This is a genomic window from Endozoicomonas sp. PH6C (assembly GCF_059322965.1).
In genome coordinates this window covers 5,255,001-5,485,686 of sequence record NZ_CP185342.1, presented here as the reverse complement: position 1 = coordinate 5,485,686, position 230,686 = coordinate 5,255,001, and the positions used below count along the sequence as shown (strand labels likewise).

170 protein-coding genes and 1 riboswitch (2 of these 171 only partly in view) are annotated in these 230,686 nt (G+C 47.8%); of the genes, 85 read left to right on the top strand and 85 right to left on the bottom strand.

What is annotated here, in order from left to right:
• The 4 genes from rpoD to rpsU all read right to left on the bottom strand — a co-directional run.
• Positions 1-1,370: the 5' portion of an RNA polymerase sigma factor RpoD gene (rpoD, locus tag ACOMG9_RS20180; protein ID WP_422135236.1), read on the bottom strand. 454 nt of this gene lie to the left of the window's left edge; only the first 1,370 of its 1,824 coding nucleotides appear in the window; it begins with the start codon at positions 1,368-1,370; its stop codon lies off the left edge, out of view.
• Positions 1,371-1,832: 462 nt separating this feature from the next.
• Positions 1,833-3,782: a DNA primase gene (gene dnaG, locus ACOMG9_RS20175; protein ID WP_448218205.1), complete on the bottom strand. Its 1,950-nt coding sequence runs from the start codon at positions 3,780-3,782 to the stop codon at positions 1,833-1,835.
• Between the two features lie 143 nt (positions 3,783-3,925).
• Positions 3,926-4,375: a GatB/YqeY domain-containing protein gene (locus ACOMG9_RS20170; protein WP_422135234.1), complete on the bottom strand. Its 450-nt coding sequence runs from the start codon at positions 4,373-4,375 to the stop codon at positions 3,926-3,928.
• An 86-nt stretch (positions 4,376-4,461) separates the two neighbouring features.
• Entirely contained in the window at positions 4,462-4,677 is a 216-nt protein-coding gene (rpsU, locus tag ACOMG9_RS20165) for a 30S ribosomal protein S21 (protein ID WP_034839300.1), read from the bottom strand.
• A gap of 684 nt (positions 4,678-5,361) precedes the next feature.
• On the opposite strand from rpsU, the gene tsaD reads away from it, so the two are divergent.
• Genes tsaD through ACOMG9_RS20150 form a run of 3 tightly spaced genes read left to right on the top strand, consistent with a single transcriptional unit; the run spans position 5,362 to position 7,269 of the window.
• Complete coding sequence (gene tsaD, locus ACOMG9_RS20160) at positions 5,362-6,417, top strand: tRNA (adenosine(37)-N6)-threonylcarbamoyltransferase complex transferase subunit TsaD (RefSeq protein ID WP_448218204.1); 1,056 nt, start codon at positions 5,362-5,364, stop codon at positions 6,415-6,417.
• Positions 6,410-6,775 (top strand): dihydroneopterin aldolase, encoded by a 366-nt coding sequence (folB, locus tag ACOMG9_RS20155; protein WP_422135232.1) that lies wholly within the window; start codon positions 6,410-6,412, stop codon positions 6,773-6,775. The genes tsaD and folB overlap by 8 nt, the downstream gene beginning before the upstream one ends.
• Positions 6,772-7,269, top strand: coding sequence for a 2-amino-4-hydroxy-6-hydroxymethyldihydropteridine diphosphokinase (locus tag ACOMG9_RS20150; protein WP_422135231.1), 498 nt, complete (start codon positions 6,772-6,774; stop codon positions 7,267-7,269). The genes folB and ACOMG9_RS20150 overlap by 4 nt, the downstream gene beginning before the upstream one ends.
• 29 nt (positions 7,270-7,298) lie before the next feature.
• On the opposite strand, the gene ACOMG9_RS20145 is transcribed toward ACOMG9_RS20150, so the two are convergent.
• Positions 7,299-8,432, bottom strand: a complete 1,134-nt coding sequence (locus tag ACOMG9_RS20145; protein ID WP_448218203.1) for a tRNA nucleotidyltransferase/poly(A) polymerase-related protein — start codon at positions 8,430-8,432, stop codon at positions 7,299-7,301.
• 162 nt (positions 8,433-8,594) lie between these two features.
• On the opposite strand from ACOMG9_RS20145, the gene ACOMG9_RS20140 reads away from it, so the two are divergent.
• From ACOMG9_RS20140 to ACOMG9_RS20115, 6 genes are all read left to right on the top strand, one after another.
• Positions 8,595-10,328, top strand: a complete 1,734-nt coding sequence (locus ACOMG9_RS20140; RefSeq protein WP_448218202.1) for a hypothetical protein — start codon at positions 8,595-8,597, stop codon at positions 10,326-10,328.
• Between the two features lie 112 nt (positions 10,329-10,440).
• Entirely contained in the window at positions 10,441-12,183 is a 1,743-nt protein-coding gene (locus ACOMG9_RS20135; RefSeq protein ID WP_494529289.1) for a hypothetical protein, read from the top strand.
• A 124-nt stretch (positions 12,184-12,307) separates the two neighbouring features.
• Positions 12,308-14,251 (top strand): hypothetical protein, encoded by a 1,944-nt coding sequence (locus tag ACOMG9_RS20130; RefSeq protein WP_494529288.1) that lies wholly within the window; start codon positions 12,308-12,310, stop codon positions 14,249-14,251.
• Positions 14,252-14,359: 108 nt separating this feature from the next.
• Complete coding sequence (locus tag ACOMG9_RS20125) at positions 14,360-16,045, top strand: hypothetical protein (protein ID WP_494529287.1); 1,686 nt, start codon at positions 14,360-14,362, stop codon at positions 16,043-16,045.
• A gap of 105 nt (positions 16,046-16,150) precedes the next feature.
• Positions 16,151-18,517: a hypothetical protein gene (locus ACOMG9_RS20120; RefSeq protein ID WP_494529286.1), complete on the top strand. Its 2,367-nt coding sequence runs from the start codon at positions 16,151-16,153 to the stop codon at positions 18,515-18,517.
• 100 nt (positions 18,518-18,617) lie between these two features.
• Positions 18,618-19,652: a hypothetical protein gene (locus ACOMG9_RS20115; protein WP_494529285.1), complete on the top strand. Its 1,035-nt coding sequence runs from the start codon at positions 18,618-18,620 to the stop codon at positions 19,650-19,652.
• On the opposite strand, the gene tnpC (ACOMG9_RS20110) is transcribed toward ACOMG9_RS20115, so the two are convergent.
• From tnpC (ACOMG9_RS20110) to tnpA (ACOMG9_RS20100), 3 genes are read right to left on the bottom strand one after another with little or no spacing between them, the layout of a single operon-like run.
• Positions 19,572-21,266, bottom strand: coding sequence for an IS66 family transposase (gene tnpC, locus ACOMG9_RS20110; protein ID WP_494529122.1), 1,695 nt, complete (start codon positions 21,264-21,266; stop codon positions 19,572-19,574). The genes ACOMG9_RS20115 and tnpC (ACOMG9_RS20110) overlap by 81 nt on opposite strands.
• Positions 21,267-21,302: 36 nt before the next feature.
• Complete coding sequence (gene tnpB / locus ACOMG9_RS20105) at positions 21,303-21,671, bottom strand: IS66 family insertion sequence element accessory protein TnpB (protein ID WP_448215654.1); 369 nt, start codon at positions 21,669-21,671, stop codon at positions 21,303-21,305.
• A complete protein-coding gene (gene tnpA, locus ACOMG9_RS20100; protein WP_448215653.1) occupies positions 21,668-21,994 on the bottom strand; it encodes an IS66 family insertion sequence element accessory protein TnpA in 327 nt (108 codons plus the stop codon). The genes tnpB (ACOMG9_RS20105) and tnpA (ACOMG9_RS20100) overlap by 4 nt, the downstream gene beginning before the upstream one ends.
• 69 nt (positions 21,995-22,063) lie before the next feature.
• Here tnpA (ACOMG9_RS20100) and ACOMG9_RS20095 point away from each other — a divergent pair, with 69 nt between their 5' ends.
• The 5 genes from ACOMG9_RS20095 (at position 22,064) to putA (ending at position 33,758) form a co-directional block, all read left to right on the top strand.
• Positions 22,064-23,320 (top strand): hypothetical protein, encoded by a 1,257-nt coding sequence (locus ACOMG9_RS20095; protein WP_494529284.1) that lies wholly within the window; start codon positions 22,064-22,066, stop codon positions 23,318-23,320.
• 278 nt (positions 23,321-23,598) lie between these two features.
• Positions 23,599-25,389: a hypothetical protein gene (locus ACOMG9_RS20090; RefSeq protein ID WP_448218195.1), complete on the top strand. Its 1,791-nt coding sequence runs from the start codon at positions 23,599-23,601 to the stop codon at positions 25,387-25,389.
• Between the two features lie 175 nt (positions 25,390-25,564).
• The gene (locus ACOMG9_RS20085; RefSeq protein ID WP_448218194.1) at positions 25,565-27,811 is read left to right on the top strand and encodes a hypothetical protein; all 2,247 of its coding nucleotides are present in this window, start codon (positions 25,565-25,567) and stop codon (positions 27,809-27,811) included.
• Positions 27,804-30,311: a hypothetical protein gene (locus ACOMG9_RS20080; RefSeq protein ID WP_494529283.1), complete on the top strand. Its 2,508-nt coding sequence runs from the start codon at positions 27,804-27,806 to the stop codon at positions 30,309-30,311. The genes ACOMG9_RS20085 and ACOMG9_RS20080 overlap by 8 nt, the downstream gene beginning before the upstream one ends.
• A 276-nt stretch (positions 30,312-30,587) precedes the next feature.
• Positions 30,588-33,758 (top strand): bifunctional proline dehydrogenase/L-glutamate gamma-semialdehyde dehydrogenase PutA, encoded by a 3,171-nt coding sequence (gene putA / locus ACOMG9_RS20075; protein WP_448218192.1) that lies wholly within the window; start codon positions 30,588-30,590, stop codon positions 33,756-33,758.
• Positions 33,759-34,088: 330 nt separating this feature from the next.
• On the opposite strand, the gene pilB is transcribed toward putA, so the two are convergent.
• From pilB to moeA, 6 genes are all read right to left on the bottom strand, one after another.
• Entirely contained in the window at positions 34,089-35,792 is a 1,704-nt protein-coding gene (gene pilB / locus ACOMG9_RS20070) for a type IV-A pilus assembly ATPase PilB (RefSeq protein WP_422135218.1), read from the bottom strand.
• A 260-nt stretch (positions 35,793-36,052) separates the two neighbouring features.
• Positions 36,053-37,663: an esterase-like activity of phytase family protein gene (locus tag ACOMG9_RS20065; RefSeq protein ID WP_422410251.1), complete on the bottom strand. Its 1,611-nt coding sequence runs from the start codon at positions 37,661-37,663 to the stop codon at positions 36,053-36,055.
• Between the two features lie 588 nt (positions 37,664-38,251).
• Positions 38,252-39,007 (bottom strand): hypothetical protein, encoded by a 756-nt coding sequence (locus ACOMG9_RS20060; protein ID WP_448218191.1) that lies wholly within the window; start codon positions 39,005-39,007, stop codon positions 38,252-38,254.
• A gap of 237 nt (positions 39,008-39,244) precedes the next feature.
• Complete coding sequence (locus tag ACOMG9_RS20055; RefSeq protein WP_448218190.1) at positions 39,245-39,991, bottom strand: TonB family protein; 747 nt, start codon at positions 39,989-39,991, stop codon at positions 39,245-39,247.
• A 105-nt stretch (positions 39,992-40,096) separates the two neighbouring features.
• Complete coding sequence (locus tag ACOMG9_RS20050; RefSeq protein ID WP_422135214.1) at positions 40,097-41,266, bottom strand: Na/Pi symporter; 1,170 nt, start codon at positions 41,264-41,266, stop codon at positions 40,097-40,099.
• A gap of 238 nt (positions 41,267-41,504) precedes the next feature.
• Positions 41,505-42,743, bottom strand: coding sequence for a molybdopterin molybdotransferase MoeA (gene moeA, locus ACOMG9_RS20045; protein WP_448218189.1), 1,239 nt, complete (start codon positions 42,741-42,743; stop codon positions 41,505-41,507).
• 154 nt (positions 42,744-42,897) lie between these two features.
• A riboswitch (molybdenum cofactor riboswitch) is annotated at positions 42,898-43,052 on the top strand.
• On the opposite strand from moeA, the gene moaA reads away from it, so the two are divergent.
• Entirely contained in the window at positions 43,041-44,021 is a 981-nt protein-coding gene (gene moaA / locus ACOMG9_RS20040; protein WP_448218188.1) for a GTP 3',8-cyclase MoaA, read from the top strand. Its footprint overlaps the riboswitch before it by 12 nt.
• Before the next feature lie 33 nt (positions 44,022-44,054).
• Here the strand turns inward: moaA and ACOMG9_RS20035 are convergent, their stop codons facing one another.
• A complete protein-coding gene (locus tag ACOMG9_RS20035) occupies positions 44,055-44,654 on the bottom strand; it encodes an RING finger domain-containing protein (protein ID WP_448218187.1) in 600 nt (199 codons plus the stop codon).
• A gap of 201 nt (positions 44,655-44,855) precedes the next feature.
• Complete coding sequence (locus tag ACOMG9_RS20030; protein ID WP_487247191.1) at positions 44,856-45,047, bottom strand: RING finger domain-containing protein; 192 nt, start codon at positions 45,045-45,047, stop codon at positions 44,856-44,858.
• A gap of 519 nt (positions 45,048-45,566) precedes the next feature.
• Between ACOMG9_RS20030 and tnpA (ACOMG9_RS20025) the strand changes: the two genes are divergently transcribed.
• Genes tnpA (ACOMG9_RS20025) through tnpC (ACOMG9_RS20015) form a run of 3 tightly spaced genes read left to right on the top strand, consistent with a single transcriptional unit; the run spans position 45,567 to position 47,989 of the window.
• Complete coding sequence (gene tnpA, locus ACOMG9_RS20025; RefSeq protein ID WP_448215653.1) at positions 45,567-45,893, top strand: IS66 family insertion sequence element accessory protein TnpA; 327 nt, start codon at positions 45,567-45,569, stop codon at positions 45,891-45,893.
• Positions 45,890-46,258, top strand: coding sequence for an IS66 family insertion sequence element accessory protein TnpB (gene tnpB, locus ACOMG9_RS20020; RefSeq protein ID WP_448215654.1), 369 nt, complete (start codon positions 45,890-45,892; stop codon positions 46,256-46,258). The genes tnpA (ACOMG9_RS20025) and tnpB (ACOMG9_RS20020) overlap by 4 nt, the downstream gene beginning before the upstream one ends.
• Positions 46,259-46,294: 36 nt before the next feature.
• Positions 46,295-47,989: an IS66 family transposase gene (gene tnpC, locus ACOMG9_RS20015; RefSeq protein ID WP_494529122.1), complete on the top strand. Its 1,695-nt coding sequence runs from the start codon at positions 46,295-46,297 to the stop codon at positions 47,987-47,989.
• A gap of 376 nt (positions 47,990-48,365) precedes the next feature.
• Here the strand turns inward: tnpC (ACOMG9_RS20015) and ACOMG9_RS20010 are convergent, their stop codons facing one another.
• The 3 genes from ACOMG9_RS20010 to ACOMG9_RS20000 all read right to left on the bottom strand — a co-directional run bounded on the left by ACOMG9_RS20010 (position 48,366) and on the right by ACOMG9_RS20000 (position 50,566).
• On the bottom strand, positions 48,366-48,890 hold the full coding sequence (locus ACOMG9_RS20010) for an RING finger domain-containing protein (RefSeq protein ID WP_494530398.1): 525 nt from the start codon (positions 48,888-48,890) through the stop codon (positions 48,366-48,368).
• A gap of 275 nt (positions 48,891-49,165) precedes the next feature.
• A complete protein-coding gene (locus ACOMG9_RS20005; RefSeq protein ID WP_448218664.1) occupies positions 49,166-49,447 on the bottom strand; it encodes an RING finger domain-containing protein in 282 nt (93 codons plus the stop codon).
• A 552-nt stretch (positions 49,448-49,999) separates the two neighbouring features.
• Positions 50,000-50,566 (bottom strand): RING finger domain-containing protein, encoded by a 567-nt coding sequence (locus tag ACOMG9_RS20000; protein WP_448218186.1) that lies wholly within the window; start codon positions 50,564-50,566, stop codon positions 50,000-50,002.
• 356 nt (positions 50,567-50,922) lie between these two features.
• Between ACOMG9_RS20000 and ACOMG9_RS19995 the strand changes: the two genes are divergently transcribed.
• The 3 genes from ACOMG9_RS19995 (at position 50,923) to ACOMG9_RS19985 (ending at position 54,544) form a co-directional block, all read left to right on the top strand.
• Positions 50,923-51,498, top strand: a complete 576-nt coding sequence (locus ACOMG9_RS19995) for a lysophospholipid acyltransferase family protein (RefSeq protein WP_422135205.1) — start codon at positions 50,923-50,925, stop codon at positions 51,496-51,498.
• A gap of 719 nt (positions 51,499-52,217) precedes the next feature.
• Positions 52,218-54,020 (top strand): DEAD/DEAH box helicase, encoded by a 1,803-nt coding sequence (locus tag ACOMG9_RS19990; protein WP_448218185.1) that lies wholly within the window; start codon positions 52,218-52,220, stop codon positions 54,018-54,020.
• A gap of 143 nt (positions 54,021-54,163) precedes the next feature.
• Positions 54,164-54,544 carry an SET domain-containing protein gene (locus ACOMG9_RS19985; protein WP_422135203.1) on the top strand — a complete coding sequence of 127 codons (381 nt, stop codon included), beginning with the start codon at positions 54,164-54,166 and terminating at the stop codon, positions 54,542-54,544.
• A 288-nt stretch (positions 54,545-54,832) separates the two neighbouring features.
• Here the strand turns inward: ACOMG9_RS19985 and ACOMG9_RS19980 are convergent, their stop codons facing one another.
• Positions 54,833-56,350: an IS1182 family transposase gene (locus ACOMG9_RS19980; protein ID WP_448216038.1), complete on the bottom strand. Its 1,518-nt coding sequence runs from the start codon at positions 56,348-56,350 to the stop codon at positions 54,833-54,835.
• 146 nt (positions 56,351-56,496) lie between these two features.
• Between ACOMG9_RS19980 and ACOMG9_RS19975 the strand changes: the two genes are divergently transcribed.
• Entirely contained in the window at positions 56,497-57,510 is a 1,014-nt protein-coding gene (locus tag ACOMG9_RS19975; protein WP_448215063.1) for an IS110 family RNA-guided transposase, read from the top strand.
• A 527-nt stretch (positions 57,511-58,037) separates the two neighbouring features.
• Here ACOMG9_RS19975 and ACOMG9_RS19970 read toward each other — a convergent pair.
• Positions 58,038-58,169 carry a hypothetical protein gene (locus ACOMG9_RS19970; protein ID WP_422135202.1) on the bottom strand — a complete coding sequence of 44 codons (132 nt, stop codon included), beginning with the start codon at positions 58,167-58,169 and terminating at the stop codon, positions 58,038-58,040.
• A gap of 176 nt (positions 58,170-58,345) precedes the next feature.
• Between ACOMG9_RS19970 and ACOMG9_RS19965 the strand changes: the two genes are divergently transcribed.
• From ACOMG9_RS19965 to ACOMG9_RS19950, 4 genes are all read left to right on the top strand, one after another.
• Complete coding sequence (locus ACOMG9_RS19965; protein WP_448218184.1) at positions 58,346-59,092, top strand: META domain-containing protein; 747 nt, start codon at positions 58,346-58,348, stop codon at positions 59,090-59,092.
• A gap of 408 nt (positions 59,093-59,500) precedes the next feature.
• The gene (gene hisA / locus ACOMG9_RS19960) at positions 59,501-60,259 is read left to right on the top strand and encodes a phosphoribosylformimino-5-aminoimidazole carboxamide ribotide isomerase (protein WP_422135200.1); all 759 of its coding nucleotides are present in this window, start codon (positions 59,501-59,503) and stop codon (positions 60,257-60,259) included.
• Between the two features lie 238 nt (positions 60,260-60,497).
• A complete protein-coding gene (locus ACOMG9_RS19955; protein ID WP_494529282.1) occupies positions 60,498-61,709 on the top strand; it encodes an aromatic amino acid transport family protein in 1,212 nt (403 codons plus the stop codon).
• Positions 61,710-61,817: 108 nt separating this feature from the next.
• Positions 61,818-62,249 (top strand): DUF2147 domain-containing protein, encoded by a 432-nt coding sequence (locus ACOMG9_RS19950; protein WP_448218182.1) that lies wholly within the window; start codon positions 61,818-61,820, stop codon positions 62,247-62,249.
• A gap of 67 nt (positions 62,250-62,316) precedes the next feature.
• On the opposite strand, the gene pgtP is transcribed toward ACOMG9_RS19950, so the two are convergent.
• Positions 62,317-63,672: a phosphoglycerate transporter protein PgtP gene (gene pgtP, locus ACOMG9_RS19945; protein ID WP_448218181.1), complete on the bottom strand. Its 1,356-nt coding sequence runs from the start codon at positions 63,670-63,672 to the stop codon at positions 62,317-62,319.
• 425 nt (positions 63,673-64,097) lie between these two features.
• Between pgtP and ACOMG9_RS19940 the strand changes: the two genes are divergently transcribed.
• Entirely contained in the window at positions 64,098-64,400 is a 303-nt protein-coding gene (locus ACOMG9_RS19940) for a GIY-YIG nuclease family protein (RefSeq protein ID WP_422138829.1), read from the top strand.
• A 22-nt stretch (positions 64,401-64,422) separates the two neighbouring features.
• Here ACOMG9_RS19940 and ACOMG9_RS19935 read toward each other — a convergent pair whose 3' ends face one another.
• A complete protein-coding gene (locus ACOMG9_RS19935) occupies positions 64,423-64,734 on the bottom strand; it encodes a hypothetical protein (RefSeq protein ID WP_448218180.1) in 312 nt (103 codons plus the stop codon).
• Positions 64,735-64,841: 107 nt separating this feature from the next.
• On the opposite strand from ACOMG9_RS19935, the gene ACOMG9_RS19930 reads away from it, so the two are divergent.
• The 4 genes from ACOMG9_RS19930 (at position 64,842) to ACOMG9_RS19915 (ending at position 69,735) form a co-directional block, all read left to right on the top strand.
• On the top strand, positions 64,842-65,417 hold the full coding sequence (locus ACOMG9_RS19930; RefSeq protein WP_448218179.1) for an IS607 family transposase: 576 nt from the start codon (positions 64,842-64,844) through the stop codon (positions 65,415-65,417).
• A 22-nt stretch (positions 65,418-65,439) separates the two neighbouring features.
• Positions 65,440-66,543, top strand: a complete 1,104-nt coding sequence (locus tag ACOMG9_RS19925; RefSeq protein ID WP_494529281.1) for an RNA-guided endonuclease InsQ/TnpB family protein — start codon at positions 65,440-65,442, stop codon at positions 66,541-66,543.
• Between the two features lie 783 nt (positions 66,544-67,326).
• The gene (locus ACOMG9_RS19920) at positions 67,327-69,039 is read left to right on the top strand and encodes an AMP-binding protein (protein ID WP_448218177.1); all 1,713 of its coding nucleotides are present in this window, start codon (positions 67,327-67,329) and stop codon (positions 69,037-69,039) included.
• Positions 69,040-69,309: 270 nt separating this feature from the next.
• Positions 69,310-69,735, top strand: a complete 426-nt coding sequence (locus tag ACOMG9_RS19915; RefSeq protein ID WP_422135190.1) for an H-NS family histone-like protein — start codon at positions 69,310-69,312, stop codon at positions 69,733-69,735.
• A 106-nt stretch (positions 69,736-69,841) separates the two neighbouring features.
• Here ACOMG9_RS19915 and ACOMG9_RS19910 read toward each other — a convergent pair whose 3' ends face one another.
• The 3 genes from ACOMG9_RS19910 to ACOMG9_RS19900 all read right to left on the bottom strand — a co-directional run bounded on the left by ACOMG9_RS19910 (position 69,842) and on the right by ACOMG9_RS19900 (position 74,470).
• Positions 69,842-70,561, bottom strand: a complete 720-nt coding sequence (locus ACOMG9_RS19910; RefSeq protein ID WP_448218176.1) for a DsbA family protein — start codon at positions 70,559-70,561, stop codon at positions 69,842-69,844.
• A 258-nt stretch (positions 70,562-70,819) separates the two neighbouring features.
• Positions 70,820-72,841 carry a protein-disulfide reductase DsbD family protein gene (locus tag ACOMG9_RS19905; protein WP_448218175.1) on the bottom strand — a complete coding sequence of 674 codons (2,022 nt, stop codon included), beginning with the start codon at positions 72,839-72,841 and terminating at the stop codon, positions 70,820-70,822.
• Positions 72,842-73,711: 870 nt separating this feature from the next.
• A complete protein-coding gene (locus tag ACOMG9_RS19900; protein WP_448218663.1) occupies positions 73,712-74,470 on the bottom strand; it encodes an SDR family oxidoreductase in 759 nt (252 codons plus the stop codon).
• A 217-nt stretch (positions 74,471-74,687) separates the two neighbouring features.
• Here ACOMG9_RS19900 and ACOMG9_RS19895 point away from each other — a divergent pair, with 217 nt between their 5' ends.
• Entirely contained in the window at positions 74,688-75,362 is a 675-nt protein-coding gene (locus ACOMG9_RS19895; protein WP_448218174.1) for a class I SAM-dependent methyltransferase, read from the top strand.
• A 79-nt stretch (positions 75,363-75,441) separates the two neighbouring features.
• Here the strand turns inward: ACOMG9_RS19895 and ACOMG9_RS19890 are convergent, their stop codons facing one another.
• Positions 75,442-76,566, bottom strand: a complete 1,125-nt coding sequence (locus ACOMG9_RS19890) for a linear amide C-N hydrolase (RefSeq protein WP_448218173.1) — start codon at positions 76,564-76,566, stop codon at positions 75,442-75,444.
• A gap of 488 nt (positions 76,567-77,054) precedes the next feature.
• On the opposite strand from ACOMG9_RS19890, the gene ACOMG9_RS19885 reads away from it, so the two are divergent.
• Positions 77,055-77,324 carry a hypothetical protein gene (locus ACOMG9_RS19885; protein ID WP_494529280.1) on the top strand — a complete coding sequence of 90 codons (270 nt, stop codon included), beginning with the start codon at positions 77,055-77,057 and terminating at the stop codon, positions 77,322-77,324.
• Between the two features lie 26 nt (positions 77,325-77,350).
• On the opposite strand, the gene tnpC (ACOMG9_RS19880) is transcribed toward ACOMG9_RS19885, so the two are convergent.
• Genes tnpC (ACOMG9_RS19880) through tnpA (ACOMG9_RS19870) form a run of 3 tightly spaced genes read right to left on the bottom strand, consistent with a single transcriptional unit; the run spans position 77,351 to position 79,601 of the window.
• The gene (tnpC, locus tag ACOMG9_RS19880; RefSeq protein ID WP_448215512.1) at positions 77,351-78,901 is read right to left on the bottom strand and encodes an IS66 family transposase; all 1,551 of its coding nucleotides are present in this window, start codon (positions 78,899-78,901) and stop codon (positions 77,351-77,353) included.
• Between the two features lie 5 nt (positions 78,902-78,906).
• On the bottom strand, positions 78,907-79,290 hold the full coding sequence (gene tnpB, locus ACOMG9_RS19875) for an IS66 family insertion sequence element accessory protein TnpB (RefSeq protein WP_422452200.1): 384 nt from the start codon (positions 79,288-79,290) through the stop codon (positions 78,907-78,909).
• A gap of 2 nt (positions 79,291-79,292) precedes the next feature.
• Positions 79,293-79,601 carry an IS66 family insertion sequence element accessory protein TnpA gene (gene tnpA, locus ACOMG9_RS19870; protein ID WP_448215511.1) on the bottom strand — a complete coding sequence of 103 codons (309 nt, stop codon included), beginning with the start codon at positions 79,599-79,601 and terminating at the stop codon, positions 79,293-79,295.
• 72 nt (positions 79,602-79,673) lie between these two features.
• Between tnpA (ACOMG9_RS19870) and ACOMG9_RS19865 the strand changes: the two genes are divergently transcribed.
• Together ACOMG9_RS19865 and ACOMG9_RS19860 are read left to right on the top strand one after the other, a co-directional pair.
• Positions 79,674-80,072 (top strand): WD40 repeat domain-containing protein, encoded by a 399-nt coding sequence (locus tag ACOMG9_RS19865; RefSeq protein ID WP_494529279.1) that lies wholly within the window; start codon positions 79,674-79,676, stop codon positions 80,070-80,072.
• Between the two features lie 327 nt (positions 80,073-80,399).
• Positions 80,400-83,423 carry a hypothetical protein gene (locus ACOMG9_RS19860; RefSeq protein WP_494529278.1) on the top strand — a complete coding sequence of 1,008 codons (3,024 nt, stop codon included), beginning with the start codon at positions 80,400-80,402 and terminating at the stop codon, positions 83,421-83,423.
• Between the two features lie 221 nt (positions 83,424-83,644).
• On the opposite strand, the gene ACOMG9_RS19855 is transcribed toward ACOMG9_RS19860, so the two are convergent.
• From ACOMG9_RS19855 to ACOMG9_RS19845, 3 genes are all read right to left on the bottom strand, one after another.
• Entirely contained in the window at positions 83,645-83,872 is a 228-nt protein-coding gene (locus ACOMG9_RS19855) for a penicillin acylase family protein (RefSeq protein ID WP_448218662.1), read from the bottom strand.
• An 81-nt stretch (positions 83,873-83,953) separates the two neighbouring features.
• The gene (locus ACOMG9_RS19850; protein ID WP_448218169.1) at positions 83,954-84,352 is read right to left on the bottom strand and encodes a penicillin acylase family protein; all 399 of its coding nucleotides are present in this window, start codon (positions 84,350-84,352) and stop codon (positions 83,954-83,956) included.
• A gap of 68 nt (positions 84,353-84,420) precedes the next feature.
• On the bottom strand, positions 84,421-84,684 hold the full coding sequence (locus ACOMG9_RS19845; protein ID WP_448218168.1) for a hypothetical protein: 264 nt from the start codon (positions 84,682-84,684) through the stop codon (positions 84,421-84,423).
• Positions 84,685-84,860: 176 nt separating this feature from the next.
• Between ACOMG9_RS19845 and ACOMG9_RS19840 the strand changes: the two genes are divergently transcribed.
• Positions 84,861-87,641: a hypothetical protein gene (locus ACOMG9_RS19840; protein WP_494529277.1), complete on the top strand. Its 2,781-nt coding sequence runs from the start codon at positions 84,861-84,863 to the stop codon at positions 87,639-87,641.
• Between the two features lie 165 nt (positions 87,642-87,806).
• Positions 87,807-88,613, top strand: coding sequence for a PTS sugar transporter subunit IIA (locus ACOMG9_RS19835; RefSeq protein ID WP_448218166.1), 807 nt, complete (start codon positions 87,807-87,809; stop codon positions 88,611-88,613).
• 151 nt (positions 88,614-88,764) lie between these two features.
• Here the strand turns inward: ACOMG9_RS19835 and ACOMG9_RS19830 are convergent, their stop codons facing one another.
• Positions 88,765-89,223: a hypothetical protein gene (locus ACOMG9_RS19830; RefSeq protein ID WP_317145220.1), complete on the bottom strand. Its 459-nt coding sequence runs from the start codon at positions 89,221-89,223 to the stop codon at positions 88,765-88,767.
• A gap of 278 nt (positions 89,224-89,501) precedes the next feature.
• On the opposite strand from ACOMG9_RS19830, the gene ACOMG9_RS19825 reads away from it, so the two are divergent.
• The gene (locus ACOMG9_RS19825; protein ID WP_422135180.1) at positions 89,502-90,464 is read left to right on the top strand and encodes a LysR family transcriptional regulator; all 963 of its coding nucleotides are present in this window, start codon (positions 89,502-89,504) and stop codon (positions 90,462-90,464) included.
• An 8-nt stretch (positions 90,465-90,472) separates the two neighbouring features.
• On the opposite strand, the gene ilvM is transcribed toward ACOMG9_RS19825, so the two are convergent.
• The 5 genes from ilvM to ACOMG9_RS19800 form a co-directional block, all read right to left on the bottom strand.
• Positions 90,473-90,751, bottom strand: coding sequence for an acetolactate synthase 2 small subunit (gene ilvM, locus ACOMG9_RS19820; protein ID WP_422135179.1), 279 nt, complete (start codon positions 90,749-90,751; stop codon positions 90,473-90,475).
• Positions 90,748-92,394: an acetolactate synthase 2 catalytic subunit gene (gene ilvG, locus ACOMG9_RS19815; RefSeq protein WP_448218165.1), complete on the bottom strand. Its 1,647-nt coding sequence runs from the start codon at positions 92,392-92,394 to the stop codon at positions 90,748-90,750. Before ilvG ends, ilvM begins: the two co-directional genes overlap by 4 nt.
• Positions 92,381-92,587 (bottom strand): hypothetical protein, encoded by a 207-nt coding sequence (locus ACOMG9_RS19810; RefSeq protein WP_448218164.1) that lies wholly within the window; start codon positions 92,585-92,587, stop codon positions 92,381-92,383. The genes ilvG and ACOMG9_RS19810 overlap by 14 nt, the downstream gene beginning before the upstream one ends.
• A gap of 334 nt (positions 92,588-92,921) precedes the next feature.
• A complete protein-coding gene (locus ACOMG9_RS19805) occupies positions 92,922-94,205 on the bottom strand; it encodes a BamA/TamA family outer membrane protein (RefSeq protein ID WP_448218163.1) in 1,284 nt (427 codons plus the stop codon).
• 208 nt (positions 94,206-94,413) lie between these two features.
• Positions 94,414-94,662: a hypothetical protein gene (locus ACOMG9_RS19800; RefSeq protein ID WP_448218162.1), complete on the bottom strand. Its 249-nt coding sequence runs from the start codon at positions 94,660-94,662 to the stop codon at positions 94,414-94,416.
• Between the two features lie 666 nt (positions 94,663-95,328).
• Between ACOMG9_RS19800 and ACOMG9_RS19795 the strand changes: the two genes are divergently transcribed.
• Positions 95,329-97,017, top strand: a complete 1,689-nt coding sequence (locus ACOMG9_RS19795; RefSeq protein ID WP_494529276.1) for a SufS family cysteine desulfurase — start codon at positions 95,329-95,331, stop codon at positions 97,015-97,017.
• On the opposite strand, the gene ACOMG9_RS19790 is transcribed toward ACOMG9_RS19795, so the two are convergent.
• Entirely contained in the window at positions 96,995-97,927 is a 933-nt protein-coding gene (locus ACOMG9_RS19790; RefSeq protein WP_448218160.1) for a bile acid:sodium symporter family protein, read from the bottom strand. The two genes, ACOMG9_RS19795 and ACOMG9_RS19790, sit on opposite strands and share 23 nt — an antisense overlap.
• 242 nt (positions 97,928-98,169) lie before the next feature.
• Between ACOMG9_RS19790 and flgB the strand changes: the two genes are divergently transcribed.
• The 24 genes from flgB (at position 98,170) to ACOMG9_RS19670 (ending at position 119,222) form a co-directional block, all read left to right on the top strand.
• Positions 98,170-98,556: a flagellar basal body rod protein FlgB gene (flgB, locus tag ACOMG9_RS19785; RefSeq protein ID WP_448218159.1), complete on the top strand. Its 387-nt coding sequence runs from the start codon at positions 98,170-98,172 to the stop codon at positions 98,554-98,556.
• Positions 98,557-98,976: a flagellar basal body rod protein FlgC gene (gene flgC / locus ACOMG9_RS19780; protein ID WP_448218158.1), complete on the top strand. Its 420-nt coding sequence runs from the start codon at positions 98,557-98,559 to the stop codon at positions 98,974-98,976. It begins immediately after the preceding gene.
• Between the two features lie 11 nt (positions 98,977-98,987).
• Positions 98,988-99,629, top strand: a complete 642-nt coding sequence (locus tag ACOMG9_RS19775; protein WP_448218157.1) for a flagellar hook assembly protein FlgD — start codon at positions 98,988-98,990, stop codon at positions 99,627-99,629.
• A 21-nt stretch (positions 99,630-99,650) separates the two neighbouring features.
• On the top strand, positions 99,651-100,871 hold the full coding sequence (flgE, locus tag ACOMG9_RS19770; protein ID WP_422135169.1) for a flagellar hook protein FlgE: 1,221 nt from the start codon (positions 99,651-99,653) through the stop codon (positions 100,869-100,871).
• Positions 100,871-101,605, top strand: a complete 735-nt coding sequence (gene flgF, locus ACOMG9_RS19765) for a flagellar basal-body rod protein FlgF (RefSeq protein ID WP_448218156.1) — start codon at positions 100,871-100,873, stop codon at positions 101,603-101,605. Before flgE ends, flgF begins: the two co-directional genes overlap by 1 nt.
• A 40-nt stretch (positions 101,606-101,645) precedes the next feature.
• Positions 101,646-102,431 carry a flagellar basal-body rod protein FlgG gene (gene flgG, locus ACOMG9_RS19760; protein WP_448218155.1) on the top strand — a complete coding sequence of 262 codons (786 nt, stop codon included), beginning with the start codon at positions 101,646-101,648 and terminating at the stop codon, positions 102,429-102,431.
• A gap of 35 nt (positions 102,432-102,466) precedes the next feature.
• On the top strand, positions 102,467-103,207 hold the full coding sequence (locus ACOMG9_RS19755; RefSeq protein ID WP_448218154.1) for a flagellar basal body L-ring protein FlgH: 741 nt from the start codon (positions 102,467-102,469) through the stop codon (positions 103,205-103,207).
• 11 nt (positions 103,208-103,218) lie between these two features.
• Positions 103,219-104,337 (top strand): flagellar basal body P-ring protein FlgI, encoded by a 1,119-nt coding sequence (locus ACOMG9_RS19750; RefSeq protein ID WP_448218153.1) that lies wholly within the window; start codon positions 103,219-103,221, stop codon positions 104,335-104,337.
• 27 nt (positions 104,338-104,364) lie between these two features.
• Positions 104,365-104,697 (top strand): rod-binding protein, encoded by a 333-nt coding sequence (locus ACOMG9_RS19745; protein WP_448218152.1) that lies wholly within the window; start codon positions 104,365-104,367, stop codon positions 104,695-104,697.
• Between the two features lie 14 nt (positions 104,698-104,711).
• On the top strand, positions 104,712-106,343 hold the full coding sequence (flgK, locus tag ACOMG9_RS19740) for a flagellar hook-associated protein FlgK (protein WP_494529275.1): 1,632 nt from the start codon (positions 104,712-104,714) through the stop codon (positions 106,341-106,343).
• A 21-nt stretch (positions 106,344-106,364) separates the two neighbouring features.
• Positions 106,365-107,273, top strand: a complete 909-nt coding sequence (gene flgL / locus ACOMG9_RS19735; protein ID WP_448218150.1) for a flagellar hook-associated protein FlgL — start codon at positions 106,365-106,367, stop codon at positions 107,271-107,273.
• A 103-nt stretch (positions 107,274-107,376) separates the two neighbouring features.
• Positions 107,377-107,685 (top strand): flagellar biosynthesis anti-sigma factor FlgM, encoded by a 309-nt coding sequence (gene flgM, locus ACOMG9_RS19730; RefSeq protein WP_422135161.1) that lies wholly within the window; start codon positions 107,377-107,379, stop codon positions 107,683-107,685.
• Positions 107,657-108,166 carry a flagellar export chaperone FlgN gene (gene flgN / locus ACOMG9_RS19725; protein WP_422135160.1) on the top strand — a complete coding sequence of 170 codons (510 nt, stop codon included), beginning with the start codon at positions 107,657-107,659 and terminating at the stop codon, positions 108,164-108,166. The genes flgM and flgN overlap by 29 nt, the downstream gene beginning before the upstream one ends.
• Positions 108,167-108,171: 5 nt before the next feature.
• On the top strand, positions 108,172-109,065 hold the full coding sequence (locus tag ACOMG9_RS19720; RefSeq protein ID WP_448218149.1) for an OmpA family protein: 894 nt from the start codon (positions 108,172-108,174) through the stop codon (positions 109,063-109,065).
• A gap of 98 nt (positions 109,066-109,163) precedes the next feature.
• Positions 109,164-109,484, top strand: a complete 321-nt coding sequence (fliE, locus tag ACOMG9_RS19715; RefSeq protein ID WP_448218148.1) for a flagellar hook-basal body complex protein FliE — start codon at positions 109,164-109,166, stop codon at positions 109,482-109,484.
• Positions 109,485-109,498: 14 nt separating this feature from the next.
• A complete protein-coding gene (gene fliF, locus ACOMG9_RS19710) occupies positions 109,499-111,151 on the top strand; it encodes a flagellar basal-body MS-ring/collar protein FliF (protein WP_448218147.1) in 1,653 nt (550 codons plus the stop codon).
• On the top strand, positions 111,144-112,166 hold the full coding sequence (fliG, locus tag ACOMG9_RS19705; protein ID WP_448218146.1) for a flagellar motor switch protein FliG: 1,023 nt from the start codon (positions 111,144-111,146) through the stop codon (positions 112,164-112,166). The genes fliF and fliG overlap by 8 nt, the downstream gene beginning before the upstream one ends.
• A gap of 51 nt (positions 112,167-112,217) precedes the next feature.
• Positions 112,218-112,982: a FliH/SctL family protein gene (locus ACOMG9_RS19700; protein ID WP_448218145.1), complete on the top strand. Its 765-nt coding sequence runs from the start codon at positions 112,218-112,220 to the stop codon at positions 112,980-112,982.
• Entirely contained in the window at positions 112,982-114,310 is a 1,329-nt protein-coding gene (locus tag ACOMG9_RS19695) for a FliI/YscN family ATPase (protein ID WP_448218144.1), read from the top strand. Before ACOMG9_RS19700 ends, ACOMG9_RS19695 begins: the two co-directional genes overlap by 1 nt.
• Complete coding sequence (locus tag ACOMG9_RS19690) at positions 114,307-114,726, top strand: hypothetical protein (protein ID WP_448218143.1); 420 nt, start codon at positions 114,307-114,309, stop codon at positions 114,724-114,726. The genes ACOMG9_RS19695 and ACOMG9_RS19690 overlap by 4 nt, the downstream gene beginning before the upstream one ends.
• A gap of 103 nt (positions 114,727-114,829) precedes the next feature.
• Entirely contained in the window at positions 114,830-115,813 is a 984-nt protein-coding gene (locus tag ACOMG9_RS19685; RefSeq protein ID WP_448218142.1) for an ImmA/IrrE family metallo-endopeptidase, read from the top strand.
• 21 nt (positions 115,814-115,834) lie between these two features.
• The gene (locus ACOMG9_RS19680; protein ID WP_448218141.1) at positions 115,835-116,473 is read left to right on the top strand and encodes a hypothetical protein; all 639 of its coding nucleotides are present in this window, start codon (positions 115,835-115,837) and stop codon (positions 116,471-116,473) included.
• Positions 116,474-116,600: 127 nt separating this feature from the next.
• Positions 116,601-117,329, top strand: a complete 729-nt coding sequence (flgA, locus tag ACOMG9_RS19675; RefSeq protein WP_494529274.1) for a flagellar basal body P-ring formation chaperone FlgA — start codon at positions 116,601-116,603, stop codon at positions 117,327-117,329.
• 114 nt (positions 117,330-117,443) lie between these two features.
• Positions 117,444-119,222, top strand: a complete 1,779-nt coding sequence (locus ACOMG9_RS19670; RefSeq protein WP_494529273.1) for an N-6 DNA methylase — start codon at positions 117,444-117,446, stop codon at positions 119,220-119,222.
• Here ACOMG9_RS19670 and fliP read toward each other — a convergent pair.
• From fliP to ACOMG9_RS19635, 7 genes are all read right to left on the bottom strand, one after another.
• Complete coding sequence (fliP, locus tag ACOMG9_RS19665) at positions 119,208-119,942, bottom strand: flagellar type III secretion system pore protein FliP (RefSeq protein WP_448218661.1); 735 nt, start codon at positions 119,940-119,942, stop codon at positions 119,208-119,210. The two genes, ACOMG9_RS19670 and fliP, sit on opposite strands and share 15 nt — an antisense overlap.
• Before the next feature lie 9 nt (positions 119,943-119,951).
• Positions 119,952-120,353, bottom strand: coding sequence for a flagellar motor switch protein FliN (fliN, locus tag ACOMG9_RS19660; RefSeq protein ID WP_448218138.1), 402 nt, complete (start codon positions 120,351-120,353; stop codon positions 119,952-119,954).
• A 29-nt stretch (positions 120,354-120,382) separates the two neighbouring features.
• The gene (locus tag ACOMG9_RS19655; protein ID WP_494529272.1) at positions 120,383-121,342 is read right to left on the bottom strand and encodes a flagellar motor switch protein FliM; all 960 of its coding nucleotides are present in this window, start codon (positions 121,340-121,342) and stop codon (positions 120,383-120,385) included.
• A 79-nt stretch (positions 121,343-121,421) separates the two neighbouring features.
• On the bottom strand, positions 121,422-123,527 hold the full coding sequence (gene flhA, locus ACOMG9_RS19650; protein ID WP_494529271.1) for a flagellar biosynthesis protein FlhA: 2,106 nt from the start codon (positions 123,525-123,527) through the stop codon (positions 121,422-121,424).
• Positions 123,524-124,675, bottom strand: coding sequence for a flagellar biosynthesis protein FlhB (flhB, locus tag ACOMG9_RS19645; RefSeq protein ID WP_422412729.1), 1,152 nt, complete (start codon positions 124,673-124,675; stop codon positions 123,524-123,526). Before flhB ends, flhA begins: the two co-directional genes overlap by 4 nt.
• A gap of 10 nt (positions 124,676-124,685) precedes the next feature.
• Positions 124,686-125,459 (bottom strand): flagellar biosynthetic protein FliR, encoded by a 774-nt coding sequence (fliR, locus tag ACOMG9_RS19640; RefSeq protein WP_448218135.1) that lies wholly within the window; start codon positions 125,457-125,459, stop codon positions 124,686-124,688.
• Positions 125,459-125,728 carry a flagellar biosynthetic protein FliQ gene (locus ACOMG9_RS19635; RefSeq protein ID WP_317145259.1) on the bottom strand — a complete coding sequence of 90 codons (270 nt, stop codon included), beginning with the start codon at positions 125,726-125,728 and terminating at the stop codon, positions 125,459-125,461. Before ACOMG9_RS19635 ends, fliR begins: the two co-directional genes overlap by 1 nt.
• A 255-nt stretch (positions 125,729-125,983) precedes the next feature.
• Between ACOMG9_RS19635 and ACOMG9_RS19630 the strand changes: the two genes are divergently transcribed.
• From ACOMG9_RS19630 to ACOMG9_RS19595, 8 genes are all read left to right on the top strand, one after another.
• A complete protein-coding gene (locus ACOMG9_RS19630; protein WP_448218134.1) occupies positions 125,984-126,787 on the top strand; it encodes a flagellin N-terminal helical domain-containing protein in 804 nt (267 codons plus the stop codon).
• A 151-nt stretch (positions 126,788-126,938) separates the two neighbouring features.
• Positions 126,939-128,288 (top strand): flagellar filament capping protein FliD, encoded by a 1,350-nt coding sequence (gene fliD / locus ACOMG9_RS19625; RefSeq protein WP_494529270.1) that lies wholly within the window; start codon positions 126,939-126,941, stop codon positions 128,286-128,288.
• Between the two features lie 14 nt (positions 128,289-128,302).
• Positions 128,303-128,704, top strand: a complete 402-nt coding sequence (gene fliS / locus ACOMG9_RS19620) for a flagellar export chaperone FliS (RefSeq protein ID WP_494529269.1) — start codon at positions 128,303-128,305, stop codon at positions 128,702-128,704.
• A 13-nt stretch (positions 128,705-128,717) separates the two neighbouring features.
• Positions 128,718-129,965 (top strand): flagellar hook-length control protein FliK, encoded by a 1,248-nt coding sequence (locus tag ACOMG9_RS19615; RefSeq protein WP_448218132.1) that lies wholly within the window; start codon positions 128,718-128,720, stop codon positions 129,963-129,965.
• Between the two features lie 30 nt (positions 129,966-129,995).
• Complete coding sequence (locus ACOMG9_RS19610; protein ID WP_448218131.1) at positions 129,996-130,502, top strand: flagellar basal body-associated FliL family protein; 507 nt, start codon at positions 129,996-129,998, stop codon at positions 130,500-130,502.
• 16 nt (positions 130,503-130,518) lie between these two features.
• Entirely contained in the window at positions 130,519-131,253 is a 735-nt protein-coding gene (gene fliA, locus ACOMG9_RS19605; protein WP_448218130.1) for an RNA polymerase sigma factor FliA, read from the top strand.
• Positions 131,254-131,257: 4 nt separating this feature from the next.
• The gene (motA, locus tag ACOMG9_RS19600; RefSeq protein ID WP_448218129.1) at positions 131,258-132,109 is read left to right on the top strand and encodes a flagellar motor stator protein MotA; all 852 of its coding nucleotides are present in this window, start codon (positions 131,258-131,260) and stop codon (positions 132,107-132,109) included.
• A complete protein-coding gene (locus ACOMG9_RS19595; RefSeq protein ID WP_494529268.1) occupies positions 132,106-133,092 on the top strand; it encodes a flagellar motor protein MotB in 987 nt (328 codons plus the stop codon). Before motA ends, ACOMG9_RS19595 begins: the two co-directional genes overlap by 4 nt.
• Positions 133,093-133,108: 16 nt before the next feature.
• Here the strand turns inward: ACOMG9_RS19595 and tcdA are convergent, their stop codons facing one another.
• Complete coding sequence (tcdA, locus tag ACOMG9_RS19590) at positions 133,109-133,915, bottom strand: tRNA cyclic N6-threonylcarbamoyladenosine(37) synthase TcdA (protein ID WP_494529267.1); 807 nt, start codon at positions 133,913-133,915, stop codon at positions 133,109-133,111.
• Positions 133,916-134,022: 107 nt separating this feature from the next.
• Here tcdA and glk point away from each other — a divergent pair, with 107 nt between their 5' ends.
• Positions 134,023-134,994 carry a glucokinase gene (glk, locus tag ACOMG9_RS19585; protein WP_448218126.1) on the top strand — a complete coding sequence of 324 codons (972 nt, stop codon included), beginning with the start codon at positions 134,023-134,025 and terminating at the stop codon, positions 134,992-134,994.
• Between the two features lie 50 nt (positions 134,995-135,044).
• Here the strand turns inward: glk and ACOMG9_RS19580 are convergent, their stop codons facing one another.
• A complete protein-coding gene (locus ACOMG9_RS19580) occupies positions 135,045-135,185 on the bottom strand; it encodes a hypothetical protein (protein WP_422135134.1) in 141 nt (46 codons plus the stop codon).
• Between the two features lie 354 nt (positions 135,186-135,539).
• On the opposite strand from ACOMG9_RS19580, the gene ACOMG9_RS19575 reads away from it, so the two are divergent.
• Positions 135,540-137,147: an ankyrin repeat domain-containing protein gene (locus ACOMG9_RS19575; RefSeq protein ID WP_494529266.1), complete on the top strand. Its 1,608-nt coding sequence runs from the start codon at positions 135,540-135,542 to the stop codon at positions 137,145-137,147.
• Positions 137,148-137,184: 37 nt separating this feature from the next.
• Positions 137,185-138,749 (top strand): IS3 family transposase gene (locus ACOMG9_RS19570; RefSeq protein ID WP_448215008.1). Its coding sequence is split into 2 segments (ribosomal slippage): positions 137,185-137,638 and positions 137,638-138,749, totalling 1,566 coding nucleotides; the frame shifts between segments, so codons are not numbered across the junction.
• Positions 138,750-139,268: 519 nt separating this feature from the next.
• Here the strand turns inward: ACOMG9_RS19570 and ACOMG9_RS19565 are convergent.
• On the bottom strand, positions 139,269-139,583 hold the full coding sequence (locus ACOMG9_RS19565; protein WP_448218124.1) for a HigA family addiction module antitoxin: 315 nt from the start codon (positions 139,581-139,583) through the stop codon (positions 139,269-139,271).
• A gap of 4 nt (positions 139,584-139,587) precedes the next feature.
• Positions 139,588-139,881, bottom strand: coding sequence for a type II toxin-antitoxin system RelE/ParE family toxin (locus ACOMG9_RS19560; RefSeq protein WP_448218123.1), 294 nt, complete (start codon positions 139,879-139,881; stop codon positions 139,588-139,590).
• Between the two features lie 246 nt (positions 139,882-140,127).
• Between ACOMG9_RS19560 and ACOMG9_RS19555 the strand changes: the two genes are divergently transcribed.
• Complete coding sequence (locus ACOMG9_RS19555; RefSeq protein WP_448218122.1) at positions 140,128-141,111, top strand: transposase; 984 nt, start codon at positions 140,128-140,130, stop codon at positions 141,109-141,111.
• A 622-nt stretch (positions 141,112-141,733) separates the two neighbouring features.
• Here the strand turns inward: ACOMG9_RS19555 and lamB are convergent.
• Positions 141,734-143,185 (bottom strand): maltoporin LamB, encoded by a 1,452-nt coding sequence (lamB, locus tag ACOMG9_RS19550; RefSeq protein ID WP_494529265.1) that lies wholly within the window; start codon positions 143,183-143,185, stop codon positions 141,734-141,736.
• A gap of 465 nt (positions 143,186-143,650) precedes the next feature.
• Here lamB and ACOMG9_RS19545 point away from each other — a divergent pair, with 465 nt between their 5' ends.
• A complete protein-coding gene (locus tag ACOMG9_RS19545) occupies positions 143,651-144,811 on the top strand; it encodes a MalM family protein (protein WP_494529264.1) in 1,161 nt (386 codons plus the stop codon).
• Here ACOMG9_RS19545 and malQ read toward each other — a convergent pair.
• The 25 genes from malQ to ACOMG9_RS19420 form a co-directional block, all read right to left on the bottom strand.
• Positions 144,795-146,984: a 4-alpha-glucanotransferase gene (malQ, locus tag ACOMG9_RS19540; protein ID WP_448218119.1), complete on the bottom strand. Its 2,190-nt coding sequence runs from the start codon at positions 146,982-146,984 to the stop codon at positions 144,795-144,797. The two genes, ACOMG9_RS19545 and malQ, sit on opposite strands and share 17 nt — an antisense overlap.
• 14 nt (positions 146,985-146,998) lie before the next feature.
• Positions 146,999-148,132, bottom strand: coding sequence for an ABC transporter ATP-binding protein (locus ACOMG9_RS19535; RefSeq protein WP_422135128.1), 1,134 nt, complete (start codon positions 148,130-148,132; stop codon positions 146,999-147,001).
• Positions 148,133-148,168: 36 nt separating this feature from the next.
• Complete coding sequence (gene malG / locus ACOMG9_RS19530) at positions 148,169-149,056, bottom strand: maltose ABC transporter permease MalG (protein ID WP_448218118.1); 888 nt, start codon at positions 149,054-149,056, stop codon at positions 148,169-148,171.
• 6 nt (positions 149,057-149,062) lie between these two features.
• Entirely contained in the window at positions 149,063-150,613 is a 1,551-nt protein-coding gene (gene malF / locus ACOMG9_RS19525; protein WP_494529263.1) for a maltose ABC transporter permease MalF, read from the bottom strand.
• Between the two features lie 129 nt (positions 150,614-150,742).
• Positions 150,743-151,960, bottom strand: coding sequence for a maltose/maltodextrin ABC transporter substrate-binding protein MalE (gene malE / locus ACOMG9_RS19520; protein WP_448218116.1), 1,218 nt, complete (start codon positions 151,958-151,960; stop codon positions 150,743-150,745).
• A 573-nt stretch (positions 151,961-152,533) separates the two neighbouring features.
• The gene (locus ACOMG9_RS19515) at positions 152,534-153,253 is read right to left on the bottom strand and encodes a C39 family peptidase (protein ID WP_448218115.1); all 720 of its coding nucleotides are present in this window, start codon (positions 153,251-153,253) and stop codon (positions 152,534-152,536) included.
• A gap of 524 nt (positions 153,254-153,777) precedes the next feature.
• Positions 153,778-156,825 (bottom strand): hypothetical protein, encoded by a 3,048-nt coding sequence (locus ACOMG9_RS19510; protein ID WP_494529262.1) that lies wholly within the window; start codon positions 156,823-156,825, stop codon positions 153,778-153,780.
• A 132-nt stretch (positions 156,826-156,957) separates the two neighbouring features.
• Positions 156,958-160,044, bottom strand: a complete 3,087-nt coding sequence (locus tag ACOMG9_RS19505) for a hypothetical protein (RefSeq protein ID WP_448218113.1) — start codon at positions 160,042-160,044, stop codon at positions 156,958-156,960.
• 120 nt (positions 160,045-160,164) lie between these two features.
• Positions 160,165-163,242, bottom strand: a complete 3,078-nt coding sequence (locus tag ACOMG9_RS19500; RefSeq protein WP_448218112.1) for a hypothetical protein — start codon at positions 163,240-163,242, stop codon at positions 160,165-160,167.
• A gap of 161 nt (positions 163,243-163,403) precedes the next feature.
• Positions 163,404-166,574: a hypothetical protein gene (locus tag ACOMG9_RS19495; RefSeq protein ID WP_494529261.1), complete on the bottom strand. Its 3,171-nt coding sequence runs from the start codon at positions 166,572-166,574 to the stop codon at positions 163,404-163,406.
• A gap of 20 nt (positions 166,575-166,594) precedes the next feature.
• Positions 166,595-169,618, bottom strand: coding sequence for a hypothetical protein (locus ACOMG9_RS19490; RefSeq protein ID WP_494529260.1), 3,024 nt, complete (start codon positions 169,616-169,618; stop codon positions 166,595-166,597).
• A 165-nt stretch (positions 169,619-169,783) separates the two neighbouring features.
• The gene (locus tag ACOMG9_RS19485) at positions 169,784-172,834 is read right to left on the bottom strand and encodes a hypothetical protein (RefSeq protein WP_448218109.1); all 3,051 of its coding nucleotides are present in this window, start codon (positions 172,832-172,834) and stop codon (positions 169,784-169,786) included.
• 91 nt (positions 172,835-172,925) lie between these two features.
• Complete coding sequence (locus tag ACOMG9_RS19480; RefSeq protein ID WP_448218108.1) at positions 172,926-175,958, bottom strand: hypothetical protein; 3,033 nt, start codon at positions 175,956-175,958, stop codon at positions 172,926-172,928.
• A gap of 115 nt (positions 175,959-176,073) precedes the next feature.
• On the bottom strand, positions 176,074-179,157 hold the full coding sequence (locus ACOMG9_RS19475; protein WP_448218107.1) for a hypothetical protein: 3,084 nt from the start codon (positions 179,155-179,157) through the stop codon (positions 176,074-176,076).
• Positions 179,158-179,278: 121 nt separating this feature from the next.
• Positions 179,279-182,341 carry a hypothetical protein gene (locus ACOMG9_RS19470; RefSeq protein ID WP_448218106.1) on the bottom strand — a complete coding sequence of 1,021 codons (3,063 nt, stop codon included), beginning with the start codon at positions 182,339-182,341 and terminating at the stop codon, positions 179,279-179,281.
• 102 nt (positions 182,342-182,443) lie between these two features.
• A complete protein-coding gene (locus ACOMG9_RS19465) occupies positions 182,444-185,578 on the bottom strand; it encodes a hypothetical protein (protein ID WP_448218105.1) in 3,135 nt (1,044 codons plus the stop codon).
• Positions 185,532-188,630, bottom strand: a complete 3,099-nt coding sequence (locus ACOMG9_RS19460) for a SidE phosphodiesterase domain-containing protein (RefSeq protein WP_448218104.1) — start codon at positions 188,628-188,630, stop codon at positions 185,532-185,534. Before ACOMG9_RS19460 ends, ACOMG9_RS19465 begins: the two co-directional genes overlap by 47 nt.
• A gap of 125 nt (positions 188,631-188,755) precedes the next feature.
• Positions 188,756-191,899, bottom strand: coding sequence for a hypothetical protein (locus tag ACOMG9_RS19455; RefSeq protein ID WP_448218103.1), 3,144 nt, complete (start codon positions 191,897-191,899; stop codon positions 188,756-188,758).
• 238 nt (positions 191,900-192,137) lie between these two features.
• Positions 192,138-192,359, bottom strand: coding sequence for a hypothetical protein (locus tag ACOMG9_RS19450; protein WP_448218102.1), 222 nt, complete (start codon positions 192,357-192,359; stop codon positions 192,138-192,140).
• A 522-nt stretch (positions 192,360-192,881) separates the two neighbouring features.
• Complete coding sequence (locus ACOMG9_RS19445) at positions 192,882-195,941, bottom strand: hypothetical protein (RefSeq protein ID WP_448218101.1); 3,060 nt, start codon at positions 195,939-195,941, stop codon at positions 192,882-192,884.
• A gap of 339 nt (positions 195,942-196,280) precedes the next feature.
• Positions 196,281-196,559, bottom strand: a complete 279-nt coding sequence (locus ACOMG9_RS19440; protein ID WP_448218100.1) for a hypothetical protein — start codon at positions 196,557-196,559, stop codon at positions 196,281-196,283.
• Positions 196,560-196,907: 348 nt separating this feature from the next.
• Positions 196,908-200,030: a hypothetical protein gene (locus ACOMG9_RS19435; RefSeq protein WP_494529259.1), complete on the bottom strand. Its 3,123-nt coding sequence runs from the start codon at positions 200,028-200,030 to the stop codon at positions 196,908-196,910.
• An 87-nt stretch (positions 200,031-200,117) separates the two neighbouring features.
• Positions 200,118-203,219, bottom strand: a complete 3,102-nt coding sequence (locus ACOMG9_RS19430) for a hypothetical protein (RefSeq protein WP_448218098.1) — start codon at positions 203,217-203,219, stop codon at positions 200,118-200,120.
• A gap of 125 nt (positions 203,220-203,344) precedes the next feature.
• Positions 203,345-206,509, bottom strand: coding sequence for a hypothetical protein (locus ACOMG9_RS19425; protein ID WP_494529258.1), 3,165 nt, complete (start codon positions 206,507-206,509; stop codon positions 203,345-203,347).
• A 120-nt stretch (positions 206,510-206,629) separates the two neighbouring features.
• On the bottom strand, positions 206,630-207,529 hold the full coding sequence (locus tag ACOMG9_RS19420) for an ROK family protein (RefSeq protein ID WP_448218096.1): 900 nt from the start codon (positions 207,527-207,529) through the stop codon (positions 206,630-206,632).
• 305 nt (positions 207,530-207,834) lie between these two features.
• On the opposite strand from ACOMG9_RS19420, the gene ACOMG9_RS19415 reads away from it, so the two are divergent.
• The 3 genes from ACOMG9_RS19415 to glgX all read left to right on the top strand — a co-directional run bounded on the left by ACOMG9_RS19415 (position 207,835) and on the right by glgX (position 214,829).
• Positions 207,835-210,297, top strand: a complete 2,463-nt coding sequence (locus ACOMG9_RS19415) for a glycogen/starch/alpha-glucan phosphorylase (protein ID WP_448218095.1) — start codon at positions 207,835-207,837, stop codon at positions 210,295-210,297.
• 140 nt (positions 210,298-210,437) lie between these two features.
• Positions 210,438-212,648, top strand: coding sequence for a 1,4-alpha-glucan branching protein GlgB (gene glgB / locus ACOMG9_RS19410; RefSeq protein ID WP_448218094.1), 2,211 nt, complete (start codon positions 210,438-210,440; stop codon positions 212,646-212,648).
• Positions 212,649-212,663: 15 nt separating this feature from the next.
• Positions 212,664-214,829, top strand: a complete 2,166-nt coding sequence (gene glgX / locus ACOMG9_RS19405) for a glycogen debranching protein GlgX (RefSeq protein WP_494529257.1) — start codon at positions 212,664-212,666, stop codon at positions 214,827-214,829.
• A 77-nt stretch (positions 214,830-214,906) separates the two neighbouring features.
• On the opposite strand, the gene amrA is transcribed toward glgX, so the two are convergent.
• Together amrA and amrB are read right to left on the bottom strand one after the other, a co-directional pair.
• Complete coding sequence (gene amrA, locus ACOMG9_RS19400; RefSeq protein WP_494529256.1) at positions 214,907-215,476, bottom strand: AmmeMemoRadiSam system protein A; 570 nt, start codon at positions 215,474-215,476, stop codon at positions 214,907-214,909.
• Between the two features lie 81 nt (positions 215,477-215,557).
• Positions 215,558-216,337, bottom strand: coding sequence for an AmmeMemoRadiSam system protein B (amrB, locus tag ACOMG9_RS19395; protein ID WP_422138769.1), 780 nt, complete (start codon positions 216,335-216,337; stop codon positions 215,558-215,560).
• A 63-nt stretch (positions 216,338-216,400) separates the two neighbouring features.
• Between amrB and amrS the strand changes: the two genes are divergently transcribed.
• Positions 216,401-217,495, top strand: a complete 1,095-nt coding sequence (gene amrS / locus ACOMG9_RS19390; protein ID WP_448218091.1) for an AmmeMemoRadiSam system radical SAM enzyme — start codon at positions 216,401-216,403, stop codon at positions 217,493-217,495.
• 80 nt (positions 217,496-217,575) lie between these two features.
• Here the strand turns inward: amrS and ACOMG9_RS19385 are convergent, their stop codons facing one another.
• Positions 217,576-218,880 carry an FAD-dependent oxidoreductase gene (locus ACOMG9_RS19385; RefSeq protein ID WP_448218090.1) on the bottom strand — a complete coding sequence of 435 codons (1,305 nt, stop codon included), beginning with the start codon at positions 218,878-218,880 and terminating at the stop codon, positions 217,576-217,578.
• Positions 218,867-219,688, bottom strand: a complete 822-nt coding sequence (locus ACOMG9_RS19380) for an HpcH/HpaI aldolase family protein (RefSeq protein WP_448218089.1) — start codon at positions 219,686-219,688, stop codon at positions 218,867-218,869. The genes ACOMG9_RS19385 and ACOMG9_RS19380 overlap by 14 nt, the downstream gene beginning before the upstream one ends.
• Before the next feature lie 375 nt (positions 219,689-220,063).
• On the opposite strand from ACOMG9_RS19380, the gene ACOMG9_RS19375 reads away from it, so the two are divergent.
• Both ACOMG9_RS19375 and ACOMG9_RS19370 read left to right on the top strand, forming a co-directional pair.
• Positions 220,064-221,374 (top strand): WD40 repeat domain-containing protein, encoded by a 1,311-nt coding sequence (locus tag ACOMG9_RS19375; RefSeq protein ID WP_448218088.1) that lies wholly within the window; start codon positions 220,064-220,066, stop codon positions 221,372-221,374.
• A gap of 171 nt (positions 221,375-221,545) precedes the next feature.
• Positions 221,546-222,871 (top strand): WD40 repeat domain-containing protein, encoded by a 1,326-nt coding sequence (locus tag ACOMG9_RS19370; RefSeq protein ID WP_448218087.1) that lies wholly within the window; start codon positions 221,546-221,548, stop codon positions 222,869-222,871.
• 181 nt (positions 222,872-223,052) lie between these two features.
• Here the strand turns inward: ACOMG9_RS19370 and ACOMG9_RS19365 are convergent, their stop codons facing one another.
• Complete coding sequence (locus ACOMG9_RS19365; RefSeq protein WP_448218086.1) at positions 223,053-223,661, bottom strand: hypothetical protein; 609 nt, start codon at positions 223,659-223,661, stop codon at positions 223,053-223,055.
• Between the two features lie 388 nt (positions 223,662-224,049).
• Here ACOMG9_RS19365 and ACOMG9_RS19360 point away from each other — a divergent pair, with 388 nt between their 5' ends.
• Complete coding sequence (locus tag ACOMG9_RS19360; protein WP_448218085.1) at positions 224,050-224,550, top strand: cupin domain-containing protein; 501 nt, start codon at positions 224,050-224,052, stop codon at positions 224,548-224,550.
• Between the two features lie 5 nt (positions 224,551-224,555).
• Entirely contained in the window at positions 224,556-224,669 is a 114-nt protein-coding gene (locus ACOMG9_RS19355; protein ID WP_448218084.1) for a DM13 domain-containing protein, read from the top strand.
• Between the two features lie 40 nt (positions 224,670-224,709).
• On the opposite strand, the gene ACOMG9_RS19350 is transcribed toward ACOMG9_RS19355, so the two are convergent.
• From ACOMG9_RS19350 to ACOMG9_RS19340, 3 genes are all read right to left on the bottom strand, one after another.
• The gene (locus ACOMG9_RS19350; RefSeq protein WP_494529255.1) at positions 224,710-225,348 is read right to left on the bottom strand and encodes a histidine phosphatase family protein; all 639 of its coding nucleotides are present in this window, start codon (positions 225,346-225,348) and stop codon (positions 224,710-224,712) included.
• A 259-nt stretch (positions 225,349-225,607) separates the two neighbouring features.
• On the bottom strand, positions 225,608-227,272 hold the full coding sequence (locus ACOMG9_RS19345; protein WP_448218083.1) for a hypothetical protein: 1,665 nt from the start codon (positions 227,270-227,272) through the stop codon (positions 225,608-225,610).
• A gap of 214 nt (positions 227,273-227,486) precedes the next feature.
• The gene (locus tag ACOMG9_RS19340; RefSeq protein WP_448218082.1) at positions 227,487-229,865 is read right to left on the bottom strand and encodes a Lon protease family protein; all 2,379 of its coding nucleotides are present in this window, start codon (positions 229,863-229,865) and stop codon (positions 227,487-227,489) included.
• 447 nt (positions 229,866-230,312) lie between these two features.
• Here ACOMG9_RS19340 and dacB point away from each other — a divergent pair, with 447 nt between their 5' ends.
• Positions 230,313-230,686, top strand: the beginning of a protein-coding gene (gene dacB, locus ACOMG9_RS19335; RefSeq protein WP_422135078.1) for a D-alanyl-D-alanine carboxypeptidase/D-alanyl-D-alanine endopeptidase. The gene runs 1,033 nt beyond the window's last position; only the first 374 of its 1,407 coding nucleotides appear in the window; the start codon lies at positions 230,313-230,315; the stop codon falls past the right edge of the window.

Here is a 230,686-nt window from a genome sequence, read left to right as displayed (position 1 = left end):
AGTTTGTTGATCGTTTCAATCATGTGAACCGGGATACGAATCGTTCTGGCCTGGTCCGCAATGGAGCGGGTGATAGCCTGACGGATCCACCAGGTAGCGTAGGTCGAAAACTTGTATCCGCGACGGTATTCGAATTTGTCTACCGCTTTCATCAGACCGATGTTGCCTTCCTGAATCAGATCCAGGAACTGCAGACCACGGTTGGTGTATTTTTTGGCGATAGAAATAACCAGACGCAGGTTGGCTTCGACCATTTCTTTCTTGGCACGACGGGCGCGGGCCTCGCCCAGAGACATTCTGCGATTGATGTCCTTGATCTGGACCAGCGTACAGCCGAACTCTTTCTCAATAGTGATCAGCTTCTTCTGGGCACGTATGATTTCATCCCGGTAGTGGTTGATGGCTTCAGCATAGCCGGCGCTGCCAGAAGTGATGTCATCAATCCATTTCAGGCTGGTCTCGTTGCCCGGGAAAGTACTGAGGAAGATCTTGCGAGGCATTTTCGCGCGGCGTACGCAGAATTGCATGATCGCGCGCTCATTGCCCCGAATGGTGTCCAGAGTATTCCTGATGCGGAAAACCAGCATGTCAAAAACACGGGGAACCAGTTTCAGAGGCATGAAAGCTGTGGTCAGTTCATCCATTGCAGCTTTGGCTTCTTTGGAACCAAAGTCATGCTTTGCCAAAGTGCTCAGTACCTTCTCATGACCAGCGCGAAGGAGATCAAAGCGCTCTTTGGCTTCTTCCGGATCAAGACCGCCAGCGTCGTCATCGTCATCGTCATCAGAGTCATCGTCGTCAAAGTCTTCTTCGATGTTCTCGACAGCAGGAGAGGGGGGGGCGACAGGCTCATCGGAATCAGGATCGATATAGCCGCTGATCAGATCAGTCAGGCGGCCTTCTTCTTCTATAATCCGGTCATATTCGTCCAGAACAATCTGAACCGAGCCAGGAAATCTGGCCAGGGCTGACATGACTTCACGCAGCCCTTCTTCAATGCGTTTGGCGATCTGGATTTCGCCTTCGCGAGTCAGCAGTTCGACCGTGCCCATTTCACGCATGTACATGCGCACAGGGTCAGTGGTTCGGCCTGCTTCCTGTTCAACAGCTGCAAGAGCTGCTGCTGCCTCTTCGGCAGCAGCTTCATCAGTGTCCGCTTCTGACAACAACAAGGTATCGGCGTCCGGCGCTGTTTCGTAGACGGTGATACCCATGTCATTGATCATGCGAATGATATCTTCAACCTGGTCAGGGTCGGAGATGTCTTCAGGAAGATGGTCATTTACCTCAGCGTAAGTCAGGTATCCCTGTTCCTTACCGCGAGAGATAAGCTCTTTCAGTCGGGATTGTTGTTGCGAGTTAGCTGACATATCAACCCTTTAACAGCGAAAGTGGAGTGCCGGACGAAAAAAAACGTAAGCAGGCAATTATAGCTCAAAAAACATGAGGTTTTCCACAATAAAGTGTAAAAGAGTACACTCTCGCGGATCTGCACGATGTTCAGTGGATGGGGCACCGGAAAAACGGTCCATGAAAAACTACGCATGGTGAGGGCCCCCTTCCTTGGCTTTTTACCGTAAAAGCACCCTCTCACAACAGGTGAGTCAGTAAGATGCCTTCTTCGCTCATGGCTGTTTCAGACCGGTTTCAGAATCAGGTGTGTGGTTAATAACGGCTTCCCACATAGCACAGTGAAGTTCAAGTATATACCTAAAAATATGTGCGTCGCCATAAATAAAGTGATAAAAAACAATTTACATTTTACTTACAGTTATTGCTAAAAAATAAGGCGTTTGTCGTTCAGTCCGGGATTTTTCCGGGTTTTCAGAACGTTATTTCTTGGTACTGGTGTTCGTGGACTCGATACCGAGTTTTTTCTTTTTCTTTTCAAGCAGGGCTTCCAGAACACTGCGTTGTGCCGAGTCTATCTGACCGGGTTTTTTCTGTGATAAAGTTTGTTTAAGAGAGTTGGCCGTCTGTTTGTGCTCAAGCTCCCGGACCGTATCCCTGATTCGTTCTATAGCTTCATGGAATTCCTGGTCGTTGGGCTGATGCCCAAGTTCCAACGATGCGATTTCCTGAAGTCGAATGCCGTGGTGAGTACCATGCCATTGTGCGATCAGGGCAATAGTAGCCAGTTTAGGTTGTTCCTGAAGCGTTTTTATCAGAGCAATTAACAGTTGTGTATCAGGATGCCCGTCACCTTCCAGTTCATTGATTGCTTTTACGCTGGCCGCTAATTCAGGATTACAAAGCAGGTGCCGGATGGCATATAGAGATCGACCCACTTTTAATGGCGCAGGAATGGGCGGTTCGTTCTTTTCCTTAAAACCCTTTTTAAAGGGTTTGCGCTCAAAACTATACGTCTGAGGTTGGAAGTGCTGGGCAGACTCAGGCTCATAGTGCGCTTGCGGATAATAGTCGGTTTCAGCAGGTATAGGGTAATCGTCGTATGCGTTATCAGCGGCAGGTTCAGGCTCACTCTTTTTGTTTAAATAATTTTCAAGAGTATCGGTATTCAAACCAGTGATCTCTGACAGTTTCTGCATCAACATCTGTTTGAACAGACCGTCGGGAATCTTGTGGAGGTGAGGTTGTGCATCGGTGGCCAGTCGTGAACGTCCGTCCATGGTATTCAGGTCGATACCGTTACTGAGTTCCTGAAACAGGAAAGTGTCGAGGCTGAGGGCGGTGGTTTTTATTCTTTCCAGAAAGGCATCGGCACCTTCTTGTCTGACCATGCTGTCCGGATCTTCGCTCTGGGGTAAAAACAGAAAACGTGCCTGATTGCCATCTTTCATATGGGGAAGAGTGGATTCAAGGGCTCGCCAGGCTGCGCGTCCGCCAGCATTATCGCCGTCAAAGCAGAACACAACTTCTGATACGGTTTTAAAAAGTCTCTGTATGTGGTCCGGGGTTGTTGCTGTACCCAGGGTGGCGACAGCATTGTTGATGCCCTGCTGAGCCAGGGCAACAACATCCATATAGCCTTCGACGACAAGAATGCGTTCAAGGTGACGATTATGCTTTTTGGCTTCATACAGTCCATATAACTCCCGTCCCTTCTGGAAAATGGGGGATTCCGGTGAGTTGAGGTATTTGGGTTTGGCGTCGCCCAGTACCCGGCCACCAAAAGCGATGATTCGACCTCGGGTATCATGAATGGGAAACATGATTCGGTCGCGGAAGCGGTCATAGCGGCTTTTGGTTTCTTCTTTTTCCACCAGCATGCCGGTTGTAACTAACTGGTCTTCTTTTTCCTGGTTCTCTGCCAGATGATTCTTCAGGTTGTCCCAGCCAGGCGGGGCAAAGCCGATACCGAAACGTTTGCAGGTCTGGCCATCCAGTCCTCTCTGCTTAAGGTATTCAATGGCTTTGGGTGCATCAGAAGCTTTAATCAATTGTTCGTTGAAAAAAACGTTGGCTTTGGTCATCAGCTCATAAAGCGGGCTGTGATCCGGGCCGCGTTTTTGACTGTGCTGTTCTCTGGGAACTTCCAGTCCAACCTGGCTGGCCAGAGAATCAACTGCTGTCGGGAAGTCCAGGTGGTCAAAATCCATGACAAAGCCCAGGGCGTTGCCGCTGGCACCGCAGCCAAAGCAATAGTAAAACTGCTTGTCCGGGCTGACAGTGAATGATGGGGTTTTTTCCTGATGGAAAGGGCAGCAAGCGGAGTAATTTCGACCGGTCTTCTTAAGCTTTATCCGGCTATCGACAACGTCCACGATGTCCAGCCGGTTCAGCAGGTCATCAATAAATGTCTGGGGGATGCGTCCGGCCATAAATGCCCATAAATGTGAGTGCCAGCCATTGAAGTGAAAAGGCCGCTACCAGAAATCTTAACAGAGTGCTGATGTTATCATCGCTAATGGACGGTTGTCAGTGATTGTTGCCAATGTTGATGGCAGACTTGCGCAGAGCTGACTCAGTTAAGCAGTTGTCTGATGGTCTGGCTGACCTGACTCATGTCCGCCCGGCCTTGAACTTTAGGCTTGATAATGCCCATGACCTTTCCCATGTCGCGCATGCTTTGTGCCTCGGTTTCGCGAATGGCTTCCGAGACAAGTTGGCTGATTTCTTCGGTGCTGAGCTGCGAGGGCAGGAAGCCCTGAAGAATGGTCAGTTCCAGTTTCTCCTGATCAGCCAGATCAGTGCGCCCTGCAGACTCGAACTGGTTGATGGCATCGCGGCGTTGCTTGGCCATCTTGTCAAGTGCTGCAAGGGCGCGGGTGTCGTCAATCGACTTTTCGTCTACTTCTATTCGCTTAAGCTCGGAAAGAGCCAGGCGAATCGTTCCCAATCGAACCTTGTCGCGGCTGCGCATGGCATCCTTCATTGCAGCAGTCAGTTGTTCCCTGACCTGGCATTCGCTCATGTTCTTACCTCAATACGATTCTTTCCCGAAAGAAAGTTTCGAGCAGAAATTTGGGAATCGAAGTTATTAAAGCCGGAAATCCGTTCTTAATACAGACGCTCGCGACGACGCTGTTCGCGCTGCAGTTTTTTCAAATGACGCTTGACAGCAGCAGCGGCCTTGCGCTTGCGAACGGAGGTAGGCTTTTCGTAGTGTTCACGACGACGTACTTCAGCCAGTACCCCAGCCTTTTCGCAAGAGCGCTTAAAGCGGCGCAGTGCTACATCAAACGGTTCATTTTCTTTAACTTTAACAGCAGGCATGCAGAGATCACCTTCCTATAAAAATAGTGAGTACATTAATAAAGGTTTGCAGCCCGGCATCACAACATCTGCTATTAGTACCATCTACTCTCTTTCAGAAAATTCTGCCCTGTTGTTCACAAGCCAGGGATGGCTTGGCAAGGATTTATTTTCGACCTGACGATTTTCATATCAATGAATCACGCCAAACGAGAGCAGGCGGTTGAGCATTCACACTTTTTTCCGGAGTACAGTCAATCTGATGTCCTGAAAGCCGTGGGAAGAAGCTAATTCCGACCCGCAAAATAAGCCTGAACAAATGTTCAGACTAGCCGCGTATTTTTAAGGGTGGGAATTTTATAGACTATTTTCAATAAATGCAAAAACCTGACTTGCTTTCATTCCTTTAAGAGTCCCCGGGGTTGCGGTGTCTGGCATTTCCTGTAAAGGCCGCTTTGCAGTATCATCCCGAGATCCTGCAGCAGGTAGCGAATAATAGCCCTATACGTAGATTCTTATTATCAGGGTGCCTGTTATTTGTGCTGAGGTTGATGAGCTGAAAAGCTGTCTGAATGACGGTAATCCACAGTTTCTTTCAGAAACCAGCGGGAAGTGTCAGCTGTATCTGACAGGCCAATGCTAACGGATCGTGGCATTGCCTTAATGAAAACAGCTTTTTTTTGAAAACAGTAGTGGGTCTAACAGATGATAGTCCTCGGGATTGAAACATCCTGTGATGAGTCAGGCATTGCACTTTATGACAGCGAGAGAGGGTTGCTGGCGGATGCTCTGTACAGTCAGATTGAAATGCATACCGAGTATGGCGGTGTCGTGCCTGAACTGGCCTCCAGAGACCATATCCAAAGGGTTCTCCCACTGATCAGCCAGGTGTTGGAAAAAGCCGACATCACACGCAAACAGATTGATGCCCTGGCCTACACCAGAGGCCCGGGTCTGATTGGTGCCCTGATGGTGGGAGCCAGTATAGGTCGTTCCATGGCCTGGGCGCTGGGTGTTCCTTGTGTGGGTGTCCATCATATGGAAGGTCATTTGCTGGCTCCTATGCTGGAAGAAAATCCACCTGATTTTCCTTTCCTTGCCTTACTGGTGTCGGGTGGTCATACCCAATTGGTGCGGGTTGATGGTATTGGGCAATATCAGCTGTTGGGCGAGTCTATTGATGATGCTGCTGGTGAGGCTTTTGACAAAGTAGCCGCTATGTTGGAATTAGGGTATCCCGGTGGTCCAAGGGTTTCCAATCTTGCACAGAAGGGGACTGAAGGGCGTTTCCGCTTCCCACGGCCTATGTGCGATCGTCCCGGTCTGGATTTCAGCTTCAGTGGTTTGAAAACCTTTACACTCAATACCGTAGCAGCCTGTAAAGAAGAAGGTGGGCTGAGCGAGCAGGATCGAGCGGATATTGCCTGGGCTTTTGAAGATGCCGTGGTTGATACTCTTGCATTCAAGTGTCGTCGGGCTCTCAGGCAGACCGGTTTGAAACAGTTGGTGATTGCCGGAGGTGTCAGTGCCAATCGCCGGTTGAGAAATCAGCTTGAAGCCATGGCGGCAAAAGAAGGTGGCAGCCTTCGTTATGCCAGACCTGAGTTTTGTACAGATAATGGTGCAATGATCGCCTATGCCGGTTGCCAGCGTTTGCTTGCCGGTCAGACGGAGCCCCTTGAAGTGGCCCCGATGCCACGCTGGAACATGGAGACACTGGAAGCCGTTAACCTGAAACCAGAGGGCAGGGTGAATGGATAAGGTTCGAATTGAACAGCTGGAAACCCAGGCTGTGATTGGTGTTTACGAATTTGAGCACGAAGCGGCCCAGCCTTTGATCATTGATTTAGAGCTGGAAACTGATTTTTCCCGGGCATTTCGATCTGACGACCTGAACGATGCCCTGGATTACGATGCTATCAGCCAGACCGTTCGTGCTTTTTGCGAAGCATCCCGATATGCTTTGCTCGAAGCCCTGGCAGGTGGCATCATTCAGTTAATTCAGGCGAATTTCAATGTTGACAGGGTCGGAGTACTGATCCGAAAACCACAGGCATTGAAAGGTGCTTTAGCCTCCGTGTGGTGCGAACGAACCAGGGAAGAGATGCGTCAGCCATGACACTTTTTTACATTGGCGTAGGGTCCAATGATGAGGCCGAGCAAAACTGTTGGCAAATGATACAGACTCTCCGTCAGCAGTTTGGTACCTTATTGGTCAGCAGTCTGATTCAAACGTCTGCCGAGGGTGGTGCTGTGGCTAAGGAGAGAGCGGCTGATTACTATAATGCTGTCGCCTGCTTTGAGAGCGAAGTGTCATCCGCATCGATTAATGGCTGGTGCAAGCAGGTAGAAGACCGGCTAGGAAGAGTCAGAGGCAGTCTTGAATGCCGGGCTGATCTCGATATTTTACAGGTGGTTGATGATGTTCGCGATGTGAGGATCAGCAGCATCGAAGAAGTTTACTATCGACCCCTGGTAAAGCAGTTATGGAATTTTCAGATGGGCAGGCCAGTCAGTGTTTTTACCGGCGCTATTAATCTGGTATTTGAACCAGGCGTTAAGCTGGGTAGTCAACCTCGTCTTCTGCCTGAGCTGGAGTTCGAAGCCATCTGATCAGCAGCCCGTTCATGGGCTGAATAATTCTAGTGATCCAGTTGTTCCTGCATTCGTAATACTCTCGTTTTTCTCAGTTCTTCACCTATCGCCTTGCCCTTAAAGCCCCGGGCAACAATCTCTTTGGCATTGGTCGAAAGGCAAAGAGAAAGCAAGGATTTTATCTGGCTCTGATGGCTTTCAGAAAGTGTTTTTTTCTGAGCTACGGCAATGCAGTGGCCGGCTTTCAGAAAGGCGTCAAAACGTTCTGACCGCCTGAATGCATCGGTGTTTTCAAACAGAATCATTAGCTGTTCTGCTTCCAGGGCTTCGGCGTGCTCGATTAAATAAGCACTGTGCTGAAAAGTCAGGCTGGCCAGCTCTGAAAACTGGGAAGGTGTTTTCAGTCGTTTACTCAGCGCAGTCAGTAAGTCTCTGGAGAGTTCTTTTTCAGAAGCGAAGGTGACTGCAAATCGAACGTCACAAGACGCCTGTTGAATGGCTGCCGTGCGAAGTGCTTTTATGCCTGTCGAATTCTCTCTCAGGAAAGGAGCCCATTCCGGCATAACGGCGTTTATGGCGTGACACTCAGATAATACTTCAAAAAATATCTCAGGGTCAGGTTCAGACAGGGCGCGTGTGGTTTCTTGCCAGATTCGCTCGGGAACCAGATAGGAGGCTTCACCTCTGTCGATCATAGAGGACATCAATTCGAGAGTCTCGGGAGCCACCCTGAACCCCAGGTGATGGAAGCGGGCGGCAAATCGAGCTACACGAAGAATGCGCAGGGGGTCTTCCTGGAATGCCGGGGAAACATGGCGAAGCAGTTTTTGTTCGAGGTCTTTCTGACCACCGTAGGGATCATAGATATTGCCAAGATCATCCTGGGCCATGGCATTAATGGTCAGGTCTCTGCGGATCAGGTCTTCTTCCAGAGTGACATCGGGGGCGGTATGAAAAACAAAGCCAGTGTAACCATGACCGGACTTTCTTTCGGTACGAGCCAGCGCATATTCTTCTTTGGTATCCGGATGAAGGAAGACAGGGAAGTCCTGGCCAACAGGCTGAAAGCCCTGTTCAGTCATTTGCTCAGGACTGCTACCAACCACTACCCAGTCGTGATCTTTGAGTGGAAGGCCTAATAACCTGTCTCGAACGGCACCGCCGACCAGAAAAATGTCCATGTCATCTCAATCTATTTCGTTGAATAAAATACATTAACTGCAAGGAAGCTGTTATAGAACCTTCTTTCATCAGGTGATCTATCCTTCCTTCCTTCCTGTAAACCAGAAATCAGGGATAGAATTATTAAACACTCACTCTTTGCAGTACCCTTGTTGATGCTAATGGCGTTGTTGATCGCCTGCCAGACCGAAGCACTGACAAGACATTATATTATCGAGCTTGGACAAGATGCAGGTTCTCCGAAACAGAACTCTATCATAGAACGTGAGCCGCCTGCGTTGTCACGCAAGCCATCAGATATTGCCGACACAAACGCCTATGCAGGACCCGCTTTAGCACCTCATGAAAAACGACACAGATCTGACAGTTATGGGTTACAAATGACCTTTGTTGAGTCGATTCCATGGCAGTTGCTTTACACCGCTCACCTGCAGGTTGTTTACGAACTGATCCTGCCCTCCAGCCTCACCGCTCGTGGTGCAAGCTTTTATCCACAGCTACCTCTGGAAGCAATTCTTCTTGTCGGCTGGCTTTTAAAAAGCTATCTGAACACTAATTCAAAGTGGTTTGATTGGGCTCAACAGCAGGCGAGCCGGGATTACCCGTTTACGGCCATTACCGGGACGACTGGCTCCGGACACGGACAGACACAATACTCGCCATCAGCATCATCCACTCAGCAAGTATCGGCAGCCACCCCCCCCCTTGCTGGCTATGTTACTGAGGTCTCTTATTCTGACTTTGGTGATGGTAACGGTGAGCCTGAACAACACCCGCACACTTTAGGTTTAAATTGTTTCCTCCATCCCTGTAATGGCGTTTGTCAATTCAGACCATCATCCAATATCAGAGAGCCTGCAGTTTGGTCGCAGTATTGCGAAGAGCGTTCGACAGACCAGACAGATGATGTTCCTGACATTCCGGTCCTATTGAATTCTGATGTCGTATTTGGACCTCAGGCCCATGAGTTTGATTGCAACCCTATCGATGGGGGCGCTTCAGGTTCGATGAGCACAGGTACAACCTTTACAGCTGGCGATAGCGGGTTATTCAATGATGATTTAACAATGCCAGGAGACTGGTTTTACACTGCTAATGATTTGGCAGCTAATAATGAGTTGCCCGGTCGAGAGAGTCTTCTCGTAGATGAACCGATTTTCTTTACTCCTGCCGATTCAGAAAGACAACAAATAATCACCGAGCCATCCCGATCAGGTCAGGGCCAACCACCCCTTTTCCGGGCAGACACAGTAGAAGCCACAGACCATACAGGACAAAAAAAACCTAACCTGGCAGTGCTCGCGGAAGGTCACCAGCCGCAGACATTGAGAACAGTTTGCAAGAATGCCAAAGGACTGTCGAATCTTAGAAGCAGAGTTCACATCGGGCAACGAATCTGTGAGGTGATCGTGATCGGGGAAGATGGTCAGCAGCGACCATGCGGGAAAATCTGCAAGAATGCCCGAGTCATGTCTTCTCACAAAAGCGCAAGACACAGCGGACAAAAAACCTGCGACCTGACAGTGGTTGGAGAGGATGGCCAGCAGCGGTCATGCGGCAAGGTCTTCAAGAATCTTTACGCTCTTTATCTTCACAAAAACAATTTCCACATCCGACACAGAACTTGTTTGGTGGCTGTGGTCAGGGAGGATGGTCAGCGACGGATATGCGGGGTGACCTGCATGACTGCTCGCGAACTGAGGGATCACAAACAAAAAGAGCACAGCGGGCAACAAGCCTGTGACCTGACAATAGCCGGTCTGAATCAGCAGTGCCCATGCAAGGTAGTTTGCAAGAACGCTAAAGCCTTGACCGGGCACAAAAGAATGCATCGAAAGCGCAAGCCTGAAGATCTCGACCAGGACAAGGACAATCGTTCTCGGGAGATAAAGTGAATAACTAATAATCAGGTCCGCAATCAAACCTTTTAGGGGGTCTTGATCTATCCTTCCTCTCTGTAAAAGAGAATGCAAGGACAGAATTATTAAACACTCAATCTGTGCCGTAATGCTGTTGCTGCTATTCTCGTTGTCTGTCGTCTGTCAGGTCGAAGCGGTGACAGGTCGTTTTATTGTCGATCTTGGACAGGATACAGCTTCACTAAAACAGGGCTTTTCGATCAAACATGATCGGCCTGAATTGCCGGTCAACCCATCAGATATTGCTGTTACCAACGGCAATGCAGAATCTGATTCGCCGCCCGATGACAAACGACATAGATCTTACAGTTACAGTGTAAAAACCACCCTCATCGAATTGATTTCGTGGCAGTTGCTCTGTGCCACTGACTTGCTGGTCGCTTATGAATTGAAACTGACTGGCAAAGATGTCCCTCTTTATTCATGGCTACCTTTAGAAGCGGTCGTCGTTATCGGTTGGCTTATAAAAAGTTATTGGAACCCCGATTCATTGCTCTTAAACTCAATTGAACAACAAAAAATGCGTCCGGATTATCCACTCAGGGCCATCACCATGATGTTCGGCTCCGGACAAAACCCGGAAAAATACCCACCATCAGAATCATCCAGCCAGCCAGCGATTCGGGCAGCCGTCCATCATACAGGCTATCTCACCAACCTCCTGTATTCTGACTCTGGCGGCGGTAACGGTGGCCCTCGACAATATGCACATACTTTAGGTTTAAATTGTTTCGTCCACCAGTGTTATGGCGTTTGTAGATACCAACTGTCACCCGATAGCAGGGAGTTCGTTGAATCGCCGCTGAACTCGGTAGAACATTCGACAGGCAGCACAGGGCAACTCAGTGATGATGTGCCGATGCCGAGTTATTTTCCTGTCAACAGTAATGACTGGTTTATAGCCAGTGTTTTACTCAATCTGGGTGGTCATTGTCTTCAGGAAGAACGCCGGATTTCATCTACGCAAAGTTATTTCACACCTCCAATGGAAACTTCAGAAACACAACAAACAGCAAGAGGATCATCCCAATCAGGTCAATATCCACCCCGTATTTCCAGGGCACGCAGGTTAAAAACTGCAGATCGCAGTAGTCATCGGACTTGTGAAGTTATCCTGGTCGGAGAGGATGGCAGACAGAGGCGGTGCGATAAGGTCTGCAAGAATGCCAGCGCCCTGTCGAGTCACAAAAGCAGCTTTCACTCTGGCCAAAAGACCTGTAAAGAGATTCTGGTTGCAGAGGATGGTCAGCGACGGCCTTGCAGGAAGATTTGCAAGCATGCTCAAGCCCTGTCGGTTCACAAAAAAAGAGAGCACAGTGTTCAACAAATCTGTAAAGTGAAAGTGGTCGCAAAAGATCGCCAGCAACGGCCATGCGGGAAGGCTTGCAAGAATACTGCGGCCCTGTCGATTCATAAAAGCAATTATCACACCGGGCAAAAAACCTGTGACGTGCCCGTGTTTGCAAGGGATGGTCAGCAGAAGCCGTGTGGGAAAGTCTGCCAGCATGCTCAGGCCCTGTCGACGCACAAAAAAAAAGACCACGGTGTGCAAAAAAGCTGTGTCGTGACAGTGGCCGGTGAGGACGGTCAGCAACGGCCATGCGGGAAAGTCTGCAAGAATGCTCTTGCCTTGTCGCAACATAAAAGTAGCGTCCACAGCGAGCCAAAAACCTGCGACGTACCGATCGTCGGAGAGGATGGCCAGCAGTGGCGATGCGGAAGAGTCTTCAAGAATGCTCATACCCTTTCGGTACACAAAGGATTACATCGAAAACGCAAGCCTGTTGAAGTGCACCAGGATGATGGCCCCGAACCTCACGTAAGTAAATAACTAATGATCGGGTCTGGCAGCAGATCTTTCATATGGTTTTGCCCGGGGCAACCTTTGGCTTTTTTAATAGAAGGTTTTTAAAAGAAAAGCATACTTGTTTTCCTGATCTATCCTTCCTTTCTGTATGCCAGAACTCAAGGATAGAATTATTAAACACTCACTCTTTGCGTTATCGCTATTGCTGCTTCTGACGTTTTCTGTCATCTGTCAGGCCGAAGTGCAGACAAGACGTTTTGTTGTTGAGTTTAAACAGAATGCAAGCTTTCCAAAACAAAGCTTTTCTATAAAGTCTGATCTGCTCTCAAAGTCGGGCAACCCGTCAGACATTGCTGATACAAACGGCTGTACAGGGTCAGATTCACTGCCCGATGAAAAACGACACAAATTGAGCAGTTACGAGCTCAAAATGAATCTTATTGAGTCGATTTCATGGCAGTTACTTTACGCCACTCAACTACTGGTTGCTTACGAACTGATCCTGACCACCAATCACGCTCCTGTATGCTGCAAACGATATTCATGGCTGCCTGTAAAAGTGGTTGTCGCTGCCGGTTGGCTTGTAAAAAGCTATTGGAACCCTGAATCATCACTTTTTAACCCGATTGAACAGCATGAGGCGACATCCATGCTGACACAGGGGGATCTCCCGTTTGTAACCGTCACTGCGGCGTTTGGCTCCGGACATAACCAGCAACAATATTCGCCATCAGCATCATCCGGCCAGCAAAGTCCGGGAACAGTCACCTGCCCTGCAAGCTCATTCACCAGCTTCCTGTATTCCGAGTTTGATGACGGTGACAGAGACCCTCAACAACACCAGCATACTTTTGGTTTAAATTGTTTCGTACATCCCTGCCAGGGTTTTTGCAGACTCCGATCATTATCCGATAGCAGAAGGCCTGCTGAATGGTTGCTGAATGCCATTGAACCTTCGACAGGCCAGACCGGAGTAGCAAATACAGATTATAACGGGCCACTTAATGATGATCTGACAATGCCCCGACGTTGGCCTGCCACCGCTGATGACCTGATCATAATTAGTGGTTTACTTAATCTGGGGCGTCAAAGTCTTCACGAAAAAAACGGGATGCCCTCTACTCTGAACCATTTCAGACCTCGAATGGAAGCTCCGGAAACACTACAAACAAAAACAGAATCATCGCAACTGGTTCAGGGCCCACACCGTCTTTCCAAGGCAGTTAGAGTACAAACGAAAGACCAGAGCGAACAGGAAACCTCTGGTGTGACCATGGTCAGGGAAGATGGCCAGCCGCAGCTATGTGGTAAGGCCCGCAAGAATGCTCAAGCCCAGTCGCATCAAAAAACAAAAGACGACACTAGGCAACGAATTTGTGAGGTGAGTGTGATCGGCGAGGATAGCCAGTCGCGGCCATGCGGAATGGTCTGCAAGAATCGTCAAGCTCTCTCTTATCACAGAATAAGAGATCACTCTGGCAAACAAACTTGTAGCGCAGTGGTGGTTGGCGACGATGGCCAGCTGAGGAAATGCGGGACAGTCTGCAACAATCCTATAACCCTGTCGGAACACAGAAGAAGAAGCCACAGCGGGCAACAAACCTGTAAGCTTACCGTGATTGGCGAGGATGGTCAGCTGCGGCCATGCGGGATGGTCTGCAGGAATGTTCTGGCCCTGTCGGCTCATAAAAGCGGATACCACAGAGGCCAGTCAATCTGTAATCTGGCTGTGGTTGGGGAGGATGCTCAACCGCAGCCATGCGGGAAGATCTGCAAGAATGCTAAAGCTCTGTCGAATCATAAAAGCAACTTCCATGGCAGGCAACAAACTTGCAAAGTGGCTGTGATCGGGGAGGGTGGTCAACCGCGATCGTGCGGGAAGGTCTTCAAGAATGTTCAAGTACTGTCGCATCACAAAAAATCAAGTCACAGCGGACAGCAAGTTTGCAGCGCGACCCTGTTCACAGAGTGTGGCCAGCAACGGCCATGTGGGAGGGTCTTCAAGAATGGTAGAGCACTGTTGCATCACAATAGAATACATCGAAAACGCAAGCTTGTTGATGTGGGTCAGGACGGTGGTCCGGGTTCTTGATCTCATACCCGTCTTTTCATGTGGTGATCTATCCTTCCTTTCTGTCGAACAGAATGCAAGGATGGAATTATTAAACACACATTCTTTGCTGCATCGCTGTTGTTGCTGATGTCGCTATCTGACATCTGTCAGGCCGAAGCGTTGATACGAAGTTTTATTGTCGAGCTTGAACAGGATGCAAATTCTCTAAAGCAGAACTTTTCTGTGAAGCGTGACCGGCGTAAATTGTCGGGCATCCCATCAGGCATTGTCGTCGCCAGAGGCTATGATGCAGCACCCGATTTGCCTGATAATAAACGGCAAAGATTATATAGTTACAGGGTCAAAATACCCCTTGTTGAGTCGATTTCATGGCATTTGCTCCACGCTACTCATTTGCTGGTTCTTTACGAGCTCATCCAGACCACCAGAGACACATCTCAGGGTTTAACCCTATATTCATGGCTATCTATGGAAACTGCCGTCGCTGTTGGTTGGCTCTTAAAAAGTTATTGGAATCCTGATTCGACGTTGTTTAACTCGCTTGAACAACCGTCGACTTCTATGCTGCTAAAGGGGTCTTGCCCGTTTTCAGCCATCACTGCGATGTTTGGTTCTGAACATAACGCACCGCAACACACGCCATCAGAAACACCCGGCCAGCAAGCTCCACAAACCACCACCCAACCGACAGGCGCTCCAATCAGGCTGGTGAATTCTGATTCTGGCGGCGGTAACGGAGGTCATCAACAACACCTGCATACGTTGGGTTTAAATTGTTTCATCCATCCTTGTCATGGTGTTTGTCAATTCCAGCTCTTATCCAATAACACGGGACTTGCTGAATGGCCACTGAAATTCGGAGAAAGCTCATGCCCGCATCTGGCTTATGGGCACTGCATGGGTTGCATAGGTTATTTTGACTTTGAAAACGTTAAATATTTCCTGGGAAATGTGCCTCTCGAAACAATGAATGGTTTGCCTGACATTAAAACCCAATTCATTGCAGACCAACTATTTGAGCCCTGGGCCCATGGCATTGACGTTAACTCTATGGACGGAGTCACTTATAAAACTGAAACTGCCGGATTATTCAATCATGAAGATCCAGTGCTTGGGAATGCATTTTCGGCCGCTCATGACTCCGTGCTTTTTGATCGGTCCGTTGATCTGCAGATTCCTCATGAAGAAACAGGTTTTTCTATGCCGTTTACCCATCCGGAAACACTACAAACAACTGCTGCATCAAGCCAATTGGATCAGGGCCAACATCATCGTTACCGGACGGAGGCAATACAAGCGACAAACAACAGTAGTCAAACAATATGCTACGCGACTGTGGCAGGGGAAGATAGCCAGCAGCGTCTGCCTGGGAAGGCCTGCAAGAGTGCTCTGGTTCTATCAAATCACATAAGCAAATACCGCACTGGGGTACAGATCTGTAGTGAGACTGTCATCGGGACGGATGGTCAGCAACAGCCATGCGGAAAGATCATCAAGAATTATGAAACCCTGTCGGATCACATAAAAAGATTACACAGCGGGCCACAAACCTGTGACTTAGCCTTTTTCGGGGAGCACGGCTTGCAGAGGCCATGCAGGTCAGTCTGCAAGAATGCTCGCGCTATGTCAGTTCACAAAAGCAAATACCACTCCGGGCAAAGAACCTGTGCAGTGATAGTGGTCGGAAAGGATAGTCAGGTGCAGCCATGCGGAAAGGTCTGCAACAATGCTCAAGCTCTGATCTATCACAAAAAAATGCATCGAATGCGCAAGCCTGTTGATGTCGAGCAGGACGCTGATCCCCGTCCTTGATCTGGCACCCGTTCTTTCGCAAGGTTTTCTTGATCTATCCTTCTTCTCTGTAATTCAGGATGCAAGGATAGAATTATTAAACACTCACTCTCTGCAGCATGGCTGTTGCTGCTATTGTTGTTTTCTGGTGTCTGCCAGACCGAAGCCTTGACAAGATCTTTTATTGTCGAGCCTGAAGAGGATGCAGATTCAGCAAAACAGAACGTTTCGAAAAATCGCGATATGCATACATTGCCCGGCAACTGGTCTGGCATTGCCGCTACCAAAGCCTATGCAGAATCCGATTCTTTGCCTGATGACAAAAGACACAAATCTGATGGTTACCGAGTAAATACCAACATCATTGCATTGTTTTCATGGCAGTTGCTTCACGCCTCTGGACTTGCGGTTGCTTACGAAATGATTCTGACCACCAGAGACGCTCCCCTGAGCTACGATTCCCACTCATGGGTACGTTTAGGATGGGTTGTTGCAGTCGGTTGGCTTTTAAACCGCTATTGGTATCCAGACTTACCTCTGTCTAAACCGATTGAACAACAGGCGAGCCAGGAACTACCGTTTGCGACCATCACTGTGATGTTTGACTCCGGACATAACCCACCAAAATACCCGCTATCTAAATCATATGGGCAGCAAACTTCACAAGTCACCAACCAAGGTTCAGGCTCTCTGTACAGCTTTCTGAATTCTGGCTCTGGCGAAGGTAACCGGGGCCCTCATCGACGCCAGCATACTTTGAGCCTGAATTGTTTCCTCTATCCCTGTCATGGCGTTTGTCGATTCAGGCCCTCAAGCAATAGCGAAGCACCTGCTGACTGGCCACTGAACTTCTCAGAAGACTCATGCACCCATTTGACCAATGGACACTGCATAAGTTGCAAAGATCGATTTGAGCCTGTATGTCCTGCATACTCCCGAGAAGGCTCGCTTTTAAAAACATTGAATGATCTTTCCGGGACTCAAAGCCTTTTCGATTCTGGCCAGTTCTTTCAGCCACGGACAGATGATATTGGTGGCAGCTCTTTAGACGGGGTCGCCCTAGACGGGGTCGCCCTAGACGGGGTCGCCTCAGATGATTTTGACTTAGACGAGTTTGACTTAGACGGAGCCACCCTGAACATTATGAGTGCAGTGACCGCCAATAAAACTGATGCTAACGCGCCACTCAATGATGATGTACCAATGTTCGACACTTTTACTTTCACCACTGGTGATTTTGAGGGCATTAATGGGGCGCTCGATCTAAACAGTCCTCCCGAAGAAGGCGAGATTTCTTTTCCCCTTACCCAGACAAATACAGTACAAGTCCCGGCAGCACCTGATAATGTTATATTCACAGCCACACATTGTCAGCAGGCCCTGTTGGATCACAAAAAAAAAGCCCACTGCGGGCAAAAAATCTGTAATGAAATGTTGGTCGGAGTGAATGGCCAGCGACAGGTATGTGGAAAAGTTTACAAGAATTCCAAAGCCATGTTCAATCACAAAAGAAGAAGCCACAGTGAGCAACAAACCTGTGAAGTAAACGTGTTCGGGGAGAATGGTCAACTGCGGCCATGTGGAGTGGTCTGCAAGAATGTAAAAGCCCTGTCGGATCACAAAGGAAGAAACCACGGAAAGCATCAAGCCTGTGACGAAATCATGATTGGGGTGGATGGCCGGCCGCTGCCATGCGGGACGGTCTGCAAGAATCCTCGTGCCCTATCGGATCACAAAAGAAGAAAACACACCGGGCAACAAAGCTGTGACGAAACGGTGGTCACAGACGATGGCTTGCAGCGACCATGCGGGAAGGTCTCCAAGAATCTCCAAGCCCTGATGGAGCACAAAAGAAACAACCATAGCGGACAACAAACCTGTAACGTAAGTGTGATCCGGGAGGGTGGTCAGTGGGGACCATGCGGAAAAGTCTGTCAGAGTATTGTCGCTCTGAAAAGTCACAAAAGAAATGCCCACACAGGCCAACAAACCTGTGACAGAATGGTGATAACAAAGGATGGCCAACAGTATCCATGTGGTAGGGTCTGCAACGGTGCTTTGGCCCTGACGATTCACAAAAGCAACTACCATACCGGACAAAAGACCTGCGGCTTGCCCGTGCTCGGAAATGATGGTCAGTTGCAGCCATGCGGGAAAGTCTGCAGTAATGCCCGAAGCCTGTCTGAACATAAAAGAAAGGACCACACCGGGCAAAAAATCTGTGACGCAGTCATGGTTGGGAAAGATGGTCGGCAACGGCTATGCGGGCGAGTCTGTAAGAATACTCAAAATCTGTCACAACACAAAATCAGATCCCATACCAATGAAAAAAGCTGTGACGTGATCGTGGTCGGTGATTTTGGCCAGCAGCGGCCATGTGGGAAGGTCTGTATGAATACAGGCGTTCTTTATAATCACAAAAGAAGTCATCGAAAACGCAAGTCTGCTGCCCTGGACCAGGACAATGACCTCAGCCCTCAAGAAGGTAAATGAATAAGTAACAATCTGGTTGTATGGGGATCAGGTTTTTACGACACGCTTGTTTATAAGCTAATCTACCCTCCCTCCCTGTAAACGAGAAAGCAGGGATAGAATGATTAGACAATCACTCTTTGCTGCATCGCTGTCGCTGCTAGTGTCGTTTTCTTTTATCAGTCAGACCAAAGCGCTGACAAGATGTTTTATTGTCGAGTTTGAACAGGGTGCTGGTTCTCAAAAACAGAGCTTTTCGATAAAACCAGCCCGGCATTCATTTCCGGTCGACCCAACAGTTATTCCTGAAACTAACGACTATGCAGTATCTGGTTTACCGCCTGATGAAAAACGACAAAGAGCTGTCAGTTACGGATTAAAAATGCCTCTTATTGAGTCGATTTCATGGCAGTTGCTTTATGCCTATCAGCTGCTGGCTGTTTACCAACTGATCCTGACCACCAGAGACGCACCTCCGGGCCCAGCCCCCTATTCATGGCTATCTGTAGAAGCGGTTGTCGCTGTCGGCGTACTTTTAAAAAACTACTGGAAACGCGATTCACTTCTGTTTAATCCGATTAAACAACAGTCGGCATCTATGTTGATACAGAAGTATTTCCCATTTGCAACCTTCACTGCAATGTTTGGTTCTGGAGATGACTTATCACAATACCCGGCCCCGGAATCATCTGGCCAGCAGGCTTCACAAACCGGTATCCAACATAAAGGCAGTTTAACCAGTCCACTGGATTCTGGCTCTGGCGACGGTAACGGAGGTTCCCAACAACACCAACATACGTGGGGTTTAAATTGTTTCGTCTATCCCTGTCACGGTGTTTGTCAATTCCGACCATTGATCGAGAAAAGAGAGCCCGTTGATTGGCCGCTGAATTTCGAAGAAATCTTTTGCCCTCATTTGGCTAATGGACACTGTCTGGGTTGCATAGGTCGTTTTGATCCTGAAAACGCCTCTGATTCCCGGAAAGACTTTTTTTACAAAACAGTGAATGATCCTTCTGCCATTCAACGTAAGCGCCAAATAAACCAGCGTACTGGCTGCCGCCCCCAAGATTTCTTATTCTTTGCCTGTCTTAACATTCCAGGGGAGAAGCTGTTCCAGTTTCTCAACGGTATCGGCGTAAGGCAGCTCTTTTAAAATATGGTTCAGGTAATTGAAAGGCTCCAGACCATTCACCTTTGCGCTTTCAATCAGGCTGTATAAAAGGGCACTGGCTTGCGCCCCTTTTGGCGTGTCTGCAAACATCCAGTTCTTGCGGCCAATAGCGAAGGGGCGGATGGTGTTTTCCGCTGCGGCATTACTGATATCCAGGTGGCCGTTGTCACAGTAAACGACCAGTTTTGGCCATTGGTTCAATGCATAGCTCATGGCTTGGTGCGACAGGCTGCCCGGGTCTAGCCTGGTTATGTTTTTCTCCAGCCATACATGAAAGTCGTCCAGTAGTGGCTTACTCTTTTGCTGACGCAGGATGGCTTTTTCTGATGGAGGAAGATCTCCTATTTCTTTCTCAATGGCGTAAAGCTTACCGATTTTGCCTAAAGCGACATTCGCCTTGCTAACGCGGGTGTTTTTCACCTTTTTGCCCGGTTTGGCTTCGCCCTTCCTGGCATCCAGAAATTTCCTGCGAACGTGGTCGAAGCAACCCGCCTGGGTGATGCCTTCTTGTTTGCATACAGCGTCGTAACTGGCATACCCGTCAGTTTGCAGGTAACCGCTGAACCCTTCGAACAGACGCAGGGGAACCTCCTTGCCTCTTGAGGGATCGTATTCAAACACCACCGATGTTTGTCCGGGTGGCCCACCAAGGCTGACCCACATATATTTGTCAGAGTTGATGGACTTGCTGGTTTCCTTGATCACCTGAATTCGGGTTTCGTCAGCATGGATCACCGAACCGGTCTTTTGATGATCTCTCATCAAATTGATGAGTGGCCGCAGTTCTGTAGACAGCCGAATCAAAGAGTTGGCCATCGTCGTCCGGGTGACAGAGCCACCGTATCGCTTGAGGATATTCTCTTGCCTGTACAAAGGCAGTGCGTCGCAGTACTTGGAGACAATGATCCAGGCCAGTGTGCAAACAGAGAGTGAAGATTTGGGCAGTGGGTGTTTTGGCAGCTCTGCAACTTTAATGACCCGCTTCTCCTGTCCATGCTCATCGACTTCTGGAAAGACTGCTTTCTCTTGCAGAATTTCTTTCACCTGAACCTTGGTCGGAACGATATCAAGCTCTTCACGGACTTTGACAAAGAAGGTATCAATGGCTCCGGCTTTTTCTTCTTCACTGAGTTCAGAGCGTTCCTGCACTCTGGGCAGAGACTCTGAAAATGACTTGCGCCCTGTTTTCTTTTTGCGTGGTTTTGGAGGCTCTTGCTCTGGCTGACCTTCAGCTTCGTCTTGCTCTCCGGTGCAGCCTTCCAGCTCCACCTCGTTGAAAATGTCGACCTGGCTGTTGTTTTTTTCAGTGCTTCTTCCGTACAGGCGGGATCGGGAGAGCCTCAGGTACTCTTCCAGTTGCGCAATGCGTTTTTTTTGAGAATCGATGACCTCTGACTTCTTTTGAATAATGTCGTCTTTTTCAAGAAGGGCATTTTCTTTTTCAAGAAGGGCATTTTCTTTTTCAAGAATGACACTTTCCTGCGAATGGATCGCCTCAAACAAGGCGACCATTTCAGGGTTAGTCTCAGCCTGATGAAAGGGCAAATCCAGTGCGGATTTCGGCTGAAAAATCAGAGTGTCGGCGGTCGATTTCATGGTCGCTATTTTACCATAAAACCCTGAAAAACAGGACTAAAAACAGCTCTCATAATGCCTTTTTTTATGGGGTTGCATGGCATTGAGATTGTAGCCGTCCAGCAGCCAGTTTAATTGTTTCCCGGTTAATGTAACCAGCTCTTCGTCCGGTTTGGGCCAGTGGAATTTGTCCTCAGACAGGCTCTTGTAATAAAGCACAAAACCATTATCTTCCCAGAACAGGCACTTGATTTTATTACGCTGCCGGTTGGTAAACGCATATAAATAGCCGTCAAAGGGGTTGTGCCCCAGCTCTTGTTCAACCAACACAGCAAGCCCACGAAATGACTTGCGAAAGTCAATCGGCTCCCGGTAGAGAAACACCTTTGGTAATACCTCTGACGGTCGCATAACCGGGGTGTTCATAGCATATCCCTCACCAGTTGCTCACAAAGCGACAGGTTACTTTCATCAATACCGGACACTGTTACACCACTGGGTAGGGTGATGGAGAGTGGTGTTATCCGAGAAGGCGCACCAGGTTCTGGTTGGGGTGTTACCTGGACAAAGCCAGAGTTGTTCGGGGTCGGTTTTACGCTGGGGGTTGTGTCGAGTTTACGCTTCCAGTATCCGAATTTGGATACCCTTATACCATGCTGTTGGCACCACGCACTCTGAGTCAAACCTGAATCCCGCCACGACTGAACACGCTCTAGCCATTCACTGTCTGCGGGTAATTTCTTTGACATATTGGCCTCCTTATATCGGGAGGCTAATCATTTCAAATGGGGTTTTGATTCTGAAGGGCGTGGGTTTATTTGGCGTTTACCATTCAACTTTCATTCGATTCTGCCCTATTCTTTGATGACAACTCAGAAGACGGGACCACTCAGGAAGAGTTAATCCTGGACTTATTGAGTTCAGGAAGCGCCAATACAACCTATCCTGCCGGGCCTCTCAATGACGATGTCCAAATGCCCGGGGATTTGGACATCGCTAATGGTTTTGAGATCATTAATGGGTCAATCAATTTAAATGATCTGCTCGAAGAAAACGGTTTTTGCCTAACGCTTTCCCATTCAGAAACACCACAAAGAACCACTGAATCATCCCGATTGGATCAGAGCCAACCTTATCTATCCCGGGCAGAGGCAACACCAGCCACAGACAGCAGAGGGCAATTAATATGTGAATACTACACAGGGAAAAAAATCTGTGAACTGGCAGTATTGGGGCAGGATGGGCAGCAGCCATGCGGGAAGGTTTTTGACAATATCATGGCCCTGAGGAATCACAAAAAAAAGGACCACTCAGGGGAAAAAAATTGTGACCTGACATCACTCGGGCAGGATGGTCAGCAGCAACCATGCAGGGTGGTCTGCAAGAATGCTCAAGCCCTGTCATATCACAAAAACAAATGCCATAGCGGGCAACAAACCTGTGACATCAGTGTGGTTGGGCAGGGCGGCCAGCAGCAGCCATGTGGGAAGGTCTTCAAAAATATTCGATCCCTGGCGGATCACAAAAGCAAATACCACACAGGGCAAAAAATCTGTGAGCGAGCAGTAGTAGGGAAGGATGGACAGCAGCGGCCATGCGGGGAGGTCTGCAAAAATGCTCGAGCTTTTTTACTTCACAAAAGCAACTATCACTCAGAGCAAAAAACCTGTGTCGTGACCGTGGTAGGAGAAGATGGCCAGCAGCGGCCATGTGGGGAAGTCTTCAGAAATCTTCAATCCCTCTCGGGGCACAAAAGCAGACGCCACTCAAGGAAACAGAACTGTGACTTTGTCGTGGTCGGGCAGGATGGGCAGCAGCGACCATGCGGAAAGGTCTGCAAGAATATCAGAGCCTTGTCGGATCACAAAAGAAAATACCATACAGGAAAAAAAAACTGTGAATTGGCAGTGGTCGATCAGAATGGGCAGCAGCAACCATGCGAGACCGTCTGCAAGAATGCCATTGCCCTGTTGGGTCACAAAAAAAGATACCACAGCAAACAAAGAGTCTATCGAAAACGCAAGCCTGTTGATGTGGGTCAGGGTGATGAATCAGTCTCCAAGAAGTTAAAGTGAAGAAGTAGCGAACTGATCTAACCTCATTTCACGAGGTTTTGCCTGTACAATCTTTATTTTTAACAGCAGCTTTTTGACAAAAAACACACTTATTATCTTGATCTATTCTTCATCTCTGTATTCCAGAACGCAAGGATAGAATTATTAAACGCTTACTATCTGCGGCATCGCTGTTGCTGCTATTATCGTTGTCCGTTACTTGTCAGGCTGTAGCGTTGAACAGGCGTTTTGTTGTTCAATCTGGACAGGATGCAGTTTCTCCAAGCCAGAGCCTTTCTATGAAACCTAACCTGAATACATCGCCGGTCAACCCGCTATTCATAACCGACACGAAAGGGAATGCAGGATCAGATTCGTCCTCTGATAATAAACGACAAAAATCTTCCGGTTGCGGGTTCAAAAGGCCCCTTATTGAGTCGATTTCATGGCAGTTGCTTTATGCCTCTCACCTGCTGGTTGCTAACCAACTGACCCTGACCACCAGAGACGTTCCTTTGAGCTACGACCCTGATTTATGGTTGCCCGAAGATTGGTTTGTTGCAGTCGCCTGGCTTTTAGGCAGCTATTGGAACCCCGATTCTCCGCTGTTTAGCCTGATCAAACAACAGGGGGGGCAGAAACTACCCTTTGCGACCATCACTGCGGTGTTTGGCTCGGGACATAACCAGCAAATGTACCAGCCATCACAATCATCGGGCCAGCAAACGCCACAAGCCACCAGCCAAAGTTCAGGCGCTTTAATCAGCCCTCTGAATTCTGGCCCTGGTGGCGGTGACGAAGGCCCTCAACAGGACATGCATACTTTGGGTTTAAATTGTTTCGTCTATCCCTGTTATGGCATTTGTCGATTTCGATCATCATCCGAAAGCAGAGAACCCGCTGAATGGTTGCTGGAATCATTAGACGTCTCATGCCTCCATCTGGCTAATCGGCATTGCAATAGTTGCGTTAGTTATTCTGATTCTGAACAACTATCTGGTGTTATTGATAGTTTCTTTGCAGATGGGGTCGCCTCAGACGGGGTCGCTATAGACTCAATCGTCAATAAAACTAATGCTACCTGGCCACTCAGTGATGATGTAGCAATGCACAGGCATTTGTCTTTCATCGCTGGTGATTTTGTGGACATTAATGAGCCAATCGGTTTGCAGAATTCTTTCAAAGTAGACGAAGCTTTCTTTACGCTTTCCCATTCAGGAACACAACAAACAACCACTGAATCATCCCGGTTAGATCAGAGCCAATCCCATCTTTCCCAGACAGGCACGATACAGGCTTTAGTAGCAGCTGAGAACGTCATATTCGGAGCCAGACATTGCCAACAAACTCATTCAGAAGATAAAGCCGGGCAAATAACCTGTAAAGCGACAGTTTCTGAAGAGGGTGGACAGCAGCGACCATGCGGGAAGGTCTGCAATAATGCTAAATCTCTGTTATCTCATGAAAGAAGATACCACACCGGGAAACGAGTCTGTAAAGTGTCAGTGATCGGGAAATATGGCCAGCAGCAGCCGTGCTGGACGGTCTGCAAGAATGCTCAAGCCTTGTCGCAGCACAAAAGAACAGTCCACACCGGACAACAAATCTGTAACCTGGTCGTGATTGAGAAGGATGGCCAGCGGCGGCCATGCGGGAAGATCTGTAAGAATGCTCATACCCTGTCGAATCACAAATGCAGAGTTCACTCCGGGCAACAAACCTGTGTTTTGACCATAGTCGGGAAGGATGGCCAGCCGCGACAATGTGGGACGGTCAGCGATAACAATCAAGCCTTGGTGAATCACAAAAAGAAAGACCACAGCGTGCAACAAACCTGTGACGTATATGTGATGGGGGAGGATGGTCAGCAGCGACCATGCGGGACGGTCTGCAAGAATTATAAAGTCTTGGGGATCCATAAAAGCAAACGCCACAGCGGACAACAAATTTGTGACGTGATTCTGGTTGGTGAGGATGGCCAGCGGCGACCATGCGGAAAAATCTGCAAGAATAGCGGAACCCTCTGTGATCACAAAAGAAGGCATCACAAACGCAAGCCTGATGATGTGGGTCAGAACCTCCGTCCCTGATCTGAAAGCCTTTTCATGAGGTTCTGCCTGGTCTGGCTTCTGGTCTTTAAAAGAGGGTGTTTAACAGAGGCTCTCTGAAATAAAAGCACGCTTGTTTTCTTGAACTATTCTTCCTCTCTGTATATCAGGAAGCAAGGATAAAATTATTAAACACTCACTCAATGCGGTACTGCTATTGCTACTGTCGTTTTCTGTCGTCTGCCAGGCCGAATTGTTAACAAGACGTTTTATTGTTGAGCTTGAACAGAATGCAGGCTCTCTAAAACAGAGCTTCTCCATAAAGCCTGACCCGCATATGTTTACGGGTAGCTCGTCAGAAATTTCTGAAACAAACGACCGTGCAGGATCCTGTTTACTCCCTGATAAAAAACGACACAGACATGACAGTTACGGGATCAAAACAACCCTTGTTGATTCGATTTCATGGCCGTTACTTTACGCTACTCAACTGCTGGTTGTTAACGAACTGATTCTGACCACCAAAGATGCCCATTTAAGCTCCAATCTCTATTTATGGGTACCTGGAGAAGTGATTGTGGCTGTCAGTTGGCTTTTAAAAAGCTATTGGAACCCTGTTTTACCTTCGTTTAGCTCAATCGAACATTATGAGGTGACTCAGAACCTCACGTTTGCCACCATCACTGTGATGCCGGGTTCCGGGCATAACCCTCCAAAAGGCCAGTTACCTGAGTCGCTTGGTCAGCTACCCTCAGCAGCAAACACCAATTTTGCAGGCTCTTTCAGCAGCCCCCCGAATACTAATGACAATGGTGACGGTAACAGAGGCCCTCAACAGCATTTGCATACTTTGAATCTAAACTGTTTTGTCTTTCCCTGTCGTGGTGTTTGTCAATTGTGCAATTTTGATCAACCACCACAGACTCTTTCCGAAGAAATTCGAATTTCCACAATGCTTACCTCTTCAGAAAGACAAGAAAAAGCCACTGAATCATCTCAATTGGGTCAGAGCCAACCTCAACTTTCACAGTCAGGCGAAATAAAAGTCACAGATATCAGCGGACAAGAAAGCTGTCACCTGACAGTGGTCAGACATAATGGCCAGCAGCGGCTATGCAGGAAAGTTTTCAAGAGTGCTCAAGGCCTGTTGGATCACAAAAAAAAGTGTCACCTCGGGCCACAATCGTGTGCCACGATGGTGGTCGGTCGAGATGGTCAGCTAGAGCCATGCGGGGTCGCCTGCAGCAGTGAAAATACTCTGTGGCATCACAAAAGAAGAGACCACTCCGGGCAACAAATCTGTAACCTGACCGTGGTCGGGGAAGATGGCCAGCAGCGGCCATGCGGGATGGCCTGCAAGAATGAAAATGTTCTGTGGCGTCACAGAAGAAGAGACCACTCCGGACAATTAATCTGTAGTCTGAACCTGGTTGGTGAGGATGGTCAGCAGCGCCCATGTGGCAAGGTCTGCAACAATGCTATAGCCCTGTCATCGCACAAATCCAGATTCCATAGCGGGCAACGAATCTGTGATGTGTTACTCGTCGGGGAAGATGGCCAACAGTGGCCATGCGAGAAGGTCTGCAAGAACGCTCAAGACCTGTCGGTTCACAGAGCAAGAGACCACACCGGGCAACAAGTCTGTAAAGTGGTCGTGGTTGGAGAAGATGGCCAGCGGCGACCATGCAGCATTGCCTTCAGAAATGTTCTGGCTCTGTCATCTCACAAAAGCAAATTCCACAGAGGGCAACAAAACTGTGACCTGGTGGTTGCCGGGGAAGAAGGTCAGCAGCGGCCATGCGGGAGAGTCTTCAAGAATAAAAATGCCCTGTTAAGTCACAAAAGAAGAGACCACACCGGACAACAAACCTGTAACATGACAGTGGTCGGGGCAAATGGTCAGCCGCGCCCATGCGGCAAGGTCTGCAAAAATGTTTTAGCGCTATTATTTCACAAAAGCAAATACCACAGTGGACAACGATCCTGTGAACAGGATGTCGCCGGTGAGGATGGTCAACAGCGACCATGCGGGAAGGTTTGCGATAACGCTCAAGCCTTGGCGGATCACAAAAGAAAAGACCACAGCGGGCAACAAATTTGTAACCTTACCCAGGTCGGGGAAGATGGCCAGCAGCGCCCATGCGGTAGGGTCTGCAAAAATGCTTCAGCTCTATCAACTCACAAAGGCAGCTACCACAGCGGACAAAGAACCTGTGACTTGGTCATTATCGGTGAGCATGGCCAGCAGCGCCCATGCGAGAAAGTCTGCAAGAATAATCGAGACCTGAGGGATCACAAAATCATAGATCATACCGGGAAACAAGTCTGTGATGTGATGGTGACAGGGGAGGATGGCCAGCGACGGCCATGCGGGAAGGTCTATAAGAATACTAAATGCCTGACGCAGCATAAGAGAAAACACCAAAAACGCAAGCTCGCTGAGGTGGATCAGGGTAATGACTGAATCAGAGAGCAAGGACAGAATTATTAAACACTCAGTCTTTACGGCACTGCTCTTGCTAATGTCGTTGTCTGTTGCCTTTCAAACTAAAGCGTTCACACAAAGTTTTATTGTCGAGCTTGAACAGAATTCCAGACTTCCAAATAAGAACTTTTCTATAAAATCTGACCAGCATACCTTGCCGGGCAATCCGTCAGACATTGCCGATATAAGCGGCTATGCAGGATCAGATTTATTTTCTGATAAAAAACGACACAGGCTTGGCAGTTATCGGTTAAAAACGACCCTTATTGAGTCGATTTCATGGCGGTTGTTTTATGCCACACAGTTGCTGGTTGTTTATAAACTGATCCTGAGCAGCAAAGATTTCTCTTCAGGCACCAGCCTTTATTCACGGCAACCTTTGGATCGGGTCGTCGCTGTCGGTTGGTTTTTAAAAAACTATTGGAACCTTGATTCACCGCTATTTAAATCGATTGCACAACAGGAACTGAATCATTGCCATCCGTTTGCTATCATCACTGCGATGTTTGGTTCTGGAGAAAATTCCCCACAATACTCACCATCAAAATCATCAGGCCAGCGAGCCTCCCAAGCCACCCTCCAAAGTACAGGGTCTATAACCAGCCTTCTGAATTCTGGCTCTGGCGGTGATAACAGAGATCCTCAACAACATCGGCATAGTCTGGGTTTAAATTGTCTTGTCTATCCCTGTCACGGCGTTTGTCGATTCCGAACATTATTTGATAGCAGTGGATCTTCTGAATGGACGCTGGACTCCCTAAAGGGCTTATGCCCCCATTTGGTCAGTGGACATTGCTTTATTTGCTCATATGATTTTGCTCCTTTAAACACTGAAGATTGCCAACAAAACCCGCTTTTTGACACGTCGATCGGTCTTCCTCCGATTCAAAGCCGATTCGATCTTGATCCACTTTTACAGACACAGGGAAATAGTATTGATGGCAATACAGCCAATGGCTGCATCTTTTTAGGCGGGGTCGCCTCAGACGGGGTCGCCTTAGACGGGGTCGCCTTAGACGGGGTCGCCGAGACAACTGACTTTATCGGGTCAATGGGTGATGATTTGCCAATGTCCGGGAGTTTGCCTTGTACTGTCAATGATTTTGAAGTTATTAACGGGCCACTCGATCCAGTAAGTCTTTTAGAAGAAATGGGAATTTCCTCAACGCTAAATCATTCTGAAGCACAGCAAACAATCACTGGATCACCCAAGTTGGGTCAGAGACAGTCTCATCTTTCGCAAACCGGCGCAATACCGGCCAGAAACAAAAGCAAGCAAAAAACCTGTAAACTGACAATGTTGGATGAGTATGGCCAGCCGCAGCCATGTGGGAAGGTCTGCGATAATACTAAAGCCCTTTCAATTCACAAAAGACGATATCACACCGGGCAAAAAACCTGTGACTTAACCATGGTCGATAAAGGAGGTCAGAAGCGGCCATGTGGAAAAATCTGCAAGAATTCCATGAGCCTGGCGGTTCACAAAAGAATACACCACAGCGGACAACAAATCTGTGGTTATTCCGTGTCAGGGGAGGATGGCCAGCTGCGCTCATGCGGGATGGTCTGCAGGAATATAAAAGCCTTGTTGGAGCACAGAAGCCAATACCATAGTGAGCAAATAAACTGTGAGCTAACCGTGGTCGGTGAGGATGGCCAGCAGCGATCATGTGGGAAAGTCTGCAAGAATGCTAAAGCCTTTTCGGATCACAAAAGAAGAGAGCACAGTGGACAAAAAACCTGTGAACTGATCCTGGTCGGAGACGATGGTCAGCGGCGGCCATGCGGGATGGTCTGCAATAGTGCTCAAGCCTTTTCATCTCACAAAAGCCGATATCACACCGGGCAAAAAACCTGTGATGTAACAATAGTCGGTAACACTGGTCAGAAGCGGCCATGTGGGAAAGTCTGCAGGGGTACTGAAGCCCTGAGCGACCATATAAAAATAAACCATATCCTTGACCAAACCTGTGATGTAAAAGTGGCAGGGGAAGATGGCCTGCCTCGGCCATGCGGAAAGGTCTGCAAGAATGCCAAAACACTGTTAGATCACAAAAGAAACTCCCATACTGAACAGAAAACCTGTGCTGTAACCCTGGTCGGAGACGATGGCCAGCGGCGGCGATGTGGGTTTGTCTGCAGGAGTCAAACAGCCTTGAAGGGGCACAAACAAAGACACCACAGCGGGCAGAAAACCTGTAACCTGAGCGTGATGGGCAAGGATGGCCTGCAGCGGCCATGTGGGGAGGTTTGCAACAGTGCCAAAAGCCTGGCGGATCACAAAAGAAGAAACCACAGCGGGCAAAAAACCTGTGATGTGATCGAGTTCGGGGAGAATGGTCTGCAGCAGCGATGTGGGAAGCTCTGCAAAAATGCTATAGCCCTGACCAGGCACAAAAGAATGCACCGAAAACGTAAGCCTGCTGAGGTGGACAAGAACGATGACTTCAGTCATCAAAAAGGTATAGTGAATAAATAATGATCTGACTGCCGCCCTTTTATTGGGTTAGCGGTTATGCGACAGTCCATGGGCAAATAAATCAGATCAGCAGCGGGAAGTGTACAGGGATTGTACAAAAATCTGTCTTCTGTATCTGGGAATTCTGTTTGATTTTGTGCATGATTGCGGGCTGGCCAAAAGCCACTGGAGGCTGCTCATTTGCCTTAATTGGAGATGTCATCGTCATAGGCATTTCCCGATTAGATTGATCATACGGCACAGGATCAGGTTTGCCGTCATTGGGGGAGACACCGCATGTTTGAGGCTAAGGCCTTATTTGAGCCTGAATTCATCCAGCAGAGCCCAACCAGGCTCTGGAAGACTATCTCTCCACAATACAGTGTGGATGAGTCAGCCTTACTGGCACAGCTGGCCGATTTGGCCAGACCCAGTCCGCAGCAGCTGGCTGTGGTAACCCGACGAGCTACCGATCTGGTCGAGCAGGTTCGAGCCCGGGAAGATTCCATTCATATGATTGACTCTATGTTGTTGCAATACAGCCTGGATACCCGTGAAGGTATTCTGCTGATGTGTCTGGCAGAAGCCCTGATGAGAATTCCTGACTCTGAAACCGCCGATGCCCTGATTCGTGACAAACTCAGTGTCGCTGAGTGGGAAAGGCATCTCAAACAGAGCGATTCGCTATTGGTGAATGCCTCCACCTGGGGTCTGATGTTGACCGGTAAAGTGGTGACATTAGGCAAATCGGAAGACGGTCGCCCGGCTAGCGTGATTGGTCGACTGGTTAAAAAAATGGGTGAACCCTTGATTCGTCAGGCTGTGAACCAGGCGATGAAAATTATGGGTGAGCATTTTGTACTGGGTCGCACTATTGCAGAAGCACTCAGGAATGGTCGAAAGCCAAGAGAGAAAGGTTACACCTATTCTTTCGATATGCTGGGTGAAGCAGCACTGACCGAAAGCGATGCTCAGAAATATCTCGCTTCCTACCTGACTGCTGTCAGGTCCGTTGGTCAGGAGCAGAAGGGTGGCTACAAGGGCCCTCGTCCCAGCGTTTCGATCAAACTTTCTGCCCTGCATCCCCGTTATGAAGTGGCCAATGAAACCCGTGTCTTGAAAGAACTGTTCGACAGCGTGCTGGAACTGATTCGCACTGCCAGAAGCCTGAATGTGGGAATCACCATTGATGCCGAAGAGCAGGACCGCCTTGAGTTGTCTCTGAAACTGTTCGAGAAACTCTACCGTCATCCTGATTGTCAGGGATGGGGTGCTTTCGGACTGGTTGTACAGGCTTACGGTAAAAGAGCACTCCCCGTTCTTGCCTGGCTGGCAGCTCTGGCAAAAGAGCAGGGTGATGAAATTCCTGTGCGTCTGGTAAAAGGTGCCTACTGGGACAGTGAAATAAAACTGTGTCAGCAATCCGGCTATTCCGGCTACCCGGTATACACGCGCAAAGAAGCAACAGACGTTGCTTATCTGGTGTGTGCCCGTTTTCTGCTGAGTGATCCTGTTAAAGGGGCTATTTATCCTCAGTTTGCTACCCACAATGCTCATACTGTTGCCAGCATTCTGAGCATCGCAGAACATAAACATTATGAATTCCAGCGTCTGCACGGAATGGGTGATGCGCTCTATAACACGGTACTGGATCAGGAAAAACCGGACGTTCGCATTTATGCACCTGTGGGTAGTCACAAAGATTTGCTGCCCTATCTGGTGCGTCGACTTTTGGAAAATGGTGCTAACTCCTCTTTTGTTCATCGTCTGGTGGATGCCAGGACACCCGTAAAGGACCTGGTTCATCATCCTGTCACTGTGCTCGAGAAGCATAGTTCTCTGGCCAATGACAGAATTCCTTTACCGGTAGCTATTTTTGGAAAAGACAGAGTTAATTCCATAGGTGTCAATATCGATATTGAGTCACAGTGGCAGCCGTTTTCTGAATCTGTACAGAAGTTTATGGGCCAAACGTGGCACAAAGGTCCCGTGATTTCCGGCCAAAAGGTTGAAACTGAAAAAGTGGTTGATCTGCAGTGTCCTTACCAGCTCAGCGAGCTCGCAGGTCGTCTGCACTTCGCCGGAGAAAAGGAAGTGGACCAGGCTATTTCAGTGGCTCACAAAGCGTTTGACCGTTGGCACAAGATACCAGTAGAAACCCGTGCCCAGAGTCTGGAGAAGTTGGCCGACCTGCTGGAGGCCAACCTTGAAGAGCTGGTGGCACTCTGTCATAAAGAAGCGGGTAAAACGATTCACGACAGTATCGATGAAGTGCGTGAAGCGGTAGATTTCTGTCGTTATTATGCCAACCAGGCGCGTGAAAAATTCTCAGCACCTCAGGTTATGCCAGGACCTACCGGTGAATCCAATGAGCTTTACCTGACCGGTCGAGGCGTCTTTCTGTGCATCAGTCCCTGGAACTTCCCTCTGGCTATTTTCCTGGGTCAGGTGGTTGCCGCGCTGGCCTGTGGTAACACGGTTGTAGCCAAGCCCGCAGAGCAAACCACTCTGATTGCTGCACGAGCTGTTGAGATGATGCTGGAAGCCGGCGTGCCTGCCGATGTGATTCAACTGGTACCGGGTGAAGGTAAGGATATTGGTCATCAGTTGACCGCTGATCCTCGTATTGCCGGTGTTGCTTTCACAGGTTCAACCCAGACTGCAAGATTAATAAACCAGACTCTGGCTGCGCGAGAGGGCGCTATTATCCCTCTGATTGCCGAGACCGGTGGTCAGAATGCCATGATTGCAGACTCTACTGCTCTCCCTGAGCAGGTCGTTAATGACGTTGTTCAGTCTGCTTTCGCCAGTGCCGGGCAACGTTGTTCAGCGTTGCGAGTGCTCTATGTTCAGGAAGATATTGCTGATCGTATTGAAGACTTGCTGGTCGGTGCGATGGCAGAACTGAAGGTGGGTCACCCAGCCCTGCAGGAAACAGACCTTGGCCCTGTTATCAGTGAAATCGCCCTTAAAGGACTCCAGGCTCATATTGATCGCATGAAGCAGGAAGCTCGCCTGATTGCCGAAGTGGATTTGGGGGCTGAATGCAATGAAGGTTACTTTATTGCGCCGGTTGCCTTTGAGATTGAGAGCATCAGCCAACTGGAAAAAGAACACTTTGGCCCGATTCTTCACCTGATTCGCTACAAGGCTTCTGAGCTGGATAAAGTGATTCAGGAAATCAACGGCACAGGTTACGGTCTGACTCTGGGAGTGCATAGCCGCAACGAAGCGACCTCCTCCTACATTGAGCAAAGCCTTAAAGTGGGTAATGCCTACATAAACCGTAATCAGATCGGTGCGGTGGTCGGTGTTCAGCCATTTGGTGGACAGGGACTCTCCGGTACCGGTCCAAAAGCCGGTGGGCCTCACTACCTGTATCGCTTTGCTACTGAACGTACCCGCACCATCAATACGACGGCTGTCGGAGGTAACGCCACACTGTTGTCCCTTGGGGCTGGTCACTGATCGTCATTGCCTGCTCTTTAACTCTGGTTCCCATGCAGAGCGAGGGTGTCGCAAAACTCCAACAGCTCGTTCTCACGCTCTGAAGTCGTCATTCCCGCGAAGGCGGGAATCCAGCGCCAACGGTGGATCTCTGCCTTCTCGGGGATGACAAGGCCAGGGGGACACCGGGCAGTATGGTTCTGGTGGAGAGTCAGTGTGGATTCCCGCCTTCGCGGGAATGACGAGAATGAAGCCGGCAATGATGGGAGTCAACGCGTTCCCACGCCGGAGAGAGTTTTGCGACATCCTCTCAGAGCGTGGGAACGAGTTGACAGGAGGTTGGGAAATCAATTACTCAAGCGTTACCCGGTTAGCTTCTTCGAGACTGGTCACACCCTCCAAAACCTTTAACAGTCCAGACTGGCGAAGGTTATTAAATCCTTCTTTCTGTGCAATTTCGGCAATCTGGAGGGAGTTGCCCTCTTCCATAATGATTTGCTGCAGAGCCGGTGTGATCTTTACGACTTCATAGATACCCACACGGCCTTTGTAGCCCTTGCTGCATTGATCACATCCCTTGGGGCCATAAATTTTGGCATACTTGATCTGCTCTTCGGTAAAACCTTCTTCCAGCAGTGTTTCTTTTGGGATGTCTTTTATTTCCTTACAGTGGTTGCATAAGCGTCTGGCCAGACGCTGGGCAATGATCAGGCTGACAGAGGTGGCAATGTTGAAGGAAGGAACCCCCATGTTTTGCAGACGTGTCAGTGTTTCCGGAGCGCTGTTGGTGTGTAGCGTGGACATGACCATGTGGCCTGTCTGGGCCGCTTTGATGGCGATGTTGGCCGTTTCAAGATCTCGAATCTCCCCCACCATAATGATGTCAGGATCCTGACGAAGGAAGGCTCTCAGAGCTTGAGAGAAATCCATCCCCTGCTTCGGATTAACGTTCACCTGGTTGATACCTTCCAGGTTGATTTCTACAGGGTCCTCGGCGGTGGAAATGTTTCTTTCCGGAGTATTCAGAATATTCAGCCCCGTATAGAGAGAGACGGTCTTACCGGAACCGGTGGGTCCTGTGACCAGAATCATACCCTGGGGTTGGTGCAAGGCTTCCATGTACATTTCTTTTTGGGTTTTTTCATAACCCAGGGCATCAATGCCCATTTTGGCACTGGAAGGGTCGAGAATCCGAAGTACGATTTTTTCACCCCAAAGGGTAGGCAGGGTATTGACCCGGAAGTCGATGGATTTGCTTTTGGACAGGCGCATTTTAATACGACCATCCTGGGGCTTACGTCGTTCTGAAATATCCATGGCAGACATTATCTTCAGACGGGATGCAATTCTGGGTGCCAGGCCAGCAGGTGGTTTGGCGGTTTCATGAAGAACGCCGTCGGTGCGAAATCGAACCCGATAGGTTTTTTCATAAGGTTCAAAGTGAAGATCCGATGCGCCTGATTTGATGGCAATGAGCAGCATTTTATTCACGAATTTTACGACAGGGGCATCGTCATCTTCCCCTGCTACTTCCTCATCGTTGTCTTCGACGGCACCCACTTCCAGCTCTTCAAGGTTATCAAATTCCTCATCATCGAAATTCGACAGGGCATCAACATTGCTATCCAGCAGTTGATCAATGAATCTGTCCAGCTTGTCTTCTTCAACCAGTACCGAATCCACCATAAGACCGCTGCTGAATCGGATTTCATCAATGGCTGTATGATCACTGGGATCAATTACCCCGACAAACAGTCTGGTCCCCCTCTTTATTAACGGGATCAGTTTATGCTTGCGAATCAGCTTTTCCTGAATCAGTTCTTTCGGGATGTTTTCAGGGTCAAAGGCATCAAGATCCATAACTGGCATGCCAAATTCTTCTGCGGTAGCCAGGGATATGTCTTTGGCGCTGAGTAAATTCTCCTGGACCAGGTAGCTGGCAAGGGGCTGCTTTGTTTTTTCTGCCTGTGAAAGTGCGGAGCGGAGTGTCTTTTCATCGATCAGCTGGTCGACAACCAGTCGAGCAGCCAGTCCTGTCAAAGGTTTATCGACCATGCCTTGTCTATCCGTTTATTGTTCTTGGGTCTGTTCTCTGATTTCTACTATATCAGCACTGAGACGAGAGCATAAACAGGATATTTCATAAAGTGTTGAAGAAGGTGTGGCGTTCACAGAGTATACGGTCTGGTAGAAGGAAGCTGAATTTTATAATGTCGGAGTCTGACAATGAACAAAGCCATTACCAGGGGGATAATGGCTTTTGCGGCACTCTTGTACATTTTTTACATGCTTTTCCAGATGCCAGGTGTCGGATTTTATTTACTGGCTGGCAAGGTAAAATACATGAGGCGGGTTGGGGTGCCCCGTTTACTATCTTCACCGTCATAGTAACTGACCAGCATAAATGTTTTGCCCCCTTGTACCGTTTCGGGACCCCGAGCAATCGCCTCAAAAGAGGTTTCGTGAATATCAAAGCCTATTCCATCTTCGAATAATTTCAGGGAGTCCTCTTGAAGGCTGTCAAAGATAAGGGTCTTGGACATAAAGTAGTCTGGTGCATCCATGAATGCCTTGTTCAGCTCGTTGTCAGCAAACATTTCACTGCCTTTGACATTCTTGCCACTGCTCAGGTCGACCAGATAAACCCGGGTAATAAAATTGGATTCAGAACTTCGATAAGGGAGCACTGTTTTCTCAAGGAACAGAGCCTCTTTCTTATTGAGAACCGCAATATCGCTGACTGTACGAATCGGGCTGCTCTTCAGCTGTTTCATTGCAGAAGGGCTTAAACCCAGAAGAGAAAAGTTATAGAGCTTCTCTGACAGAATTGTTACTTCACCCTTGGCAGGAAGCTGTTGGCTGTTCAGGTATTTTCCTGGCAGCGGTTCGCCATTGTTAGACAGTTGTTCTGTAGTAAAGGTCACCACCCTGACAGGTGGGACATGTTCATTGATATTCCATTGTTTGGCATCCTGAACCAGAGCTCCGGCGGTTGCTGCAACGTAATGGTTGCTCTTGGGAATACGGTCAAGACTTTTCACACCTAATCCCTGTTGAATACCCTTCAATCCCATGTGGAAAGGAATCCAGTTGTTGTTTTCAAAATGTTTAGGCAGTTTGAATGCGCTATCTACCTGACCGGGTCTGTGATCATTTTCTGTGAGCAGGAATTTTGATGACAGTCCGATATCGACGTGGTGAACACCTTTGGAGAGTTGCAGGGGAATTTCCCTGAAGGTATGCAGGAAGGCTGCCGGAATCAGATCAAGCACAGGTACAGGGAAGAACTCATGGGCATCATACCAGGCTTTCAGAAAACCATTGTTTCGGGTGGCCAGACTGGTTTCGTCACGATTCGCGTGCCTGTAGCCGTAGCCTGCATAGGCGGGGATGTCGATTGCCCTGTAGTCAATAACGCCGGTAACGCCTCTATCACTCTGACTGGAGGAAATCATCAGCTCACCGTCTTTGGTCAGAGTGATGGCGCTGGGGGCAATATGACCATCGTTCAGCCAGAGGGGATGGGTTTTGGCATTCTTGCCTTCGGTGATAGGGTATTCGAACACTTCACTGGGTAAAGGTCCGCCGTGATTAGGATTCTGACGATCCAAAACCACCTTGCTCATATCCAGCTCGTAGTAGTGGGGCTTGGAAAAGACCCCCCAGCCATGACGACCGGTGAAGCCTGCTCCGGCATCTCCAGAAAGCAGGTAGAGTGTCCCTGTTGAACCATTTCCGACATGAGCGAAGTGAGCACCAGTAATATGAGTGACCCTTTTCTGGTCGTCCGGGCGCAACAGGTGACTTCCCAGATACCTGACGCTTTTATGAGGGGCTAATTTCCCTGGGGATTCTGCTGACCATCCGGGAGTCGAAAGAGTCAAGCAAAGCGTTAAGCCAACCAGGGCACTTCTTCTTTTCATCATTGATAAAAACACCTGAAATGAAACAACCCCATAAAGATAGCCATAATTTTTCATTGCAGGTGTATTTTTGACTGAAGTCGCTTCTAAAGCACCAGAGACGGGAAGGGAGTACCTGAAAGTCTGATAGTCAGGGTTTGATTGGGTTGCTTGGGCAAGTGAGCCATCGATCACAAAGCTCTCGGTTTTAGCAAAATCGTCGTAAACCCTCGCCCAATCGGGCGGGGATATAAGACGGGAACGCAGAGCGTTCCGGTTGAGTATTTGTACGTAGTTGGTTATATTTTCTATCGGTCTGTCTCTATGCAGAGACTCACGGTGACGAAAACCAAGCACTGTTAACAAAAAATTAAGGCAGAGACAACTGCCCAACCGCCCTTGAAGAACCAGACGAGCCCATACCTGAGTGACCCGTTAAGGCTGCGGCAAATCAAACAAAAGACCAATAAATAACCGAGGGGCACCCGGTTACTGCCGATGGAGGCTTCTGTGTAAGTCCAGTCGCTATAGGCTGGCTGTAGCCTGTGAAGTCAGAAGCCTCGCCTGACAAGGCGGGGAGTGTCACCAGGTTTATCTACCGGCTTATTCGATTCAGTTACAATCAAAATAAGTCAAAGCCTGCTCTAAAAATAATTTAAAGCTGTTTGGAAAAGACTTTGTAAGAGTCGTTAATTCATTTAATAGCTTATTTATTTCTTCCAGATAACTCCAAGTCTCGGATACGTCAATTGTGTCATTCTGGTCAAGATATTCTTTTAGCTTGTTGTTTAAAATCTGGTATGACAAGGCTTTCTGTGAAAATTCAGAACTATCTTTATCCGCCTTATCAGCTAATTCCGTTAGGGTGCCACACTTGTGCTCTTGAAAAGTGCCTGAAAAACTTGCGTCCCCAGAGACGCCAGCAACACTAAACAGCCTAACCATTGCTACTGATTGCCCTGGATTGCCAGCTGAAACTTTCATCCGCTCAAAAGCCTTTTTTGCTAGCAATTCAGAATCATTCGTGACTGTTTTTGTGAGTGTGGCTAAATAAGCTTTGCGCATTGATAACGATGAAAAAACTCTCTCTAAAGATTCGTTCATAGATATTAAGTGAGGAATGATGGTGAAAATGGACTGAGACCCAAAGGTTGTTATGATAGTTTGAACTCTTTCAGCCAGTTCCAGAAACTCACTTCCTCTCCTGTCCATGTCATCTATAAGCTGTCGTCCTTGCTTTAAGTGTTCTTCGCTTATTCTAATCGCAAAGACAAAGGGAGATGAAACGATCAATATAACCGAAATAAAAACTGTGGTAAAAGTTTGCATAGGTGTTTCAACTTCTTTTCGGTTTGCATTTTTGCTCATGTTCTGCCAGCTAACCCCTGCTTCACCACGCGGGCAAAGCACGTCGGGAAGAGAGGTGAAGCCTCGGGATAGAATTGGCAGAATTACGCGATAACTATAGTGTAATTAGTGATGGCCGGGTGGTGATGTGATGGCAGTGAGGCCCTGATACGCCAGGTAAATCTCCGGGAACCTCTGATGCGTCGGCAGCTACAGCGAAATTGTGAGATTGAGTAATGAACTTAAGGAGCTGGCCGGTCACAGCAGCTGATATTTAATGGAGAGAATCACCGTAACCGATTTCTTGTGAGGTGTCGGTAAGGGCAGGGAGCGCTCAATGGCTTTCAGACTACTGGCTTCGAATGCCTTTTTACCGGCCAGTACAGTCGCCTTTTCCAGTGTTCCGTCAGAGTTGATTTCAATTTTGATTTTTACTTCTCCTTCCAGTCGCCTTCTTTTAGCCTGGTAGGGATACACTTTGTAGCGATTGATCCGGTATTGAAGTTGAGCCACCCATTTCTGAAATTCATCAGGCTCCAAATGCCCGGCTTTTGAAGTGATGAGTTCTTCGACGGGCTCTCCCGATGTCTGCTGGTTGAGAGCAGATACCGGAGGCTCACCCGGTTTTGCGTGCCTGTGTTTGTTTTCTTCCTGATTGGCCGACTCTTGCTGAATCTTTTTCTTTTCGGCTCTGGTCGTTATGACTTTCTTGTTCTCTGCTTTTTCAGCCTGTTCTGTTTTTTCAGTGCTTTGAATGTGTTCAGTGTTTTCAATCTGAGAATCTGGCTTTGTCAATTCCGAGTCGGTCATTGCTTCTGTAGCGGTCAGGTTTTTTTCAATGGCAGGTGTTATGTCGGGTTGATGAGACACCAGTTTGATTTGAATGCCGGGTGATTTTGCAGCAGTCAACCAACTACTCCCGCTATAGCCCAAAAGTAAGGTGTGAAAGACAACTGACAACGTCAGGGGGATGACCAGATGCCTGATGGTGGTTTCCTGTTCCATGATTGGCAACCCAAAGAGCATAGCAGTTTAAACAGGAATTAAAGAAACAGGTCTGTAGAGGAAACCCCGACATGGTCAGGGCTTCTTAAGAATATCAGGAAGGCTTTACCGGGCTACCAAAATCCCGAGGCCCGGTATGACAAAGAAGGCCAGCAAAAGATACAGGAATGCATAAGCGCGGTTTTTTATAGCCAGATCAGACAATTTTTCTGCAGCGTAGAGAGGAATCTCACGGAGCCACCTGATGCCATAGATAAGGGCTACGGCAAACACGTTGAAGAACAAGTGTACCAGAGCAATGGTCATTGCGTGCTCTGCGTCTGCACCGACGATGGCCGTTGCTGAAAGCAGCGCTGTGATGGTTGTACCGATGTTGGCACCCAGAGTAACAGGGTACATCTGACGAACGGTGAAGACGCCACTGCCTACCAGAGGAACCATAAGACTGGTGGTAGTAGAAGAGGATTGCACCATTACGGTCATAACAGTACCGGAGGCAATACCGGAAATCGGACCACGACCAATAGACTTGTGCAGAATGTCCCTGGCACGTCCCACCATAACTTTTTTCAGCAGCTTGCCCAGTCTTACGACCGAGCTGAAGATAAGGAAGATACCGAAGGCGATCATGGTCAGGCCAGCCAGTGTGCTGTCGGGCAGGAGGCCTGCAAAATCCTTGACAATATTCACGGCCGGCTTGGTCAGGGGTTTGACGAAATTCAGGCTGCCCATATCAATAGCAGAGCCACCTACCAACAGTGCGGCTACGTGCTGTGAAATATCGCTCAGGAAGCCGGTCATCAATTCCAGAGGCAACAGAATCAGAACCGCCAGATAGTTAAAGAAGTCGTGAACTGTCGAAGCAGCAAAAGCTCGCTTAAAGGATTTGTCGCAACCCATGTGACCCAGACTGACCAGAGTATTTGTGATGGTGGTACCAATATTGGCTCCCATTATCATGGGGATCGCCATCTCTACCGGCAGGCCGCCAGCCACGAGGCCAACGATAACAGAGGTTACTGTACTGGAAGACTGAACCAGAGCCGTGGCGAGGGTACCGGCTATCAGTGCCAGCATAGTGTTGTTGGCAAAGCTGAACAGCTCTGCAGCTGCTTCTGCGCCACCTACGGCCATTTTAAAACCAGAGCCCACTACACTGACGGCAACCAGGAGAGCATAGATCCAGAGGATAACTCTCAGCCAGATACGGCCATAGTGCCTGCTGGTGTATTTATAGTCAGCTTTGGTGCTGGCTTGACTAGTTGCTTCAGACATTTTCTGCACCTTGGTGCTGTGTGGATAGAGATGATGGCGAAAATATAGGTGTTTTGTTTCAGAAATATTACAGTTATGACATTTTTTTGAAATATTTAAAAACCCTCCAGGACCAGGGCAAAGACTGCAGAAATATGACAGTGCTCGTTTTCGGGGCAACCCTTTTCCATGCCGGAACCCGGAGGTCCCAAAAGCATGGGAGCCAGAGTGATGCGACAACCTGCAGAACAGGGAGTAGTTACCTGAGAAGTTTATCGAACAACTGCACTCTAACCGTTTCTCCTGCCTCAATATTTCCCTGGGAAGCGGGCAAAATGATGTAACAATTAGCCATACTCATGGATCGGAGAATCCCCGACCCCTGACTGCCCGATGTGACTACCTCGGCTTCTCCTCTCTCGTTGGTTGAGAGAATGCCCCTCTGGAATTCCAGGCGACCGGGTTGTTTCTTTAGGGGAGTGAGGCACGTTGCTGGTAGTTCAGCAGCAGGAGTTGGTTCTGCTCCCATCATATGTTGCAATGCGGGCGCTGCCAATTGTTGGAAAGTTACCGTAGCGGAAACCGGATTGCCGGGTAGCCCAAAGAAAACACTGTTGGGAAGTTTACCAAAGGCAAAGGGTTTGCCGGGTTTAATGGCCAGCCTCCAGAACGAAGTATGGCCTATTTCACTGAGAATATCTTTGACAAAGTCGACGTCACCTACGGATACCCCACCAGAGGTGACAACTGCATCAGCCTGCTGATCAGCTTTCAGAAAAGCTTTCCGGATCTCGTCGCGGTCATCATGGAGTTTTCCAAGGTCAATCACTTCTGCACCCAGTCGCTTGAGCATCGCTGATACTGCAAACCTATTGCTGTCGTATATATTACCTTGTCCGAGAGTCTCGCCGGGCAGCTTCAGTTCATCACCCGTGGAAAAGAGCGCTACTTTTATTCTGCGAATGACTGGAACTTCAGGGATTCCCAATGAAGCCAGCAGACCTATATCCTGGGCTTTGATGATGTGTCCCTTTTCAAAAACCTGACAACCTTGAGGAATATCTTCACCGGCACGGCGAACATTATTGCTTGACTGAGAGGGTAGCTTGCTGAAAGCAATACCCTGTTCGGTTATCTCGGCCTGCTCCTGCATGATGACCGTATCGGCACCTACAGGAATGGAAGCACCTGTCATGATTCTTATACAGTGGCCAGGGGGCATAGAACCCTGATAGGGGTGCCCGGCCAGAGATTTTCCGGCCAGCGGCAGTATTGAATGTGGTGCCAGGTCACTGAAACGGACTGCATACCCGTCCATGGCTGAATTATCATGGGACGGAACGTTAACCGGCGAAATAATTGCCTCAGAGATAACCCTGTCCAGGGAGTCAGCCAGAGCCACTGTTTCAGTTTCAGTGACGACCGGTGTTTCTGTCATCAGTTTCTCAAGCCCTTCGTGCAGGGGCATGAGCCCCGGGGCAGAACAGCAGTCAGTCATTGAAAGGTCTCCTCGATACAGTTTTTGAAACTGCTCTTAAAGTAAAAGCTATAAATGAATTCAGCAATCTGTTTCTTGTTATTTGTATCACTCGATATTGTCCTTTAAGGCATGGCTATTTTGTCGGGTTAGGGTTAGGATGAGCCCCTAATTAATTTTAATAAAGCGCCGAGCTTCGCAACCTAACCCTCACCATGAAGGTACGGTTGTCTGGCCGTGACCTGATGCGTGTTACACGCAGGGTTGCCAGGGTTCACACAGAAATGTCTGGGCCTCCCGTGTTTGGAAAGGTGTGAAATGCGACCATTACAAGACCAACAGGGACGAACGTTTCCCTATCTCAGACTGTCTCTGACTGATCTGTGCAACTTCACTTGCAACTATTGCCTGCCTGATGGCTGTGATGAGCATCGTCACAAGCAGTCGCTGGATGTTGCCGAAATTAAACGTCTGGTGACCGCTTTTTCGGCGGTGGGTGTTGAGAAGGTTCGCCTCACTGGCGGTGAGCCTACCCTGCGCTCTGACTTCAGGGATATTGTCAGTACTCTTAAGTCCATTCCGGGGATTCAGAAAGTGGCTATGACCACAAATGGTTACAAAATGGACCAGAGAATTGAGTCCTGGCTGGCTGCTGGTGTTGATCAGATTAATGTCAGTATCGACAGTCTGGACCCCCGAGCCTTTGCAGCAATAACCGGGCACGACCGCCTTCAGGAAATACTGGTGGGTATTGACAAGGCCTTCGCAAAAGGTCTTCCTTCTATCAAGGTCAATGCGGTTTTGATGAAAGGGGTCAACGACATCCAGCTGGAGGCGTTTCTGGAATGGATTAAGCACCAGCCTGTTACCATGCGTTTCATTGAGTTGATGCAGACGGGTGATAATAGTCGCTTTTTCAATCAATACCATGTCCCCGGAAAACAAATAAGGGATCAGCTTCTGGAGCAGGGCTGGGTCAGAATGGCCAGAAATAAAGATGCGGGTCCGGCTTACGAATATTGTCATCCTGAGTATCAGGGGCGCATTGGACTGATTACCCCCTACTCAAGAGATTTCTGTAAAGACTGCAATCGTCTGAGGGTTAGCAGTCAGGGGCATCTGCAACTTTGCCTGTTCTCGGAATCAGGCCATGACCTTCGACATTTCTTACAGGACGACAGCCAGCAGGATGAATTGATTCAGGAAATTCGATCAGCACTGAGGTTGAAAGTAGACGGTCATTTTCTGGAACAGGGGTATACCGGAGGTACTCGCAATCTTGCCCAGATTGGTGGCTGATATAGCTCGGCCTTCGCTTTAGGTGACTGGGGGTTATTGTCGGCACACAGGGCACAAAGGAGATTGTGTCGTCCATGCGTGAATGCATGCTGCACAGTAGAAGTGCTTTAAACACTCCCCAGCGGCGATAGGGTATCTTATGGGGTCCATACAAATAGAGCATAATCCGCCAAAGAGTTTTACTGCCAGATAGTCAGTAATTCTTGCTGACAATGCGTGCTCTGTTACTCGGGCAACGAGACTGCAAAAGGCTAGTGGTAAGCTTTCATCACTACTGAAAAATGCTATCAGGTCGTAGATGAAGTTAAAATAAAAGCATGATATTAAGCTTATTGAAAAAGCAAAAGCTAACTCTTGACGAAAAACATTACCCGATTTAAGTAGATGGTAAATTAAAAAAGAAGCACTTGTTGATTCAACTAAGCGTAAAGGTAGCCTGATTTCATCATAATATAACGAGAGAGAAGTTAATAAATTTAACAGGTCCCTGAGAAAGCTCTGTTCGTAATCTTTATGTGAAATAGTCAGGTCGGAATTTACATATTCATCATTATAAGTATTATCTTCAGATCCGTAAGAAGTGCCACAAGATATTAGCAAGACAAATATCACTAATTTGCATAAATAGAGCATATCTGTTGTGTATGGATTTTAGGGAACACTCAGTCAAGATAGATTACGAAGGGTCATGTTACAAATATCGAGCAGGTTTTACCTGCGAGCACCCGCTGAAAATGGCTGGAGCAAAAGGTGCTTCAGCCAAAATCCATTCAGTTTTCGAAATGGATATTTATTGAACGGGTTGATCGCTATTCTATTTATTTTATCGGGAGGTTACTGTCGGCATACAGGGCACAAAAGTGATTGCGCCTCCCATGTGCGAAGGCATGCACTGCAATACCAGTGCCTTCTGCAGCCTGCACAGTTGATAAAGTTACTCATTTGTTCCAGACAAATAGGACATATTCCTGAAAAAAGTTTTACTGACAAATAATCAGCAATAAATAGAGACAATGCGTGCTCCATCCTTTGTGCGATGAGTGTAAATATGAATAATGATAGATCTTCGTAATTATGCTGATTAGTTCTTAGGTCATATGAAAAGTTAGCGATGCCGCTTAATAAATAAACAAAAAAATACTCATGATGAAAAGTACTGCCCAGCTTAAGTAGACAGAAATTCAACAAACAATGAGCTGTCATCTCAGTTAAACGTAAAGGTAGCCTGAATTCATCATAATGCCACGAGAGAAAGGTTAATAAATTTAATAGACCAGTCGAAAGGCTCTGTTTGTAATCTTCATATGAAATAGTGTGGTTGGGATTTTTATATTCATCATCATAAGTATTATCTTGAGACCCGTAAGAAGTGCCACATGATATTAGTAAGATAAATATCACTAATTTACCTAAGTAGAGCATATCTAATGTTTATGAATTTTAGGGAACAAGCAGTCAAGATAGAGTAAACGCCAAATAAACCCACGCCCTTCAGAATCAAAACCCCATTTGAAATGATTAGCCTCCCGATATAAGGAGGCCAATATGTCAAAGAAATTACCCGCAGACAGTGAATGGCTAGAGCGTGTTCAGTCGTGGCGGGATTCAGGTTTGACTCAGAGTGCGTGGTGCCAACAGCATGGTATAAGGGTATCCAAATTCGGATACTGGAAGCGTAAACTCGACACAACCCCCAGCGTAAAACCGACCCCGAACAACTCTGGCTTTGTCCAGGTAACACCCCAACCAGAACCTGGTGCGCCTTCTCGGATAACACCACTCTCCATCACCCTACCCAGTGGTGTAACAGTGTCCGGTATTGATGAAAGTAACCTGTCGCTTTGTGAGCAACTGGTGAGGGATATGCTATGAACACCCCGGTTATGCGACCGTCAGAGGTATTACCAAAGGTGTTTCTCTACCGGGAGCCGATTGACTTTCGCAAGTCATTTCGTGGGCTTGCTGTGTTGGTTGAACAAGAGCTGGGGCACAACCCCTTTGACGGCTATTTATATGCGTTTACCAACCGGCAGCGTAATAAAATCAAGTGCCTGTTCTGGGAAGATAATGGTTTTGTGCTTTATTACAAGAGCCTGTCTGAGGACAAATTCCACTGGCCCAAACCGGACGAAGAGCTGGTTACATTAACCGGGAAACAATTAAACTGGCTGCTGGACGGCTACAATCTCAATGCCATGCAACCCCATAAAAAAAGGCATTATGAGAGCTGTTTTTAGTCCTGTTTTTCAGGGTTTTATGGTAAAATAGCGACCATGAAATCGACCGCCGACACTCTGATTTTTCAGCCGAAATCCGCACTGGATTTGCCCTTTCATCAGGCTGAGACTAACCCTGAAATGGTCGCCTTGTTTGAGGCGATCCATTCGCAGGAAAGTGTCATTCTTGAAAAAGAAAATGCCCTTCTTGAAAAAGAAAATGCCCTTCTTGAAAAAGACGACATTATTCAAAAGAAGTCAGAGGTCATCGATTCTCAAAAAAAACGCATTGCGCAACTGGAAGAGTACCTGAGGCTCTCCCGATCCCGCCTGTACGGAAGAAGCACTGAAAAAAACAACAGCCAGGTCGACATTTTCAACGAGGTGGAGCTGGAAGGCTGCACCGGAGAGCAAGACGAAGCTGAAGGTCAGCCAGAGCAAGAGCCTCCAAAACCACGCAAAAAGAAAACAGGGCGCAAGTCATTTTCAGAGTCTCTGCCCAGAGTGCAGGAACGCTCTGAACTCAGTGAAGAAGAAAAAGCCGGAGCCATTGATACCTTCTTTGTCAAAGTCCGTGAAGAGCTTGATATCGTTCCGACCAAGGTTCAGGTGAAAGAAATTCTGCAAGAGAAAGCAGTCTTTCCAGAAGTCGATGAGCATGGACAGGAGAAGCGGGTCATTAAAGTTGCAGAGCTGCCAAAACACCCACTGCCCAAATCTTCACTCTCTGTTTGCACACTGGCCTGGATCATTGTCTCCAAGTACTGCGACGCACTGCCTTTGTACAGGCAAGAGAATATCCTCAAGCGATACGGTGGCTCTGTCACCCGGACGACGATGGCCAACTCTTTGATTCGGCTGTCTACAGAACTGCGGCCACTCATCAATTTGATGAGAGATCATCAAAAGACCGGTTCGGTGATCCATGCTGACGAAACCCGAATTCAGGTGATCAAGGAAACCAGCAAGTCCATCAACTCTGACAAATATATGTGGGTCAGCCTTGGTGGGCCACCCGGACAAACATCGGTGGTGTTTGAATACGATCCCTCAAGAGGCAAGGAGGTTCCCCTGCGTCTGTTCGAAGGGTTCAGCGGTTACCTGCAAACTGACGGGTATGCCAGTTACGACGCTGTATGCAAACAAGAAGGCATCACCCAGGCGGGTTGCTTCGACCACGTTCGCAGGAAATTTCTGGATGCCAGGAAGGGCGAAGCCAAACCGGGCAAAAAGGTGAAAAACACCCGCGTTAGCAAGGCGAATGTCGCTTTAGGCAAAATCGGTAAGCTTTACGCCATTGAGAAAGAAATAGGAGATCTTCCTCCATCAGAAAAAGCCATCCTGCGTCAGCAAAAGAGTAAGCCACTACTGGACGACTTTCATGTATGGCTGGAGAAAAACATAACCAGGCTAGACCCGGGCAGCCTGTCGCACCAAGCCATGAGCTATGCATTGAACCAATGGCCAAAACTGGTCGTTTACTGTGACAACGGCCACCTGGATATCAGTAATGCCGCAGCGGAAAACACCATCCGCCCCTTCGCTATTGGCCGCAAGAACTGGATGTTTGCAGACACGCCAAAAGGGGCGCAAGCCAGTGCCCTTTTATACAGCCTGATTGAAAGCGCAAAGGTGAATGGTCTGGAGCCTTTCAATTACCTGAACCATATTTTAAAAGAGCTGCCTTACGCCGATACCGTTGAGAAACTGGAACAGCTTCTCCCCTGGAATGTTAAGACAGGCAAAGAATAAGAAATCTTGGGGGCGGCAGCCAGTACGCTGGTTTATTTGGCGCTTACAAGATAGATTACCAAAGGTCATGTCACAAATATCGAGCAGGCAGCACCTGCGAGCACCCGCTGAAAATGGCTGGACCAAAATATGCCTCAGCCAAAAAACATTCAGTTTCTGAAAAGGGCATTTATTGAACGGGCTGATCGCTAAGTACCTGGCCAGTTGGTTTCGCATATTCTGGCGAGTGGATTTTTTCATCCTTCAAGGCGCAACGACGGGCGCGTAGCCTTAGCTACGCAACCAGAGTTGGAACGCAGAAGGATGGAAAAAGCCGCCGTCCAGAATATGCGAAACCAACTGGTTAGGTACTTATTCTGTTTATTTCATCGGGAGGTTACTGTCGGCATACAGGGCACAGACGTGATTGTGCCTGCCATATACTAAGGCAGGCATCGCAAAACCAGTGCCTTCTACAGCCTGCAGAGACGATAGGGTATCTCGTGAGATCCAGACAAATAGGACATATTCCTGAAAAAAGTTTTGTTGACAAGTAATCGGAAACAAATAAAGACGATATGTGCTCTATTCTTTGCGCGGTTAATCTAAATAATAATAATGATGGGTGTTCGTCATTACGATGATAAATTCTTATGTCATATGAAGTGTTAGCGATAAAACTTAATAAAAGACCAAATGAAATAATAACAAGATATTCATCATGAAAACTATTGCCCGGCTTAAGTAGATAGAAATTTGACAACCACAGAGTTGCTATCTCAGTTGCACGTAAAGGTAGCCTGAAATTATCATAATATGACGAGAGAAAGGTTAATAAATTTAATAGTTCAGTCGAAATGCTCTGTTCGTAATCTTCATATGAAGTGGTGTAGTTGGAATTTATAGATTCATCATCATACATATTATCTTGAGAGCCATAAGAAACACCATAAGATAGCATTAAGATGAATATCACTAAATTGCGAAAATATAACATATTTATTGTGTAGGAGTTTTAGGGGACACTCGGTCATGTTAGATTATGAAAAGCTATATCACAAAAAATCAACGCACTGCACCTGCTAGCAACCGCTTAATATAGCTGGGTCAAAAGATGCTCCAGCCAAAAGCCGTTCCGTTTCCGAAATGGGCATTCATTGAACAGGATGACCGCTATTATTCTTTATCATCAGTGGGTTACTGCCGACATACAGGGCAAAAAGGTGAATGTGCCAGCCATTGATTAAGGCAGTCTGCACAAAACAAATGTCTTCTACAACGTGCATATCGGAAAGGTAATCTTAAGGGCTCTAAACAAATAGGACATGATTCTGTGTAAATTTTTACTAAAAATATTAAGGGCTTTAAACAAAAAGAACATGCTCCTGTAACAATTACTACAAATGTTATGTGCTCCGTTGTTTGTGCAATGAATCTAGGTAAGAATAATAATGATCTTCCATGATTTTTAATATTCATGCTTATGTCGTATATAGCATGAAACAAAAAACTTGATCCAAAACTAAATGATAAAATTTCAGTATATATATTACGAGGAGGCTCTCTACCTATTTCAAATAGATGGATACTAAATAAAAGACATACGATTTCAACAGCACGCAGCGGTAGCCTGACTCCATCATAATAATATATTAAGAGACCGCTTAAGAAATTTAACAGGTTACTCGAAGCACTCTGTTCATGGTCTTCGTATGAAATAGTTTGGTTGGGATTTAGATATTCATCATTATAAGTATTATCTTGAGACCCGTAAGAAGCACCATAAGATATCAGTAAGAAAAACATCACTGACTTACATAAATAAAGCATATCTATTGTCTGGGAATTTTAGGGAACACTTGGTCATGGTAGATTACGAAAAGTCATATTACAAAAATCCAGCACGCTGCACCTGCGAGCAACGGCTGAATATGGCTGGATCAAAAGATGCTCCAGCCAAAAGTCGTTCCGTTTCCGAAATAGGCATTTATTGAACAGGCTGACCCGTATTCTCTTTAGTTCATTGGCGGGTTACTGACGACATACAGGGCAAAAAGGTGAATGCGCCCGCCATTGACCAATGCAGGCCGCACAAAACAAATGTCTTGCACAAGTTGCAAATTGGACAGGAAATCTTAAGGACTCTAAACAAATAGGACATGGTTCTGTGAAAAGTATTACTAACAAATGTTCGACAATTGCTAAAGACATTATGTGCTCTATTCTTTGTGCAATGAATTTGGCTAAGGATAATAATGAGATTCCATGATTTTTAACATTCATTCTCGTGTCGTATATACCATTAGCAAGATGGCTTGATGCAAGGCTATATGAAAAAATCATACGACATGTTTTAGGAGTTACTCTACGCATTTTAAATAGATATAAATCAAAAAAAACAACAGCTGCTATTTCAGCCGCACGTAGAGGCAGCCTGAACCCATCATAATATAAAGAGAGAGTGCTTAATAAATTTAACAGGTTACTCGAAAAACTCCCTTCGTAATCTTTATATGAAATAGTTTGGTTGGAATTTACATGTTCATCATTATAAGTATTATCTTGAGACCCATAAGAAGCACCATAAGATATGAACATGATAAATATTACTGATTTGTATAAATAAAGCATATTAATTGTGTGGTAATTTCACGGAGTACTCGGTCATGGTAGATTACGGAAGGTTGCGCAACAAACAATCCAGCACGCTGCACCTGCGAATATCCACTGAATGAACAGTCCTCTTACATCAATGCCTGCAGGGCCTGGCCCGGCTTGGCAATATTTTTCGCGAAATTGGCTAAACATAAAAATGTTTACTGGCGTGTACATTCTGTTTAAGGCAGGTATAATCACGTTCCAAGGCTGGTCGGGCGAATATAATTTTTAAAGACATTTATTTGTTATGGACACTGAGTCAGTCTTGATCTCGACTGCCTGTGGTAACCTTCTTGATGACTCATACGATCTTTGATACTCCCATTATTAATACTCTCTTTCGTTTAATCTCTACTCTGGGTTTGAAGCTTGCGGGCTGGAAGTTGTCGGGTAAAAAGCCGGATGCTCGAAAGTACGTCCTTATTGCTGCTCCCCATACCAGTAACTGGGACTTTATTCTGGTGATTGCCATTGCCTTTAAATTCGGTCTCAAGATTTCCTGGATGGGCAAGAGCAATCTTTTTAAAGGCCCCATGGGCCCCATAATGCGCTGGATGGGCGGCATACCTGTGGAGCGAAGCCGTAATACCGGACTGGTGCAGCAAGTTGTCAACCGGTTTAATGCTTCCGAGGATCTTATCGTTACCATTCCTCCCGAGGGAACGCGCAGCAAGGTGGGCCAATGGAAAAGTGGTTTTTACCATGTTGCGGTTGGAGCCGGTGTCCCCATTGCTCTGGGATTTCTGGATTTTAAAACCAGAGTGGGAGGTTTCGGCCCCATGTTCTTCCCTTCGGATCACTATGAGAGTGACCTGAAAAAAATTCAGCACTTCTACCAGGGGATGACGGGCAAAAGGCCTCACAGGTTCTGAAAGGAGCCCGCAGTGTTCTTCGCGCGTTTTGCGTAGCTGAGGTCAATGGCTGCAAATAGTAACGAGTAGTTGTAAATCCTCCTGTCCTATCGGCTAAATACAGGGAGGTTGCTTGAAATACAGCTATCTATGTTGAGCGAATAGCGATAGAATAATCGACCTTTTGTGGAAGGGCTGTTAACAAGACCTTCCAGGGAGACTGGCCGAGAATGCTCTGCAGGCGTTCCCGGGCTGCCTCCCAGATGTCCTGGTACTCCGTTTACCTCTGTGATCGGTTTGCATATTGAACTCTCATCGGATGCCGATCCTGTCAGTTCTTTCGAGATCTTCAACGAAGTCATGGACACCCAACTGCCATGAGTGAGAAGGCCACCGCCTGTTTGTGAACCCGGTGGCCGGAACATGGTTAATAATCACTGCGCGTTACGAAAAGGACCGTGCGGTGGATCAGTGTGCATGGGAGCCTGTTTGCAGGCTCAGGTCGCAAGGTCCGAAAAGAACGATCAACGTTTTCATTGAATTATTCAAGCTAAGCAATCACTTGTCTGACTCTCTGAAATCTGTCCTGTTCCACAGAACATGGTGACCGACTTTCTACCCGCGACTGGCCCATGGGTGATTCTCACGGCTTAAGACCGGCACTACCCCGTCGGCTGCCTGTCAGAGTATCTAAAGGGAGAACACTGATTGTATCAATGCCTAATTTTTTGGAGTACTTGATGTCTGACGACACAACCCCTGCTGAGTCAATAATTACCTTCGCTGAACTGCCTCTTTCCCCGGCAGTAATCAAGGCGGTACAGGATGTCGGTTATGAAACACCTTCTCCTATCCAGGCTCAGAGTATTCCCCGGATTCTTGAGGGCAGAGACCTGCTGGGTCTGGCTCAGACCGGTACTGGCAAAACTGCCGCGTTTGCCCTGCCTATGCTTTCCAGCCTGGATATGAAGGCCAATGATCCTCAGGTTCTGGTGCTGACACCTACGCGCGAACTGGCCATTCAGGTGGCTGAAGCTTTTCAGCGTTACGCGCGTCACATGAAGGGCTTTCACGTGCTGCCGGTTTACGGTGGGCAGGATATGCGTGGTCAGCTGAGAGGCCTCAAGCGTGGTGCTCATGTTATTGTAGGCACGCCGGGTCGTGTCATGGACCATATTCGCAGAGAGAGCCTCAAGCTGGATGCTTTGAAAGCAGTTGTTCTGGATGAAGCCGATGAAATGCTGCGCATGGGCTTTGTCGATGACATTGAATGGATCATGGAACAGACACCGGAAGAGCGTCAGGTGGCCCTGTTCTCTGCCACTATGCCCAGACAGATTCGCAAGATAGCGGATACGCACCTGAAGAATCCTGCCACTGTTGAGATTAAGGCGAAAACCGCCACTGTTGATACCATCACCCAGAAAGTCTGCATGGTCAGCGGCTTCCACAAGCTGGACGCACTGACACGAATCCTTGAAGTCGAACCTTTTGATGCCATGATAATCTTCGTGCGCACCAAAACTGCAACCGTAGAGCTGGCTGAAAAGCTCGAGGCCAGAGGCTTCGCTGCTGCTGCATTGAATGGTGACATGAGCCAGGGGCTGCGTGAAAAAGTAGTAGATCGACTGAAGAAAGGCTCTCTCGATATTCTGATCGCTACAGATGTTGCGGCCCGTGGTCTTGACGTTGAGCGAATGTCTCACGTTGTAAACTACGACATTCCTTATGATACAGAAGCTTATGTTCACCGTATTGGTCGTACTGGCCGTGCAGGTCGTCAGGGTGTTGCTATTCTTTTTGCTACGCACCGTGAGCGTCGTATGTTGCGAGCTATTGAACACGCCACTCGCCAGCGCATTGAAACTATGCGTCTGCCGTCTATGCGTGATGTTCGTGATATGCGCATTCGTGCCTTCAAGGAAGAAGTGGTGAAATCTCTGGAAATGGGCGAAGAGCTGGATGTATTTCGTGAAATCATTGCTGAGCTGGAAACCGAACATGCTCTGAGCCACGAAGATATGGCCGCTGTTCTCTGCTTTATGGCCCAGAAAGATCGTCCGTTCCCGGATGGTAAAGAGCCTGAGCGTCCACAGCGTGAGCGACGTGATCGTGGAGACAGAGGCGATCGTGGTGAGCGCGGTGCGCGTCCACGTCGTGATCGTAAAGAAGACAATGAAGGTATGGTTCGTTACCGTGTTGATGTAGGTCGCGATCAGGGCATTACCCCCGGAGACCTGGTCGGTGCGATTGCCAACGAAAGTAATATTTCAGGCAAGAATATCGGTCACATTCGCCTGTTTGACACCTGCTCTTCCGTCTACCTGCCAGAAGGTGTGGATGCTTCCATTCTGGATGCTCTGAAAAACGTCAAGGTCCGCAACAAGGCTCTGGATCTGAAAATCTGGGCTGATGACGGTCGTCGTGATCACAATCGTCCCCGACGTGGCCGTGGTCGTGATGGCGAAGGTTTCAGAAGAGATCGTGACAATCGTGGTGGGGACCGGCGTCAGGGTTCTCGCAGGCCTCGCCGTGAAGCATAAGTCAATCATCTTTCATTGATTATGAAAAAGCAGAAGTCTGGTACTTCTGCTTTTTTTTGGGTGGAGCACTGCAAAAAGACAATTAACAGACCACTAAAGGGCAGGTAGACTGTCAGGAAACAAAAATTAAAGAGGTCTCGCTTATGCTGTACGTAGCATTTTCTGGTTCGAAAGGGCGAGGAGTCTTTACACGTAAAAAGATTGAGCGAGATACAGTCATCGAGCGTTGCCCTGTTCTTGAATTGCCTCCTGAAGATCTTGAACACATTGATCAAACGACGATATACAACTACTACTTTTCCTGGGGTGAGGCAATGGATTCAGCCGCTATTGCTTTGGGGCTGGGTTCAATTTACAACCACTCTTATACACCCAATGCACTCTACCGATATGATATGGAAGATCGGGTGATTGAATTCATTGCCATTAAAAAAATTCGACCCAATGAAGAGATAACAATTAATTACAACGGCTCACCGAACGATCAATCACCTCTTTGGCAAGGAATTCAATGGGAGCCCTGAAAACCCAGCAGCCTGTCGGACTTAAGCGTCCGTAGTGGGGATTGCAAGAAACAGGGATTTTTAGACCAATTTATTGCAACCGCACGACTGCATGGATGCAGGAGCTAGAGAAACGCAGGAGCAGTTGCCGAGTAGGACAGTCTTAAGTCCGACAGGCTGCTAGGAGCCTGACCGAGAATGGCGTAACTAGATCCCCAGAGGCTCTCTAAAATTTCAGGATGAGCAAAAAACATCCAATTTTTGGTGTAATTTTGCTCATTTTTGCAAATTTAGGCCTTTTCACAGCCTTTATGCCGCTTTTTTAACCCCTTTTAAATTCTCAAGACGGATTGATCCCGTTGAAGCGGCCTTCACAAATTTTTTGAAATTGTGTGCCGTGCATACCAGTGAGAACTCTGCTTCTACCTTCTCTTTACCACGAAGGCTAAAACTCCTGAACCCTGAGTTTTTTATATGACCAAACGGTGGCTCTGCAATGACCTTACGACGCTCATAGATTGCTTTCGCACTGGCTGTCTCCATTTTCTTGTTCATACGTTGCCGCGCGGGCTCAAACTTGTCTGTGCGGATGACCCTGCCAGCATCCTTTTTTGAGCCACTGCATTGTGAACGGTAAACACACTTCCTGCATGCGTCCTTGTTCGCCCGGTAACTCTGCCTCTTGGCCTTGCTGTCTGGGTTAGTTATCAGCTTCTCCCCAGCCGGACAGATAAACACATCCATTTCTGCATCGTAGTCAAAATCTGCTTTGACAAACTTACGCTCAGAGTCCTTAAGCTGGGTATCTGCTGGCTTCTCTTTTCTGTCGGTGGCTATGTAGCCATCTATTTCATGCTTATCCAGCACATGCAGGTTTGGCCCTGAGAAATAACCATTATCCATGCTCACCTTATCCACAACAGCACCATCGGTTGTCTCAGACAGTGCTTCCAAAGCAGGCTCTGCCTCCTGAACATCATTGGCTTGCTGGCTGATGTGCTGGCCGACGATGATCTGATTATCAGCATCTACGGTGATTTGAGCATTGTAGCTGTACTCACAGTAACTTTTCTTGCTCATGATCCGGGCATCATGGTCTGCAAAGCTTATCTGCCTTTTGTCGTCAATAGGCTCATCAGGGTTCAGGGCTTTTTCGCGTTCTTCAAGGGCTTCTTTGGCCGCTTTGATTTTTTTCAGACGCTCCTCTTTAAACTGGAGGTCTTCAGGAATGCTGTAGCCGTTGCTTGCTTTGTAGGCGTCGTCTTCTTCCTGGTCGCACTGACTGGCTTTTTTGATCAGCTCATCCACTTCTGCACTGAGTTCTGCCTCTTTAGCCTTGAGCCTTCCGTAGGTCATGGCCTTGTGCTTTGAGCTGTTGGCTTTGAACTTGGAGCCATCCAGGCTGATATGGCCCAGTGATGCCATTTTGAGCTCCATGGCCAGTTTGACGGACTGTTTGAAGCAGTCATGAAAAAACGACAGATTTTCCTTACGAAAATCTCCCAGAACCCTGAAATTTGGGCAGTTCATTTGTGAGATATACATGAACGCCAGATCTTGTCGACACCGTCGCTCAATCTGACGGGAGCTGAAAACACCATGGCTATAGGCGTAGATCAGAATAGCGACAATGAGCTTTGGAGGGTAAGCGTGCTGACCAAGGTGGTGATATTTTTTTTCAACCTCAGACGTATCGATGTTCTGAAAAATGCTTTCATAAACGAAACAATCATGGTCTTTGGGAAGCAGGTCGAAAATGTTGGTTGGGAACAGCAGATGCTGGTCAAACTCAACAGGGCTGTCCTTGAATTTTGGTGGTGGTGACATCTGGCATCATCGGAGTTGGTTTAAGGCTTATCATAACAGATAAGCCTATTCTCGGTCTAATGGGATGGTCCGCCCCTCCTAAACGGCTTCAAATGAGCCAAAATGGAGTTAACCATTTAAACAGGATTAACCGGAGCGAACCACCCATGACTATTTCAGTACTTGGTATCGATATTGGCAAGAACAACTTTCACCTGTTTGGTGTTGATGAGCAGGGTAGCAAAGTCATCAGAAAGAAGTCGTCCAGGAAGAACCTTCTAGAGTACGTGGCAAATCTGGAGCCATGCATTATCGCTATGGAAGCTTGTGGTGGTGCTCACTATTTGGCTCGGTTATTCAAGAACTATGAGCATACTGTCAAGCTGATTTCACCTCAATTTGTCAAGCCTTATGTCAAGACCAACAAAAATGACTACAACGATGCTGAAGCGATTGCAGAAGCAGCTTCACGGCCCAGCATGCGTTTTGTACCTGTTAAAACGTCAGAGCAGCAGGCCTGGCAACTTCTGCACCGCTATCGTCAACAAGCGGTTGATCAGAGAACTGCCCTGGTTAACCAGATCCGGGGGTCACTATTGGAAGAAGGTATTGTAGTTGCCCAGGGTATTGGTAAAGTTCGTGCACAGCTTCCACGAATTCTGGAAGATGCTGAAAATGGACTCCATTCGCTGACTCGTGAGCTGCTACATGGTTTATCAGAAGAGTTGGCCAGTCTTGACAAGCGTATTCAACAGTATGACCAGAAAATTCAGGAGCTAGCAAAAAACGACGACGAATGTCGTCGAATGATGACTATGCCGGGTATCGGAGCCATCACTGCCACAGCATTGAAGGCAGCCATTGGTGATGCGACGTATTTTAAATCTGGTCGACACCTTGCCGCATGGATGGGATTAGTTCCAAGACAGCATTCCACAGGCGGTAAGTCAGTCCTGCTGGGCATCAGTAAACGGGGTGATAAATACCTGCGCACATTATTGATACACGGCGCACGTTCGGTACTCCACTGCCTCAAAAATAAGGATGACCGCTGTAAAAAATGGGTTAGCCAACTTAATGAGCGCAGCAATCACAACGTTGCCGCCGTTGGTCTGGCTAATAAAATGGCTCGGATTGTCTGGGTCATCATGACCCGAAATGAAGTTTACAAGGCTGCATAATGAAGTAAAGGCGGCAGCGGCAAAGTAAAGCATAAGCTTAATCAAAGGGGACCCCCCCGCAGATTGCGATGAGCATGTACAGTTGATGGCAAACAGGTAAAAACCGGCAACCTGAAACCTGATAGGAGCCTTGACCCTTGAGGCCGTCGGACTGATAAGGCCAGGTTGCGCGGATACCCATCAGGGCCAGAGGGTTAGACCTCATGAATAGGCCGTATATATGATTGCAGTTATCTTTGTTTGCTAATTAACAAAACAGGCTCTTGCAAAACGGGGCGGACCATATAAGGCTCCTAGGAGCCTGACCGAGAATAGCGCCCGTAGCGAGGACGGCAGAAAATTGAGGATGAAAATTCGGTTTTGTGAGGAGAATAGCGAGCTATTTGACGAACAAAAGCGGATTTTCAGACCAATTTGCTGTCGCCGCAGTAGGGCAGTCTATTCTCGGTCAGGCTCCTAGACACCTGAATTCAGGTGTCGTCAGTTAGCGTGATTGATTTATGTCGTGAATCATTTGGCTGCTACACTTAGTGATGTTTTACCTTGAGGTGGTCAGCCAGACGAGTATCGGTCGATGTTCTACTGTTTGCTACTTCTTTGTCGTGTATAGGTGGCGCTTCTATCCGGGTTAATGATGTCACTTCATTCGTGGGTTTCATTAGGATGCTGTATCTTTGTATCGATCCGTATTCCGTATATAGCTCCGTATTTTGTGTCAGGCCTTGGTAATAAAGGTTTCTGGCGGTTTTCAATGAGCAGCTTCAGGGTTTATGTTCAGGCTTTTATGCCGGGGCAGAAATCAAGAACCGTCTCACGTGAGGTATAAGGTAGAATCATGAGAAGCATGGGCCGTTATGTTCTGGTGCTGGCAGCAGGAGGTTTTCTTGTTGCCTGTAGTACACCGGACAAGAGTGTGGTGGTAACACCCACCGACGTTGAGGGTAAGACCTGGGTGCTGCGTTCCCTGAATGGCGTGCCACCGGTTAATGGCAAAAGAGTCACTCTTGAGTTTCAATCTGCTTCTGGCAAGGATGGTCAAATCAGTGGTCGTGGCCCTTGTAACGGTTACTTTGGCAGCTATACGATGCAACAGGATGAGTTGCAGTTTGGCAGAGTAGGTTCCACTATGATGGCCTGCCCGGAACCTTACATGAAACAGGAAATGGCTTATTTCAAAGGGCTTCAGCAGGTTGACACCATGATGTCCAACGGCCTGGTAATGACTCTGAAGGGGCGTCACAATGATGAGACGATGACGTTTTTTGCAGAGAGTGCCAAAGTGAGAGGGATCATCAAATCATCCACAGGCAGTTTCCCGGCTGGCGCAGATGTTCTGATTTTGATGAAAGATATCAGCAATAAGGATAAGCATTCGAATCTGATTGGTGAGAAAAAAATCAAGCTGAATCAGCGTGTTGATGGACCCTTAAAATTTGATGTTCCTTATGCGCCTTCACTGATTCAGCCAAACCGTACGTATTCTGTCTCTGTAGAAGTCAGACAAAATGGAAAACTGGTTTCCCACACTACTTCTAACAAAATAATTGATTTCTCCAGACCTCTGGAATTCAAAGGTCAGTGATCACGGGCTGAAAGTCAGGTTCAGAATTTCAGCCAGACAATAACCTGAACTCGCCCTCCTTTCTTTTGCAACCCTCTATCCCCTTCAGCAAATTCACTTTGCTGAAGGGGACTGCAAATATGATTTTATGAAGTCACTGCTCGCTCCTTAGGAGCCTGTCGCGAAACTCTGGTTCCCATGCTTTTAGGTCCTCTGGGTCCCTGCGTGGGAACGAGTTGCAAAGCAACATTAAAGCTATCCTGCTGCTGATCCTCTGGTCCGGGTCTGGCTGAAAACAGGCTTGCCAACCAGAAGAGTCTTTCTTTTCACATGACAGCGCAAAGCAGGAAACGCTCTCTTAATTGACCTTAAATGTGATAGGTTTAGCGCTTTCATTTCACTGTTAAAGCACATCAAGGAGGTTCCATTATGCAGTTTCGTCCCTGTATTGACCTGCACGAAGGCAAGGTAAAACAGATAGTGGGAAGCTCTCTGCGTGATGGTGATAATTCGGCTCTGGTGAATTTTGAAAGTGACCGCTCTGCGGCTGATTTTGCGGATCTTTATCGGCAGAAACAATTAACGGGTGGTCATGTCATAAAACTCGGGCCCGGCAATGAGGATGCCGCCGCTTCTGCCCTGTCAGCATGGCCCGGAGGTCTTCAGATTGGCGGCGGTATTACAGCAGACAATGCTGTTCGGTATCTGGATATGGGTGCCTCACATGTCATCGTGACCTCCTACGTTTTCAAAGATGGTCAGATAGATTTTGATAATCTGGACAAATTACTCGCTGCAATAGGCCGTGAGCGTCTGGTGCTGGATCTTTCCTGTAAGAAAAAAGATGATGACTATTTTATTGTGACGGATCGCTGGCAGAGGTTTACCGATACCCGGATCAATGCTGAGACATTGAATAGGCTGGCTCATTATTGTGATGAGTTTCTTGTTCATGCGGCATCGGTTGAAGGTTTGATGGCAGGGCCTGACCTGGAACTGGTTTCCCTGCTGGCTCAATATTCACCTGTTCCTGTGACCTATGCGGGAGGCATTGCCACTCTGGAAGACATTGAAGCAGTCAGAAAAGCCGGTAACGGTCAGGTACACATTACCATAGGTAGCGCCCTGGATATTTTTGGTGGTTCGCTGGCATTTATGGATGTAGTCGCGCGCTGTAAAACCGATTAAGCCGCAGGTTTGACGTTCATGCCGGGTGGTTCTGAATTATCCGTTTTGGATATTTCTGCTCAACGTTTCAAGAGTACTCGATAATGCAGTGAGGCATGTTAAATTGTTTTTTTTGGGAAAATGAGTCGAAGAAGCTTATCAAAGGCTCCTAACAGAAAAAGAGAGAAAGATCACTCTATAAATTCTTGTTAATTCTTGTCTATCCTTGGTGTTTGGAAAGGAAACGATGAATTAACACATGAACAGTCAAACACTGGGAAGCACTCTGCTGGTAGCAGGTACATCAATTGGAGCAGGTATGCTGGCCTTGCCTCTGGTTTCTGCTGCTACGGGTATCTGGTCAGGAATTCTGCTGATGATGTTAATGGCCTCACTTGCCTGCTATGGAGGTTTGCTGATCGCCGAGGCCTGCCGTGCCGTGCCAGAGGCTGATAATCTTCATGGTGTGGTGGGACGGCTGCTGGGGAAACCCGGTCAGGCAGTCGCTATTCTGGCCATGCTGTTTCTGTATTACTCACTCTGTTCAGCCTATATCACAGCCGGCGCAGGGCAAGCGGTCGCCATCACTCAAAAAATGGGGCTGGCTCTCAGTTTTTCTCAGTCAGCTACGTTAGTGGCAGTGATTATTGCTGTAATGGTGGTTGTCGGGACGGTCGTGGTGGACTACGCCAATCGAGCAATGTTCTTTCTGATGATGATGTTAATGATGTTCATCATGGTGCTTTTATTGCCAGAAGCTGAAGCCAAAAATCTCACCCTTGGGGTCGGTCAACCCGGTATGCTCTTTGCTGCTTTGCCAGTACTTTACACCTCATTCGGATATCATTGTGCAGTACCCACAGTCGTGCGGTATGTAAAAGGCAAGCCTGGAGATTTTCGTATGGCACTGGTGTTGGGCAGTATCGTGCCCCTTCTGGTCTATTCCCTCTGGCAGTTTGCCACCAACGGCACTTTGTCATCGAGTCTGATCAATAACCTGCAGGGCAGTCCGGATGCTGTCGACCAGCTTATCAACAGCATTGGAGAAGCCAGCCATTATTCCGGCTTTAACCATCTTATCAGTGCTTTTACAGCCTGTGCGCTGGGCACTTCGTTTCTGGGGGTAGCCATTGGTCTCTTTGATTATCTGGCTGAAGTCAGTAAGAGACCTGATACCATCATCGGTCGTATTCAAACTGTCTGTTTGACTCTGGGGCTGCCGTTGCTGGTGGCGGTTTTTTTTCCGGGAGGCTTTGTGACGACTTTGGGTTATGCTGCAGTAGCTTTGGTGATTCTGGCGGTCTTTCTTCCCGTCATGCTGGTCTGGGAAGTGCGAAAGGAGCGTCTTGAAGAGCCCTATCAGGTTGCCGGAGGCAATCCGTTGCTGGTCATCATGTGTTTGATCGGGCTGGCCGTGATTCTTGCCCAGGCAGGTATTGTTTCCGGCTGGCTGCCAGCCCTGGATTCCTGATCCGTTTTTGAGAATCCGTAGTCTTGATAACTCAAATGTTTTTAGCTGGTTCTTTAGCATTGATCCGATTACTATCGTTCCGTCAAACAAGAAATGTAGGAACCCCTCATGTTACGAAAAGCACTTCTGACAGCTTCTGCACTGCTTATCCCTGTTCTGTCTTTTGCCAGTGGATACGTTGGTGAGTGGTACACCGTTAACGAAGAAACCAATAAAAAGGAATCTCTGGTGACTATCTGGCAAGAAGGTGATCAGCTGAAAGGTAAGATTGTGGAGATCCTTGATCCTGCTTCCAGAGATGCGGTCTGTGAAAAATGCAAAGGCGACAAAAAGAACCAAAAGATAGAAGGGATGACTTTTCTTTGGGGAATGAAAAAAGATGGTTCTAAATACGACAACGGAAATGTTCTCGATCCGAAGTCAGGTAGAGTATACAGCGGCAGCATGAAGTTGATTGACGGGGGGCAAAAACTTGAGCTGAGGGGGTATCTGGGCTTTTCATTGTTGGGTCGAACTTCGGTTTGGGTGAAGGCTGATTAGTCGCAATTGCCTTAGGTCTCAGAGGCTCCCATTACCCGGCAGTAATGACTGCCGGGTAGAAGTTGTATCATTTGTACTGACTGAAGAGTTCGGCTTTGTCTTCTTTTTCCTGCTTCAGAGTCATTGCCAGGAACAGAATCGCCATGACGCAGGCAGCCAGAATCAGCATAAAGCCACCACTCCAGCCCATCGCATCAACAATAACTCCCATAGCCAGGTTGGCAAAGAGAGCGCCACCGAGATAACCAAACAGGCCGGTCAGGCCAGTGGCGGTTCCGGTTGCCTTCTTGGGGGCTGAATCAGCGGCCTGGAGACCTACCAGCACAACGGGGCCATAGATCAGGAAGCCCACAAATATCAGGCAGAGATTATCAATCATCGGGTGTCCAGCCGGGTTCTGCCAGTAAATGACAATGGCAACACAGACCAGTGCCATCATCCACATACTGACAGGGGCACGACAGCCTCTGAAGAAACGGTCACTGGCCCAGCCACAGAGCAGGATGCCGGGAATGCCGGCAAACTCATAGAGGAAATAGGCCAGACCGCTTTGAGCCATTGAGAAACCTTTCACTTCTTTCAGGTAAGTTGGCGCCCAATCCAGTACTCCGTAACGAACCAGATAAACGAAGACATTAGCCAGCGAGAGATACCAGAGCAATTTATTGTTAAATACATATTTGAAAAAGATCTCTTTGGCCGACATCTCCTGCTCATGGTGCTGCTCGTCATAGGATTTAAGCTTGTCACCAGTCCATGCTTCGATACTGGGCAGGCCACAGGACTGAGGAGTATCTCTTAATAAGGTCCAGGTGATACCGGCCAGGACGAGGGCTACGACTCCGTGGAACCAGAGCTGTGATTGCCAGTCACCAAACAGATAGACCGCAAAAATAGCCATGGGACCTACCAGACCGGCTCCCAGGTTGTGAGAAGTATTCCAGTAAGCCCATTTAACGCCCCTCTCTCTTACAGAGAACCAGTGTGTCATGACTCTGCTGCCAGCCGGATAGCCCATACCCTGAAACCAGCCATTGAGAAACAGCAGGGCAAACATGGAAGTGACTGTGGTGGTGGCAAAAGGAACGGTTCCCATAAAGATCATGGTCAGGGCCGAGAGAATCAGGCCAATACTCATGAATTTCCGAGCGTCACTGCGATCAGAGAGGTTGCCCATAAGAAACTTGCTGAAGCCGTAGGCAAAAGAGACCGCTGAGAGAGCCAGACCCAGTTCGGACTTGGTAAAACCCTGCTCAATCAGGTCGGGCATGGCCAGAGAGAAATTTTTGCGAATCAGGTAATAAGCGGCATAGCCAACAATGATGCCTAACAAAACCTGTATACGAAGTTTTTTATAAGTTTCATCAACTTCTTTGGACGCAATCTGCTCTTGATGAGCAGGAGGACTGAGAAAGCTCAGCATAGGAAGTACTCCCTAATTTATTCGTTATAGCCATTTATCCCGAACAAGAGCTCGTTCGGGCGGCCAAGAGCTTCGGCAAACATTCCTTTGGCCGGCAATTGGGTTCACGGCTGAATGATCGAACAGCTTTGCTCTGATTTCAGTGAGCATCATTTTTACAGGTAACTGGCAAAACGATGGTTAGACTCACCGGTATCAAAAAAGAAAAGCCGCTTTATTAAGTCCCACAAACTCTGTTCAAAGATGTTCCTGTGGGAGGCTAGCAACTGTTAATTCCAGTTCAGATTTGTGATTTAGCAAGTCGAAAGCCCAAAAAAACTTAATATCAGAATGAAGTTCTTTAAATAGAACTTTCGTTTTGTTTTATAGTGCTAACCTGCCCAGTGCGGTAAACTGCTGTTGTTTATCTTTTTTGTGCAGGTTTCATGAACTGGTTCGTTTATATCATTCTGGCAAGCAACAACAGTCTGTATACCGGCATTACTACCAATGTCGAGCGGCGCTGGAAAGAACACTCAGGCAAAAAGAAAGGCGGCGCCCGATTTTTTAATGGTAAAAAACCTGCTGCCCTGATGTATCTGGAAGCAGGTCATAACCGTTCAACCGCTGGCAGACGGGAAGCCGCCATTAAAAAAATGACTCGCACTCAGAAGGAGGCTCTGCTGAAAGAAAAGCAAAACATTGCTTCCAACTATGCTGAAGTCCTTCCGGTCGAAGCCAGGCTTTGATCCGCAGAAATTTCTCACCCTGTCAGAATGCGCCTAAACCAATAAAATACATCGACATCAAAAGCGTCAATGCCGGTAAGTCATAAAGTGAGCTTGCCTTACTGATGTATTCATACTTAAAGCTACCCACATTGATAGACAGTTTTGATTTCCATAACCGCGCAGGACTGTACTCCGGTGATGCCTCAAATCGATAAACGTCGCCATTTTGGTATTCGGGTTTCAGTATCGTCAGGCGCTCACCGACTTTCTGACATAACCAGCTATCGACAATGTTTCCTTTGTCGTTCAGAAGACTGATTTTTGTGTTGGGTTCTTTACACAGTGCAACCACCGGGTAATTCCTCTCTTCAAAGGCTTGTACAGTCAAATAAAATTACAACAATCGCAACATCAATGATAAGCTAGACACAAGATAAATTGTTAGAAGGTGAATTTATCTTGTGGGTTTCAACTACAAAGCTAGCCAAGATTGAAGCCGTAACCAGCCAAACTATGAGGCGCAAGATCGAAAGCGGTCACTACGAAAAAGTGAAGCAAACCAGTGGTGGTCACTTCCGCATATTCATTAACCAGCAGAGGAAGATATGCTATACAAGAGTGAGTTCTGGAAAGCAAAAATCCAGCATTGACACGCAAATGCGTATCTTACTCAAAGAGCACCCTGATGCAGAATTTATCAGCGACATTGCCAGTGCTTTCAACTTTAAGAGAAAAGGACTGCAAACCATTCTGGAATCAGCAGTGTGCGGAAATCCAACCCATATTGTGGTTGCCACAAAAGATCGCCTTGCCCGATCAGGGTTTGGACTCATCAAATGGCTTGTTGAATTATCGGGAGGACACATCGAGGTTTTGGATGACCCGGATAACGCCTGTGAGCCATTCGACACCCAGGAGCTTATCGGTTTCATTACCTCATTCTGCAATAGCCACTACGGGAAGCGATCTGCTAAAAGACGCAAAGGACGCAAAGAGAGTAGCGTCAAAAAAGATCAGGTTTTACCTAGAGAATGAGCAAGCCTATCACGATGCCCTGATGCTCTATCGGAGGTCGTACAACCTTGCTGTTGAGCGTTTCCGCAACGATGACTATAAAGATGCCAGCAGAAAATTCATCAACATGCGACCTGCCATTAAAGCTCAAGTGAAGCAAGAGCAAAAAGAAAGTGGCAGGGCTTATAACTCGCTTGTTTCTGATAATGGAACACTGGCGGCAGCGACCACATTCAAAGCGGTCTGCGAGCACAACAAGAAGCTCAAGGGAGCTAAAGAGGGCTTTGCAGAAATCAGTTTCAAAAGCCGCAAAGGTAGCAGGCACTCATTCTCTATTGACCGTTTGCCAAAGGGATTAAATCCCTGCGTACAGGCTCTTGGCAAGATTCACCTGACAGAAGATGTGCCAGCAGAAGCGATTGGTAAATCTTGTGTCGTAACCTACGACAAAGGTCGCTGGTTCATTCAGGTTCAACAACATATTGAGCTAAATCCCGAAATCCAAGGGAAGGTTAGATGCGTTGGAGTTGACCCCGGAGTTCGCACCTTTGCCACTTGCTACAGCGAAAAAGAGGCATTGATAGCGGGTAATAACGTTGCAAAAACAAAGCTGTTCCCACTGATGAAGCAAGTGGACAGCTTGATCAGTCAAAAACAAAAAATCCTGAACACGCAGAAGGGCGTTAAGTTCCCCGACATGCCCCAGTGGGCAAGAGATCGGATTATTCATTTCAACAGGGAAATTGACCGGCTGAAATGCAAAAAGGATGACATTGTTCTTGATCTGCATAACCGGCTGGCGTTCGAGCTGGTGTCGAACTACGACGTTGTATTTTTGCCAACCTTTGAGACAAGAGGTATGGTCACACGCAAAGATAAGAAGGTTCGCACCATTCGCCGTAACACCTGCCGCCAGATGCTTGACCTCAATCACTACCAATTCAAAAAGCGGCTTAAGTGGTACGCAAAAAAGTATGGAAAGCATGTAGTTGATTGCAACGAAGCCTATACATCCAAGACTCAATCATGGAACGGGACCATTGACGAAAAATTAGGTTCTTCCAAAATTATTAAGGGTGATGGCTTCACCGTTGATCGTGACATCAACGGTGCCAGAAATGTCTTTCTTAAGTGTTTGACAAGGTAGCTTGAACCTTAGCCATAACAGCGAGTATTGCGCTCGTTGCGGATTTAATCAAGAGTATACTCAGAAAGCCCAGGCGAAGGGGATCGCGACATAGATGGACAGATGTTTCATCTGAGGTGATTTTCGGTATCTCACAATTCTCATAGTAGGTCTCGTTATCCGTCAACCATATATTTTCATACATGCTGGAGGTTTGTCTGATGGAAGTACGCATCTTTACTGCGGTGGCAATATTGGGACAGACAAAATACATATGTGAGTTTAACTTTACCGATACGCTCTTATTTTCGTCGCGGGAATATAACTCGTCAATCCACCAGGTGCTCTGGTAGACTTGGCGACTAGCATGGCAGGTCAGGGGCAAATGGGATAACAACAGGAATACGATTAAGACAAATTGCATAATTGATCTCTGACAAGATGTCAGTGTTAAAGTAGCAGACAGGCCAGTGCATCTTCCGAAAGCCCGGAGATTTTTAACTTTGCCTGCAAATATCCGGGCTTAACGGGCAGAAAATAGAAACCACAGTGTAACGTTACGTCCACTTTTCATGGGACGGCAATACCTCTGAAGCCTGCTGCTGCCTTAACTTTACCCGATAAAAACAGCAGTTTTCTGATGCTGAAAACTTCCCGCCAATTAACAAAATCTTACAAAAATAATTCAAGACTGACGGGGAAGCGAGTATAATGCGCACCCGATTAAGGTTTGAACAATCTGTATGTATATGTAACCGGTGGCAGCCCGGACGACATTCACAACAATAAGACGAGGAGCTCTCCATGGAAGTAGCTTTTTGGGATGGCAAACGCGCACCCGGTATTTCTGATCATATTGACCTCGGAGCCTTCTCTAATCTTGGGGAAGTGATTGCAGATGCTGTCGATAGACATGGAGACAAGCCCGCCTTCACAGGACTGGGATTAACGCTCAGCTTTAATGAGGTGGATCGCCTGAGCGATCAGTTTGCAGCCTACCTTCAGCAGCACACCGGATTGCAGCCCGGTGATCGCATTGCTCTGCAAATGCCTAACATTTTGCAGTATCCAGTGGTGGCCTTTGGTGCCATCAAAGCGGGTTTGGTCATTGTTAATACGAATCCTCTCTATACTGCCAGAGAGATTAAACATCAGTTCAATGACGCAGGTGTGAAAGCACTGGTCTGCGTCAATATCGTTGGACATCTGGTCGAAGAAGTCTTATCGGAGACCGGTGTTGAGCACCTGATTGTGACTGATCTGGCGGATCTGTTGCCCTGGCCGAAACGCTCCTTAATCAACTTTGCCGTTAAGCACGTCAAGAAAATGGTGCCGTCTTACAGCCTTCCAACGGCCATAACTTTCAGGAAGGCCCTGGCACTGGGTAGCAAGGGAACCTATAAGCCACCCAAGCCAGCACAAAGAGAAGATCTGGCTGCTTTGCAGTACACCGGGGGGACTACCGGTGTCGCCAAGGGTGCGATGTTGACTCATGCCAATCTGGTCGGCAACGTTCTCCAGACAGTTGAGTTGAGAAAACAGGTGAATGCTGATGGTAGTCCGGTTTGCAATCCTGAAGGTGATACTGTGGTAGCGCCATTGCCTCTTTATCACATCTATGCCTTCTCGGTTCACTTGTTGTCATACTTCTCTCTGGGAGGGCACAGTATCCTGATTGCTAACCCCAGGGATATTGATACCTTTATCAAAACCATCAAGCCATGGCGTATCAATGCATTCATTGGCCTCAATACTCTGTTTGTCGGCCTGATGAATCATCCCGAGTTCAAGAATATTGACTTCTCTGACCTGAGGGTGACCAATTCGGGGGGGACAGCGCTTCAGCAGGCGACAGCAGATCGCTGGCTCGAACTGACTGGCTGCCGAATTGGTGAAGGCTATGGTTTGTCGGAAACCTCTCCTATTTTGACCGCCAACCCTGCGGGTGACTTTGTTCAGGATGGCACAGTGGGTATTGCCCTACCGGGTACTGCTCTGAAAGTCATTGATGATGAAGGCAACGAGTTACCATTCGGTGAACGCGGCGAACTCTGTGCAAAAGGTCCTCAGGTCATGGCGGGTTATTGGCAGCGCCCTGAAGCGACTGCCGAAGTGCTGGACAACGAAGGCTGGTTCCGTACGGGTGATGTAGCCATTATTGGTGAAGACGGTTATATACGTATCGTAGACCGTCTGAAAGATATGGTGCTGGTATCCGGCTTTAATGTCTATCCTAACGAGATTGAGGATGTCGTGGCCAGGCATGAAAAAGTGCAAAACTGTGCGGTGATCGGAGTACCTGATGAAAAAACAGGAGAGGCAGTAAAACTGTTTGTTATTCCACAGGATGACAGTATTACCGAGCAGGAGTTGAAAGATTACTGTCGTAAAAATATGACGGCTTACAAAGTGCCCAGACAGGTGGAGTTCAGGGTAGAGCTTCCGATGACCCCTGTCGGCAAGGTTTTAAGAAAAGATCTCCGTGCGCAGGAACTGAAGAAGCTGGAAACAGCCTGATTATAATTGCAGCGATCTGTTTTATGGAGCATGGCATAGACTCGTAATGAGTCTATGCCACTGTCTGGTAATAAAAACGATGACAGCCAGTCGTATGATTTAATTAGACTGTTCGTAGGATTGGCTATTGAAAAAGAAATGATTATTTTTTTCTTAATTCGTTAGTCGTTATTTAGTTTTGCATCATAATTTATGTACGACACTGTTTACAGTTAGTCAGTGCAATGGTACTTTTGACGCTTTCCAAATATTGCCCACCCTGGTTCTATAATGAATATTTTTGAAGAGTCCCTGAATATCCTGAAATCAAAAGTACAGTTACGTAAACTGTTTCAGGGCATGCATGTTGAAGATATAGAAAACGTTATCAGACGTGTAGAAGCGATCCATGCAGAAAAAGTGCGTGAGCACAATGAGCAGAAGGAACAACAAGGTCGCAAAAGAGAAGCTGTTGAAAGCATTCTTGGTCAGATGCAGGAGAAAGGTCTGACCATTGAAGATCTGATGGCTTCTACTGTTGTAGAGAAAACCAGAAAAGGAAAGCCAAGACAGCGCTATCAATTTCAATACGAAAAAGAAGACGGCTCTGTAGTTAACTGGGAAGGCGCTACCATGGGTCGTATTCCATCGGAGTTTACTGAATATCTGTCAAAGACAGGAAAAGAACGTAAAGACTGTATTGTGGCTGAGCTTTAATACTCATCAGCGCAAAAGTTATTACTAAGTGGCCTGAGAAATGTAATAGCCAGCAAGTCAAATAAAAAACCGGATGATTCCGGTTTTTTATTAGTTGAATTGCAGGTCAGAGACGCTGCTTGATTTTTTCTTTCAGTACGCCTTCTTCGGTGTAGCCTCTCAACACTTCATCGGGGAATACCAGTGCAGGTGTTCCGCGAATACCAAGCTCCTGTGCCAGACGCAGGTTCTCGTCAAGCTGCTGAGTTACAGACTCGTCTACTTTCAGTTTGTCGGAGTCTACTCCCTCTGCTTTCAACGCCGCTTTAATGGAGCTGCTGGTGTGTCTGCCGGGTCTGGACATCAGACGCTGGTTAACAGACAGGTATTTATCCTTGTCCAGCTTGAAGGTGGCCAGAGCCATTTCCGCAGCTTCACGAGATTCCGGGCCAAGAACGGGGAGTTCCTTGACAACAATTTTTACATCAGGGTTCTCTTCAACAATTTTCTTCAGGATAGGATCCTGACGCTTGCAGAAACCACAGTTGTAATCACCAAAGTAGGCAATAGTCACCTTGGCTTTAGGGTTACCCATAATGGGGTTCTCAGGGTTTTCGAATAGCTGCTTTTGACGATCTTCCAGCATCTGCGTTTCGGCACTTTGCCGGGCAGCTATTTCTCGCTTTCTCAGTTCGTTCATAGCTTCAACCAGGATGTCCGGGTTTTCTACCAGTGTTTTACGAACCAGCTCTCTGACTTCCTGCTTCTGCTGATCATCCAGAGACTGTGCCTGAATGTTGAGCGAGCCCATCAATAGGGTAGTGGCGAGAATAAGAGTTTTTTTCATCGTGCTCATCTGTGAGTCAGTATTTATTTCCCTGAGTTGTTGCTGAAGCTCATGGGAGTGAGATTCACTTCAGGGGCGAAATAGCTTTGACTGCCACTTTGTCATGATTAAATGGCAATGGCAAAGACTTATAGGCCAGGCTCTCTGGCTATGGAGCCCATCTGTTGGTGAAACTTCAGGGCTCAGGTTGGTCGGTAAACAGCGAAAAAGCATTCCATTATGATTCTATGAGAAGCTTTTCGGGCTGATTTCCCGGGTTTACCTGGACGATGCCTTCTCAATAGCCGCTGCAACACTGTCATGGTCGAGAATAACCGGCAGTGGTATTCCTTCAGGAGCACCCGGACCATAGACGATATTGAAAGGTACACCAAATCGCCCGTTCTTCTGAAGATAGGCATTAATTTCTTCTGAAGGCCGGGTCCAGTCTCCTTTCATAGTTATCATAGAGTTTTTTTGCAGGCGACTGTTGGTTGGATCCCTGTCGATGACCCTGATCTTGTTTGCTTTACAAGTGATACACCAGTCAGCTGTGACATCGACAAAGACGACTTTGCCTTCAGCCACCGAGCTGGCAATTTCCTGCTCATTCAGGGGGTTCCAGATCAGATTGTCTGATGTCGATTGTTCCGCAGTGAACAAACCGGTCGACCAGGCTCCGAAGAGCACTATCGCCATTGACAGGAACAGTGAGGGCAGTAGCAATAGTCTTTTTCCAGCTTGAGGCATCAAGCTGATCAACAGGCGATGCAGGACCAGTACAGTAGGAATCAGGGCAATCATCAGAAGCAGATAGACTGGCAGGAATGCCTGAAGCAGGCTGGTTAGCCACAACGAAGTCACCAGCAGCATCAGTGCCAGTAAACGACGAAGGTTGATCATCCACTGACCGGGTTTTGGCATCCACTTCAAAAGAGAGGGTCTGGCTGCAATCAGCAGATACGGAAGGGCAAGACCTATGCCCAAAGCCGTGAATATGGCAAACAGGTTGAAGCTGTTGGTGGACAGGGCAAAGGCGACGGCGGTTCCCAGAAATGGCGCTGAACAGGGCGTTGCCAGAAGCGTTGCGAACATACCCTGAACAAAGTGGCCTGCTGTACTGTTATCACCTGCTGTAGCCAGCCTGGTCGACAGGAATGAGGGCAGATGGATTTCAAACAGGCCTATCAGGTTAGTAGCAAAAAGGGCAGTGACCGCCACCATGAAACCGATAAACCAGGGGCTTTGAAACTGGATGCCCCAACCAATACTGTTGCCGGTCAGCTTGAGTATCCAGAGAAACGTCGCCAGTAACCAGAAGGAGAAAACAATGCCTGCCGCAGAGCTCAGAAACTGCTTGCGGGTGACTTTGGCTTCCTGGCCTGAAGCATGGAGTACGGAAGAAAGCTTCATACCGAGGACGGGCAGAACGCAGGGCATCAGGTTGAGGATAAAGCCGCCCAGAAGTGCCAGACCCAGTAACACCATCAGGCTTGCTGAACGGGTGTCTGCTGGCAGTGAACTGGCAGCGACTTCCTTGACGGACAAGGTTTTTTCAAGGCCATTGTCGCCATTAAGAAGGGTAACGGTGACAGGTTCATCTGACAGGTTGTATTCACCCAGCCAGCTTGATGCATTCATGACGGCCTGAAGCTGGTTGCCCTCAATGGTAAATTCCGGCAGTCCGAAGGTAATCTCTTCCTGACCATCGATGATGACGTCAACGGCCTTTTCCCAGCCAGTCTCAGAGTGGGCAGTGGCAACAACCTTGTTGTTTTCCTTGTTCCATACAACAGATTCTACGCTCAGCCCTGAGTCCGGCATAGTCGTCGGAACCCGGGAAAGGGCTTTATCAATCAGGAATGACGCTTGCGGGTCTGCTTTCAGATCAGAGGGGGTGAAATCCAGTTGAATCTCGTAATCTGTCAGTACGCATACCGTGGTGCAGGAAGACAACCTCAGTCTGGCATTGATGGAGACCGGCTGATTCAAATCTTTAACCTGAATCAGAAGAGGAAAAACCGTACCATTTTTATAGCCAAGGGTATGCAGTCCCAGCATTTCTATACGCTCTGGAGCGGGCCAGAGCCACTCAACCGTTTCTATATTACTGCTGCCTTGTGGCTGTTCTATACGCCAGTCGATTTCAGGTGGAATACCAGCCTCGCCGGGTGATCGCCAGTAAGTCTTCCAGTCACCTGATAATTGGACTTCCAGTGCCGCATAAAGTTGACGGGTGGTCGGGTCTGCTTCACCAGAAAAGTGCAGCCTGACCCTGGCCTCAGGCTGCTGAGGGTTCACTAACCATTCAGTTGAAAGAGCATGTGCAGGTCGATTGAGCGATAAAAGAAGGAATACCAGACATAAGCTGAATAGCACTAGCAGGGTATTCTGCCTGCTGTTTTTTGAAACTGTTGCAGTGCAGCTTATCTGAGAATGCAGATTAAGTGATCGTATCTTCATGTATATCCCGATAAATTCAGGCAGACCTTAAAAAGTCGATTATTGTCAAAGACTGCATAGTGCAAAAAAGTATGAGTCTATCTCGACATTGGCGAAACTTTGCCTGAAAAAACATTGTCAGGGTAAATGTGGCCGGTCAGTGACCGTTCTCTATTGATCCTGTGAATGATACGCTGGACTTCAGTACCTGGATTCAGGAAAAATGATTTTTCTTTGATATTTTCAACCCGTTCCCACGCTCTGAGAGTTTCGCAAAACTACAACAGCTCGTTCCCATGCTCTGAGGTCGTCATTCCCGCGAAGTAGGATATCAATGTATCCAGTAGTCAGAAATACTCCGTTGCGGTCAATTTTTTGAGTCCGGTTGGCTGTTTGGAGAAATGCACCCATTCGCTGGGGTCGGTGTGTAGCTGGCACTCAATGGTAGAAAGGGTTGAGGTGTGTTTTCAACAAAATAACTGATTAACACACTGAATTACTTGTGGATAACTCATGAGGTGCCTGAAATTACAAGGCGTTTATGCATTGGTTGAAAAATAATCAGACGAGAGTCTCTTGAATATATTGGGCCTTTTGAAAGCCGTATTTATACGTTAATTGTTGTTTATAAGGCTACAAAATTTTGTGTATAACCTGCTTCAACAGTTGTTTTTTGAGAGCGTGTGTTTAAAGCAGGAGCCTGCTGAGAGCAAGCTCCAGACAGAGATATCATTGATTGCGATCCACATCAAAAGCTGCAAAAGCCTGCTGAACGGGCATGATTTCCATGGCGTTAATATTGACATGGGCTGGTCTGCTTGCGACCCAGTAGATGCTCTCTGCGATATCTTCTGCTGAAAGAGGCTTCATACCTTTATACACTGCATCGGCTTTTGATTGATCACCCTCGAAACGCACGAGTGAAAATTCAGTTTCAGCCATTCCGGGTTCGATATTGGTCACTCTGATGCCACTCCCCAGAAGGTCAGAACGAAGATTCAGGGAAAACTGTTTTACAAATGCTTTGGTGCCGCCATAAACATTGCCACCAGGGTAAGGATAATTACCGGCAACTGATCCCAGGTTAATAATACTGCCACTGTTGTTTTTCTTCAGGGCCGGTAAAAGCGCATGAGTGATCAGAACCAGCCCTTTAATGTTGGTGTCGATCATGCTTATCCACTGTCGTGTATTACACTGGTCAGCTGGTTTAGTGCCCAGAGCCAGACCGGCATTGTTGATCAGAGTATGAATGTCTGAAAAAGCTTCCGGGAGGCTGCTCAGCGCATCCTGAATGGCATCTTCATCTCTTATATCAAAAACAAGGCAGTGAACAGGACAGGATGCCGAGAGTTCTCTGGCCAGTGCTTCCAGACGTTCCTTTCTTCTGCCGGTAATTACCAGCTGCCAGCCTTGTTCACTGGCAAAACGACGGGCACAGGCTTCACCAAAACCGGAAGTGGCTCCGGTGATAAACACAGTTTTCAAGCTCAAGGGGGGACTCCTGGTCAGAGTGGGTCTTTTCTCTTTCCTTATTATGTCAGATTCTCAGAGCTATTATTTTTTTAGTCTCAGTGAGGCTGCTGACTGACTTCCTGTGCATGAAAATATGCTTTCGAATGCGGACAGAGTCAGATTGTTGGGCATTACTGTTGCGAACTCTGATCTTTTCTATAGTAAGTCAGATACTGTGGAGTACTCTACTATGGCTTTACCAGGCGGTAAGATAACGGAAGAACAAGTTCACAGGGGTCAGGCCGTTTATTCAAAGCGGGTTCTCAATATCTATGATATTGCCGTGCTGGGCATTTCCAACCGTTTTATCTGGCAGTGTCCGACACCCGTAATCCTGGACTGGTTTAATCAGCACGTCAGCGACCAGCATCTGGATATAGGTGTTGGCACCGGTTATTTCCCTGATCGCTGCCAGTTCCCAACCGATCATCCATCGTTGACATTGGTAGACCTGAACGTAAACACACTTGAGTATGCCGGGCAGCGATTAAACCGTTATCAACCCATCACCCTGGTGCATAACGTTTTCAAACCATTTACCTCCTTGCCAGTCAATGCCTTCAACTCTATCAGCATGAACTATTTACTGCACTGCCTGCCAGGCAGCATCCATAGCAAAGCTGTCGTGTTCGATCACGTTAAGCCCTTGCTGAATGAAGGGGGAAAACTGTTTGGCGCCACCATTCTTAATGTACCTCATACTCTGGTGGCAAAAGCTCTAATGGGCGTTTACAACCGAAAAGGGATCTTCAGCAATCAGAATGATTATCTGGATGGGTTGGAGCAGGAATTGCGCTCAAGATTCACTGATGTGGACATTCAGGCGACCGGTTGTGTCGCTCGTTTTGTAGCCAGTAGTCAGTAAGTGCAGAAACAGACTTATAGCCCAATGAAAATACTCACTGGCCAGACGGGGGTTGATCATTCCCATGTCACGGGGACTATTAAATATCGACGACCTTCAAATCCTGCTGTTTTTTCAGATCTAAATCGCGATAACGAATCCCGGGTTTATCAAAGTCTACCGATGCGAAATCAATCTCTCGAATACGGCTGTTAAACATGGTTTTGTAATAGTATTTCAGGTCTTTGGTATCCATGGCCGTCGTCCACTGAGTGGAGCCCATTGTGTCGTCTTTGGGGAGTTCATCTCTGGCGAGTACTGCACCAGAAGGAATATCAAAGTTGTTCAGGATGCGCAGTGATTCCATTGCGGCGGCATAGCCATTTTCGACGGGGCGTGCAGTGTTTCGAAGTGCTGCTGCGCGAACAAATCGAGAGACGGGTGAGTAATCGCCAGGCAGGCCAATCATGCCCGAACCAGCGCCGTGTGGCGCTAACTCCAGATCGCCTATTTTAATGTCTGGTTTGGCTTTAGCGGTAAGGCCGACGTAATTTTTCAGGTTTTGCAGATGCCAGGGAAACTCAGGATTGTTAGTTAACACGCCGACGGGGTTGTCATAAATATTCAGCTGGCCGCCATGGGTGTACTCCACCACAATTGACGCTCCTGAGCGATCTGTCATCATGAAATGGATCGGAGGCACGATATTGCCTAAGCCTTTTTCCTTTACGGGGGCAACATCTATTTTTGGAAGATTTTGCTTTATATCTTTTATTGTCGACTGGGTAGAAAGTACCCAGTTGCTGATGTCTTGAGGGCCAATTGTGTTTGCTGCTTTGGCCGGGTCATAGGGTGGAAACTCGGCAGTGCCTGGCAAGTAAAGCACTGAAACGGCTAACCCTTTTTCGTTCATTCCATCAATAAGCGCTGGTTTATTCAGGCCATTAATGCCGACAACACCGTATTTGGCTTTCCACTTTAAGCCCGGTTTGCCATCAGGCGTGAGACCCGTGAAGGCGGTGTCTCGTGGTATCACCATAATTTTTGATTCCAGATCAAAGGATCCCCACTCTTCAGTGCGAGCCTGGATGACCGCATCGTCCTCTGAAACCAGTGTAATGCCCGTACAGGCCAGAGCGATTGGGATCTGAACAACGGCGGCAAGAGCCATGGCGCTGAGAAGAAAGGCTGCGATGACCGATACTTTTAATGAAGTAGTGTTCATAAAAAAGCGCTCTTTGTGGCGAGTAAGGCGCGATGGAAGTATAGCGTCTTAAGTACTCAACCATACGAAATCATATTTTCTGACTCATTGTTCAGGCACTCGCGGCAACTGCTCCTGCGTTGCTCTAGCTCCTGCATCCATGCAGTCGTGATGCGTTGCAACTCTGGTCACATAGCTTGCTATGTTCCCGTCGTTGCGCCTTGCAGAGCACCTGCCCAATAAGCCAGAAATATTCGATTCCGTATGGCTGAGTACTTATAAAAGATAGTTTAATCAAAGGGGTTTCCTTGTCTTTTTTTTGCGTCGAACTCACGTTTTTTAAGCAGATCATCAGCGTCCTGTCTTCTTGTTAGTTGCGCTTACATCAATGTTATGAACTTTTATCCTGAAGGCAACTCTGAGTTACCGAAGGACATCAATGTTGGATGATCTTCAAATCAATATCCTTGCAATCAAGGATAAAACTAACTTAATGAAAGGAACTTTATATGAATAACGTAAATACACCCGCCGCTGTTGGGGTTTCAACCTCAGACTTGACAAAACCTGTTCAGCCACAGAGCAAACAAACAGGTGCTGGTTTCGGATGGGTTATTACTAAAGCTGACCAGGGTGAACTTTTAAGTCATCAAGGTTTACAACAGGCAGGCTCCCAGCTTCAAGGTGACAGAGCCAGTGACCGCCGTGTGGTGACCATCAATACCGATGGCATAGCGAATATCTACAATCGGAAGGCCGATGGGTCATTTGCAAAGTAAGCGTTCAAGCAGGGTATAGACTCCCCCTACTTATCGAGATCGGATTTTAACGAATTGGCCCCGAATTTCTCTTTCCAGATTCGCGGGATTAGCTCCCGGATATCTCGAGCCGGATGGTAACTGATGCGCTGAAGCACATCGACGAAGTACTTGTATGGATCAATGCCTGCAAGAAGACAACTGACGATTAACGTCTGGAACACGGCTACATTGACTGCCCCTTCTTCTGTCCAGCAAAAAAGCCAGTTCTTTCTCCCCATCGGGATACACCTGAGACTTCGCTCCAGGTGATTCGTATCAATGGCGACATCCGGATTATCCAGATAAAGCCGTAGCTCTTTTTCCCGTTTGTTCACGTAGCCAAGAGCCTTGCTCAATGGGTTGCTTTTCACCAGATTCAGGCGACGAAGTTGTTCTTTATGCCAGTTAAAGAACTGATCAACCAGTGGCTTGGCATTCTGTTGGCGGTATTCCTGCTTTGCTTCGCCTTGCAGCCCAGCTTTGCGGATTTCGTCTTCGACTTGATAGATCGCACCTATGCAGTCCAGCGCCTCTTTTGCGGCTTCTGGCTCGACCTCTTGTGACTTGACGAAGTACCTCCTGCTATGTGTCCAGCACTGGGCATGGATGATTTTGGGATATTTCATGCACAGGCGGTCGTATTCCGAATAACCATCGGTCAGCAAGACCCCCTTATACTCTTTCAGATAAGGCTCTACGACCCTGCCAGAACGAGTGGTGGAGAAGGTAAAAGCTATCTCATTCTGGTCTCCGTAAAAACACCAGAAGTAGCCTCTTTGCATCTTGCCCTTGCTTTTACGGCCCGCTTTTCCGGGCGTTTCATCCAGAGTGAGGACATGACTTTCCAGACAGCTGTTGAGCACTTCGTCAGCGATGGGTTTGAGTAACTGCCCGGCACGCTGCTCAAGATGTGTCAGGGTTCCACGGCTGATGGTAATACCACTGGACTCAAGTTTCTGATGCTGGCGGTAAAGCGGTGCGTGAAAGCGGTACTTCTCTACCAGCAGACCTGCGATAAAGCTGACATCGGCAAAGCTGCGATCAAATAATCCTGATGGTGCGGCTACCGTTGTTAGCGTCTGGCTGGGCTTATGGCGAACGACTTCGCGCTGATATTTCAGGATGACATAGCTGGCAGGGCGCTGCGCCAGCCGATAGGTGTACTTGTAGTCAATGATTTCGTACTGGTCTGCGTCTTCACCCTTCATTTCTGCAGCAGGCATCGGGATGAGTTCAATCGGTACATCTTCAGTAAAGCGCAGTCCCTGATCGGTCACACAGTCTTCAGGGCGATTCTTTTTCCGCCGTTCGTAAGTGATGGTTTCTGTGGGAGTTTCCTGCTCTTCAGGCTTGTCCTGAAGGATTTCTCCCAGCGCCAGCTGGTCCGGATTCTCAATCAGGCGCTTTTCGGATTTTTCACCAAATAGCTGTTGTTTAAACCAGGCCAGCTGATGTTTAAGAGAAGCTATTTCCTGATCACGCTCCGACAGCAAGACCAGGATCTGCTGGAGCAGGTCCTGGTCAGTGGTGCCGGGGGTCGAAACAGGTAATTTCATGGCGGTTAAAGATAGACCTTTGACTCTCCTTTTGTGTAACGGGACGGTTGATGTTTGTAGCGTTTATATTGCTGAACGCAGCGGGTATCAATGCCTTCAAGGATGAGCTTCAGATCTGTCCACGCCATTGTTTGCTTGATGGATTTGCCTGCATGAGTATGAAACTGACCCTGTTCCAGTCGTTTGCTCCAGATACAGTATCCACTGCGATCAAAATACAGCACCTTGCACTGGGTTTGTTTGCGGTTGATGAAGACAAACAGCTGGCCGCTGAGTGGGTCTTCTTCAAGTTTGTTTCTCACCAGGGCAGACAGGCCGTCGTAGGATTTACGCATGTCGGTGGGCCGGTTGTAGAGCCAGATCCGAACCTGAGATTCTGGAAAAAACATGATCAGCGACGCATACGAAGAATAACACCACCGGGCAGCTCAAGTTCCAACTGCCAGTTTAAGCTGGCTGGAGGCTCAGTCAGCCCGTTTGGGACTTCAACCCATTCCGGGGCAGAAGCCTGAGCGATATCAAAGGAGTCAGTGTTGTTGTAATTCCTGAGTTTGCGTTTCCAGTTTGTGAATGTTGCCAGGCTTATGTTTTGAGTTTGGCAAAAAGCTTTCTGGCTCAAGCCACTGGCTATTTGCTGATCAATGATCTGTTGCCACTGCTCAGGGTTGAGACGGGTAAAGGGTTTTGTCAGTTGCTTCACGTTAGGTATCTCCTGCGTTGTTTGCAGGGGAAAGGCTGGCAGTCAGGTTGTGATTTTTGAAGACGTCCTCAAATGAGCGGTTACTTTGCAAAAGAGGCTAGCATTGCCTCTAAAGGTCATATCAACTCAGCCACCTTAAGCGGCGATAAGCTCCATGTGGTCACTGTCAGCGACGATCACATGGCGGGAATTCATGACCTGGGGGCCGACGGAGCATGGGTAACCAAAACTGCCATTTCCCATGACGGGCCGATCACATTAGCAACCTTCAGCGCTGATGAAATGCATGTGGTGACTGCCAGTGACGATCACACGGCAAAAGTCTGTGACAAGATGGTCGACGGATCATGGGTAGAAAAAACCACCGTTCAACATGATGGGCCGGTCAATTTCGTAGACTTCATCGACGATGGCTTTCGCCTGGTGACCAGCAGTGAGAATGGAACGAGGCAAGTCACTGAGCTGAAGTGAAATGATTGATTGCCTGCGCTCACCCATGGTGTCAGGCAGTATTTCTTGACTACTCAGAACTGAATTCGATGCAAAGAATGCAGCAAGCCTCTGGTTAGCTATCTGAGAAGTGCAACCGAAAGACAGTTAAATCACAGGGGTCTGCCTTGTCTTTTTTTTTGCGTCGAACTCACCTTGATTAACACGACCCGCCGAGTGGGCAGGGATATACTCTGGTACTTTGACGCCACTGACAAACTCCCAGAACCTGCCGCAATTACCTGTTCTTAACTGTTTGTGCTCCAGAGACTTTGTTGGTGGGTCATGGTCATCAAAGGTGGGGCGAGATTGTCTGTTTCAAGCTCAGTGGCAATGTGGCGATATAAAAAAAACTCTCTGATCATGGATGATGATATGACAACTGGTGGCTCCAATCTACCTGTTAATGGCCTCGGGGGCAGGCAGCAAACAGTTCAAAATCAATCGCTACCTTCTACTCAACCAACCAAGGCTAAAATGGGGCCTCGGGATGTCTCTGTTGACGAAACCACCGACTCGCTATTGCAGGGGGAAGCAGGTCTGCACCTCCAATATGTGCCTATCCACAAACGGGATGTTGTCATTGAGAATGTGGAGGGAGGCTTCTGGGCCACCCTCCTGACAGGATTTTCCAAGTTAGCGATGAAGTTTATCCGAGCCGGAGTCGGTAAGACTGGCAACAGGGCCGATGATAATTTAAAGAGAAATGAACAGTTTGCCAACGAGAACAAAAAGAATCTGAAGAAATTACAGTATGAGATGAAATCCATTCAGACTGAACTGAAGGGATTGAGAAAAAAGCTTCCCCGTCTGGAAACTAAAAAGCAGGATAAATTTTCAAAACTCCAAGAAAGGCTTTTTGAATTAAGAGCTCAGCTGAGCAGGCTAGAGCGAAACTTAAATGAGATAGAGGAGACGAAGCCTCTCCTGAAAGTTTGGGGTACGGCGATCAGGAAAGAGACACAGGACTTCCTGAAGTTGATCGAAAAGCAAATGGGTCCCGGACTTAAACTGATACATGGGCTTCAAGAGGTCTTTGGGAAGTCCAAAAAAGGATTGCCTGCTGGCAAGGTTTATCACCTCAACCTGGGGAACCTGTCGACCACACTGTCCTCCGGTGCTGAGCTGAAGGTACAAAACATCGGTGTCTTTATTGAGCAGTGTTATATGTCTCCCACGCAAGAGCTGATATTGGATATTGCCGATATCAGGGCAGACTTATCGTCAATGGGGGCCAGTGGCGAGGTTGAGCCAATGACTTTGTCCGGAGGAATCAGTCTCAAACTGAAGCCACCGATCAGTGAACACTTGCGCAAGGTGTTGACCGAGAACATCGCGAAAGCTCCCATATATATTAATGCCATGAGCAAAGAGCTGAAGCCTGCCAATGTGGCTGATATGGCTGAAGTGTCGATTAAAAGCCTTCAGTTAGAAAAAAAAGATGGACAAACCCTTGCGCTGCAAGACGCTTCGTTTGCTCACTCGCTGCTTGATTTGATGATCCCGTTCATGTCAGGAAGCTCCGAGCTTCCTCTTGTTGCACTGGATCTTGAGAAGCAATGGAAGCATAAAGGGTTGGAAGTGGTTTGCGAAAGTTTGGACAAAGAAGAAAAAGAGCGCAAAGACGATCTTCATCAACTGCTGGAAGATATAGAAAGCCTGCCTGGGGGTGAAGCAAAAGACCAATGTCAACAATTGAGTCTTCAAGCGACCAAAGCTCTGAAAGCGGTAGAGGAACTGAGAGAAGTCAAAATCCGTGAGTTAACCCACAGCAAACAGTTAAGAAGCGTTCAGCAACAACGATCAAAGAATATTGACTCGTCATTTGATATGAACCGGGGGATGATCGATCTGGTCTACGGGCTGGCAGCTGTGGCTAATGGCAGCCCGACAGGCAGACAAAAGCATATTGCTATTCCGGGAATGAAGATTCCCGTATCGGATACCAGTTCTGTTGAATTGAGCCAGCTTAAGGTCAACGTGTCTGATTTTTCTTTCAGTCCATCCGGTGTCGCGGAGCTGACTATTCCCGAAATGGCCAGCCATATCACTCTTCAGAATGAAGTGACGGGAGAGAAAAAGTCGGTACCGGTCATCGTTAGAGGTGCATCGATCAAAATTCAGCCACCCTTTGGACCTCTGGTGAAGGAACTGTTGCAGCTGAAGTTTCCAGTGGACTCCAAAACGCTGAAAAAAGTCGTTCTGCCCATTTATAGGGAGGCGGAGAAAAAGAAGCGCTCGGGTGGGACTAAAACCTCCGATTATTTAGAGATTGATCTGGGGAAGGTTGCCTGCCTGACCCGCGAGGGAGAGGTGGCTTTCTCAGGAGAGGAAGCTAGCCCGTATCAGCAGCACAGGCAGACGTTTGTCGAGAAAACCGGAGAACTTCTCTCGGCGAATGTTGATGCCGAGGCTATGGCGTCAGCACTGGCATCGGCAGGTTTAACCAAAGAGTCTCAGCAGAAAGTCTGGAAGCTTTGTGAGGAAGGTGTTTTTGCTGACAGTGCTGTTTTTGCACCTGAAAAACTGGAACATCTGGTCTTGCCATTTTCTGGACAAGAGCCACCAATCCCACGGACTTCCCCACTGCCGGAGCAAGAGGTCACTCAGAGTTCGGAAGTGACCACCCCTGTTCCAGAGACTGAGCCACCAGAGAATACAACCCCAAATGCTGAGATCTCAGAGTCTGAATCTGTTTTAACCACTCCATCAGGCACAGCGGCGGTAAATCCTGAGTCTCCCTGGAAGGTAACGGTGGATGCTTCCGTCGCTGAGCCGGAAAGGCTTCAGTCAATCCTGGTGAATGCTCGAAAAAACCGGGCAGTTACTCCATCCTCATCATCGTTACCCGAAGAAGTCAAACCATCCGAAGTGGCAAACGCAGCGACCAATCGGCACCTGTCCCGGGCCTCAGTTAAACCTGCCACAGAAAAACCACCAGAAGGTTTAAAGTTCAAAGACCTGGACGAGTGCATCGGAGTGATTAATCCAAGGTTCCGGACAGAAAAAGGAAAAAGAGTCGCTGATTTTGAAATGCGTATTGCTCCTTGGAGTTTGATGAAAAAGCTGTCCTGGTGGATGGGCTTTTTCCTCGGCAAAAAAGAGGTGGCTGTAGAGGTAACTCTGCCGATTGACCGAAAAAGTTCAGAATTGCAACTGCAGTCACCTTTTGTTCAATTGAAGAAGCGAACTTCCTTAAACCCGGCTGTTTGGTTGGCGACTTTTCTGGTTAATCGCAGGCTCAGGAAGCAGCATTATCAGCTGGAGCTGGACCATGTTGAGCGACAGAAGCGTTTGAATCTTGTTCAAAAGTCTCGGGTTAGGCCTGGGTGATGCCGGGAGTCCGGAACGCGGGGCAGAGCAGAAAGCACAGGGATATATGGCAAACCTGACTAACTGGTTTGTAGAATGGGTGAGTGAAAATCAAGTGAAGGCATTTCTCAGAGTGTCGCACCAGACAACTGAGATGTGTTGGTCGTATAACTGAACGGACATTAGGTCAATAAAAAACGCTCAAGCCAGCCTTGAGCGTTTTTGGCAAGTGCAATTAAGCCTCACTGCTTTTGGGTGTTTAACTCCAATGTCGATACCAAACCCAAGGCAATCTCATCTTCGCTATAAAGCAGAGGTCTGAGCCCCTGACCTGATGAGTAAAGCTGAGTTTGATCTGTATACTCAGGGCGCAACATATTGTTCGTTTGCGAGTAGGTTAATATGCCTTTAGCCTTCGGGCCGGAATCCGTAAAGCTCACCACATACATCCAGCTTGAGCCAAAACGAATAGGATATCCCTCGGTGGTTAACCCGGAAGGTAAGGTGTCACCACTGACGACACGTAACCGAAGTTGACCACGCTCTTCCCCTTACATAGGTGAGAAATTTTCCAGTGGCTGGGCAAGGTTAGTTGACCAATGTGAGTCATTAGAGTTTTGCACAAAATCACTGCGCAGCAACTTGGGTGAGCGCTCATAGGGCGTTGAACCATCAAAGGCAAAGAATGAGTTATCACCTGGCAGTACGGTAAAGCCCGCCTGTTCACGCAGGGCATTTAACTCTGGTGAGGTGCGCAGTGTCGCCACTGCCGCCTCACAAAGCCCGGGGACTGCAGAGTCATCAATGTAAAAAGCGTTGCCCTCTTTGTCGGCATACATGGTGTTGTTAAAAATCAAGCCATCATAATCGACAAAGGTTTGTTGGAACTCTTTTAAATTGTTGGCGCGGTTCATCGCCAGCCAGTGATCAATGGGATCTGTGTTGCCCATATTCACATCCTGGATCATAAAGGCTTTGCCATCGTCCCAGCCAAAAGGGGCCGATCCTGGCGGTGCCTCTAACAGCGGGCGTCAGGCTCAGATGTGGTGATCTGCGCCATGCTGGTTGCTAACTGCTGCTTTAAGCTCTGGTTAAAAGCCGTCACGCTTGAGCTGGTGCTCGCCGGACGCGGCAAGTATTCATCGCCATCGCCAGGGTTGGCATAGAAAATTAAGTCCAGGAAGTTAGCGGCTCCTAGCGCAACTCCAATAGCCAACTTAAGTTTGTGAAATTGCATATTATTATTATTGTTTCTTGTTATTTTTACATCTTGCTGCATCACTTTTGGCGATGCGCAACCACGCTAACACGTTAGCGAAAACATGCAGACCCGCCGCAATCGGTCGTTGAGCTGAGTCTGTGCATGTCAGGCTTTTTAAATTGTTACACTAACGTTACAGGCGTATTAAACCAGTGTTTCAGACACTCGCCTACCAGGGAAATGGTTAATAAAAGGTAATGAAATTAGGCAATAAAGTAACCGGCAGAAAGCCCCTGTATCAGCCTCCGTCTTCGGACTTGGATAATGAGGTTCAGGGGGTTCGCAAGGAAGACACAACCCGCAAACAGATCCTGTCTCGTTCAGAATATCAACCTTTCCGATCACTGGCTGAAAGAGGAATAGAGACAGTCCAGGTTAAACCCGGCCTGTTGACCCGTGCGCTCAGTTCACTGTCGTCCAGTTTTATCTCTTTTTTCAGCTCTGCCATTTCATCGGTTACCGGTGCCACTCAGAAAGAGTTTCGCAATTTAATCAATGATGAGCTTGAGAATCAGGAGTCATTCAAGCGGGATATCGAAGACTTGGAGCACAGTCTGAAGCTTGCTGAGGAGTCACTGCAAAGGCTACGCAAAAGTATCGAGGTCCTGACGCCTGAGCAGATGAATCACTACATTATTCTGGTTAAAAAGCAACTGAGCATAAAGGCACAGCTGGTTCTCAAAAAGGCTTATTTAACAAGATCCGCTGAACAGGTGCGTTCTTATGGGCAGTCGCTTCCAGTCAGTAAAAGAAAACTTGAGCAGAGTATGAAGGTGCTGGAAGAGAATATTTCAACCGGTATCCAAGCCCTTGCACTAATGAAAGATGTTTTCAAAAGAAACAAGAAGGACAAGCATCGGGGAAAGGTGTTTGAGATGCGTCTGGGTGATGTGAAAGTGACCGATCCTGACCGTTATGACATTCAGGTTAAAAATCTGGTCCTTAATACCAGTCGTTTCTGTTTTGAGAAGGGGCAGTTGGAGCTGGAAGTACCCGAAATCTCTGCCGATTGCTTTTCCCTGGAAGAAGATAAAGCGGTTGGCCCCATCAAAATAAAGGGGAGCTGTCGTGTTTGTATTGGCGAACCCCTTGCCGAGCCACTGAACCACTTATTGACCTGTAGAAAGACAGAGACTTTCAGCGCCTACAAAAAATGCTCTGAGGCCTTTGGAGCTCTCTATGCAGAGACATCAGGATCGGATGCAAAAAGGCATCTGGGTGATGTTATTCAATGCTCGGTTGATGGCTTGGAAACGGAAGAGAGAGGGGTGAAGTCAGACCTGTTCATGCAAGCGATGGGAGAAGCGGTCATCCGATTATTTGCTCCGATGGTGACGACCTGGAAAAAAGAGCTGGGTGCTGACAGTCTTAAAAAGTCCAGAGAGCGGGAAGATGGCTTTGCTGTAAAAGCCAATGCTACGGTCGGTCTGTATCAGTCAAGAGAAAAGACGGTAAAGATGCTGGAAGAAGATCTTCCGGGGATGAAGGAAAGCAAGGAGAAAAAGGCTTGCCAGGTCATGTTGACCTCTTGCCGGAAAGATCTGCAACGCGCCCGGAAATTGCTTCAGCAGAGGCAAGAAGAGTTGTCGAAGCAGAAACAGCGGACTGCGGCTATGATGTATCGCGAAGCCAATGCTGGCCAATCCATCCATTCTTACCAAAATGCCCTGAAGCTCTTTCATACCTTAAGAGGACTTGCCAAAAAGCAGGCATCAGACCCTTCTACCTCTGCATCAATGGGTTTTGGTGAGCAGCGCATCGACTTTACAGACACAGCCCATGGCGAGTTATCTTCCGCCTCTCTGAAGTTTTCCGGATTCCGTCTGGGTGAGGATAGTGTGCTGGCAATCAAAGTGCCCGATGTCGTCCTGAACCTGGGGCTGGTCAACGAAGTGTCAGGTATCCGTGAAGCGTTTCCCGTCAGCTTGAAAGATGTCTCTGTGAAAGTGAATCCGCCAATGGGAGAGATTGTTCACCAATTACTGCAACTGGACTTTCCTCTTGAGTTTCGGAAACTGGAACGGTTATGGAAACAGTATCAGGCTTGTACCTCTGAACATTACAGCTCCATTGGTACCCATAATCCTCTTGGTATCGCCAGTTATCTTTCTGTCGACCTGGGCAGCGTGGCCTGTCTGGCTGCCGGAGATGTTCGTGTCGAAGCCGGAGAGCGCTCGGTTGCAGATAAGGAGTGGGTGGCCCTTGCTATCTCTGATCTGATGGGCAAGCCGCACAGGGTCAGTGAACTGGATCAGCTGTTCCAGGAAAAAATGGGTATGAATCCTCAGTCGTCCAATCAGATCATGAACCTGCTTTGCCTGGGCTTGCTGGGTGAACCGGAACCGCTTTCTGCTCCGGACGAACAGAAAGAACTATCGACCCATGAGATACCGTCATCCTTTCCCAAAGAGATTGAAGTGACTCCTGTAATCAATGAAAAGGCTGACATCAGCACCGGGTTGCCTCCTCAAATACCCGAAGAAATACAGGCTCCTCTTACCGAAAGTTCCGTGAGTCATAGCAATATAAAGTCAGAACCTGAACGCAAGGAGCGAGCGTTCAGCACACTTCAGGAAAACCCTGAAAAAGCAGCACTGTCGAGGACAGAGATTTATTTGGGTGATCTAAGCCATTGTCCAGAAGTCAGTCAGATGAAATTAGCGGTCAAGGGGGATACACCGCAAGTGAGTTTTGCTCTGAAAGTACCTGCCCTCAAGGTGCTTGGGAAGTTGCCTTTGCTGTTTAGCTGGCTGTTGGGATCAGACCTGGCTCTATCTGTTCAGGCTCCCCTGAAAGAGGATATTGTTCAGTTCAGGCAACCCTTCATTAAGGTTCGTGGTGCCAGAGTACCTCTACTGGGTCCCTGGCTGGCCAATTTCTGGTTAAAACGCGCAATGGCCAGAGGCCAGTTAGCAATTAACACCCATCAGGTTGAAGGGCAGGCGGGCCTGCAATTGCTGAGAGTTGACTCAGCCTGACGTCAGGATTTGTACCTCGATAGTGAATTCTGTCCCGACCCGGTCTACCTTGGTAGAGGCGTTGACTATAAAAACTCTGACCGGAAGGATAACTGGCTATAAATGCCCTTTTGCGTTTCGGCTATAGTATGTTGGCTGGGACGGTTTAGTGCGGTTCTTTCACTGATGTTAAAACTCGAAAAAAGGCAGATATTTTTACAGCAGGAAGCCGATAGCAAGCAGGAGGCTTTGCAATTAGCTGGCAAAAAAATGCTGGAAACCGGTTTGGTTTCAGCTGAATACCTTCCGGGTATCCACGCCCGGGAGAGCCTTGCTTCCACATTTCTGGATAACGGTATCGCTATACCTCATGGCATGCCAGAACTTCGCCACGCCATTAAGAGAACGGGCGTAGTTGTCATTCAGTTTCCTGAAGGTGTTGAATGGGGCGTGAATCAACCTGTTTTTCTGGCCTTTGGTATAGCTGCCCACTGCCATGAACACCTCAGGATACTGGGTGGTCTGACCCGTGTTCTGGACAATCGACCTCTCTGTCATTATCTGGCCCGTACCCGTGAGCCTCAAATAATTGTCGATGCACTCGAGGGCAAACCATTACCGGGGCTGGGCAATCTCAGCGAATGGCAAAAGGCTTACTTGAGCCAGAGCCAGAGGGAAACCTGTAAGAGAGGCTGGGTCAGTCGTACATCCACGAAAAGCAATGAGCTGACCAGAGAGTATCTTATCCACAACATTAATGGTCTACATGCCCGGTGCGGCAGTGCCTTTATTGCTGCCCTGACGCACTATGATGCCCGTGTTTATGTCCGCAATGTCAGTAAGAATGGTGACTATGTCAATGGAAGAAGTCTGGTCAAACTGTTGGGTCTTGAGCTGGTCTGTGGTGAGACTCTGGGTATCAGACTTTCTGGTCTTCACGCATTTGATGCGTTAAAGCGTCTTGATCAGTTGTTTCAGAAGAGTTTTTTTTGATCTGGGTCTGGCGCGCTTTTGAGTTCAGTCCGAAAGGCTCCCAAAGTAAAAAGCGCCCTTGAACGGGCGCTTTTGCAAATTCTATCTGGAGCTCAGGCCTCCAGGAAGTTGTTAGTTTCATCTACCTCAGTGATGAACATAAAGTATCCGGTTAATGACGGGTTTCACTGGCTGGCATTATGTTCGGGTGATCAAGCCATTCTTCAGGGCTCTCATCAATAGAGTCCACTGCTTCGGCTTCGTTCAGCTCCCCACGGGTTGCCAGCACTGCCAGATCCTTGGCAAAGCTCTGTAATAGATCGATCACTTCCTCCCTGTCAGGATCGAGGCTTTCATCAAAAGTGATATTAAAGAGAGGATTATCATGTTCATACTCCTCTCCCTTGCGCATGAGCGTCATTTGAAGTCCGGGGTTCTCATAGTCCGCGACTTCGGCCAACTTGAAGGTAACAGATTGAGCTTCCCTGAGAACAGACAGCAACTTCAGGGCTTCTGCAGCGCTGATATCGCCTGCATCCACACAGGCTTCAACATACTCTCTGGCTGATAACCCCGAGTCCAGGTAGTTGTCTACCAGATCCTGCAGTTCTTTGTACTTGTTATGGTTCATGGACCCTCCTTAACTGCGCTTTCAGTAATGCCTGTAAACGAGTGCACAATTCCAGTGTACCTGATTGCGGATCAAATGAAAGGTTAAATAAGTATTTGTACTTTTGCGAATTTCGGGTGTTACCTAAAGGCATCAAGTAGATCTTCTAACAGTTGATTTAAGGTGATACATTTGGCCACCATAGCTTTCATGAAAGGTTTTCTGAAAGGTTTTTTTTATTCGTAATGTAGGGCTGTTTGGCCATACTTTTATTTTCTATCAATCCTTCTGCTGTATCTATGAACCTTTCCAGACTGAATCTGAACCTGCTGCCCGGCCTGAAAGCCCTGCTGGACACCCAGAGTGTTTCCAAAGCAGCGCAGATGATGTGTGTTACCCAGTCTGCCATGAGTCGAACTCTGGCCCAGTTGCGGGAAGCATTGAATGATCCGATTCTGGTGAGAAAAGGCAATCGGATTTTTTTGTCCGAGAAAGCTACGTCACTGCATGAAGATGTGAACAGAGTGGTCACGGAAGCGAGCAGTATTTTTGAAAACCAGCAATTTTATATTGCGACTACCCAGCGACATTTCCGGATTGCTTCGGGGCACACGGTGCTGGAGCGAATTCTGCCAGAAGTACTGCAAAAAATATGGGCGGTGGCACCCGGGCTGACCTTTGAATTGCAAGCCATCAATCCCGCTGTTGATGTTGCAGCCGGAAAGTTGGATCTGTCCATTGGTTATATGGGCGTTCGGGAAGAAGGATTATCCAGCTTTTCACTGATGAAAGATCGGATGTGCCTGATTCTCTGTGAAAACCATCCCTTGGCCCATGAGTCTTTTTCAGAAGAGGCTCTGAAGTCTTTTTCCTTTGTGGTACAACGGGACAATATCAATCTGCATCAACAGAGCGAGATCAACCATTTCCTGAGCAAGGTGCAGGTGAAAACCTGGTCACCCGGTCTTTCGATCAGTCTGGCGTTAATCAAGGGAACAGACTGTGTGCTCATGGCTCCGGCTTCACTGTCCATGTTCCTGGACGATCTGTCAGGCTATGTGATCCGTGATTGCCCAAAAATTATCCCGGAAGTCAGCTTCGATATTGTCTGGCCAGAGTATTGGGAGATGAACAGGGCGCATCGTTGGATGAGGGAGTTCATCAGTGATGCATTGCTGGAACATATCCGGAGCAAAGAGCTGTATATGTTTGCCAATGAGTCAGAAGAAAGTCGGAAAAGGCCAGGTGCACGCCTTTCCTGACCCTGTTCTCAAATGATACTTTCCCGGGCGATTGCTTCCGTTGTCGGGGGCTGGCACACCTGAAGAACATCATATAGCTTTTCTATCTGACGGGTGAGCATCTCAACAGGTCGCTCACCGGAGACATCAAGTGCAGCAGAAACCATTTTCCCACACTCGGAGCTGCTCATGGATAGGCTCTCGAGATCAAATCCCCGGTGTCTGATTACCCGCAGGAGTCTCTCCATCACCTCTGGTTTTTTATGACACTGGATGGTCAGAGAGTAGTGGGTTTTGGAATCGCTCATGCTCTTGCCTCCATCATTTCGTGGTTGGCGGCGCCGGGTGGCACCAGGGGCCAGACGTTTTCTCGCTCATCAATACAGACATGAAGCATTCTTGGTCCCGGAGCCAGGAGCATTTCTTCCAGGGCCGGGAGCACTTCATGTCGTTCGGTAATCATTCTGCCTTCAATGCCAAATGCATTGGCCAGCGTAACAAAATCAGGATTGTCCGAAAGGTCAGTTTCACTGTAGCGCTGGTCAAAGAAGAGTTCCTGCCATTGCTTCACCATGCCCAGCCGCTGGTTGTCGAGTAAGACAATTTTGACGGGGAGCTGTTTTCTTTTGATCGAAGCCAGCTCCTGCACATTCATCATGAAAGAGCCATCTCCGGAAACCAGTATCACATCGTCTTCCGGTCTTGAAATGGCCGCGCCTATCGCTGCCGGCAGACCAAAGCCCATGGTGCCAAGCCCGGCACTGGAGAGATGGTTGTTAGGATGAGAGAAGCTCATGTGCTGGGCTACCCACATCTGGTGCTGACCCACATCACAACTGATGACAGAATTCTCGCGGGAGGCTTCAGATAACTGTTTCAGAAGCAGAGGCGCAAAGATATCCTTACCGGGTTTGTCATAAACCCACTGGCTGGCAGCGCGGCTGGCTATACAGTGTTGTAACCAGTCACCCTTTTCTAAGGCGATGGTCAGGCTTTTGAGATTCTTCTTTAAGCAACCACCGAGGCTGACATCAGCCAGGCGACGCTTACCAAATTCTGCCGGGTCAATATCGAGATGGATGACTTTCGCATCGGGTGCAAAGCTCTCAAGCCTGCCTGTGACCCGGTCATCAAAGCGGGCTCCGATGGCTATCAGCAAGTCGCATTCCTGCACTGCCAGATTGGCAGCCCGGGTTCCATGCATACCTAGCATACCAAGGTAGCCCTGATCCTCAGGACAAACCGCTCCGATACCTTTCAAAGTACAAACACTGGGAAGACAGGTTTCTGTCAGGAATGTTCTGAGTTCGTTTACCGCATCAGCCATGCCTGCTCCACCACCGATATAAGCAAGAGGCTTGTTGCTCTTGCGGAGCAATGAGAGGGCTGTATCAATTTTGTCATAACTTTCGGCAGCTCTCTCTTCTATCACGTTGAGCGGTGGTGCATAGTGAGCTTCTGCTTGCTGAATATCTTTTGGCAGGTCAACCAGAACAGGACCCGGGCGGCCAGATTGAGCCAGATCGAAAGCTTTGTTCAGGGTTTCGCAGATATCATTCGGGTCTGTCACCAGAAAGCTGTGCTTGGTGCAACCCAGTGTCATACCCAGAATATCGATTTCCTGGAAGGCATCCGTTCCCATCATGGCAACAGGCACCTGGCCTGTAATGGCTACCAGGGGGATGGAGTCCAGCATGGCGTCAGATAAAGCGGTGATCAGGTTGGTTGCGCCAGGACCGGAAGTAGCAATACAGACTCCGGTTTTGCCACTGGCTCTGGCATAGCCAATAGCAGCGAAAGCGGCTCCCTGTTCATGTCTGCAAAGAAGGTGCTCAATATTGGAATCCAGAAGGGCGTCATACACTGGCATAATTGTGCCACCGGGATAACCGAAAACATGCCGGACTCCGCGTTGGGTAAGATTTCTTACCAGTACATTAGCGCCGTTCATGGGGTTGACCTCGCCCGGGATGAACTTCAGACTTGATGCGAACAGGCTTGCCAGTGTTCAACTCAAACCATTGCTGCGCAGAGAAAAAAACGGCAACAGGGAGGATAATCAGCAGCAGTTCAGGAAGGCTGATGACTGCCACAGTGGCCAGACTCAGAATAGTAATAATCAGTTTGTTGTTTACGTTTAGCATGGTTCTATCCTCTCTGTTTGGAGTTTTTATCTTGTTTATACTTGCCGGGTTTTCAGGCCCCAAATACGAAAAAACCCCCCGAACCTTTCGGTGCGGGGGGTTCCTCGAAACTCTGATCTGTCAGCCAACAGACCCCCGCGCAGAGATGTTAATCACCACGACTGGTAGCAGAATGATGTTGCTTATGGGGTTGGTTTTCATGGCTGACAAATACATATCAAGTTATTTAACGTGTCGTCAGGTATAACACACGCAGTCAGCATCTGCCAGAAAAAATTAAAATCTCGGGAAGGTAGCAGAGCCAGTGAGGCAGGGTTTCCTCACTGGTAAATCCTCAGAAAGGCTGGTTAATAAAGATGCGAAGCCGGTTGTCTTCTTTGCTGCTGGCGATTTCAGTTCTTACAGTGACACCTTCCACCTTAAAGCGGATACCACCGCCCACGCTGTATTTCATATCGGTGTGAAGTTCTCTCAGGTCGAAGTCGTCAGCAACGCGGCCAGCATCAACAAACAGGGTCCATTGCCACCAGGGAATATCGTACAGAGGTCCGATGACAGCTAGATTCTCAAGTGGCTGCCAGAGAGGAACTGCCCGGTACTCCAGACTATAAGACACTGCTGATCGGCCATGAAAACGCTCAGTGTTGTAACCTCTCAGCTTATCCCAGCCGCCCAGAGAGACTCCGGCAAAAGAAGGGGGGCGCTTGTACTCCTCTACGCCGTTGACATCGGTAGTGTCGTTCCAGGTAGGCGTATCAGCCAGCCAGGCGTTCAAGGCGATGACCTGCTGGTCAAGATAGTCATTGCTACCCAGGTTAAAGAACTTGCTGAACTCAAATTGCCAGGTTGTCCAGTCGGCACGGCTTTCGCTACCCCAGTCCCTGGTGTAGGTGAAGGTTGTCTGACTGCCCCGGGTCGGCAATTGACTGGCGTTACGATTGTCATAATCCAGAGTAAGCCTGATACCGGCAGCTTCGTCTGCAGAATCTGTCGAGTGGTCTTCAAGTTTCACACTTTCGTAAAAAGGCTGAATGTCGAAAGAGCTGATACCGGATATCAGAGGGTTCCAGACTTTACCCGCAGCGGCATTGCCCAGTGCATCCTGTTTCAGGCTGGACAGTGCACCGTTTCGACCTTCTGCAATAGGAAAAATGTATTTGAAACGGGCTGAATAGCTTTGTTCAATAGTGCCAGGGGTTATGAAGTTTTCCTTACTCGACTCATTGCTGCCGGGTTGCTCTCCGGAAAAGTCAGGATTGCCGGGCAAATAATATCTGGACTGTGTGTAATCACCATAAAGCCCATTGACACTCACCAGCATCTGATCAAAACCGGGAATGATGAGATTATAAAGACCGGCATAGGCCATCGCGGAACCATTGCTGGAGGCAATGGCGGTTCCGAACAGAGAGGCCTGTGGTTGTCCAATGCCTTTGATAAGTCCGGCACCACCCAAGGCGGTGCCCCAGTCTTCAGAACTGAACAGGAAGGGGACTCCGGCAAAATCGAATTCTTCACCTGCAGGCGTCGCAGCAAACGCGCTTTGAAGCCCGGCAGTCAAGAGTAAAGAAGCTCCAACAAGCTTTGTTTTTTGTCCGCGTTGGGTATTGTTGCGCATTGTGTGTGCAGCAGATCCTTAAGGTAATGCGCTATTTTCTAATTGGTTCCAACGTTCTGGAATAAGAGGTTGTGCCTATTGACCTGCTGAACTTTGGATTATGCAGTCGACCCTCTCTCAGTATGATAAAAAAATCTGAGTTGACAGTTAGTTACCCTGATAATGTTCTGGCCAGCTCGTAGTTTGTTTCACACTGAAGTGTTCTGATTTACCTGAGTTCTTGTTGAGGCCGGCCACCATAGCTAGCCGTGACCTTGATACGATAGACATCGCCAGCATCAACCGTTAATAAATGATCAGGGTCATAGATTTCGACCAAAGTCGGGTCTTCACCCGCATCTTTCAACCACTTAAATTGGGCAAGCTTGTCAGAGTGTTGATTACTTTTTACCTCGAAAAGCAGGATCGACGGATCTACGTCACAGAAGCCTGCCCCCTGAAGGTAATAAATATTCATGGTTTGTATGTTTCCTGAGGTCGTGTGCACAGTCCACGGTGAGACATGGTCAATGCATTCTCTTGGAAATCCCGTAGTCACTGTGAAGGTATCGTCGCCGGCTCCCTGTAAGAATTCTATCTGTGCCTTACCAACGGAGAAGGCATTCATGGAGCAGAGCGATAACAAAACCATGATAAATGCTATCGTAACGGTTTGGTTTGCATTTTGCCTCGACATCATTAAATCTCCGGTTGCATTGCTGCAGCCTGTATTCTAGAACACCCTGACGTTTATGCGAGCTTGACATCCTCCCCGCCGTGAAGAGGGTGTCGCAAAACTCTGGTTCCCATGCTCCAGCGTGGGAACCCATACCCATCTCGCGCTGCAGAGTCCACTTTTCAGGGGAGGTATGCATTCCCACGCAGAGCGTGGGAACGAGTTGTTAGAGTTTTGCGACAGCCTCTCAAAGTACGGGGTTTTACGCTCATTCGATAAATGGTTAATGTTGGAAACGGTCAACCATAAGGTGGATAGCACCTCGTTTCTTCATAATTTACGGACTGAGCATCGTCACAAATCCAGACTTTAATATTAATATTGTCGCTAACATATTGTCGCTACGGTCAATTGATAATAATCCGCATTCATCAATACAATGCCCGAATCGAATCAGGGAAGGCTCATATGAACCTGAAAAAGCAGTTTCCCATTCTGGAACAGCATGCCCATGGCCATCCGTTGGTTTATTTGGATAATGCTGCCACTACCCAGAAACCTTTCCCGGTCATTGAAGCCATAGATCGTTTTTATCGGGAAGCCAATGCCAATGTACATCGTGCGTCACACTACCTGAGTGCTCGCTCAACCCATGCCTTTGAGGAAGCAAGGGAGGAGGTTAAGCATTTCCTGAATGCCGCCAGTTCTGACGAAATTATCTGGACGCGGGGCGCGACAGAAGCTCTCAATCTGGTCGCTCAAAGTTGGGGAAGAAGTCAGTTGCAGCCGGGCGATGAAATTCTGCTTTCGGCCATGGAGCATCATGCCAATATTGTGCCCTGGCAGCTGGTCGCCGAGCAAACCGGAGCCGTGATTAAAGTCATCAGTGTCACCGGGCAGGGAGAGCTTGATAGCAACAGTTTTCGTGAACAGTTGACGGACAGAACCAGGATTCTTGTTATTACCCATGTCTCCAAGGCGATTGGAACAGTGAACCCGCTTCAAACGCTTATTCCTGAAGCCAAAGCCAGGGGCGCATTGGTGTTGGTGGATGGCGCCCAGGCAGTGGCTCACTCTCGCATTGATGTACGGAAACTTAACTGTGACTTCTATGTTTTTTCCGGTCATAAAGTATTTGGCCCAACCGGTATCGGTGTTCTATACGGTCGTAAAGCTTTACTGGAAGACATGCCACCCTGGCAGGCCGGGGGAGAAATGATTCGGCGGGTCAGTTTCAGCGGCACTTCATTCAACAACTTACCCTTCAAATTTGAAGCGGGTACTCCCAATGTGTCCGGCGTGATCGGACTCGGGGAAGCTATCCGTTTTTTGAGGTCACTGGATATGGGACAGATTGCTGAGCATGAAGACAGGCTGAGAAGAAAAACGGAAGCTGGTTTGAGAAAAATTCCCGGAGTCACTTTGGTGGGGGAAGCCAGAGAGAAAGTGTCTGTCGTCTCTTTTGTAGTCGAAGGGTTTCACAATCAGGATATTGGTCTATTGCTGGATCAACAGGGTATTGCCGTAAGGACTGGCCATCATTGCACCATGCCGTTGATGGAGCATCTGGGATTGTCAGGAACCGTCAGAGCTTCTTTTTCTCTCTATAACACACTTGCTGATGTGGATGCCTTCCTGTTAGCGCTGACCCGTATTGTGAACGGCGAGTTTGATGCTTCTCCCCTGAGCAAAGAGGTTAAAGCCGATTCAGCCTTCTTCAACCAGCTTGAAGGTGAACATGCTGCCGAGTTTACGAAAAATCAGATTTTCCAGACAATCACCAATGCCCGAAACTGGCAGGAAAAGTACCTTCATATTATGCTGCTTGGCAAGAAACTGCCTTCCCTGCCAGAAACGATGAGAACCGAAGAGTCACGACTTCATGGCTGTGAAAGTGCCGTCTGGTTACATCATTTTTATGACGAGCAGTCCATGAAGCTGTTCTTCGCTGCGGATTCTGATGCCCGAGTGATCAGGGGGCTCATCGCTATCGTGATTTCCGTCTTTAATGGTTGTACACCAAAAGACATCAGTCGTTTTGATATAGAAGTTTGGTTTGCCAGTCTGGACCTCTACAGCCATCTGAGCCCATCACGGGGCAATGGGCTGAGGGCGATTATAGAAGAGATCAGATCTATTGCTCACCGGTTTGAATAACGGTATCTGTCTTTGCCCACCAGGCTGCGAGAACAGAGCCTGTGATGTTATGCCAGATGCTAAAGAATGTAGCCGGCAGAGCAGCGGCAGGCATAAAGAATTTGGTAGCCAGTACAACAGCCAGACCGGAGTTCTGCATCCCGACTTCGATGGCGACGGTTTTGCAGGTTTTCCGGTCAAAGCCTGACAGGTATGCTGCCAGATAACCCAGGCTCAGTCCTGTGCCGTTGTGCAAAGCCACCGCCAGAATGGTAATGAGTCCAATTTCTGGCAGCTCCTGAGCATTAGACGCGACAACGACGGCAATGAGCAGAAGGATGCCAGCCATGGAACAGAGTGGAAACAGAGGGCTCAGTTTTTGCACGAAACCATGGCAGAAATGGTTGATCAGAACCCCCAGAGCCACCGGTAAAACAACTATCCTGGCCAGGCTCCACATCATTGCCAGTGGTTCCACTTCAATATACTGGTGGGCAAGCAGACTGATTAACAAGGGGGTAGCGAAAGCGCCAATCAGGGTTGATGCAGCTGTCATTGAAATCGACAGTGCAACATCTCCCCTGGCTAGATAACACAGTACGTTAGATGCAGTTCCTCCGGCAACACTGCCAGCCAGAATCATGCCTATTGTCAAATCCACGGGAAGACTCAGAAGTTGTGCAATCAATAACCCGGCAAAAGGCATGATGCCAAATTGCAGAATCACTCCAGCAGAGAGCGCGGGTAAACGATTTTTGATTCGGGCGAAGTCGGCCACTGATAAGGTCAGTCCCATAAACAACATGATCAGGCTGAGTCCCGGAGTAATCAGGTAACCAAGGTGGTCAAAACTTTCGGGAAAGATATAGGCCAAGGCTGAAAAGATAACTGCCCATAAAGGAAAAAGTCGTGTCATCGTATTCAAAAGCATGAAGGATTTTTCCACGCCAACCGTTAATCATTGGCAGCTAAAGATTTTCTTGAGTCGCTAGATAAATCTTAAACCAATGTGAACCCGGGTGACAGACCACTCAGAGCAAGTTGAGTAACAGAGGGAGCATTGAAACCGACAATCTGTTTTTGCTGCAAGCTGCTTAGTCTGGCAATGAGTAAAAACCGGATTGTCGTTGATTAGGAGTAAATCAATAACGATAAAGCAGGAGCTTAACTCCTATGGCCATCAGTTTTGAATCTGCGTTGGGTGTTCATCCCCAAGCGCTGGCGTTTCGGGGAGTCCGTGCTGAAGTCATTGCCGGAAACCTGGCAAACATTGATACACCGGGATTTAAAGCCCGTGATGTAGAGTTTAAAACCATCTTGAATGAGCAACTTTCCGGAGGCGCCACCACCGACGGCAGGCATCTGGAAATGCCACCCACTGAGCAAAATAATTCAATGATGTATCGTATTCCATTCCATCAAACTACCGATGGCAACTCGGTAGAATTGGGCGTTGAGCAGGCAGCCTTCTCTCAGAATGCCATGGACTTTCAAACCAGTCTTATTTTTCTCCGTAAAAAGCTAGGCTCCCTTGAGCAGGCTGTTAAGGGAGGTCGATAAATGAAACTGGACAACCTCTATGAAATATCCGGTTCGGCACTGAATGCTCAGATGGTTCGTCTGAATACCATTGCCAGTAATTTGGCTAATATCTCCAGTGCAGGCAGCACGCCCGAAGAAGCTTACCGCCCTGTCAGACCTGTTTTTTCTGCCATTTACAAGCAGGCTGTTGGAGAAAATAAGGGAGCTGCCCTGGTGCAGGTTGACGATGTTTTGGAAATGCCACCGAGTGCCAAAAATAAACGATATGAGCCAGATAATCCTCTGGCGGACCAGGAGGGTTATGTTTTCTATCCCGATATCAATGTGATGCAGGAAATGGCTGACATGCTGTCGGCCACTCGCAGCTACCAGAGCAGTATGGAAGTTATGGTTAGCGCCAAGAAATTACAGCAACGACTGCTGTCGCTTGGTGAGTAAAAAGGAGAATTATGACAGGCATTAATTCGGTCTCATCAGGCAGCGGCGTTAACGCTGTGAACAATGACAGTAGAACGCTGCAGGTCAACCAGGATCAGTTTATCGAATTGTTCATCGCACAATTGAACAACCAGGACCCGCTGGCGCCGATGGACACCAACCAGATGCTGACACAGCTTTCGCAAATATCGTCTGTTGAAAGCCTCAACTCAATTGATGATCGAATTGGCGGTCTGACCAGTTCGCTTCAGCAGTCCCAGTCTCTGGGGGCCGCCGGACTGGTAGGGAAAGAAGTCTGGGTTGACTCCAATAGCCTGTCGGTGGAAGAGGAAGGTCAATACAGCGGGCGAACCGAGTTGCAGGTCAATGCTTCGGACGTTCTTATCAGGGTTTATACGCCGGATGGTAGCCTGGTTCAGTCCAAATCATTGGGACAACAATCGGCGGGTATTGTTCCATTCACTCTGGATGATCTTGCTCCCGGGCAATACACAGTCACTGCGACCGGAGTCAGTGGCAATGAAGCCTACAGCGGAAAGCTGTCTATGAAATCTACGGTGACCGGTATCAATATGACCGGCTCCGGAAGTGAATTAAGGCTTGAAGGCATGGGATCTGTGCCACTGTCTTCTATCTCAACAATTGGCAAATAAGACTGTCAGGGAGGGTGGAGAATGTCGTTTAGAATCGGGTTGACCGGATTAAATGCTGCACAGCAGGATCTGGAAATAGTCAGTAATAATATTGCCAACAGTAATACTATTGGCTTTAAAGGTTCCCGCGCAGAATTTTCTGATGTTTATGCCTCTTCAATAGGTAGTGGTAATGGTCAGGTGGCAGGTGTTGAGGTGGCATCTATCAGTCAGCAGTTCTCACAGGGCAGTATTACTTCAACAGATAATGCGCTTGATATGGCGGTTAATGGTCAGGGTTTTTTTGTCGTTAATGACAATGGCCAAATGAATTACACAAGAGCCGGTTTCTTTCAGTTAGATGCCAATAATAATGTGGTCAATAATAAGGGCCTGAGGCTTCAGGGGTATTCAGCGGATGCATCAGGCAACGTACTGGCCGGTACCCAGACTGACCTGAAAATCAACCAGACCTCTATACCCGCCCAGGCAACTACCGATGTGGTGACGCTTGCCAATCTGGATGCCAGAACGGATGCCATTACGCCCGCTGTGGCAATAGACCCAACCAACCGGTCTACCTTTAATTCCACCATGGCATTTAATGTTAATGACAGTCTGGGTGGATCGCACACCGTCAGTATGTATTTTGCAAAAACTGCAGATAACGCCTGGAACATTGAATATTATTTTGATGGGCAGGGGCCGGACCTGACTCAGCCGGTCACATTTAATAACGATGGAACACTGGCAACCCCTGTTGGCGGCGCGGTCACTCTGGGTATTCCAGCCGGGGATGCCCGGCTGTCCGGTGCTGACGCGATGAGCTTCAACATCGATTTTTCAGATTTCACTCAGTTGGGCACTGACTCATCGGTAAACCGGGTAACCCAGAATGGTTTTCCTCCGGGCTCACTCAACGGTATTCAGATTACTGCTGACGGTATTCTTCAGGCGCTTTACTCCAACGGACAAACCCAGGTTCAGGGGCAGATCGTTCTGGCCGATTTTGCTAACGACAGTGGTTTGATTCCAATAGGGGACAGCCTCTGGCAGTCAAGCTTTGCTTCAGGTAATGCTGCTTTGGGTATTCCGGGAGCGGGTGTTATGGGTTCCCTGGAGTCAGGAGCACTTGAACAATCCAATGTCGACATCTCTTTGCAGCTGGTTCGTTTGATTGAGGCCCAGAGTAACTATCAGGCCAATGCCAAAACCATTGAAACCAGTAACAACCTTACTCAGGCACTGATGAATATTATCTGATGGATAAAGTTCTATATATCAGCACAGCCGGAGCCAATCTGGCCATGCAAGCCCAACAGGTACATGCCAATAACCTGGCTAATGTCTCTACCCCCGGATTTCGTCGGGATTTTGTCAGCAGTATGGCTGTGGAAATGAAGGGTGATGGCCTTGAATCGCGAATAATGCCCAAAATGCGAGGACTCGGTAGTCGTTTTGCCAGTGGTGCGATGGAGACTACCGGTCGTGCAATGGATGTTGCGATCAGTGGCAGTGGCTGGTTTGCAGTCCAGGGCAGTGATGGCAATGAAGCTTATACCCGAGCCGGACAGTTAAAAATAGATGATGAAGGTAATGTACTGACCGCCCAGGGGTATGCCGTTATCGGAGATGGCGGGCCTCTTCAGTTACCGGATAATCAATCTGTCTCCTTTGGTGTAGACGGTACAATAAGTATCGTGCCTGCTGAGGGCGGCAATCCTGTTCAGGCAGGTCAGTTAAAGCTGGTGAACCCGGCTATTACAGAAATTACTAAAGGCGCAGACGGGCTTTTTCGTTCGATTGAGGGTGGAGAGCTGGAGGCCGACCCGGAAGTCAGGTTACGAAGTGGTTTTCTTGAAGGCAGCAACGTTAATGCTCTGGAAGAAATGGTGTCGTTTTTAAGCCTCAGCCGACAGTTTGAGGCCCAGATGAAGCTGATGAAAACCGCTGGCGACATGGCTACCGCAGGTGACCGTTTAGTCAGAGATCAGTAACTGACAGCAGATAACAACTTATAGCTCAGAGGACGAGCCGATGAATCCCGCATTATGGGTCAGTAAAACAGGGCTGGCTGCTCAGGAAAAGCAGATGTCCATCATTTCCAACAACCTGGCCAACGTCAATACCATCGGTTTCAAACGGGATCGGGCCAGCTTTGAAGATCTCTTTTACCACATTGAAAAACAACCGGGGGCGCTGTCAGACCAGGACAACGAACTGCCTTCCGGCCTGCAGATAGGAACCGGCGTAAAAATTACCGGAACCCAGAAAGTGTTTACTCCCGGCAGTTATGAAACCACGAAACAGGCACTGGATGTGGCGATCATCGGGAATGGTTTTTTTCAGTTTACTCAACCTGATGGAACCGCTGCATTCTCCAGAAATGGTCAGTTTCATCTGAATGGAGATGGTCAAATAGTGAACGCCAGTGGTTTGCCCCTGGAGCCTGGCATTACCCTGCCCGCTGACGCTACCGGAATCAGTATCAGTGAAGATGGCATTGTTATGGCAACCATTCAGGGGCAGGTTGAACCGACAGAAATAGGCCAGATCACCGTTGTTAATTTTGTTAATCCGGCTGGTCTGGTGGCTCTGGGGGGGAATCTGTACCTGCAATCCAACGCCAGTGGTGATCCGGTAGAAGGCACTGCCGGTGAGGGAGGTCTGGGCTCGCTGAAACAGTTTACTCTGGAAACATCCAATGTCAGCTCAGTGGAAGAGTTGGTCAATATGATATCAGCACAGCGGGCCTATGAAATGAACTCCAAGGTCATAGCAGCGGCTGATGAAATGATGCAGTTTGTTAACCAGACTCTTTAACAGGGCTGGATAGAGAGCTGGATAGAGGGCAGGGAATGAGACTTCTGTGTTTTATAGCCATTTTTATGTTGTTGGGTTGTTCGACTGCACCCCGTCAGGGGGACACCCGACCTGCTGGTAATCAACAGCAAGTGACAGAGCGTCCTGAACCTGAAGCGGAAAAAATGGCTCTCGATAAAGTTGCCTTTCAAAAGGGGAACTCCCACAACCAGGCTGTTTATCCCAACGGCAGCCTGTTTAATGCCAACTACGGGTATTTTATGTTCTCCGACCGTCGTGCCTATCGGTTGGGCGATATTCTTACCATCGAGCTGGAAGGTACCACGAATATCAGCATGAGTGGTTTAAGTAATGTCAACAAAAATAATGCCATCAGCATTCCTGATCCCACTCTGCTTGGTAAAAGCAGTGCATCGATTCTTGGCGGGGGCAGATCTCTGGCCTTTGAAATTCAGCCTTCCAGAACTTACGGAGGCAATACTTCCGCCAGTCGTGGTAATAGCCTGAAAGGTAATATTGCCGTGAAGGTGGTCGAGGTTTTCAACAATGGCACCCTCAGGGTCGAGGGAGAAAAATGGCTGACCATCAATTCGGGTAAGGAGCTGATCAAGATCAGCGGACTGGTCCGGCCAGAAGATATCAAAACAGATAACAAGGTTTCGTCTGAGCGACTGGCAGAAGCAAAAATTGATTACGTGGCATTAGGCATTAACTCGGATGCCCATGAACCAGGCTGGGTGAGCAAGATGCTTAACAGTCCATGGTTTCCTTTTTGACAGGAGTCACTATGTCTCTAACACGATGGGGAATCATTTTTCTTATGCTCGTTGTGGCAGGTAATGCCAGTGCCCGTCGTTTATTGGATATGGTGGATGTTGAAGGTGTCAGAAATAATCAGCTGATTGGTTACGGTCTGGTGGTGGGGCTTGATGGCACAGGAGATAAATCAGCGTTTACCAAACAGTCGCTGGTGAACATGCTGAGAGAGTTTGGATTGACCATCAGCAGTTCTGATGTGAATTCAAAAAATATTGCAGCGGTCACCGTCCATACCAGTTTGCCTCCTTTTGCCCGTCCGGGTCAGAAAATCGATGTAACCGTCTCTTCTATTGGTGATGCCAAGAGCCTCAGAGGTGGAACTCTGCTGCTGACACCGATGAAAGGTATTAATGGCGAGGTGTTTGCAGTGGCCCAGGGCAGTCTGATTGTGGGCGGAGTTTCTGCTCAGGGTTTGGCAGGAACGGCGGATGCTCCGGTCGCTGGTAGCCTTATACAGATTAACAGTACTAACGCCGGTCGCATTCCCGGAGGTGCATTGGTTGAACGTTCAGTAAAGAGCGCTTTCAACTTTGGGGAACAGCTGGTACTGAATTTAAAAGAACCCAGTTATACCAATGCTCGCAGGGTAGTGACGGCCATTAATAATCACTTTGGCCCCAAAGTCGCCAACGCCAGTAATGGTGTCTCTATTCTGGTTTCGGCTCCCAAAGACAGTAGCCAGCGGGTGGCCTTTATGTCCATGCTCGAAGGGCTGAATGTTGAAACGGCAGATCCTGCGGCACGTATTATTTTCAATTCCAGAACAGGCACTGTGGTTATGGGCGAGCATGTTCGTGTTCGTCCGGCTGCAGTCAGTCATGGCAACCTGGTCGTCAAAGTCCGGCAGGCAACTTCGGTATCACAGCCTGGTGCATTCTCTCAGGGAGGAGGCACAGAAGTCATATTAAACAGTGATGTGACAATAGAAGAGCAGAATGCCGCTATCTATATGGTTAAGGAAGGAGTCACTTTGCAGGAAGTGGTCATGGCTATTAACGGTGTCGGGGCGACACCCACAGATTTGATGTCAATTCTTGAGGCGCTCAAAGCAGCCGGGGCGTTGGAAGCCGAATTAATTGTGATTTAAATAGAATTTACGATAAGGGCGTTCGATATGGATATTGGTAGCACTCTGTCGGCTAAACATCTGGCCGGTATTTATCAGCCGGACTCCGGTCAGGGGAAAGCTCCCGAGGATTTGAAAGAAGCAGCAGAAGCCTTTGAAGCCATATTTGTTAACGAATTACTCAAGAGTATGCGCAGGGCCAATGAAGCGATGATGAGCAGCTCAGACTTGCCGACGTCGGGCAAGGATGTGCAGTTTTTTCAGTCGATGTTTGACAGCCAGATTGCCGGACATCTGGGTAAAGAAGGCGGGCTGGGTATCGCTGAGGCATTGGTAAGGCAGCTGGGTGATAAAGACGACGGGCTTGATGTTGAACGTTAATCGGGGTAGATGACATGAGTCTGACACAGATAGGTATTTCTGGATTACAGGCCAGCCAGGCATCGCTTAATGTCGCCAGTAATAATATTGCCAATGCCGAAACAGAAGGCTACAGCCGTCAAAGGGTTTACTGGTACCCGACTTACACTTTGCATCCGGGAATCGGTACCAAGGGAACCGGTGTTAATGCGTCCAGTGTCGAGCGAATAGCCAATAGTTTTCTTACTGCCCAGATGTGGGAGAGCCAATCTCTGGCAGAAAAAACAGCCACTTTTTCAGAATACATCAATTCGCTGGACCAGTGGCTGGGCGATGACAGCACCTCTCTTACCTCAGGCCTTGAGAGTTTCTTTACGACGCTCAATGGCGCAACGGTTGATCCTTATTCCAGTGCTGCCAGGCAAGTCATACTCAGCGAAAGTAATAAACTGGCTCAGCAGTTTACGACACTGAATAACCAAATTGCAGGTCATCAGGGGCTGGTCGGGCGGCAGCTGGAGGCTGCGGTGGCAGAAGCGAATGGTTTGCTGGCAAATATTGCCGGCTATAATGACCAGCTGAAGAAGATCAGTGCCAGTGGTGAGGCTGCTAACGAGATGTTTGACCAGCGGGATCTGGCCGTCAAAGAATTATCAAAGCTGATGGGCATCAATGTTCTGGAGCAGTCAGATAACAGTATTAATATTTATCTGAAATCAGGGCAGCCACTGCTGGTCGGTGATCAGAGAAACGACCTGAATGTGAGCGGATCAGCCAGCAACCCTGATGGCTTTTCATTGGAGTTTGAAAGTGATTCTGCCTCTCTGAAGGTACACGGTGATCCGGGAGGCAGCATTGGTGGCATCCTGAATTACCAGAATGGCACTTTAAGACAGGCTCAAAATGAGATTGGACGTCTGGCAGTAGTCATATCATCGACGATCAATGCCCAGCTTCGACTTGGGGAAGATGTTAATGGCAACGCCGGTGTCGACCTTTTTTCAGATCTGACAAATCCTGCCAGTGGTATATTTTCCCTGGACGTTGTCTCTACCGCAGTGTCTGATATGAGAATTACGGATAGTTCCCAAGTCAAAGCCAGCGACTATGATCTGCGGGTAGATAACACCGGCAACTATGTTATTACCCGTTTGAACGACGGGGTTCAATTCAGTGGCAGCTTATCCGGTGCCGGTACCGATACCCTGAACTTTGATGGTGTTGAAATTGATATCGACGGCACCGCTACTGACCAGGCTTACCGGTTGTCACCGGTGCGTTATGGTGCCAGAGACCTTGATGCGGTTCTGACGGAACCTTTTGCTCTGGCTCTGGCAGCACCCGGTGGCGGCGTGGCCGATAATTCAAACTTGCAGACAATTATTCAGCTTCAGAATGATGCTCTGATAGAAGGGCAAAGTAGTCTGACTGAAAGCTATACCCGGTTTATTGGCGATATTGCGGTACAGACTTCTCAGGCGAAAACAGAAGCCGATGGCGGTAAAAAGCTGTTTGAGCAGGCCGAAGCGAGCCGCAATGCTTATAGCGGTGTCAATCTGGATGAAGAAGCCGCCAACCTTCTACGCTTTCAGCAACTTTACAGTGCCAATGCTCAGGTAATTTCAGTGGCCCGGCAGACATTTGATTCATTGCTGAGAATGTTCTGATTAAAACAGGAAGCCGAAAACATGCGTATCAGCAGCATCAATTTCAATAATATTATGCTCAGGGCTATGCAGGACGGTATGGCCAGGCTGGCTGTAACCACTGACCAGATGGCAAGCGGAAAGCGTATCTTGCAACCATCAGATGACTCCGTTGATACAGTAAAAATTCTTCAGATCAATAATGAATTAACGGCAATAGGACAGTATGAAGATAATATTGATTCGGCGAGGAGAATGCTGCAACAGCAAGATGTTTTGTACAGTGGAATGACTGAGCAACTGCGGCGTGCCAGAGACATTGTTTTGCAGTCCAGCAACGGAACCCTGACTGACCAGGACTATGTGCCACTGGCAGAGGAACTGGATACGGTCAGTAAGTCTCTGTTAAGCCTGGCCAATTATCAGCAGGCAGACGGGCAATATATTTTCTCCGGAACCCTGAGCACCCAGAAGCCTGTTGATGAAGTCGCTGGTGATTATTCATACTATGGCAATAATAACTTTCGCCAGGTCAATATCAGCGGCTCTGCCCAGATACCGGTTAATGAGCCGGGAGAAAATCTGTTTTTTGACCCAGCCGCTACACCACCAACGGACAGTGTCTTTGATGCTCTGTCTGATGCAGTGGATGAACTGAGAAACCCTGTGAGTTTAAACACCGTTCTCTCTGACGCATTGACATGGATTGATGACACTCTGGACAGGATAGGGATCGCCCAGACCAAGGCTGGCAGTAATCAGAGTGTGCTTGACCGGGTGAGTGAAAGCCATGCCGATATCAAACTGATGCTGGAAAAACTTCACTCATCCCTTGAAGATATTGATATGACAAAGGCTGCTACCGATCTGGCTCAGCAGCAGACCCTGCTCAATGCCAGCCAGCAGGTTTATGCCAACATCAAGCAGTTGTCTCTGTTCAATTATTTCTGACGGGCCATGGGCAAAAAAAAATCCTCATTTCAGGGGATTTTAATATTTTTTGACACCTTGCCGATTGGAGTTCTGTACCCATCACATACGAGTGGTGAAAAGGATGCCAGGAATAAATCGCACCGGGCCAAAAAAAGCGGCTAGTCCAATAGCAAGTCAGCGTGCAGTCAAGAATGATGCGAAAGCTGTCGAGCCCCCTAAAGTCAATAATGATCGTTTGCAGTTGAGCGGTGAAGCCCAGAATATTGAAGAACTGTTCCAGTCTCTGTCAGCCATAGATGAAATTGACAGTAAAAAAGTGGAAAGCATTCGGCGCGCCATTAAAAAAGGTGAGATGCCGGTCGATTATCAAGTGCTTGCCAATAAAATTCTGGAGCTTTCCGATGACTTTGATGACCACAGAAAAGAATGACAATAAAAGTGGTACCTATAACGTCTCTGCTGAAAAAAAACTGCTGGATAATATTCGAGATGCACTGGCTTTAACCCGCAAACTTGAAGCTGTTCTGAGCAAGGCCCATAACCTGATGCTGGAAAGGGATATTGCAGCTCTGGAAACTCATCTGGAAACTCAGGTCAAACTGTTGGACATGCTGCATCTGAATGCATCCCTGCGAGAGCATTATTTGAAAGAAGCGGGGTTGTCACCGGACCCGGCAGGTATACGAACTTTTCTGCAAATTATAGCTTCTACTCCCAAGTCTGAAATCACACTGAAACAATGGCATCAACTGGAAATCACAGCAGGTCGCTGCCGCAGTTTGAATCAGGCAAACGGCAAACTGCTGAGTCGTTTGGCTGCCAGTACTAACCAGATTATTGATGTGGTTTTTTCCAGTCAGGAACCTGTGCCCTATAACCAACAGGGCATCTGCGAAAGAAAGCTGGGCTGATCAGCATGTTGTTTTCTGATGATTTGCGGCGATTTCAGAAACTGTTGATTTTTGGCCTCACGATTTTTGGCTTCTCCTTGCTGCTGCTTTCCCGATCATCAGCCAACTCAGTCAGAGAATTCCCTCAGGAACTCAGTCTCCATAAATGGGAGTTGACCACTTCCCGTTTCGAGTGTCGCATGAACAGCAAAGTGACGGGGCTGGGTAGTATCGTTTTGAATGCGGCTGCCGGAGGCATTCATTATATAACCCTGGAACCGGATTTTTTCATTAAAGAAGCCCGACATATTCGTGTTGGGGTTCAGCAATCACCCTGGCGTCATAGCCATTATCTGAACGCTCTCGGAGGTGTTGAAGCAGAGCCGGATAAACAGTTTGAAATGAGAATTAATGTTGCCCGTGTTGTGGAAGATATGCAACAGGGTCATCAGCTGGTTATTGAGATTGAGAGGGAAGCAGTTAACCCTGTTCATATTAAAATACCCGCTATGAATTTCCAAAAAACAGCAGCAACATTTTATAAATGTTATGGAGAATTGCTGGCTCTGAACTACGAACAGGCAAAAGAAACACTGTTCTATTACTCCTCTTCAGGCTCTCGTATAAGCTCTGAGCAGTTATCACATCTTGATGATCTGGCCACCTATATTCTGGTGGATAAAAGTGTAACCAATGTCGCCATTGACGCTCACACAGATTCCCGGGGTGACAGGCTGGAAAACCTTCAGCTGTCAAAAGTGCGTGCAAGCCGGATTTATAGATATTTACGATCAAAAGGTATTCCCGAACAGCGTCTTACCATGCGCTTTCATGGTGACCGCTATCCTGTCGCCACCAATGCAACTGTTGAAGGAAGAAATAAAAACCGACGGGTAAAGATTACCCTGAGCCGCCGATAAATAATTCTGACAATAAATCGTCAACTACGAAAGAGCCTGCTCTCACCAGGCTCTTTTAAAGAACAATATTTCACAGAACAATAGTGGATGGCGGCTCAATGGACATCAAAGGTCTTAACCCGGATTCCCTCAGTGTACTCCTGAAAAACCGACCTGCTCCGATTTTACCTTCCGCAATTGAATCTGAAGCTGTGACTACCACCGGTTTTGGCAATCTGCTGCAACAGGCCATCGAAAAGGTTAATGATCTGCAACAACATTCCAGCAGCATGATGCACAACATTGAAACCGGGGAAAGTGATGACCTCATAGGCACCATGCTTGCCATGCAGAAATCCAGTATTTCCTTTCAGGCGCTGATGCAGGTCCGTAATAAGGCAGTGACTGCTTACGAAGACATCATGCGTATGCAGATTTAAGGTAGAAAAATACCATGGCAGAATCAGATACAAAGGCTGCCCCGGAGTCGGCACCAGAAGAAAAAGAAGTGAAGCCTGTATGGCGGGAAGCCCTGGAAAGGGCCAACAAAGTGGTGAAAAAAGATCGCCGCTATCAGTTGGTGCTGATGGTGTTGTTTGCAGTTTCTGTTGCCCTGATGTCGGTTTTCTGGCTCTGGTCACAATCTCCCGATTATCAGCCACTGTATGGCAATCAGGAACTCTATGATGTGGCCAGTGTCGTCAATGTGCTGGATCAAAACAATATTGCTTATAAAATTCACCCTGCTTCGGGTCAGGTAATGGTGGATGCCGGAAGACTCTCTGATGCCCGTATGCAGCTGGCTGTATCCGGAGTTCAGGCAAGAATGCCGGAAGGGCTGGAAACTCTGGATGGGCAGGAGATCGGTACCAGCCAGTTTGTGGAAAATGTCCGCTACCGGCGCGGTCTCGAAGGCGAGCTGGCTCAGACCATCATCAGCCTGAAACCCGTTCGTAATGCTCGAATCCACCTGGCTCTGCCCAAGCAGAGCAGCTTTATTCGCAAACAGGGAAAACCATCGGCCTCAGTGTTTGTCGATCTGTTTCCGGGGTACAGGTTGAGCAATGAGCAGATTGAAGGCATCGTGAATCTGGTAGCCGCCAGTGTCGCCAATATGAATCGCAGCGATGTTTCTGTCATTGACCAGTCCGGCAAACTGCTCTCTTCCGATATTTTACTGGGCAACAGTGCGCTCAGTGAAGCCAGTAAACAGTTGGACTTTAAGCGCCAGGTTGAGGCTCATTTTCAACAGCGCATTAGTGCCCTGCTGGAGCCACTGGTGGGTGCTGTCAACTTCAGAGCTCAAGTGAGCGCCAATGTGGATTTTGAACAGGTAGTACAGACGGTTGAGCAATATGAGCCTGGTGCTCCGGTGCTGAGAAGCGAGCAGGGAAGGGAAGTGGCAACCAGTGGGCAGGGAGCCAGAGGCATACCTGGAGCGCTCAGCAATCAGCCTCCGGAAGAAGAAGGTCAGGCTGAAGCAGAGCAAAACAATAATGTCCAGTCAGAGTTTGTCCGTAATTATGAAGTAGATAAAGTGATCAGGCAGGTGGCCAACCAGCAGGGCAGAGTACAAAAACTGAGCGTTGCAGTCGTTCTCAATGAGCAGCCTGATGAAGCTCTGGGTATTGGTAACTGGGACCAGGCAAGAATTGCCACGATTCAACAAATGATCATTGATGCAACAGGTATTGATCAGGCCCGTGGTGATCAGATCAGTATTCACACCGCACCCTTTGTGCCAGTCACTCATGTTGAACCTGTTGGGTTGGCGTGGTGGCAACAGCCGCAGGTTCTCTACTTCGTCAAATATGGTTGCGGCACTTTGTTGGGTATTCTCGTGATTATATTTCTTTTAAGACCCTTGATGAAACAGATCACCATCAAGATGGAGGAGCCGGACGTATTACCTCCTCCTCCGCCCGAGGAAAGTGGTGCCCAGTTTGACCAGAAAGGCAGGAAAGTGATCTTTGATGACACCTTTGATCTGCTGCCACCCGAGTTAGCCGATTTTGAAACTCAGGTGACTCAGATGCGAGAGTTGTCGTCTAAGGCACCTGCCAGGGTAGCACAGGTGATCAAGCTATGGATGAACAGTTATGAGTGATAATCCGAGAGTCTTGCCGTCAAGGCAGCCGACGCCCAAAGACATAGCCATTCTGCTGCTCAGTCTCGGGGAAAAAGGTGCGGCGCAGGTATTCAAACACCTTAGCCAGCGGGAAGTTCGACAGATCAGTACGACCATGGCGACCATCTCACCATTGAAAAGAGATCAGGTTCAGGAAGTGCTGGACCTGTTTTTCCACACCTATCGCTACGATAGTGCCTTGTCCGGCTCCTCAAAAAGCTATCTTAACAAGACCTTGAAGTTGGCTCTGGGTGATAAAGAAGCAAAAGGGGTCATGGACTCTATTTTTGGTGGTGAGAGCAATAGCCTGGAAGCGATGAAATGGATGGACTCGGGAGCCATCACTGAACTGATTGTTGATGAGCACCCACAACTTCAGGCAGTGGTATTGACCTATCTGGGAGCCACGCAGGCTACCGATGTATTAATGCGCCTTCCAGCCAAGAGTCATCAGGATCTATTGTCACGAGTCGCCCGACTGCAGGAATTGCACCCATCCATTATTGAAGAACTCAACATTATATTTGATGCCAATGTCGGCAAAATGAGCACCAGCCAGAATACCACCGTCAGTGGTCTTCGTCAGGTGGCCGATATAATGAACCGGATGAATGATACTTCGGTGCAGAGTCTGTTGAATTACTTTAAGGAGCAGGACAAAAAACTGGCTGAGCAAATTGAACAACAGATGTTCCTCTTTGAACACCTTATGCGTCTGGATGAAGATGCGCTGCGTAAGGTCATGGCGGAGGTCAGCCAGGATATTCTGGCTCTGGCGCTCAAGGGGGCTGCTCAGGAGATGGTTGATTCTGTGGTAGGCACCATGACCAAACGAAGCGCCAAATTCCTGCTTGAAGATATTGAAAACCTCGGCCCGGTGCGTGCCAGCCAGGTTCAGTCTGCCCGAAATGATGTGCTTCGGGCAGCGCGACAGCTGGCGGCATCCGGTGAGATAGAGCTGAGCTTTAATGATGAGGACGAGATGATTGGGTAATGCAAACCAATATCTATCACGTTTTTCATAATACTAACAACAGGTTGGTTCATGACAAACAGACAAAAAATATGGCAGCCTGAAACAGCGGCCTTCAAACGGTTTCTCTTTCCGGTTCACCAGAAGCCCGGTGAATCTCAGAATCCAGAGCGTTCAGAGGTAGATCAGCAACCTGACTATAGTGCTTCCCAGCCTGTCGATACGGTTGAGAATACAGTACCGAAACCTCAGGAATCCATTGAGCCTTCTGCGGAAGTTTTGCAGAGTATCCTGGAGCAGGGTATTGAGAAAGGCTATGCCAAAGGTGTGGAAGAAGGTCGCCGAATGGGCTTTGAAGAAGGCAGAGAACTGGGCGTCAAAGAAGGTGGGCGTATTGCCACTGAAGAACAGAAAAAACTGGTATCCCTGTTGCGAAAAGAAATGTCTGAATTTCGCTCTGGTGGCAATTATGGTCGTGACGAAAAGATCAGCTGGCTAGGAAAAGTTATAGAAGAAACCTGTCGTCAGGTAGTGCGCCGGGAACTGATGACTTCTCCGGAACAGATAGTCTCTGTTGTCAGGGAAACTCTGAGTATCATGCCCGAGGATACTCAGTACACCATTCATGTGAATCCGGTCAATGCGGAGTTGCTCAAGACACTCAAACCTGACTTTGGTGCAGCCTGGCAGGTTGTCGAAGATCACGAATTACAAATAAACGACTGCCGTATTATGTCCAGCCAGACAGAAGCGGAAGCGCGCATGGAATCCCGGTTGGTGGAGTGTCTCGATATCATTCGTGAAAACTTGCCTGCCGCAATGGAGGATGCAGGTTAATGTCTCTTTCTGATGATCTGATTGAAAAACTGAAGACAGTACCTGTTGCCAAATTATCCGGGAAAGTATCAGCCATAAAAGGTCTTCTTCTGGAAGCCCAAGGGTTGCGATTGCCCATTGGCCAACTTTGTCATATCAATATGCGCAGTGGTCGTCAGGTAGAAGCAGAAGTGGTTGGCTTTGACGGGGCCAGTCAGTTTCTGATGCCCCTGTCAACGACAATGGAAGGCCTGGCAGCGGGAGACAAAATTATTCCCGTTTCTCACAATCACACCATGCCTGTGGGGGAAGAACTGTTAGGGCGGGTGGTGGATGCTATGGGTAAGCCGCTTGATTCCTCTGCCTTGAGCCTGTCTGACAGAATCTCAATTCATTCCTCCCCTCTTAATCCCATGGCCAGAAAGCCGGTCGATGAGCCACTGGAAGTGGGAGTGAGAGTTATCGACAGTCTGCTGACTCTGGGAAAAGGACAAAGAGTAGGGTTGTTTGCCGGCAGTGGCGTTGGCAAAAGCACGCTTATGGGTATGATGACCCGAAATACCCGGGCTGATGTTACAGTGGTTGGTCTGATCGGTGAACGCAGTCGGGAAGTAAAGGAATTTGTGGACCAGATTCTGGGTATGGACGGTCGGGAAAAAGCGGTTGTGGTGGCCTCCCCCGGGGATGAGTCGCCCGTCCGAAGAATTCGTGCTGCACTCTACTGTCATCAAATTGCTGAGTATTTCAGAGACCAGGGCAAAACGGTTCTGCTGCTGATGGACTCCCTCACCCGCTATGCCCAGGCTCACCGTGAAATTGCCCTGGCTGTGGGCGAAGCTCCGGCAGCGAAAGGTTTTCCTCCTTCAGTATTCAGTAAGATTCCAATACTTCTGGAGCGGGCGGGAACGGGAACCGGCGAAGGTTCGGTAACGGCCATCTATACCGTACTGGCAGAAGGTGATGATATGCAGGAGCCGGTAGTAGACACTGCCCGCTCCATCCTTGATGGGCATATTGTGCTCAGTCGTGAGTTGGCGGAAAGAGGGCATTTCCCGGCCATTGATCTGGAAGCCTCCATTAGCAGAACAATGTCTCAGTTGACAACAGAAGAACATGAAAAGTGCGCCCAGGCGTTCCGACGCTTCCATGCCCGGTATAATGAGTTCAGAGAACTTATGGCGATAGGTGCTTATAAACCCGGTGCTGATCCTGAGCTGGATAAAGCCATTGAATACCGTCCGCAGATGGAGCGTTTTCTGCAGCAGAGCCGTTATGAACAGGTTGATCTCACCGGCAGTATTGAACAGCTGATACATATCTGGCGATCTGATCAGGTTGTTACATCATGAACAAAGTCCGGCGTCTGGAAAAAGCACAGTCCGCACTGGAAAAAAAGAGCCAGCTAACTAAAAGAGAGAAACAGCATGCTGAGCAGAGTCTGGCTTCACTCAACGCCCAGAAAGAGTTGTTGAATGATGCCCGGAAATCCTGCGATAGTCGTCCTGGAGAAAAACTTTCATCACTATCCTGCTGGGGTCGCAATCAGTTTGTTGAATTGCTTGAAGATGTTTCTGTATTACTGGAAGAGAAGATAAAAGCAGAGTCTGGAAATCTCGAGCAAATTAATCAGCGGCTGGAAGAAGAGCGCAGAATGACCAGCGGCGTTGAACATTTAAAAAACAAAGAAACCGAACAACAGCAACAAAAACAGCTTCGGGATGAACTTCAGGAGACAGATCGACTGCTGCAGCGCTCCCCTCGATAATTCTGTTTGGTTTTTAAATTTTCGTGCGCTAGAGTTGTGTCTTGTCGATAACAATATACAATCACGCGCTGCTTTGAGCTGCTGGCAAAATAAGAGGTAGCCTATGACCGTCGCCAACCCAATGAAAAAATTAGTAAATAGGTTAGCCAGCACAGGTTTTTCCGCTGCCTTTATTAATGATTTGATGCCCGTCTGGTGGGATAAGAGCCTCGAAAAATCAGAACAGTCGATGTTATTGCTGAAAATGCATTTTTCGAAGAATCTCGGGTTGGATCTTGCTTCATTACTCGATAACCGTAGGAGTATAAAGTTTCAGCTTGCTGAAAATGTCCATTACAAGCTCACCAAAAATAAAAAAGAAGATCAGCTTGTACTTAGTCAATCTCTAGCCATAAGCATGGCTAAGCTGGTTGCGTCAGCAGCAGTAAGGGAATATAAGCCTTTGCCTAAAAATGCTGGTTTGATCCGGCAGAAGATATTGAAAAACCACCCTTGGACGGAATTTGATAACCTGGTTGATTATTGTTGGAGCCGTGGTATTCCTGTCATTTATTTGAGCCGTTTACCCAAAGGTGCCAAGAAGTTTGAAGGCATGGTTGTTGACGTTGATGGTCGGCCAGTAATAGTGTTGGCCAAGAAAAGTAGCAACCCTTCCTGGCAGCTCTTTATCCTCGCTCACGAAATAGGTCACATTGGTTGTGGTCATGTGAAAGAGGGTGCCGGCTACCTTGATGAAGTTATTGACAGTGATGACGATAATTCCAAAGAAAAAGAGGCAACGGCATATGGCTTAAAACTTCTTACAGGTAGTAGTCGTACCCGGATTGGCCCAAAAAGTGGGAGACTGACAGGTCGGCAGTTGGCAAAGGCATCCATAGATTCTGGGCGAAAGCACCAGGTTGAGCCGGGGCACATTGCACTGAACTACGCGCATGACGAGAACTTTATAGCTGTTGGCAACGCTGCGTTGAAAACTATAGGTGGCCGCTACGATGCTGTTGAGTATGTCAGAGACGCTCTTAAGCAAAACATTGATGAAGCAGAAATCCCCAGAGATAGCAGGTACGTTTTGAGTCGTCTTGTATAACCCAAAAGGAGTAATGGGTAAATGTTCGGTTTGATCGATACCGATGCTGCTTATAAACTTTCCTGCTGCCGCCTTCTGGTTGAAGCATCCACGTACTTAAAGTTAAATGGCTTCCGTGCTCTTGAAGCAATGCCTCATGTGGTTGAAAAACAAATATTTGGTGATAAACAATACGGATACAACAAACCTTCAGTCAGGAGCAGGATCACAAAAGAAATAAAAGCAATCCCCAGAATGAAAGAAGCACACGTCGAGGATGTCTTTCTGCTGTCTACCTTGCAGGACTCTTTTGACCATGGGGAAGCTTTTTTATTATATAGGGCAATAAAAGATGGGCAAATGTTGCTGGTGAGTGGCGACAAAAGATTCTACAAGGCGTTGGGGAAAAAGCCGGAAATCTTAAAAGCGTGTTCTCATTTGGAGGGCAAAATGATATGTCTGGAGCACTTGATTCTATGCCTTATCGAATCGTACCAATTCAGGTATGTCTGTGATCGAGTGGGTCCTGCCCGTCAGTGCGATACAACCCTTAGGCTTTCTTTCAATCAAGGCGAAGAAAGTCAGGAGGCTTCGGTTGTAGAAGCATTGGCTTCTTTTTCAAAAGATGCTGTAAGATCCCTGGGGAGTTTGGCTTATAGCTATAAGCCATGGTATGAGTAGCTCTCCAGCTCTGCCCCTTACCTCGCTCCCCAAGCTAATAACAAAATCCAGTGGATTGCCCGTTGGCAATCACTGATTTAAAGGTTAACCTGATGCTTCATAAGGTACTTTATGCAGGGAAGCATCCATGCCGCTTTTCATACCGCATTTCAGACCGCTTTTTAGATCATCCATACTCATCGCCTCGCTATTTTCTCCTCACACCTCTTCTGATACAGACCTCGCAAAAGAGATTGAACGCATTGTTTATCAATCCGTTGAAAAAGCAGTGGCCGGTTTTATTCAATCGATTCCCGGTGCCCGCTATGAACTTAAAGTCCGCCCTCTTTCTGCCAGTAAGTCCCGAAGAACTTGCAAAGGCAGCCTGTCCGTCTCTGCAGTTTCCGGAACGCGCCCGCCTGTGGGAGTGGTCAAACGAACAGTAGAATGCCCTGGGGAATGGCGAATGACAGTGATGACTGAAAGTAAGATTTTGGTGCCTGTTATTCACAGTGCTCGTGCTTTGGCCAGAGGGCAGAGGCTGACCAGCGATGCTCTTGTGTTTCGGGAAGCCGATTACAGCAGGCTGAGAGGTCAGTTTTTTACTGAAATCAATGAAATCAGGGGGAGAGTTATCAAGCGCAGTATTGGTGCACAGAAACTGATTTCAGCCAATATGCTCGAAAAAGACTATGTGATTCGCAAGGGGGAAGTCGTCCAGATTATTGCCGGCGGGAATGGACTGGAGGTTTCTATGTCCGGGATGTCTCTGGATGATGGCGAATTACAGGAAACCATTCGGGTAAGAAACCGGTCTTCTGGCAAAATTGTGCATGCAGAAGTTATCAGCACAGGAAAGGTTCGAATTCATCATTAATTTTTTGCTGAATACAGTAATCAGCGTCTGATTAGATGTTTTATCAAAAAATTAACTAATCAGCAGATGATTTAGTCAATAACGATTAAATTAACCCTGTCAGAGAATGATTTTATGAGCCGCGACATTGTTAATGCCCTTATTCCGGGTACGTTACAGAATAAAAACTGGTATCAGGCTTACCTGGTTCTGCTGGGGCAGCTCTTTGCCTGGGCAAGGTTGTGTGAAATGGAGTTTTTGCCGGAGCGAGAGTTGCCAGACAATCATTCTGAACTTGAGCAGCTGTTCAGAGAAATCGGGCAGAAAAAAGTACCGGTGACATTTGCCAATACAGATCAACGTATCTGGCAAATAGCCTGGCAACAGAGCGATGAATTACCTGGACCGATCCCGACAGATGAAATCACCCGAGCCTGCCACTCAGTGATGACTGCAAAGAGGCATAAGCTACTGAAGTACAATGAGATTCCTCTGGCCCTGCATCGTCGCTTCAGACCTCTCTCCTCGGCATTGCCCGAAGCCATTGGTGGACTGCTGGAGGCACTGTCCGAATCAGTTGGCAGTTGCTACCTGCCCAATGCAGACAGTTTTATTCTGGGAGCGGATCTTGCGCTCACCGGCGAGATTTATTCTGAGCAGCCTTCTATCAATTCTCTGGATGCTTTGAGTGTTTTGATTAATCCGGATATTCATATTGCCCAGGGGCATCCGGTACTTGAACCTGCTTTTTTTAAATCGGGCCAGCTACAAAAGTTTGATCATGGGGTGGGTCTTCTGACAGCGGATCACCGTTATAAAGTGAATGAAGTTCGAGATATTTTCCAACGGCTGGATACCCAGGTCCGTAATGAAGAAATGTTGTTTATCCGGCATATGTTCTGGCGCTGTTCCGAACAGGTTGTCATTGCTGTGCCGGGGGTGTTTCTTCAGAAAAATACCGAGCATCATATTGCCTTTCGCCGCTGGTTATTAAAACAGAACAGGCTGCACGCTATTATTAAACTGCCTAAAGGACTGCTTCCCGGACGAGCCACGCCACTTTATGTGCTGGTGGCAAAACGACAAGTTACTGATAATGTGCATTTGATAGACGCCAGCAGCGATTACTTCAAAGTTACCCCTGTGCGCAAAAAGGGAGCAGCTAAAATTCAGCTGAATAATGTTGATGTCATTCTTGAACAAATGAATGAAGAAACAGCAAACCCTCGTTTCTCCAAAAAGCTGGACAAAAGGCAGCTGATTCAGGGTAGCGTCATTCTTGATCCCGGACATTATTGTGCTGACACCCGACGCATTGATTTACTCGGTAAGCCTTTAGCTGCCAGTCATTTAGAGTCACAGGTCGATATCATAAGAGCTCAAGCTCTGCGTGATAATAGTCTGGAAAAACAGGTATTTCTGGAAGTAACAGCCAATGACATTAATGAGGCTGGAGAGATTGAGCACCCTGAAAAAGAAATTCATGTTGATGAAAAAGGGCTGAAGCGGGCAAAACAACAGTTACTGCGACCAGGCGATGTTCTACTGGTTATCAAGGGACAGGCAGGGCGAATTGCCATTGTACCGGATGTTTGTGGGTTAAACTGGGTGGCCAATCAGTCCTTTGTCATTCTTCGACTGAAGAAAAATACTTATCTCAATAGCTCTATTGTTTTGTTTCGATTCCTGCGTTCGCAAACCGGAAAAATGTTGCTTGATAGTATTTGTACAGAAAGTCAGGTGCCGTTTATTCATGGCAATGATTTAAAACAACTTCCTGTTCCCGAGTGGTCTTCCATTGAACAAAGGCAGGCAGAACAGTCGCACAGAGAAATTCTCAAACTTTATGCCCAGGTTCGGTTTATTCGCGATAAAGCTCGAATGATAGAAAGTGAGTTGTTAAAAGAAGCTTGATGCCAGAGTACCCATAATCATGGCCCAGCCGTCTACCAGAACAAACAGCATCAATTTGAAAGGCAGCGAAATCATCTGGGGCGACAGCATAATCATACCCATGGCCATGAGAACACTGGCCACTACCAGATCAATCACCAGAAAGGGTATGTATATAACAAAGCCAATCTGAAAAGCAGTTTTTAATTCACTGGTAACAAAAGCAGGAATAGCGATGGAGAAAGGCGTTTCAGCAACATCGATCGGTGGCGTTATATCGGCAATTTGATAAAACAATTCCAGATCCGTATCTCTGGTCTGGCGCAGCATAAAATCTTTGACAGGAACTTCTGCCTTTTTTAAAGCCTCTATCATTGTCAACTGCTCATCCAGATAAGGTTCAACCGCCTGGCTGTAAACAAGCCCAAATAATGGTTGCATTATAATCAGGGTCAGTGCCAGCGATATGCCAAGCAAAACCTGAGTTGGGGGAGTCTGTTGTAATCCCAGAGCCTGACGCAGAATGGCCAGAACAATAATAATCCGGGTAAAGGACGTCATCATCAGCAGCGCAGCAGGAATAAAACTCAGTGCTGTCATCAGAATCAGAATCTGAAGACTGGCACTGTATTCCTGAGAATCACCATTACTGGTGACAGTCATTAATGGAAAGCCTTCCTGCCCCCAGCTGAGTGACGGAGTAAGGAGAAATGTCAGGCCGACATAGATCAGCAACCTCATAGTCATGGGTCAGGCCAGATTTTTCAGACGTTCTGATTCGCTGATGACATCCAGCAAACGAATCCCATACTTATCGTTGATCACCACAACTTCGGCGTAGGCGACCAGAGTACCATTGACTTTCACTTCCAAAGGCTCGGAGGCTTCTTTCTCCAGCTCGACAATTGAGCCTTTATTAAGGTGCATTAGTTCACCAATGTTAATTTCGGTGCTGCCCAGTTCCAGAGACAGTGTCACCGGAATGTCAAGAATCATGCCCAGATCACTGACTGACTGCGGCGGGTTATTGGTATCTTCCAGTAGCTCTCTGGAGGTGGTTTCTGATTCCAGACTGTCCTGAAGACTGACACTATCACCTGCAGGCTGTGACGGAGCTATTTCCTGCTCGTTTTCATTTTCTTCATTACTCATGGATGATATTTCCTCGGGCTGGTGGATCTCTACTCTTTCTGGTCTAGATACAGAGAGTCAAGAATTTTCATGGCCAGCATATTATTCACAGTGCAGACGTCAGCACGGTAGGCTGGAATGCCTGCCAACTTGACAGTGACACTGCTGGGAATATCTGCCTGAATGATCTGTCCCGTTTTCAGTCTCAGCACATCGCGAAGGCTCAGTTTCAACTCGCACAATCGGGCAGAGACTTCCAGAGGAGCCTGCATAACCCCGGCCATCATGTTGCGTTGCCAGGTGGGATCCTGTTCTGTAAATTTAAAGGCCTGCAGCTTTTCTCTGACCGGTTCCAGAGCCTGATAAGGCATGATGATATGAAATGGACTTTCTGTGGAGCCAAGGGAAATAGTGAAGCGGCTGAGGAGAATAATCTCGGTATCTGAGCGAAAAACGGTGGATATGGGGCGGTTGTGATTTTCAGCAAGGCGTATCTTGAAAGAAAGAATACTGCTCCAGGCTTCGGTCTGGTCATCCGCTGCAGATTTTAGCAGGCGTTCCATGATACGAATTTCGGCGTTGGTCAGTTCCTCTTGATGGTTTTCGTTAAACTCACCGGTACCACTGAAAAAGATGTCTACAAGAGAATATAAAAGCGGTGTCTCCAGGGCCATGAAGCCAGCGCACTTCAGTGTTGTTGAACGGTAGATATACTGTACATCAGGTATATTTTCCTGATGCAGATAATCACCGATTGCCAGGGAATCGACCGATTCAAAATGAATATCTACCGGGCGACGAAAAACAGCAGTGAGACTGTGACGAAATAATTGGGAAAAACGCCGGTAGATCAATTCAAGTGTCGGCAAAAGGTCGTGAATCTTATAATCCGGGTTAGTCAGATCATAAGTCGTCAGATCCTTGAATTTTGAAGGCGGATGAACCCGGCGAGTCTTTGTTTCACCCGACAGGCTGGATTCGGTACTGTTTGATAAAGATTTCCGTTCCATGGGAAATTCCATATAACTGGCTTATCACCAGATAATTCTTGTTATTAAAAAACATACCGCTATTAGCTGATAAAGACAATCAGCCAATCTTGCCAACCACTATGACTTCTTTATTTTCAGGGATTTCATTAAACGACAATACATGCATACCCTCGGTGCATAGACGAGCATATCTGGCCATGGCCGGGCGCAATGATGCATTGACCAGCATAACAGGCACTTTTCCTTCAGCAGCAAGGTTGGCAGAGACTTCTGGCATTTGAACCTGAAGTTGCTCCGCAATTCGGGGTTCAAGTGGCAGTGTGTCAGGGGAGAACTCGTTACTCTGACGGGCTTGCTGGTAACTTTGCATAATGACCTGCTCCAGCTCTGAGCTCATGGTGACAACCGGTATTTCAGAGGTGTTGCCCACCAGGTTCTGGATAATGCTGCGACGCAGGGCAATTCGAACTTCAGAGGTCAGCAGGTGTGGTTCTGTAATCCGTTCAGACGACTCCAGCAAGGTGCTGGCAATGGTTTGAATATCACTGACAGAGACATCTTCGGTCAGCAAATCTCTGAGTATTCGGGAAAACACACTCATGGACAGCTTCTTGGGAATAAGATCTTCAGCCAGTTTTGGGGAATAGTGAGTCAGCTTATCCAGCAGTTGCACTACTTCATCATGCCCAAGCAGCTCATTGGCGTGTTCATCAATAATTTTATTAAGGTGTGTAGCGATAACCGTAGCAGCGTCGACTACCGTGTAGCCCAGTCCGACGGCATGTTCCCGCTCTGAGGTTTCAATCCAGAGTGCTTCCAGTCCGTAAGCAGGCTCTGAAGTCGCAATACCATTTATCTCACCAAATACTTCACCGGGATTGATCGCCAATAAACGCATGGGCTCAATCTGTCCTTCGGCAACAATGACACCCTTGAGCAGTATATTGTAGCTATCAGGTTTCAGATTCAGGTTATCTTTCACATGCACGCTGGGAATCAGAAAGCCCAGCTCCCGGGATTGGGTTTTGCGAATGCCTTTCAGTTGAGTGAGTAACTGTGCGCCCTGATTTTCATCTGCCAGAGGAATGAGTTTATAACCCAGTTCAAGCCCCAGGGTATCCACAGGCGGAATATCTCCCCAGGACCAAGGTGATGACTCACTGACACCTTCTGTATTGGCTGCAGAGTGGCTGGATTCGGGTTCATCCTTCTGATGTTTGTTGGTGGTCCACCAGGCCAGAAACGCCACGATCAGTCCCAGACTGAGAAAGGGTACGTGGGGCATACCGGGAACAATGCCTATCACCATTAAAATCATGGCAGTGAGGCCCAAAGCTTTCGGAGAAGAGAACATCTGTTCGGAAACCTGATGCCCTACATCTGCAGATTCAGAAACTCGGGTTACCATGATAGCCGCAGAGGTGGAGAGCAGCAGCGAAGGAATCTGGGCCACCAAACCATCACCAATCGTCAGAAGAGAATAAGCAGCAAAGGCTTCCCCGGCGGATAACCCCTGACCAATGGTGCCTATCAGCATTCCACCAATGATATTAATGGCAAGAATAAGCAGACCGGCTACAGCATCACCCCGGACAAACTTGCTGGCACCATCCATTGAGCCGTAGAAGTCTGCCTCCCGGCGTACACTTTCCCGGCGGTCGTGCGCTTCCTGCTGGTCAATAACGCCGGCATTGAGGTCTGCATCAATGGACATCTGCTTGCCTGGCAGGGCATCGAGAGTGAAGCGGGCGGTCACCTCAGAAATGCGACCAGCACCCTTGGTGACCACGACAAAGTTGATAATTACCAGAATAAAGAACACCACCAGACCGACAACGTAACTGTTGCCAATAACAACCTCACCAAAGGATTGAATCACCTTTCCGGCAGCGCCATTGCCAGTATGTCCATTCAGAAGAACCACCCGGGTTGATGCCACGTTCAGGGCAAGGCGCAACAAAGTGGAAACCAGCAGGATGGTTGGAAATACCGCAAATTCAAGAGGTCGAAGTGTGTAAATGCTAACTAACAGGATGAGCAGAGACAGTGCGATGTTGAAGGTAAAGAATACATCCAGCATAAAAGGCGGCATCGGCAGTGTAACCATACCGAGCGTCATCAGAACGATCAGCGGAATCCCGATATTCAGGTTGCCGCTTTTGGGCGACATCATGTATAGCAGACGTTGAGCTTCCTTGATCATTGTCTCTTCTTATCCCATTTTTCCCGGAAGGCGCTGGGGACTTCCGGTGTTGGTAAATCGGGTGCCTTGCTTCTGCGTCCGGCCTGAAAGTCATTCAGATGATGGACGTAAGCCAAAACCTGGGCAACGGCCAAAAACAGGTCGTCGGCAATTTCCTGATTTAACTGTGTCGTATGATAAATCACCCGGGTTAACGTGGGTGACTGTACCACCGGCTTATTGTATTCCCGTGCCACAGCGCAGATACGCAGGGCTACTCTGTCAACGCCTTTTGCTACGACATAGGGCGCTCTGGCCTTGTCCAGATCATATTTCAGAGCTACTGCAAAGTGAGTTGGGTTGGTGATAATGACATCCGCCGAAGGAACGGCCTGCATCATTCTGCGACCCGCAATTTCCTGTTGCTTCTCCCGCAGTCTTGAACGAAGCTCTGGCTGACCTTCAGACTCTTTCATTTCATCACGCATTTCCTTGTGTGTCATGCGCAGTTTTTTCATGTGGTTCCATCTTTGGAAAGGTACATCAATAAAACAGATCAACAGCAGGGCACTGACCAGAATGGTGATGGCCATGGTAAGGTGGCTGAGACCCTCTGAAACCGCTTGAAATATCGGCAGCCGGTTGAGCCAGAGCACATCCCGAAAGAACCATTGATTAATGAGCCAGAGAGAAAAAGCCAGCAGCGAGATTTTGGCAATGGACTTTAACAACTCAATCATGGAGTTGGCAGAAAACATGCGTTTAATGCCTTTGAGAAAACTGATGCGCTCAGCCTTGGGTCGTATCTGTTTATTTGAGAATATCCAGCCTCCTAAAGCCGCTGAAGCGGCTATTGAGGCCAGAATGACAATCAGCATAAAGGGCAGCAGGCCGGAGAACCCCTGAGTAATGCTGACGATCAGGTGATCCGTCAGCCAGCTTTCCTGCCGCAATACGTCTTTTTCAAACCTGAAGCTTTTGTACATAACCTGAAACAGCTGGTCGCGAATTAATCCACCACTGAGCCATAAAGCAACCAGGGTTGAAGCCAGCAAAGCAAAGGTGACCAGTTCCCGGGATCGGGGAACCTGGCCTTCGTCACGGCTCTTCTGAAGTTTTCGTTCGGAGGGTTCTTCTGAGCGTTCGCCAGTCTGTGATTCTTCTGCCATCTGAAAATTCCTAAAGAACCAGTGATCGTAGAATGTCCAGAACAGTCCGGGTAAATCGTGTGAAGACACCGTTCAGGGTGGAACTGATCAGCATCAGAATAAAAATGCCTGCCAGCATGGTCAGAGGAAAGCCCAGACTGAAAATATTGAATTGCGGCGCCGAGCGGTTCATTACACCAAAGGTAAAAGTGACAATTAATAATGCAACAATGGCGGGAAGAACCATCAGTAGTGCGCTGGCAAACATCCAGCCGCCCATGGCAGGAAGCCGGTCAATATCCAGTTGGCGAATAGAAAAGGGCGCAATGGGAATGGTATTAAAGCTCTCCACAACAATAGAAATGACGACCAGATGCCCATCAAATGCCAGAAACATCAGAAAGCTCAGCAGTTGGAATACCTGGCTGATTACCGGAATCTGGGCGCCGTTCATCGGATCAAACATGACCGCCATACCCAGACCCATCTGCAAGGAGAGCATTTGCCCGGCGGAGGTGAAAATGGCGAAATAGATTTGCAGTACCATCGCCATCAAAAGCCCGACAGCCAGCTGTTGTGCAGTGATCAGAAGGGCTTCACCCGACAGTGGCTCTACTGCGGGTACCGCAGGCAGCATGGGGGCCACAATAATAGTGATGGCCATCGCCAGAATTACCCGGATTCTGGGTGCCACTACCTGACTGCTGATAATGGGCATTGCCAGGAAGAGGGCTCCGATACGAAAAAATGGCCAGAGATACTGACCAATCCAGCCCACCAACTCAGAGAAGGTATAGGTTCCCATCAGGCCAGCATCTCTGGAATAAATTCATACAGCCGGAGAAACAGATCCATAAATTCCTGAATCAGCCAGGGGCCCGTCATGCCTATAGTGACCAGTGTCGCCAGCAGACGGGGCAGGAAACTGAGGGTTTGTTCATTGATTTGAGTCGCAGCCTGCAATGTGCTGACCACAAGACCCACCAGCAGTCCGGGCAACACAATCACCGACACCATCAGAACAATGAGGGTCAGCGCATCACGAAAAAGGTCTGCCACAACTTCCGGTGTCATGGGGTTTCCTCTGAATAGTTCAGGTTGTTTCGCAACTTTGCAAAACAGACTGCAACCCGAAGAAATTAGCTTCGAGCATAGTTTTCTAAAATGAATTCGCAATAGATATATAAAAACATTTTTTTACTTTAAAAACGACTTAAAAGAATGGCAAGTCTATTTAATAAATCCAGAAGTCTTCCCGAGTGGTACTTATCAACAGGCAGTACGTTGAAGTAATCAAGCGATTAAAACCATGAATAGGGAATTAGTAAAATGGCAATGACCGTAAATACCAATATCTTCTCTCAGAATGCTCAGCGTAATCTGAGTAAGACTGAGGCAGGTCTTCAGACCGCCATGCAGCGTCTGTCTTCTGGTATGCGTATTAACAGTGCTAAGGATGATGCTGCCGGTTTGCAGATTGCGAATAAAATGGCTGCACAAATTGGTGGACTTGGTGTCGCTATCCGTAATGCCAACGATGGCATCTCCATGGCCCAGACTGCTGAAGGTGCTATGAGCGAGATCACTAACTCTTTGCTGCGTATGAGGGATCTGGCTTTGCAGGCATCAAGTGGTACCTATGAGTCTGCTGATGTTACCGCCCTGCAAGCCGAATATGATGCTCAACTGGCTGAGATTGGCCGTATTGCCGCAACGACTGAGTTTAACGGGACAACCGTTCTTGGCGCAGGTACTGTCGAAATCGCAGTTGACTATACCGATGCTACCACCAACAACATAGACCTCAACTTTACTGCCGTTGCGCTGACGGCTGTTACCTTTACCGATGCCGCTACCGCTCAAACAGCAGTGGGTGCATTGGATGTAGATATTGCTGCTTACGATGCTGTTCGAGCCAGTCTGGGTGCATCCCAAAACCGACTGACCACTACCGTCAATAACCTTGCCAATATCCGTGAAAACCTGAGTGCTTCCAGAAGCCGTATCGTGGATACTGATTTTGCTTCAGAAACAGCGAATCTGAGTAAGTATCAGGTTATGCAACAGGCCGGTACTGCCGTGCTGGCTCAGGCTAACGCGATTCCTCAGAACATTCTGTCTCTGCTGCGTTAATCGCTGGAGAGGTAAAATTCAGTCAGCTGTAATGCTGATGGTCTTTGTGGGAGCCAGTGAGCTCCCATTTTTTATGAGCTGTCTGTTATTCGGTTATGTTTCTCAAAGCGGTGCCGACTGAATAAAAGCAGGCATTAATCAGAGGCTGATTATGTTCAGTTTAAGTGGCATCTATTCAGGGCTGGATGTTAACTCCATTGTTGACACTTTGGTGGAGGCCGAGCGTGCTCCCAGTGAAAACCGTTATGCCCGCAGAGAGGAGGCCTTTAATGTAGAACTGTCTGCCGTCGGGACGCTAAAGTCTGCACTGAATGATTTTAATACTCAGGTAGAAAGCCTGAACAGCATCAGTAAATTCAGCCCCAGAGCCGTCAGTGTCAGTAATGAGTCCGTTCTGAGCGCAACCGCTTCCAGCAGCGCTGGGGAAGGCAGTTATCAGTTTTATGTGGATCAGCTGGCGACTCGCCACCAGACTGTATCCGCAGCTATCGCTTCAGATGCCACTATTGGCTCCGGAACGGTCAATCTCTCGGTTAACGGTGAAAGCTTCTCCGTTACGGTCGAACCGGGTTCAGAAAGCCTGACTAATTTACGCGATGCTATAAACAGCGCAGCCGATAACACCGGGGTTCAGGCAGCGATTATTAATGAAAACGGTCAGCAGCGTCTGATGCTGACCAGTGAGAAATCCGGAGCAGCAAACACCATAACCAGTGACTTCAGTGGCCTTTCCGGTGGCTCAGCAACCCTGGGTTCCTTTACCGATTTACAGGTGGCAGTGGATGCCAGTATCCGGTTTGGTGCAGGAGCCTCTGCAATCACTATTACTTCCGAAGATAACCAACTGGAAAACCTTATTGATGGCGTCACGCTCAATCTGAAAGCCGTCAGCACAGATCCGGTCACCGTGAATATCTCCGTAGACAAAGACAGCCTGAAAGAGTCCATGCAGGAGTTTGTGGATGCCTGGAACAACGTTAAGTCTACCCTTGATACTCTCACAGATTTCAACGGTGTTTCAGCGGGGCCTCTCAATGGTGATAGCCAGACCCGGGCTATTGAGGGTCAGTTGAGAAGTGTCATCAGTTCTTTATATGGTGAAGACGGTGACACATTCAGAACACTCGGGCAATTGGGTCTGACAACTACCGAAGACGGCTCATTAACCCTGGATAACGATAGTCTGGATGACGCCCTGATTAACAACTTTGATGAATTGGCGCAGGTGCTGGCTGGTGAAGATGGCTTAATGAATCAAATGGCAGCCGTTCTCACTCCCCACCTTGAAAGTAGCGGAACGCTCGACAGTCGGGAGGACAGGATTGAAGAGGGCTTGAGTGATATTGAAGATGATCGTGCGGCACTGGAGCTGAGACTGGAGCGGACCCGCAGCTATTACCAGAATCAGTTCCTGGCGATGGAAAGTATTCTGGCCTCACTGAGTGGAACCAGTGACTGGATCACCAGCAGTCTGAATAGTCTGAATAACAATAATTCCTGATCATGGAGAGGGTCATGAAGAAAAAAGGTCTGGGTGCTTATCAACAACAGGAAAAAGCGGGTGTAGAAGCGTCTGATCCTGTTCAGCTGGTGGGTGTGTTGTTTACCAAACTGATGGACAATTTGGCTAAAGCAAGCCACCACATTGAGCGAAAGGATCTGACCAACAAGTCTGATCGCCTCTCCCTGTCTATCGAAATTCTGCTGGTGCTGGAACAGTCTCTGGATTTTGAAAGAGGTGGTGACTTGGCCGGAAATCTCCAATCGTTATATCTCTATTGCATCAGACGTTTAACTGAAGCCAATGCAAAAAATGATTTGACTGCTATCAGTGAAGTTATGGGGCTGCTAAAAGAAATACAGGAAGCCTGGGCCCATATTTCCCTTCCTCAAGCTGCGATTGCCACTATTCAGTAACGGAGCGGTTTGAATGGAAAACCAGGCTCTGCCAGTTTTTTCGTTGTTATCTCTATCGAGTTCAGCGCCATTGGTTGATGGTGCTCAACCGCAGGTCATGGCGGCTGCTCAGGCAGTTACTACTTCTTCTGAGTTGACATTTGAAACGGTTCTTCAACAGTTTTCCTTAATAGAATCTGCATCCACAGAGTTAGTCTCTCCGGAGCTTCTGGCTGCAGGGTTGATACCTGTTGATGGGCAGGCAAAAACAGATTTACCCTTGGCAAACCCTGAAGTTTCAGAGCTGACAAAGCATATTCCCGTCACCAGCTTACCGATACTGACCAGAGAAGCAAAACCTGAACAGTCCGCCGTAGAAATAAAAAGTACCTCTTTAACAGTAGGGGTTACTGAACGGCCTGATTTAAATCTGTCAATGCCCGGAAAATCTGAAAAACTCCGCCTGCCTGTTCGACCACAGGAATCAGAGGTCTCTCTGACTCCGGTTAAGACTCAGAAGGTGTCTCAGGCTCAAAGACCATTAACGGATGTTAATCTGGTAGAGGAAGTCGATCACCAGACAGGAAAACTCAAGCCGGAAATCACTTTAAAACCGGATCAGATCCAGACAGAAGCCAAAGCGCCGGAGATAAAAAATCACCATGGATTAAAAGAAATTCCAGCTCCGCTGTCTCTGTTCAATTTCGAAATGGAACGGAAAGCTTCCTTAAAAACAGCTCCTGCATTGATACAGCCAACCGAATCAATTCAGGCCGTCGTTAATCAGTCGCCTCAAACCTCCCAACAGTCTGTTTCCATTCAGATGACTGAGCCATCATCAGTAGCCCAGTCAGCCACAGTTAAGCAACCTTTCCTGCAACCTGAAGTAGCTCAGCGACCCTTCGGGCAGACAGTGGTGCAAATGATTAAGCAGGGTGAGCAGAAAATGGAGTTTCGGTTAGACCCACCGGAATTGGGTCGGGTAACGCTGACCGTTAGCGTTGACAGAGACGCGGTCAGCCTTCAGGCGATAACGGCAACACCAGCTGCCAGAGACTTGCTGTTGCTTCACGGAGATCGCCTGCGGGAAGCTCTTAATAGTGAGTCACTGACTCTGGGGCAAATGTCGGTGGATGTGGGTAGCCAGAAAGACGCTGATACGTCGGGACAATCTTCAGAATATCTGCCCACCGCCGATGGTTGTCATGAATCAAATGGTTATCAGAGTGCCCAGGAACAATTCAGGATTCATGGCGGCAGATTATTGGATCATTTCGTTTAACAGATCATAGGAAAAGGAGTTTCTGGACTCATGGCAGATGAAAAAGAAAGCAGTGACTCTGAAAACAAAAACTCAGGCCACGGCAAGTTATTAATTATCATCATTATTCTTCTGGTCCTCTTGTTGGCAGGTGGTGGCGCTTTTGTGGCCATGACAATGATGAATCCTCCGCAGCAACAGGAACAGCAACAGCAGCCGCAACCGCAAGTTACAGCATTGGCACCTCCCAGTTTTATGGTGCTTGAGCCATTTATTATCACTCTCAAAAGTGATGTCCGACCTCGATATATGCAGATAAAACAGTCATTGATGGTTCGGGATGAAACCGTGATCGCAACACTGGAAGCCTACCGGCCTCTTATTCGTAATGAAGTCATCAACTACCTGGGCTCTCTCTCGTTTGAAGAGGTTAAAGCCGGGGGAGTTACAGAGATTATCCGTGCTGAAACGTTGGCAAGAGTCAATGCATTGCTCGACAAAGAGAGGGTGGGAGCAAGAGTGGAAGACTGTCTGATTACGGATCTTGTGATCCAGTAGCAACTTAGTGGCAGACATGCAGCAAAAAGGACTTGACGCTTACCGCCAACAGGCAGGAAATCAGCGGGATGTTCTGGTTAAACAGCACCTTTCCCTGGTCAAAAAGATTGTGCTGCATCTGGCCAGTAGTCTGGGTAGCAACATTTCCCGGGATGATCTCTTGCAAGCCGGGATGATGGGTCTTCTGGATGCTGCCAGTCGTTATGATCCGGGCCGCAAAGTCCCCTTTGAACAGTTTGCCAAAACCCGGATTCGAGGCGCAGTGATTGATGAGTTACGACAGTGGGACTGGCGCAGCAGAACAGATCGGGAACACGGACAGAAGATCAGGAAGGCAATTCAGGCACTTAATACAAAGCTGGGACGGGCTCCGGCCGAGTCAGAAATTGCAGAAGAGCTTGGCGTCAGCCTTGAGCGATACCATCGCATGTTGCAGAGCAGTAATTCCGACAACCTGCTGAGTCTGGACGGGCTGATGCAGGGTGAGGCTGACAGCAGAATCATAGAGGTTAATCAGGATGACTCTATAGAAGTGGTTGCCATGGGAGGAGAGCGCAGCAAGGCCCTGGCAAATGCTTTAAAGGAGCTACCGGAACGAGAGCAACATTTGATGAATCTCTATTACGTTCATGAACTGAATATGAAAGAAATTGGAGAAGCTCTGGATCTGACGGAGGCTCGTATTTGTCAGTTACACCGTCAGGCTGTTCTACGACTGCGCTCGCTGCTGGAAGAATGGAACAGGGAATAGCGTTATGAAAATCTTGGGGCTACTTATCCAGCTAGGCTGCATCTTTGGTGGCTTTATGGCTGCGGGTGGTGAAATGGCGGCTATCTGGCAGCCAGCAGAAATAGTGATGATTGGTGGTGGCGCGGTGGGGGCGTTCATGATTGCCAACCCAACGAATGTTGTTAAAGCGGCTGGACGACATTTGGTTTATACCGTCAATAACTCAGGCTTTAATCGTGAATATTATGACGAGCTGCTCTCTCTTCTGTATACGTTATTCAATATGGCGAAAAAAAAGGGAGGGACCAAGGCGCTTGAAGAGCATATAGAAAACCCTGAAAACAGTGATGTTTTTTCCAAATTTCCTCTGATTATGAAGACCCCTCATATCTATAACTTCATTAGTGAAAACCTCAGGCTGTCACTGGTAGACGGCATTGAACCCCACGAATACGAAACCATTATTGAGGAAGAAATTGAATCCATGGAGTCAGAAATGATGCGTCCAGCGGATGCTCTGCAGCTGATTTCTGATGCATTGCCGGGCTTTGGTATTCTCGCGGCAGTACTGGGTATCGTTATTACTATGGGTGCGATAGATGGCCCAATGGATCAACTGGGCCGATTGATTGCTGCGGCTCTGACAGGTACTTTCCTTGGAATATTTATGGCCTACGGATTAGTAGGACCCTGCGCAACGGCCATTGGCCACTCAATCGATCAGGAGATAAGAGCATTTCATTGCATCAGGGTGGGTCTTGGCAGTAACAAGTCCGGATTTCCTCCTGTTGTTTCAGTGGATTCAGGCAGGAAAATGCTTTTTTCGGACAAACGACCTACTTTCGGTGAACTGGAAGAGTTGCTGGACGGCCAATGAGTAAAGATCATGTTATCGTCATTAAAAAGAAGCATGGCGGTCATGGTGACGGGCATCATGGCGGTTCATGGAAAGTAGCCTTTGCTGATTTTGCCATTGCCATGATGGCTTTGTTTCTGTTGCTTTGGATCATGAGTGCCACGGATAAGGAACAGAAGAAAGCCATTGCCACCTATTTTGAAGATCCGGGTTCATTCCGCCATCCAAGCAGTTCCAAGCCCATTAATTTTGGGGGAATGAATACTTTGGTGGATATTCCCAGACCAGGGGCAAACAATCGAGGCAGGGAAGAGACTGAGGTTATTGCTGAGGATATGGACAAAACCCTGAATAACACGCTGATTTTCGACAAGCTGTCCGATGAATTACAAAAATTGGTGGGCGGCAGTAAATCAGCTGGAAGATATGAGGACTACATTGATCTGGAGAAAACACCGGAAGGCTTACGCATTGTCATTCTGGATAATAACAAGAAGAATATGTTTGAAAAGGGGAGCGCAAGACTGCAGCCATTTTTTCAGGATTTAATGCTTGAGCTGGCCCCTATTTTGAACAAACTTTCTTTCAGTCTCATGATCAGCGGTCATACCGACAGCTCAGGCTTTCAGAGGAATAATTATTCAAACTGGGAACTGTCATCAGCCCGGGCTCAGGTTGCCAGAAGAACACTGGTTTTCGGAGGACTGGAGGAGTCCCGGATTATGATGGTGTTGGGTATGGCTGACCGGGTACTGCGCGACCCTGAAAAGCCTGAATCCAGCTCAAATCGTAGAATTGAAATTCTGTTTTTGAACGAGGAAATGGAAAAGCGGATTGAAAATATGTTTGCACCGGTTGAAGAAGGTACCGAAGATGTAATTCAGGAAGGCACCGAAAAACTGAGTGATGAAGACTCGCAGAAAATGCGCACAGCTCTGGACAAAGCCCGAGACAACCAGCTTCCGGAAGAAATGAAAGATGATATAAACTGGGGGGGCAATTAAGCACCTGACCAGGTTCTTAAGTTTTCTTGTCGATGATTTTTTTAATGATTCGAGACACAGCCACAAAGCCAAACGTAGCCGTCACAACAGTGGTGGCGCCAAAACCACTGGCACAATCCATTTTTGTGGAACCCATATCAGAAGGCTTCTGCTGACACACTGTGCCATCGGGCTGAGGATAAACGGCCTGTTCTGAAGAAAAGACACAATCGACACCAAACTTCCGTTTGCTGTTTTTAGTAAAGCCGTGGAAATCTCTCAGATGGTTTCTGACTTTTTTTGCCAGGGGGTCGTGCCAGGTTTTGGTGAGATCGGCAATCTGTATGAGAGTAGGATCGACCTGACCACCGGCCCCACCGGTTGTGATGACAGGAATCTTGTTTCTCTTGCAGTGATGAATCAGGGCGGCCTTGATTCTGAAACTGTCTATGGCATCCAGCACATAATCAAAGTCCTGACTGATCAGTTCAGATACATTTTCGGTCGTTACAAAGTTTTCAATAACATGGCACTGGCAGTCCGGATTTATGGACTGAATGCGGCTGGCCATCACTTCACATTTGGACTGGCCAATGGTTTCAGTGGTGGCATGAAGCTGACGATTGATGTTAGTGACACAGACATCATCCAGATCGATCAGAGTAATAGTCCCTACTCCGCTTCTGGCCAGAGCCTCTGCTGCCCATGAGCCGACTCCGCCAATGCCTGTGACGCAGACATGAGATTGTCTCAGTCGGTCTACAGCATCGTTGCCATAGAGCCTGCGGCTTCCTCCAAAACGGGCGTTATAGCCATTGGTTGAGTTTTCTGAAGCAACTGTCATAGAGAGTCCGGGAGCTTTTCAGGCATTTTCAGGTCAGGAGTTCGGGCGCAGGATTATAATACTGACATCCTCACTTGTCATGAAGCCTGTTGGCCTGGATGTATCCGATGACTGAAGTATTGCAATCTCTGGTGGGGGATATTGGTGGTACCAATGCCCGCTTTGCCCTGGTGAATCCTGACAGTCTGGTGCTGGAAGGCATTCAGATGATGTCGAGTATTGATTATTCCGATCTGGAAGATGCCGTTCGGCTCTACCTGAAAAATCAGCGGGTTAAAACCATTGCCAGGGCCTGTCTTGCTGTTGCAGGCCCGGTCGTGGGTGGAAAGGTAAGTTTCACCAACAGCCACTGGAAAATTGATCAGCAACAGTTCAAACAAGACTTTGAGTTGGAAGTGATGGCGCTGATCAATGATTTTGCCGCACAGGCTCTGGCGGTCCCTCACCTTCCTGCAAACGAACTCATGTCTGTAGGGCCTGAGCTGGACTTTGATCCTGATGCCGTCAAGCTGGTAATTGGTCCCGGAACCGGTCTGGGGCTTTGTGGATTGATCGAAACGCCTGTGGGTTGGCAAGCTTTGCCCGGAGAAGGGGGCAATGCCGACTTTGCGCCTTCTACTGAACGAGATATCAGTGTCTGGCGATTTATCCGAAAGGAAGTTGGGGGCTTGCTGGGGATTGAGAGAATACTTTCTGGCTCAGGTCTGGAATTACTATATGAAGCGCACTCGAGTCTGGATGGTCGGATGGATAAACTGCGGGCGGCAGATATTACGGTTCAGGCTCTGGAAGAACAGGATTCTCTCGCTAACGAAGTGCTGGATCACTTTTTTGAGATTCTGGGTAATACCGCCGGAAATGCTGCACTGGTTCTGGGAGCAAGAGGCGGTGTCTATATTGCGGGTGGCATTATCCCGAGAGTGAAAACGCTGTTTGCCAGAGGAACATTCCGGAAAGCCTTTGAGAACAGAGACAAGATGAAAGACTACATGTCAGGCATACCAACATGGCTCATATTGTCTGAAAATCCCGGGTTAACCGGAGCGGCGGCCTATTTGAACCGTTCAGGTCATTATTAAAGTCAGCTGTCTTCTAAAAGTATCCCCAGAGGCTGTGGATAAGTCTGGGATTAACCTTTGGGTGGTTTCTCAAACTTCAGGGAAGTAACAAACTGCAAATAAGTGGTTAAAAAATGATCAGTGAACACGGCAGGATCATCGTCCAGATGGGCTTCGGCCAGGAATTCAGCAATTTCATTGTCCTGCAGCATTTCTAGAGGGTTTATATTTGCCCCTGACGGGGCTACGGCTCATGAGTACTCAGCCATACGGAATCGAATATTTCTGGCTTATTGGGCAGGTGCTCTGCAAGGCGCAACGACGGGAACATAGCAAGCTATGTGACCAGAGTTGCAACGCATCACGACTGCATGGATGCAGGAGCTAGAGCAACGCAGGAGCAGTTGCCGCGAGTGCCTGAACAATGAGTCAGAAAATATGATTTCGTATGGTTGAGTAGTTATATGTCAGTTGATGTAACTATAGGGTTAGGCTATTCAGGAAACTAATAAGCATTCAAACAATCAAAAGTTATAACTTGAGAGTTTAAGAAGGAAGAATGCAGCATGTTTGGAACAATTGGTCAAAGTGTTGGGACGTATCAATATCCTGGTTGTGGGCTTGGAGGAGCAGACCTTATATCAATGAGTATAAAGCCTGATCGATACTCCTTAGAAGTATGGAAAGAAACTTTGAATAAAATAAATCCTAATATTTCTGATAATCTGGGAATCAGTCCACTGATGTATGTAATATGGGCGGCAGATGATGACTTTATGGATAAAGCTCATTCTGAAAAGATAGCAACTATTATTGAACTTTTTATTAAGAAAGGGGCTGATTGCAATCCACAAAATGGTGCTGGTGACACTCCGCTGCTACTACTTTGCAAAAAAAAATGGGGTGACTTTCCACAGCTCATAGAATTTGCACTTGAACAAATAATAAATAATGGAACTGAACCTGACTCTATTATGGTTCGTGGCATACCTCTACTTTTGGCTATGTCAACATTTCCAGAGTATTATTCAACAATGGCATGGGAAACTTTGTTGCAAAAAGGGCTAAACCCTAATGTTTCTGATGATGTAGGAAGCCCGTTGACCTATGTGATAACAAGGGAATCCATGAATGACGTTATTAATCAAAAGCTAGCAACTATTATTGAACTGTTGATTAATAATGGGGCAGATTGCTATCAAGTAATTGGCTCTGGTGAAACTCCGTTACAACTACTTTGTTCAAAAAAATGGGATGATTTTCCAAAGCTCAGAGAAATTGCACTTGAACAAACAATAAATAAAGGAATTGAACCTGACTCTATTATGGCTTGTGGCAAACCTCTACTTTTAGCTATGTCAAAATATCCAGATTATTATTCTTCAATGGCATGGAAAACTTTGTTGCACAAAGGGCTAGACCCTAATGTTTCTGACGATTCAGGAATGAGCCCATTGATTAATGTAATAAAAAGTAAATCTTTGGATAAGATTTCTTCTGAAAATCTAGCAACTATTATTGAACTGTTGATTAAGAATGGGGCAGATTGCAATCAAGAAAGTGGCTCTGGTGAAACTCCGCTACAACTACTTTGCTCAAAAAAATGGGATTACTTTACAAAGCTTAGAGAATCTGCACTTGAACAAATAAGAAATAATGGAACTGAACTTGACTCTATTATGGTTGATCTCCAATCTCTACTTTTAGCGATGTCAAGATATCCAGGGTTATATTCTTTAAAGGCATGGAAAACTTTGTTGCAAAAAGGGCTGGACCCTAATGTTTCTGACGATGCAGGAACGAGCCCATTGATTAAAGTAATAAAAAGTAATTCTTCGGATAAAGTTATTATTGAAAAGCTGGCAACTATTATTGAACTTTTGATTAAGAGTGGGGCAGATTGCTATCAAAAAGATAGGGTTCGTGACAATGCGCTAGAACTACTTTTTTTAAAAAAATGGGATAACTTTCCACAACTCAGAGAGCTTGCATTAGAACAAATAATAAATAATGGAATTGAACCTGAGTCTCTTAAGGTTAAAGGCGAACCTCTACTTTTAGCTATGTCAAAATCTCCAATAAAGTATTCTAAGTTAGCTCTTAGAAGCGTTTTCAGATATGGAGTTCTCCCTGTTTCCCGCTGTGTCAGGATAGTTGTCCCGCTCACTGATTAACCAATAAAAGCTAGACAGTGGGCGATGGACGTTGAATATGCCTCGTTTTTCAGAGGAACGTAAATCAGCTGTTTTGAAAAAACTGTTACCACCACACAATCGCTCTGTGCCGGATGTTGCCAGAGAGGAAGGTATCAGCGAACAAACCCTGTATAATTGGCGTAAAAAACTACGGGACAAAGGATTACCTGTGCCAGGGAACGAACAAAAATCAGAACAATGGTCTGCTGAAAGCAAGTTTGCCGTGGTCGTCGAAACCGCTGCTTTGTCAGAAACAGAGTTAAGTGAATACTGCCGTAAAAAAGGGCTTTATCCTCAACAAGTCAAGGAGTGGAAGCACGCTTGTATTTCAGGTGCTGTTCAGGCTTCTCAGCGTGCAGACCAGGAAAGCAAGCAATTAAAACAAGAGCGTAAGCGCAATCAGAGCCTTGAAAAAGAGCTTCGCCGTAAAGACAAGGCGTTGGCAGAAGCTGCAGCCCTGCTGGTGCTATCAAAAAAGCTCGATGCCTTCTACGGGATAGACAGCGAGGACAACTGACACCTGTCGATAAGCGCCGCCAACTGCTGACATGGTTTGATGAGGCTATAGCAAACGGCGCTTCTCGCTGGAAGGCTGCTGAACAATTGGAAATATCCCTGAAAACACTGAATCGCTGGCGCGATGACAATGGTGCAGTGTTAACGGACAAACGCCCGGATGCCTTGCGCCCGGTACCCTCTAACAAACTGACTGAGGAAGAGGAGCAACGTATTCTGACTATCAGTAATGAAGATGAGTATGCGAGCCTGCCACCATCGCAGATCGTGCCAGCCCTTGCAGACAAGGGAGTATACGTTGCTTCTGAATCTAGCTTTTACCGTGTGTTGAAAAAGTATGGTCAGTTGCACCACCGCGGTCGTTCAAGAAAGCGATCGAAAAGCAACAAGCCGACAACCTATGTTGCTACTGGCCCTAACCAGGTCTGGTGTTGGGACATCAGTTACATACCTTCCAGGGTACGCGGCCAGTTCTGGTACCTCTACCTGATACTGGACGTTTACAGTCGTAAGATTGTTGGTTGGGAGATTCATAGCCGTGAGTCTGGTGAGTTAGCCAGTGAACTGATTAACCGGACAATGGTGGCTGAAAAATGCACTAAAACACCGCTTGTACTGCACTCAGACAATGGGGCTCCAATGACGTCGAGTACCTTTAAGGCCAAGCTTGAGGAATTGGGCATTATTCCCTCTCATAGTCGCCCAAGGGTGAGTAATGATAACGCATTTGCAGAATCGATCTTTAAAACGGTGAAGTACTGTCCTCAGTGGCCATCTCAAGGTTTTCTGACGTTAGAACACAGTCGACAGTGGATGCTGAAGTTTGAGCGCTTTTATAACAATGAACACCGCCATAGCTCAATCCGCTTTGTGACACCTGCGCAACGGCATGAGAAAAGAGATCAGGAAATCCTGAATCACCGGAAACAGGTGTATACCAAAGCGCGAGAAGCTAATCCAACGCGCTGGTCAGGAGTTATCAGAAACTGGGAGCCTGTAGGTGCGGTTGCACTGAATCCTGAGCGGTTGTCTGAAGCAAGAATTAACGAGAAAAAGGCAGCCTAAAATTCAGTTTTCGGGACAACTATCTTGAAAAACTCCGGTTTTAGAAGAAAATGAATTAGAAGGGCCTACAGAAAAAAAACCAAAATTGAAGTGTTATTTTAACGATACGTTAGAAAAGCACAAAGCCCATTTTTGTCTTCGCCCTCTTGAATATCGCTGCATTTGTGCTGTAGATAGACATTCAAAAGGACAGGAATTGACAATGCTTTCGAAAAGCATTCAGAAAGATATTAAACACTTATTTCATTCATGAGTTCATTTTTTACGAAATGGTGACTTTCAATTGCGGCCACCACGGCCCGCTGGTGACAGAAGAGCTTGATTCGCTTTAAGCGGAAACGCAGCTGGGAAGTTTTAATGGACTTTTTACTTATGAGCATTGGTTTAGCTTCAAATTCGCACAGCATGGACACAAAGTACCGGCTTGCACGATCTTTGCTGATGGTGATACTGGAAGGCTATAGAAGGCAGCTCCGGATTGCCGGACCATCGACTCCAGCGGATACTCAGTGGCTCTTATCAAGCTGTTTGTCTTTTGAATGCAGTGACAGGTCTCACAGTCTTCGACTCCTCGTTATACCGGTTCCTGGTATCCCATAGGTCGCAGGCATGCTGGATATTAAGCCAGAACTCGGGCGTATTACTTAAAGCCGCCGCCAGTTTGATGGCCAGTGGTGCTGTCAGCACCGTCCTGTCATTCAGAATATTGCTGACAGTATTTCTGTGAACGCCCATGGCTTCAGCCAGATCAATAATCTTCAGTTCCATCGGCTCCATGAATTCCATCCTCAACATGTCGCCTACGGATACAGGTCTTCTCTTGGTTGCTCTCATAGTCTTATCCCTTATACATGTGTGGATCAAGATACGTGTCTACAGCCACGCCATCAATCCATTTGAATACCAGGCGGTATTGCCTGTTGACCCGGATTGAACACCATTCGCTGAGGTTGTTGGTCAAATGTTCAAACCGGTTTCCCGGAGGTATCCTTAAGTCCGATTCTTTGCAAGCTCCATCCAGGATTTGTATTTTCCTGAATAGCGCTGATTCAAGCTTCTTTGGTATCCGTTTGTCCTGCCTGTCATCTTCATAAAAGGACTCTAGCCACTTATCTCTGAACTCAACAGACATACATGCCCTTTACGCATAATATTGTTGTGCATTAAAGGTAAACATATGCACAATATGATTGTGCGTCAAGTGCGGTATGCTCAATCAAGCCCATCTTCAGGTCAAGAATCCCGGAAGGCTATATGGGCATGATAAAAAAAAATAAGACACCCATAAAAAAAAATAAGACACCCATAAATTTGCTTTACCATCCACCTGGTCTACTTTTTCACCCATCACTGATTTTTTACCCAGACAGGTGAGACCATGGCTCAGGCCCGCAATACTCTGATTGACCCCGGCTCAACGCCCTATTACCACTGCATGGCAAGATGTGTTCGTCAGGCTTACCTCTGTGGAGAGAACCACCTGACTGGCAAGAACTACGAGCATCGCCGCCAGTGGGTGGTGGATAAACTTCGGGAACTGGTTTCAGTCTTCGCTATAGAAGTCTGCGCTTACGCTGTCATGTCGAACCATTACCACGTGGTTTTGCACATCAATCAGTCATCTGCCAGAGGCTGGTCACGGAATGAGGTGCTTCATCGTTGGACGACCTTGTTCAGAGGTCCGCTCCTGGTGCAAAGGCATCTGGCCGCTGACAAACCAGGCAGCGCTGAGTTGGCTCGTATTGATGAATATGCTGAGGAATACCGGCGTCGTTTAACGGATATTAGCTGGTTTATGCGCTGTCTGAATGAGCATCTTGCTCGTGAGGCCAATAAAGAAGACGAGTGTAAAGGACGCTTCTGGGAAGGACGCTTTAAAAGCCAGGCATTGCTGGACGAAGCAGCGTTACTGACTTGCATGACCTATGTTGACTTGAATCCGATTCGGGCTGGAAAGGTAGAAAGACCGGAAGAGTCAGACTACACGTCGATTCAGGAACGCGTGGAGCAGGTTACACATTCTGAGACTAAAAAACAGCCGTTGACCCTGAAACCTTTTTGTTTGCAGGGCCAGAATAGGGAGGTTGCCCTTCCCTACCTTCTTCACGACTATCTGGAACTGGTTGACTGGAGTGGCCGCATTGTCAGGACAGATAAGAAAGGTTCCATCCCGTCGTATATCCCTCCTATTCTTCAAAGACTGGAAATTGATCCGGATGAGTGGTTGAAAACCATGCAATGGAATAATCGTTTTTATCGGGCAGTTGGTCGTCTGGAGGCAATGAAGACTTATGCACTTGAAGCCGGACAAAAGTGGCTTCGAGGTTTAAACGCGTGCAGTCGTTTGTACCTGACAGGTTAGCGTAGAAGTCTGTCAAGGCGTCAAAGACCCTCTCTTTATCTCTCTTCGACTTATCTCGGAATGAATTTGCATTGTCTGAATTATGGCTTGAACAGCTTCTGTTCGTTGGATGGCGCTTTGTGGCTCGTTGATACGCTGGTTGAAGATAGATTTTCTGATCCTTTTTGGGGGTGGAGTTTTTGAATGTCTTATTTTTTGTGGGTGTCTTATATTTTGATATTTTTGTTTTCCCTGAAGAGCCATTTTTTATGGGTGTCTTATATTTATATTATATTTATATTATGGGTGTCTTATATTTATATTCTGAAGAGCCATTTTTTATGGGTGTCTTATATTTTTATTTTTATATTTTTATTTTTTTATATTTTTGTCTTATTGTTATATTTCTTATTTGGGTGTCTTATATTTAATATTTATTGGGTGTCTTATATTTATTATTATATTTTTATTTTATATTTTTGTTATATTTTTGTTTCGAATACCCGAAAAAATAAGGCCACATCACTGCAGCCTTATTTTGGTCATAAGAAACACATTATTATTTAGGTTTTTTTGCCACACTTTACTTAGCCCCTTGGCATAAAACCCGCTTCTTTATTTATTTCAGGTTACGGATTAACCATTACCACCAAGCTTCAAAATGCACGCCGTATGTCCAGCCGCTGGAGTCCGTGCCAAAGGTTCTTACGATTTGATCTGCTGTGGTTCCTGTATCGAAGTAATCAAGACCTGCTGCACTGCACGCTTTTTCAGTAGCTTCTGATGTCTTACATGCATCATTGTCGGTAGCATCCCAATCTGCGTAAGTAGCAAACACTCTAATCACTGGTCTAACAAAGGCTCCAAATTTAGGATGGAATTGTTGTGCAATGGTGAACTTCACCAGTTGGCTATCAAAAGAATTATTGCCAATGGGCAAGGCAGATGAATAATAGGCATTTTCTACCTTATCCCAGCCCAACTCTATAGCGGTACTGGTGATTTCGGTCCATTTCCAGATAGGTCTGACACCTGCTGTTATCCAAGTTTTCTTGTCGGGCAAGGACGCATCCAGTCTTTGAGCTTCTTCGTCATATTCGACCTGTGTCCATGCTGCAACATACATTATGTCCATTTGGTCACTCAGAGAGAATGAACCATGGTCAAGTACTCGGTAAAGCTTATTACCCTTAAACCACTCCGCTGAATTGACAAGACGACCAGTGGTTGAACCAACGCTCGGACCCGTCATTCCATCGTTAGCGTACTGCACTGCAAATTTGTTAAAGCCATCCAGAATTTCCCAAGTCAACTCAGCTGTAAGCAACCACCCGTCCTTATCAAGAAACTCTCTGTAGTCTGCCTTGTCAGGAGGGTTTCCCTTCCCGTAGTCAACGCCCAGTTCAAGGCTGAGATTGTCCATCAGTCTCAAATCTTTCAGTCTGAGATCTATGACATCGGTTTCAACTTTCTGATTGCGCGGCGTGATAGATCCACTGTTGTCATAATAGGCAACATCAGACGTATTTCTTAGCCAAGCAATATCAAACTTGCCTATGCCAATATCGATATCCTGAATACCGGCCCCAGGGCCAGAAACATCCCAGTAGTACCAGTCATTCATATGAACATCATGCCTCTGGTAAAAGCGCTTGCCGGCCCAGAGCATAGCTTCAGGCATACCTTCAATGATATTCCTAGCTTGTAAGTTGACTTCCCTCAGAGCAAATTCGTTTTTGCCAAAATAATCGTCGCCTGTTCCGGGCATTTCCCAGTCATTGTTTTGGTAAACCTTGTAGGCGATATTGGTATCCAGCCTGAACGAGGTATTATTATCATTAGACAACTCAGCACCAAACTTCAGCTCGGTATAGGTCTCACACTCATTACCCAAGCGGTACTTGGCGGGTGCCCCAGCCGCTTTAAAGCAGGCCTGATCTCCTCCTTCTGCTGAACGACCTACGCCAGAGCGGGCATAGCCGTGAAAATCAACGTTAACTTCTTCAAAGGCCCAGGAAAGTGCAGGGAGGGAAGCGAGAGAAATAACCCCAATACTGCGACCCAGAGCAGACAGAGTACTCTGTATCTGAATCATTGCTATTTACCTTGTGTGTGTACGACAGTTGACCAGAGCTAACCGTTGGCTAAGTTGCTCTGGCCTGTTGCCATGAAGATGCGGTTTCCCAAGATCCTGAAGCCATCACATGCTCATGGCGGCTTGAGTAAATAAACCGAATGACTTTGAGAATTATGTTTTCGGCATACCCGTAGAAAATCTAGACCAGAGATTCGCAATCAGCAAAGTAAACAGGAAAAAATAGCAGATAATAGAGTTTTTTATCCTGTCTGACACAAATACGACTATGTTTGCAGACAGGCTCCCAGAGCCTGTGCGGCAATACTGTTACTGATAGTGAAAAAATGCTGCAATTTTTTGTTGATCGTGAATTCAGGTATACAGTTTATGATTTTGTTGAGAGGTATCAGAACAGTTGGCAATCCAGGCGGCCAAATTAACGCAGCATCAAGAAGATCTTATAAACGACGGGATGTGTTTGGAATGCGGAAAAAACAAATTCTTTCGCTGTGTATTATTGTCCCTCTGATAACCCTGACGGGCTGTACTTTTTTCAATAGCCGCGAAGAGATAGTCAGGCAGCCAGACTCAGAAGGCAAAGTGTACAACTCGGTTAAACATATTACCTGTCAGCCAATCAGTTATCCCGGCGATAAAAAAAAGACTAACGTTGTCGTTAATGACTTTACTTCAAGGTTAAAACAATCCACCGGAGAGACTCCGGTACTGGCTTTCAGTCTGCCGCCAACGGGTATTCATAAAGTGAATATTAACAGCTACGTGGTCAAGGATGGCGACAAAGAACAGCTGTTCTATCCGGCTGTTGCACTTCTGGATCAGTCGCACAATATCATAGCCCATATACCTGAAAGTCAGATCAAGTACAAAAAGCCCGGGTTTACCAGCCCTGAAAGTATTGAAGCCCAATTCGTCATCGATAATGACAAACGTTCCAATGAGGAAGCTGTTTGTATGCTTATCTACACCACCGATGAACTGAGGAAAGGAAGAACTACTTTGATGAATGAGGCCAAGGCATATGCCAGAGCTTACGGTGTTGTAGCTCCGCCAGTTTCAGATCCTGTAGCCATTCATGGAAACAAAGGGCATCTGGCCATCAGTATAAAAAGTTCAGAGGTGGCTTATGCTTCAACGACCATTGCTCCTGTAGCTGTCTCTGCTACAGCACTTCCAAAAGCGGTACAGGACCCTTTTACAAAAGAAGTTCTGCAGTATTATGTTGATGCTGTTAATAAAGGCCTTAAGTCATGCGATATTGGATGGGCTCTTGTCTCAAGGGCTGAATTGGGCAGTATTGTCAGGGATACAGAGGAGTACTTTGTTGAACAGTATGGTAAGCCCGTTGATAAACTGAATGCCCCTAAAACTGATGTTAGAGTCGGTTATGGCGGGAAAGTCCTGTATCACTATCAATTACAAATATACGAGCACCTGAAGGCCGGTCAGGGAGCTGCGGCATTGAAGGTCATTGATCAGATCAAAGCTGCCTTGGATGAAGTGGATAAGCTTTTTGATTATAAGGCGACAGACAAACAGTTAATACTTGCAGCCTGTCGTTTCCTATTAAAGCGGCCGCATTCTGTTTTGCACTTTGATGGCGTTAAACTTAACCGCTCTTTCTAATCACCGTCATGTTGTTAAAAAACGACCGATTGGATTCATCAGCAAAAATATTTTCCAGAGTATCGGTCAACTTCCTGCGCCAGTTTGGATACTCTTCGCTGGTCCCGGGAATATTCACCGGGGAGTCAATTTGCAAAACCTCTTCCAGCTGAACCACGGTGATTTTTGAAGCTGTTTTAGTCAGGTAATAATGCACTTTTTCCATTAAGTCCCTTGAGTATCCCATGGTGGAAATATCGTGTGGGTTCATGCCTGCAGGAAACTCATGGATGCTCGAAAGTGTTTTCAGTAAAGCCAGCTTTTCCTTGTGTCTTGCCTCTTTCTCCAGCTGAGTCCGCTTTTGATCATAAATGCCCAGTTGCAGACGCAGATCCAGATCCAGACAATTCCACCAGGCCTTCAAAGGGGGGATGTCATGGTTGCTTATACAAGTCAAAGCCATGGGTTTATAGTCCAGAGGTGGCGTAAAATGATCACCAAGGCATTCAAAAAGAACCACTTCGTTGGAATAGAACAGGGCCGGTGGCAAAGTGGCCTGAATTTCAGGCGGAACTGTCCCGAGGTCTTCTCCGAATACCAGACACTGACGACGATGGCTCTCCAGTTTGATGATGCCGAGTAAGTCCTCAAGGGGATAACAGACATAGGCACCATAGTCAGCGGTTTTGCCCTTGGGGCACCACCAGAGTCTCAGTAGCCCCATGACGTGATCAATTCTCAAAGCCCCGCAATGGCTCATATTAGCCTGAACCATTTCAATAAAGGGCTGGTACTGCTGAGCCCTTAGCACCTGCGGATTAAAGGGAGGCAAACCCCAGTTCTGTCCCTGGGGAGCGACACCGTCCGGGGGCGCACCAACGCCTGCATCCAGACAATACAGGCTGCGATGACTCCAGACATCAGAGCCGCCACTGTCCACACCTACGGCCAAATCACGATAGATGCCCACCAGCATACCGGCTTCAATGGCCGCTTCCTGGGCTTTGGCCAGCTGATCTTCAGCCAGCCACTGTAAGTACATATAGTATTGAATGCGTTTTCGGTTATCGCTGGCAAACGCTTGAACGGCGCTGGATTCCGGGTTTTGGAACAAAGGCTCCCAGCATGGCCATCCCCAGTTATTGATGTTCAGCTTTTTGTAATGCTCATAAATAGCTTCATAGAGGGCATGTTGCTCCAGAGCCGGGCCACGGTTTCTGCAAAAATCCAGAAAAGCTTTTCCCCTTGAGCTTTCGGGGTTAAGGTGCTGTTGATAAAAGTGTTCAAACAGTGTGTTCAGAAAACCAAACTTCAGCCACGCTACCAGGCTGTAGTCTACGTATTCCTGATCTCTTGCCCGTTGCAGTTGTTCTTTGAACTCTGGCTCTTCAAATCGCTTCCGGGCTTCGTCACATTCCCTGAAGTCCGGCACTGCTGTGATATCGATATACAAGGGATTAATAAAGGTTCGACTTGATGGGCTGTAGGGGCTGGCATGAAGAGGGTTGGCAGGGTAAAGGGCATGAATAGGATTCAGACCAATAACATCTGCGCCCTGCTCTGCCAGTTGAGTCGCCAACTGACTCAGGCTTGAAAAGTCACCCATACCCCAATCATGACGAGTTCGGAGTGTGTAAAGTTGGATTGCACTGCCCCATATCTTATTGCCACTGCCCAGTCCTTCAGGTTCGTAACAGGTTTCAGGAGCAATAATTATCAGTGCACAGTCTTGCGTATTGTTACTTTGCAGCGAGAGCGGATGGTAACCAAGGGGCAAAGTATCCGGTAATTTGAACGTCAGGTGATGATAGATTTTACCCCCAAAATTGCAACTTTCCTCTATGGGCATATCGTCAGTATTCAGATTCAGTGAGTGGTGGCCAGCGGTTTCCAGTATTATTTCGCCTTTGAACAGCTGACCCAGCTGTTGATCTTCAAGGTGCAGACTGACCTGATAGGCTTGTCCCTGTGTGAAGACAGAAACGGGATGCAACAGTTGCTGCCACCTCTGTTGTTCAAAGTCTGTGATCGCCTGTTTTATCGCATCGTCAGATTCAACGTTCAATCCCATGGCGGCGAGAATTGGCAATTTGTATTCGATGGGGACGCTGACAGGCTCACCCGCCCAGTCACTGTATTCTCCAGAAACGCGATAGTACCCGGCCAGCTGTTCAATCAGATCAGGATCAGACATAACGCTCTCTCTTATCAGTCGTGGGCTGGCGCCTGGGTACGAGGAAAAGCCTTGCCCTCAGCGTTGAAGAGGTGACAAAACTGAACCGGAAGCTCAATTTTCATCTTGCTGCCTGCATCACGTTTTTTTGAGTCTTCTACCCGGACAATAAAGTTTTCACGAATGGTATCGTGGCTCATGTATATGTAAGATTCGGCGCCCAGACGCTCCAACGTCTCAACCTTGCCTTCGACAGCGTTGCCATTATCCGTTTCTGCCAGAGCATCTTCGGGTCGAATGCCCAGCACGACCCTGTCACCCTTTTTGGCATCCTGGCAGTCAACATTTGTCCGGAGTACTTCACCGGTGGTTAATTTGACTCGGGTTTCGCTGTTGCCGGTCTCTTCAATAAAACCGTCAAAGAAATTCATTTTGGGTGAACCGATAAATCCGGCAACGAACAGGTTGGCGGGTTGGTGATAAAGCTCCAATGGCTTGCCAACCTGCTCCAGGTTAGTTTTTGCCCCCTGAGCCAGAGGGCTCAGGACAACAATCTGGTCTGCCAGAGTCATGGCTTCAATCTGGTCATGGGTGACGTAGATAGACGTTGTTTGCAGACGGTTGTGGAGTCGGGCTATTTCCTGCCGCATCTGAACCCGGAGCGCGACATCGAGATTGGACAGCGGCTCATCAAACAAAAAGACCCTTGGTTGCTGCACGATGGAGCGGCCGATAGCCACCCTTTGTCGTTGACCTCCGGACATGGCTTTTGGCTTTCGATCCAGCAGGGCTTCCAGTTGGAGAATTCGGGCGGCTTCTTCAACCCGGCTTTTGATTAACGATTTATCGGCTCTTGCCAGCTTCAGACCAAAGGCCATATTTTCGGCCACCGACATGTGTGGATAAAGAGCGTATGACTGGAAGACCATGCCTACCCTGCGCTCGTTCGGTGGCCAGTCATTCACCTGCTCTCCGGCAATGTACATTTCTCCTTCAGTGATATCTTCAAGACCACAGACCATTCGAAGCAGAGTGGACTTACCGCAGCCAGAAGGCCCGATAAACGCAATGAATTCACCCTCTGCAATGTTCAGGTTGATATTCTTGAGAACCCAGGTCTTGCCCTGGTCATAGCTTTTGGAAATATTGACAAGCTTAACTTCAGCCATAAGGTTTTCCGTTTTTTATACGCTGAACCCGGCAGGCTAGCCTTTGACACCACCTGAAGTCAGACCACCGACAATCCAGCGCTGGCACAACAGGAAAATAATAGAGATGGGCAGACCTGACAGAACGGCTGCCGCAGCAAAGTCGCCCCAGAGATAATTCTGTGGATTCAGATATTGTCTCGAGCCAACCGCCAGCGTCAGATTATCCATGCTCTGCAAAAGCACTGAAGCAACGGGATATTCAGCAATATTGGTAATGAAAGCCAGAATAAAAACCACCGCCAGAATGGGTGTTGATAGCGGTAGCAACACAAAACGAAATGCCTGCCAGGGCGTTGCTCCGTCAATCGCTGCAGCTTCTTCGAGGGATGAATCAATGGTTTCGAAGTAGCCCTTGATTAACCAGATGTGCAGAGCCAGACCACCCAGATAGGCGACAGTTACCGAACCCAGAGTGTCCAGACCTAACCAGGGAACATAGTTGCCGATCTGCTCAAACAGGGAGTATATGGCAACCAGTGCCAGTACAGCTGGAAACATTTGCAGAATCATCATGGCAGTAAGCATGGATTCCTTGAATCGGAATCTCAGTCTGGCGAATGCGTAGGCGCCCGTGGTTGATAGTAGCAGGATCAACAGCGTGGAAATAAACGCTACTTTGATAGAGTTCCATAACCAGAGGAGAACAGGGAAGGGAGACTGGGTGATGGAGCCGTCGGCATTCTCCCAGGGAATACCAAAAGCCAGATACCAGTGTTCCAGACTGGGATTACTGGGTATCAGGTCGCCGGTAGCAAAGTTACCGGAACGAAAAGACACCGAAATAATCATCAGGAAGGGAAACATGATCAGGCAGAGAAAGAGAATCATAAAGATTCTGGCAGACCACACCCGGCATTTAAGGTTTCTTGGCTGTACAATCATAGTCGTTCACTCCAGTACCTGTTTAGTCGCTTTCAGGTTCACCCAGGCTATGATACCCACCATGATGAAGATGAAGGTGGCTATGGCAGAAGCCAGGCCGTAATCCTGCCCGTACTGGCCAAATGCGATCCGGAAGGTATAGCTCACCAGAATGTCGGTGGCACCTGCCGGAGTGCTGGCACCAATGATATTGGGAGCACCGTCAGTCAGCAGTGCAATCAGAACCAGGTTGTTGAAGTTGAATGCAAAACTGGCAATCAACAGCGGTGTCAGAGGCTTTATGATCATGGGCAAAGTGATGTTAAAGAAGTTCTGGATGGGAGAGGCGCCGTCTATTGCTGAAGCTTCATAAAGAGTATCTGGAATAGACTTCAACAGGCCTATGGCGAGAATCATCATGTAAGGATAACCCAGCCAGGTATTAACGATCAGGACCATGGTTTTTGCCAGATACTCGTTGCTGAACCATTCGGGTTGAACCCCAAAGAGCAGGTTTAGCAGCATATTGATCTCACCAAAATTCTGATTAAACAGGCCCCTGAAGATCAAAATAGAAATGAAGGCTGGCACTGCATAAGGAAGAATTAACAGCAGCCGGTACAAGTTATTACCTTTCAGGGGTTCCCACTGCACCAGACAGGCCATCAGCAACCCTACAGTCATGGTAAAGAGCACCGAGAGAGCTGCAAATACCAGGGTCCAGAGGAAAATTTTTAAGAAAGGACCCTGAATACCAGGATCTTTGAGCACCCGAACAAAATTATCCCAGCCGTTATAAACGACAAAGCCCGGTCTTACCTGCTTGCCCGCTGAATCAGGCTGCCCTTCAGGCACTTCGATATAATAGCCCGTTGTATGATCAGGCTTTAGCAGGTTGCCATTACGCGTGTCCTGCAGAGTGTCATTACCAATGTCACGGTAAATTTTTGACATGGGACCAAATTTTCTCAGGCTGGTCATTGTTAGCTCAGTCTTGTCAGGCAGTTCTACGTCCAGTTTTTTGAGGGTACTCCGTAGCTTTATGGTCTCCTTGAGGGGGAGCTCATTGCCTTCAGGAAGGTCCGGTGAAAAGTCAGCTTTCAATGGCACTGGAATGACGGTTTCGTTGAACGGCTGACTTATAAGGTACTTGTCTGTCTCCTTGTTACTGATAAACAGAACCCGGTAATCAGCCCCCTGCTGATAAACACTGAAATGATAGGACTCACCCTCTGTTTTATAGGTTTTGCCCAGATGCAGGATTTTTACGCGCTCCAAGGATAAAAGGTGGCTGGAACTGTAATTTGTGAATGCGACATATACCGTATAGATCAGGGGGAAAACTATAAATATCGATACACCCAGAATTGCAGGGAAAACATATCGGTAGTTGTAGCCATCAGCGCTGATGAACACCCAGGTGCCGACGCAGACAATCACCAGAATGATCAGGGCAAAAGCAAACTCTCCCTGAAAGTACATCAGGGCCACGCCATAGAGCAGCACAAGATCAATCATGCCAATCAACCCACATACCAACCAGGTCAATGGGCTCTTTGCTTTCTGATCAGCCTCCATAAAGTCGACTCCTGAAGCAGATTTAGCTCACATACTCTGATCCGGTGGGCTTGAAACTGCATAAATCACTCTCGAAATCACTTGTCGTATTTCACTGCATTGAGATAAGTAGAAGGGGATCTAGACAGCCTAGTTGACAATCTGCCTGGCTGCTTCATTGAGCGCATTCTTGTAGTCCTGTCTTCCGGAGGTAATGTTCATCAGAGCAGACTCCATGGCTGACCAGAATTTGCCCATTTCCGGTACATTGGGCATGAGCAAACCGTTGACGGCATTTTCGTAGGTAACCTTGATGCGAGGATCTTTTTCCAGTTCCTTCATGTAGCTTTTATTGACCACAGCACCCAGCGGAACATCGCTGTTCATAGTACGAAGACCGTCGTCTGTTAGCAGGTAGTTTTCAAGAAACTCTTTAGACAGGACTTTATTGGGACTGGCACTGTTCAAAGTGGCTCCCCAGACGCCAACAAATGCCTTGGAACGCTGGCCATTGACGCTGGGCAAAGCGGCCACACCATAATTCAGATCTTTGCCGTCGATTTTGGTTTTGTCCAGGTTTGACCAGGCCCAGGGGCCGGTAATCATCATGGCTGTCTGGCCCTTGTTGAAGCTGGACTCCATAACACCATAATCAACGCCTCTGGGCATAACGCCTTTGTCAATCAGCTCGGTCAGCATTTTGGCACCGGCCATGGCTCCGGCGTTATTGACTCCGGTGTCTTTGATATCATAACCAGTCGGTGTTTTTTTGAAGACATAGCCGCCATCTGCAGCAAGCATCGGCATAGTGAAGTAAGGCTGGATCTGATCCCACATAATGGTAGTAACTTTGCGTTTGGCCAGTTTGTCTTTAAGAGGAAACATTTCCTCAAATGAGCCGGGAGGCTCTGGCAACAGATCCTTGTTGTAGATCAGGCTGATAGCCTCCATAGAGACAGGGTAACCATAGATCTTGCCGCTGACCGTCATCGCCTGCCAGCCCAGATCGTCAATCTTGCTTTTGAAATCCGCAGCTGGGTTTACAGGCGAAAGAAGACCGCTCTGGGCCCATTCACCGTATCGGTCATGGGCCCAGAAGAGAATGTCTGGTCCACCACCGGACGCTGCCGACTGTTGAAAACGATCGGTAATATTTTCCGGAATCTCAACTTTAATCTTGATGCCGGTGTCTTCCTCAAACTCCTTGCCGACTTCCCGGATACCATTGTAGGCCTTGTCACCGCCTACCCAGATCACCAGTTCATCATCCTCAAAGGAGAAGGCCTGGAAAGGGCTGAGGGCAGTCCCGAGAGTGATTGCAGCTGCAGCTATGGTTTTGCCAAGCGGAGTACCCAGTAATCTGATCATCAGTCAACGGCTCCTGATCAATTTAGCTATTCAGTTAAAGCGCAGCGGCCATTCGCAGTGATAAACCGCAGGCGCGTTCTGTAGGACAAGCTTCATACGCAACCGGACGTGAACCTCTCCGGTCAGCCTAATGATGATTCCCCTACATGGCTTGAAAGTTCGGTCGAGAGTGAAGATTCGCTTTCACAGACAGACCCATTGGGTTGCTGTCTGAGATGAAAGAAAAACTTATTCAATAATAGCGGCAGAATCGGAAGGTAATGATGATGTGGAGAAGAATTTTTCATCAAGGCAAGGTTTTAAGTACCTAACCAGTTGGTTTCGCATATTCTGGCCAGGTACTTATTCATAATTTTCTAAAAAAGCAAGTTAATATTATTTTTGAGAATTAAATCAAAATATACGACGATAGCTAATTAATTGAGGCGAAAAACGGAAGTCGCTTTCATCTCGTTCTGATGCTGGAGACAGGGAGCTGGGCTTAGTCCGGGATCCCTCGCTGGGGCCCAAAGGGCACGACAGCCTGGGAACCTGAGTTTTGCGATAGCCGCTCCAGCATAGGAACCAGTTACATCATTGTCGACGGTTAAGGCGCTCTTTTACTCTGGCAACTAAGCTATCAAAATCCTCTGAAGGTTCTGGATCTTCTGAATCAACTTTTATTGTAATGATGCCTGTTGGAAGTATGTCATCAGCCGTCTTGTTTTGTGCAAGAAATGCTTCTAATTCATTTTCTGAAATCAGTGACTGTAACCAGTCTACAGTTTCTATTTGACTACCTCCGGACCAAGGATCATGAATGACTAATTTATCACCCATAATGCCTATTAACAGGGCATAATGACCATAGAAGCGATTTTCTTGATACCTAAGAAGAATAGGTGTCTCGGCAATGAGTTCAGTTAAAGACTCAACTAATGCTTCTCTAGTGTATGAAGAATCAGGAAATTGCAACTCAGATAATTTGAAATTTGAACGAATAGACTCTTCGTAAAATTCTTCTAAGGGGAATCCTTTAAATATACTTCTCGGGTTAGTAGAAAGTGATTCAACTTTTTCTGGATTTATACTGGTAACAAATAATGGATCGTCACCATAAAACCTTCTGAGCATTTCTACACAGGCATCACCACAGAGATTAACATGCCCTTGATGAATGTACTTAACAGGATGAATGTGACTTTTGAGCTCTACACTCCTTCCTTTGAACTTTTTCTGCTCAGCTTCTAATTTTGTTGTGTCATTAGTAACATTAAAACTCCAAATTGCTCTGAGCGGTCCTCTTAGTTTCATATTTTATCCATTTTTTAGTTATCGAATTTTCAGGGGGTGTCGCAAAACTCTGGTTGCCACGCTTTCAGGCCCTGTAAGTCGAAGCGTGGGAACGGGTTGTTCTTTTTTTCGCTTCTTCTTGTCAGGTGTTTCATTCAGTGACTGAAGTGAGGGAGGTAAATCTCTTTTGTTTTCAATGCTGTGCACTGCGAATTCCTTTTCATGGGTTTTTTCTATTAAGTACTCAGCCATACGGAATCGAATATTTCTGGCTTATTGGGCAGGTGCTCTGCAAGGCGCAACGACGGGAGCATAGCAAGCTATGTGACCAGAGTTGCAACGCAGTCAGAGTGCCTGAACAATAAGTCAGAAAATATGATTTCGTATGGTTGAGTACTTACTAGTTGTATAGCAAAAACCTATGCACGGGACAAATTGCACAATGGAATGGACCGGGAAGCGATTCTCGCCATAATACTTAAAATGACTGCGGGGGAAGAATCCGGCTTTATGCCGCAGAGCTGGTATACCCCTGTTTACTGGTGCTACCTTTTCAGTATCTTCTTTGGCACCAGCATTTCCTTTTCTCCCGGGAAGCCATTGTTGTTAAAGTAGCGACGCTTCTCGCTGACCACAGCAATACCCCGTTTCTTCAGAACTTCGCGGGCGTCCTCCGAATGCAGTGTTTCCTGAATCAAGGTGCCCGGATTCATCCGAATACCTTCGTTCTTCAGCCGCTGCACCTCTTGCTCTATTGCCTGTTGTGTGGCCGGGCTTAGCAGCGACGGGTCATGTTCGTACTGCATCTTTTCCAGCAGCGTCATTCCGGCCGGAATCGTCACCTGCCCCAGATCATACCCGCTGTTATGAATACCATAAGTGATCCCTTTGTTCTGATCGGCCCTGCAGGCTTTGTGGCTGGGGTCTGAACAGGTAATAATTCCGGCCTCCTGAGCGATTTTACGGCGGACATTGTCATCAATAAACTGGTTCATTCTCTGCACTGGCTCAGTAGTCCATTCAAAGTTTTCAGAGATCTTTGAGCCATTGTCGATCAGACCGTAGACTTGGGTGTAGTTTTTTCTGCACCGATCCAGGAGTTGCCAGGTTATTCGCGCCAGATCAGCCGCACCGTGCATGGCAGCTTCCAGATGACGTTGGAATTCACTCTTGTTGTCAGGCTCGGAGCTAAACTCTTTGGTCAGCTGCCAGGGTAAGTCAAGACGGTTTGCGTCAAAACCCAGAGGTCGAGTCATCGTTAATCCGGGAAAATTAGCCCCAACTCCGCAACCACGGATAACATCCATTCGGTCCGCAAAGCGTAATATGCGCAGATACCAGCGCACTCGCTCACAAAGGCTCTGCTCGTCTTGACCCTTGACATCGTTTTCCTTGCTGACTATCGCCTTTGCCATATCAGCCAGCAGCTGTTCAGGATAGTACCCGGCCAGATCCCGTTTGAAATATTCAGCTGAACTCGTTTCTTCTACTGATTTGTCGACATCTTCGGCAGCCGCGTCATGGTAGATGATCGCCAGAGAAAGGAGTTCTTTTTCTTGCGGGTGCAAGGAGCGTTGCTGAAATTTCTCCAGCAACTCCATATACCAGAGCCCATTATTCCTGGCCCGCAGAACATGACTGCAACTGTGCAGTGGTTTCCACACGGTTGGTATGGTCTGTCTGAAAAGGCTCTCTATCACCCGCTCTGGTCCCGGACGGCGGTAATAATGCTGCAATACCTTCAGGATGGTTTTTTCATTATCGCCGACATTGTCAGGCAGGACTGGCGGTTTACTGAACGCTTCCACCACAAACTGTAATGCCGCCGGTACTTCGGTTGTCAATGGTGTTGCCGATGCGCCGGTATCGTTCAGGCCGAGCGATTGTTTCAGCTCCTCAACTTCCCGCTGAGCCTGCCGGACATGCTCTGGCCAATTCTGGTAGAAAGGATATTTTTCCCGTTGATCCCGAAGGTTTTCAAGCCATTCGATATAACCATTCAGAGATAAATCTTCAATAATCTTCTTACCATTACCATATCTGCTCGCATGATAGACTTTAACGCGATTCAGAACGTCATTGTCCAGAGAAGCTTCGTAATGGAACAGGGCCAGTAAGAGGGACTGGAGGGTGTTGAGAGTTGGAGGATTAAAGTCAACCACATGGTGTATTATTAACTGTTCCAAAAAGCTTTGCCGCTGCTGTTGGGTGGTTTCCCGGCAGATTCGGTCAAATTCAATGACGTTTCCCGGGCAACCGGTTAAAGGTAGTCTCCGGAGATGATTCAGGGTCAGAAAATCAAATGGAGCAAAGGCAGGCAAAATATAGTTCATAATGCTCGGTGGTATTAATGGGTGTAAGCCATCATCCATATTGAAAATGGGTCGAAAATTCTTTTCCAGCCTTGCACCGCTCTGCAGAAGCAGCCGACATAAGCGGCAGGCTTCGTCCGCCTGTTTCTGGATTTGCTTGTGCATTGGCCGGTCGTTTCTGATCAATTCGGAAACCAGTAACATTCCAAGTAAAGATTCAACCCTTCCTTCATGAGAAAAAAACTGGTGAATTGGCAAGCCACTTTGTTTCAATTCCAGAAGCCTCTTATAACTGTAATGACAGGGATTATTTACCAGCTCGATGGCTTCTTGCAGTAGCTGCATGGTATCTGGATCAGCTGAGAGAGTTGATTTCGAACTCAGTGCCTTTGCCCGCAAAGGCATTGGCAGCAAATTCAGCATGGCTCTCAAATGCTCTGGGGCTAAGCCCTGTGAGAAGGCAAAATCATTCAGAGAATTCTCATTGCTGGCCAGGTGCGGACTTTCCAGCTCATCATCAAAATAGACCTCTACAGAACCTGTGCGGTGGCAATAAACAACCAGAGGCAAGGGGCCAAGCCCCAGTAAAATTTTACAATGATCCTTGTCCCAAAGGATATCGGAAATATTTATTTGTGCGTCCTTGTATACGCAAAAGCATTTGATGTCTTCCATGCGGTAGTTGGTGAGTACCAGTTCAGGGTACTTGCGAGGGTGAGATTTATCGCCGGATTTCAATTTTGGTAAACTGAACGTTCCGTCTTTTTGCAGATGTCCCGAGGTGAAACCAGGATAAACTCCCCAGACAACTTTATTGCTGCGCTCAAGAAGTGCGTCGTGCAGTGATTGCAGATCAGGCAGTTGTTTTACAAACCATTTATTCGCATCATAGCCCTTCTGCAGATAAAAGGTCTCGGCATTGCGTTTGTAGATATACAGGCACTGGGGGTTAACAATGCCTACCATCCATTTACCGAAACCATCTGGTATGGGCTCAGTGGGCATCATCTTCTCCGGCAGAGCGAGGGAGAAGGGTCTTGGTGCTCCCTTACCCGAAAAGTAATTTTTTTCTTTGGTGTATTGAATTCGCCGAAACGCCAGGCGTCCACTGGCAGCAGCTTCCTTCAGCTTCTGTCGCTCAGGCTCTCTGGAATGATGGGGTCGCAGCCTGCTGGTTGATTCGCAGACTGTCCATTGGCCAGAGGCCGTTGGCGACTGAGTGTCTAACTTTGTTGGAGGGCACAGGCTCTGAGAGGTTCCCGTTCCATGGGCAATATTCATGGCAATACTCCTTTAAGACTTATTACTTAACTATTTTCCTGAAGGTAAACTTTAGAGTCCTTGGAGTAACTATCTGGCAAAAAGTTCCATCAGGGTCCCAAAAAAGTCCGCAGCTGCATTTTCATAGCCAGATCAAAGGATTTTACAGGCCCACTCTGCCGACGCGCTCTGGGCATCAGGCTTCGCTATTTTCTTTGGCACCAGCATTTCCCGTTCTCTCGGGAGTTCATCATTGGTGAAGTAGCGACGCTTCTCGCTGACCACGGCAATACCCCGTTGTTTCAGCACCTTTTGGGCTTGCTCCGAAGTCAGCGTTTTTTGCGTCAAGGTGCCGAGATTCATCCGAATACCTTCGCTCTTAAGCCGCTGCACCTCTTGCTCTATTGCCTGAAGTGTTGCCGGGCTCAGCAGCGACGGATCATGTTCGTACTGCATCTTTTCCAGCAGCGTCATTCCGGCCGGAATCGTCACCTGCCCCAGATCATACCCGCTGTTATGAATACCATAAGTGATCCCTTTGTTCTGATCAGCCCTGCAGGCTTTGTGGTTCCGGTCTGAACAGACAATAATTCCGGCCTCCTGAGCTATTTTTCGTCGAACATTGTCGTCAATTAACTGGTCCATTCTTCGCACTGGCTCAATTGTCCATTCAAAGTTTTCAGAGATCTTTGCGCCATTGTCTTTGAGACCGTAGGCTTGGGTGTAGTTTTTTTTGCGCTGATCCAGAAGTGATCCGGTTACCCGCGCCAGATCAGCCGCACCGTGCATGGCGGCTTCCAGATGGCGTTGGAATTCACTCTTGTTGAAAGACCAGGAGCTAAACTCACCGGTCAGCTGCGATGGTAAGTCAAGACGTGTAGCGTCAAAACCCAGAGTTCGGGTCACTGTTAATCCCGGAAAATCAGCCCCGACCCCGCAACCACGGATAACGTCCATGCGATCTGCAAAGCGTAATATGCGCAGATACCAGCGCACAGAGTCAGGCAGGTTCTGCTCCTCTTTACCCTTAACATCGTTTTCTTTGCTGACTATCGCTATTGCCATATCAGCCAGCAGCTTTTCAGGGTAGTGTCCGGCCAGGTCCCGTTTGAAATATTCAGCTGAACTTGTTTCTTCAACTGATTTGTCGACATCTTCGGCAGCCGCATCATGGTAGATAATCGCCAGCGACAGAAGTTCTTTTTCTTGTTCTTTCAGGGAACACTGCTGAAATTTCTCCAGCAATTCCATATACCAGTGCCCATTATTCCTGGCCCGCAGGACATGACTGCAGCTGTGCAGTGGTTTCCACACGGTTGGTATGGTTTGCATGCCAAGTCTCTGGATCACCCGTTCCGGTCCCGGACGGCGGTAATAATGTTGCAATACCTTCAGAATGGTTTTTTCATTATCGCCGACATTATCGGGCAGGACTGGCGCTGTGCTGAAGGCGTCCACCACAAACTTTAATGCCGCTGGTGTTTCGGTTGCCAATGGTGTTGCCAGATTGTGAGAATCGTCCAGACCGAGAGATTGTCTCAGATCTTTGATGTCCTGCTGAGCCTGCCGGACATGCCTTGGCCAATTCTGGTAGAAAGGATATGTTTCCCGTTTCTTCCATAGTTTTTCAACCCATTTGACATAATCAGCCACGGAAAAATCATCAATGATATTTTCATCTTCTTGGCGATACATATCCAGATGGGATTCAAGACTATCCAGAACGTTTTTGTCCACGGCAACCTGGTAATGAAACAGGGCCAATAAGCTGAGCTGAATATGTTTGAGGGTTCTATTCTTCAGAGTTACCACATAATTTAATACCCTTGTCAGGCATTCCTGCCGTTGCAGTTTATTCTGACCACGGCAGATACGGTCAAATTCAACGACGCTACCCGGGCAGCCGGTCAAAGGGTACCATTTGAGATGTTCCAGAGTCAGGAACTCAAATGGAGCAGAGGCAGCTACCAAACAATTGAATATCCCAGCCGGGATTGCCGGTCCAAAGATACCCTCCATGCGCTCAATGAGATATACATACCCATCCAGCCTCGCACCGCTGCGCAGAAGCAACTGACATAAGCGCCGGGCTTCGTCCTCCTGTTTCCGGATCTGATCGTGTTCTGGCCGCTCGTTTCTGCGTATTTCGGAGTCCAGCAGCATGCCAAGTAAAGATTGAACTCTTCCTTTATGAAAAAAACGCTGGTGAATTGGCAGGCCACTTTGTTTTAACTCCAGAAGCTCTTCATAACTGTAAAGAAAGGGATCACTGACCAGCTCGATGGCCTGTTGCTGTTTGTGTATGACATCCGGATCAACTGAGACGGTTGACTCCGGACTCAGTGCCTTTGCTCGCAAAGACATGGGCAGCAGATTCAGGATGTCTCTGAAATGATCTGGAGCCAGGCCCTGTGAAAACGCAAAATCATCCAGAGAACGCTCATTCCTGGTCAGATACAGACTGTCCAGCTCATCAGCAAAATAGACCTGTACAGAACCTGTGCGATGGCAATAAACAACCAGAGGCAAGGGGTCAATCTGCAATAAAAATTCACAGAGATACTTATCCCGCAGGATGTCGGAAATATTTGTTTTTGAATCGTTGTAAACGCAAAAGCATTGGATGTCTTTCTTGCGGTAATTAGTCAGCACCAGTTCAGGGTAACATTCCAGGTGGGAATAATTGCCAGTTTTCAATTTTGGTAAACTGAAGGTTCCGTCCGCTTGCAGATGTCCCGAGGTAAAACGCGGATAAACTCCCCAGGTAACCTTATTGGCATGCTCAATGAGTCCGTCGAACAATGATTGCCGATCAGAGAGTAGTTTTACATCCAGTTTATCCGCATCTGCGCCCAACTCCAGATACCGGGTGGTGGCATCACGCTTGTAAACGAACAGGCATTGGGGGTTAGTAATGCCCACCATCCATTCACCGCAATCATCTGGCAGGGGCATAGAGGGCATCATCTCTCCCGGCAGGGCGAGTGTGAAGGCTCTTGGTGCTCCCTTGCCCGAGAAGTAATCGTTTTCTTCAGTCAATCTGATGCGCCGAAACGCCAGGCGTCCACTCTCAGCTGCCCGAAGTAGCTGTTGTCGTTCGGACTCCATGGGATGAGGGGGTAGCAGCTTGCTGGTCGATTCACAGACTGTCCATTGGCCAGAAGCCGTTACCGATTGGGTGTCAAAATTTGTTGTAGGGCACAGGCTCTGAGAGGTTCCCGTTCCATGGGTAATATTCATGGCAATACTCCTGTAAGACTTATTACTTAACCATTTCCTGAAGGTAAACCTAAGAGTCTTTGGAGTAACTATCCGGCAAAAAGTTCCATCAGGGTGCCACTAAAGTCCGCAGCTGCATTTTCATAGCGAGATCAAAGTATTTTGTCGGCTATCCTCTGCTGGCGCAGTCTGAGCATCAGGCTTCTCCATCTTCTTTGGCACCAGCATTTCCCGTTCTTTCGGGAATCCATCTGCGGCAAAGTAGTGACGTTTCTCGCTGACCACAGCGATACCCCGATCCTCCAGCACTTTTTGGGCTTCCTCCGAATCCAGCGTTTCCTGGGTCAAGGTGCCCGTATTCATCCGAATACCTTCACTCTTCAGCCGCTGCACCTCTTCCTCTATTGCCTGAAGTGTTGCCGGGCTCAGCAGTGACGGGTCATGTTCGAACTGCATCTTTTCCAGCAGCGTCATTGCGGCCGGAATCGCCACCTGCCTCAGATCATACCAGCTGTTATGAATGCCATAAGTGATCCCTTTGTTCTGATCAGACTTGCAGGCTTTGTGATTGGGGTCTGAACAGGTAATAATTCCGGCCATTTTGGCAATTTTACGGCGAACATTATCATCAATAAATCGGTCCATTCCTTGCACGGGCTCTGCTGTCTGGTCAAATTGCAGGGTGATTTTTTTGCCATCAGGCATCAGACCGTAGACTTCGGTGTAGGGATTTTTGCGCGCGTCCACAGGGTTCATGGTTGTTACCTGCACCAGGTTTGCCGCACCGAGCATGGCGGCTTCCAGATGCCGTTGGAATTCGGTCTTGTGGTCAGGCTCGCTGGTAAAATTCCTGGCCCACTGGTCTGGCAAGTCAAGATAGGAAGGGTTGAAAAACTGGGGCTGAGTCGCCAACCCGGGAAATTCAGGCTCAACGATATGGCGAATAAAGTCCATACGAACGGCAAAGCGTAATATACGCAAATACCAGCACACGGTTTCAGTCAGCTTCTGATCCGCTATACCATCAATATCGTTTTTCATATTGACCATCGCCAGGGCGACCTCATCCAGTAGCTGTTCAGGGAAATGCCCGGTCAGGTCCCGTTTGAAGTAAACAGCTGACCTGGTTTTTACTTCCGATTTGTCGACATCTTCAGCTGCGGCATTCTGATAAATAATGGCCAGTGGCAGGAGACTTTTTTCGACTGGATTAAAAGAGTGAACCTGACATCGCTCCAGCAATTCCATATACCAGAGCCCATTATTCCTGGCTCGCAGGGCATGATTGCAAGAGCGATTATTTTTCCATGGTTTTTGAAAGATTTTGTTTAGGCTGGCCACTACCCGCTCCGGTCCCGGGCGACGGTAATAATGCTGTAACACCTTCAGGATGGTGTCTTCATTATCGCCGACATTATCTGGCAAGACCGGCGGTTCGCTAAAGGCTTGCACCATAAACTGTAACGCCGGTGTCATCGATGCGAAGCGATCGACCGGCAGATCGAGGGATTCTTTCAGTGCCTTGAGTTGCTCATTGGCCTTCTCGACATGTGCTGGCCAATTCTGGTAAAGAGCGTAGATTTCCCGTTTCTTCCAGAGTTCTTCAACCCATTCGATGAAATCAGACACGGATAAATTATCAATAAGCTTTGCATCGTCATGGCGATACGTCTTCAGATAGCGTTTAAACGAATCTATAACTTTTTTGTCCGGGATAGCCCCGTAACGAAACAAGGCCAGTAGGTGGGACTCTAAGGTATCGAGGGTTAGATTCTGATAAAACCGCTTACGAGATAATACCTCTATCAGGCAGATCTGCCGTTGCAGATCATTGTAGTTCTTGCAAATTCGGTCAAATTCAACGATGCCTCCCGAACAACCGGTCGGCAGTATATTCCAAAGGTTTTGCAAGGTAAGAAACTTAAATGGACCAAAGGCAGCCACCATATAATTGAACAGGTACGGTGGCAAAGAAGGTTTAGCACAGCCTCCCATCTGTCTGATATGGTCCCGGCCCCGTGCAGTCAGTATGGCCCCGCTCTTCAAAAGCAGCCGAAGTAATGGGTCAACTTCATCAACCCGGAATTCCGTTGCACGGTCATGGGCATTGTATCTTTCTATTTCAGAAAACAGGAGCAGATCAAGCAAAGAAGTCATTTTTCCTTCATAAAAAAAGCAGCGCTGAATGGGCAAACCACTCTCTTTCAATTGCAGAAGCTTCTCGCCACTGTCAGGACAGGGATTACTCACCAGCTCGATGGCCTGTTGCCATTTATGTTGATCATCCGGCGGGATGGAAAATCCTGACCTCAGTGCCTCTGCTTGCAAATGCATTGGCAATAATTTCATTCTGTTCATGATTTTGGATAAAGATTTCCCGGAAGGATCAAAACAATCCAGAGAATGCTCAATCAGGGCCAGATGTTCAGAGTCAAGTTCATCATCATAACAGACCTCTGCAGACCCGGTGTCGCAGCAAAAAACAACCATTGGCAGGGGGGGCAGGCCCAATGCCTGTTCACACTCACGCTTTTTCTGCAGAATATCCGAAATATTTCCACGGTCATCACTCACAACAAAAAAGCATTTGATGTCTGCTTTTCCATGGTTGGTGACCAGGAGTTCTGGACAGGGTACGGAGCCTGACGAATACAATGAACCAGCTCTGTGGCTATCGTATTTGCCGGGCTTCAGTTTCGGTAAGCTGAACCTTCCGTCCGCCCCCAGATGTCCTGAGGTAAAACGTTTATATACCTCCCACCCGGCTTGTTCTTGTATCTCTTTAACTTTTTCAGCCAATGATGGCAGATCAGACAGTAATTTTACGTCCAGTTTATCCGCCTCTGCGCCTTGTTTCAGCGGCCAGTCAACTGGATCTTGTTTGTAGACATACAGGCAATCGGGGTCGACAATGCCTACCACCCATTGACCTCTGAGGCTAGCGTGTTGCATCCCCTGCAAGGTAAGGGTAAAGGATGTTGGTGTGCCATTGTCATTAAAGCAACTGGCTACTTCGGCTGGTTCAATTTGTCGAATCGCCAGACGCCCAGTCTCCGCCGCCTGGCGCAGTGCTTGACGCTCAATTTCTCTGGAAGGCCCGGGTAGCTGTTTGGTCGGCTCGGTGGATATCCATTGGCCAGAGGCTGTTACCGACTGGGTGTTCAGGTTTGGTTGATGACAGGGCTGTGCCGGGTGTTGTATGTTCCCGAAAGTATTCATAATGATGCTCCAATAATCGTTATTATTTCCCTTCCTTGAGGGTCGATAGTCATATTAGAGCGACTGACAGGTAAAAAGTTCCGTCAGGATCTTATTGCCCGAAGCGGTATTCACCCTTAGCGAGGTCAAAGGATTGTCCATGCCATCCTGTCGGCATGCTCTCAATCAGGCTTTACTATCTTCTTTGGCACCAGCATTTTTCGTTCTTTCGGGAAGCCATCTGCGCCAAAGTAGCGACGCTGCTCGCTGATCACGGCAATACCCCGATCCTCCAGCACTTCCTGGGCCTTCTCCGAATCCAGCGTTTCCTGGGTCAAGGTGCCCGTATTCATCCGAATACCCTCGCTCTTCAGCCGCTGCACCTCTTCCTCTATTGCCTGAAGTGTTGCCGGGCTCAGCAGTGACGGGTCATGTTCGAACTGCATCTTTTCCAGCAGCGTCATTGCGGCCGGAACCCTCACCTGCCTCAGATCGTACCAGCTGTTATGAATGCCATAAGTGATTCCTTTGTTCTGATCCGCCTTGCAGGTTTGGTGACTGGGGTCTGAACAGGTAATAATTCCGGCCTGTTTGGCAATTTTGCGGCGAACATTATCATCAATAAACCGCTCCATTCCTTGCACGGGCTCCGCTGTCCGGTCAAATTGCAGGGTGATTTTTTTGCCATCAGGCATCAGACCGTAGACTTCGGTGTAGGGATTTTTGCGCTGGTCCACAGGGTCCGTGGTTGTTATCTGCACCAGGTCAGCCGCACCGTGCATGGCGGCTTCCAGGTGCCGTTGGAATTCAGTTTTGAGGTCAGGCTCGATGGTAAAATTCCTGGCCCACTGGTCTGGCAAGTCAAGATAGGAAGCGTTGAAAAACAGAGGCTGAGTCGCCAACCCGGGAAATTCAGGCTCAACGATATTGCGAGTAAATTCCATACAAACAGCAAAGCGTAATATACGCAGATACCAGCGCACGGTTTCAGACAGCTTCTGATCCGCTGTACCATCGATATCGTTTTTCATATTGACCATCGCCAGGGCGACCTCATCCAGCAGCTTTTCAGGGAAGTGCCCGGTCAGGTCCCGTTTGAAGTAAACAGCTGACCTGGTTTTTACCGCCGATTTGTCGACATCTTCAGCTGCGGCATTCTGATAAATAATGGCCAGTGGCAAGAGACTTTTTTCGACTGGATTAAAAGAGTGAACCTGACATCGCTCCAGCAATTCCATATACCAGAGCCCATTATTCCTGGCTCGCAGGGCATGATTGCAAGAGTGATTCGTTTTCCACATTTTTGGAAGGAATTTGTCCAGGCTGGCCATCACCCGCTCCGGTCCCGGACGACGGTAATAATGCTGTAACACCTTCAGGATGGTGTCTTCATTATCGCCGACATTATCTGGCAAGACCGGCGGTTTGCTGAATGCATCCACCATAAACTGTAACGCCGGTTTCACCGATGCGAAGCGATCGACCGACAGATCGAGGGATTCTTTCAGTTCCTTGAGTTGCTGATTGGCCTTCTCGACATGTGCTGGCCAATTCCGGAAGAGGGGATGAGTATTCCGTTCATTCCAGAGTGTTTTAATCCATTCGATGTAACCAGCCACGGATAAATTACAAATAAGCGTTTCACCGCCATACAGCTTCAGATCGCTTCCAATAGAATCCAAAACGTCTTCGTCCAGGACAGCGCCGAAATGAAACAAGGCTATCAGGAAGGGCTCCAGGGTATCCAGGGTTGTTTTCTTCTGATAAAGCCGGAGAAAAGATAATCCCTCTTTCAGGCAGTTCTGCCGTTGCTGATCATTGAACTTCTGGCAGATTCGGTCAAATTCGACAATGCCTCCGGGACAACTGGTCAATGGTATATTCCAAAGGTTTCGCAAGGTAAGGAACTTGAATGGACCAAAGGCAGCCACCATATAATTGAACATGTCCGGTGGCACATAAAGTTGATCACAATCTCCCATCTGTTTGAAAAGGTGCCAGCCCCATGCAGTCATTATGGCCCCGCTCTTCAAAAGCAGCCTGAGTAATGGGGCAACTTCATCAACCCGGAATTCCGATGCCCGGTCATGCACATTGTATTTGACTACTACAGAGGTCAGGAAAAGATCAAGCAAAGAAGTCATTTTTTCATCATGAAAAAAACAGCGGTGAATGGGCAAGCCTCTCTCTTTTAACGCCAGAAGTTTCTGGGCACTGTGAGGGCAGGGATTACTCACCAGCTCGATGGCCTGTTGCCATTTATGTTGATCATCAGGCGGGATGGAAAATCCTGACCTTAGTGCCTCTGCTTGCAAATGCATTGGCAATAAATTCATTACCTTCATGATTTTGGCTAAAGATTCGCCGGAAGGATCAAAACAATCCAGAGAACGCTCAATCAGGGCCAGATGTTCAGAGTCAAGTTCATCATCATAACAGACCTCTGCAGACCCGGTGTCGCAGCAAAAAGCAACCAGTGGCAGGGGGGGCAGGCTCAATGCCTGTTCACACTCACGCTTTTTCTGAAGAATATCCGAAATATTATTAGAGACATCACTCACAACAAAAAAGCATTTGATGTCTGCTTTTCCACCGTTGGTGACCACGAGTTGCGCAGAGGGTACGGAGCCTCCGAAACATGCTGTAGCAGATTTGTGGCTATTGTATTTGAAGGGTTTCAGTTTTGGTAAACTGAACCTTCCGTCCGTCCCCAGATGTCCTGAGGTAAAACGTTCATAGACCTCCCACCCGGCTCGTTCTTGTATCTCTTTATCTTTTTCAGCCAATGATGGCAGATCAGACAGAAGTTTTACCTTCAGTTTATCCGCCTCTGCGCCTTGTTTCAGCGGCCAGGTACCTGGATTTTGTTTGTAGACATACAGGCAATCCGGGTCGACGATGCCTACCGTCCATCGACCTGTCAGGTTCCCGTATTGCAACCCCTGCAAAACAAGGCTATAGAATCTTGCTGTGCCATTGCCATTAAGGTAACTGGCTACTTCGGCTGGTTTAATTTTCCGAATCGCCAGACGCCCACTCTCCGCCGCCTGGCGCAGTGCCTGACGCTCAATTTCTCTGGAAGGCCCCGGTAGCTGTTTGGTCGGCTCGGTGGTTGTCCATTGGCCAGAGGCTGATACCGACTGGGTGTTAGGGTTTGGTGTTTGATAGAGCCAGGATGAGAGTTGTATGCCTCTGAAAATATTCATGATGATGCTCCAATAATCGTTATTATTTCCCTCTTCCCTGAGAGCCGATACTCTTATTATTAGAGTGACTGATTGGTAAAAAAGTTCCGTCAGGATCTTATTGCCCGAAGCGGTATTCACCCATAGCGAGGTCAAAGGATTGTCCATGCCATCCTGTCGGCATGCTCTCAATCAGGCTTTACTATCTTCTTTGGCACCAGCATTTTTCGTTCTTTCGGGAAGCCATCTGCGCCAAAGTAGCGACGCTGCTCGCTGACCACGGCAATACCCCGATCCTCCAGCACTTCCTGGGCCTTCTCCGAATCCAGCGTTTCCTGGGTCAAGGTGCCCGTATTCATCCGAATACCCTCGCTCTTCAGCCGCTGCACCTCTTCCTCTATTGCCTGAAGTGTTGCCGGGCTCAGCAGTGACGGGTCATGTTCGAACTGCATCTTTTCCAGCAGCGTCATTGCGGTCGGAACCCTCACCTGCCTCAGATCGTACCAGCTGTTATGAATACCATAAGTGATTCCTTTGTTCTGATCCGCCTTGCAGGTTTGGTGACTGGGGTCTGAACAGGTAATAATTCCGGCCTTTCTGGCAATTTTGCGGCGAACATTATCATCAATAAACCGCTCCATTCCTTGCACGGGCTCCGATGTCCGGTCAAATTGCAGGGTGATTTTTTTGCCATCAGGCACCAGTCCGTAGACTTCGGTGTAGGGATTTTTGCGCCTGTCCCCAGGGTATGTGGTTGTTAACTGCACCAGGTCAGCCGCACCGTGCATGGCGGCTTCCAGATGCCGTTGGAATTCAGTTTTGTGGTCAGGCTTGCTGGTAAAATCCCTGGCCCACGGGTGCGGCAGGTCAAGGTCGGAAGGGTTGAAAAACTGAGGCTGAGTCGCCAACCCGGGAAATTCAGGCTCAACGATATAGCGAATAAAGTCCATATGAACGGCAAAGCGTAATATGCGCAGATACCAGCGCACGGTTTCAGTCAGGTTCTGATCCGCTGTACCACCGATATCGTTTTCCATATTGACTATCGCCAGGGCGACCTCATCCAGTAGCTTTTCAGGGAAATGCCCGGCCAGGTCCTGTTTGAAGTAACCAGCTGACCTGGTTTTTTCTTCCGATTTGTCGACATCTTCAGCTGCGGCACCCTGATAAATAATGGCCAGTGGCAGGAGACTTTTTTCGACTGGATTAAAAGAGTGAACCTGACATCTTTCCAGCAATTCCATGTACCAGAGCCCATTATTCCTGACCCGCAGAGCATGACTGCAAGGGTGTTCCTCTTTCCACGTTTTTTGAAAGAGTTCGTCCAGATTGGCCAACACCCGCTCCGGTCCGGGGCGACGGTAATAATGCCGTAAAACCTTGAGGATTGTGTCTTCATTATCGCCAACATTATCTGGCAAGACTGGCGGTTTGCTGAATGCATCCACCATAAACTGTAACGCCGGTTTCACCGATGCGAAGCGATCGACCGGCAGATCGAGGGATTGTTTCAGTTCCTCGAGTTGCTGATTGGCCTCCTTGACATGTGCTGGCCAATTCCGGAAGAGGGGATGAGTATTCCGTTCATTCCAGAGTGTTTTAATCCATTCGATGTAACCAGCCACGGATAAATTACCAATAAGCGTTTCACCGCCATACAGCTTCAGATCGCTTCCAATAGAATCCAAAACGTCTTCGTCCGGGACAGCGCCGAAATGAAACAAGGCTATCAGGAAGGGCTCCAGGGTATCCAGGGTTGTTTTCTTCTGATAAAGCCGGAGAAAAGATAATCCCTCTTTCAGGCAGTTCTGCCGTTGCTGATCATTGAGCTTCTGGCAGACTCGGTCAAATTCGACAATGCCTCCGGGACAACTGGTCAATGGTATATTCCAAAGGTTTCGCAAGGTAAGGAACTTGAATGGACCAAAGGCAGCCACCATATAATTGAACATGTCCGGTGGCATATAAAGTTGATCACAATCTCCCATCTGTTTGAAAAGGTGCCAGCCCCATGCAGTCATTATGGCCCCGCTCTTCAAAAGCAGCCGAAGTAATGGGGCAACTTCATCAACCCGGAATTCCGATGCCCGGTCATGCACATTGTATTTGACTACTACAGAGGTCAGGAAAAGATCAAGCAAAGAAGTCATTTTTCCATCATGAAAAAAACAGCGGTGAATGGGCAAGCCTCTCTCTTTTAACGCCAGAAGTTTCCGGGCACTGTGTGGACAGGGATTACTTACCAGCTCGATGGCCTGTTGCCATTTATGTTGATCATCCGGCGGGATGGAAAATCCTGACCTTAGTGCCTCTGCTTGCAAATGCATTGGCAATAATTTCATTCTGTCCATGATTTTGGATAAAGATTTCCTGGAAGGATCAAAACAATCCAGAGAGCGCTCAATCAGGGCCAGATGTTCAGAGTCAAGTTCATCATCATAACAGACCTCTGCAGACCCGGTTTTGCAGCAAAAAACAACCAGTGGCAGGGGCGGCAGGCTCAATGCCCGTTCACACTCACGCTTTTTCTGCAGAATATCCGAAATATTTCCAGGGACATCACTCACAACAAAAAAGCATTTGATGTCTGCTTTTCCATCGTTGGTGACCAGCAGTTGCGGAGGGGGTACGGAGCCACCGCGACATAATGTACCAGGTTTGTGGCTATCGTATTTGCCGGGCTTCAGTTTTGGTAAACTGAACCTTCCGTCCGCCCCCAGATGTCCCGAGGTAAAGCGTTTATATACCTCCCAACCTGCTTGTTCTTGTATCTCTTTATCTTTTTCAGCCAATGATTGCAGATCAGACAGAAGTTTTACGTTCAGTTTATCCGCCTCTGCGCCTTGTTTCAGCGGCCAGGTGTCTGGATTTTGTTTGTAGACATACAGGCAATCCGGGTCGACGATGCCTACCATCCATCGACCTCTCAGGTCCCCGTGGGGCATCCCCTGCAAGGCAAGGGTATAGGATCTTGGTGTGCCATTGTCATTAAAGTAACTGGCTACTTCGGCGGGTTCAATTTGCCTGATCGCCAGACGCCCACTCTCCGCCGCCTGACGCAGTGCCTGACGCTCAATTTCTCTGGAAGGCCCGGGTAACTGTTTGGTCGGCTCGGTGGTTGTCCATTGGCCAGAGGCTGTCACCGACTGGGTGTTAGGGTTTGGTTGATGACAGAACCAGGAGGGGAGTTTTATGCCTCTGAAAATATTCATGATGATGCTCCAATAATCGTTATTATTTCCCTCTTCCCTGAGGGCCGATACTTATTATTAGAGTGACTGGTTGGTAAAAAAGTTCCGTCAGGATCTTATTGCCCGAAGCGGTATTCACTCATAGTGTGGTCAACGGATTGTCCATGCCAACCTGCCGACATGCTCTCAATCAGGCTTTGCTATCTTCTTTGGCACCAGTATTTCCGGTTCTTGCGTAAAGCCATCGTCGCTAAAGTAGGGACGCTTCTCGCTGATCACGGCAATACCCCGATCCTTCAGCACTTTTTGGGCTTCCTCCGAATCCAGCGTTTCCCGGGTCAAGGTGCCCGTATTCATCCGAATACCTTCGCTCTTCAGCCGCTGCACCTCCTCCTCTATTGCCTGAAGTGTTGCCGGGCTCAGCAGCGACGGGTCATGTTCGAACTGCATCTTTTCCAGCAGCGTCATTGCGGCCGGAACCCTCACCTGACTGAGATCGTACCAGCTGTTATGAATACCATAAGTGATTCCTTTGTTCTGATCCGCCTTGCAGGTTTGGTGACTGGGGTCTGAACAGGTAATAATTCCGGCCTGTTTGGCAATTTTGCGGCGAACATTATCATCAATAAACCGGTTCATTCTCTGCACGGGCTCCGCTGTCAGATCAAATTGCTTAGTGATTTTTTTGCCATCAGGAACCAGGCCGTAGACTTGGATGTAAGGATTTTCACGCTTGTCTAAAGTCGGCTCCCATGGGTGCTTGGTTTGCACCTGCACCAGGTCAGCCGCACCGTGCATAGCGGCTTCCAGATGCCGTTGGAATTCAGTTTTGAAGTCTTGCTCGCTGGCAGAATCGGTAGCCAAATGCGGTGGCAGGTCAAGGTCTGAAGCATCAGGAATCCGACGTTGAGCCATCGTCAATCCCGGAAAATTAGGGCTAACCCCTTTAGAGCGAATTTTGTCCATAAGAACAGCAAAGCGTAATACGTGTAGATAACAGCTTACGGATTCAGACAGGTTCTGCTCAGCTTTATCACCGGCCTTGTTTTTCATGTTGACTATCGCCAGTGCCATGTCATTCAACAGCGATTCAGGGTAGTGCCCGGTCAGGTCCCGTTTGAAGTAATCAGCTGACTTTGTTTTTTCCGCCGATCTTTCGACATCTTCACAAGCGGCCCCTTGATAAATAATGGCCAGCGGCAGAAGACTTTTTTCTTGTGGAGTAAAAGAATATGCCTGATATTTCTCCAGCAATTCCATATACCAGAGCCCATTATTCCTGGCCCGAAGCGCATGACTGCAGGAGTTATGTTTCCACGTATCCGGGAAGAAGTAGCCCAGGCTGGCAATCACCCGCTCCGGTCCCGGGCGACGGTAATAATGCTGTAACACCTTCTGGATGGTGTCTTCATTATCGCCGACATTATCCGGCAAGACCGGCGGTTTGCTAAAGGCATCCACCAAAAACTGTAACATCGGTTTTAACGATGCGTGGCGATTGTTCGGCAGATCCAGGGATTGTTTCAGTTTCGCAAGTTGCTCACGGGCCTCGGTGAAATGTGTTTCCCAATTACGGTAAAGACTGTGGGTGTTGCGTTCCCACCAAAGACCTTGAACCCATTCGATGAAACCAGCCACGGATAAATTATCAATAACCCTCATGTTGTCATTGCAATGCGCCAGATCGCGTTTAACCGCATCCAGAACCTTATCGTCCAGGACAGCCCCGAAATGAAACAGGGCCAGTAAGTGGGACTCCAGGGTATCAAGGGTTGGTTTCTGAAAAAGTCGCTCACGAGATAACCCCTCTCTCAGGCGACTTTGCAATTGCTGATGATCGTATTTCTTGCAGATTCGGTTAAATTCAACGATGCCTCCCCAACAACTGGTCAATGGTATATTCCAAAGGTTTTGCAAGGTAAGGAACCTGAATGGAGCAAAGGCAGCCGCCATACAATCGAATTGGGCCGGTGGCAGGAAAAGTTGACCATTTGATCCCATCGTTTTGATAATGGACAAGCCACGTGCAGTCGGTATTGCCCCGCTCTTCAAAAGCAGCTTAAGTACTTGCAGAGCTTCGTCCTCCTGGGCCGGAACGCTCTGTTCCCGGGGCTCGTTATTGAATCTTTTCAGCTCTGAAATCAGAAGCATATCAAGCAAAGAAGTAACCGTTCCTTCATGACAGAAACAGCGGTGAATGGGTAAGCCGCTCTCTTTTAAAGCCGAAAGTCTCTGGCAACTGAAAGAACAGGGATCACTCACCAGCTCGATGGCCTGTTGCCACTTATGTTGATCACCCGGCGGGATGGTAAATCCTGACCTCAGTGCTTCTGTTTGCGTACGCATTGGCAACAAATTCATAATGTCCTTGAGAGTGTTAAAGCCAATATTCCGGAAAGACCTGAAAATATCCAGAGAATGCTCAACCAGGGCCAGATGTTCAAAGTCAAGTTCATCATCAAAACAGACCTCTGCAGACCCGGTGTGGTGGTCAAAAACAACCAGTGGCAGTGGTTCAATTTTCAGTGCCTGTTCACACTGCCTTTTTTCCTGCAGGATATCCGAAATATTTTTAAAGGTATCACCGACAACAAAAAAGCATTTGATGTCTCCTTTTCCATAGTGGGTGACTACGATTTCTGAACGCGCGGGGTGACGAAAATATTGTGAAGTAGGCATAGAGGCATCATATTTGTACTCATTCAGTTTTGGTAAACTGAACATCCCGTCCGGCTCCAGATGTCCTGAGGTAAAAGGAGGATAAACATTCCACCAGGTTTGTTCCCTTATCTCATCAGATTTTTCAGCCAATGATTGCAGATCAGACAGTAGTTTTTCGCCCGGTTTATCCGTAGCTGCGCCATATTCCAGCCACTTGCTGGCGGCATTTTTTTTGTAGACGTACAGGCAGTTTGGATCGACGATGCCTACCGTCCATTTCTGCTCAGCTGTCCGGCTCGAGCAGGGCATCCCCTGTTGGGCAAGGGTAAAGGTTCTTGGTGTGCTATTGCTATCCAGGTAACTGGCTTCTTCAGCTAATTCAATTTGCCGAACCGCCAGGCGACCAGACTTTGCAGCCTCCAGCAGTGCTTGTCGCTCATCTTCTCTGGAAGGCGGGGGTAGACGTTTGGTTGGTTCGGTGGTTGTCCATTGGCCAGATGCCGCTACTGACTGTGTGTGAGGGTTTGGCTGCGGGCGCAGGCAGGAAAAACAATTTATACCACTTAAAGTATTCATGATGTCACTCCAATAATTGTTGTTATTCTCCAATTCCCTGAGGGTGGATACGTTCATCATTAGAGTGATTAACCGGGAAAAAGTTCCGGTCTTATTTCTTCTCTGGCACCAGCATTTTCCGTTCTTTCGGGAAGCCATCGTTGGTAAAGTAGGGACGCTGCTCGCTGAACACGGCAATACCACGCTTGCTCAGCACTTCCCGGGCTTCCTCCGAATCCAGCGTTTCCTGGGTCAAGGTGCCCGTATTCATCCGTATACCTTCGCTTTTCAGCCGCTGCACTTCTTGCTCTATTGCCTGTTGTGTGGCCGGGCTCAGCAGCGACGGGTCATGTTCGTACTGCATCTTTTCCAGCAGCGTCATTCCAGTCGGAAGCTCTACCTGCCGAAGATCATACCAGCTGTTATGAATGCCATAAGTGACACCTTTGTTCTGATCCGCCTTGCAGGCCTGGTGGCTGGGGTCTGAACAGACAATAATACCGGCCAGCTGAGCTATTTTGCGCCGGACATTGTCGTCAATAAACTGGTTCATTCTCTGCACTGGCTCAGTTGTCCATTCAAAGTTTTCAGAGATCTTTGAGCCATTGTCGTTCAGACCGTAGACTTCGGTGTAGTTTTTTTTGCGCTGATCCCGAAGTCGCCCGGTTACCCGCGCCAGATCAGCCGCACCGTGCATGGCAGCTTCCAGGTGACGTTGGAATTCAGTTTTGTTACCAGACCCGGAGGTAAACTGACTGGTCAGCTGCGAAGGTATGTCAAGACGTCTGGCGTCAAACCCCAAAGGTCGAGTCGCCGTTAATCCGGGAAAATCAGTGTCAACCCCGCAACCACGAATGACGTCCATTCGATCCGCAAAGCGTAATATGCGCAGATACCAGCGCAAAGGGTCAGGCAGGTTCTGCTGGTCTTTACCCTTAACATCGTTTTCCTTGCTGGTCATCACCTGTTCCATATCATCCAGCAACTGCACAGAATAGCGTCCGGCCAGGTCCCGCCTGAAATACTCAGCTGACTTTGATTCCTCCGCTGATTTGTCGACATCTTCGGCAGCCGCATCATGGTAGATAAGCGCCAGAGACAAGAGTTCTTTTTCATCCGGGCTCAGGGAGCACAGCTGAAATTTCTCCAGCAATTCCATATACCAGTGCCCATTATTCCTGGCCCGCAGGACATGACTGCAGCTGTGCTGCGGCTTCCATACTGCTGGCATTGTTGGTCTGACCAGGCACTGGATCACCCGTTCCGGTCCAGGACGGCGGTAATAGTGCTGCAATATCTTCAGGATGGTTTTTTCATTATCGCCGACATTATCTGGCAGGACTGGTGGTGTGCTGAAGGCGTCCACCACAAACTTTAATGCCGCTGGTATCTGAGCTGCCAATGCTGTTGCCGATGCGCCAGAATCGTCCAGACCGAGCGATTGTCTGAGGTCCCTGATCTCCCGCTGAGCCTGCCGGACATGCTCTGGCCAATTCTGGTAGAAAGTATGTGTTTCCCGTTGCAGCCACAGGTTTTTGATCCATTGGATATAATCAGTCATGGAAAAGTTACCAATAACTTTCCTGTCGTCCGGGTAATACCATTTCAGAATGTCTTTAAGATCAAGCAGAATCTCTTCGTCCGGGCAAACGTCATAATGAAAAAGGGCCAGCAAGCGTGACTTGATCATGTCGAGCGATATAGAGTCGACAAACACATCAGATAATACCTCTTTCATACACTGCTTTAGTTGCCCTGGACTGTAACCCTGACAGATTCGGTCAAATTCAACGACGATTCCCGGGCAACCGGTTAAAGGTATTCTGCTGAGATGTTCCAGGGTCAGAAAATCAAATGGAGCAAAAGCAGCCACCAGATAATTCATTACGCCCACTGGCATTAACGGTTCTGAGCTATTGTTCATGTTGTCAATTTCGGAAGCAGCAGTTCCCAGCTTTGCCCCGCTCTGCAGAAGCAGGTGAAGTAAGCGACAAGCTTCTTCCTCCTGTTTCCGGGTTTGCTCATGCTCTGGCTCACGGTTTCTGTCTATTTCGGAAAACAGCAACAGGTCAAGCAAAGAATCAACAAATCCTTCATGGAAAAAACGCTGGTGAATCGGCAAGCCACTTTGTTTTAATTCCAGAAGCTTTTCATAACTGTAATGACAGGGATCACTGACTAATTTGATGGCCTGTTGCAGTTTATGCTTTACATCCGATGAGACGGTTAACTCCGAACTCAGTGCTTTTGCCCGCAGCAACATTGGCAGCAGATTCAACATATCTCTGAAATGGTCTGGGGCTAAGCCCTGTGAAAACGCAAAATCATTCAGAGCATGCTCATTCGTGTTCAGGTTTATACTGTTCAGCTCGTCATCAAAATAGACCTGTACAGAACCAGTGCGGTGGCAATAAACAACCAGGGGCAGGGGGTCAAGCTGAAATTCCTTTTCACATTGATGCTTGTCCAGCAGGATATCGGCAATATTTATCTGGGCATCGTTGTATACACAAAAGCATTTGATGTCTTCTTTGCCATATTTGGTGAGCACCAGTTCCGGGTAATCAGCTGAGAAGGTGCCATCGCCGAGTTTCAATTTTGGTAAACTGAACGTTCCGTCCGCTTGCAGATGTCCCGAGGTGAAACGAGGATAAACTCCCCAGACAATCTTATCAGCACGCTCAAGAAGTCTATCGTGCAATGATTGCAGATCAGGCAGTTGCTTTACACCCAGTTGATTTGGGCCAGTGCCCCACGCCAGATGCTGGGTGTTAGCATCACGTTTGTAGATATGCAGGCATTGAGGATTAACAATGCCTACCATCCATCTACCGCATCTTTCTGATACGGTCCCAGTGGGCGCCATCTTCCCCGGCAGGGCGAGGGTGAAGGGCCTTGGTGCCCCCTTACCTGAAAAGTTATTTTTTTCTTCAGTCAATTCAATTCGGCGAAACGCCAGGCGTCCACTCTCAGCAGCGTGAAGTAGCTCTTGTCGAGCAGACTCCCGGCGATCATTGGGTAGCAGCTTGCTGGTCGATTTGCGCAATGCCCATTGGCCCGAGGCTTTTACCGACGGGGTGTCAAACTTTGATTGAGGGGAAGGGTACGGGCTCGCAGAAGTCCCCGTTCCGTGGGCAACATCCATGGTAATACTCCTGTAAAACAAGTTACCTACCTACTTCCATATGGGGGCTTACAGTAATTTAGAGTCACTGGCTGGCGAAAAGTTCCATGTTCATAGTGGCATTATCATAGAAAGATCAAAGGATTTTATCGGTCTTTTCCTGCTGAGCATCAAGCTTCGCTTTCTTCTTTGGCACCAGCATTTTCCATTCTTTCCGGAAGCCATCGTTGTTAAGGTAGGGACGCTTCTCGCTGACCACGGCAATACCTCGCTGTTTCAGTACTCTTCGGGCTTTCTTCGAAAGCAGTGTTTTCTGCGTCAAGGTGCCCGTATTCATCCGTATACCTTCGCTCCTCAGCCGCTGCACCTCTTGCTCTATTGCCTGTTGTGTTGCCGGACTCAGCAGCGACGGGTCATGTTCATACTGCATCTTTTCCAACAGCGTCATTCCGGCCGGAATCGCTACCTGCTGGAGATCATACCAGCTGTTATGAATACCATAAGTGATCCCATTGTTTTGATCCGCCTTGCAGGTTCGGTGTTTGCCGTCTGAACAGACAATAATGCCGGCCTCCTGAGCGATTTTGCGCCGAACATTGTCGTCAATATACCGGTTCATTCTCTGCACTGGCTCAGTTGTCCATTCAAAGTTTTCAGAGATCTCTGAACCATTGCCAATCAGACCGTAGACGTGGGAGTAGTTTTTTTTGCGCTGATCTCGCAGTGGTCCGGTTACCTGCGCCAGATCAGCCGCACCGTGCATGGCGGCTTCCAGATGCCGTTGGAATTCAGTTTTGTTGTCAGTGTCGGAAGTAAACTGTTCGGTCAGCTGCGATGGTATGTCAAGACGTCTGGCGTCAAATCCCGAAGGTCGAGCCACCGTTAATCCGGGGAAATCAGTCCCAACCCCGCAACCACGGATAACGTCCATTCGATCCGCAAAGCGTAATATGCGCAGATACCAGCGCACGGACTCAGACAGGTTTTGCTGATCGACGCCCATGACATCGTTTTCCTTGCTGGTCATCGCCAGTGCCATATCCTTCAGTAGCTGTTCAGGGTAGTGCCCTGTCAGGTCCCGTTTGAAGTAATCAGCTGACGCTGATTCTTCCATTGATTTGTCAACATCTTCGGCAGCCGCGTCATGGTAGATAATGGCCAGAGACAGGAGTTCTTTTTCATCCGGTTTCAGGGAACACTGCTGAAATTTCTCCAGCAATTCCATATACCAGTGCCCATTATTCCTGGCTCTCAGGACATGGCTGCAACTGTGCATTGGTTTCCATACTGCTGGCATGATCTGTGTAAGGCTCTTGATGACTCTTTCCGGTCCCGGACGGCGGTAATAATGTTGCAATACTTTCACGATGGTTGCCTCATTATCGCCGACATTTTCAGGCAGGACCGGCGCTTTGCCGAAGGCGTCCACCACAAACTGTAATGCCTTGGTTCTTTCGGTTGCCAATGCTGTTGTCTGGTCGTGAGAAGCGTCCAGAGCGAGTGACTGCTTCAGATTGCTGATGTCCTCCTGAGCCTGCTGGACATGCTTTAGCCAATTCCGGTAGAGAGGATAGGTTTCCCGTTGCTCCCACAGATTTTCAATCCATTCGATGTAATCAGCCAGGGAAAAATCACCAATAACCTTCTTGCCTTTAGGGTAAAGCCACTCCAGATCGTCTTTAAGATCATTCAGAAAGTCTTGGTCCGGGATAGCCTTATAATGAAACAAGGCCAATAAGTGGGACTGAATATCTTCGAGGGTTGGAGCCAGCCTGGTTGTCACATAAAGTGATGCCCTGTTCAAACAGGCCTGATTTTGCAGTTGACTGTTGCCCCGACAGATTCGGTCAAATTCAACGATGCTCCCCGAGCAACTGATTAAAGGTAACCGACAGAGATGTTGCAGGTTCAGGAAGTCAAATGGAGCATAAGCAGCCACCAGACAATTGAATATGCCCACTGGCATTGCAGATTCATTCCTGGATGCCATATCGCTGATGAGTTCCAGACCAAATTCAGTCAGCCTTGTCCCGCTCTGCAAGAGCAGCTGAAAACATCGGTAAGCTTCTTCCTCCTGCTGCTTCCTGATTTGCTGTTCCTGAACATCATTGTGTCTATATACTTCGCTATGCATGAGAAAATCAAGCAAAGATCTAATACCCGCAATGTAAAAAAAAGGCTGCTCAACCGGCAAGCCATTACGTTTTAATTCCAGAAGCCGCTCGTAACTGTAACAACAGGGATTACTCAGCAGCTTGATGGCTTCTTGCAGATTGTGGACAAGATCCGGTGGGATGTTTAATTCTGAACTCAGTGCCTCCGCCCGCAAAGACATTGGCAGCAGATTTAACACGGCTCTGAAATTTTCTGAGGCTACGCCCCTTAAAAACGCAAAATCATTCAGAGAATGCTCATTTCTGGCCAGGTGTTTACTGTCCAGCTCATCGTCAAAATAGACCTCAACAGAACCTGTTTGGTGGCAATAAACGACCAGTGGCAAGGATTTAAGCTGCAATTCCTTTTCACACTCACGCTTTTCCAGCAGGATATCGGATATATTCATCTCCGCATCCTTGTAAACACACAAGCATTTGATGTCTTCTTTAGCGTATTTGGCGAGCACCAGTTCTGGGTAATCAATTGAGAAAAACTTCTCGCGGGGTTTCAATTTTGGCAAACTGAACGTCCCATCCGCTTGCAGATGCCCCGAGGTGAAACGAGGATAAACTCTCCAGATGATTTGATCGCCACGCTCAAGACGTCTATTGAGCAGAGATTGCAGATCAGGCAGTAGTTTTACTTGCAGTGTATCCGGACTAAAACCATGCTCCCTCGTCAGCCTTACAGTCCGTGCATCACGTTTATAGACGTACAGGCATTTTGGATCAACAATGCCCACCATCCAGTTACTATGGCCTTTCGACATACGTCTGGTAGGCATCATCCGCCCCGGCAGGGCGAGGGTGAAGGGTCTTGGTGCTCCCTTGCCTGAAAAGTAATCTATTTCATTCGTCAATGTAATGCTCCGAAATGCCAGGCACCCACTCTCAGCAGCCCGCAGTAGCTTTTGTCGTTCACACTCCCTGGGATGATGCGGTAGCCGTTTGCCAGTCGCTTCGCAGATTGTCCATTGGCCAGAGGTTGTTACCGACCGGGTGTCAAAGTTTGATTCGGGTTGAGATGGTGGACACTGACTCGCAGCGGTATGGGCAACATCCATGGTAGTACTCCTTTAAAATTTATTATTTACCTGCTTTCGTTTGGGGATTCTTTCGTTCTTGGAGTAACTGGCCGGTGAAAAGTTCCCTGCACGGCAACTGCGCATCCATGCAGTCGTGCTCTCAATCAAGCTTTGCCATCTTCTCTGGCACCCGCATTTCCCATTCTTTCGGGAGTTCGTCATTGGTAAAGTAGGGGCGTTTCTCGCTGACTACGGTAATGCCTCGCTGTTTCAGTACTCCCCGGGCTTCCTCCGAAAGCAGTGTTTCCTGTGTCAAGGTGCCCAGGTTCATCTGTATACCTTCGCTACTCAGCCGTTGTACCTCTTGCTCTATTGCCTGTTGTGTTGCCGGGCTCAGCAGCGACGGGTCATGTTCGTACTGCATCTTTTCCAGCAGCGTCATTCCGGCCGGAATCGCCACCTGCCTCAGGTCATACCAGCTGTTATGAATGCCATAAGTGATCCCTTTACTTTGATCAGCCTTGCAGGCCTGGTGGCTTGGGTCTGAACAGACAATGATTCCGGCCTCCTGAGCGATTTTGCGCCGGACATTGTCATCAATAAACTGGTTCATTCTCTGCACTGGCTCAGTGGTCCATTCAAAGTTTTCAGAGATCTTTGAACCATTGCCAATCAGACCGTAAACTTCGGTGTAGTTTTTTTTGCGCCAATCCCGGAGTAGTCCGGTTACCCGGGCCAGATCGGCTGCACCGTGCATAGCGGCTTCCAGATGCCGTTGGAATTCAGTTTTGTTGTCACTATCGGAGGTAAACTGTTCGGTCAGCTGTGATGGTATATCAAGACGTCCAGCGTCAAATCCCGAAGGTCGAGCCACTGTTAATCCGGGAAAATCAGCCCCAACCTTGCAACCACGGATAACGTCCATTCGATCCGCAAAACGCAGTATGCGCAGATACCAGCGCACGGAATCAGACAGGTTCTGCTGATCGCCGCCCATGACATCGTTTTCCTTGCTGGTCATCGCCAGTGCCATATCCTTCACTAGCTGTTCAGGGTAGTGCTCTGTCAGGTCCCGTTTGAAATACTCAGCTGACGTTGATTCTTCCACTGATTTGTCAACATCTTCGGCAGCCGCGTCATGATAGATAATGGCCAGAGACAGGAGTTCTTTTTCATCCGGTTTCAGGGAACACTGCTGAAATTTCTCCAGCAGTTCCATATACCAGTGCCCATTATTTCTGGCCCGCAGGACATGACTGCAACTGTGCTCTGGTTTCCACATGGTTGGCATGGTCTGACTGCCAAGGCTCTTGATGACTCGTTGTGGTCCGGGACGGCGGTAATAATGTTGCAATACTTTCAGGATGGTTGTTTCATTATCGCCGACATTGTCAGGCAGAATCGGCGGTTTGCTGAAGGCGTCCACCACAAACTCTAGTGCCTTTGGTGTTTCGGTTGCCAATGGTGTTGCCTGGTTGTGAGAAGCGTCCAGACCCATTGATTGTTTCAGATTCCTGATGTCCTCCTGAGCCTGCAGGACATGCTTTGGCCAATTCTGATACAAAGGATAGGTTTCCCGTTGCTTCCACAGATTTTCAAGCCATTCGATGTAATCAGCCACAGACAAATCACCAATAGTCTCATTGCCGTCAATGCAGTAAAGCTCCAGATCCTCTGCAAGATCATTCAGAAAGTCTTCGTCCGGGATAGCCTCATAATGAAACAAGGCCAATAAGTGGGACTGAATATGTTCGAGGGTCAGACCCAGCCTGGTTTTTGTACAAAGTGATACCTCTTTCAAACAGTCCTGATTTTGCAGTTGACTGTTGCCCCGACAGATTCGGTCAAATTCAACGATGCTCCCCGGGCAACCGATTAAAGGTAACTGACTGAGATGTTCCAGGTTCAGGAAGTCAAATGGAGCATAAGCAGCCACCAGACAATTGAATAGGCCCGCTGGCATTGCAGATTCATCCTTATATTCCATGCGGCTGATGAGCTCCACACCAAATTCAGTCAGCCTTGTCCCGCTCTGCAAAAGCAGCTGAAATAACCGGTAAGCTTCTTTCTCCTGCTGCTCCCTGATTTGCTGTTCCTGAAGCTTATTGTTTCTTAATATTTCACTATGCAGGAGAAGATCAAGCAAAGATCTGATTCCCGCCGTACGGAAAAAAAAGGGGGACTTAAGAGGCAGACCACTGAGTTTCAATGCCAGAAGCTGCTGGTAACTGTAACAAGAGGGATTAATCAACAGCTCGATGGCTTCTTCCAATTTATGCACAAGATTCGGAGGAATGGTTAATTCTGATGAACTCAGTGCTTTCGCCCGCAAAGGCATTGGCAGCAGATTTAACAGGGCTCTGAAATGTTTAAAGGCTATGCCTTGTGAAAACGCAAAATCATTCAGAGAATGCTCATTGCTGGCCAAGTGTTCACTGTGCAGCTCATCGTCAAAATAGACCTGAACAGAGCCTGTGCGGTGGCAATAAACGACCAGTGGCAAGGATCCAAGCTGCAACTCCTTCTCACACTCACGCTTGTCCAGCAGGATCTCGGATATATTCATCTCTGCATCCTTGTAAACGCAAATGCATTGGATGTCTTCCTTCCTGTAGTGGGCGAGTAACAGTTCCGGGAAATCATCTGTACGGGTACATGGACCAGATTTCAACTTTGGCAAACTGAACGTCCCATTCGCTTGCAGATGCCCCGAGGTGAAACGAGGATAAACTCTCCAGATGACCTGATCGCCACGCTCAAGACGTCTATCGAGCAAAGATTGTAGATGAGGCAGTAGTTTTACTCCCAGTTTATCCGGAGTTAAGTCAGGCTCTACCATCAGCTTCCTGGTAATCGCGTTACGTTTATAAGCATACAGGCATTGTGGATCAACAATGCCTACCATCCATTTCCCAAACCCTTTCCCAATGCGCGCGTTAGGCATCATCCTCCCCGGAAGGGCGAGGGTGAAGGGTCTTGGTGCTCCCTTGTCAGAAAAGTATTTTCTCTCTCTGGACAAATCAATGCGCCTGAGCGCCAGACGTCCACTCTTGGCAGCCTGCAGTAGCTTGTGCCGTTCACACCCCCTGGGATGATGCAGCTGCCGTTTGCCGGTCGGTTCGCAGACTGTCCATTGGCCAGAGGCTGTTACCGACCGGGTGGCAAAGTTTGATTCGGGTTGAGATGGTGTGCACGGGTTCGCAGCGGTCCGGGCGACATCCATGGTAATACTCCTTTAAAAATTATTATTTACCTGCTCTCGTTTGCAGGGATTTTGAAGTACTTAGAGTAACTGGCTGCTGTAAAGTTCCATCCCAGCTAATTTTTAAGGCAAGATCAGAGGATTTTGTCGGTCTTTTCCTGCTGGTTTGTCCTGAGCATCAAGCTTGGTTATCTTCTTTGGCACCAGTATTTCCCGTTCTTTCAGGAGGTCATCATTGGTAAAGTAGGGACGCTTCTCGCTGACCACGACAATACCTCGCTGTTTCAGTACTGTCCGGGCTTTCTCCGAAAACAGCGTTTCCTGCGTCAAGGTGCCCGTATTCATCCGTATACCTTCGCTCTTCAGCCGTTGCACCTCTTGCTCTATTGCCTGTTGTGTTGCCGGGCTCAGCAGCGACGGGTCATGTTCGTACTGCATTTTTTCCAGCAGCGTCATTCCGGCTGGAATCGCCACCTGCCCAAGATCATACCAGCTGTTATGAAGGCCATAAGTGATCCCTTTGTTTTGATCAGCCTTGCAGGCTTTGTGGCTGGGGTCTGAACAGACAATAATGCCGGCCTCCTGAGCCATTTTGCGCCGGACGTTGTCGTCAATAAACTGGTTCATTCTCTGCACTGGCTCAGTTGTCCATTCAAAGTTTTCAGAGATCCTGGAGCCATTGTCGTTCAGACCATAGATTTCGGTGTAGTTTTTGTTGCGCTGATCTGGAAGTTGCCCGGTTATTCGCACCAGATCAGCCGCGCCGTGCATGGCGGCTTCGAGATGACGTTGGAATTCAGGCTTGTCGTCAGGCTTGGAAGTAAAATCTCCAGTCAGCTGTGGTGGTAAGTCAAGACGTGTAGCGTCAAAACCCTGAGGTTGAGCCACTGTTAATCCGGGAAAGTCGGTCCCAACCCCGCAACCACGGATAACGTCCATTCGATCCGCAAAGCGTAATATGCGCAGGTACCAGCGCACAGACTCAGACAGGTTCTGCTCATCGCCAGCATTGACATCGTTTTCCTTTTTGATCATCGCCATGGCTATATTATTCAGCAGCTGTTCAGGGTAATGCCCGGCCAGGTCCCGTCTGAAATAAGAAGCTGACCTTGATTCCTCCACTGATTTTGGGACATCCTCGGCAGCCGCATCGTGGTAGATAATTGCCAGAGACAGGAGTTCTTTTTCATCCGGACTCAGAGAACGCTGCTGAAATTTCTTCAGCAATTCCATATACCAGTGCCCGTTATTTCTGGCCCGCAGGACGTGACTGCAGCTGTGCTTCGGTTTCCAGACTGTTGGCATGCTCTGTCTGCCAAGGCTCTGGATTACCCGTTCCGGTCCCGGCCGACGGTAATAATGTTGCAATACCTTCAGGATGGTTTTTTCATTATCGCCGACATCATCAGACAGGACTGGCGGTGCGCTGAATGCGCTCACCACAAACGCTAATCCCTCTGGTTTTTTGGCTGCCAATTGTGTCGCAAGCTTTTGAGAGTCGTTCAGACCGAGAGATTGTTTCAGGTCCGCGATGTCCTGCTCAGCCTGCCGGACATGATTTGGCCAATTCTGGTAGAAAGGATGCGTTTCCCTTTGCTTCCATAGTTTTTCAACCCATTGGATATAATCCGCCACGGAAAAATCATCAATAACTTTCTTGCCGTCGGGGTAATAGCAGTCCAGCGTTCGTTTAACTCTATACAGAGTCTCCAAGTCCAGGTCAGTATAATGAAAGAGGGCTAGTAAGCGGGTCCTGATAATTTCTAGGGGGCGAGAGTGTAAACAGACATCATAGAATACCTCTTTCATGCATTTCTGAAGTTGCTTTTGAGTTTGAGCCCGACAGATTCGGTGAAATTCAACGACGCTTCCCGGGCAATGGATTAAAGATATTCTGCGCAGATGTTTCAGGGTCAGACAATCAAATGGAGCAAAGGCAGCCACCATATAATTCATTGTGCTCGCTGGTATGACCGTTTGCATGTCATCCGCCATGGCGTGAATGCTTGAAATAGCAGTCCCCAGTCTTGCCCCGCTTTGCAGAAGCAGCTGAAGTAAGTGACAAGCTTCTCTCTCCTGTTCGGTTTGCTCCTCACCAGACCCATCGTTTCTGGACCTTTCGGAAACCAGCAAGATGTCAAGTAAAGATCGAACCTTTCCTTCGTAAAAAAAATCCAGGTGAATTGGCAAGCCACTTTCTTTTAATTTCAAAAGCCCCTCATAATTGTAAGAACGAGGATGACTCACCAGCTTGATGGCTTGTTGCATTTTGTGCACCAGGTTCGGTGGGACGCTTAATTCCGAACTCAGTGCCTCTGCCCGCAAAGACATTGGCAGCAGATTTAACAGGGCTCTGAAATGTTCCGGGGCTATGCCCTGTGAAAATGCAAAATCATTAAGAGACTGCTCATTCCTGGCCAATTGTTTACTGTCCAGCTCATCATCAAAACAGACCTCGACAGAACCTGTGTGATGGCAATAAACAGTCAGAGGCAAGGATTTAAGCTTTAATTCCTTTTCACACTGACGCTTGTCCTGCAGGACATCAGCAATATTCATCCCTGCATCCTTGTATACACAGAAGCATTTGATGTCTTCTTTGCCGTAGCTGCTGAGCACCAGTTCCGGGTAATCAAGTGAGCGGGCGACATCGTCGGGTTTCAATTTGGGTAAACTGAACGTCCCGTCGGGCAGCAGATGTCCTGAGGTGAAACGGTGAGGATAAGTTCTCCAGAAGGCTTGATCAGCATGCTCAACAAGTCTACCGAGCAACGATTGCAGATCAGGCAGTAATTTCACTCTCAGAGTATCCGGAGTTACGTCAGGCTCTGCCAAAATCCGTCTCGTGGATGCGTTACGTTTATAGAGGAAGAGGTATTGTGGATCAACAATGCCTACCATCCATTTACCATACCTCTCCGGCACGGGCTCGGTAGGCACCATTCCCCCTGGCAGGGCGAGGGTAAAGGGTCTTGGTACTCCTTTGCCCGAAAAGTAATGGTCTTCTTTAGTCAACTCAATTCGTCGGAACGCCAGAAGCCCACTCTTAGCGGCCCACAGTAGCTCTTGTCGCTCTGACTCTCTGGGGTGGCAGGGTAGCAGCTTGCTGGTTGATTCGCAGACTGTCCATTGGCCGGAGGCAGTTGCCGAATGGGTGTCATAATTTGCTCGCCAGGGAGCCACCGCCCGTAGACGAATTTCAATAGAGGGATCAAAGGATTGCACATGCACGCCCCGCTGGCGCATTCTGCTGAGCATTAAGCTTTGGCACCAGTATTTCCGGTTCTCTCGGGAAGCCCTCGTTGCTGAAGTAGGGACGCTTCTCGCTGACCACGGTAATACCACGCTTTTTCAGCACTTTTCGGGCTTTCTTGGAAGCCAGTGTTTTTTGAGTCAAGGTGCCCAGATTCATTCGTATCCCTTCGCTCTTGAGCCGCTGTATCTCGTTCTTCAACGCCTGTTGTGTTGCCGGACTCAGCAGCGACGGGTCATGTTCGTACTGCATCTTTTCCAGTAGCGTCATTCCGGCTGGAATCTCAACCTGTCCCAGATCATGCCAGCTGTTGTGAATACCACGAATGATCCCTTTTTTCTGATTAGCTTTGCAGGCTTTGTGGCTGGGATCTGAACAGACAATAATGCCAGCTTCCTGTGCCATTTTGCGTCGGACATTGTCGTCAATAAACTGGTTCATTCTCTGCAAAGGCTCGGTTGTCCATTCAAAGTTTTCAGAGATATTGGAGCCACTGTCGTTCAGGCCATAGACTTTGGTGTAGTTTTTTCTGCGATAATCCTGAAGTTGCCCGGTTACCCGCGCCAGATCAGCCGCACCGTGCATGGCAGCTTCCAGATGACGTTGGAATTCACTCTTGCTGTCAGGCTCGGAGCTGAACTCTTTAGTCAGCTGCGCTGGTAAGTCAAGACGTGTAGCGTCAAAACCCGGAGGTCGAGTCATTGTTAAACCGGGAAAATAAGGCGCAACCCCAAAACAACGGATAACGTCCATTCGATCCGCAAAGCGCAATATGCGCAGATACCAGCGCACAGGGTCAGGCAGGTTCTGTTCATCTTTACCATTGACATCGTTTTCTTTGCTGATCATCGCCATTGCCATATCAGCCAGCAGCTGTTCAGGGTAATGCCCGGTCAGATCCCGTTTGAAGTACTCGGCTGACCTTGTTTCTTCCGCTGATTTGTCGACATCTTCGGCAGCTGCATCATGGTAGATAATTGCTAGAGACAGGAGTTCTTTTTCTTCTTTGCTCAGGGAACACTGCTGAAATTTCTTCAGCAATTCCATATACCAGTGCCCATTATTTCTGGCCCGCAGGACATGACTGCAACTGTGCAGGGGTTTCCACACTGCTGGCATGGTCTGTCTGCCCAGACTCTGGATCACCCGCTCCGGTCCCGGTCGGCGGTAATAATGCTGCAATACCTTCAGGATGGTTTTTTCATTGTCGCCGACATTATCTGGCAGGACCGGCGGCTTGCTGAAGGCTTCTACCACAAACTCTAATGCCGCTGGTGCCGTGGCCGCCATGGGTGTTGTCGATGTACCAGAATCGCCCAGACCGAGTGATTGTTTCAGATTCTCTATGTCCCGATGAGCCTGTTGAACATGCTCTGGCCAATTCTGGTACAAAGCATGTGTTTCTCGCTGATCCCATAGTTTTTCAAGCCAGTTGATATAATCATCCTGAGAAATACCCGCAATTACTCCATTACCTTTGGGATATTCCTTCTGCACATAGGATTCAAAAGATTTCAGAACGTTTTTGTCCAGAGAAGCTCCGAAGTGAAACAGGGCCAGCAAGAGAGACTGGATGGTGTCGAGAGAAGGGAGAATACGATCATTCAGATATTGCCGTAATAACTGTTCCAGAGTGTCCTGGCGTTGCGGTTGGCTTAGCCCCCGGCAAATACGGTCAAATTCAATAACGGCTCCCGGACAGGCGGTCAAGGTGATCCTCCTGAGATGAAGCAGAGTCAGGAATTGAAATGGTCTAAAGGCAACCAGCATACAATTCATTATGCCCGGTGGCATTGTACAAGAGAGAGAGTCATCCATCCGGTAAATGAAGCTCAAGCACCACTTTTTCGGCAGACTTGCCCCACTTTGCAAAATCAGCTGAAACATTCGGTAGGCTGTTTCCTCCTGTTTCTGAGTTTGCTCCTGATCAGTTTGTTCGTTTCTGAACATTTCCTGAGTCAGGAGCATTTCAAGCAAAGATTGAAAACGTCCTTTATGAAAAAAAGGCTGGTGAATGGGTAAGCCACCCTGTTTTAATTTCAGAAGCCCCTCGTAACTATAACAACGAGGATTTTGCACCAGCGTGATCGCCTGTTGCAATTTGTGCTTGGCATCTGGTGAGACGGTTAATTCCAGACTCAGTGCCTTTGTCCGCAAAGACATTGGCAGCAGATTCAACATATCTCTGAAATTTTCCGGCGCTATGCCCTGTGAAATCGCAAAATAATCCAGAAAATCCTCATTCCTGGCCAGGTGTTTATTATCCAGCTCATCATCAAAGTAGACCTGAACAGAACCTGTGCGGCAGCAGTAAACAACCAGAGGCAGCGGGTCAAGTTCCAATTCCTTTTCACACAGACGCTTGTCACGCAGAATCTCGGCAATATTTGTCTGTGTATCGTTGTATGCACAGAAGCATTTTATGTCTTCTTTGCCATATTGGGTGAGCACCAGTTCCGGGTAGTCGAGTAAAGGGGTGACATTGCCGATTTTCAATTTTGGTAAACTGAACGTTCCATCCTCTTGCAGATGTCCCGAGGTGAAACGATGAGGATAAGCTCTCCAGAGGACTTGATGGCCATGCTCAAGACGTCTAAGAAGTGATGATTGCAGATCAGGCAGTAGTTTTGCTCGCAGCGTTTCCGGAGTGGCGCTTGAATCTATCAGCAAACGTGAAGTAGCTGCATCATATTTATAGGCATACAGGCATTTTGGATCAACAATGCCTATCATCGATTCACCAAAATCCGTTTTTTGCATGGGCCTGGTGGGCATCATTCCCCCCGGCAGGGCGAGAGTGAAAGGCCTTGGTGCCCCCTTACCCGAAAAGTATTCTTTTTCTTTATACAAATCAATTGCCCGGAGCGCCAGGCGTCCAGTCTCTGCGGCCCGTAGTAGCTCTTGTCGCTTAGACTCCCTGGAAGGACCGGGTAGCAGCCTTCTGGTCGATTCGCAGACTGACCATTGGCCAGAGGCCGTTACCGACTGGGTGTCAGACTTTGATTGCGTGGGAGGGTAAGGGTTTGTGCTGGTTCCCGTTCCCTGGGCAACATTCATGGTAATACTCCTGTAAAACTTATTACTTACCTGCTTTCCTGTGGGGCTACCTTTTTTTGGAGTCACTGGCTGGCAAAAAGTTCCAACTGGCTGGCAAAAAGTTCCACTTTGACTTCATAGCGAGATCAAAGGACTGAGCACGTCCACCCTTCTGGCGCATTTTGCTGGGCATCAAGCTTTGCTCTCTTCTCAGGCACCAGCATTTCCCGTTCTTTCGGGAAACCTTGGTTGGTAAAGTAGGGACGCTTCTCGCTGACCACAGCAATACCCCGCCGTTCCAACACCTTTCGGGCTTCCTCCGAAGTCAGTGTTTTTTGTGTCAAGGTGCCCGGATTCATCCGAATACCTTCGCTCCTCAGCCGTTGCAGCTCTTTCGCTAATGCTTTTTGTGTTGCCGGGCTCAGCAGTGACGGGTCATGTTCGTACTGCATCTTTTCCAGCAGCGTCATTCCGGCAGGAATCGTCACCTGCCTGAGATCATACCAGCTGTTATGAATACCACGAGTGATCCCTTTTTTCTGATCCGCCTTGCAGGCTTTGTGGCTGGGGTCTGAGCAGACAATAATGCCGGCCTGCTGAGCCATTTTGCGGCGGACATTGTCGTCAATAAACTGGTTCATTCTCTGCAAAGGCTCGGTTGTCCATTCAAAGTTTTCAGAGATATTGGAGCCACTGTCGTTCAGGCCATAGACTTTGGTGTAGTTTTTTTTGCGATAATCCTGAAGTTGCCCGGTTACCCGCGCCAGATCAGCCGCACCGTGCATGGCGGCTTCGAGATGACGCTGGAATTCAGTCTTGTTGTCAGGCTCGGCGGTAAAATCTCGAGTCAGCTGCGCTGGCAGGTCAAGACGTGTAGCGTCAAAACCCAGGGTTCGAGTCACCGTTAATCCGGGAAAATCAGCCCCAATCCCACGGCAACGGATAAAGTCCATTCGATCTGCAAAGCGTAATATGCGCAGATACCAGCGCACAGAGTCAGGCAGGTTCTGTTCATCCTTACCCTCGACATCGTTTTCCTTGCTGACCATTGCCAGCACTATATTCTCCAGCAGCTGTTTGGGGTAGTGCCCGGTCAGGTCCCGTTTGAAGTACTCGGCTGACTTTGTTTCTTCCACTGATTTGTCAACATCTTCGGCAGCAGCGTCATGGTAGATAATCGCCAGAGACAGGAGTTCTTTTTCTTCTTTGCCCAGAGAACACTGCTGAAATTTCTTCAGCAATTCCATATACCAGTGCCCATTATTCCTGGCTCGCAGGACATGACTGCAACTGTGCAGGGGTTTCCACACTGCTGGCATAGACTGTCTGCCAAGGCTCTGAACCACTCGTTCCGGTCCCGGACGGCGATAATAATGCAGCAATACCTTCAGGATGGTTTTTTCATTGTCGCCGACATTATCTGGCAGGGTCGGCGGCTTGCTGAAGGCGTCCACCACAAACTTTAATGCCGCCGGTGCCTGAGCTGACAATGCTGTTGCCGATGGGCCAGAATCGACCTGATCGAGAGATTGTTGCAGGTCCTTGATGTCCCGCTCAGCCTGCCGGACACGCTCTGGCCAATTCTGGTACAAAGAATGTGTTGCTCGTTGATCCCACAGTTTTTTAAGCCATGTGATGTAATCATCCGCAGAAAAATCAGCAATAACTTTCTTACCTTCAGGATATTCCTTACGCAAATAGGATTGAAAAGAGTTCAGAAAGTTTTTGTTCAGGGAAGCTCCGAAGCAAAACAGGGCTAGCAACTGAGACTCGACGGTGTCGAGAGTGGGGCGGTAACAATCGTTCAAATGTTGCCGCAATATCTGTTCCAGAGCGTCCTGCCGTTGCTGTTGACTAAGCCCCTGGCAAATGCGGTCAAATTCAACAAGGGCTCCCGGACAGGTGGACAAAGCGATCTTCCTGAGATGGAGCAGAGTCAGGAATTGAATGGGTCTAAAGGCAACCAGCATACAATTCATTATGCCCGGTGGCATTATATAATGGTCAAATCTGTCCATTCGGTAAATGAAATCCAGGCACCACTTTTTCGGCAAACTTGCCCCACTTTGCAAAATCAGCCGAAACATTCGGTAGGCTGTTTCTTCCTGTTGCTGAGATTGCTCCTGAACAGAGTTTTCGTTTCTGATCATTTCCAGAACAGTGTTTTCGTTTCTGATCATTTCCTGAGTCAGGAGCATTTCAAGCAAAGATTCAAAATCTCCTTCCTGAAAAAAAGGCTGGTGAATTGCCAAGCCACTCTGTTTTAATTTCAGAAGCTCCTCGTAACTGTAAAAACGAGGATTAGTGACCAGTTTGATGGCCTGTTGTAATTTGTGACTGGCATCTGGAGAGACGGTTAATTCCGAACTCAGTGCCTCTGTCCGCAAAGACATTGGCAGTAGATTCAACATGGCTCTGAAATTTTCCGGGGCTATGCCCTGTGAAATCGCAAAATAATCCAGAGAATCTTCATTCCTGGCCAGGTGTTTATTGTTCAGCTCATCATCAAAATAAACCTCAACAGAACCTGTGCGATAGCAATATATAACCAGAGGCAGGGGGGATTTAATCTTCAATACCTTTTCACACTGACGCTTGTCCCCCAGGATCTCGGCAATATTTATCTGTGCATCTTTGTATGCACAGAAGCATTTGATGTCTTTTTTGTCATATTGGGTGAGCACCAGTTCCGGGTAGTCGAGTAAAGGGGTGTCATTGTCGGATTTCAATTTTGGTAAACTGAACGTTCCATCCTCTTGCAGATGTCCTGAGGTAAAACGATGAGGATAAACTCTCCAGATGACCTGATTGCCATGCTCAAGACGTCTATTGAGCGATGATTGCAGATCAGGCAATAGTTTTGCACGCAGTGTTTCCGGAGTGACGCCGGGCTCTATCAGCACACGTCCAGTAAATGCATCACATTTATAGACATACAGGCATTGTGGATCAACAATGCCTACCATCCATTTACCAAAATCTGCTTTTGGCATGGGCCTAGTGGGCATCATTCCCCCCGGCAGGGCGATTGTGAAGGGCCTTGGTGCCCTCTGACCCGAGAAGTAATCGTTTTCTATATTCAATCTGATTCGCCGAAACGCCAGGCGTCCAGTCTCAGCGGCCTGCAGTAGCTCTTGTCGCTCAGACTCCCTGGAAGGACCAGGTAGCAGCCTGCTGGTCGATTCGCAGACTGTCCATTGGCCAGAGGCCGTTACCGACTGGGTGTCAGACTTTGATTGTGTGGAAGGGTAAAGGTTTGCAGAGGTTCCCGTTCCGTGAGTAACATTCATTCGAAATATCCAAAATTAATATTTACCACTTTCGTAAAGGTGATTTCTGCGCTTTTAGAGTGACTGGCTGGAAAAAAGTTCCATGATCGAGGGGGGAGAGTATGAATTCACATAGTACCTCTTTAATGAATTGTTGTCGTTGCTCTTGACTGGGTTTCCGGGTGGATGGTCAATCAAATTTATGGTTGTCCTTGTTTCTTCTTCTTTTGCTTTTCTGAAGTAATTGTTTGGTATCAGGTTATTTTAATTTTTTCATAATTTCTTCACAAATAGGAAAAATTGTTTTAAATAATTCCTCGTTATCCTTCCCTGCTTTGTCTGGGTGTATTCTTAATAACAGCTTTTTATATTTTTTCCTGAACTCATCTCTGCTTGGTATTCCTTGTATTTTAAAATCGGATAAGTTGGGGGCAATTAATAGACGATTGTACCTCTCAAGTAACTGAGCTCTGTCACTCATTTCAACAGATTCATAAGTTTTGTATGAGTTATCTGACCCTGACGAACGGCTATCAGATTCAGCCTCAGACTCTGAGCAATAACTGCGATCAGATCCGTAAACAGTTTTTGTTGACGAACGGCAACCAGTCTCAGAGTAAGATGTTAACCCTGAAAAACTGTAGCTTTCAGATTTAAAACCGGTCTTTTTTGACGAATGACTATCAGTTTCGGAACTCGATGAGATTATTCTTTCAGAAACCTTTGTCTGTTTTTGATGCCTTCCATACTTTTTTGGTATTTCCTTTTTTTTCTCCCTATTGTCAGGTTCATCTTCCCTTAGCCGAAATGAGGAGCGTATACCGGCTTTGCTGCCATATTGAACTCCTGTTCATTAAATCACCCGGGACCGGCTCATTGCGAATGGCCCCGATAGTTAGAGTGATTAACTGGGAAAAAGTTCCGGCAAGGTCCTATTACCCGAAGCGGCATGGACTTTATAGCAAGATCAAAGGATTGTTCATGCCAACCTGCTGGCGTGTTCTCAATCAAGCTTGGCTATCTTTTTTGGCACCAGCATTTTCCGTTTTCTCGGGAAGCCATCGTTGTTAAAGTAGGGACGCTTCTCGCTGACCACGATAATACCGCGCTCCCTCAGCACTTTTTGGGCTTCCTCCGAATACAGCGTTTCCTGGGTCAAGGTGCCCGGGTTCATCCGTATACCTTCGCTCTTCAGTCGCTGCACCTCTTGTGCTATGGCCTGTTGTGTTGTCTGGCTGAGCAGCGAAGGGTCATGTTCGTACTGCATCTTTTCCAGCAGCGTCATTCCGGCCGGAAGCTTTACCTGCCCCAGGTCATACCAGCTGTTATGAACACCATAAGTGATCCCTTTGTTCTGATCCGCCTTGCAGGCTTGGTGGTTGGGGTCTGAACAGACAATAATCCCGGCCGCCTGAGCGATTTTGCGCCGGACATTGTCGTCAATAAACTGGTCCATTCTCTTTACTGGCTCAGTTGTCCATTCAAAGTTTTCAGAGATCTTTGCGCCATTGTCGTCCAGACCGTAGACTTGGGTGTGGTTTTTTTTGCGCTGATCAAGAAGTTGCCCGGTTATCCGCGCCAGATCAGCCGCACCATGCATGGCGGCTTCCAGATGTCGTTGGAATTCACTCTTGTTGCAAGACCAGGAGCTAAACTCACTGGTCAGATGTGATGGTAAGTCAAGACGTGTAGCGTCAAAACCCAGAGGTCGAGTCACCGTTAATCCGGGAAAATCAGCACCAACCCCGCAACCACGGATAACATCCATTCGATCTGCAAAGCGTAATATGCGCAGATACCAGCGCACAGCGTCAGGCAGGTTCTGCTCCTCTTTACCCTTAACATCGTTTTCTTTGCTGACTATCGCCTTTGCCATATCAGCCAGCAGCTTTTCAGGGTAGTGTCCGGCCAGATCCCGTTTGAAATAATCAGCTGAGCTTGATTCTTCCGCTGATTTGTCGACATCTTCGGCAGCCGCGTCATGGTAGATAATCGCCAGCGACAGGAGTTCTTTTTCTTGTTCTTTCAGGGAGCACTGCTGAAATTTCTCCAGCAATTCCATATACCAGAGCCCATTATTTCTGGCCCGCAGGACATGACTGCAACTGTGCAGTGGTTTCCACACGGTTGGCATGGTTTGCATGCCAAGGCTCTGGATCACCCGTTCCGGTCCCGGACGGCGGTAATAATGTTGCAATACCTTCAGGATGGTTTTTTCATTATCGCCGACAAGATCAGGCAGGACTGGCGCTGTGCCGAAGGCGTCCACCACAAACTTTAATGCCGCTGGTGTTTCGGTTGCCAATGGCGTTGCCAGATTGTGAGAATCGTCCAGACCGAGAGATTGTCTCAGATCTTTGATGTCCTGCTGAGCCTGCCGGACACGCTTTGGCCAATTCTGGTAGAAAGGATATGTTTCCCGTTGCTCCCATAGTTTTTTGACCCATTTGACATAATCAGCCACGGGAAAATCATCAATGATATTTTCATCTTCTTCGCAATACCTATCGAGATAGGATTCAAGACTATCCAGAACGTTTTTGTCCACGGAAATCTGGTAATGAAACAGGGCCAATAAGCTGAGCTGAATATGTTTGAGGGTTATATTCCAGAGAGTTACCACATATTTTAATACCCTTCTCAGGCAATCCTGCTGCTGCCGTTTACTGAGACCGCGACAGATACGGTCAAATTCAACGACGCTTCCCGGACAGCCGGTCAAAGGGTACCACTTGAGATGTTCCAGAGTCAGGAACTCAAATGGAGCAGAGGTAGCCACAAAACAATCGAATATTCCAGCCGGGATTACAGGTACGCGGGGACCATCCATGTTCTTAATGCGATAAAAATACTCCTCCAGCCTTGCACCGCTGCGCAGAAGCAACTGACATAAGCGCCGGGCTTCGTCCTCCTGTTTCAGGGTCTGCTCGTGTTCTGGCTGGTCGTTTCTGGACACTTCGGAATCCAGCAGCATGCCAAGTAAAGATTGAACTTTTCCTTTATGAAAAAAACACTGGTGAATTGGCAAGCCACTTTGTTTTAACTCCAGAAGCTTCTCATAACTGTAAACAAAGGGATCACTTACCAGCTCGATGGCCTGTTGTTGTTTGTGTATGACATCCGGATCAACTGAGACGGTTGATTCCGAACTCAGTGCCTTTGCCCGCAAAGACATTGGCAGCAGATTCAAGATGTCTCTGAAATGGTCTGGAGCCAAGCCCTGTGAAAACGCTAAATCATCCAGAGATCGCTCATTCCTGGTCAGATATGGACTGTCCAGCTCATCAGCAAAATAGACCTGTACAGAACCTGTGCGGTGGCAATAAACAACCAGAGGCAAAGGTCCGGTCTTCAATACCTTTTCACACTGGTGCTTGTCCTTCAGGATGTCGGAAATATTTATCTGTGCATCCTTATATACGCAAAAGCATTTGATGTCTTTTTTACTGTATTTGTTGAGCAACAGTTCCGGGAAGTCAAATAAGCGGGTGCCATCGTCGAGTTTCAATTTTGGTAAACTGAATGTCCCATCCGCTTGCAGATGGCCTGAGGTGAAACGATGAGGGTAAATTTTCCAAATGATCTGATTGCAACGCTCAAGACGTACATCGAGCAATGATTGCAGGTGAGGTAGTAGTTTTATTAACAGTTGTTCCGGAGATTTGCCGTACTGGAGGTATCTGGTCTCTGCATCACGTTTATAGACATACAGGCATTCTGGATCAACAATGCCTACCATACATTGACCTAACCCTTCTGGCATGGCCTCATTGGGCATCATTTCCCCCGGCAGGGCGAGAGTGAAGGGTCTTGGTGCCCCCTGAACTGAAAAGTAATTGTCTTCTTCAGTCAATTTAATTCGCCGGAACGCCAGGCGTCCACTTTCAGCGGCCAGCAATAGCTTATGTCGCTCAGATTCCCTGGAAGGATCGGGCAGCAGCCTGCTAGTGGATTCGCAGACTGTCCATTGGCCAGAGGCCTTTACCGACTGGGTGTCAGACTTTGATTGAGGGGGTGAGTACAGGCCCGCAGAGGCTCCTTTGCCTTGTTGGACTGGATTCATAGTAATATTCCTGTAAAACTTATCATTTACCCACTTACTTATGGAGGTCTTCCTTTTTTAGAGTAAATGGCTAGCAGCCTGTCGGACTTAAGCGTCCGTAGCGAGGATTGCAAGAAATTGAGGATAAAAATCTCTGTTTCTGAGGAGAATAGCGAGCTATTTGACGAAGAAACAGAGATTTTTAGACCAATTTATTGCAACCGCACGACTGCATGGATGCAGGAGCTAGAGCAACGCAGGAGCAGTTGCCGTGTAGGACAGTCTTAAGTCCGACAGGCTGCTGCGAAAATTTCCGTCAGGTTCTTACTGCCCTCAATAATAGTTTTTAACAAGAACTTGTTATTGTGATATTGCAATTAACGCTTTTTCATAAAACATCGAGAGGGTTCCAAAATAAGGGGCATCAGGATCATTATCCAAAAACCTTTTAATATTTTCTTCACCTTTTATATTTCTGCTCAAAAGCGCTTTCGAAAGCACTTCAGCATCCTTAACCAATGTATTCCTGAGGCTTTGCAGAAAGCTGGGTTCATAGCGTGGGTGTGATTTAATAAATTCGTCCAATTTCGCATGAAATACAGAAGAGCCAACATTGTTTGCAGTGCTTGTAGGGTTCATAAAAATACTCCGTTATCAAGTTATCCTATTTAGTTAGACAACAACCCCCCTTGGGAAGTTCCTGCCCTATTAACCAGCTTTTCACTTTCTGCCGGAAAGCAGATTTCCGGACGTCATAACTGGGACTGAAATACAACGAAAAGGGAAAGCTGCTCTAAGCATCCCGCACTGGAAATGAGCTGAGCTACCAGGCAAGTTTGCTGGGAATTATTTATAACTCAAAATTATAATCGGAAAATTTCGAGGTGTGGTTTCTGCATATAACTAAACATCTCAGTAACCCCTGAAGTTACTAGTTTTAGTCCTTTTTTTGTCGTTGGTTGTTTGATCTGGGAGACCCTTGCATTTTTACAGCAGATCAAAGGATTTTTGTCGGCCCACCCCTGCTGGTTTGCTCCGGGCATCAGGCTTTGGCATCTTCTTTGGCACCAGCATTTCCGGTTCTCTAAGGTCGTCTTTGTTGGTAAAAAAGTAGGGACGCTTCTCGCTGATCACGGCAATACTCCGATCCTTCAGCACTTTTCGGGCTTCCTCCGAAGCCAGTGTTTTCTGCTTTAAGGTGCCCGGATTCATCCGTATACCTTCGCTCCTCAGACGCTCTACTTCTTTTTCCAATGCCTGTCGTGTTGTCAGGCTCAGCAGTGACGGGTCATGTTCGTATTGCATCTTTTCCAGCAGCGTCATTCCGGCTGGAAGCTTTACCTGCCCCAGGTCATACCCGCTGTTATGGATACCATAAGTAATCCCTTTGTTCTGATCAGCCTTGCAGGCTTTGTGGTCAGGATCTGAACAGATAATGATTCCGGCCTCCCGGGCTATTTTGCGGCGGACATTGTCGTCAATAAACTGGTTCATTCTCTGCACTGGCTCAGTGGTCCATTCAAAGTTTTCAGAGATCTTTGAGCCATTGTTGCTCAGACCGTAGACTTGGGTGTAGTTTTTTTTGCGCCAATCCAGAAGTTGCCCGGTTACCCGCGCCAGATCAGCCGCACCGTGCATGGCGGCTTCCAGATGGCGTTGGAATTCACTCTTGTTGTCAGGCTCGGAGCTAAACTCCCTGGTCAGCTGCAATGGTAAGTCAAGACGACTGGCATCAAAACCCCAGGTTCGAGTCACCGTTAATCCGGGAAAATCAGCCCCAACCCCGCAACCACGGATAACGTCCATTCGATCCGCAAAGCGTAAGATGCGCAGATACCAACGCACTGACACAGAGAGGTTCTGCTCGTCTTTACCCTTGACATCGTTTTCCTTGTTGATCATTGCCTCGGCCATATCATTCAGAAGCTGTTCAGGGTAGCGTCTGGCCAGGTCCCGTTTGAAATACTTGGCTGAACTTGTTTCTTCCACTGATTTGTCGACATCTTCGGCAGCCGCATCATGGTAGATAATCGCCAGCGACAGGAGTTCTTTTTCGTCCGGGCGCAAGGAGCATTGTTGAAATTTCTCCAGCAATTCCATATACCAGTGACCATTATTTCTGGCCCGCAGGACGTGACTGCAGCTGTGCTGAGGTTTCCATACTGTTGGCATGTTTTGCATGGCAAGGCTCTGGATCACCCGTTCCGGTCCTGGACGGCGGTAATAATGCTGCAATACCTTCAGGATGGTTTTTTCATTATCGCCGACATTGTCAGGCAGGACTGGCGGTCTGCTGAACGCCTCCACCACAAACTTTAATGCCGTTGGTACCTGCGCTGCCAATGGTGTTGCCGATGCGCCGGTATCGTTCAGGCCGAGAGATTTTTTCAGGTCCTCAACTTCCTGCTGAGCCTGCCGGACATGCTCTGGCCAATTTTGGTAGAAAGGATATGTTTCCCGTTGATCCCGAAGGTTTTTAAGCCATTTGATATAACCATTCAGAGATAAATCTTCAATAATCTTCTTACCATTACCATATCTGCTCGCATGATAGACTTTAACGCGATTCAGAACGTCATTGTCCAGAGAAGCTCCGTAATGGAACAGGGCCAGTAAGAGGGACTGGAGGGTGTTGAGAGTAGGAGGATCAAAGCCAACCACATGGTGTATTATTAGCTGTTCCAGAAAGCTTTGCCGCTGCAGTTGGGTGCATTCCCGGCAGACTCGGTCAAATTCAATGACGTTTCCCGGGCAACCGGTTAAAGGTAGTCTCCGGAGATGATTCAGGGTCAGAAAATCAAATGGAGCAAAGGCAGCCAAAACATAGTTCATTATGCTCGGTGGTATTAATGGGTGTAAGCCATCATCCATTTTGAAAATGGGTCGAAAATTCTTTTCCAGCCTTGCACCGCTTTGCAGAAGCAGCTGACATAAGCGGCAGGCTTCGTCCGCCTGTTTCCGGGTTTGCTCGTGCTTTGGCTGACTGTCTCTGATCAATTCGGAAACCAGTAACATTCCAAGTAAAGATTGAACACGTCCTTCATGAGAAAAAGACTGGTGAATTGACAAGCCACTTTGTTTCAATTCCAGAAGCCTCTGATAACTGTAGTGACAGGGATTACTGACCAGCTTGATGGCCTCTTGCAGTCTGTGCCTGGCATCCGGGCCTGGTGAGAAGATTGATTCCGAACTCAGTGCCTCTGCCCGCAATGACATTGGCAGCAGATTCAACATGGCTCTGAAATGGTTTGAGCTTATGCCCTGTGAGAGCGCAAAATCATTCAGAGAACGCTCATTCATGTACATCCGTGAACTCTCCAGCTCATCACCAAAATAGACCTGTACAGAACCTGTGCGGTGGCAATAAACCACCAGAGGCAAGGGTCCAAGCTTCAATTCCTCTTCACACCGACGCTTGTCACATAGGATATTGTAAATATTTTTCTGGGCATCGTTGTAAACACAAAAGCATTTGATGTCTTCTTTGCTGTAGTGAGTGAGCAGCAGCTCCGGGAAATCATCATGGGTGTTATAAGGGCCAGATTTCAATTTTGGCAAACTGAACGTCCCGTCTGGCAGCAGATGTCCCGAAGTGAAATAAGGAGGATAAATTTTCCAGAAGACTTGATTGCCACGCTCGAAACGTTTATCGAGCAGTGATTGCAGATCAGGCAGCATTTTTGCCAGCATTTTTTCCGGAGTGACACCAGGCACTTTCATCATCAGCGATCTGGTCCCTGCATTACGTTTGTAGACATACAGGCATTGTGGATCAACAATGCCTACCATCCATTTGCCATAACCTTCTGGCACAGGCTGGGTGGGCATCATTCTCCCTGGCAGGGCGAGGGTGAAAGGTCTTGGTGTTCTCTTGCCTGAAAAATATTGTGCTTCTTCAAACAAATTAATTCGCCGAAACGCCAGGCGTCCACTCTCAGCGGCCAACAGTAGCTGTTGTCGCTCAGACTCCCTGGAAGGATCGGGTTGCAGCCTGCTGGTGGATTCGCAGACTGTCCATTGGCCAGAGGCCTTAACCGACTGGGTGTCAGACTTTGATTGAGGGGGAAGATACAGGCTTGCAGAGGTTCCTGTTCCTTGGGCAGCATCCATGGTAATACTCCTGTAAAACAAACTACTTATCTACTTCCATAAGGGGTGCTTACGTTATTTGGAGTCACTGGCTGGCGAAAAGTTCCATCAGGTTCTTATACCATTGGTGCTATCGGCCACCCCTGTTGGTTTGCTCTGGGCATCAGGCTTTGGCATCTTCTTTGGCACCAGCATTTCCCATTCTTCCGGGTTGCCCTCGTTGTTGAAGTAGGGACGCTTATAGCTGACCACGGTAATGCCCCGGTCTTCCAGCACTGACTGGGCTTTCCGCGAAAGCAGTGTTTCCCGCTTCATGGTGCCCGGATTCATCCGTATCCCTTCCCTCCTGAGCCGCTGCACCTCTTGTTCCAATGCTTGCTGAGTTGCCGGGCTCAGCAGCGACGGGTCATGTTCGTATTGCATCTTTTCCAGCAGCGTCATGCCGGCCGGAAGCTCTACCTGCCTCAGGTCATACCAGCTGTTATGGATACCATAAGTAATCCCTTTGTCCTGATCAGCCTTGCAGGCCCGGTGGTCAGCATCTGAACAGACAATGATTCCAGCCTCCTGAGCTATTTTGCGACGGACATTGTCGTCAATAAGCTGGTTCATTCTTTTGACTGGCTCTGTGGTCCATTCGAAGTTTTCAGAGATTTTTGAGCCATTGCCAATCAGACCGTAGACTTTGGTGTAATCTTTGTTGCGCTGATCGTGAAGTCGCCCGGTTATCCGCGCCAGATCAGCCGCACCATGCATGGCGGCTTCCAGATGACGTTGGAATTCACTCTTGTTGTCAGGCTCGGAGGTAAACTCTTCAGTCAGCTGCGTTGGTAGGTCAAGACGTCCAGCGTCAAAACCCCAGATTTGAGACGCCGTTAATTGGGGAAAATCAGCCTCAACCCCGCAACCACGGATAACGTCCATGCGATCCGCAAAGCGTAATATGCGCAGATACCAACGCACTGACACAGACAGGTTCTGCTCGTCTTGACCCTGAACATCGTTTTCCTTGCTGATCATTGCCTCGGCCATATCAGCCAGCAGCGCTTCAGGGTAGTATCTGGCCAGGTCCCGTTTGAAATATTCAGCTGAACGTGTTTCTTCAGCTGATTTGTTGACATCTTCGGCAGCTGCGTCATGGTAGATAATCGCCAGCGACAGGAGTTCTTTTTCTTGTTCTTTCAGGGAACACTGCTGAAATTTCTCCAGCAATTCCATATACCAGTGTCCATTATTTCTGGCCCGCAGGACATGACTGCAACTGTGCAGTGGTTTCCACACGGTTGGCATGGTTTGTTTATAAAGGCTCTGGATCACCCGTTCTGGTCCCGGACGGCGGTAGTAATGCTGCAATACCTTCAGGATGGTTTTTTCATTATCGCCAACAACATCAGGCAAGACTGGCGCTGTGCTGAACGCATCCTCGATAAACTTTAATTCCGATGGTGTTTCGATTGGCAATGAACTTGCCAATGGGCTGGATGGGCCAGAGTCGTTCAGGCTGAGAGATTGTTTCAGATCCCTGATCTCCTTCTCAGCCTGCTCCAGATGTTCTGGCCAATTCCGGAATAAAGGATAGCTGTTCCTTTCGTCCCAGAGTTTTTTAACCCACGGGATAAAATCAGCCACGGTAAAATTATCAGTAATCTCCATACTGCTATTGCAATATTTGTCCAGAAATACTTCAAGGGAATCCAGATTCACTTCGTCCAGGCAAGCACCGTAATGAAAGAGGGCCAGCAAGTGGGATTTGATCATGTCGAGGGGTGGAGGATCAAAACTAACATCCAATAACTTTATCATACGTTGCTGTATTTGCTCTTGACTGAGCCCCTGACAGATCCGGTTAAATTCAACGACGTTTCCCGGGCAACCGATTAAAGGTATTCTCTCGAGATGTTTCAGGGTCAGAAAATCAAATGGACCAAAGGCAGCCACGATATAGTTCATTGCGTACGCCGGGATTACCCCTGATGAGCAATCGTCCATGCTTTTAATGGAGGGAATGATGCTCCCCAGCCTTGCCCCGCTCTGCAGAAGTAGATGAAGTAAACGACGAGCTTCTTTTTCATGTTCCGGGGTTTGCTCATGCTCCGGCTCAAAGTTTCTGCTCAATTCCGAAAACAGCAACAGGTCAAGCAAAGATGTATACTCTCCTCCATAAATAAAACGCTTGTGAATAGATAAGCCACTTTGTTTTAGTTCCAGAAGCTTCTCATAACTGTATAAACAGGGATCATTCACCAATTCGATGGCCTGTTGCAATTTGTGCTTAAGATCAGTTGAGGAGATTGATTTCGAACTTAGTGTCTTTGCCCGCAAAGACATTGGCAGCAGATTCAACAGGGCTCTGAAAGTGTCCGGGTATAAGTTGTTTGAGAGCGCAAAATTATCCAGTGAGCGCTCATTCCGGGCCAGGTCCCAACTGTCCAGCTCATCTTCAAAATAGACCTGAACAGAACCAGTACGGTGGCAATAAACAAGCAGAGGCAAGGGGTCAAGCTTCAATAACTTTTCACACTGACGCTTGTCCCTGAGGATATCGGAAATATTTATCTGTGCATCGTTATAAACACAGAAACATTTGATGTCTTCTCTGTTGTAGTGGGTGAGCACCAGTTCCGGGAAATCATTTGAGCGGGTACATAGACCCGGTTTGAATTTTGGCAGACTGAACGTTCCATCTGCTTGCAGATGTCCCGAGGTGAAACGAGGATAAACTCTCCAGATGACCTGTTCGCCACGCTCAAGACGTCTATCGAGGGCAGATTGTAGATCAGGCAGTAGTTTTACGCGCAGATCTTCCGGAGTATAGCCAGGTTCCTGCAGCCTGCAGGTCGCTGCGTTACGTTTATAGACATACAGGCATTGTGGATTAACAATGCCTACCATCCATTCGCCACGATCTTCTGGCACGCGCTGGGTGGGCATCATTGCCCCCGGCAGGGCGAGGGTGCAGGGCCTTGGTGCTCCCTTGCCAGAAAGGTATTTTTCTTCTCTGGACGTAATTCGTCGAAGCGCCAGACGTCCGCTCTCAGCGGCCAGCAGTAGCTCTTGTCGCACAGACTCCCTGGAAGGAGGGGGCAGCAGCTTGCTGGTTGACTCGCAGACTTGCCATTGGCCAGAGGCCGTTACCGAACGGGTAACAAACTTTGGTTGAGGGGGAAGGCTCAGGCTTGCAGAGGTTCCCGTTCCTTGGGCAACATTCATAATAATACTCCTGTAAAAAAACTTATTACTTACCCACTTCTCTATGGGGGTCTATCTTTTTTCTTCCTTCATCTCCAGAGCCACTGGCCGGTGAAAAGTTCCATCAGGTTCTTATACCATTCGTGCTATCGGCCACCCACTGTTGGTTTGCTCTGGGCATCAGGCTTTGGCATCTTCTTTGGCACCAGCATTTCCCATTCTTCCGGGTTGCCCTCGTTGTTGAAGTAGGGACGCTTATAGCTGACCACGGTAATGCCCCGGTCTTCCAGCACTGACTGGGCTTTCCGCGAAAGCAGTGTTTCCCGCTTCATGGTGCCCGGATTCATCCGTATCCCTTCCCTCCTGAGCCGCTGCACCTCTTGTTCCAATGCTTGCTGAGTTGCCGGGCTCAGCAGCGACGGGTCATGTTCGTATTGCATTTTTTCCAGCAGCGTCATGCCGGCCGGAAGCTCTACCTGCCTCAGGTCATACCAGCTGTTATGAATACCGTAAGTAATCCCTTTGTCCTGATCAGTCTTGCAGGCCCGGGCCCGGTGGTCAGCATCTGAACAGACAATGATTCCGGCCTCCCGAGCTATTTTGCGGCGGACATTGTCGTCAATAAACTGGTTCATTCTCTTTACTGGCTCAGTGGTCCACTCGAAGTTCCCAGAGATTTTTGGGCCATTGCCAATCAGACCGTAGACTTTGGTGTAATCTTTGTTGCGCTTATCGTTAAGTCGCCCGGTTACCCGCGCCAGATCAGCCGCACCATGCATGGCGGCTTCCAGATGACGTTGGAATTCACTCTTGTTGTCAGGCTCGGAGGTAAACTCTTCAGTCAGCAGCGTTGGTAAGTCAAGAAGTCCAGCGTTAAAACCCCGGGTTGGAGTCACCGTTAATCCGGGAAAATCAGCCCCAACCCCGCAACCACGGATAACGTCCGTGCGATCCGCAAAGCGTAATATGCGCAGATACCAGCGCACTGACACAGACAGGTTCTGCTCGTCCTTACCCTGAACATCGTTTTCCTTGCTGATCATTGCCTCGGCCATATCAGCCAGCAGCGCTTCAGGGTAGTATCCGGTCAGGTCCCGTTTGAAATATTCAGCTGAACGTGTTTCTTCAGCTGATTTGTCGACATCTTCGGCAGCCGCATCATGGTAGATAATCGCCAGCGACAGGAGTTCTTTTTCTTGTTCTTTCAGGGAACACTGCTGAAATTTCTCCAGCAATTCCATATACCAGTGTCCATTATTTCTGGCCCGCAGGACATGACTGCAACTGTGCAGTGGTTTCCACAGGGTTGGCAAGGTTGGTTTGCGCAGGCTCTTGATCACCCGTTCTGGTCCCGGACGGCGGTAGTAATGCTGCAATACCTTCAGGATGGTTTTTTCATTATCGCCGACAAGATCTGGCAAGACCGGCGCTGTGCTGAACGCATCCTCGATAAACTTTAATGCCGATGGTGGTTCGTCTGCCAATGGCCCGGATGGGCCAGAGTCGTTCAGGTTGAGAGATTTTTTCAGATCCTTGATCTCCTTCTCAGCCTGCTCCAGATGTTCTGGCCAATTCCGGAATAAAGGATAGGTGTTCCTTTCGTCCCAGAGTTTTTTAACCCACGGGATAAAATCAGCCACAGTAAAATTATCAGCAATCTTCTTTTTGCGATGGCAATATTGGTCCAGAAATAGTTGATGGCAATCCAGAGTCATTTCGTCCAGCCAAGCACCGTAATGAAAGAGGGCCAGCAAGTGGGATTTGATTAAGTCAAGGGATGGAGGATCAAGACTCACATCCAATACCCTCATCATATGTTGCTGTATTTGTTCTTGACTGAGCCCCTGACAGATCCGGTTAAATTCAACGACGTTCCCTGGGCAACCGATTAAAGGTATTCTCTCGAGATGTTTCAGGGTCAGAAAAGCAAATGGATCAAAGGCAGCCACGATATAATTCATTGCACTCGCTGGTATTACCTGAGATGTGCAATCGTTCATGCTTTTAATGTAGGGGATGGCGCTCTCCAGCCTTGCTCCACTTTGCAGAAGCAGTTGCAGTAAGCGACAGGCTTCTTTTTCATGTTCCCGGGTTTGCTCATGCTCTGGCTCACCGTTTCTGCCCATTTCGGTAAGCAGCAACAGGTCAAGCAAAGATACATACTCGTCTCCATAAATAAAATGCTTGTGAATGGGTAAGCCACTTTGTTTTAGTTCCAGAAGCTTCTCATAACTGTATGAACAGGGATCAGTCAGTAATTCGATGGCCTGTTCCAATTTGTCCTTAAGACCAGGTGTAAAGGTTAATTTCGAACCCAATGTCTTTGCCCGCAAAGACATTGGCAGCAGATTCAACAGGGCTCTGAAAGTGTCTGGGAATAACTTGTGAAAGATCGCAAAATCTTTCAGTGAGCGCTCATTCCCGGCCAGGAGCATATTATCCAGCTCATCTTCAAAATAGACCTGAACAGAACCTGTGCGGTGGCAATAAACAACCAGAGGCAAGGGGTCAAGCTCCAATTCCTCTTCACACTCGCGCTTGTCCCGGAGGATATCGGAAATATTTTTCTGTGCATCGTTATAAACACAGAAGCATTTGATGTCTTCTCTTCTGTAGTGGGTGAGCACCAGTTCCGGGAAATCCTTTGAGCGGGTACATTGGCCCGGTTTGAATTTTGGCAAACTGAACGTTCCATCTGCTTGCAGATGTCCCGAGGTGAAACGGGGATAAACTCTCCAGATAACTTGTTCGCCACGCTCAAGACGTCTATCAAGGGCAGATTGTAGATCAGGCAGGAGTTTTACTTGCAGTCCTTCCGGAGTAAAGCCAGGCTCCAGCAGCCTGCTGGTCCATGCGTTACGTTTGTAGACATACAGGCATTGTGGATCAACAATGCCTACCATCCATTCGCCATGATTTTCTGACACGCGCTGGGTGGGCATCATTGCCCCCGGCAGGGCGAGGGTGCAGGGCCTTGGTGCTTTCTTACCAGAAAGGTATTTTTCTTCTTTAAATATATCAATTCGCCGAAGCCCCAGGCGTCCACTCTCAGCGGCCAGCAGTAGCTTTTGTCGCTCAGACTCCCTGGCAGGACCGGGCAGCAGCCTGCTGGTTGACTCGCAGACTTTCCACTGGCCAGAGGCTGTTGCTGACTGGGTGTCAAAATCTGATTCATCAAAATCTGATTCAAAATCTGATTCAAAATCTGATTCAAAATCTGATTCAAAATCTGATTCTGACTGGGTGTCAAAATCTGGTTGATGTTGATAGCTAAAGTGCGAACAGCTTCTCACTCCCTGAGTTACATTCATGGTTATAGCCCTTTAAAAGTTATTATTTGCCCACTTCCCTGTAGGTGAGTCCTGAGTCTTAGAGTCACTAACTGGTAATAAAGTTCCGTTCCCACTGTCTGAGGATGTCAACTATTTAATTTAAAGCCAGGCAGCGCCCCTGACACCGGATGAATCACCGTGCTTGGCGGGTGCGATCCGGCTATTCAGCTGATCGGAGAAAACATACTTTGCGACAGCTCCCGGAAGTTCGGTATACAGTGCCTTGATGTTCGACATACCTCCACCGAGGACAATGACCTCCGGATCAAAAATGTTGATGACACCGGCAAGCGCACGGGCCAATGCATCCACATAATGATTGAAATGCTCAATAGCCGGTTGATCAGCATTTTGAACTCTTGCCATCACTGATTTTGCATCAGGAATTTCACGGGCGCTGAAGCCATGAGCTTCACGGAAACGTTTGGCCATTCCTGTGCCGGATACAAAGGTTTCAATACAGTTCTTGCGGCCGCAGTAGCAGTTCTGATCCGGACCGTCGGTGTGGTTATGGTAATAGGGCAGAGGATTGTGTCCCCACTCTCCGGCAATGGCGTTGGGTCCCTGAACAAGCTGGCCGTTATACACCAGTCCGCCACCACAGCCTGTCCCGATAATGACGCCAAAACAGCTTCTGGCCCCCGCTGCCGCCCCATCGGTTGCTTCTGACAGGGCAAAGGAGTCGGCATCGTTGGCCAGCTTCACGGCTCTACCCAATCGCTGCTCAAGGTCTTCCGCAACAGTCTGATCGATCAGGTAGAGGGTGTTGGCATTTTTCATGCGACCTGTATCAGGACTGACAGCGCCCGGCAGGCAGAGACCGATATGGCTGGCAGGTCCATACTGTCTTTCAGTGACGCGGATTAATACCTGAATGCTATCGAGAAAGTCAGGGTAATTATTTGGGGTAGCTTGTCGCTCCCGATGAATCATTTCCCCGCTATCGGAAAGCACCACAATCTCTGTTTTGGTGCCACCCACATCAATGCCAAATCGCACAGAATCACCTCGTTTATGGATCGGTTGGCTTGGCATCTGAGTTTAAACGAATAAATGAAGGTATCATTATTAAACAATTTTTGTCGTATAAATGTTGAAATCGTACACAGGGCGTAATGTCTTTTCATCGTGCGACTGAGCAGGAATTAATGACAACTAAACCGAAATGACCTGAAATCAGAATTATAATTATCCACAGGTCATGCCATCACGTTTGGTTAAGTAAACAGCCCTGATTGTAGGCAACGATTGAATGCCTCTCATGGCCAAAAGTTTTTCATGGTTGATAGTGCAGGTGGAAAAACATGAGTGCAAACAAGGCTGGGCAAAATGATGCAATGCCCGTTTTGGGCAGTGAAGAGATTGCCCGGCGGGTGGTCGAACATCTTCAACAATCACTGGGTGTTGAGTCTGAAGAGTCCGGGCCCGCAGAGTATTGGGAAGCCCTGAGCCTGGTGGTTCGTGAGATGGGTCTGCAACGTATCCGCGCAACACGCAAGAGAGAGCGTGAAGGCAAAGCCCGGCGCATTTATTACCTGTCGCTGGAATTCCTGATTGGCCGCCTTTTGGGTAACAATCTTCACAATCTGGGAATCTTCAGGCAGACAGAACAAGCCATGGCCAGCCTGGGAATATCTCTGGTTGATATTCTTGAGTATGAGTCTGATCCGTCACTGGGCAATGGCGGTCTGGGAAGACTGGCTGCCTGCTTTCTGGATTCCATGACCACCCTTGATATGCCTGCCATGGGTTACGGCATTAACTATCGATTTGGTCTCTTTCGTCAGAGCTTTGCCGGAGGCAAACAGGTGGAAACGCCTGACGCCTGGCGTGAGGAGAGTTTCCCATGGGGTATTGAGAGAGCCAAGCGCAAGCAGCGCGTCAAACTCTATGGCACCGTGAGAGAACATGCTGGTAAAGCGATCTGGGAAGATACTCAGGAAATTTTAGGTATGCCCTGGGATGTGCCTGTCACCGGTTATGGCACAGAGACTGTTAACACTCTGCGTCTTTGGGAAAGTCGTGCCGCTCAGGGTTTTGATCTGAACAGCTTTGATGCTGGCCGCTATGAGGATTCCCGTTCACAGGAAATCAGCGCCGAAAACATCAGTCAGGTGCTCTATCCCAACGATAATCATCCTGCGGGAAAAGAGCTGCGCTTCATTCAGCAGTACTTCTTCGTCGCCTGTTCACTGGCTGATCTGATCCAACGTTACAAGCGTGAAAACAGTGAAAGCCTCGAACCTATTGCCGACAAGGTCGCCATTCAGCTGAACGATACCCATCCTGCCATCGCTGTGGCTGAATTCATGCGCTTCCTCATGGATGAGGAAGGTTTTGCATTCAACAGGGCGCTGGAAATCACTCGTGAGGTGTTTACCTACACCAACCACACTTTGTTGCCAGAAGCGCTGGAAAAGTGGCCTCAGAGTTTGATTATCAGAGTACTGCCCCGCCATATGCAGATCATTCATATGATTAACTACCACTTTCTGCATTCTGAAGTAGAGGCAGTCTGGCCGGGCGATGACGCTATGAAACGTCGCCTGTCCATTATCGAAGAGCCGGATCGTCCGGGGGATGATCAGATGGTTCGTATGGCATTCCTGTCGGTTGTTGGTAGCCACAAAGTCAACGGAGTGGCTGCCCTGCACTCAAGACTGGTTCAGGAAAAACTGTTCCCCGAATTTCATAAAATGTGGCCTGATAAAATTGTCAATGTGACCAATGGTGTTACTCCAAGGCGCTGGCTGGACTATTGCAATCCGGCATTGGCAGTCCTGATCGACGAGACTGTTGGAAGCGACTGGCGAAAAGACCTTTACAAACTTGATGCTTTGAAGGCTCATGCCGATGATCCGGCATTCCAGAAACGCTTTGCGGCTATCAAACATGACAATAAAAAGCATCTGGCAGCAGTTATCAGGGAACTCTGTGATGTTGATGTAAGCCCTGATGCCATTTTTGACGTCCAGATCAAACGTCTCCACGAATACAAGCGTCAGCAAATGAACCTGCTTCACATCATGGCGCTGTATCGCCGACTTCTGGATAACCCGGATCTGGATGTACCCCGGCGGGTCTTTATTTTTGGTGCCAAGGCAGCGCCTGGCTACAAAGTGGCCAAAACCATTGTTCATGCCATCAACCGGGTGGCTGAACGAGTGAATAATGATCGTCGTATCAAAGATAAGCTGAAGGTGGCTTTCCTGCCTAATTATCGAGTCAGTCTGGCGGAAAAAATTATCCCTGCTGCGGATGTTTCCGAGCAGATCTCTACGGCCGGATTTGAAGCGTCCGGTACGGGCAACATGAAGTTTGCTCTCAACGGTGCCTTGACTGTGGGTACTCTTGATGGCGCCAACGTCGAGATTGCCGAAGAGGTAGGCGACGATAATATCTTTATTTTTGGTCTGACGGTTGAACAGGTGTCAGAGCTTCGTCACCGTGGCTATAACCCCCGGGATGTCTACAACCGTTGTGAAGAGCTGCGCAGTGTCATTGACTGGCTGGATTCCGGAGATCTTTCTCCCGAAGAGCCGGATGCCTTCCGGCCTCTGGTTGAAGCCCTGCTGAACAAGGGAGACTACTTCCTGACACTGGCGGATTATCAGGCCTACAGTGATGCCCATGATCGCATTGTTGAAACCTGGAAAAAGCCGGAACTCTGGTGGCGAAAGGCCATCATCAACTCGGCCTCAATGGGCAAGTTTTCATCCGACCGGTCTATTCAGGATTACAGCAAGATCATCTGGAATATGGCCTGAGCTGAAAGCAGCGGGTCACTCCTGAATGAGCCACTTCTTATAGTGATTCGCTGCTTTAGAGCATTTTTTTCAGGAGCCTGTCGATTTTTGAGTGGGCTCCTATAATACCTCAGACTGAATAAACAGAAGCCGTTCCCTGTATGCCTGATTCTGTCGAAGCGCTGGTCGATCAACTGCTGAATTGTCACTGTGCCGAGCCGTTTAATATTCTGGGGTTTCATGAGCGTCCTGAAGGCGGCGGCCTGTTGCTTAGGGTCTGGAGGCCCGATGCCAGTGCTGTCAGTGTCATCGCCTTTACTTCCGGCGAAACCATAGGTGAAATGGTTCAGATTGCTCCGGGATTGTTCGAGCTGGTACCGCCAGAATACGGTTCGGTTTTTCTGTATCAACTGGTGATCACAAATAAAGATCATCAGTCGTATACATTAATGGACCCCTACCAGTTTCAGTCTTACACCCTGAGTCATGTTCACCGTGAGCCTTATCGAAACTATCGTTATATGGGCGCGCATCTGGTTTCGTTGCACCCTGAGGAGAAAGTTTCCATAGAAGGGGTGATCTTCAGGGTCTACGCACCTCATGCGAGAAGCGTCAGTCTGGTGGGCAGTTTTAATGGCTGGGACGGCAGAGTTCACCCCATGGCCAGCTCGGACGACGGGATCTGGTGTCTCTTTCTCCCGAATGTGAAGGCGGGTGATCTCTACAAATATGAAATTCGCAGCCAGCAAGGGGATCTACTGCCTCACAAGGCCGATCCTTATGGCTATTATGCCGAGCAACCACCCGGCAACGCTTCCATTGTTTACGATCACCTGAACTATGAGTGGGAAGACTGTCACTGGAAGCATCACTCCTGTCTGGACAGGCCGGTCAGTATTTATGAAGTACACCTGGGGTCCTGGCGCCAGGAACAGGGTAAAAGTCTCACTTACAAGGCGCTGGCAGAGCAGTTAATTCCCTACGTTGTCGAGATGGAGTTTACCCATATTGAACTGATGCCCCTTATGGAACACCCATTTACAGGCTCCTGGGGCTATCAACCCGTGGGACTGTTCGCCCCTACCAGCCGCTTTGGCAATCCGGATGATTTTAAAGCCTTTATTGATGCCTGCCATCAGTCTGGTATTGGTGTCATTCTGGACTGGGTACCTGCTCATTTTCCCTCTGACCCCCACGGTCTGGGTCATTTTGATGGAACAGCCCTGTATGAATATGCTGATCCCAAAAGAGGTTGGCATCCCGATTGGCAATCTCATATCTACGACTATGGAAAACCGGAGGTAAAGGATTTTTTGATCAGCAATGCCATGTACTGGCTGGATCGTTTTCATCTGGATGGTGTGCGGGTGGATGCGGTGGCTTCTATGCTCTACCTCGACTATTCCAGAAGCGAAGGGGAGTGGGAGCCTAATTGCATGGGTGGAAACGAGCATATTGAAGCGGTGCAGTTCCTGAAGGAATTGAACGAAACACTCTATCTGCACTACCCGGATCAGATATCGATTGCTGAAGAATCTACCAGTTGGCCCAAGGTTTCCATGCCTACCTACGACGGAGGGCTGGGCTTTGGCTACAAATGGAATATGGGGTGGATGCACGACACCCTCGGCTATATGGCCCGTGACCCCATTTATCGATACCATCATCATTGGGAAATGATGCAGAGCATGACCTACCACTACAGCGAACATTTTATTCTGGCGCTGTCTCATGATGAAGTGGTGCATGGTAAGGGCAGTCTGCTGGGAAAAATGCCGGGAGATGAGTGGCAAAAGTACGCTAACTTGCGTGCCTGTCTGGGCTTTATGTTCGGGCATCCCGGTAAGAAGTTGCTGTTTATGGGTTCTGAGATCGGCAGTACCCGGGAGTGGGATCATGATGGCCAGCTGGATTGGGCATTGCTCAATAAAAACCATTACAGTCAGGGGCTCAGTCTTCTGGTTAAAACATTAAATCACCTGTATAAGTCTTATCCTGTGCTGTATAAGTCCGATTATGACCAGAATGGTTTTGCCTGGGTGGTGGCTGACGATCAGCAGCAGAGTGTATTTGTATTTATTCGAAAAAGCTTTTCAGGTTCTCCGGTTATAGTCGTGGCCAATATGACACCGGAAGTAAGGAAAGATTACAGGATTGGAGTACCCATCGAGGGTGTCTGGAAAGAAATATTGAATTCCGATGCACAGAGCTTTGGTGGCAGTGGCGTTGCTAACAGCAAGGTACTTTATACCGAGCATTTTCACACCCACGGTTATGATCACTCTCTTTTGGTCACACTACCTCCTTTGTCGACCCTGTTTCTTGCTCCGGATTCTCGCGCTCTTCCCATTTCACAGGACCATAACTTTTAACGACAACAGCCGTGAGTGAAAAAAACGATTGTGATGACAGATATTTCTGTTTCTGCGGGGTGTCCCGAGCTGCAAGGGGCAACAAGGGTTAATGATGATTTCCTGCCAACAGCCGACCATGAAGCAACAGGTGTTAACTTTGCCGTTTATGCCCCTGATGCCAGTCAACTCTACCTTTGCCTGTTCAGCCAGAATGATGAGGAAGAAAGGCTGGCAATGATGCCTTCTGATCAGGGGGTGTGGCATCTTTTGGTAAAAGGTATTGAGGTCGGTCAGCGTTATGGCTTTCGTGCCGAAGGAGCCTGGTCGCCTTCTATTTCTCCCCGGTTTAACAGTCACAAACTATTGATGGACCCTTATAGCCGCGAAGTGCGGGGAAAGGTCCAGTGGTCAGAAGCGTTATTTGACTACCACTGGCATGCTCCCTCTGAAGACAATACTTACAGGATAAAGCGTTTTTCATCGGCAAACAGTGCCGAACAGTGGCTCAAGAGTGAGCTGGACAGTGCCGCCTTGATGCCACGAAGTGTTGTGAGAGAACAGACTTTCGACTGGCAGTCTGTTAAGAAGCCCGCTATTTCCAGAGCCGACAGTATCGTTTATGAACTGCATGTAAAAGGGTTTACACAGCAGCATCCGGACGTACCGGAAGCATTGAGAGGCACTTACCTGGGGCTATGCCATCCCAGTGTGATTGACTACTTCAAAAGGCTGGGAATCACCGCCATTGAGTTGCTTCCGGTGACCTCTCTGGTTAGTGAAGAACGCCTTGAAAATATGGGGCTCAGGAATTACTGGGGATATAACCCTCTCTGTATGATGGCTCCGGAACCTTCGCTGGCGATCAGGGACCCGGTCACTGAAATGAAAACTATGATTCGTGAGCTGCACAGGGCGGGTATCGAGGTTATTATGGATGTGGTTTACAACCACACCTGTGAATCAGGCCATGGTGGTCCCAGCTTGAGTATGCGTGGCCTGGCGGAACGTGATTACTATCTGATGGACAATCATAATGGTCGTCTGTCTGCCGTCAACTACACGGGCTGTGGCAACACTTTGAATTTTGACAGTCCCCAGACCCTGAAGCTGACCATGGATGCGTTGCGTCTTTGGGCAGAAGAATATCAGGTTGATGGTTTCCGTTTTGACCTGGCTCCTGCACTTGCCAGACAGCATCGAGTGTTCCGCTATGACAGCGCCTTTTTCCGCGCTGTACATCAAGACCCGGTTATTTCCCGCACTAAATTAATTGCAGAACCCTGGGATATTGGCCCCGAAGGTTATCGACTGTCCGGATTTCCACAGGCCTGGCAGGAGTGGAGTGATCGTTTCAGGGACAGTGCACGAGCTTATTGGCGTGGCGATGGGGGAAGGCTGGCAGAGATGGGCTGGCGGATAACCGGTTCTGAAGATGTATTTGGTAAACGTCGTCCATTAGCCAGTATTAACTACATTTGCAGCCACGATGGCTTTACCCTCAACGACCTCTGCTCCTTCGAGGAGCGCCATAATGATGCCAATGGTGAGGAGAACAGGGATGGCGACCAGCACAACTTTTCGCGGAATTATGGCGTCGAGGGAGAAACGGAAGATCGTCATATCAAAGCGAAAAGGTTGAGAACTCGAAAAAACATGCTGGCAACACTCATGCTTTCCCGGGGAACGCCAATGCTGATGGCCGGAGATGAGTTCGGTAACAGCCAGCAGGGAAATAATAATGCCTACTGTCAGGACTCACCTTTATCCTGGCTGGACTGGAGCTGGAGGCAGGACAGTGAAGATGATGGTGCTGTTTTACAGTCATTTGTCCGGCAGCTGATATCCTTTCGTAAGACTCACTTCCTGCTGGGTGGTGCCGGTGGTCGTAAAGCTACGGCCTGGTATTCGCCGGATGGCAGTAAGCTGACGGAAGCACAACTGGGAGAACTGGGTGGGGGTTGTCTCTGTATCAAGCTGAGTTCAGTGATCAACTCTGAGGATGAAAAAAACCTCTACATTTTGATCAATAATGAAGCGCAGTCCAGAAAAGTGACTTTGCCTCAGGTCGAACCCCATAAGTACTGGACCCGCCTTTTGGATACTGGTTCGGAATCACCTTTTTCCAGGGAAGCCTTGCTTACCCGGGGCTGGGTTGAGATGGAAGCAAATTCACTGGTGGTTATTGAAGAGCGACGGTGATTTTTCTTTTGATAGAGGCAGGAATGGCCTCAATATTTTCGCTTTACTCAGGTGATTATGATCCTCTTTTTATTGATTTAATCTTCCTTGAATTTGAGACATTGATAAGAAAAACACTTCATATCTGCGGGCCACTCATGAGGTTGAAGTCCGGCTTTGTGTTTGAGGTGAAGGAGAAACTGATCAGGTTCGGTCAGTTGTTCCCATACCTGGGGAAGGAAAGTGGCCTTGTGATGATCCCCCTGGATCAACAGGCCATCAATTCCCGGGCGTAACTGCGCCAGTAGATCTTCTTCAGTCTCAATTTTCATAGCCGTCATGGGCGTCAGGATAGATATTTCAATACGCAGATCGGCCAGTTCATCTTCGGTTACAGGAAAGAAACGCTGATCCCTGAACGCACTGGCGAAAGCATTGTGTGCGATGTCTTCTATCAGGGGTTTTTGAGGAATCAGTGTGCCGATACAGCCTCTGAGTTCGCCAAACTTTTGAAGCGTCACAAATGAAGCAAGATGGGCCTGCAATGTTGTTGGAAACTCAGTTAAATCAAGTTTGGGGGGTTCACCGTCAACACAGATTTTAGCAATGGTGTGTCTGGCCAGACGTAACAGGTTTTTTTTATCCAGTTCTGTGAGATTCAGATCCATCCGGGTTGATCCTTTCATGCCATGGCCAGTCTTTTGAGCAGTAAACAGGTGTACAGCTGGTAATATCGACTCGAGTAATTTTTACTGGATAACATAGGCTCCATATCCGACGACCCGTTTTTTATCACCGGCCGTATCGCCGGAGTTGCGGACATCCAGAGTCACGACTTCCATGCCCCTGCGCTGGGCTATTTTCAGCATACCATTGAGAGGATAGCTGCCACAGGCCTGTCCTCCGGTCAGGCATCCGCTCATTTGTTCTATGGCTTTGGTCGTCAGACTGTCACGCTGGTTGGCTTCTTCGTAGCTGAGATAGTGACTGAGGTCTGAGCTGATGACAATCAGGGTTTCATCGCCGCCCCAGAGAAAGTCTATAACCTCGGCAACGGCGAAGGGTGAGGCATCACCCACAACCAGGGGAATAAGCTTGAAATTGTCCAGGGTGCTCTGCAGAAAGGGGCACTGGACTTCCAGACTGTGCTCATTGGCATGAGCTGCATCCAGAGTATGTACCTGATTGAACCGACTCAGACTTTTGATTGTATCGGTATCCAGCGGAATATCTCCCATGGGGGTTGAGTAGGCTTCACAGTCCGGAAGGGCTATCCCTTCAAACGCAACCTGATGAGAAGGACCCAGCAATACCACTCTTTTAATCTTGCTGCGGTAGGTCTTCAACTGTTTGTAGCCGGATGCGGCAACAGCTCCGGAGTAGACGTATCCGGCATGAGGTACGATCAGGACTTTAGGCGACAGTTCTCTCTCAGTGGCTTCGGACATCAGATTATTGACAACGGTTTTCAGCAGTTCTGGCTGGTCGGGATAGAAAACACCAGACACAGCGGGTTGTCGAATATTCATTGAGCTTACCCCCCGGATGAACGGCCCTATAATTATAGTCAGCGAACCGAGCGAGGCACTGTGATGATGAATGGAATTCGTCAATCTCCACCTGACTATTTTCCCACTGAGTACTGGCACAGTCTCGAAGATGGTCGAATTCAGTGTGATGTTTGCCCCAGAGCCTGCAAGTTAAGAGAAGGCCAGCAGGGCCTTTGCTTTGTCAGAGCCCGGCATCAGGATCAGATTGTGTTGACCAGTTACGGACGCTCCAGCGGTTTTTGCATCGACCCCATAGAAAAGAAGCCACTGAACCACTTTTTACCTGGCACTCCGGTGTTGTCATTTGGCACAGCAGGTTGCAATCTTGCCTGCAAGTTCTGCCAGAACTGGGATATGAGCAAGTCCAGGGAAATGGATACTCTGGCTGATCAGGCCATGCCCTTGCAGCTGGCTCAGGCTGCGTTGGCAACGGGCTGCAGAAGTCTGGCGTTTACCTACAATGACCCGGTTATTTTTCTGGAGTATGCCAGAGATGTTGCGCTTGCCGCTCGTGAGCAGGGCATTCGCTCTGTCGCCGTCAGTGCCGGTTATATCTGCGAAGCCCCCAGAGAAGCCTTCTTTCAATGTATGGATGCGGCCAATATTGACCTGAAAGCATTCACTGAGTCTTTCTATAAAATGATTTGTGGCGGGTCTTTGCAGCCCGTGCTGGAAACTCTGAGGTATCTAAAGCATGAGACAAAGGTGTGGTTTGAAATAACCACTCTGCTGATTCCCGGGGAGAATGATTCTGATCATGAGCTTAACAGTATGTGTGAATGGATCGTTGAACATCTGGGGGTTGATGTGCCTGTACATTTCACCGCATTTCATCCTGACTGGAAAATGATGGAGCACACCCGCACACCCGCTGATACCCTTACCAGAGCAAGAAATATCGCAATCAAAAAAGGCATTCGTTATGCCTATACCGGCAATGTACACGACAGTCAGGGGGGGAGTACCTGGTGTCATAACTGCGGGCAATTGTTGATTGAGCGAGATTGGTATCAGATGGGGGTCTGGAACCTGAAGTCGGGTTGCTGCCATCGCTGTGGTGAAAAGCTGGCAGGTGTTTTTGAAGAGCTGCCCGGAGACTGGGGAAGCAAAAGAATTCCTGTGAGAATGAAGTCCTGAACTCTTTTTAAGACAGTAGTTTGTGATCTTCCCCTGTTTTAGCAGTCATACCGTGCGGACGGGCTTCTCAGAAATAGTCGCTAAAAGAAACGACGTTGGTTGATTTTTTTTAACACTTCGCTATATGAGAGATCGAAGAAATTAATCATGGTAATGGCTGGCGGGGGGATCAGTGATGGAAACAGCCTTCTGAGAATTGGTATGACTGCTTTTACGGTCAGGTTAAATGGGGAGGTTCTTGTGTCAGTCAGCTCTTGGTAGTTACGTTCCGAGAGTACACTGGCAGCAAATCCTTCAGGCTGTCGGTCATCGTTAAACTTTTGAAATGTATGATCGAGGTTATTGCGGTATTTTTTCAGAGTATCAAATAAGAATTGGCAGTCTTCAAAGCCAAGATTAACTCCTTGGCCCATAAAAGGAACGATGGCATGTGCAGCATCACCGATCAATAAAATGTTATTTCTAAAAACATAACGGTCACACTCTGCTTTAAACACATACCCTTGCTGTTTCTCCAATAACTCGCTCCCGGATTCTTTGATGAATGGGTAAATGTCAGGAAACTGTGCTTTTAAAAAATCTTCAATCTTTTTGGCTGAATCGAGGGATGAAAAACTGATTTTCCCCATTGAGGGTAGAAATAAATTAGCTCTGAAAGAGTGGTTTAAATTGGGAAGCGCAATCATAAAGAAGTCTTTGCGAGGCCAAATGTGGATGGCGCCTGGATCAATGGCCCAGGAATTGTTTTTTTCTTTGATGGTGATTTCTTTATAAGTAGAATCTATTAATGAAAATTGGTATTTAAAAGAGTTTCTTTTTGCCATCAAACTACGAGTTATGGATTTTGCACCATCTGCACCGATGACGGCATCAGCTTCAAGGGTATTTTTCCTGCCAGCCTGAATATAAGTCACTTTATTCTTTTTTTGTGAATTATCAATATTGATGCACTCACTATTTAAACATATTGATACATTGCGAGTCTCTTTGGCTGATTTTAATAATAATTTATGCAATCGACTTCTTTCTACTGAATAGTTGAACCAGGAATTTTTTCCGTATTTTGTCAAACTTATGGGTCTGCCTTTCCGATGAGTGGCTCGACTGTCCATCGGTAACGCAATATCTTTGAATTCCGTTTCCAGCCCTGCTGCTCTCAGTGCTTTGAGACCTCTTGGTGAAATTGACAAATTGATGGTTCTGCAATTGTTAGTCGTTTCGGTGTTGATATGCTTTTCCAGTACATGTACAAAAAAACCCAACTCACCCAAAAATTTTGCCGCCAATAGTCCAACGGGACCAGCACCGATTATGACAACATCCTGTTTGTCAGGAGCATGTAGCGTGCGACAGGTAAGCATGGGGTCAGGCTCAAAGGTTAACACTGTTACACCAGGTCTCCGCTGGTTCTTCCAGGTTATTTAGCTGGCCATATTGTTGACCGGCAAACGTTAACATGAAATGGGCATCACTGCCCATGCCCAGAAATGTCAACCCATCCTGCATCCGTTCTTTGACCTGGGATGCTTCACGGCATAACGTTCCCACCGGGATATTGCGTTTCTTACAACCCTTGATGACTTTCTCGGTAGCACTGACAAAAGTGGGCTCATCACTCCAGAACCTGGCGGGTAATCCAAGGGACATGTGTAAGTCATTTGGACCGATGAAAAAAAGGTCTACACCAGGCACATCTAATATTTCGTCGAGGTTATCTATGGATTCTTTCGTTTCTATCTGGATTCCGACAAGAATCTCCTGGTTGGCTGCACTCAGATATTGTGGGCGATTGACGCCAAAACCCAGGTGTGGGGCCAAGCCACCTCCACCTCTTTCGCCATCAGGAGGAAAGCGGGCATAGGCGACTGCTCGTTTAACGTCATCAGCGGTATTTATCATTGGCACGATAATGCCCTGTGCACCACAATCCAGAGCGCTTTTAATATGTTCAATGGAGCCAACCGGTACTCTGACAAGAGGGGTAATACGCCCGTCACTGATATCAGAAATGGTCGACATGATAATGGCAGCGGTGGGATAGTCGTAGGGAGTGTGTTCCAAGTCAAGCAGCAGCCAGTGGAAGAAGCCTTGGGCAGCGAGCAACCGGGCTGCATGAAAACTGTTCATTTGTAGCCAGGTTCCGATGGCAAATTTACCCTGTCTTAAGCTCAATAACGTTAGATTTTTGCGCATCAGAGACTCCTGTATTCAGTGTATTCAGACACCCTGAAATTCTAGGCAGCATTGACAGAATTTTCCAAATTCGCGATTTCAGGCCCTGAATCCCGATTTCTGATTCCATCTTGATTCGTTGTTGGCAGGGATGCGTCAATCACTGTCCTGTCACGAAACCATGAGCCAAAATGGCCTGTAAGTACTGTAAGCAACCGGTTGTACTCCTTCTGGATTTTTAATTCCTGTTAAAACGTATTACATGGTCAATATTCTTGAATTTCTAATAAAAATTATTCGGAAAATGAAGGAACTTACCTGTGGTTTCTTGGTCAAATAATTTAGAAATCCTGATTAAATGGATTTTTTTATTAAAACGAAATGGAGAAACTTATTATGAAGGCTTATTGGAGAAAAATGATTAACTGTTCAGTGCTGGCTGGACTGTCCTGCGTCGCTATTACCGGACTTAATGCTGACACGTCTGCGCAGGAACCACCAAAAAAAGTGGATATTGAATTGGCTCTTGAAATGAACGCGAATCCTCCCGTTGAGTTCGTGAATCCCTATGATGGTCAGAGCTCCAAGTGTAAGGTGCACTCAACTTCATGGAATCATGACGCTTCCTGGCTGGCAGCTGGAGTATCGTGCAAACATCAGCATATTTCGAATACCGCTCATGTACAACTATTACAGAAGGATACATTGATTCGTTTATATATTCGTATTCCATCTGGTGAAAATTTTGATAAAGTCAATGCCGTGTTTAGCCCCGATGGTTCATTGTTGGCGGTATCGACGAACGAGAAGGTCATCAGATTTTATGATGCCCATAAAGGTTTTATACTCAAGCATGTGCATGAGCTTGATGATAATTTTCGCCCGAATCCACCTTTTTCTTTCAACTCCGACGGTTCATTATTTGCGGTTGCAGGCAGTCATGATGTAAAAGTGTACAGTTTGAAGGGTGATTTTCTGCACACAGGTACGATTAATGACATTGAGCCAGTTGAAATGATGTTTACTTCCGATAAAAACATACTGGCTGTCAAGACTTTCTCTGAGATAAAAACTTTTCATTCAAACGATGAATTTGCAACCAGTGAAGTTGTGAAAACTTCCAAAATGAAAAAACGAAGGTTTTATCGAGGTTTCGCTTCGAGCCCAGATGGTTATTTATTGGCAACCCCAACTGCTTTCGGTGGAATCAGGTTTATAGATAATAGAACTTGTCAACCAGGAGATCCGTATCAAACGTCTTTCACTCCTATGATATCTGAAGAATATTCACCCTGTTCCGGCAACAGTATGTTCAATCAGGATATTGTCTACCTGGATACTAGTTTCACAACCAGTATGGCATTCAATAATGATGGGTCTCTTTTGGTCGTAGGTGGAAGCGACATTAATGATGGCTCTGGATATGTTAGTGTTTTATCGAAACAGGGATATGGGTGGTCCATAGAACATTCTATCAAAGATCCAAAATCAACAGTTAATAGCGTCAGCTTCAGTCCTGACGGTGAGTTGATGGCGGTAGCCGGTGTTGAGGGAAAAATCTGGTTATACGAAATTAATCCGGTCGAAGACAATTCGGACGAAGTTAACCAAGAAGAAGTTAACCTGGTCAATAAATCCACAACACCTGAACCATCCAACTTAGTTACTGAATACTCAATGTGCACTATTTTCGGGCGCTGTCATTAACAACGGCTCGATCGTGAAAAATGAAAACACCATCCAGCTGGTGGCTGGATGGTGTTTCTTGCAAAAATTATTCGGAAAATGAAGGAACTTAGCTGTAGTTTCTTGGTCAAATAATTAAGCAATCCTAATTAAATGGACTTTTGTATCAAAACTGAATGGAGAAACTTATTTATGAAGGCTTATTGGAAAAAAATGATTAACTGTTCAGTGCTGGCTGGACTGTCCTGCGTCGCTATTACCGGACTTAATGCTGACACTCCAGCGCAGGAATCACCAAAAAAAGTGGATATTGAATTGGCCCTTGAAATGAACGCGATTCCTCCCGTTGAGCTCAGGAGTCCCTTTGAGGAACAAAGCTCCAAGTGTAAGGTGCACTCAACTTCATGGAATCATGACGCTTCCTTGCTGGCAGCTGGAGTATCGTGCAAACATGATCATAGTGTCAATTCCGCCCATGTACAACTACTACAGATGGATATATTAGTTCCTTTGTTTATTCGTCTTCCATCTGATGAAACTGTACGTAAAGTCAAAGCCGTGTTTAGCCCCGATGGTTCGCTGTTGGCGGTATCGACGAACGATAAGGCTATCAGATTTTATGATGTCCATAAGGGTTTTATACTCAAGCATGTGCATGAACTTGGTGATAATAACTACCTCTATCCATCTTTTGCTTTCAGTCCCGACGGAACTTTATTTGCAGTTGGAGACGAAAGAGATATTAACGTGTTCAGTTTAAAGAGTGATTTTCTGCACTTAGGTACAATTAATAATATTCGACCAGTTGATATAAGGTTTATTTCCGACAATAATACACTGGCGGTCAAGAGCTTATTTGATATAAAGGTTTTTCATTCAAAAGATTCATTTTCTTCCAGTGAAGTTGTGAAATCTTCCAAGTTGGAAAGACGTAGACGTTATCATCAAGGTTTCGCTTCGAGTCCAGACGGTTCTATGATGGCATTCTCATCCAGTGGTAGTGAAATCAAGTTTCTGGATGATAGAGCTTGTAAAAAAGAAGATCTGGATCAGCTGGTTCAAGAGAAGCGCGCCAATCCCTTTATGGTGTCGGATAAATACTTACCCTGCTTTGGCAACAGTTTTTTCAATCAGAGTTCTGTATACAGTGGCGTTGATTACGTAACCAGTATGACATTCAATAATGACGGATCTTTGCTGGCAGTCGGTGGAACTAACCGTAAAGCCTCTGAAAATATTAAGATTTTTTCGAAAAATAAATCGGGTTGGTCTCTGGCACATTCTATTAATGAACCAAAATCTACTGTCAATAGCGCCAGCTTCAGTCCTGATGGTGAATTATTGGCGGTCGCCGGAGTTGATGGAAAAATCTGGTTGTACGAAATTGATCCGGCCGAAGACAATGAAGACGAAGTTGATCAAGATGAAGTTAACCTGGTAAATAAATCAACAACACCTAAATCATCCAACTTGACTACTGAATACTCAATGTGCACTATTTTCGGCCACTGTAAGTAACGACGGCTCGATCGTAAAAATGATATGAGAGCCAGCTGGTGGCTGAGTTGTATTTCATTAACAACTGTCAAAATCAGTGGCTCTCATTTATCAGATTAACCTATTCAGTAACATGATGGTTTTTTCTTCTCTCTTGAATCCGCCCTAGAGGTGATACTTATATTTTGTTGAATTTTAAATGTTAATGTAATGCTGTACTTATTAATTCAATAGTTGTTTTATACTCACTTTCTAAATCAAAATTAGTGCATGTTGTTAAAAAAACCTGATCATTTTTTAATGATTCGTAAATTTTTGATAAGTGTTCTTTCGTTTTTTCGGAGATTTCTTCGTCATTGAACCTGTCTATTTCACAAAAAAGTTCAGATTGCGGAATACAATATTTTTCTTTATGCCCATGAAATGTAAAGTAACTCCCCCCTTCACCAGACGACATTAGCCCAGTTAAAACTTGCATGATAAATTGAGCATAAGCATCAGGGAGGGGGCGAAAAATTTGTTTTTTTGTTTCTTCTATAAAGATGTCTTTTGAAGACGCTGTGCCTGGCTTCTGTCTGGCAAGTAATGATGCGTGATATATCCTCATTAATGCAATATTGTTATTTAACTCTAAATCAGAAGAAATAGGTGTGTCTGACTGATTTAATTGATGTTGTTTTAATCTTATCTCGTCAATAAGGGAGATTAAGCTATTGACCGCACTGTTGAGTGATGCATTGGCATTATATGAATAAAAAACAGAAATAATAAAAATAATTCGACATATTAAAGTTGCTCTGTGATTTTTCATGTGATTCAGGTTTAGTGACTTCGAAAACTACCCCTGAAACCTAGCACTTTTTTATTATTTTTGCAGGCTGTTGGAAAACATAGCGCTTGCAGCAAGGGGGGTGAGCGCAGTTAAACTTTCCCTGATTAATTCAAATTCTGTCTTTAACTAAGCCTCTGCCTGGTGTTTCAGGAGGCTGACCGGGAATAGACTGCCCTACGCGGCAACTGCTCCTGTGTTGCTCTAGCTCCTGCATCCATGCAGTCGTCGGCAACTGCTCCTGCGTTGCTCTAGCTCCTGCATCCATGCAGTCGTGCGGCGCAGCCTCTGAAAAGTGAAAGCGCTTTGACTTTACGAATTGTTCTGGTTGACTCACTATAAAGCTTTCCATCAAAGGGAGGTGCATACATTGAAGGATGCGAACGGCTGGATTGAAGCGCTGTCGCTTGAGCCTCATCCGGAAGGCGGCTTTTTTCGGGAAACTTATCGCTCTGATGAAGTATTAGCCCATGGTAGTCTGCCGGATCGGTTTTCAGGAGAACGAAACTTTTCGACGGCTATTTATTATTTGTTGGAGGGTAAGGATTTTTCCGCGTTTCATCGAATTCAGCAAGATGAAGTCTGGCATTTCTATGACGGTGCATCATTGATTATCCATATTATTGGTCCGGAAGGAAGCTATTCCACTGCAAGGCTCGGACGCACCATTCTGGATGGCGAAGTTCCACAGTTTATGGTACCTGCAGGCTGTTTTTTTGCGGTAGAGGTAAGTGATCCTTCTTCGTACGTTCTTTCTGGTTGTACCGTTGCTCCGGGCTTTGACTTTGCGGACTTTGAAATGCCTTCAGCTGAGCAGCTGTTGAATAGCTTCCCTGAGCATGCTGTTCTGATTGAGCGATTGACACGGTAAAAGCTATGAAAAAATTTATTGTAACTGTCCCCTCGAATATCAATATCAATTCATACAATACTGTTGTCGTTTGGTGTGAGACCTTTGGCGAGTTTATCACTGCGGCCAGATATCGATAGAATGGCGCCGGACTTGTTGAAGTCCGGCAGAATTCATGCCTTAACTTTCGTTAAATGCCTCGTCCCATTCATTGGCAAAAAGATAACCCAGGGTGTGGGCATTTTTTTCTTCTTTATTGACCGCAAGGAAGATGGTTGCGTTGTATGTAGACTTGTCGTGTATGTCCATGACCACGAGATCATCGTTCTGGGCTTCACCTAACTTGTCGATACAGGTGCTATGGGTCACCAGAATCAGGTTTTTGCCTTCTTCCTTGTATTTGAAAATATCGCTATAAAGGTTCTCTTTACAGCCTTCACGAAGCCAGTTTTGAGTAATGGTCGCTTCCTCACCAAACATCAGGTCAGCAGTCTGGTGGGTTCGTTTGACAGGGCTGTTGTAGACGATGGTTGTTTGCTCGGGTAAGTGATTAAATTTCTGCCCGACGGCAATAGCCTCTGCCTTGCCGGGAAGGGTGATACCGGTTTCCCCATCAAGACACAGGTTGTCAGAGCGATCACAGCGTTCAGCGTGTCTGACCAGTGCAACGACATTACCTTGAACCCAGTGAACCTGTAGATCAAACAGTCTTTTATCATTTTCAGCCAGGCTAACCGTGGGCTCAGGCTGCAGAAAGGACCAGGCTGCTGACGCTGAAACGGTCAGACCAGCCAGGGCAATCAATGTCTTTTTAAGCATATAAGGTGTTTTGCGACAATTCTTTGAGAGAGGTAATGTATCGAATCAACGCCTCTCTAAAACAGTGTTAATCAACGCAGAGTAAGCCACATATATTACGGTTTTATGACGAAAGCGCACATGGATAGAGAAATGCCACTTGTCGGGTTTGGGCGTGGTGCACTAAAGAATAGGTATAAGTAGCTTGCTGTTTTCTATACTGACGCAGTCCAGACTCCATCGCCCCTGCTCTGAAATCGCAGAGACGATTGAATTCAGGTTACAGAGCCAAGATTCCGGTCAGACAGACCGCAAAATCCAAAGTAACGATAATAACAGCATCCAAAACAAAGATAGCAGTAGCATTGAAAGCAAAGATAACAGCAGTGGCTCTCGCAGATGAACTATTGAGTGCGCTTTTATCCTGGGCTATTTTTGTACCGGGGTTTGAGCTTGCTCCGGAATCATAGGGTGGGGCGACTGGCTGGCAGATTTCGGTGTCAAAGAATAGCTCGCCTTCAAGGTTGAACAGTCCTCTGCAGGCAGAGGAACCGTTGGTAGCAGTCCAGGTATTCACCATCGGGTTGTTTGTATGAGGTGTGGGGGTTGACATGAGAATGCTGGAACTCAGAGGTCTTTCGCACAGTTCACGTACTTTATGTTCTGCCAGTTTTTGTTCGCTAAGATCTTCCAGTGATTTGTGAACCGCTTTCAGGCTGAATGGTTTCAGGGGTTGCCACCATGGATTGACTGCTTGCAGGTGGTTACAAATCAGGTTCAGTTCAAGCCCTCCCCAAATGGTTATAGCTGTCCATGTTACACTGATATGATTTTCAATCATGTAAAAACGTGGAAGTCCCGCTTCGATTATTTCGGAACCTTCGATATCTCCGGTAAGAACAAAACCACCTTTGCGAGCGGGGTCGCGACGAGTGAAGCCGGCATTGGAAATGTTGACTTCGTTGCTGATAATATCCATGCTGCTTCCAGGAGCTATTCTAAACTCACCTGCCTCTGCCATATTGCCAGTGAAACTGTTCGACTTGACAACTAATTGCTCTGACTGGTTCCTGATCTCGGGAAGATTAATAAATATCCCATGATCCGGAATTAAATGTGGGAAATAGTGGTTGTTAATCGTGTTGTATTTTTCACCTGTGATCAGGTTGACAGAGAACTGCAAGCCCGGACCCCGGATCTCACCATTGGCAGACGCATCCAGAGATTTTCTGCAGTCAAGGACAACTGCGGCACGGATGGGAAGATGGAAAATGTTCCCTTCTAAAATCAGTTTCCGGTTATAGCACTCTGCAAAAACAATGGAGTCAATTGAGGGGTGGTTATTCTCTCGGTCTGGCTGAAAATTAACGTGTTTTATATTGCTGTTTTTTGTTTCATCAGCCTGGAAGTTGTCAGTGGTTCCGATCCTGACCACATATTTGTCTTCATATCCTGGCCGATCTTTGATCATGATCTCAAAACCATTTTCGGCTGCTCCAATAATGTCCTGACCGTTTTTCAAACGTATTGCACTGTTAACAAAGTACTCACCCGGAGTTACAACAGGCGCAGGCGTTGTTGTATGTAAAGAGCTAACCGATGGAGAGGGTGTTGTTGGCATGACCACTTCGGAGGAGAGCAGTATAACAGTGTTCTCAGGTATCCGTTCTATCAACTCATTTAAATTTTCTGCAGGATTGGTGCTGAGAATTATACACTGTCGCTTGTTAACAAGTTCTGAATCCATTCTTAGCCGTTGCTGAACCACCGTCGAATGCTTTGAATGCGTCCTGGGGTCAAGCAGAGAGTCGCAAGATACTGTCGGAAGGGACTGAGAAGAGGGGGTCGTTGAAGATTGAGTCGACGCTTCGAGTTGTTGAATCAGAGTTTGTAACAGGAATACCGGGGCGATGAACCGGGTCAAAAAACGCTGCTGACTTATCATGTTCTGGACTCCCAAAAAAATTTTAGAAGAGAAGCCTAGACGCAGTAAATAAACCTATCCATTCAAATTATGCGCAAGTTGGAAGATAAGGCACGATGATTATCGAATAAGCGTAAAACCCCGTACTTTGAAGACGGGGATGTAAGCTCGGTTAAAAAAACAGACACCCCGTCAACGCGCTTGACCGGCTACAGTCGGTCAAGCGCGATTGGTGTCAGCTGCCTTCCTTGGAGAGTTCAGAAATTTCTTTCAGGCGCTCCAGAACTTTGTAATTGATGGAGTCTTTTGTGTACTGACCACGACTGTTCAGTGTGCCAGGCTTGCAACCGGTCAGAAGCTCCATGGCTTCGTCAGCATGGTTGACTGCATAAACACTGAAATTGCCTGCTTTTACAGCATCGACCACTTTCTGGTGGAGCATCAGGTTTCGGAGGTTGGTGGCAGGGATAATGACGCCCTGCTCACCTGTCAGGCCACGGGCGTTACAAAGATCAAAGAAGCCCTCAATCTTTTCATTAACACCGCCAATTGCCTGAACTTCCCCATGCTGGTTCATGGAGCCGGTGACGGCAAAACCCTGTTTGATAGGCGTATTGGTCAGAGCGGACACCAGGCAGCAAAGTTCAGCCAGGGTGGCACTGTCACCATCAATATAACCGTAGGATTGCTCCATGGTCAGACTGGCTGAGATAGCCAGAGGGAATTTCTGGGCGTATTTGCTGCCCAGATAGCCAGTCAGGATCATAACCCCCTTTGAGTGAATGGCCTGACCCAGAGAGACTTCCCGTTCAATATCGACAATCCCCTGGGATCCCGGGTAGACGGCTGCCGTAATTCTGGCTGCAGAACCAAAGCTGGTATCCCCGATAGACATGACAGTGAGCCCATTGATCTTACCGATCTTTTCTCCTTCGGTATCGATCAGGATACTGCCTTCAATCATCTCGTCGAGAATCTGCTGGCTGACACGTCCGGTGCGCTCAGACTTGGCGGTCAGGGCCCGGTCAATATGTTCGTTGTTGATCTTGCGGCTGCGGCTCATACGACGAATGAAGTCTGCTTCTGCCAGCAGGTCGAACAGATCGCCGATTTTGGCAGACATCTCACCCTGGTGTTCAGCCATTCTCGAGCTGTGTTCAACGAGACGGGCAACGGCCGCAGCCGTCAGGGCCGGGTAGTTTTCATCATCTGCCCGGTTTTTTAACAGTTGGGCAAAAGCGTATACCGATTCCCTGTCTCGTTTAATCCGGTCATCAAAATCGACCAGAACTCTGAAAATTTCATGGAAATCCGGATCAAGCTGTTGCAGCAGATAATAAATATCTCTGGAACCGACAAGTATGATCTTGACGTTGAGAGGGATGGACTCCGGATTCAGGGTAATGGTGTTGAGTAGTCCCATTTCTGAGTATGGAGATTCGATGGTCAGCTCTTTCTGTTTCAGGGCTCTCTTCAGCGCTTCCCAGACAAAAGGTTCTTCCAGCAACTTGTTTGCGTCCAGCAACAAGTAGCCACCATTGGCTTTATGCAGAGAACCAGGGCAAATCTGTCGGTAATTGGTCACCAGGGCACCCATCTCGCTGGCGTATTCAATACGACCAAACAGGTTTTTGTAGTTGGGGTGAGACTCATACACGACGGGTGCAGCACCGCTGGCAGAGTGGCCAATCAGCAGGTTAGGTGCATAGAGTTCAACCAGTGATTGTCGTTTGGTTGAGTCATCCTTGGACTCCATATTGCGGTCATCAGCAAGAATATCAATAACGGTGCGGTGGAGGTGATTCTTAACCGCCTCCAGATATTCCAGTACCGACTTCTCATTGTTGTAATCCTTTTTCAATGGCTTGAGCAGAGGCTCCAGGGCCTGATCAATGGTTTCCTGATTTAGCTTCTGTAGCTTCTCGTTGGATTCCCGTTTCCATTGAGGAAGTTCAACCAGCGAGTCATTCAGTATCGACTCCAGTTCACTGATGTCTTTATTGAATTTGGACCGTTTTTTATCCGGGAGCTGGGCAAATTCGGTTTCGTCCATCGCCTTACCCTCATGCATAGGGGTAAAGCTCAGGGAACCCGCTTCGCGAAACAAGGCAATGTTCCGTTTCAGGGCTTCCTGTTCAATCTGATCAATGGCGTGGTCATAGCTTCGGTTGAAATCGCGCTCGATAACACTTTTCTTTTGTTGATAGGTCGGGTTTTCAAACGCTGCCGGAAAGGTCAGCATGAGACTGTCAACAAACTGATCAAAATCTTTCTGCAAAGGCTCGCCCGCTCCCGCCGGAAGCATCAAAATCTTTGGTTCACGAGGGTTGTCGAAGTTATTGATATAAACCCAGTCGTCAGGTGGCGTCTGGCGCTTGGCTTCAGATTCCAGATATTTTCTCAGATAGGACATCCTGCCTGTACCGGACTCTCCCATCACATAGATGTTGTAGCCCGTTCGGTGCATGGCTACGCCGAATTGAATGGCACTGGTTGCTCTTTCCTGGCCGAGGATACCCGCATATTTCTCAAGATCGTCGGTGGACTTGAACCCAAGTTCTTTGACCGGCTGTTTCGCAATGAGTTGACTGGTTGAAAGTTTAAGCTTTTTCACTAAGGCCTGCCGTTAACTAATGAGTTCTCTGGGTCATTTCTACGTCGCAGAGCACCATAGGATCAATCATAAGCCGCTCTGCTTTGATGGATTCTTAACCTGCCGGAAAAACCATTAGCCGGTAGGCTGCCAGGTCATCAGTCTCTTTGGATAACCCGTACGGATAGCATAATGCTTTTTTTATCTAACTGTCATGAATTCTGTTGCCAATTGAGGTTGGAGGATAAAAGCGGCTTTTTTAACGGTTATTTGTTACAAGAACTTGCTTCTAATTTTCTGAGTAATAGCGTTAACTTAAATGATGAGATGTCCAGTGTCGATCGTTGAAGTGACATTGAGTAAAAGTGTGGGATTGCTTCAGAACAAAATGTAGTACGTAAGTTTTATATCCTTTGTGTATGCATCTTTGCGAAGGTCCTCTGAGGTTGCCAGGAAATTGAGGTCATCATGTTGAGATTTCTGTCATGCCTGCTAACAGTTTTTTTTATTTTTTCATTTCACAGTGCTCAGGCTTCACCGCAGCTGGTTAAAGAGTTGCAGAAACTGGTAGGGGGGTTACCACCGGGTAGTGTTCACTCCATTCAGGTCAAAGACCCTGCCAGTGGCCGGGTTGTTTTTGAACAGGGGGCTCATCACAATCTGGTGCCTGCCAGCGTTCTGAAAGTAGTGACGGCCACACTGGCTTATGAGGTTCTGGGCGATAAATTTCAATACACTACCCAGCTCGTAACCCGCGACCGACCTATCCGAAAAGGTATTGTTAATGGGCCCGTAGCTCTTGTGTTCAGTGGTGATCCTTCTTTGAGACGGAAACATCTGGA

Bases quoted from the DNA above. Each gene is read 5' to 3' on its own strand.
- dnaG (WP_448218205.1), bottom strand. From the start codon at position 3,782: ATGGCCGGACGCATCCCCCAGACATTTATTGATGACCTGCTGAACCGG.
- ACOMG9_RS20170 (WP_422135234.1), bottom strand. From the start codon at position 4,375: ATGAGCGAATGCCAGGTCAGGGAACAACTGACTGCTGCAATGAAGGAT.
- rpsU (WP_034839300.1), bottom strand. From the start codon at position 4,677: ATGCCTGCTGTTAAAGTTAAAGAAAATGAACCGTTTGATGTAGCACTG.
- tsaD (WP_448218204.1), top strand. From the start codon at position 5,362: ATGATAGTCCTCGGGATTGAAACATCCTGTGATGAGTCAGGCATTGCA.
- folB (WP_422135232.1), top strand. From the start codon at position 6,410: ATGGATAAGGTTCGAATTGAACAGCTGGAAACCCAGGCTGTGATTGGT.
- ACOMG9_RS20150 (WP_422135231.1), top strand. From the start codon at position 6,772: ATGACACTTTTTTACATTGGCGTAGGGTCCAATGATGAGGCCGAGCAA.
- ACOMG9_RS20145 (WP_448218203.1), bottom strand. From the start codon at position 8,432: ATGGACATTTTTCTGGTCGGCGGTGCCGTTCGAGACAGGTTATTAGGC.
- ACOMG9_RS20140 (WP_448218202.1), top strand. From the start codon at position 8,595: ATGGCGTTGTTGATCGCCTGCCAGACCGAAGCACTGACAAGACATTAT.
- ACOMG9_RS20135 (WP_494529289.1), top strand. From the start codon at position 10,441: ATGCTGTTGCTGCTATTCTCGTTGTCTGTCGTCTGTCAGGTCGAAGCG.
- ACOMG9_RS20130 (WP_494529288.1), top strand. From the start codon at position 12,308: ATGCCAGAACTCAAGGATAGAATTATTAAACACTCACTCTTTGCGTTA.
- ACOMG9_RS20125 (WP_494529287.1), top strand. From the start codon at position 14,360: ATGTCGCTATCTGACATCTGTCAGGCCGAAGCGTTGATACGAAGTTTT.
- ACOMG9_RS20115 (WP_494529285.1), top strand. From the start codon at position 18,618: ATGATTAGACAATCACTCTTTGCTGCATCGCTGTCGCTGCTAGTGTCG.
- tnpC (WP_494529122.1), bottom strand. From the start codon at position 21,266: ATGAAATCGACCGCCGACACTCTGATTTTTCAGCCGAAATCCGCACTG.
- tnpB (WP_448215654.1), bottom strand. From the start codon at position 21,671: ATGAACACCCCGGTTATGCGACCGTCAGAGGTATTACCAAAGGTGTTT.
- tnpA (WP_448215653.1), bottom strand. From the start codon at position 21,994: ATGTCAAAGAAATTACCCGCAGACAGTGAATGGCTAGAGCGTGTTCAG.
- ACOMG9_RS20090 (WP_448218195.1), top strand. From the start codon at position 23,599: ATGAAACCTAACCTGAATACATCGCCGGTCAACCCGCTATTCATAACC.
- ACOMG9_RS20080 (WP_494529283.1), top strand. From the start codon at position 27,804: ATGACTGAATCAGAGAGCAAGGACAGAATTATTAAACACTCAGTCTTT.
- putA (WP_448218192.1), top strand. From the start codon at position 30,588: ATGTTTGAGGCTAAGGCCTTATTTGAGCCTGAATTCATCCAGCAGAGC.
- pilB (WP_422135218.1), bottom strand. From the start codon at position 35,792: ATGGTCGATAAACCTTTGACAGGACTGGCTGCTCGACTGGTTGTCGAC.
- ACOMG9_RS20065 (WP_422410251.1), bottom strand. From the start codon at position 37,663: ATGATGAAAAGAAGAAGTGCCCTGGTTGGCTTAACGCTTTGCTTGACT.
- ACOMG9_RS20060 (WP_448218191.1), bottom strand. From the start codon at position 39,007: ATGAGCAAAAATGCAAACCGAAAAGAAGTTGAAACACCTATGCAAACT.
- ACOMG9_RS20055 (WP_448218190.1), bottom strand. From the start codon at position 39,991: ATGGAACAGGAAACCACCATCAGGCATCTGGTCATCCCCCTGACGTTG.
- ACOMG9_RS20050 (WP_422135214.1), bottom strand. From the start codon at position 41,266: ATGTCTGAAGCAACTAGTCAAGCCAGCACCAAAGCTGACTATAAATAC.
- moeA (WP_448218189.1), bottom strand. From the start codon at position 42,743: ATGACTGACTGCTGTTCTGCCCCGGGGCTCATGCCCCTGCACGAAGGG.
- moaA (WP_448218188.1), top strand. From the start codon at position 43,041: ATGCGACCATTACAAGACCAACAGGGACGAACGTTTCCCTATCTCAGA.
- ACOMG9_RS20035 (WP_448218187.1), bottom strand. From the start codon at position 44,654: ATGCTCTATTTATGCAAATTAGTGATATTTGTCTTGCTAATATCTTGT.
- ACOMG9_RS20030 (WP_487247191.1), bottom strand. From the start codon at position 45,047: ATGGAGCACGCATTGTCTCTATTTATTGCTGATTATTTGTCAGTAAAA.
- tnpA (WP_448215653.1), top strand. From the start codon at position 45,567: ATGTCAAAGAAATTACCCGCAGACAGTGAATGGCTAGAGCGTGTTCAG.
- tnpB (WP_448215654.1), top strand. From the start codon at position 45,890: ATGAACACCCCGGTTATGCGACCGTCAGAGGTATTACCAAAGGTGTTT.
- tnpC (WP_494529122.1), top strand. From the start codon at position 46,295: ATGAAATCGACCGCCGACACTCTGATTTTTCAGCCGAAATCCGCACTG.
- ACOMG9_RS20010 (WP_494530398.1), bottom strand. From the start codon at position 48,890: ATGTATGATGATGAATCTATAAATTCCAACTACACCACTTCATATGAA.
- ACOMG9_RS20005 (WP_448218664.1), bottom strand. From the start codon at position 49,447: ATGAATATTAAAAATCATGGAAGATCATTATTATTCTTACCTAGATTC.
- ACOMG9_RS20000 (WP_448218186.1), bottom strand. From the start codon at position 50,566: ATGTTCATATCTTATGGTGCTTCTTATGGGTCTCAAGATAATACTTAT.
- ACOMG9_RS19995 (WP_422135205.1), top strand. From the start codon at position 50,923: ATGACTCATACGATCTTTGATACTCCCATTATTAATACTCTCTTTCGT.
- ACOMG9_RS19990 (WP_448218185.1), top strand. From the start codon at position 52,218: ATGTCTGACGACACAACCCCTGCTGAGTCAATAATTACCTTCGCTGAA.
- ACOMG9_RS19985 (WP_422135203.1), top strand. From the start codon at position 54,164: ATGCTGTACGTAGCATTTTCTGGTTCGAAAGGGCGAGGAGTCTTTACA.
- ACOMG9_RS19980 (WP_448216038.1), bottom strand. From the start codon at position 56,350: ATGTCACCACCACCAAAATTCAAGGACAGCCCTGTTGAGTTTGACCAG.
- ACOMG9_RS19975 (WP_448215063.1), top strand. From the start codon at position 56,497: ATGACTATTTCAGTACTTGGTATCGATATTGGCAAGAACAACTTTCAC.
- ACOMG9_RS19970 (WP_422135202.1), bottom strand. From the start codon at position 58,169: ATGAAACCCACGAATGAAGTGACATCATTAACCCGGATAGAAGCGCCA.
- ACOMG9_RS19965 (WP_448218184.1), top strand. From the start codon at position 58,346: ATGAGAAGCATGGGCCGTTATGTTCTGGTGCTGGCAGCAGGAGGTTTT.
- hisA (WP_422135200.1), top strand. From the start codon at position 59,501: ATGCAGTTTCGTCCCTGTATTGACCTGCACGAAGGCAAGGTAAAACAG.
- ACOMG9_RS19955 (WP_494529282.1), top strand. From the start codon at position 60,498: ATGAACAGTCAAACACTGGGAAGCACTCTGCTGGTAGCAGGTACATCA.
- ACOMG9_RS19950 (WP_448218182.1), top strand. From the start codon at position 61,818: ATGTTACGAAAAGCACTTCTGACAGCTTCTGCACTGCTTATCCCTGTT.
- pgtP (WP_448218181.1), bottom strand. From the start codon at position 63,672: ATGCTGAGCTTTCTCAGTCCTCCTGCTCATCAAGAGCAGATTGCGTCC.
- ACOMG9_RS19940 (WP_422138829.1), top strand. From the start codon at position 64,098: ATGAACTGGTTCGTTTATATCATTCTGGCAAGCAACAACAGTCTGTAT.
- ACOMG9_RS19925 (WP_494529281.1), top strand. From the start codon at position 65,440: ATGCTCTATCGGAGGTCGTACAACCTTGCTGTTGAGCGTTTCCGCAAC.
- ACOMG9_RS19920 (WP_448218177.1), top strand. From the start codon at position 67,327: ATGGAAGTAGCTTTTTGGGATGGCAAACGCGCACCCGGTATTTCTGAT.
- ACOMG9_RS19915 (WP_422135190.1), top strand. From the start codon at position 69,310: ATGAATATTTTTGAAGAGTCCCTGAATATCCTGAAATCAAAAGTACAG.
- ACOMG9_RS19910 (WP_448218176.1), bottom strand. From the start codon at position 70,561: ATGAAAAAAACTCTTATTCTCGCCACTACCCTATTGATGGGCTCGCTC.
- ACOMG9_RS19895 (WP_448218174.1), top strand. From the start codon at position 74,688: ATGGCTTTACCAGGCGGTAAGATAACGGAAGAACAAGTTCACAGGGGT.
- ACOMG9_RS19890 (WP_448218173.1), bottom strand. From the start codon at position 76,566: ATGAACACTACTTCATTAAAAGTATCGGTCATCGCAGCCTTTCTTCTC.
- ACOMG9_RS19885 (WP_494529280.1), top strand. From the start codon at position 77,055: ATGAATAACGTAAATACACCCGCCGCTGTTGGGGTTTCAACCTCAGAC.
- tnpC (WP_448215512.1), bottom strand. From the start codon at position 78,901: ATGAAATTACCTGTTTCGACCCCCGGCACCACTGACCAGGACCTGCTC.
- tnpB (WP_422452200.1), bottom strand. From the start codon at position 79,290: ATGTTTTTTCCAGAATCTCAGGTTCGGATCTGGCTCTACAACCGGCCC.
- ACOMG9_RS19865 (WP_494529279.1), top strand. From the start codon at position 79,674: ATGAGCGGTTACTTTGCAAAAGAGGCTAGCATTGCCTCTAAAGGTCAT.
- ACOMG9_RS19850 (WP_448218169.1), bottom strand. From the start codon at position 84,352: ATGGGCAACACAGATCCCATTGATCACTGGCTGGCGATGAACCGCGCC.
- ACOMG9_RS19840 (WP_494529277.1), top strand. From the start codon at position 84,861: ATGAAATTAGGCAATAAAGTAACCGGCAGAAAGCCCCTGTATCAGCCT.
- ACOMG9_RS19835 (WP_448218166.1), top strand. From the start codon at position 87,807: ATGTTAAAACTCGAAAAAAGGCAGATATTTTTACAGCAGGAAGCCGAT.
- ACOMG9_RS19830 (WP_317145220.1), bottom strand. From the start codon at position 89,223: ATGAACCATAACAAGTACAAAGAACTGCAGGATCTGGTAGACAACTAC.
- ACOMG9_RS19825 (WP_422135180.1), top strand. From the start codon at position 89,502: ATGAACCTTTCCAGACTGAATCTGAACCTGCTGCCCGGCCTGAAAGCC.
- ilvM (WP_422135179.1), bottom strand. From the start codon at position 90,751: ATGAGCGATTCCAAAACCCACTACTCTCTGACCATCCAGTGTCATAAA.
- ilvG (WP_448218165.1), bottom strand. From the start codon at position 92,394: ATGAACGGCGCTAATGTACTGGTAAGAAATCTTACCCAACGCGGAGTC.
- ACOMG9_RS19810 (WP_448218164.1), bottom strand. From the start codon at position 92,587: ATGCTAAACGTAAACAACAAACTGATTATTACTATTCTGAGTCTGGCC.
- ACOMG9_RS19805 (WP_448218163.1), bottom strand. From the start codon at position 94,205: ATGCGCAACAATACCCAACGCGGACAAAAAACAAAGCTTGTTGGAGCT.
- ACOMG9_RS19800 (WP_448218162.1), bottom strand. From the start codon at position 94,662: ATGAATATTTATTACCTTCAGGGGGCAGGCTTCTGTGACGTAGATCCG.
- ACOMG9_RS19795 (WP_494529276.1), top strand. From the start codon at position 95,329: ATGAACCTGAAAAAGCAGTTTCCCATTCTGGAACAGCATGCCCATGGC.
- ACOMG9_RS19790 (WP_448218160.1), bottom strand. From the start codon at position 97,927: ATGCTTTTGAATACGATGACACGACTTTTTCCTTTATGGGCAGTTATC.
- flgB (WP_448218159.1), top strand. From the start codon at position 98,170: ATGGCCATCAGTTTTGAATCTGCGTTGGGTGTTCATCCCCAAGCGCTG.
- flgC (WP_448218158.1), top strand. From the start codon at position 98,557: ATGAAACTGGACAACCTCTATGAAATATCCGGTTCGGCACTGAATGCT.
- ACOMG9_RS19775 (WP_448218157.1), top strand. From the start codon at position 98,988: ATGACAGGCATTAATTCGGTCTCATCAGGCAGCGGCGTTAACGCTGTG.
- flgE (WP_422135169.1), top strand. From the start codon at position 99,651: ATGTCGTTTAGAATCGGGTTGACCGGATTAAATGCTGCACAGCAGGAT.
- flgF (WP_448218156.1), top strand. From the start codon at position 100,871: ATGGATAAAGTTCTATATATCAGCACAGCCGGAGCCAATCTGGCCATG.
- flgG (WP_448218155.1), top strand. From the start codon at position 101,646: ATGAATCCCGCATTATGGGTCAGTAAAACAGGGCTGGCTGCTCAGGAA.
- ACOMG9_RS19755 (WP_448218154.1), top strand. From the start codon at position 102,467: ATGAGACTTCTGTGTTTTATAGCCATTTTTATGTTGTTGGGTTGTTCG.
- ACOMG9_RS19750 (WP_448218153.1), top strand. From the start codon at position 103,219: ATGTCTCTAACACGATGGGGAATCATTTTTCTTATGCTCGTTGTGGCA.
- ACOMG9_RS19745 (WP_448218152.1), top strand. From the start codon at position 104,365: ATGGATATTGGTAGCACTCTGTCGGCTAAACATCTGGCCGGTATTTAT.
- flgK (WP_494529275.1), top strand. From the start codon at position 104,712: ATGAGTCTGACACAGATAGGTATTTCTGGATTACAGGCCAGCCAGGCA.
- flgL (WP_448218150.1), top strand. From the start codon at position 106,365: ATGCGTATCAGCAGCATCAATTTCAATAATATTATGCTCAGGGCTATG.
- flgM (WP_422135161.1), top strand. From the start codon at position 107,377: ATGCCAGGAATAAATCGCACCGGGCCAAAAAAAGCGGCTAGTCCAATA.
- flgN (WP_422135160.1), top strand. From the start codon at position 107,657: ATGACTTTGATGACCACAGAAAAGAATGACAATAAAAGTGGTACCTAT.
- ACOMG9_RS19720 (WP_448218149.1), top strand. From the start codon at position 108,172: ATGTTGTTTTCTGATGATTTGCGGCGATTTCAGAAACTGTTGATTTTT.
- fliE (WP_448218148.1), top strand. From the start codon at position 109,164: ATGGACATCAAAGGTCTTAACCCGGATTCCCTCAGTGTACTCCTGAAA.
- fliF (WP_448218147.1), top strand. From the start codon at position 109,499: ATGGCAGAATCAGATACAAAGGCTGCCCCGGAGTCGGCACCAGAAGAA.
- fliG (WP_448218146.1), top strand. From the start codon at position 111,144: ATGAGTGATAATCCGAGAGTCTTGCCGTCAAGGCAGCCGACGCCCAAA.
- ACOMG9_RS19700 (WP_448218145.1), top strand. From the start codon at position 112,218: ATGACAAACAGACAAAAAATATGGCAGCCTGAAACAGCGGCCTTCAAA.
- ACOMG9_RS19695 (WP_448218144.1), top strand. From the start codon at position 112,982: ATGTCTCTTTCTGATGATCTGATTGAAAAACTGAAGACAGTACCTGTT.
- ACOMG9_RS19690 (WP_448218143.1), top strand. From the start codon at position 114,307: ATGAACAAAGTCCGGCGTCTGGAAAAAGCACAGTCCGCACTGGAAAAA.
- ACOMG9_RS19685 (WP_448218142.1), top strand. From the start codon at position 114,830: ATGACCGTCGCCAACCCAATGAAAAAATTAGTAAATAGGTTAGCCAGC.
- ACOMG9_RS19680 (WP_448218141.1), top strand. From the start codon at position 115,835: ATGTTCGGTTTGATCGATACCGATGCTGCTTATAAACTTTCCTGCTGC.
- flgA (WP_494529274.1), top strand. From the start codon at position 116,601: ATGCCGCTTTTCATACCGCATTTCAGACCGCTTTTTAGATCATCCATA.
- ACOMG9_RS19670 (WP_494529273.1), top strand. From the start codon at position 117,444: ATGAGCCGCGACATTGTTAATGCCCTTATTCCGGGTACGTTACAGAAT.
- fliP (WP_448218661.1), bottom strand. From the start codon at position 119,942: ATGAGGTTGCTGATCTATGTCGGCCTGACATTTCTCCTTACTCCGTCA.
- fliN (WP_448218138.1), bottom strand. From the start codon at position 120,353: ATGAGTAATGAAGAAAATGAAAACGAGCAGGAAATAGCTCCGTCACAG.
- ACOMG9_RS19655 (WP_494529272.1), bottom strand. From the start codon at position 121,342: ATGGAACGGAAATCTTTATCAAACAGTACCGAATCCAGCCTGTCGGGT.
- flhA (WP_494529271.1), bottom strand. From the start codon at position 123,527: ATGATCAAGGAAGCTCAACGTCTGCTATACATGATGTCGCCCAAAAGC.
- flhB (WP_422412729.1), bottom strand. From the start codon at position 124,675: ATGGCAGAAGAATCACAGACTGGCGAACGCTCAGAAGAACCCTCCGAA.
- fliR (WP_448218135.1), bottom strand. From the start codon at position 125,459: ATGGGAACCTATACCTTCTCTGAGTTGGTGGGCTGGATTGGTCAGTAT.
- ACOMG9_RS19635 (WP_317145259.1), bottom strand. From the start codon at position 125,728: ATGACACCGGAAGTTGTGGCAGACCTTTTTCGTGATGCGCTGACCCTC.
- ACOMG9_RS19630 (WP_448218134.1), top strand. From the start codon at position 125,984: ATGGCAATGACCGTAAATACCAATATCTTCTCTCAGAATGCTCAGCGT.
- fliD (WP_494529270.1), top strand. From the start codon at position 126,939: ATGTTCAGTTTAAGTGGCATCTATTCAGGGCTGGATGTTAACTCCATT.
- fliS (WP_494529269.1), top strand. From the start codon at position 128,303: ATGAAGAAAAAAGGTCTGGGTGCTTATCAACAACAGGAAAAAGCGGGT.
- ACOMG9_RS19615 (WP_448218132.1), top strand. From the start codon at position 128,718: ATGGAAAACCAGGCTCTGCCAGTTTTTTCGTTGTTATCTCTATCGAGT.
- ACOMG9_RS19610 (WP_448218131.1), top strand. From the start codon at position 129,996: ATGGCAGATGAAAAAGAAAGCAGTGACTCTGAAAACAAAAACTCAGGC.
- fliA (WP_448218130.1), top strand. From the start codon at position 130,519: ATGCAGCAAAAAGGACTTGACGCTTACCGCCAACAGGCAGGAAATCAG.
- motA (WP_448218129.1), top strand. From the start codon at position 131,258: ATGAAAATCTTGGGGCTACTTATCCAGCTAGGCTGCATCTTTGGTGGC.
- ACOMG9_RS19595 (WP_494529268.1), top strand. From the start codon at position 132,106: ATGAGTAAAGATCATGTTATCGTCATTAAAAAGAAGCATGGCGGTCAT.
- tcdA (WP_494529267.1), bottom strand. From the start codon at position 133,915: ATGACAGTTGCTTCAGAAAACTCAACCAATGGCTATAACGCCCGTTTT.
- glk (WP_448218126.1), top strand. From the start codon at position 134,023: ATGACTGAAGTATTGCAATCTCTGGTGGGGGATATTGGTGGTACCAAT.
- ACOMG9_RS19580 (WP_422135134.1), bottom strand. From the start codon at position 135,185: ATGCTGCAGGACAATGAAATTGCTGAATTCCTGGCCGAAGCCCATCTG.
- ACOMG9_RS19575 (WP_494529266.1), top strand. From the start codon at position 135,540: ATGTTTGGAACAATTGGTCAAAGTGTTGGGACGTATCAATATCCTGGT.
- ACOMG9_RS19565 (WP_448218124.1), bottom strand. From the start codon at position 139,583: ATGAGAGCAACCAAGAGAAGACCTGTATCCGTAGGCGACATGTTGAGG.
- ACOMG9_RS19560 (WP_448218123.1), bottom strand. From the start codon at position 139,881: ATGTCTGTTGAGTTCAGAGATAAGTGGCTAGAGTCCTTTTATGAAGAT.
- ACOMG9_RS19555 (WP_448218122.1), top strand. From the start codon at position 140,128: ATGGCTCAGGCCCGCAATACTCTGATTGACCCCGGCTCAACGCCCTAT.
- lamB (WP_494529265.1), bottom strand. From the start codon at position 143,185: ATGATTCAGATACAGAGTACTCTGTCTGCTCTGGGTCGCAGTATTGGG.
- ACOMG9_RS19545 (WP_494529264.1), top strand. From the start codon at position 143,651: ATGCGGAAAAAACAAATTCTTTCGCTGTGTATTATTGTCCCTCTGATA.
- malQ (WP_448218119.1), bottom strand. From the start codon at position 146,984: ATGTCTGATCCTGATCTGATTGAACAGCTGGCCGGGTACTATCGCGTT.
- ACOMG9_RS19535 (WP_422135128.1), bottom strand. From the start codon at position 148,132: ATGGCTGAAGTTAAGCTTGTCAATATTTCCAAAAGCTATGACCAGGGC.
- malG (WP_448218118.1), bottom strand. From the start codon at position 149,056: ATGATTGTACAGCCAAGAAACCTTAAATGCCGGGTGTGGTCTGCCAGA.
- malF (WP_494529263.1), bottom strand. From the start codon at position 150,613: ATGGAGGCTGATCAGAAAGCAAAGAGCCCATTGACCTGGTTGGTATGT.
- malE (WP_448218116.1), bottom strand. From the start codon at position 151,960: ATGATCAGATTACTGGGTACTCCGCTTGGCAAAACCATAGCTGCAGCT.
- ACOMG9_RS19515 (WP_448218115.1), bottom strand. From the start codon at position 153,253: ATGAAACTAAGAGGACCGCTCAGAGCAATTTGGAGTTTTAATGTTACT.
- ACOMG9_RS19510 (WP_494529262.1), bottom strand. From the start codon at position 156,825: ATGAATATTGCCCATGGAACGGGAACCTCTCAGAGCCTGTGCCCTCCA.
- ACOMG9_RS19505 (WP_448218113.1), bottom strand. From the start codon at position 160,044: ATGAATATTACCCATGGAACGGGAACCTCTCAGAGCCTGTGCCCTACA.
- ACOMG9_RS19500 (WP_448218112.1), bottom strand. From the start codon at position 163,242: ATGAATACTTTCGGGAACATACAACACCCGGCACAGCCCTGTCATCAA.
- ACOMG9_RS19495 (WP_494529261.1), bottom strand. From the start codon at position 166,574: ATGGACAATCCTTTGACCTCGCTATGGGTGAATACCGCTTCGGGCAAT.
- ACOMG9_RS19490 (WP_494529260.1), bottom strand. From the start codon at position 169,618: ATGAATATTTTCAGAGGCATAAAACTCCCCTCCTGGTTCTGTCATCAA.
- ACOMG9_RS19485 (WP_448218109.1), bottom strand. From the start codon at position 172,834: ATGAATACTTTAAGTGGTATAAATTGTTTTTCCTGCCTGCGCCCGCAG.
- ACOMG9_RS19480 (WP_448218108.1), bottom strand. From the start codon at position 175,958: ATGGATGTTGCCCACGGAACGGGGACTTCTGCGAGCCCGTACCCTTCC.
- ACOMG9_RS19475 (WP_448218107.1), bottom strand. From the start codon at position 179,157: ATGGATGTTGCCCATACCGCTGCGAGTCAGTGTCCACCATCTCAACCC.
- ACOMG9_RS19470 (WP_448218106.1), bottom strand. From the start codon at position 182,341: ATGGATGTCGCCCGGACCGCTGCGAACCCGTGCACACCATCTCAACCC.
- ACOMG9_RS19465 (WP_448218105.1), bottom strand. From the start codon at position 185,578: ATGCTCAGCAGAATGCGCCAGCGGGGCGTGCATGTGCAATCCTTTGAT.
- ACOMG9_RS19460 (WP_448218104.1), bottom strand. From the start codon at position 188,630: ATGAATGTTGCCCAGGGAACGGGAACCAGCACAAACCCTTACCCTCCC.
- ACOMG9_RS19455 (WP_448218103.1), bottom strand. From the start codon at position 191,899: ATGAATGTTACTCACGGAACGGGAACCTCTGCAAACCTTTACCCTTCC.
- ACOMG9_RS19450 (WP_448218102.1), bottom strand. From the start codon at position 192,359: ATGAGTGACAGAGCTCAGTTACTTGAGAGGTACAATCGTCTATTAATT.
- ACOMG9_RS19445 (WP_448218101.1), bottom strand. From the start codon at position 195,941: ATGAATCCAGTCCAACAAGGCAAAGGAGCCTCTGCGGGCCTGTACTCA.
- ACOMG9_RS19440 (WP_448218100.1), bottom strand. From the start codon at position 196,559: ATGAACCCTACAAGCACTGCAAACAATGTTGGCTCTTCTGTATTTCAT.
- ACOMG9_RS19435 (WP_494529259.1), bottom strand. From the start codon at position 200,030: ATGGATGCTGCCCAAGGAACAGGAACCTCTGCAAGCCTGTATCTTCCC.
- ACOMG9_RS19430 (WP_448218098.1), bottom strand. From the start codon at position 203,219: ATGAATGTTGCCCAAGGAACGGGAACCTCTGCAAGCCTGAGCCTTCCC.
- ACOMG9_RS19425 (WP_494529258.1), bottom strand. From the start codon at position 206,509: ATGAATGTAACTCAGGGAGTGAGAAGCTGTTCGCACTTTAGCTATCAA.
- ACOMG9_RS19415 (WP_448218095.1), top strand. From the start codon at position 207,835: ATGAGTGCAAACAAGGCTGGGCAAAATGATGCAATGCCCGTTTTGGGC.
- glgB (WP_448218094.1), top strand. From the start codon at position 210,438: ATGCCTGATTCTGTCGAAGCGCTGGTCGATCAACTGCTGAATTGTCAC.
- amrA (WP_494529256.1), bottom strand. From the start codon at position 215,476: ATGGATCTGAATCTCACAGAACTGGATAAAAAAAACCTGTTACGTCTG.
- amrB (WP_422138769.1), bottom strand. From the start codon at position 216,337: ATGAATATTCGACAACCCGCTGTGTCTGGTGTTTTCTATCCCGACCAG.
- amrS (WP_448218091.1), top strand. From the start codon at position 216,401: ATGATGAATGGAATTCGTCAATCTCCACCTGACTATTTTCCCACTGAG.
- ACOMG9_RS19380 (WP_448218089.1), bottom strand. From the start codon at position 219,688: ATGCGCAAAAATCTAACGTTATTGAGCTTAAGACAGGGTAAATTTGCC.
- ACOMG9_RS19375 (WP_448218088.1), top strand. From the start codon at position 220,064: ATGAAGGCTTATTGGAGAAAAATGATTAACTGTTCAGTGCTGGCTGGA.
- ACOMG9_RS19370 (WP_448218087.1), top strand. From the start codon at position 221,546: ATGAAGGCTTATTGGAAAAAAATGATTAACTGTTCAGTGCTGGCTGGA.
- ACOMG9_RS19365 (WP_448218086.1), bottom strand. From the start codon at position 223,661: ATGAAAAATCACAGAGCAACTTTAATATGTCGAATTATTTTTATTATT.
- ACOMG9_RS19355 (WP_448218084.1), top strand. From the start codon at position 224,556: ATGAAAAAATTTATTGTAACTGTCCCCTCGAATATCAATATCAATTCA.
- ACOMG9_RS19350 (WP_494529255.1), bottom strand. From the start codon at position 225,348: ATGCTTAAAAAGACATTGATTGCCCTGGCTGGTCTGACCGTTTCAGCG.
- ACOMG9_RS19345 (WP_448218083.1), bottom strand. From the start codon at position 227,272: ATGATAAGTCAGCAGCGTTTTTTGACCCGGTTCATCGCCCCGGTATTC.